The 163910-nt window shown below is 43.6% G+C and carries 155 protein-coding genes and 2 tRNA genes (1 of these 157 cut by a window edge); 137 read left to right on the top strand and 20 right to left on the bottom strand.

Translation table 11 applies throughout. The features are described 5' to 3' along the window. Positions 1–205: 205 nt before the first annotated feature. From NQ117_RS20045 to yajC, 9 genes are all read left to right on the top strand, one after another. Positions 206–958, top strand: coding sequence for a BofC C-terminal domain-containing protein (locus tag NQ117_RS20045; protein WP_258279781.1), 753 nt, complete (start codon positions 206–208; stop codon positions 956–958). A 200-nt stretch (positions 959–1158) separates the two neighbouring features. After that, complete coding sequence (locus NQ117_RS20040; RefSeq protein ID WP_258279780.1) at positions 1159–2328, top strand: cation:proton antiporter; 1170 nt, start codon at positions 1159–1161, stop codon at positions 2326–2328. A 142-nt stretch (positions 2329–2470) separates the two neighbouring features. Then, entirely contained in the window at positions 2471–2974 is a 504-nt protein-coding gene (ruvC, locus tag NQ117_RS20035; RefSeq protein WP_258279779.1) for a crossover junction endodeoxyribonuclease RuvC, read from the top strand. After that, on the top strand, positions 2971–3594 hold the full coding sequence (ruvA, locus tag NQ117_RS20030; RefSeq protein WP_258279778.1) for a Holliday junction branch migration protein RuvA: 624 nt from the start codon (positions 2971–2973) through the stop codon (positions 3592–3594). Before ruvC ends, ruvA begins: the two co-directional genes overlap by 4 nt. A 34-nt stretch (positions 3595–3628) precedes the next feature. After that, positions 3629–4636 (top strand): Holliday junction branch migration DNA helicase RuvB, encoded by a 1008-nt coding sequence (ruvB, locus tag NQ117_RS20025; RefSeq protein WP_028596077.1) that lies wholly within the window; start codon positions 3629–3631, stop codon positions 4634–4636. Between the two features lie 59 nt (positions 4637–4695). Further along, on the top strand, positions 4696–6843 hold the full coding sequence (locus NQ117_RS20020; protein WP_258279777.1) for a SpoIID/LytB domain-containing protein: 2148 nt from the start codon (positions 4696–4698) through the stop codon (positions 6841–6843). Positions 6844–6854: 11 nt separating this feature from the next. After that, complete coding sequence (gene queA / locus NQ117_RS20015) at positions 6855–7886, top strand: tRNA preQ1(34) S-adenosylmethionine ribosyltransferase-isomerase QueA (protein WP_258279776.1); 1032 nt, start codon at positions 6855–6857, stop codon at positions 7884–7886. 45 nt (positions 7887–7931) lie between these two features. Further along, complete coding sequence (gene tgt, locus NQ117_RS20010) at positions 7932–9068, top strand: tRNA guanosine(34) transglycosylase Tgt (RefSeq protein ID WP_258279775.1); 1137 nt, start codon at positions 7932–7934, stop codon at positions 9066–9068. Between the two features lie 81 nt (positions 9069–9149). Continuing rightward, positions 9150–9470, top strand: a complete 321-nt coding sequence (gene yajC / locus NQ117_RS20005; protein ID WP_258279774.1) for a preprotein translocase subunit YajC — start codon at positions 9150–9152, stop codon at positions 9468–9470. A gap of 70 nt (positions 9471–9540) precedes the next feature. Here yajC and NQ117_RS20000 read toward each other — a convergent pair whose 3' ends face one another. Together NQ117_RS20000 and NQ117_RS19995 are read right to left on the bottom strand one after the other, a co-directional pair. Then, positions 9541–10392 carry a phosphatase PAP2 family protein gene (locus tag NQ117_RS20000; RefSeq protein ID WP_258279773.1) on the bottom strand — a complete coding sequence of 284 codons (852 nt, stop codon included), beginning with the start codon at positions 10390–10392 and terminating at the stop codon, positions 9541–9543. Between the two features lie 89 nt (positions 10393–10481). Beyond that, on the bottom strand, positions 10482–10886 hold the full coding sequence (locus NQ117_RS19995; protein ID WP_258279772.1) for a TIGR04086 family membrane protein: 405 nt from the start codon (positions 10884–10886) through the stop codon (positions 10482–10484). Between the two features lie 100 nt (positions 10887–10986). Between NQ117_RS19995 and NQ117_RS19990 the strand changes: the two genes are divergently transcribed. Next, on the top strand, positions 10987–12315 hold the full coding sequence (locus NQ117_RS19990) for an ArsB/NhaD family transporter (protein WP_258279797.1): 1329 nt from the start codon (positions 10987–10989) through the stop codon (positions 12313–12315). 143 nt (positions 12316–12458) lie between these two features. Next, entirely contained in the window at positions 12459–13313 is an 855-nt protein-coding gene (locus NQ117_RS19985; protein WP_258279771.1) for a DUF421 domain-containing protein, read from the top strand. A 33-nt stretch (positions 13314–13346) separates the two neighbouring features. Here NQ117_RS19985 and spoVB read toward each other — a convergent pair whose 3' ends face one another. Continuing rightward, a complete protein-coding gene (gene spoVB, locus NQ117_RS19980) occupies positions 13347–14933 on the bottom strand; it encodes a stage V sporulation protein B (protein ID WP_258279770.1) in 1587 nt (528 codons plus the stop codon). 188 nt (positions 14934–15121) lie between these two features. On the opposite strand from spoVB, the gene NQ117_RS19975 reads away from it, so the two are divergent. The 5 genes from NQ117_RS19975 (at position 15122) to NQ117_RS19955 (ending at position 20883) form a co-directional block, all read left to right on the top strand. Beyond that, a complete protein-coding gene (locus NQ117_RS19975) occupies positions 15122–15385 on the top strand; it encodes a post-transcriptional regulator (RefSeq protein ID WP_258279769.1) in 264 nt (87 codons plus the stop codon). Between the two features lie 109 nt (positions 15386–15494). After that, positions 15495–16775, top strand: coding sequence for a protein translocase subunit SecD (gene secD / locus NQ117_RS19970; protein ID WP_258279768.1), 1281 nt, complete (start codon positions 15495–15497; stop codon positions 16773–16775). Then, entirely contained in the window at positions 16765–17679 is a 915-nt protein-coding gene (gene secF / locus NQ117_RS19965) for a protein translocase subunit SecF (protein ID WP_258279767.1), read from the top strand. The genes secD and secF overlap by 11 nt, the downstream gene beginning before the upstream one ends. A gap of 186 nt (positions 17680–17865) precedes the next feature. Next, a complete protein-coding gene (gene recJ / locus NQ117_RS19960) occupies positions 17866–20262 on the top strand; it encodes a single-stranded-DNA-specific exonuclease RecJ (RefSeq protein WP_258279766.1) in 2397 nt (798 codons plus the stop codon). Between the two features lie 108 nt (positions 20263–20370). Continuing rightward, positions 20371–20883 carry an adenine phosphoribosyltransferase gene (locus tag NQ117_RS19955; RefSeq protein WP_258279765.1) on the top strand — a complete coding sequence of 171 codons (513 nt, stop codon included), beginning with the start codon at positions 20371–20373 and terminating at the stop codon, positions 20881–20883. Positions 20884–20989: 106 nt separating this feature from the next. On the opposite strand, the gene uraA is transcribed toward NQ117_RS19955, so the two are convergent. Then, a complete protein-coding gene (gene uraA, locus NQ117_RS19950) occupies positions 20990–22267 on the bottom strand; it encodes a uracil permease (protein ID WP_258279764.1) in 1278 nt (425 codons plus the stop codon). Positions 22268–22559: 292 nt separating this feature from the next. On the opposite strand from uraA, the gene NQ117_RS19945 reads away from it, so the two are divergent. The 13 genes from NQ117_RS19945 (at position 22560) to NQ117_RS19885 (ending at position 37152) form a co-directional block, all read left to right on the top strand. After that, the gene (locus NQ117_RS19945; protein WP_258279763.1) at positions 22560–24761 is read left to right on the top strand and encodes a RelA/SpoT family protein; all 2202 of its coding nucleotides are present in this window, start codon (positions 22560–22562) and stop codon (positions 24759–24761) included. A 133-nt stretch (positions 24762–24894) separates the two neighbouring features. Further along, a complete protein-coding gene (gene dtd / locus NQ117_RS19940; protein ID WP_258279762.1) occupies positions 24895–25344 on the top strand; it encodes a D-aminoacyl-tRNA deacylase in 450 nt (149 codons plus the stop codon). Positions 25345–25415: 71 nt separating this feature from the next. Next, the gene (locus NQ117_RS19935) at positions 25416–25562 is read left to right on the top strand and encodes a hypothetical protein (protein WP_258279761.1); all 147 of its coding nucleotides are present in this window, start codon (positions 25416–25418) and stop codon (positions 25560–25562) included. A 142-nt stretch (positions 25563–25704) separates the two neighbouring features. Next, complete coding sequence (locus tag NQ117_RS19930) at positions 25705–26124, top strand: hypothetical protein (protein WP_258279760.1); 420 nt, start codon at positions 25705–25707, stop codon at positions 26122–26124. Positions 26125–26322: 198 nt separating this feature from the next. Continuing rightward, positions 26323–27903, top strand: coding sequence for a coproporphyrinogen III oxidase (locus tag NQ117_RS19925; RefSeq protein WP_258279759.1), 1581 nt, complete (start codon positions 26323–26325; stop codon positions 27901–27903). Between the two features lie 604 nt (positions 27904–28507). Beyond that, positions 28508–29761 (top strand): histidine--tRNA ligase, encoded by a 1254-nt coding sequence (gene hisS, locus NQ117_RS19920; protein WP_258279758.1) that lies wholly within the window; start codon positions 28508–28510, stop codon positions 29759–29761. Positions 29762–29851: 90 nt separating this feature from the next. Continuing rightward, positions 29852–31666, top strand: a complete 1815-nt coding sequence (gene aspS, locus NQ117_RS19915) for an aspartate--tRNA ligase (RefSeq protein WP_258279757.1) — start codon at positions 29852–29854, stop codon at positions 31664–31666. Positions 31667–31872: 206 nt separating this feature from the next. Next, positions 31873–32628, top strand: coding sequence for a tRNA threonylcarbamoyladenosine dehydratase (locus NQ117_RS19910; RefSeq protein ID WP_144991577.1), 756 nt, complete (start codon positions 31873–31875; stop codon positions 32626–32628). Positions 32629–32835: 207 nt separating this feature from the next. Then, on the top strand, positions 32836–34143 hold the full coding sequence (locus NQ117_RS19905; RefSeq protein WP_375163099.1) for a replication-associated recombination protein A: 1308 nt from the start codon (positions 32836–32838) through the stop codon (positions 34141–34143). 62 nt (positions 34144–34205) lie between these two features. Next, complete coding sequence (gene crcB, locus NQ117_RS19900) at positions 34206–34607, top strand: fluoride efflux transporter CrcB (RefSeq protein ID WP_258279756.1); 402 nt, start codon at positions 34206–34208, stop codon at positions 34605–34607. Beyond that, a complete protein-coding gene (gene crcB, locus NQ117_RS19895; protein ID WP_258279755.1) occupies positions 34604–34969 on the top strand; it encodes a fluoride efflux transporter CrcB in 366 nt (121 codons plus the stop codon). The genes crcB (NQ117_RS19900) and crcB (NQ117_RS19895) overlap by 4 nt, the downstream gene beginning before the upstream one ends. A gap of 302 nt (positions 34970–35271) precedes the next feature. Next, complete coding sequence (locus NQ117_RS19890) at positions 35272–35580, top strand: ArsR/SmtB family transcription factor (RefSeq protein WP_028596051.1); 309 nt, start codon at positions 35272–35274, stop codon at positions 35578–35580. A 282-nt stretch (positions 35581–35862) separates the two neighbouring features. Beyond that, on the top strand, positions 35863–37152 hold the full coding sequence (locus NQ117_RS19885; RefSeq protein ID WP_258279754.1) for a hemolysin family protein: 1290 nt from the start codon (positions 35863–35865) through the stop codon (positions 37150–37152). 186 nt (positions 37153–37338) lie between these two features. Here the strand turns inward: NQ117_RS19885 and mnmA are convergent, their stop codons facing one another. Beyond that, a complete protein-coding gene (mnmA, locus tag NQ117_RS19880) occupies positions 37339–38454 on the bottom strand; it encodes a tRNA 2-thiouridine(34) synthase MnmA (protein WP_258279753.1) in 1116 nt (371 codons plus the stop codon). 305 nt (positions 38455–38759) lie between these two features. Here mnmA and cymR point away from each other — a divergent pair, with 305 nt between their 5' ends. The 21 genes from cymR (at position 38760) to NQ117_RS19775 (ending at position 62794) form a co-directional block, all read left to right on the top strand. Next, complete coding sequence (cymR, locus tag NQ117_RS19875) at positions 38760–39179, top strand: cysteine metabolism transcriptional regulator CymR (protein ID WP_028596048.1); 420 nt, start codon at positions 38760–38762, stop codon at positions 39177–39179. Positions 39180–39203: 24 nt separating this feature from the next. Beyond that, entirely contained in the window at positions 39204–40379 is a 1176-nt protein-coding gene (locus tag NQ117_RS19870; protein WP_258279752.1) for a cysteine desulfurase family protein, read from the top strand. A gap of 78 nt (positions 40380–40457) precedes the next feature. After that, positions 40458–40958, top strand: a complete 501-nt coding sequence (locus NQ117_RS19865; RefSeq protein WP_258279751.1) for a PRC-barrel domain-containing protein — start codon at positions 40458–40460, stop codon at positions 40956–40958. A 50-nt stretch (positions 40959–41008) separates the two neighbouring features. Next, positions 41009–41224: a hypothetical protein gene (locus tag NQ117_RS19860; RefSeq protein WP_028596045.1), complete on the top strand. Its 216-nt coding sequence runs from the start codon at positions 41009–41011 to the stop codon at positions 41222–41224. A 278-nt stretch (positions 41225–41502) separates the two neighbouring features. Then, entirely contained in the window at positions 41503–43323 is a 1821-nt protein-coding gene (locus NQ117_RS19855; protein WP_258279795.1) for an anaerobic ribonucleoside triphosphate reductase, read from the top strand. Positions 43324–43325: 2 nt separating this feature from the next. Then, positions 43326–43805: an anaerobic ribonucleoside-triphosphate reductase activating protein gene (nrdG, locus tag NQ117_RS19850; protein ID WP_375163103.1), complete on the top strand. Its 480-nt coding sequence runs from the start codon at positions 43326–43328 to the stop codon at positions 43803–43805. A 50-nt stretch (positions 43806–43855) separates the two neighbouring features. After that, positions 43856–44926, top strand: coding sequence for an AI-2E family transporter (locus tag NQ117_RS19845; RefSeq protein WP_258279749.1), 1071 nt, complete (start codon positions 43856–43858; stop codon positions 44924–44926). A gap of 219 nt (positions 44927–45145) precedes the next feature. Further along, a complete protein-coding gene (locus NQ117_RS19840) occupies positions 45146–47536 on the top strand; it encodes an S-layer homology domain-containing protein (RefSeq protein WP_258279748.1) in 2391 nt (796 codons plus the stop codon). A 419-nt stretch (positions 47537–47955) separates the two neighbouring features. After that, positions 47956–50586 (top strand): alanine--tRNA ligase, encoded by a 2631-nt coding sequence (alaS, locus tag NQ117_RS19835; protein WP_258279747.1) that lies wholly within the window; start codon positions 47956–47958, stop codon positions 50584–50586. Between the two features lie 95 nt (positions 50587–50681). Then, complete coding sequence (locus NQ117_RS19830; RefSeq protein ID WP_144991565.1) at positions 50682–50942, top strand: IreB family regulatory phosphoprotein; 261 nt, start codon at positions 50682–50684, stop codon at positions 50940–50942. 60 nt (positions 50943–51002) lie between these two features. After that, positions 51003–51419 (top strand): Holliday junction resolvase RuvX, encoded by a 417-nt coding sequence (gene ruvX, locus NQ117_RS19825; protein ID WP_258279746.1) that lies wholly within the window; start codon positions 51003–51005, stop codon positions 51417–51419. Between the two features lie 11 nt (positions 51420–51430). Next, on the top strand, positions 51431–51724 hold the full coding sequence (locus NQ117_RS19820) for a DUF1292 domain-containing protein (RefSeq protein ID WP_258279745.1): 294 nt from the start codon (positions 51431–51433) through the stop codon (positions 51722–51724). A 3-nt stretch (positions 51725–51727) separates the two neighbouring features. Beyond that, positions 51728–52027, top strand: a complete 300-nt coding sequence (locus tag NQ117_RS19815) for a DUF1292 domain-containing protein (RefSeq protein ID WP_258279744.1) — start codon at positions 51728–51730, stop codon at positions 52025–52027. A gap of 88 nt (positions 52028–52115) precedes the next feature. Beyond that, positions 52116–53168 carry an endolytic transglycosylase MltG gene (gene mltG, locus NQ117_RS19810; protein ID WP_258279743.1) on the top strand — a complete coding sequence of 351 codons (1053 nt, stop codon included), beginning with the start codon at positions 52116–52118 and terminating at the stop codon, positions 53166–53168. A gap of 160 nt (positions 53169–53328) precedes the next feature. Continuing rightward, positions 53329–54264: a peptidase U32 family protein gene (locus tag NQ117_RS19805; RefSeq protein WP_258279742.1), complete on the top strand. Its 936-nt coding sequence runs from the start codon at positions 53329–53331 to the stop codon at positions 54262–54264. Between the two features lie 20 nt (positions 54265–54284). Then, positions 54285–55607, top strand: a complete 1323-nt coding sequence (locus tag NQ117_RS19800; RefSeq protein WP_258279741.1) for a peptidase U32 family protein — start codon at positions 54285–54287, stop codon at positions 55605–55607. 293 nt (positions 55608–55900) lie between these two features. Beyond that, positions 55901–58015 (top strand): methyl-accepting chemotaxis protein, encoded by a 2115-nt coding sequence (locus NQ117_RS19795; RefSeq protein WP_258279740.1) that lies wholly within the window; start codon positions 55901–55903, stop codon positions 58013–58015. Positions 58016–58292: 277 nt separating this feature from the next. After that, positions 58293–60149 (top strand): peptidoglycan D,D-transpeptidase FtsI family protein, encoded by a 1857-nt coding sequence (locus tag NQ117_RS19790; RefSeq protein WP_258279739.1) that lies wholly within the window; start codon positions 58293–58295, stop codon positions 60147–60149. Positions 60150–60451: 302 nt separating this feature from the next. Then, positions 60452–60784, top strand: coding sequence for a PadR family transcriptional regulator (locus tag NQ117_RS19785; protein ID WP_258279738.1), 333 nt, complete (start codon positions 60452–60454; stop codon positions 60782–60784). Continuing rightward, positions 60781–62169, top strand: coding sequence for an FtsW/RodA/SpoVE family cell cycle protein (locus tag NQ117_RS19780; RefSeq protein WP_258279737.1), 1389 nt, complete (start codon positions 60781–60783; stop codon positions 62167–62169). Before NQ117_RS19785 ends, NQ117_RS19780 begins: the two co-directional genes overlap by 4 nt. A 106-nt stretch (positions 62170–62275) precedes the next feature. After that, a complete protein-coding gene (locus NQ117_RS19775) occupies positions 62276–62794 on the top strand; it encodes a hypothetical protein (protein WP_258279736.1) in 519 nt (172 codons plus the stop codon). Between the two features lie 97 nt (positions 62795–62891). On the opposite strand, the gene NQ117_RS19770 is transcribed toward NQ117_RS19775, so the two are convergent. Beyond that, positions 62892–64073 carry an AI-2E family transporter gene (locus NQ117_RS19770; protein WP_258279735.1) on the bottom strand — a complete coding sequence of 394 codons (1182 nt, stop codon included), beginning with the start codon at positions 64071–64073 and terminating at the stop codon, positions 62892–62894. A 188-nt stretch (positions 64074–64261) separates the two neighbouring features. Between NQ117_RS19770 and NQ117_RS19765 the strand changes: the two genes are divergently transcribed. The 7 genes from NQ117_RS19765 to NQ117_RS19735 all read left to right on the top strand — a co-directional run bounded on the left by NQ117_RS19765 (position 64262) and on the right by NQ117_RS19735 (position 72968). Then, entirely contained in the window at positions 64262–65632 is a 1371-nt protein-coding gene (locus NQ117_RS19765) for a polysaccharide deacetylase family protein (RefSeq protein ID WP_258279734.1), read from the top strand. A gap of 491 nt (positions 65633–66123) precedes the next feature. Next, positions 66124–67866 carry an ABC transporter substrate-binding protein gene (locus tag NQ117_RS19760; protein ID WP_258279733.1) on the top strand — a complete coding sequence of 581 codons (1743 nt, stop codon included), beginning with the start codon at positions 66124–66126 and terminating at the stop codon, positions 67864–67866. Between the two features lie 83 nt (positions 67867–67949). Next, positions 67950–68906, top strand: coding sequence for an ABC transporter permease (locus NQ117_RS19755; protein ID WP_258279732.1), 957 nt, complete (start codon positions 67950–67952; stop codon positions 68904–68906). An 84-nt stretch (positions 68907–68990) separates the two neighbouring features. Further along, positions 68991–69851: an oligopeptide ABC transporter permease gene (gene opp4C, locus NQ117_RS19750; protein WP_258279794.1), complete on the top strand. Its 861-nt coding sequence runs from the start codon at positions 68991–68993 to the stop codon at positions 69849–69851. A 9-nt stretch (positions 69852–69860) separates the two neighbouring features. Beyond that, positions 69861–70844, top strand: coding sequence for an ABC transporter ATP-binding protein (locus tag NQ117_RS19745; RefSeq protein ID WP_258279731.1), 984 nt, complete (start codon positions 69861–69863; stop codon positions 70842–70844). Beyond that, positions 70841–71812, top strand: coding sequence for an ABC transporter ATP-binding protein (locus NQ117_RS19740; protein ID WP_258279730.1), 972 nt, complete (start codon positions 70841–70843; stop codon positions 71810–71812). The genes NQ117_RS19745 and NQ117_RS19740 overlap by 4 nt, the downstream gene beginning before the upstream one ends. Positions 71813–71990: 178 nt before the next feature. Then, positions 71991–72968 carry a Gfo/Idh/MocA family protein gene (locus NQ117_RS19735; protein WP_258279729.1) on the top strand — a complete coding sequence of 326 codons (978 nt, stop codon included), beginning with the start codon at positions 71991–71993 and terminating at the stop codon, positions 72966–72968. A 96-nt stretch (positions 72969–73064) separates the two neighbouring features. On the opposite strand, the gene ilvD is transcribed toward NQ117_RS19735, so the two are convergent. Next, on the bottom strand, positions 73065–74750 hold the full coding sequence (gene ilvD / locus NQ117_RS19730) for a dihydroxy-acid dehydratase (RefSeq protein WP_258279728.1): 1686 nt from the start codon (positions 74748–74750) through the stop codon (positions 73065–73067). A 385-nt stretch (positions 74751–75135) separates the two neighbouring features. On the opposite strand from ilvD, the gene lepB reads away from it, so the two are divergent. Continuing rightward, a complete protein-coding gene (lepB, locus tag NQ117_RS19725) occupies positions 75136–75696 on the top strand; it encodes a signal peptidase I (RefSeq protein ID WP_258279727.1) in 561 nt (186 codons plus the stop codon). 164 nt (positions 75697–75860) lie between these two features. Here lepB and NQ117_RS19720 read toward each other — a convergent pair whose 3' ends face one another. Next, positions 75861–76949 (bottom strand): acyltransferase family protein, encoded by a 1089-nt coding sequence (locus NQ117_RS19720; protein ID WP_258279726.1) that lies wholly within the window; start codon positions 76947–76949, stop codon positions 75861–75863. 315 nt (positions 76950–77264) lie between these two features. Between NQ117_RS19720 and NQ117_RS19715 the strand changes: the two genes are divergently transcribed. The 15 genes from NQ117_RS19715 (at position 77265) to NQ117_RS19645 (ending at position 92634) form a co-directional block, all read left to right on the top strand. Beyond that, entirely contained in the window at positions 77265–78248 is a 984-nt protein-coding gene (locus NQ117_RS19715; RefSeq protein ID WP_258279725.1) for a sugar kinase, read from the top strand. 25 nt (positions 78249–78273) lie between these two features. After that, positions 78274–78972 carry a bifunctional 2-keto-4-hydroxyglutarate aldolase/2-keto-3-deoxy-6-phosphogluconate aldolase gene (locus NQ117_RS19710; RefSeq protein WP_258279724.1) on the top strand — a complete coding sequence of 233 codons (699 nt, stop codon included), beginning with the start codon at positions 78274–78276 and terminating at the stop codon, positions 78970–78972. A 157-nt stretch (positions 78973–79129) separates the two neighbouring features. Further along, entirely contained in the window at positions 79130–79891 is a 762-nt protein-coding gene (locus tag NQ117_RS19705) for an NAD-dependent protein deacylase (RefSeq protein ID WP_258279723.1), read from the top strand. A 97-nt stretch (positions 79892–79988) separates the two neighbouring features. After that, on the top strand, positions 79989–81488 hold the full coding sequence (locus tag NQ117_RS19700; RefSeq protein WP_258279722.1) for an FGGY-family carbohydrate kinase: 1500 nt from the start codon (positions 79989–79991) through the stop codon (positions 81486–81488). 131 nt (positions 81489–81619) lie between these two features. Beyond that, the gene (locus NQ117_RS19695; RefSeq protein ID WP_258279721.1) at positions 81620–82450 is read left to right on the top strand and encodes a MerR family transcriptional regulator; all 831 of its coding nucleotides are present in this window, start codon (positions 81620–81622) and stop codon (positions 82448–82450) included. Between the two features lie 89 nt (positions 82451–82539). Next, positions 82540–83898, top strand: a complete 1359-nt coding sequence (locus NQ117_RS19690) for an MATE family efflux transporter (RefSeq protein WP_258279720.1) — start codon at positions 82540–82542, stop codon at positions 83896–83898. 29 nt (positions 83899–83927) lie between these two features. After that, positions 83928–84521: a pentapeptide repeat-containing protein gene (locus NQ117_RS19685; RefSeq protein WP_258279719.1), complete on the top strand. Its 594-nt coding sequence runs from the start codon at positions 83928–83930 to the stop codon at positions 84519–84521. Positions 84522–84605: 84 nt separating this feature from the next. Continuing rightward, positions 84606–85073, top strand: a complete 468-nt coding sequence (locus tag NQ117_RS19680) for a class I SAM-dependent methyltransferase (protein WP_309137896.1) — start codon at positions 84606–84608, stop codon at positions 85071–85073. 291 nt (positions 85074–85364) lie between these two features. After that, on the top strand, positions 85365–86900 hold the full coding sequence (locus NQ117_RS19675; protein ID WP_258279717.1) for a copper amine oxidase N-terminal domain-containing protein: 1536 nt from the start codon (positions 85365–85367) through the stop codon (positions 86898–86900). 290 nt (positions 86901–87190) lie between these two features. Continuing rightward, the gene (locus tag NQ117_RS19670; protein ID WP_258279716.1) at positions 87191–88225 is read left to right on the top strand and encodes an ABC transporter substrate-binding protein; all 1035 of its coding nucleotides are present in this window, start codon (positions 87191–87193) and stop codon (positions 88223–88225) included. 68 nt (positions 88226–88293) lie between these two features. Then, positions 88294–89214, top strand: coding sequence for an ABC transporter permease (locus NQ117_RS19665; protein WP_258279715.1), 921 nt, complete (start codon positions 88294–88296; stop codon positions 89212–89214). Beyond that, positions 89214–90011, top strand: a complete 798-nt coding sequence (locus tag NQ117_RS19660; protein WP_258279714.1) for an ABC transporter ATP-binding protein — start codon at positions 89214–89216, stop codon at positions 90009–90011. Before NQ117_RS19665 ends, NQ117_RS19660 begins: the two co-directional genes overlap by 1 nt. 218 nt (positions 90012–90229) lie before the next feature. Further along, the gene (locus NQ117_RS19655) at positions 90230–91999 is read left to right on the top strand and encodes a methyl-accepting chemotaxis protein (RefSeq protein WP_258279713.1); all 1770 of its coding nucleotides are present in this window, start codon (positions 90230–90232) and stop codon (positions 91997–91999) included. A gap of 159 nt (positions 92000–92158) precedes the next feature. Continuing rightward, on the top strand, positions 92159–92296 hold the full coding sequence (locus NQ117_RS19650; protein WP_192025318.1) for a hypothetical protein: 138 nt from the start codon (positions 92159–92161) through the stop codon (positions 92294–92296). Positions 92297–92421: 125 nt separating this feature from the next. After that, positions 92422–92634 carry a DUF2524 domain-containing protein gene (locus tag NQ117_RS19645; protein WP_258279712.1) on the top strand — a complete coding sequence of 71 codons (213 nt, stop codon included), beginning with the start codon at positions 92422–92424 and terminating at the stop codon, positions 92632–92634. A gap of 164 nt (positions 92635–92798) precedes the next feature. Here the strand turns inward: NQ117_RS19645 and NQ117_RS19640 are convergent, their stop codons facing one another. The 3 genes from NQ117_RS19640 to NQ117_RS19630 form a co-directional block, all read right to left on the bottom strand. After that, positions 92799–94916 carry an ABC transporter ATP-binding protein gene (locus tag NQ117_RS19640; protein ID WP_258279711.1) on the bottom strand — a complete coding sequence of 706 codons (2118 nt, stop codon included), beginning with the start codon at positions 94914–94916 and terminating at the stop codon, positions 92799–92801. Between the two features lie 126 nt (positions 94917–95042). Further along, a complete protein-coding gene (locus NQ117_RS19635; protein WP_258279710.1) occupies positions 95043–96782 on the bottom strand; it encodes an ABC transporter ATP-binding protein in 1740 nt (579 codons plus the stop codon). Between the two features lie 493 nt (positions 96783–97275). Next, positions 97276–97719, bottom strand: coding sequence for a DUF441 domain-containing protein (locus tag NQ117_RS19630; protein ID WP_258279793.1), 444 nt, complete (start codon positions 97717–97719; stop codon positions 97276–97278). Positions 97720–97878: 159 nt separating this feature from the next. Between NQ117_RS19630 and pcp the strand changes: the two genes are divergently transcribed. The 3 genes from pcp (at position 97879) to NQ117_RS19615 (ending at position 102550) form a co-directional block, all read left to right on the top strand. Continuing rightward, positions 97879–98538 (top strand): pyroglutamyl-peptidase I, encoded by a 660-nt coding sequence (gene pcp, locus NQ117_RS19625; RefSeq protein WP_258279709.1) that lies wholly within the window; start codon positions 97879–97881, stop codon positions 98536–98538. 69 nt (positions 98539–98607) lie between these two features. Beyond that, positions 98608–100971 carry an RNA polymerase recycling motor HelD gene (gene helD, locus NQ117_RS19620; RefSeq protein WP_258279708.1) on the top strand — a complete coding sequence of 788 codons (2364 nt, stop codon included), beginning with the start codon at positions 98608–98610 and terminating at the stop codon, positions 100969–100971. Positions 100972–101293: 322 nt separating this feature from the next. After that, a complete protein-coding gene (locus tag NQ117_RS19615; protein WP_258279707.1) occupies positions 101294–102550 on the top strand; it encodes a GntR family transcriptional regulator in 1257 nt (418 codons plus the stop codon). A gap of 113 nt (positions 102551–102663) precedes the next feature. Here NQ117_RS19615 and trhA read toward each other — a convergent pair whose 3' ends face one another. Next, positions 102664–103311: a PAQR family membrane homeostasis protein TrhA gene (trhA, locus tag NQ117_RS19610; protein ID WP_258279706.1), complete on the bottom strand. Its 648-nt coding sequence runs from the start codon at positions 103309–103311 to the stop codon at positions 102664–102666. Positions 103312–103374: 63 nt separating this feature from the next. On the opposite strand from trhA, the gene NQ117_RS19605 reads away from it, so the two are divergent. The 6 genes from NQ117_RS19605 (at position 103375) to NQ117_RS19580 (ending at position 107059) form a co-directional block, all read left to right on the top strand. Further along, positions 103375–103755: a hypothetical protein gene (locus NQ117_RS19605; RefSeq protein WP_258279705.1), complete on the top strand. Its 381-nt coding sequence runs from the start codon at positions 103375–103377 to the stop codon at positions 103753–103755. Positions 103756–103856: 101 nt separating this feature from the next. Further along, a complete protein-coding gene (locus tag NQ117_RS19600; RefSeq protein ID WP_258279704.1) occupies positions 103857–104612 on the top strand; it encodes a DUF3891 family protein in 756 nt (251 codons plus the stop codon). Between the two features lie 13 nt (positions 104613–104625). Beyond that, positions 104626–105075 carry a VOC family protein gene (locus tag NQ117_RS19595; protein ID WP_258279703.1) on the top strand — a complete coding sequence of 150 codons (450 nt, stop codon included), beginning with the start codon at positions 104626–104628 and terminating at the stop codon, positions 105073–105075. A 362-nt stretch (positions 105076–105437) separates the two neighbouring features. Next, a complete protein-coding gene (locus NQ117_RS19590; protein ID WP_258279702.1) occupies positions 105438–106271 on the top strand; it encodes a hypothetical protein in 834 nt (277 codons plus the stop codon). Beyond that, positions 106268–106426 (top strand): GNAT family N-acetyltransferase, encoded by a 159-nt coding sequence (locus tag NQ117_RS19585; protein WP_258279701.1) that lies wholly within the window; start codon positions 106268–106270, stop codon positions 106424–106426. Before NQ117_RS19590 ends, NQ117_RS19585 begins: the two co-directional genes overlap by 4 nt. 45 nt (positions 106427–106471) lie before the next feature. Continuing rightward, the gene (locus NQ117_RS19580) at positions 106472–107059 is read left to right on the top strand and encodes a histidine phosphatase family protein (protein WP_258279700.1); all 588 of its coding nucleotides are present in this window, start codon (positions 106472–106474) and stop codon (positions 107057–107059) included. Positions 107060–107148: 89 nt separating this feature from the next. On the opposite strand, the gene NQ117_RS19575 is transcribed toward NQ117_RS19580, so the two are convergent. Continuing rightward, positions 107149–107877 carry a LytTR family transcriptional regulator DNA-binding domain-containing protein gene (locus NQ117_RS19575; RefSeq protein ID WP_258279699.1) on the bottom strand — a complete coding sequence of 243 codons (729 nt, stop codon included), beginning with the start codon at positions 107875–107877 and terminating at the stop codon, positions 107149–107151. A gap of 498 nt (positions 107878–108375) precedes the next feature. Between NQ117_RS19575 and trpC the strand changes: the two genes are divergently transcribed. The 23 genes from trpC to NQ117_RS19460 all read left to right on the top strand — a co-directional run bounded on the left by trpC (position 108376) and on the right by NQ117_RS19460 (position 127969). Further along, on the top strand, positions 108376–109176 hold the full coding sequence (trpC, locus tag NQ117_RS19570; protein WP_258279792.1) for an indole-3-glycerol phosphate synthase TrpC: 801 nt from the start codon (positions 108376–108378) through the stop codon (positions 109174–109176). Positions 109177–109217: 41 nt separating this feature from the next. After that, the gene (gene trpB, locus NQ117_RS19565) at positions 109218–110420 is read left to right on the top strand and encodes a tryptophan synthase subunit beta (RefSeq protein WP_258279698.1); all 1203 of its coding nucleotides are present in this window, start codon (positions 109218–109220) and stop codon (positions 110418–110420) included. Next, positions 110417–111232: a tryptophan synthase subunit alpha gene (trpA, locus tag NQ117_RS19560; protein WP_258279697.1), complete on the top strand. Its 816-nt coding sequence runs from the start codon at positions 110417–110419 to the stop codon at positions 111230–111232. Before trpB ends, trpA begins: the two co-directional genes overlap by 4 nt. 97 nt (positions 111233–111329) lie before the next feature. After that, the gene (locus tag NQ117_RS19555) at positions 111330–111983 is read left to right on the top strand and encodes a phosphoribosylanthranilate isomerase (RefSeq protein ID WP_309137895.1); all 654 of its coding nucleotides are present in this window, start codon (positions 111330–111332) and stop codon (positions 111981–111983) included. A 15-nt stretch (positions 111984–111998) separates the two neighbouring features. After that, complete coding sequence (locus NQ117_RS19550) at positions 111999–113057, top strand: Gfo/Idh/MocA family protein (RefSeq protein WP_258279695.1); 1059 nt, start codon at positions 111999–112001, stop codon at positions 113055–113057. A gap of 5 nt (positions 113058–113062) precedes the next feature. Continuing rightward, entirely contained in the window at positions 113063–114190 is a 1128-nt protein-coding gene (locus tag NQ117_RS19545) for a DegT/DnrJ/EryC1/StrS family aminotransferase (RefSeq protein WP_258279694.1), read from the top strand. Between the two features lie 2 nt (positions 114191–114192). Next, positions 114193–115320, top strand: a complete 1128-nt coding sequence (locus tag NQ117_RS19540; RefSeq protein WP_258279693.1) for a DegT/DnrJ/EryC1/StrS family aminotransferase — start codon at positions 114193–114195, stop codon at positions 115318–115320. After that, positions 115313–116215 carry a sugar phosphate isomerase/epimerase family protein gene (locus tag NQ117_RS19535; protein ID WP_258279692.1) on the top strand — a complete coding sequence of 301 codons (903 nt, stop codon included), beginning with the start codon at positions 115313–115315 and terminating at the stop codon, positions 116213–116215. Before NQ117_RS19540 ends, NQ117_RS19535 begins: the two co-directional genes overlap by 8 nt. After that, the gene (locus tag NQ117_RS19530) at positions 116215–117540 is read left to right on the top strand and encodes a M20/M25/M40 family metallo-hydrolase (RefSeq protein WP_258279691.1); all 1326 of its coding nucleotides are present in this window, start codon (positions 116215–116217) and stop codon (positions 117538–117540) included. The genes NQ117_RS19535 and NQ117_RS19530 overlap by 1 nt, the downstream gene beginning before the upstream one ends. After that, positions 117537–118673, top strand: a complete 1137-nt coding sequence (locus tag NQ117_RS19525; protein ID WP_258279690.1) for an Ldh family oxidoreductase — start codon at positions 117537–117539, stop codon at positions 118671–118673. The genes NQ117_RS19530 and NQ117_RS19525 overlap by 4 nt, the downstream gene beginning before the upstream one ends. A 21-nt stretch (positions 118674–118694) precedes the next feature. Further along, positions 118695–119615 (top strand): Gfo/Idh/MocA family protein, encoded by a 921-nt coding sequence (locus NQ117_RS19520; RefSeq protein ID WP_258279689.1) that lies wholly within the window; start codon positions 118695–118697, stop codon positions 119613–119615. Next, a complete protein-coding gene (locus NQ117_RS19515) occupies positions 119612–120046 on the top strand; it encodes a DUF6917 domain-containing protein (RefSeq protein ID WP_258279688.1) in 435 nt (144 codons plus the stop codon). The genes NQ117_RS19520 and NQ117_RS19515 overlap by 4 nt, the downstream gene beginning before the upstream one ends. A gap of 32 nt (positions 120047–120078) precedes the next feature. After that, on the top strand, positions 120079–121425 hold the full coding sequence (locus NQ117_RS19510; protein ID WP_258279687.1) for a nucleotide sugar dehydrogenase: 1347 nt from the start codon (positions 120079–120081) through the stop codon (positions 121423–121425). 105 nt (positions 121426–121530) lie between these two features. Then, on the top strand, positions 121531–122226 hold the full coding sequence (locus tag NQ117_RS19505; protein WP_258279686.1) for a B3/B4 domain-containing protein: 696 nt from the start codon (positions 121531–121533) through the stop codon (positions 122224–122226). Positions 122227–122342: 116 nt separating this feature from the next. Further along, positions 122343–123266: a DMT family transporter gene (locus tag NQ117_RS19500; RefSeq protein ID WP_258279685.1), complete on the top strand. Its 924-nt coding sequence runs from the start codon at positions 122343–122345 to the stop codon at positions 123264–123266. Positions 123267–123314: 48 nt separating this feature from the next. Then, positions 123315–123752, top strand: coding sequence for an NUDIX hydrolase (locus tag NQ117_RS19495; protein WP_258279684.1), 438 nt, complete (start codon positions 123315–123317; stop codon positions 123750–123752). Between the two features lie 219 nt (positions 123753–123971). Next, entirely contained in the window at positions 123972–124274 is a 303-nt protein-coding gene (locus NQ117_RS19490) for a hypothetical protein (RefSeq protein WP_258279683.1), read from the top strand. 16 nt (positions 124275–124290) lie between these two features. After that, a complete protein-coding gene (locus NQ117_RS19485) occupies positions 124291–125028 on the top strand; it encodes a phosphotransferase family protein (RefSeq protein WP_258279682.1) in 738 nt (245 codons plus the stop codon). An 84-nt stretch (positions 125029–125112) separates the two neighbouring features. Beyond that, positions 125113–125628 carry a GNAT family N-acetyltransferase gene (locus NQ117_RS19480; protein ID WP_258279681.1) on the top strand — a complete coding sequence of 172 codons (516 nt, stop codon included), beginning with the start codon at positions 125113–125115 and terminating at the stop codon, positions 125626–125628. A gap of 62 nt (positions 125629–125690) precedes the next feature. Further along, positions 125691–125978: a hypothetical protein gene (locus NQ117_RS19475; protein WP_258279680.1), complete on the top strand. Its 288-nt coding sequence runs from the start codon at positions 125691–125693 to the stop codon at positions 125976–125978. A 139-nt stretch (positions 125979–126117) separates the two neighbouring features. Continuing rightward, positions 126118–126333 (top strand): hypothetical protein, encoded by a 216-nt coding sequence (locus NQ117_RS19470; protein WP_258279679.1) that lies wholly within the window; start codon positions 126118–126120, stop codon positions 126331–126333. A 321-nt stretch (positions 126334–126654) separates the two neighbouring features. After that, positions 126655–127107 carry a GNAT family N-acetyltransferase gene (locus tag NQ117_RS19465; RefSeq protein ID WP_258279678.1) on the top strand — a complete coding sequence of 151 codons (453 nt, stop codon included), beginning with the start codon at positions 126655–126657 and terminating at the stop codon, positions 127105–127107. 13 nt (positions 127108–127120) lie between these two features. After that, entirely contained in the window at positions 127121–127969 is an 849-nt protein-coding gene (locus NQ117_RS19460) for a DNA alkylation repair protein (protein ID WP_258279677.1), read from the top strand. A 305-nt stretch (positions 127970–128274) separates the two neighbouring features. Here NQ117_RS19460 and NQ117_RS19455 read toward each other — a convergent pair whose 3' ends face one another. The 3 genes from NQ117_RS19455 to NQ117_RS19445 are packed head-to-tail and all read right to left on the bottom strand — an operon-like array spanning position 128275 to position 131451. Next, positions 128275–129681, bottom strand: a complete 1407-nt coding sequence (locus tag NQ117_RS19455; protein ID WP_258279676.1) for a sensor histidine kinase — start codon at positions 129679–129681, stop codon at positions 128275–128277. Positions 129682–129685: 4 nt separating this feature from the next. Next, positions 129686–130393: a response regulator transcription factor gene (locus NQ117_RS19450; RefSeq protein ID WP_258279675.1), complete on the bottom strand. Its 708-nt coding sequence runs from the start codon at positions 130391–130393 to the stop codon at positions 129686–129688. A gap of 17 nt (positions 130394–130410) precedes the next feature. Further along, positions 130411–131451, bottom strand: coding sequence for a DUF418 domain-containing protein (locus NQ117_RS19445; protein WP_258279674.1), 1041 nt, complete (start codon positions 131449–131451; stop codon positions 130411–130413). 268 nt (positions 131452–131719) lie between these two features. On the opposite strand from NQ117_RS19445, the gene NQ117_RS19440 reads away from it, so the two are divergent. The 8 genes from NQ117_RS19440 (at position 131720) to NQ117_RS19405 (ending at position 137347) form a co-directional block, all read left to right on the top strand. After that, the gene (locus tag NQ117_RS19440; RefSeq protein ID WP_258279673.1) at positions 131720–132976 is read left to right on the top strand and encodes an MFS transporter; all 1257 of its coding nucleotides are present in this window, start codon (positions 131720–131722) and stop codon (positions 132974–132976) included. A 9-nt stretch (positions 132977–132985) separates the two neighbouring features. After that, complete coding sequence (locus NQ117_RS19435; protein ID WP_258279672.1) at positions 132986–133267, top strand: hypothetical protein; 282 nt, start codon at positions 132986–132988, stop codon at positions 133265–133267. 256 nt (positions 133268–133523) lie between these two features. Next, positions 133524–134324: a protein phosphatase 2C domain-containing protein gene (locus tag NQ117_RS19430; RefSeq protein WP_258279671.1), complete on the top strand. Its 801-nt coding sequence runs from the start codon at positions 133524–133526 to the stop codon at positions 134322–134324. 80 nt (positions 134325–134404) lie between these two features. Continuing rightward, positions 134405–134860 carry a RidA family protein gene (locus tag NQ117_RS19425; RefSeq protein WP_258279670.1) on the top strand — a complete coding sequence of 152 codons (456 nt, stop codon included), beginning with the start codon at positions 134405–134407 and terminating at the stop codon, positions 134858–134860. A gap of 38 nt (positions 134861–134898) precedes the next feature. Then, positions 134899–135468 carry a DUF1572 domain-containing protein gene (locus NQ117_RS19420; RefSeq protein ID WP_258279669.1) on the top strand — a complete coding sequence of 190 codons (570 nt, stop codon included), beginning with the start codon at positions 134899–134901 and terminating at the stop codon, positions 135466–135468. A 67-nt stretch (positions 135469–135535) separates the two neighbouring features. Continuing rightward, positions 135536–136258, top strand: coding sequence for a class I SAM-dependent DNA methyltransferase (locus NQ117_RS19415; protein ID WP_258279668.1), 723 nt, complete (start codon positions 135536–135538; stop codon positions 136256–136258). Further along, on the top strand, positions 136245–136853 hold the full coding sequence (gene yqeK / locus NQ117_RS19410) for a bis(5'-nucleosyl)-tetraphosphatase (symmetrical) YqeK (protein ID WP_258279667.1): 609 nt from the start codon (positions 136245–136247) through the stop codon (positions 136851–136853). The genes NQ117_RS19415 and yqeK overlap by 14 nt, the downstream gene beginning before the upstream one ends. 44 nt (positions 136854–136897) lie before the next feature. Continuing rightward, entirely contained in the window at positions 136898–137347 is a 450-nt protein-coding gene (locus NQ117_RS19405) for a hypothetical protein (RefSeq protein ID WP_258279666.1), read from the top strand. 114 nt (positions 137348–137461) lie between these two features. Here NQ117_RS19405 and NQ117_RS19400 read toward each other — a convergent pair. Both NQ117_RS19400 and NQ117_RS19395 read right to left on the bottom strand, forming a co-directional pair. Then, positions 137462–137543 (bottom strand) — tRNA-Leu (locus NQ117_RS19400). 8 nt (positions 137544–137551) lie between these two features. Beyond that, a tRNA-His gene (locus NQ117_RS19395) sits at positions 137552–137627 on the bottom strand. 345 nt (positions 137628–137972) lie between these two features. Here NQ117_RS19395 and NQ117_RS19390 point away from each other — a divergent pair. The 15 genes from NQ117_RS19390 to NQ117_RS19320 all read left to right on the top strand — a co-directional run bounded on the left by NQ117_RS19390 (position 137973) and on the right by NQ117_RS19320 (position 150833). Beyond that, entirely contained in the window at positions 137973–138617 is a 645-nt protein-coding gene (locus NQ117_RS19390; protein WP_258279665.1) for a response regulator transcription factor, read from the top strand. A 159-nt stretch (positions 138618–138776) separates the two neighbouring features. Beyond that, complete coding sequence (locus NQ117_RS19385) at positions 138777–139292, top strand: MauE/DoxX family redox-associated membrane protein (protein WP_258279664.1); 516 nt, start codon at positions 138777–138779, stop codon at positions 139290–139292. Between the two features lie 9 nt (positions 139293–139301). Then, positions 139302–139829, top strand: coding sequence for a TlpA family protein disulfide reductase (locus NQ117_RS19380; RefSeq protein ID WP_258279663.1), 528 nt, complete (start codon positions 139302–139304; stop codon positions 139827–139829). 84 nt (positions 139830–139913) lie between these two features. Continuing rightward, the gene (locus NQ117_RS19375) at positions 139914–141683 is read left to right on the top strand and encodes an ABC transporter ATP-binding protein (RefSeq protein WP_258279662.1); all 1770 of its coding nucleotides are present in this window, start codon (positions 139914–139916) and stop codon (positions 141681–141683) included. A gap of 415 nt (positions 141684–142098) precedes the next feature. Then, a complete protein-coding gene (locus tag NQ117_RS19370) occupies positions 142099–142623 on the top strand; it encodes a GNAT family N-acetyltransferase (protein WP_258279661.1) in 525 nt (174 codons plus the stop codon). An 80-nt stretch (positions 142624–142703) separates the two neighbouring features. Then, entirely contained in the window at positions 142704–143255 is a 552-nt protein-coding gene (locus NQ117_RS19365) for a nucleotidyltransferase family protein (RefSeq protein WP_258279660.1), read from the top strand. 202 nt (positions 143256–143457) lie between these two features. Next, positions 143458–143985, top strand: coding sequence for a GNAT family N-acetyltransferase (locus NQ117_RS19360; protein ID WP_258279659.1), 528 nt, complete (start codon positions 143458–143460; stop codon positions 143983–143985). A 223-nt stretch (positions 143986–144208) separates the two neighbouring features. Then, positions 144209–144796, top strand: a complete 588-nt coding sequence (locus NQ117_RS19355; protein WP_258279658.1) for a GNAT family N-acetyltransferase — start codon at positions 144209–144211, stop codon at positions 144794–144796. A 33-nt stretch (positions 144797–144829) separates the two neighbouring features. Then, on the top strand, positions 144830–145420 hold the full coding sequence (locus NQ117_RS19350) for a DUF4269 domain-containing protein (RefSeq protein ID WP_258279657.1): 591 nt from the start codon (positions 144830–144832) through the stop codon (positions 145418–145420). 23 nt (positions 145421–145443) lie between these two features. Continuing rightward, the gene (locus NQ117_RS19345; RefSeq protein WP_258279656.1) at positions 145444–146178 is read left to right on the top strand and encodes a class I SAM-dependent methyltransferase; all 735 of its coding nucleotides are present in this window, start codon (positions 145444–145446) and stop codon (positions 146176–146178) included. Next, positions 146175–146633, top strand: a complete 459-nt coding sequence (locus tag NQ117_RS19340) for a GNAT family N-acetyltransferase (protein WP_258279655.1) — start codon at positions 146175–146177, stop codon at positions 146631–146633. Before NQ117_RS19345 ends, NQ117_RS19340 begins: the two co-directional genes overlap by 4 nt. Before the next feature lie 11 nt (positions 146634–146644). Then, complete coding sequence (locus NQ117_RS19335) at positions 146645–146911, top strand: VOC family protein (RefSeq protein ID WP_309137894.1); 267 nt, start codon at positions 146645–146647, stop codon at positions 146909–146911. Between the two features lie 181 nt (positions 146912–147092). Further along, entirely contained in the window at positions 147093–148787 is a 1695-nt protein-coding gene (locus NQ117_RS19330) for a M3 family oligoendopeptidase (RefSeq protein ID WP_258279653.1), read from the top strand. A gap of 226 nt (positions 148788–149013) precedes the next feature. Continuing rightward, positions 149014–149370 carry a cupin domain-containing protein gene (locus NQ117_RS19325; protein ID WP_258279652.1) on the top strand — a complete coding sequence of 119 codons (357 nt, stop codon included), beginning with the start codon at positions 149014–149016 and terminating at the stop codon, positions 149368–149370. A gap of 26 nt (positions 149371–149396) precedes the next feature. Then, positions 149397–150833 (top strand): serine hydrolase, encoded by a 1437-nt coding sequence (locus tag NQ117_RS19320; RefSeq protein ID WP_258279651.1) that lies wholly within the window; start codon positions 149397–149399, stop codon positions 150831–150833. Between the two features lie 267 nt (positions 150834–151100). Here NQ117_RS19320 and NQ117_RS19315 read toward each other — a convergent pair whose 3' ends face one another. Continuing rightward, positions 151101–151865 (bottom strand): MBL fold metallo-hydrolase, encoded by a 765-nt coding sequence (locus NQ117_RS19315; RefSeq protein ID WP_258279650.1) that lies wholly within the window; start codon positions 151863–151865, stop codon positions 151101–151103. Between the two features lie 440 nt (positions 151866–152305). On the opposite strand from NQ117_RS19315, the gene NQ117_RS19310 reads away from it, so the two are divergent. Then, positions 152306–154774, top strand: coding sequence for an EAL domain-containing protein (locus NQ117_RS19310; RefSeq protein ID WP_258279649.1), 2469 nt, complete (start codon positions 152306–152308; stop codon positions 154772–154774). A 202-nt stretch (positions 154775–154976) separates the two neighbouring features. Then, the gene (locus NQ117_RS19305; RefSeq protein WP_258279648.1) at positions 154977–156023 is read left to right on the top strand and encodes a lactonase family protein; all 1047 of its coding nucleotides are present in this window, start codon (positions 154977–154979) and stop codon (positions 156021–156023) included. Positions 156024–156274: 251 nt separating this feature from the next. Here the strand turns inward: NQ117_RS19305 and NQ117_RS19300 are convergent, their stop codons facing one another. Next, complete coding sequence (locus NQ117_RS19300; RefSeq protein ID WP_258279647.1) at positions 156275–157513, bottom strand: chitinase; 1239 nt, start codon at positions 157511–157513, stop codon at positions 156275–156277. Between the two features lie 352 nt (positions 157514–157865). On the opposite strand from NQ117_RS19300, the gene sigK reads away from it, so the two are divergent. The 7 genes from sigK to NQ117_RS19265 all read left to right on the top strand — a co-directional run. Further along, positions 157866–158564 (top strand): RNA polymerase sporulation sigma factor SigK, encoded by a 699-nt coding sequence (gene sigK, locus NQ117_RS19295; RefSeq protein ID WP_028595930.1) that lies wholly within the window; start codon positions 157866–157868, stop codon positions 158562–158564. A gap of 496 nt (positions 158565–159060) precedes the next feature. Next, positions 159061–159792: a carbohydrate-binding family 9-like protein gene (locus NQ117_RS19290; protein WP_258279646.1), complete on the top strand. Its 732-nt coding sequence runs from the start codon at positions 159061–159063 to the stop codon at positions 159790–159792. Positions 159793–160305: 513 nt separating this feature from the next. After that, positions 160306–160749, top strand: coding sequence for a stage V sporulation protein AC (gene spoVAC, locus NQ117_RS19285; protein WP_258279791.1), 444 nt, complete (start codon positions 160306–160308; stop codon positions 160747–160749). 62 nt (positions 160750–160811) lie between these two features. Continuing rightward, a complete protein-coding gene (gene spoVAD / locus NQ117_RS19280; protein WP_258279645.1) occupies positions 160812–161828 on the top strand; it encodes a stage V sporulation protein AD in 1017 nt (338 codons plus the stop codon). Continuing rightward, a complete protein-coding gene (spoVAE, locus tag NQ117_RS19275; protein ID WP_258279644.1) occupies positions 161825–162175 on the top strand; it encodes a stage V sporulation protein AE in 351 nt (116 codons plus the stop codon). The genes spoVAD and spoVAE overlap by 4 nt, the downstream gene beginning before the upstream one ends. Before the next feature lie 322 nt (positions 162176–162497). Beyond that, positions 162498–163451, top strand: coding sequence for an AAA family ATPase (locus tag NQ117_RS19270; RefSeq protein ID WP_258279643.1), 954 nt, complete (start codon positions 162498–162500; stop codon positions 163449–163451). 4 nt (positions 163452–163455) lie between these two features. Then, a protein-coding gene (locus tag NQ117_RS19265; protein WP_258279642.1) for a DUF58 domain-containing protein crosses the window boundary here: on the top strand, positions 163456–163910 show its start. The gene runs 802 nt beyond the window's last position; 455 of the gene's 1257 nt are visible here — the first part of the coding sequence; its start codon is at positions 163456–163458; its stop codon lies beyond the right edge, outside the window.

Genomic DNA, 163910 nt, shown 5'->3' with positions numbered 1-163910 from the left:
GGATGTAGCTCAGCTTGGTAGAGCACTTGGTTTGGGACCAAGGGGTCGCATGTTCAAATCGTGTCATCCCGACCAGTATTATGAAAAACCGTTGGTTAATTGCCAACGGTTTTTGTTATTTTATTTATAATTATACTGAATCCGTATAGTTTACCCCTTTCTTTGGCAACACTAGAAAAAAAGAAGGATGAAGGGGATTTAAGCTATGGCTGATGGAGATCGCATTGTTTCACGGTTTTCATTTCGCATGAGACAGTTGAAGAAGAAGTTAAAGCGATGGAGAAGGCCGATATGGGCATTAGGGGCGGTTCTGTTCATTGTTGGGTTATTAACAATAGGTGCAATGTTGAGTGAAAAAGTGAAACAGTGGAGTGAATTATCTGGTGAGTCTGTTTCGACACTCGCATCGCTTGCAGATACGAATATAAACAATACTAAAGGTGGCTCCAGCAATGCCTCTACGAGTGATTTACGCAAGGAGCAAGTAGCTCAGCTTTTTGGAACATCAAACAGCAAGCTCTCTGTAATCCATCGTAAACAGTATATATGTGGTACTGAAGATCAGTATCTGGGACAGCAGTCTCGTGACGAAGTTGTTCAACTGTTAGATAAGAACAGCTATTGGGAACCGACGATTGATCAGGAAAAGCAGGTTATTTTGATAGAGCGAATTGATGATTTGTCTGAGACATGTAAACGTTCGGCTCAAATGGGAATGGACATAGAAGGAAATTTGTCACTTTATGATGGTGCTCCAAGTGCAGAACGCGTCATCAGAACCTTTTTTCAAATTGATATCGAGTCCATGGAGAGCTCCTTACCTCCACAGGTGCTGCAGCAAATTAAAAATGGGATACGTATAAGTGATAGGGAAGAATACATTAGCGTTCTATCTACGTTTAGTGACTTCGCGGTAGAAGATACCAAGAAAGTAATGAAACCAACCGTATCGCCCTAACGTATTAAATAAATATGGTAGTATAAGTAGGACGCCGTAACCGACGTCCTTCTTTTTTTTGTGATGAAATTGGTTTCTCATGGATATTACGCAACAGTATTAACTAAATAAAGAAACGGATAATGCCTGAGAAGTTAACAAACGATAAAGAAAAGATGTCGGTTATGGATCACATATATAGAGAAAGGGTATGGTATGCCATGGAACTTTTACTCATGTTACTTATCATCTTGGTGTCCACCAAGCTGGCTGGCGATTTAACTGTACGTTTGGGGCAACCAAGTGTACTTGGTAAATTGCTTGTCGGTATTCTTATTGGTCCAGCCGTTCTTGGATGGGTTAATGATGGCCAACTTATTAAAGAAATGGCCGAAATCGGTGTTGTTTTGCTGATGTTTATCGCGGGACTGGAAACAGACCTAGAGCAGTTAAAACGCAACTGGAAATCAGCGTTTGCTGTAGCGATTGGCGGGATTATTTTGCCGTTTATTGGAGGTTATTTAGGAGCAATATCGTTTGGTATTGATTCCAACCAAGCATTGTTTATTGGCCTCTTGCTATGTGCAACATCGGTTAGTATTTCCGTACAAACGTTGAAGGACATGAATCAACTTAGCTCGCGTGAAGGGACAACCATATTAGGTGCTGCAGTGGTTGACGACGTGCTTGTAGTCATTATGCTTGCCTTTATGCTCAGCTTCTTGGGTGGAGGAACAGATACTTCCCTTGGTTTGATGATTGGTAAAAAGGTATTGTTCTTCGTAGGTGCTTTCGTACTTGGCGTGTTCGCAGTACCGAAAGTCATGAAGTGGCTGTCACCGCTTAAAGTGTCAGAAGCCGTCATTAGTGCTGCGCTTATTATTTGCTTCTTCTTCTCATATATGGCAGATTTCTTGGGAGTAGCTAGCATTATCGGAGCGTTTGCAGCTGGTATTGCAATTTCTCAAACGAAATTCAAGCATGAAGTTGAGCATCGCTTAGAGCCAATTGCATATGCGATTTTCGTTCCAATATTCTTTGTAAGCGTAGGGTTGAATGTAACATTTGAAGGTCTAGGCGAGCATATGTGGTTCATTATTGTCTTTACGATTATTGCAATTCTAACGAAGTTGATCGGCTGCGGCCTTGGTGCTCGAATGACTGGATTTGATCGTAAAGGTTCCATTGGAATCGGTGCTGGTATGATTTCTCGTGGAGAAGTAGCCCTTATTATTGCAACGACAGGGCTAGCAGGCAACTTGTTTGATATTCAGTATTTCACACCAATCGTCATTGTTGTTATTTTGACAACGTTGGTGACTCCACCGTTCTTGAAGATAGCGTTTAAGGACAAGCCATCTAATCACAAAGATGTGGTTGAAGTTTCCTAGTTCTTACTCTAATTTTATCTTCGGTTTCAGCAATAATTTCATAACGACTTAAGGTGCATTCTCTCCCTTACGATCTGTGTTATAATAGGTTGAACACATATGTTCGCTATATGATACAGATGTCGATAAGGGAGAGATTTTTTTGCGTATTCTAGGGATTGACCCCGGTATCGCCATCGTTGGATTCGGATTCATAGATAAGATCGGAAGCCGCTTAACACCGGTGCAATATGGCTCTATTCAGACAGAGTCGACAACAGCTCCTGAAGTACGGCTTCTTCAAGTATATGAAGCGACAGAGAAACTGCTGGATCAGTACAAACCGGATGCGATGGGTATTGAGAAGCTGTTTTTTAATCGCAATGTAACGACCGCATTTACAGTTGGGCAAGCTCGCGGGGTTATTATACTGGCAGCTGCCAAGCGAGGAATTCCAATTGCAGAATACACACCTATGCAGGTAAAGCAGGCTGTAGTTGGATATGGTGGAGCTGAGAAGAAGCAGGTTCAGGAGATGGTGCGGCTTCTACTCAAACTGAAGACAGTACCGAAGCCTGACGATGTGGCGGATGCCCTAGCGGTGGCTATTTGCCATGCTCACTCTAGCGGCCTCTATCAACAATTGAATGGAGCAGGATTGAAATGATAGATTATGTTCGCGGCCCAGTGGCCCATATGGAATCAGATTATGTAGTCATAGATGTGAACGGTATTGGATACCGTGTATTGTGTCCCAATCCCTATCTATTTGGGAAGACGGATGGTGAGGTAACGGTTTATACACATCATCATGTGCGTGAAGATGCCATGCTTCTATTCGGTTTCTCGTCGAGGGAAGAACAGCGTTTGTTCCGTAAGTTAATTGAGGTAAATGGAGTAGGCCCTAAAGTAGCACTGGGCATATTGGCGGGCAGTCGTCCTGAGGCACTTGTCATGGCTATTCAACAAGAAAATATAACTTTCTTGACGAAACTGCCAGGCATAGGGAAGAAGACGGCTCAACGCATTGTGCTTGACTTGAAGGACAAACTTAATCATATTGGTCTAGACTTCACATCTGAGCAAGGACTATTTGAGGATGCGCCAGTCATCTCTGGTGGAGATGTGCATCCATCATGGGGTGAGGCTCGTGAAGCATTGAAGGCTCTCGGCTATCGAGACGTAGAGCTTGATCGAGCATGGGAGCAGCTGAAGCATAAAATTCATGCGGACGAAGCTGTAGATTCATTAATGAAGAAAGCACTTAAGGAACTGTTAGTAGTGTAATAAAGATGGTTAATGGCAGGAGAGGCGGTACATGATGGACGATCGTATTATTTCGGCCAACTTTATGATGGAAGATCAAGCGGTTGAGCTTAGCCTTAGACCGCGATATTTAGCAGAATATATCGGACAGAGTCAGGTAAAGGAAAATCTCAAAATATATATCGAAGCAGCTAAAATGCGCAAGGAAGCTTTGGATCATGTATTGTTGTATGGACCCCCTGGACTTGGTAAGACGACGCTGTCGACGATTATTGCAAATGAGCTTGGTGTGAACATACGAACGACTTCAGGACCAGCTATTGAACGCCCAGGAGACTTGGCTGCTATTCTCACAAATTTGCAAGAAGGAGACGTACTCTTTATTGACGAAATTCATCGTCTGCATCGAACGGTTGAAGAGGTACTCTATCCCGCGATGGAAGATTACGCGCTTGATATTATTATAGGTAAAGGGCCAAGCGCACGTTCGGTTCGCTTGGATTTGCCGAAGTTTACGCTTATTGGAGCTACTACCCGCGCTGGTTTATTGTCAGCGCCATTGCGTGATCGGTTTGGTGTCGTCAGCCGACTAGAGTATTACACGACAGACGAGCTTAGCTTCATTATCTCAAGAGCCGCAGATATTCTTGGTGTTGAGATTATGGGTCAGGCTGCTCGTGAGCTTGCAGTCCGCTCTAGGGGAACACCGCGTATTGCGAATCGTTTGTTGAAGCGGGTGCGAGATTTCGCTCAGGTAAAAGGCGATGGCATGATCACGGAGTCGCTTGCTTGTGAGGCGCTAGAAATGATTCAGGTAGATCCAGTGGGCTTGGATCAGATTGATCATAAGATGCTGCGCTCTATGATTATGCAGTTCCGTGGTGGACCTGTTGGTCTGGATACGATCGCAGCAACGATTGGGGAAGAAAGTCAAACAATTGAAGATGTATACGAGCCTTACTTGCTTCAGATCGGATTTTTGCAGCGGACACCAAGAGGGCGTATAGCGACGCCACAGGCATATGCGCATCTTGGTATACCGATGCCTGACAATCGCTCTTGATCATATTTAAATAATAAGCTTAAAGTCATGGGAGACTTGGGGAAGGATGATTAGCTAGCATGAAAGTACGGAACAAGCTTGCACGTACTGCTGTAGCGGCAGTTGTTGCAAGTGCATTGCTATGGAATGGAGCAGCTGTCCCTTGGTTAGAAACAGGGGCTAGCTATGCAGCAGGAGCAAAGGCAACAGATAGAAACAAGGTGGCAGTTGAGCAACCTGTTCTAGATGATAAGAAGCAACAGGATGAAACCATTCGTGTAGCACTGTTTGCGAACTTGGGAAGCAAGTCTCCTGGCAGGACCGATGCTGTAACGTTAACAACAACGACTAACCTAACAGCATCTGTACGTGGCGCAGCATCAACAAGCAGCCTAAATACGTCCTCGGCAAAATTTGCATTGGATCAGTATCGGGTCAAAGTGATGGAGACAAAGGATCTCGGGGCAGCAGAACGTGCGCTGGCCAAAGTAAAGCAAAGCAACAAGGCCTATATGCTAGAGTTCAAAAGGCAAGGTGTTAACCATTACGCTGTATATGCTGGCGGGTATGCTTCTGAAGCAGAAGCTGCTAAAGCAACTGCTCGTTTGCAAGCGGATGCGGCCCTTAAGACATTGCTGCTAGGAAATGTCCCAAGTACAGTTGGTCCTAACTATGTACAAACCGGTACATACGCTACGTTTGAGCAAGCAGAAGCGGTACGGCAAAAGCTGCTGGATCAGCAATTTGACGCTTACGTAACGACGATCCAAAGTGCGGGCACACTGCATACCGCCGTCTGGGTACAAGCATCAACCGAAGCACAGCTAGGTAGCATAAAAGCAGAAATAGAGCAGAAGCTTTCTATAAAAGCAACTACTCCGCAAGCAAATGCTGATGCACTTATCCATGCAACTGAGCTAAATGGCAAACAATCGCTACAACGTTCCCACGTATACGGGGATGGCAAATGGATCATCAAGCCTGCAAACGAAGGCACAACCAAAGTTACAGAGCGTTACGGACGTACATACCGCGGGCTAATGGAAATTAGCAAGCATAAAAACGAACTTGCATTAGTAAATGAGCTGCCGTTAGAGCAATATCTTGTGTCGGTTGTCGGTGGCGAAGTATATCATACTTGGCCAGCTGAAGCTTTGAAGGCACAAGCTGTAGCAGCACGTACTTTTGCGCTCTATCAGAATGGCAAGTTCGAGATTGCTAACGTGGTAGATACAACATTAAGCCAAGCTTACTATGGCATTGATAAAGAAAAACCATCGATTCAAGCTGCAGTAGAAGCAACTGCAGGCGAAGTTCTCATGCAAAATGGCAAGCTGATTGAAGCGATCTTCAACTCCAATGCCGGCGGGATGACTGCGCATCCATCCGAAGTATGGGGAGGCAACTACGGATATTTCCATGCGGTAGAGAGTCCTGATCATGTTGCACAAAAGGGCCTGAAGTCATGGTATTACGTAGCAATGCCAAATGGTAAAGTTGGCTATGTAAGAGAAGATACGGTGAATAAGCTTCCACAGAAGGATTTAGGCAGCTTAGAAGTAGCAGTTGCTGTGGAGAATGGGACGAACGTTAGACCGAATCCAACGATTCAATCTAGTGTAAAGCCGGTTGCTACGATTAATAAAGGAACTCAACTTGTTATATTGGATACAGTTGCTGAATCCAACGAATATACTTGGGTACGGGGTCCGTATACGAGCGCTCAACTTACAGAGATGATTCGTAAAGTTTCTAAGGTTACTTGGAAAGGCACTTTAACGGAATTGGAAGTTGTGAAGCGCGGTCCATCTGGACGAGCGATAGAAGTTCACGCTAATGGCGTACCAATCGAAGTGAAATATCCCGATCAGTTCCGCACTGTATTCGGCGGGCTGCCGAGTACGCTCTTTGATATTGAAATGACAAGTGTATTTAAAGTAACAGGAGCTGACGGCAAAGCATCAACTGTCCACGGTATTAATGGCCAATATGCGGTGAGTGGAACAGGTGAAGGAGCTATGCCTTTATCTAAGAACACGATCGTATTGGATGGTGGCGGTAAAGCATCAGTTATTTCTGAAGAACCGTTGTTCTTCTTCCATGGAAAAGGTTTCGGCCATGGTGTCGGAATGTCTCAATGGGGTTCTAAAGGGCTTGCTGATAAAGGGTATGACTATGAGCAAATTCTGAAATACTACTACAATAATGTTGAGTTAGTGACACGATAGGACGGACAATTATGAATGTGGACTTATTTGATTTTCATTTGCCAGAACATTTAATCGCACAAACGCCGTTGCTTGATCGCACAGCTTCTAGGCTCCTAACATTGAATCGTAATGGCTGTGAGTTGGAGCATCATTCGTTCTCAGAGATTACACAGTATTTGAAGCCTGGTGATTTGCTTGTGCTTAATAACACGCGTGTTATCCCTGCCCGCTTATTTGGTGTAAAGCCTGATACGGGTGCTAAGGTTGAAGTGCTGCTTTTGAAGCAAGAGCAGGATAACTGCTGGGAAGCGCTTGTGAAGCCTGCGAAGCGAATGAAGCTGGGCGCGGTGGTTCAATTCGGTGATGAGTTGAAAGCTGTCGTCACAGAAGAGCGTGATATGGGAGCTCGTGTGCTGCGTTTTGAATATGAAGGCATTTTTCAAGAAATTTTAGATCGGTTAGGGGAAATGCCCCTTCCGCCATATATTAAAGAGCAGCTTTCAGATAGAGAGCGGTATCAAACGGTATATGCGAAGCATGAGGGCTCGGCAGCGGCACCAACAGCAGGACTTCATTTTACAACGGATTTGTTAAATGAGATCCAGAAGCAAGGTGTGAGAATCGCTTATGTTACGCTTCATGTAGGGCTTGGTACGTTCCGTCCGATGTCAGCGGAGCGCACAGAAGATCATGTTATGCATGCAGAGCATTATGAGCTCTCTGAAGAAACAGCTACGCTTATACGTGAAACGAAGCAGCAAGGTGGACGTGTTGTAGCTGTAGGTACGACATCAGCACGTACTTTGGAGACGGCTGCACAGCAACATTTGAATCAAGAGCTGCAGGCTTGCAGCGGATGGACAGATATTTTCATTTATCCAGGATATGAGTTTCAAATCGTTGATGCATTATTAACAAACTTCCATTTGCCTAAATCTACACTTGTCATGTTGGTAAGTGCGCTGGCGGGAAGAGAATGCATTCTAAAAGCTTATGAGGAAGCGGTTAAAGAGGAGTATCGATTCTTCAGCTTTGGCGATGCTATGTTCATTTATAAGTGAGTTTGAATCGTTGAAATTTGATAATAGTTAGGATGATCAAAGCTAATGGCAGCTGTTACTTATGAATTAATAAAAACATGTAAGCAAACTGGTGCGCGTCTTGGACGTGTTCATACGCCGCACGGGTCATTCGAGACACCGATATTTATGCCAGTAGGAACACTTGCGACGGTAAAAACAATGAGCCCAGAGGAATTAAAAGAGATGGAGGCGCGTATTATTTTAAGTAATACGTACCATCTGTGGTTGCGTCCGGGTCATGAGGTTATTCGTGAGGCAGGCGGTCTGCACAAGTTTATGAACTGGGATCGTGCGATTCTGACGGATAGCGGCGGCTTCCAAGTATTTAGTTTGAGTGATATGCGTAAAATTGAAGAAGAGGGAGTACACTTCCGTTCTCACTTAAACGGGGACAAGCTGTTCCTTTCACCAGAGAAAGCAATGGAGATTCAAAATGCTCTTGGGCCAGATATTATGATGGCATTCGATGAATGCGCTCCTTATCCAGCTGACCATGCTTATGTTAAGCATTCCTTGGAGCGTACGACTCGTTGGGCGGAACGTTGTTTTGAAAGTCATGCTCGACCTCACGATCAAGCTTTGTTTGCGATTGTGCAAGGTGGTATGTATGCGGACTTGCGTAAGCAAAGTGCGATGGATTTGACTTCGATGGATTTCCCGGGGTATGCTATTGGTGGACTGAGTGTTGGAGAGCCTAAGCACTTGATGTATGAAGCGCTTGATACGACAATGCCATTGCTGCCAACGAACAAGCCTCGCTATTTGATGGGTGTAGGTTCACCTGATGCGCTTATCGAAGGTGCGATGCGTGGAGTTGACATGTTTGACTGCGTATTGCCAACGCGTATTGCGCGTAATGGTACAACTATGACAAGCCAAGGAAGACTCGTTGTCCGTAATGCGAAGTATCAGCGTGACTTCGGACCGCTTGATCCGAATTGCAGTTGTTATACGTGTAAAAACTATTCAAGAGCGTATTTGCGCCACTTGATCAAGGCCGATGAAACATTTGGGCTTCGTTTGACGACTTATCACAACTTGCATTTCCTATTGAATATGATGGCTCAAGTAAGAGAAGCAATTCGCGAAGATCGACTAAGAGATTTCCGTGATGAGTTCTTTGAAAATTATGGCATGGCCAATAATGAGAGCGGCTTCTAATTAGTTGCATGGATGGTCCTGGTTGCTGATACAGCGATCAGGGTTCCTTACATAGATTTAAAATGAAAAGGGGATTTTATCATGAATGAACTTCTTTTAGCTGCAGCTCCTGCTGCTGGTGGTTCCATTTGGGGAATGGTGCTTTCATTCGGTGCGATGTTCGCGGTCTTTTATTTCTTGTTGATTCGTCCGCAACAGAAAAAGCAAAAAACGCGTAATTCGATGCTTAGCGCTTTGAAAAAAGGCGATAAAATTGTAACGATCGGTGGACTTCACGGCCATATCCTTGAAATCACTGACGATGTTGTTGTGATTCGCGTAAATGATGTTACGAAGATGACATTCGATCGCAATGCAATCAGCCACGTTATAGCTTCTACTGAAGAAGCTGCTAAAGCTTAGTAGATAAAGAAAAGAACCTTCTATTCCACTGCATAGTGGTTAGAAGGTTCTTTTTTATGATATCCATTCATTAAGAATCAGCCAAGGAGCGGCTAGTTTGCTGTTCTGCGCTAATCGTAGTCTTGGTTTGGAACGTGGAAATACCCGCAAGTTTCAATCCAATCCAGCTGCATACTGCCGCAAGCGCAATACCTGCAAACATATCCGATACCCAGTGGATACCGAGATAGAAAATGGAGAAAATAATAATAACTGCACTTGGACAAGCAATCCATATCCATCTGCGAATGCCTGATCGCCATGCTATCATTGCGACTGTGGCAGAGATGGAAGTATGAAGACTCGGGAAGCAATTATTGAGTCCCGAAAATGCCCGGTAGTTCTCTTCAAACGTTGGGAAAGAGTCCAGCATAAGAAAAGAGACACCTGAAGGAGCATAAGACCACACTTCATCTACAGGAACCCATAAGTAAAAGGGTATGGCAATAATATAATTAAATGTAATCGCATAACAGATAGCAACCGCGAACGAATTAAGTCCCTTAGCTGCATAGATTCCTATAGAAGCGATAATAATCGCTTGGAAAATAACTAAATAGAAAAAAGCAAATATAGGTGTAAGAGCAGGATGCTCAACCAACTGTTGCAGATGATAGACAAACTGGCCCTCTATTTGATGAATCAGTGGTGTGAAGTCCCAAGTAATAGACATCATTGCTTCTAGATCTAATTGATATTTATTAACGACAAGAAGAAACATAAATGAAACAAAGGCGATAAGAAATGGTCTTGAATGAATGATGAGTTTGACAAATGAACGAATGATGTAGACTGGCTGCTTGCCAGAACCAATCCAAGCAAGCAATAGAATAAATACAACGGACCAGATAGCGACCGTCTGCATCGATTCAAAAAGTACCATAGTATCCCCCTAATTCTAGTATGAAATAATGTATGAGCCTCCCATAGTATATCATACCGAGAATAGGAACACACCAAGAACAAAACCCATTACTTGGATTTACTGTCTTTGCTTACATTAACCCCGAATATTCCGCCAAGAGCTGATAAGCCAAAAGCCGCTGCTAATGCAATCCATTTGATAGCATCCCATTGCATATCCAATGCTAGAAAACCAATGACAAATACAAGCAAGGCGTATAGTATGCCTGTAACTCCTCCGTAATACCAGCCTTTCCTTCCACTGCGCTTCCCTGATGTCCAGCCACCGATTAGTAAAGCAAAGCCGTGTACAAAGTAGCTGTACTTGGTTAGATTGTCTTCTTGGGTTGAAGTAGCAACTAACAAAATAGAAAGGGCTAAAGCACCAATGGCGAGCCATAAAAAAGCATAGCCGATTCCAGCCAATAACGGGTGGCTTAACTTACCTGAGCTAAAGCGCTGCATTGCGTTCATATAAATCCTCCCTCTGACATTCTGTTTGTACCATCGTATGGGCAAGCTATAGGAAATAGTACAAAGATATAGCCATGACATCTTACGAATTCATGCTTACATAGAAAAGAGGAAAGTGAAGATGGAAGTTATGGAGCAAACTTGGCAAGTGACAGCAGCGGTAATCGTGTTTTTATTAACCTACTCTATTATCATCACAGAGAAAATGAATCGCGCTGTTATCGCATTGTTGGGTGCCGTTGTCATGTTGATTTTGCATATTGTACCGCCTCAGCTTGCCTTTACGAAGCATGTGGAATGGAACACCATATTTCTGCTTATCGGCATGATGATACTCGTAAGCATTGCCAACAAGAGTGGGATATTTCAATATGTAGCGGTAAAGGCAGCGCAGAAAGCACAAGGCAAACCGATACGTATTCTAATCATTATGTCCTCGCTCACAGCTCTAGGATCAGCCTTTTTGGACAATGTAACAACCGTTCTTTTAATGGTACCGATTACGTTCTCAATCACACGTATTTTGCAAATCAATCCAGTACCGTATCTTATTGCCGAGATTATTAGTGCTAATATCGGTGGCACGGCAACTATGATCGGAGATCCGCCCAACATTATGATTGGATCAGCCAATAAACATTTAACGTTTAACATGTTCTTGCAATATTTAGCGCCTGTCACATTTGTTATTATGATAGTCGTTCTGTTTGTACTTGTCCTTATTTACCGTAAGCAGCTACAAGTAGGGATGAAACAGAAGGAAGCGCTAATGGAACTATCTGCAGAGGACTATATTACTGACAAACGGCTAGTTGTGAAATCTGTAGCCGTACTTATAATGACCATTATCGGGTTTGCCTTTCATGCGGTTGTACATATTGAGCCATCTGTCATTGCTTTAGCTGGGGCAGCCATATTGCTAAGTACGCAAACCGAACGAGAAATTGAAGAAGCATTCAGTCATGTGGAGTGGGTGACGATATTTTTCTTTATTGGCTTATTTATTCTTGTTGGAGGTTTGGTGGAAGTCGGCATCATTGAACAACTTGCGAGGCTGACTTTGGATGTAACGAAAGGGGATATGTTGAACACAACGATGTTTGTGTTATGGGTATCGGGAATTGCTTCGGCAACGATTGATAATATCCCGTTTGTAGCTACGATGATACCTCTGATTCAAGATGTCGGTGTGCAAATGGGAGTGACTGACCCAAATGAAACGAATGTATTGTGGTGGGCGTTGGCATTAGGTGCTTGTCTAGGCGGGAACGGAACGGTGCTGGGTGCATCCGCAAACGTAATTGTAGCAGGTATGGCGAAGCGGGAGGGCAAAGGATTTAGTTACTGGGAATTTTTAAAAATAGGAGCGCCGATTACTTTGTTGTCTCTTCTAATTGCGACCGTATATTTGTTTCTGCTTGTCGGCTAGAACATGTGTGGAGTTGGATTGGTAAACTTCTCAAGAACTTGATTCGTATGTTAAGGGATGGCTACGGTGAGAATACCTGTTGTAGCAGCTCTCTCCATTCTGGATTCTGGACATCGGATTAAGGCTGTGAGGAGGTTATCGCAGTGGTATTTGGTACACTTATTTTCCGTACGATATTGATGTATTTTGCTGTTTTTAGTGTGATGCGATTAATGGGGAAGCGAGAAATTGGAAAGCTGTCTATTTTCGACTTAGTAATCTCGATTATGATTGCGGAGATTGCTGTATTTGGTATTGAGGATGCCCATAAACCGTTATGGGAGTGTTTAGTACCAATGGGTGTGCTTGTCCTGATCCAGATTGCATTAGCGATACTGGCAATGAAAAATAGACGGATACGCTGTTTCTTTGATGGGAATCCGAGCTTTATTATTAATCAAGGGCAGCTTAATCGCGAGGAAATGCGCAAACAGCGTTATAATTTGGACGATTTAATGCTTCAACTTCGAGAGCAGGGGATAGACAGTGTTCAGGACGTTCAGTTCGCTATTTTGGAGCCAACAGGCAAATTAACCGTGTTTCTAAGAGAACATGCTGGCAATAGCAGTGATGAACAAGTTGTAGCCTCCACGGAAGATGAGGAGAGCAGCGCTTATTCTGTTGCACAGGTAAGTACCAGCATGTCACAAAAAAATACGGATAATGAATGTAGTACTGAGCTTTCATTTAACACGAGTACAAGTAACACGCTGCATAAAAGAGATCAACCTGTGTTGGAGCATCCTGATCGTATTAAATTTACATCGCTTCCTTTACCGCTGATTATGGATGGTCGTGTTATGGATTCCAATTTAGAGAAGATCGAGAAGACACGATTCTGGTTAAAAAATCAAATCCAGCAAAAAGGTGCTCATGAATTTAAAGATGTATTTTTTTGCTCTATCGATCATCGGGGACGCATTTTTGTAGACAAAATGGATCCAAAACCTCCTCGTTAAAACATCGCATACAAGACCCGTCACACCGTTAGGTTAGGTGCGGCTAGATAGAAAGCGTCCGATAAGGGGGAGACGGGTTAAATCGTTTCGATCGATAAGTCTCATCATAATAAGGAGCGCAACATAGAGGCATAGCCCTACAAGGCATGCTGCACTTAAGCGAACAAAAACAGAGTTGGTTAATGGGAAATGCTGATATGTTGCTTGAATAGCACCAGCGATAATAATCATGGCGACGCCGACTTTTGCAAAGTCAATCCACGTAATTTTTATTTTAAACGTTCGGATCAGGCTCCACCCGTGAAGCAAGGTAACGATCAAAATATTAACATTAATGGCGATGACAGCACCTTGAATCCCAAGGTGGGGCATCGAAGCGAGTTGGATGATAAGCCCTAACTTCACGATCGCCCCTACAAATGTGTTCATTAATGCCATTCCAGGACGATCTAGTGCTTGTAATGCAGCTTGCAGCGGGGCTTGCAAGTATATAAAAATCGCAACTGGAGCCATCCATTGCAGCATGGGAGCTACTGAAATATCGTCATAGAGTACACTGCAAAGTGGCAATGCCAGTATATACATAACGACGGCAAAGGGAGCGCCGCTCACTAAAGCTAAGCGGATAGCTTGATGCATACGCATATGAATGGTGGCCATATCTTTTCGTCCGTAAGCCTCGGATAAAGAGGGTACTAATGAAACGGATAAAGAATAGGTTAATGCACCTGGCAGCAGCAAAATTGGAATGATCATCCCTTGTAAAGCGCCGTATTGGGCCGTAGCGACTGCCGTTACGATACCGGCAGCAGCAAGACTGCGAGCAATCGTAATGGATTCCAGCAAGTAGGATAAAGAGCCAATTAGCTTCCCCCCTGTTACAGGGAGGGCAATTCGTACTAAGCTCCGCCAAGCGGGGCGTTCTTGTTCTACGGGTTGTGAAGCGAGCACGTTGTTAGCCGTGGCGTCGATTGCTCCGTCCTTTTTCTTATGATGACGCCGCCACTGCAGCACCAGCACTAACAAGCCGCTCAGTTCGCCTACAACGACTCCAAGCATGGCACCAGCAGCAGCCCACTCTAAACCATATGGAAGCAGCAAATATGCACCACCAATAACAGTTACGATGCGAACGAGTGTTTCCGTTACTTGAGATGCCGCTGTCGGAATCATGTTCTGTTTTCCTTGAAAGTAGCCTCTCAGCACAGAAGCAACCGCAATGATAATAATATTTGGTGTCATAAAGAGGAATGTGTAATAGACACGATCATCTGTCAACACATGTGTTGTAATCCACGATGATAATGTCAAACTTGTGACAGTTAAGACGATAGCAACAGAGCTTGTCATCCATAAAGCCGCACGTACGATGCTGCGGACACGTTGTTGATTGCCTACTGAATCCGCTTCAGCTACGAGTTTTGCGACCGCAAGTGGAACACCGCCAGTTATAATGGTCAGCATAACGAGAAGAAATGGGTATCCAAGCTGATAAAGGCCAACCCCTTCTGCCCCAATAATACGAGGTAGTGTAATACGGGGGATGAAGCCTAATATTCGGTTTAATAAACCTGCTGCAAATAAGATAAGTGTTCCTTGTATAAAGGTTTGCTTTTTCATTTACGATCCCTCGCTTAAGGGCAGACTTGTACAACGTATTCTTTGTACTCATGTGTATGCAGTTGTCCGATTGGACATGTACAGGCTTTTTTGTTTCAATTAATGATGGCAAGCAGGAACATGACAGGCTTAGCGCGAATTTACAATGACAGTGGGGAACTGGAGAAGGAAAAGGAGAGGCTTTCGCTATGGATCAAGTTTTAGAAAGACGGATCAGCAGCATCTTAGATCAAGATATCGAGCTTCTCTGTCAGAGCAAAGCAGAAGAGTTTCATTTGCTAGGTTATGAGTATGTGACAGACAAGGAAGTTTGGGAATGTGTGAGTGCACGTTACAAGAAAGAAAAGGCGGAGCCGCCACTTCATCGTATCGTGAACGACATATTGTCGCTCAAAGCGACACAGTTTATGAACTATGTAACGATGGCTGCCTATAAAGGGTCTCCCTTTTAATAAGGAGAGGCTTTTTTTGCGGCGACTAAGGCGACTAATGAAAAATTGACTCGTTTTTTGACCGTCGATATAATAGAAATATTGAATATGAAAGGGGAATGGGGACGAAATGAAAAGGGTGATGACGTTCTTGTTCATCGTGGTCGTATCGCTTGGAGTTATTATTTGGACGAGCCCTACGATCCTCAACAAGATTCACCTTGGCCTAGATTTGAAAGGCGGCTTCGAAATTTTATATGAAGCTGAACCTCTTGAACCAGGTGGCAAGGTGACATCAGATGCGCTCGTACAGACCGCTAAAAGTTTGGAAAAACGTATCAATGCAACAGGAACAAGTGAGCCTGAGATAACGACGGAGGGTACAAACCGAATCCGTGTTAAACTGGCAGATGTTCAGGACGAAGAAACAGTGCGTAAGAAACTGAAAAGTCCAGCTGTTCTTACGTTCCGCAGCTCCGACGGATGTATGAGCCCGACTGACTACTGTAAAGTAGAACTGAAAGGTACGGACTTTGTTGAAGGTGGCGCTTCGGTCATTTCTGATGATTTGAGAAGACCAGTAGTCGCAATCAAACTAAAAGACGGACAAAAATTCGGAGAGATTACGACGAGGCTATCTAAATTAGCTAACCCTGATCCATCCCAGTCTCGTAATCGCTTAGCTATCTTTATGGATGAGAAAATGATTTCGGCACCAAACGTGGAATTCCCGATCACAGGTACTGAGGCTACCATTACAGGACAAGCAAGCCAGGAGGAAGCAAATGAGCTTAAAGATACGATCAACTTAGGCTCCTTACCGCTCAAGCTGACAGAGAAGTATACGCAGAGCGTATCAGCTTCCCTAGGTCAACTTTCACTGAATCAAACGATTCAAGCGGGCGTCATTGGTACCGTATTGGTATTGATCTTTATGTTAATTTACTACCGTTTGCCTGGTATTATTGCTAGCTTCTCCTTGATTCTATTTATTTGGCTCCATTTCGTCGTATTCTGGTTGTCTGATACGACGCTTACTTTGCCAGGTATCGCGGCGTTTATACTAGGTCTTGGTATGGCTGTGGATGCGAACATTATTACGTATGAGCGTATTAGGGAAGAAATGCGAGCAGGGAAATCCGTTTCTTCTGCAGTAAAAGCAGGTTCCAAGAGCTCGTTCCGTACTATTCTTGACGCTAACGTAACGACGATCATTGCTGGTGGTGTTATGTATGCTCTCGGCGAGAGCCAAGTTAAAGGCTTTGCGTTCATTATGATGCTTACAGTCGTTATTAGTATTTTCACGAATGTATTCCTCTCCCGCATATTCTTGCAGTTGCTTGTGAGAAGCAATAAACTCAACAAGCCGTCTTACTTTGGTGTGAAGGAGAGTGAAATCCGTGAACTTTAAGACTAGTTATAATTTCGATTTCATGAAGGTAAGTAAGTTCTTCTTCATTTTTTCGATCGTCATTACGCTTCTTGGTGTTGGAACATTAGCATTCCGCGGATTAAACTACGGGGTTGACTTTAGCTCTGGTACAAATATAGACATCACCTTGAAACAACCAGTTAGTAAGCAGCAAATGGAACAAGTTTTGGCTGGTTATAAACTCGAGAAGCCCCCTGCTATCACAGAGGGCAGCGAGCGTATGGCAATTCGATTCACAGAGGTTCTTACAGATACGGAAGAGGCTCAGTTGAAGAAAGATATTGAAAAACTTTCTCCTGGTTCTTCTATTGAAGTGAATATTGTCGATGTGGAAATTGCTCGTGAACTTCAGCGAAATGCGATTTACTCCGTATTGATTGCCTCCATCGGTATTATCATTTACGTAAGTATCCGCTTTGAATGGAGATTCGCGATCGCGGCTATCGTAGCTTTGCTGCATGATGCGTTTATGGTTATCAGTGTGTTCTCCATTTTCAATTTGGAGGTAAACCTTCCGTTTATTATTGCAGTTTTAACGATCATCGGTTTTTCTATCAATGATACAATCGTTATCTTTGACCGTATCAGGGAGAATCTACGTTTTGCGAAACTTCGTAACCGCAGCGATCTAGACAAACTGGTTAATTCAAGTGTTAACCAGACGCTCACAAGAACGATTAACACTATGCTTACTGTTCTAGTCACGGCAATATGTTTACTCATCTTTGGTAGTGAGTCGATCCGTATGTTCTCGCTTGCAATCGTAATCGGTTTGGCATTCGGTGCATACTCTTCGATCTTTATTGCCAGCCCGCTGTGGGTTGTGCTTCGCGAACGTGCAGGAGATAAAAAGCCTAACAATCGCAAGCCGCAAGAAGTATAATCAATATATGTGATAGTTTTGGTGCTTGATGCACACACTGAACACAGGTAGAACGCTGTGTCGATGTGTTCATTAAAGATTCCATCTGTAGCTGAGCCGCGTCTTCCTAGACGCGGCTCAGATGTGTTAATTGAGGGGCATGTTAGCTCTAAAGTTAATGTCAAATGAATGTTAAAGGAGAATGGTATGCTTCAATCACGAACTCGTTGGCGCTGTGCAGAAGTGTCAGAACAAAAAGCTGAACAATTAGCTGCAGAAGCAGGTATTTCTCCGCTTTTAGCCAAGCTGCTGATCGTTCGAGGCATCGAAGATGGAGACGGTGTCCACAGTTTCCTTTATGATAATTTAGAGGCTGTTCATGATCCTTACCTGTTAGCTGGAATGAAAGAAGCTGTAGAGCGTATTCATCGAGCTGTAGAACAGAAGGAGCATATTCGAATATATGGGGACTATGATGCGGACGGTGTTTCGAGTACGACGCTAATGGTTTTCGTCATGAGAGAATTAGGGGCTCATTTTGATTATTATATTCCTCATCGTGCGAAGGAAGGTTATGGTCTAAACAATGCTGCACTTGATTTAGCTAAAGAGCAAGGGGTCAGCTTAATTATAACGGTCGATACGGGTATCAGTGCTGTCGATCAGATAGCCTATGCGAAGCAGCTTGGCATGGATGTTGTTGTCACCGATCATCATGAACCGCCAGCTGTGTTGCCTGAAGCCTATACATTAGTAAACCCTAAGCTTCCAACCTGTCCGTATCCATTCAAAGGATTGGCGGGTGTCGGTGTTGCATTTAAGCTTGCTCATGCCTTATTGGGCAAAGTGCCAGAGCATTTGCTTGAGATTGCTGCCATTGGTACAGTCGCAGACTTAATGCCATTGGTAGGAGAAAATCGCGTAATCGTCCGTGAAGCATTACAACGAATGAAACGAACGATCTATCCAGGTATCCAAGCGTTGCTAGATATAGGCGGCGTAGATCGCAATCAGCTTGTGGCCACGAACATTGCGTTCTCGATGGCGCCGCGTATTAATGCCAGCGGACGTTTAGCGCATGCTGAATTGGCAGTTAAACTGCTTATTGCGGATGATTTGGCGGAAGCTAAAATATTGGCAGAAGAATTAGACAGTCTGAACAAGGAACGACAAAAGATTGTCGACTTAACCGTCAAAGAAGCTGAGAAACAAATGGCTGCAAAAATAGAAGCGAATGGCGGGGAAGTTCCTTCTGTCATTGTATTGGCTAACGAAGAGTGGAACGTCGGTGTTATTGGGATCGTAGCATCTAAACTGGTAGATCGTTATTATCGTCCAACATTTATTTTAGGGATTGATTCCGAAAAAGGGCTCTGTAAAGGTTCGGCCCGTTCCATTGATGGCTTTGATTTGTACGGAGCAATGACAGATTGTGCGGATCTATTTGAACATTATGGCGGGCATCACGCAGCTGCAGGAATGACGATAGCGTTTAATAGGCTCCAAGAGCTAGAAGAAAAGATGCAGGTCATTGCGGAAACGCAGTTAACACCTGAACATTTTGTACCTTGTACCGATGTTGATGCGGTATGTGCGCTGAAAGATGTACCGCTCAAGGTTATAGATGAACTAAGCCATTTAGAGCCATTTGGTATGGGAAATCCTCAGCCCCGAATCGTCATTCGCGATGCCTCCATACAAGATAAGCGAACGATGGGAAAAGAAGGCCAACATTTGAAGTTGATGTTATCGCAAGACCGTGCTACATTGGATGCGGTGGCTTTTCAGCGGGGAGAATTATCAGATATCATTTCACCACTTGCTCAAGTGGATGTTTTGGGTGAGTTGTCAGTTAATGAGTGGAACGGTTCACGTCGTCCGCAGTTAATGCTGAAAGATATTCGTATTAATCATGTCCAGCTCATTGACCTTCGAGGTACAAAGGAGCCTGTTGTGGCAGCGGTTGAGCTGGCGCGCAAGCTTGAGTCCTTAGGGCGAGGTCCTGTTGCATGGCTGACCACTCCTGAAGAGGCGACCGTGTATGCAGGTGAGACTTTTGTAAGATGGACTAGCATGGCAAATGGGCAACCTAATGATGATGTGAAAATACGAGATCTTATTATTAGCTCGATACCTGATCATCCATCGGTGTGGGAACAATGGGCAAATCGTTTCTCGCATGTAGAACGAATTCATGTTATATTGAATCGTCGGCCTATTGAGAAGGAAGTTAGACCACCTGCTCGTGAACGTATCATTCCTGCCTTTGCAGCATGCAAACAGTTAGGAACATGGTTGAATGATGAAGGTACACGAGTATCATTAGCTCGCAAGTCAGGACTATCTCCACGTGAGTGGGAATACTTGATGGATGTATTCGCAGAATTAGGATTCGTTACGTTTAGCGGGCATGCTGCTGGCGGCACTTACGAAATTGTGGAGAAGCCGCAGAAGGTGTCATTGGAATCCTCCGAGCATTACAAGCGATGGGATACGATAAGTCGCTGGGAGTCATTATGGAATGAAGCAGCCTCTGAGCAGTTGGCAGAACAGCTATTGTCACTTTGGGGCAGTAAAAAGTCTCAACAGGTGTCGACTGCGTGAAATAGATAGGGTTATATGAAATCCCTCTTCGATAGCTGAGGTTATTGCTATTATGGTTATGAACATTTGTTAATCAGCTTGCTGATTAATCGTCAAGGAGGAACTCTCGTGGATTTCAAAGAGTATATTCGTGTTATTCCGGACTTTCCAGAGCCGGGCATTCGCTTCAAAGACATTACAACATTGCTAAAAGACGGTGATGTATACCGCGAAGCGATCGATTCCATTCGAAAAATGGTAGAAGATAAAGAGATCGATTTGATCGCTGGTCCAGAAGCTCGCGGCTTCGTAATCGGTGCTCCGCTTGCTCTTATGATGGGTAAAGGCTTTGTGCCAATCCGTAAGAGCGGTAAGCTTCCTGGTAACACGGTTGAAGCGGAATATGGTAAAGAATATGGTAAAGACAAGCTTGCGATTCACCGCGATTCGATTCAACCAGGTCAAAAAGTATTGATTGCTGATGACCTATTGGCGACAGGTGGAACAATTGCAGCTACAATCGAAATGATTGAGCAATTGGGCGGAGTAGTTGTCGGTGCAGCATTCCTTATCGAGCTTGGCTATTTGGATGGCCGTGAGAAGCTTAAAGGTGTAGACGTTCATTCACTTGTTACTTATTAATCATAATCTAACGTTGGGCGTTGTCTTGCGTTAAATGAAGTGATAAACAAAAGAACCTTCCATCCACGAAGAAGTGGGTCGAAGGTTCTTTTCGATTAAGTAAAGATTAATGTGAAGCTGGTTCTTTGTCGTTCGAAAGTCCAAGCTTTTCAATGCTGATGAAAAATAGATTCAACACGATTGCGAGTATGGTTGCCAAGGCCATTCCTTTTAACTCGACAGCTCCAATTTTCAATTGTACATGGCTAATGCCGATGACAATTACGAGCGTTGTGAGCAGCATTTCTTTTGGATTGCCTAGGTTTACTTTGGATTCAATCAAAATTCGGAAGCCTGATGCGGCAATGATACCGAACAACAGCAATGATACACCACCCATAACAGCTGGAGGAATGTTAGCGATGATTGCTGATACTTTGCCGAAGAATGACATTACTATCGCAATAATAGCAGCGCCCCCGATAACATAGACAGAATACACACGTGTTAACGCCATTACACCGATATTTTCACCGTAAGTGGTATTTGGCGTTGAACCGAAAAATCCAGAAATGATGGTGGAGATACCGTTACCAAGTAAAGAACGATGAAGTCCTGGTTTCTTGGATAGGTCACTGCCTACAATGTTACTTGTAACCATAAGATGACCAACATGTTCCACGATGACGACAAGTGCCGCAGGCAATACGATAAGGATTGCTGTCAAATTGAATTCAGGGAGCGTGAACGTTGGCATTTTGAAAAAGGGTGCATTTGCAACACTATCCATATTTACTACGCCCATAAAGTAAGCAGCCACATAACCAGTGATAATTCCGATTAGGATTGGAATTATTTTAAGAAATCCGCGGAACATTACGCTTCCAATTACCGTAACACCTAAAGTGAGTAGAGCCAGTTGCACATTCTCAGGATTAATGATTCCGTCTTGGCCAGGAATAAAGTCAGCCATATCAGCCGCAACAGGAATAAGTTCTAGACCAATAACCGCTACGATAGCTCCCATGGCTGCGGGTGGGAATAATACATCCAGCCAGCGTGTGCCGATCCATTTTACAATTAGAGCGACAACAACGAATACAAGTCCGCATACGATAAAGGCACCAAGTGCTTGAGGGTAGTTCTCGGCTTTGCCAGCTAACACGACGGTTACTGGAGAAATAAAGGCAAAGCTGGAACCGAGATAAGCAGGAATGAGTCCTCTGCAAAGAATAAGGTAAAGCAATGTGCCAAGACCGTTCATAAGTAAAACGATGCCTGGATCAACTTTGAAAATGTTTGGAACGAGTACAGTCGATCCGAACATGGCGAACAAATGCTGCAAACTTAGCATAAGTCCTGGTAGTAATGGTGGTTTATCCAACACTTGGATTTCGCGTTGCAATGCCTATGCACTCCTTTAATATCGTTCATTGATAAATTCTAACTATATAATTTACATCGCAGTGGGAGTAGAAAGCAAGTATATTTTGCAAGTTCATGTCAAAAAATATAACACCTATTTTTATTTTTCCATATACTAACTCATGTTTCGACATCATTTGACAAAAAGGATGGTATTCAACTGTGGTTGACCATTGACGCGACTACGGTTCAAAGGCATAATTATAGGATAATCTGTAAACAGGGCTGGGTTAACCAAGTTACCCGGATAGAAAGGAATCGAGACGAGTCCTATGGGCATCGACCATTTAATTAATAAGGCTTCTGCCTACATGAAAGAACCGGATTTGAAACGAATTCGTGAAGCGTATGAATTTGCGGATCGGGCACATTACGGGCAGGTGCGTAAATCAGGAGAACCTTATATTTTACATCCGATAGCTGTAGCGGAAATTGTCGTAGGCATGCAGATGGACCCAACCTCTGTTGTGGCTGCACTGCTTCATGATGTCGTTGAGGATACGTCTGTATCGCTCGATGAAATCCGTGAACAATTTGGCGAAACTTGTGCGATGCTCGTTGATGGTCTGACAAAGTTGGAGCGGATCCAATTCCGTTCTAAGGAAGAGCAGCAAAATGAGAATTATCGCAAAATGTTCGTCGCGATGGCCAATGACATCCGAGTGATTGTAATCAAACTAGCAGACCGCCTTCATAATATGCGAACGTTGAAGTTCCAATCTGAAGAGAGTCAGCGACGTATTGCTTATGAGACCATGGAGATTTTTTGCCCAATTGCGCATCGTCTTGGTATTTCCGCGATCAAGTGGGAGATGGAGGACATTGCGCTTCGCTACTTGAATCCGCAGCAGTACTATCGTATTGCTAACTTAATGCATAAGAAGCGTGCTGAACGCGAGCAGTATATCGAAGATGTTATCGTGCGGATCAAAGAAAAGCTGAATGAGATGGGAATCGAAGCGGATCTTTCTGGACGACCGAAGCACATATATAGTGTGTATAAGAAAATGTCGATGAGGAACAAGCAGTTCAATGAAATTTATGATTTGCTTGCGATTCGAATTTTAGTTGACAATATTAAGGATTGCTACGCTACACTAGGCATTATCCATACACTATGGAAGCCTATGCCGGGCAGGTTTAAAGATTACATTGCTATGCCTAAGGCGAATATGTATCAATCTTTGCATACGACTGTAGTTGGCCCAACTGGGGAACCGACGGAAGTTCAAATACGAACATGGGACATGCATCGTACAGCTGAGTACGGTATCGCTGCTCACTGGGCTTACAAGGAAGGAAGTAAGGAAGGAAGCAACGCTCCACTTTCTGTAGGTGGCAGTTTTGAAGAAAAAATGACGTTCCTGCGTGAAATCCTTGATCTCCAGCAAGAGACGAAGGATGCAAGCGAGTTCGTAGAAACGTTAAAGATGGACTTCTTCTCTGATCTTGTATTCGTATTTACGCCTAAAGGCGAAGTGATTGAACTGCCTAGCGGTTCCGTTCCGCTTGATTTTGCTTACCGTATTCATACAGAGGTAGGTAATCGTACGATAGGTGCTAAGGTAAATGGCCGCATCGTTCCGCTTGACCATCAGCTGAAGACAGGCGATATCATTGAGATTTTGACGTCCAAACATTCCTATGGGCCAAGTGCGGATTGGATCAAGATCGCACAATCGTCTCATGCTCGGACGAAGATTAAGCAATGGTTCAAGAAAGAAAGACGGGAAGAGAATGTTCAAAAGGGCCGTGATCTAATTGAGCGCGAGTTGAAGCGAATGTCTTTGGATACTCAAGTGTGGATGGTCGAAGACAAGTTGCTTGAAGCGGCTAAAAAGTTTAACTTCAATGACACGGAAGATATGTTGTCTGCGGTTGGTTTTAGCGGATTGACGGCTGCGCAAGTGTGTACGAAGCTAACTGAGAAGCTGCGCAAGGAAGCAGAAGAAGCTGCCCAGATCGAATTGGGCAAAGACGTTAAAGAAGTAAAGCGGGAATCGGAACGGAAGCCTAGACCGACCAACGGTGTTCGTGTCAAAGGCGTTGACAATATGCTGATTCGCTTTGCACGATGTTGCAACCCTGTTCCTGGAGATGACATCGTCGGCTATGTTACACGTGGCCGTGGTGTATCGGTTCACCGAACAGACTGTCTAAACCTTCGCAAAGAAATGGAAGGGGAAGAAGCAGCTCGTATTATCGCAGTGGAATGGGAAGAATCCGTTGAAGCGAATTACAGTGTCGATATCGAGATTACGGGTATGGATCGTCGTGGTTTCTTGAACGAGGTGCTGCAAATTGTCTCAGAGAGCAAGACAAACATTGCAGCTGTATCGGGACGTTCAGATAAGAATAAGCTGGCTATGATTCATATGACGGTATTGATTCGCAACACGGAGCATTTGCAGTCCGTGGTAGAGAAGATTAAGCGTGTTAAAGACGTCTATACCGTGCAACGGATAATGAACTAGAGCGCGTATGTTACGATCAATCGATCGATTCGTTCATATGTGAAATAATACGGATAAATGTAATATTCAAACTATTGTGCTGGGCCGCCCCAAATGGGGTGGCTCTATCTATATATACGGAGGGATAAGTCTGATGAGGGTTGTCGTACAGCGTTCGAAGGAAGCAAAAGTAGTGGTGGATAAGCAAGTGGTTGGTCAAATTGATCGTGGACTCATGCTTCTGGTAGGAGTAACCCATGAGGATACAGAGCAAGATGTGAATTGGCTGGCTGATAAAATAGCAGGACTGAGAATTTTTGAAGATGAAGCGGAGAAAATGAATTTATCTGTGCAGGATATTCAAGGCTCGATATTGTCTGTTTCACAGTTCACCCTGTATGGAGATTGTCGCAGCGGCAAGCGACCAAGCTTTATTGGCGCAGCACGCCCTGATAAGGCAGAGCTTTTGTACGAGCAATTTAATCAACGCTTGCGCAGTCATGGACTTCATGTAGAAACCGGAGTATTCGGTGCCAATATGGATGTAACGTTTACAAACTGGGGACCTGTCACTCTTCTGCTTGATAGTCCTACTCGTTCCTAAGCATGTATAGCAGAGTCGTTCAAATACGCATACTAACATCTAGTTACATCATAGATATAGGAGCGGATTTCATGCGACATTCATTACAGCAATTAGCGATTCAGTATAGTCAGGCAATGATTACAGGCGGGCTGCTTAAAGAGCAGGCTAATCAATTAGCAGATGCTGATCCGATAGCGGTTCAATCTAGAAGAGAACAACCCAATCATCGGCGTTAAGATGAGTAGTAGTTGGAGTTATAGGTGATAAGCTTGATTGGATTATGTTACATAGCCCGTTTCACATTTGTTATCTAATGGGTATTAGAGAATAAGCAATTGCAGCTACACTTTATTCTCAAACAGTAGAGGTGACATAAATATGAAACATATACAAGCTTACACAAGAACAGAGAATGAAGCAGAATCGTTGCGTATTCCACTTATAAGTTTAGGGATACAACAACAGCACATTGAGATTGGTCGTCTTGAAGAGCCATTTGGACAAGGACAGTTGCTGTTGGCACCTATTCCATCTAATCCGGGTGGAGTCAGCTATGCAGGAGGCAATGCGATGCATCCTGCAGGATCGGGTGTAGGCGTTGTCATTAACAATGATGAAACCGAGCGATCTGAGCAAAGTGAGGGACAGGTACCTGGAATTGTTGAGGATGAACGTTATCCAGAAGAACGTGAGCAAGCACCTGATGACTTAAGTTATGCCATTTCCGTTAAGGTGGATTTAAATCATTATATCGAGGTACTCAAACTTCTTCGTCGCCAAGGTGCATATGTGGAGTAGCATTTCTTAGCAGAAAGCTCGATTATCGATACTACTTGTGATACAATACGGATTCGAATATAAAATACGCGCTCATTTGATGAGCGCGTATTTTATTGTGCATTATTGTTATAAATAGTAGTCTGTTGAGCTTTTGCTGCCCCGACTACTTGACTTTTATTTTTTGTTTGTACAGGCAACAACAATCAGGAGGATTACATGCGCGTATGGTTAAGTGCGAACGAGTCTGCTTTCGAGCGCTCGCTCGTCCATCTAATACAGTTATATGTGGAGCAGCCGCAGGTTGAATATTCATTATCTGTGGATGAAGAACAGCTTGTCAGCAATGTAGAAAAAGAAGGTTATGAAATGGGCATCGTACTGTCCATTCATGATCATGCAGGTGAGTTGATATCAGGGGAGACTGTTAAGGAAGCTCGTACTTTACAGTTGAAAGGGAAGATGTTAACTCGAGATGCCGAAGGGCAGCTTCACACGTATACAACGAATCACGAACGTTATGTCGAAGCAGGCTCAAGCTATGAGCAATACCGCAAGCAGGTGAAAAACGGTTTATGTCATGCAATGCTTGCTTTGATGACAGATTGGAGCGGGTTGGAGCAGCCGTGGGGAATATTGACTGGGGTTCGCCCAACAAAGCTTAGACATGACGCCCGTCGCCGTGGGCTTTCCACCGAGGAAGCACGGCAGATGCTTAAGGAAGATTATTTGATTACAGATGAGAAAATTGCATTGATGGAACGGATCGTTGATCGTCAGTTAACCGCATTGCCTGATCTGGATCAATTGCAAAAAGAATTGAGCATTTACATTGGCATTCCTTTCTGCCCAACGAAATGTGCGTATTGTACATTCCCTGCGTATGACATTAATGGTCGTCAGGGCTCTGTCGATTCGTTCCTTGGTGGACTGCATTATGAAATTCGCGAAGTTGGCCGTTTCTTGAAAGAGCGAGGCGTGCGTATTACAACGATATACTTTGGTGGGGGTACACCAACGAGCATTACTGCTGAAGAGATGGATATGCTCTATGAAGAGGTTTATGAGTCGTTCCCTGATGTGGGGCAAGTTCGTGAAATTACGGTAGAGGCAGGCCGTCCAGATACGATTACGCCAGAGAAGCTGGCTGTACTTGATAAATGGGGGATTGATCGGATTAGCATTAATCCACAATCTTACACACAGGAGACGCTCGATATCATAGGACGCCATCATAGTGTGGAAGAGACGATTGATAAGTACCAGCTCGCTAGAGAAATGGGCATGAACAACATCAATATGGACCTTATTATCGGATTGCCAGGTGAAGGTCTGCCTGAATTCGAACATACGCTAAGTGAAACGCAGAAGCTGATGCCAGAATCACTTACCGTGCATACGCTATCGTTCAAGCGTGCGTCGGAAATGACAAAACATCGCGGCGAGGAGAAGTTCAAAGTAGCAGGACGTGAAGAGATCGGTGCGATGATGCAGGCTGCGAGCGACTGGACCGATGATCATGGCTACGAGCCTTATTATTTGTATCGACAAAAAAATATTTTGGGGAATCTCGAAAACGTCGGTTATGCTTTGCCTGGAATGGAGAGCTTGTATAACATTTTGATTATCGAAGAAATTCAATCGATAGTAGGCTTAGGCTGCGGAGCAACAACGAAGTGGGTACACCCCGTTACTGGGGAAATTACACGTTATGCGAACCCGAAAGAGCCGAAAGTGTACAATGATAACTATATAGAAGTTACTCAGAAGAAGATCGACATGATGAAAGATATGTTCTAAAAGCGCTTTCTAAATTGTAATATGTTTGTAATCATTGTTTCATGTTCCTTTAATGTAGCGGGCCTATACTAAACACATGACCCCCTTTTAAGAATATATCTTATTGATAACCTGCACATTGGTGCAGGTTTTTTTCTTGTTCGTTTATTTCCATGCTAAGAAGCTTGACTTTAATCGTATCGGTTATTAAAATGTTCTTTATATATCGAAGTGTAGTGCATATGTGAATTACACTTATAGTTGAGATTCAATGACGGGAACAAGTAATTCGATACCCTCGTTATCAGAGATAGACCCCTAGGCTGGAAGGGTCTTGGCGCAGGACGAATGAATGACACCCCCGAGAACCGACGGCGAAACGCATTGCTGCATGAGCATTTTGCTCTTAGTAGGTGATGTCAGCGGTAGCCGTTAGGCGTGGAGCGGACGTTATACGCGAATGAAGCGGAATGAGCTAACAAGATCATGATTCAGAAAATGATCCAGCTTTCCGGAATGTGGGTGGCACCACGGGTGAATGGACACAACCAATCTCTCGTCCCTATGCGTTGTTTGATGCAGCGCGGGACGGGAGTTTTTTTATGCATATAGGAGGGTGAGCAGTATGGCATTCCAGAAGCCGACAGGTACACAGGACTTACTTCCTGGTACGGTAGAGATTTGGCAAAGTGTCGAAGAAACGGTTCGTGACTTGTGCCGTCGATTCAATTATAAAGAGATTCGTACACCGATTTTTGAGCAAACAGAATTGTTCAAACGCGGAGTCGGTGATACGACAGACATCGTAGAAAAAGAGATGTACACATTTGTCGACAAGGGCAACCGCAGCATGACGCTCCGTCCAGAAAATACAGCAGGTGTCGTTCGTGCTTATGTAGAGAACAAATTGTACGGTGAGCCTGATTTAACGAAGCTTTACTACATTGCGCCAATGTTCCGTTATGAGCGTCCGCAAGCAGGACGTTATCGCCAATTTCACCAGTTCGGTGTGGAGGCGTTCGGTGCTGTAGATCCTAGCTTAGATGCTGAAATTGTTGCACTTGGCTACCAGTTTATGAAAGAAGTCGGCTTGAGCGGTGTGAAAGTAGAAATCAACTCGGTCGGTAATGCAGCAAGCCGTGCTGCTTATCGTCAAACATTACTTGATTTCTTGATGCCAATGAAAGAAACATTGTGTAAAGACTGTCAGTCCCGTATGGAGCGTAATCCGCTTCGAGTACTTGACTGCAAAGTTGACCAAGACAAGTTCACAGCTGCTCCGTCTATTCTTGATAGTTTGGATGAAGAGTGTGCGACACACTTCACGAAAGTGAAGGGGCACTTGGACGCAATGGGCATTGATTATGAAGTGAACCATCGTATGGTGCGTGGACTCGATTACTATACACATACTGCATTTGAATATAAGGCACAAGGTATCGGTGCTATTGATACAGTTGGTGGCGGCGGACGCTACAACGGTCTTGTCGCTGATATTGGCGGACCTGAACAGCCTGGAATCGGCTTCGGAATCGGAATGGAGCGTATCGCATTATTGCTGGAGAAGCAAGAAGTAGCGATTAAGCAAGCTCCTCCGCTAGATGTGTATTTAGTTGCGCTAGGTGAGAAGGCAGAGCAGGAGACGACGAAGATTCTCCATAACTTGCGAGTGAATGGATTGTCTGGTGAAAAAGACTATCAAGGCCGTAAGATGAAGGCGATGATGAAGTCTGCTGACCGTATGAAGGCACGTTATGCTGCTATTTTGGGCGATGACGAGCTTGAGCGCGGTGAAATTGCTTTGAAGGATTTGCAAGCTGGCGAGCAGCAGTTTGTGAAGATTGAACAGCTTGTGGATGCGCTGAAGTCCGCGAAGTAATGACGTGCAAGGAAGTACATGAAGTACTGAAGGTTGCACTGTAACAAGTGATATTAAAAGCTTTACATTATATAAATTGAGGTGGCTATTATGTTAGTTAAAACGCATAAATGTGGTACGTTAACGACTGCAAATATTGGCGAAACAGTTACATTGAACGGTTGGGTACAACGTCGTCGTGACTTGGGCGGAGTATTGTTCGTAGATCTGCGCGACCGCAGCGGTCTTGTACAAATCGTATTTAACCCAGATTTCTCGAAAGAAGCGCTTGAGATCGGTGATAAAGTCCGTAACGAATACGTACTTGCTGTTCGCGGTGAAGTCGTTCAACGTGATGCAGAAACGGTAAATTCGAACTTGCCGACAGGCCAAGTAGAAGTGCGCGTTACAGAGATCGAAGTATTGAATGCAGCGAAAAATCCGCCATTCTTTATTGAAGATGGAATTGAGATCGATGAGTCTTTGCGCTTGAAATATCGTTATTTGGATCTTCGTCGTCCAGAGATGCAGAAGACGCTTAAGATGCGTTCTAAAGCAGCAAAGATCTTCCGCGATTTCCTTGATGAGCAAGAGTTCATTGAAGTAGAGACGCCAATCTTGACAAAGAGCACGCCAGAAGGTGCACGTGACTACTTGGTACCGAGCCGTGTGCATCCAGGTGAGTTCTATGCATTGCCGCAATCACCGCAAATTTTCAAGCAGCTATTGATGGTATCTGGTCTTGAGCGTTACTACCAAATTGCACGTTGTTTCCGTGATGAAGACTTGCGTGCTGACCGTCAGCCAGAATTTACGCAAGTGGATATCGAGACTTCGTTCTTGACGCAAGATCAGCTTCTTGAAATGATGGAGAACCTTATGGTTCGCTTGTTCAAAGAAACAGTTGGTGCAGATATCCCAACGCCGTTCCAGCGTATCACGTATAAGGATGCTATGGACAAATACGGTTCTGACAAGCCAGACCTTCGTTTCGGCTTAGAGCTAGTTGATGTAGCAGATATCGTTGCTGAATCTGGTGTTAAAGTGTTTGCTTCTGTCATCGAAAAAGGTGGCGCAGTGAAATGTTTGAACGCGAAAGGCTGCGGCACATGGAGCCGTAAAGAGATCGATGATCTTGGACCATTTGCAGCACGCTACGGAGCGAAAGGTTTGGCTTGGATTCAAGTGAAAGACGGCGAATTCCGTGGACCAATCGTGAAATTCTTCAACGAGCAGGAGATCGAAGCACTTCGTGAGCGTCTTGGTGCAGAGGAAGGCGACTTGTTGCTCTTCTCCGCAGATACAAAGAAAGTAGTAGCTGACGTACTTGGCAACTTGCGTCTGCATATCGGTCGTCGCCTTGGTCTTATCGACGACAGCAAGTATAAGTTTGCTTGGGTTGTAGACTTCCCGTTGCTTGGTTATGACGAAGAAGCGAAACGCTATGTAGCAGAACATCATCCATTCACGCGTCCAATGGAAGAAGACGTTCCATTCTTCGATACGGACCCAGGTCAAATTCGCGCACAAGCTTATGACCTTGTATTGAACGGTTACGAAGTTGGCGGCGGCTCGATGCGTATTTACAAGCGTGAGGTGCAAGAGAAGATGTTCCAAGCACTTGGATTCTCGCCTGAAGAGGCACAAGAGCAATTTGGCTTCTTGCTGAACGCATTCGAATATGGTACACCTCCACATGGCGGTGTTGCATTCGGCTTTGACCGTCTTGTTATGCTATTGGCTGGCGCTACGAACTTGCGTGAGACGATTGCATTCCCTAAAACGGCAAGTGCAACCGACTTGATGGTTAATGCACCGAGCGAAGTAGACTTTGCGCAGTTGCACCAGCTTAACATCAAGACTACAGCGAAGAAGAAAGAAAAGGCAGCCGAAGAGCAAGCTGCAGCTGCTTCTGAAACTGAGTAGTCGTAAATAAATTGCTATGCGATGAATTGCATCGGTGTGAGCTAGTTATAAGCTAGCGCGATTAACGGACCTCGCGCCATGTATACGGATATAATTCAATCTCCCTCTATGGTAGCCTCTATTATTTGGTTGCTTGAGGGAGATTGTTATGTGTTTAAAGCGAATGAAATCATGTGAATGATGAGTAGATAGAGGAGGTATTTCTTATGCTGAATGCTTTTTCACGTACGGAATTGGCTATCGGTCCTGAAGGTATCGAAAAGATGAAGAACAGCACAGTAGCTGTTCTAGGTATTGGCGGCGTAGGTTCTATTGCTGCGGAAGCGCTAGCGCGTACAGGTGTTGGCCGAATTATTATGATCGATAAAGACGTTGTAGATATTACGAACCTGAACCGTCAAATTCATGCTTTAACGACGACTGTAGGCCAGAAAAAAGCTGAACTGATGCGCGACCGCATTAAGCTGATTAATCCAGACTGCGATGCGATCGCATTGAATATGTTCTATACGGAAGAGACGTATGAGGAGCTGTTCAAATACGAGTTGGATTATGTTGTTGATGCTTCTGATACGATTGTATACAAGATTCACTTGATTAAAGAATGCTTGCAGCGTAAAATTCCGCTTATTTCAAGCATGGGTGCTGCGAATAAAATGGATCCATCACGCTTCCAGGTTACGGATATCTCCAAGACGACGGTTGATCCAATTGCACGTGTTATTCGTCAAAAACTTCGTAAAGAAGGAATCAAAAAAGGGGTAAAGGTCGTCTTCTCCACAGAAGAGCCAATGAAACCTCGCGTAGATGTTACAGAGAAAATTGTACCTGAAAACGCACCAGATCGTCGTAAAGTAAAACAGCCGCCGGCAAGCAATGCATTTGTACCTCCTGTAGCAGGATTAATTATGGTGAGTGAAGTTATTAAGGATTTGCTAAAGACAGTAGAGTATCCTTCATAGCTGTAAGTAAATGATAGAGGTTCCAAGATTCCCTTTCTGGTATTCGGTGTTGTCCTTTTTGGACAATGCTTAACAGAAAGGGATTTTTATTTTAGAGGTAGTTCAAATAATCACATAAAAAAGAACATACATTCTCATTGGGTAGAGTGTGTGATGCATCTATGATAAAATACAAGTGAAGAAATTGAAACGGAGAAGAGGGACAACGTGGATTTATTCAGCATACACGAAGAACAACAACCGACTATGCGCCTGTTGGCGGATAGAATGCGGCCTCGGACGCTGGATGAATACGTAGGGCAAGAACATATTATCGGCCCTAATCGCTTGCTGCGACGTGCGATTGAAGCGGATCGAGTTTCATCCATTCTATTGTATGGGCCGCCGGGATGTGGCAAGACGACACTTGCCAACATTATAGCTGAGAGGACGCAAGGTGAGTTTGTGCGTTTGAATGCGGTAGATGCTTCGGTTAAAGATGTTCGAGCAGTTATTGAGAAAGCAGAGAGCAACAAAACATTATATGGTACAAAGACGACTTTATTTTTAGATGAAGTCCATCGCTTTAATCGTTCTCAACAGGATGCATTGCTTCCCGCCGTGGAGAAGGGAACGATTATTTTTATTGGGGCGACAACAGAGAATCCGTTTCATCATGTGAACGGAGCTTTAATTAGCCGATCTACGTTGTTTCAGCTTCGACCGCTTCAAGCGGAGCACTGTATCATTGCCATGAAGCACGCGATGCAAGATCGTGATCGTGGTTTAGGCTTTATGCCTTTGGAAGTTGATTCAGATGCGCTTCAGCATATTGCCTCAATGGCGAATGGTGACATTCGCAGAGCATTGAATGCTTTGGAGCTGGCAGCAATGACGACGACACCGCAGTCAGATGGGACTGTTCACGTTGATTTGCAAGTGGCAGAGGAGTCTGTCCGCCAGCCGATCGTTCAGGCAGATGAATCTACGCAGTATGACGTATTGTCCGCTTTTCATAAAAGCATACGTGGTTCAAGTGATGCAGCATTGTTCTGGTTCATGTACGCAGTAGACAAGCTTGGTATGGACCCGATGACGTTTCTAAGAAGACTAACTGTAGCTTGCAGTGAGGATATTGGCTTGGCGAATCCGCAAGCTATGGTCCAGGCAGTAAGTGCGTTGGAAGCCTATCATCGTATTGGCTGGCCGGAATCCAAGTATATTATTGCCCAGGCAATATTATTTGCTGTCGAAAGTCCGAAGTCAAACTCGATACCTGTCGCCCTGCAACGAATCAGCTTGGCTATGGATGAAATAAAGTCAGCCGATGTACCTCTTCATTTAAGAGATACTCATTACAAAGGTGCGGACAAATTAGGGCACAAAGGTTATATGTACCCGCATGATTACCCTGGGCATTATGTAGAACAGCAGTATTTGCCGGACTCTATTCGAAATCGCGTCTTCTTCAGTGCAACTGATCAAGGGACAGAAGCGAAAATGAAGATAAACCAACAACTGCGCCGGAATAAGTAATTTAGATAATAAAGCTATGTGAATCAATCTGCGGCAGCATGTAATCAAGGGGTGTTGTTCGGATGATAAAGACAATGGGAGCGGCAGCAGCAGTTGGAGGCATCATCGGTGCATGGCTGCGGTATGGCATAAGTTTACTCTATCCGTTTGATAGCGCGATCAGTTTCCCATATGCCACGTTATTTATTAACGTCATTGGGGCAGCCTTTCTTGGTTGGTTCACTGCTTATATAATCTGCAAGCAGAACCTATCTCCATACTGGAGAACGTTTATCGGTACTGGATTTACTGGGGCGTTCACAACATACTCCACATTTGCGCTCGAAACGGTCCAACTTATTCAAATGAATCGGCTGCTTACAGCTATTATCTATCAAGGGTTGACGATCGTGCTAGGAATTGGAGCCGCAGCAGCAGGATATCGTTGTGGAATGCAGAATAGATCATGGGAGGAACGAGAATGAATTGGCTGTGGGTGGCTCTTGGCGGAGCAGCAGGCGCATGGTTGCGCTATACGGTCGGTGCGTGGTTTGGACAGCGCTTCTCCCAAGCGATACCATGGCCTACATGGATTATTAATGTGACAGGTTCATTCTTGTTGGGCTTCATTATTGGTTGCGCATCGATACTACCTGAATTTCTGTTCAACCTATTGGCGATAGGATTCTGTGGTGCATTTACAACTTTTTCTACTTTCGGAATAGAAGCGCTTAAATTATGGCTTAATAAAAATTACTTTAATTTTTTGATATATATATTAATCTCAGTAATAGTAACAACTGCTGTGGCTGCAATAGGGCTTGCTGCTGGGAAAGCCCTACTGTAGTGTGCTGTACTTGAATGCATCACGAATAGGGTTGTTTTCGTAAACCGCAAATGGGATTGTTCTATTGACTTGAAAGGCACAAGCAGAAATTTTCCTATAATATATTTGAGTAAATGAACAAATGACTGTTGGACTTATATTTATAAATGTATAAATTTTCGTTGTCCAAGTATGCGGATATGTTCAGACAACATCGGACACCCTATAAATAACCTGCTGTATCTATAAGTCATTGTCGTAGTTTGCAGTTAGGGATCAATTGATGCACAATACATATATGCTCAGAATAGGAGTCGTGAACGATGGAACTATTGCAGGAGAAGGCCTGGGGACCTGAAGTGTTGGAACGTGTGTCTCAAACGTTTAAGGCGCTGGGAGATCCGACTAGAATTCGTATTCTTACCTTGCTGGCTAACGAAGAATGTGCGGTTAATCAAATTGCAGATGCTTTGCAGTTATCTCAATCAGCGGTGTCCCACCAACTCAAGACGCTGCGTGCTTACCGTTTCGTGAGATATCGGAGAGAAGGACAAAATATGCTTTATTCCTGCGATGATGAACATATTATTGGGCTATTGCAGGAAGCAATTCGTTACGCTTCAGAGGAGTAGCAGACTAAGGTACGAGTCATCACAATTAATTGGGATAGGACGCGGCGTACTGTGAATATAAATGTGTTAATTCACTTGCAGGAGGTGTTGCGAGCCTATTTTTTAAATTGTAAGGCTTGTGTAATTCGATTTGACGCTTGTGCCAGATGATTTATAATGTTAGGTACAATGAAGTGTTCATTTCAATTAAGAGGAGGTGCACCTGTCCACGTCATGGGAGGTGGATAGGAAAGTCTATTGAGTAGTGACCCGTTACCCATAATATGGGGTTTGTTGTTAGTCATGTTGCTGGTATTGTTGAACGGCTTCTTCGTTGCTGCGGAATTTGCTATGGTCAAAGTACGGGGAAGTCGCATCGATGCGCTTGCGCAGGAAGGTAATGCAAGGGCAAAGCTTGCCCGGCATTTGACTGACAACCTAAATGCGTATTTATCGGCTTGTCAGTTAGGCATTACGATTGCTTCGCTTGGTTTAGGTTGGATTGGGGAGCATACGGTAGCAAGATTGCTGTATGAGCCGCTAAGTTCAATCGGAGCAACTCCATTTGTCATACACGCGATTGCAACGGCAATTGCCTTTATGCTTATTACGATTGTTCATATCGTACTGGGTGAGGTGGCGCCGAAGTCTCTCGCAGTTCGCAATGCGGAGAAGGTGACTTTATGGGCTGCAATGCCTTTAACGGTATTCTACAAGTTGATGTATCCCTTCATCTGGATGTTAAATGGAATCTCGAGTCGTCTGCTTCGACTTGTTGGGGTAGAGCTTGCATCCGAGCATAATTCCGCTCATACGGAGGAGGAAATACGCATTTTAGTCAAAGAGAGTCATAAGAGTGGGCTTATTGATAATACAGAGCTTGCTTTAATGGACAATATCTTTGAATTCTCCGAGACGCACGCACGGGAAATTATGATTCCGAGGACGGATATGGTCTGTTTGTATACAGGTGATTCGTTCGAGCAGAATAAGGACACAGCCTTCCAAGAAATGCATACCCGATATCCGGTATGTGATCCTGATAAGGATAACATTATAGGTTTTGTTCATTTGAAGGACTTAGTCAAAGTTTCGGATGATGTTGATGATATCCATCAAGTGATTCGCCCCATATTAAGTGTTCCTGAGTCGATGTCAATTAGTGCGCTTATGAAGATGATGCAGAAGAACCGCATGCAAATTGCTGTCTTAATTGATGAATATGGCGGTACCGCGGGACTAGTTACGCTTGAAGACATTATGGAGGAGATTGTAGGCGAAATTCAAGATGAGTTCGACGAAGAATTACCTCAAATTGTGAAGCGTGATGAGCATGTATTTTCGGTTGACGGCATGATGTTGATTGAAGCTGTGAAAGCTTACTTCAATGTCGACATTGCCTCAGATGATTTCGATACAATCGGAGGTTGGGCTTATGCCCAAGTAGACGCCCCGAAAAAAGGTCAGGTCATTTTGTCAAATGGGGGATGGGAGTTTATTATTGAGGAAACATACCATCTCCGTATTACAAGGCTTCTCATAAGGAGGGTGATAGCACCCGAACAATCCTTGGAGTCCGTTTCAACAGCATGATGATAGGTTTGTCTGATAATGAAGATGATGAATACTGAACTTATAACGTATTATTTACATGCTATACAATAAGAAGCCGCTTGCTCCTCTGCGTTATGCAGAAGAGAAGCGGCTTTTTTTATATTGGTTCTAACTATGTTGTTGTATAAGGCATGAACGATACAATACAACTACCGTTACATTGTATTATGCGTTGGATGCTTCCAACTTGTGAATGCGGTCAATCGTACCGCCGCCTAAACAGGTCTCGCCATCATAGAAGACAACGGCTTGACCCGGTGTAATAGCGCGCTGGTGTACAGCAAACTCAACATGGACACTGCCGTCTGCTTGCTTCGTCAAGGTAACCTCTTGATCAGGCTGACGGTAGCGGAACTTAGCTGTGCAGCGTACAGGATGTTCGGGCATGTTACCTGCAATCCAATTGACGCCAGTCGCAACTAATCCCGTGGAATACAAGCTAGGGTGGTTGTCCCCCTGAATGACATACAGAATATTTTTCTCAAGATCTTTATCTGCTACGAACCAAGGCTCTCCTGTTCCTGAACCGCCGATGCCTAGTCCTTGACGCTGTCCGAATGTATAGTACATGAGACCGTCATGGCGACCTTTCACTTCACCGCTGCGGATATCGACCATATTACCTGGCTGAGCCGGCAAGAACTGGCTTAAAAATTGTTTGAAGTTGCGTTCGCCGATGAAGCAGACGCCAGTACTGTCTTTTTTCTTTGCAGTTGCAAGGCCGTATTCTTCAGCAATGCGTCGAACTTCGGGCTTCGGCAGATGTCCGATAGGGAACATAGCACGTGCTAATTGTGATTGGTTCAGCGCATTTAAGAAATACGTTTGATCTTTGTTATTGTCTACTCCGCGCAGCAATTTATATTGATCATCTTCCTCTACGACACGCGCATAGTGACCTGTAGCAACATAGTCTGCGCCAAGGTCAAGTGCTTTTTGGAGGAACTCTCCAAACTTGATTTCACGGTTGCACATGACATCCGGATTCGGTGTGCGCCCACGGCGGTATTCATCTAAGAAATAGGAGAATACTTTATCGTAGTATTCTTTTTCAAAGTTAACCGTGTAGTATGGAATACCAATATGGTCACAGACGCGACGAACGTCTTCTGCATCATCTTCTGCTGTACAGTTTCCGAACTCGTCTGTATCGTCCCAGTTTTTCATAAATATACCGATGACATCATAACCTTGCTGCTTCAAGAGCAAGGCGGTCACCGATGAATCAACGCCGCCGGACATCCCGACGACGACACGTGTAGAAGCATTCGCTGTATTCATCGAACAATCACCGTCTTTGCTTTCAATTTGTAAGTAATAAATATATACACGTATTGTAACACATTGACCTTTTATCGCGAAATGGTGGCTGTAAGCGGCTTTTCTAAAAAAATGAACGTTTCACTCACATTTTCTGTATATGTAAAATTTTTTCATAATAGCTCGTTTATATTTGACCACAGCACATATAGTTGTGTTACCATATACATGGTGACGTTATAGGAATACAATGATTTAATCGTCATGAATTGGTCAATGAATAGGATATATATGAATAGTTACAAAACCAGTGATGGGGTGCTACGATGAAAATTTCTACTAAAGGCCGCTATGGCTTAACAATTATGATGGAATTGGCAAAGAGCTACGGCGAAGGGCCAACATCCTTGAAAAGTATAGCTGACAAAAATCAACTATCTGAACATTATTTAGAGCAGTTAATTGCTCCACTTCGCAATGCTGGGTTGGTAAAAAGTATTCGCGGTGCATATGGAGGATACATACTTGCTCGTGAGCCTGAAACATTGAGTGCTGGCGAGATTATTCGAGTACTAGAAGGGCCGATTTCACCAGTGGACTTCACAGAAGAAGATGATCCAGCAAAGCGTGATCTTTGGGTTAGAATTCGTGATAGTATTGCACAAGTGTTGGATACGACCATGTTGGCTGACTTGATTAACTTCAAAGATGAAGGTAGTCAGGACAGTTATATGTTCTATATTTAAGGACATACGAAAGTGAGCTACGCTATGGAACGAATTTATCTAGATCATGCAGCAACGACACCGCTTCATCCTGCTGCAAGCGATGTGATGATGCGTTTGTCAGATACATATGGAAACCCTTCCAGCGTACATGCATCAGGAAGAGAAGCGAGAGCCATTATTAATCAAGCTCGGGATCGATTTGCAGCTATGCTTGGCTGCTCGGCTCAAGAGCTTATTTTTACGAGTGGCGGCAGCGAAAGCAATAATACAGCTATATTTGGTGTTGCATGGGCGGCATGGTTCAAAGCGAAACGTGAGGGAAGCTCGGTTATGCCTCACATTATTACGACGACAATTGAGCATCATGCTGTTTTGCATCCAATCGAGCAGTTGGAGCGTTTAGGGTTCACGGTTACAAGAGTAGAGCCTGATAATGAGGGACGTATTAGCAGAGATGCGGTGGCAGAAGCGATTGAGCCACATACCTGTTTAATTAGCGTTATGCTCGGCAATAACGAAGTTGGGACAGTGCAGCCAATCGAAGCGATTGGTCAGCTTGCACGTGAGCGTGGCATTATGATGCATACGGATGCTGTGCAGGCACTTGGAGCAATGGAGCTTAACTTACATGAGCTCCCGATCGATTTCGCAAGCTTTTCCGCACATAAAGTAAATGGCCCGAAGGGAATTGGGCTGCTGTATGCTCGGCAAGGCGTCCAGTGGGAGCCGTTAATTCACGGAGGAAGCCAGGAACGCAAACGTCGTGCGGGAACCGAAAATGTAGCTGCCATTGCAGGCTTTGCTGAAGCCGTTCAGCGCTCATACAGTCAATTGATGGACAAGCGTGAAGAGCTTAATGCAATCCGGGATATGTTCTGGGAGGGGCTTAAAGAGTACTTCCATGATCGAGTCGTATTAAATGGACATCCAACAGAACGACTGCCTCATGTTCTAAATGTAAGTTTCTTGGATATTTCGACGGAAACGATGCTAATGAATTTGGATATGGCAGGCGTGATGGCTGCCAGCGGCTCAGCTTGTACGTCTGGTTCCTTGGAAGTATCACATGTGCTGCAGGCGATGAAACTTGAACCTGATAGAATGAAGACGGCTGTGCGGTTTAGCTTTGGATTGGGCAATACTAAAGAGCAAGCGCACGAAGCCATTGAGCGAATAAAGGGAATTGCGGAACGTCTGCGCAGCAGAACGAGCCGATAAGCTGTTCCTCAAGCGGATGCGTGTTTCAAGTTCACACGCGAGTTGTCAAGCACGGTATCTCGCTGGAGGAGGAGCATTGTGAAGTTGCTGGAGCTCATTGGCTTGCCGATCTATGATATTACGACAGGACAAAGAGTAGCTAAAGTCAAAGATTTATGGATATCGGCACAATGGAAACTGACTCATATGGAACTGGAAGAGGGCGGCATGTTTTGCCGTCATGCCGCTGTTATTCATTGGGAGCAGCTAGCGGCTTGTGGTGAAGATGCTGTATTTATTCCGAGTGCATCGATCATTGAACGTGGCGAAGAGGTAGTAGAGCAAAGAGAGTGGTCATTTTTATACGGTTCGAGGCGATTGAAGGACATTCCATTGCTAACGCTAGAGGGAACGCAGATAGGCTGGGTTGCTGATGTTTATTTTCAGCCAGATATGGGCAATACGATAATAGGACTGGAAATTACAGACGGATTAATATCCGACCTTCTTGAAGGAAGGCAGCGCATTGACGGAACAAGCCGGATGCAGATAGGAGAACATGCGATTCTGCTTCATGACCTCAAGCCAGAGCACCAATAGATTGGCTATAATCCCTAATGCGCAATAAATAGGGACGGAATGGTGAACATATGCTGCAATGCCCGAACTGCAACTCGAAAGACATCGGCAAAATAGGTGCTCATCAATTTTACTGCTGGGGATGCTTTATTGAACTAACAGTGAATGGTGAGAAAATGTCGGTCTATCAAGTAGAGGAAGATGGAACACTCAGCTCACTGGATGATCTCTTTTTCGGTGATGAATGGACAGATACTGCGTATACAGGGGCACCAGCCTCTACATAGGCTAACAAGCAAGACCTGATTGCGTTTATGCAGTCAGGTCTTTTTGTTGTTTAATTTTGTAAATAAGAGTGTGACATAATACATATTGTGATCTGAAATATACATGCATACTATATATAGTGTGTATGAGAAGGAGAGGGATATGGATGACCACTTTACTTACTTCTAAAAAAGAGTCTATTTCAGCGGGGGCTGTACGCCAATCTAAGTCAGTTCATCGCTTTCAGTCCGTTCATAAATTAGCAAACGATCAACAGCTGGATCAGGAAAAGTTGATTATGGCCTTAGATGATATCGTAGATGGTTCAGATCAAGATTTAATGCAGGAAAATGCGAATGTAGACGGTCGTTCACCGATGGGGATTATGGGGAAAATGGCTAGCGAAAGCGCCCGCTGGTATGCTATGAATCACTTACTGACGGCAGAAGCAAGAGAAGCAATGGAAAGCAATCTGCTGTATCCGCATGACCTAGATTATTATGCAACAGGAACGACGACCTGCTGTCAGATTCCGTTAGGACAAATGCTGCGCGGTGGATTCAATACAGGCCATGGACATATGCGTGAACCTAAGGATATTAAAAGCGCGATGGCTTTGGCCTCCATCATTATGCAGGCGAATCAAAATCAGCAGCATGGTGGTCAAGCTTATCCAATGTTTGATTATGATTTGGCTCCTTATGTGAAAAAAACGTACGATCGTAATTTCAGCATGCTAGAACAGCTGCCTCTTGCTGAGTCAAGTCATATAGAAACACTTGCGTGGCAATGGACAGAACGTGACGTGTATCAAGCTTGTGAAGCTTTCATTCACAATTCAAACTCGATGCATTCACGCGGCGGCGGACAAGTTCCTTTCATTTCAATCAATTATGGAACGGATACGTCTCGCTGTGGACGTTTGTTAGTCAAGCAGCTATTGTTGGCTACTCAAGCAGGCCTTGGCAAAGGAGAAACGCCCATTTTTCCGATTCAAATATTTAAGTTAAAGTCCGGTGTCAGTTTCAACATTGGTGATCCAAATCGTGATTTGTATGAATTGGCGCTGGAGACAACAGCAAAGCGTTTGTTCCCAAACTTTGCATTTTTGGATTCGCCATTTAACGCTCAATATGATGATGGGACGCCTGAATCGGAAGCTTGCTATATGGGTTGTCGAACTAGAGTAATGGGAAATGTGAACGGGAAAGAGACTGCATTAGGTCGTGGTAACTTATCCTTTACTTCGTTAAATCTCGTTCGGCTCAGTTTGCTATCGGATAATGTAGAACAATTTTTCTCGATGCTGGACAAGTTGATAGGTATTGCGGAGCGTCAACTGCTTGATCGTCTTCAATTCCAAAGCAAGAAGCGAGCAGAAGATTTTAGTTTTCTCATGCGTCAGGGAGTTTGGCGGGGAAGTGAGCAGTTAGCGCCAGATGATACATTAGCGGATGTGTTGAAGCAAGGAACGCTCGGTGTTGGCTTTATCGGTTTAGCAGAGGCATTAACACAACTAGTTGGCAGTCATCATGGTCAATCGGAGTCGTCTCATGAGCTGGGGCTGCAAATTATTCGCCATATGCGTAAGCGAATGGACGAGGCGGCAGAGCGTACGGGCTTGAACTTTTCTCTTATTGCTACTCCAGCAGAAGGTCTCTCAGGAAAGTTTGTAAAGAAAGACCGCATTGATTTTGGGGTTATAGCTGGAGTGACAGATAGACAGTACTATACAAATTCGTATCATGTACCCGTTTATTACAAATTGAAAGCATTTGATAAAATCCGCGTCGAGGGTCCTTTCCATGAAATGTGCAATGGCGGACATATTACCTATGTCGAGTTGGACGGTGCAGTAGCGGGCAACATAATGGCTTTGGATCGGCTTGTACGGGCAATGGCAGCGCATAATATCGGCTATGGTTCGATCAATCATCCTGTGGATCGCTGCCGCTGTTGTGGATATCAAGCGATCATTCATAGTGGCTGTCCAGTTTGTGAGGCTCCAGAAGCAAATATCGAGCGGATACGGAGGATTACTGGCTATTTGGTTGGGGATATGAGCAAATGGAATCGTGCGAAGCAAGCGGAGGAGCAGGAGCGGGTGAAGCATCAATGAGCTTGCGTGTATTGTCATTTGTACATGATAGTGTTGTAGATGGTGAAGGATTGCGCTCGGTGATTTTTTTGAGTGGGTGTCCACATCGATGTGTTGGATGCCATAATCCGCAGTCATGGAAAATACAAGCTGGCGAAGTGCTCAGCGTAGAGGAAGCAGCTGCTGAGCTCCTATCCAATCCGCTTACCGATATAACTTTATCTGGCGGGGAACCGTTTATGCAGGCGCGTGAAGTAAAGAGATTAGCGCGAATTCTCCGTGAGGCAGGGCGTCACATTTGGGCATATACGGGATATACGTTGGAATATATACAGCAAAATGGAACTGCAGATATGAATGAGCTGTTGACCTATATAGATGTGTTGGTAGACGGGCCGTTCTTACAAGAGCGCAGACGACCGGAATTGCGTTATCGCGGCAGCGACAATCAACGAGTTTGGAAGTTATCTAATGGAAATCCTGACGGATTATTTTTGGTGTAGATGACATATACTCTACTGTGAATGCATGTCCCGATGGAGTGTGAGAAGCAGTGGAGCGTTTGTTAAAAAATAAATTGTTCGTATACGGCATTTATATGCTTCTCGGATTGCTTATTTTATATATGCTGTATTTATTGCGTCCGGTTATCGGCCATTTGTATACGTTTTTTAAGGCGATCTTTGCCCCTTTCTTTATCGCTATGATCATCGCTTATGTACTTAATCCGATCGTCTCGTTGTTAAATGATCGCAAAGTACCGCGTACGATTGCGGTGCTGCTCATCTATGCGGTATTTATTTTCTCGGTTACTGTAATTCTTATGAATGCTATTCCGATGCTGTTGGCGCAGCTTGAAGGGCTGAATCAACAGATGCCACAGTTGAATGCGAAGGCAGAGCGATTTATGAACGGACTTAGTCAGTCTTCCTTAATGCCGCCAACGCTTCGGACGGGTATGAATGAATGGATGTTTATGCTGGAACAACGGATGAGCAAAGGAATTACACACTTTATAGACAATATTGGTGCGACGATTAATATGCTGTTTGTTGCGTTAATCGTCCCGTTCCTTATTTTCTACATTTTAAAGGACTTTGAAGTGTTCGAACGAACGGTAGTTGCCTATGTGCCTAGAAGCCATCGCAAGCACTTTGTCATGATGTTCAAAGATATTGATGCTGCACTCGGAAGCTATATTCGTGGACAGTTTCTCGTCTGTGTCATAATCGGGGTGCTGGCCTATATCGGCTATTGGATTATTGGTATGCCTTATGCGCTGCTTTTGGCTTTAATGGTAGCGATATTTAATATTATTCCGTATTTAGGTCCTTATTTTGGAGCGGCTCCTGCCTTGATTGTTGCCTCAACGATCTCATTTAAGATGATGTTGATGGTCATTATCGTAAATACGGCTTGTCAAATATTAGAGGGAAATGTTATCTCTCCACAGGTCGTAGGAAGAACGCTGCATATGCATCCGTTGTCGATCATTTTCGCTTTGCTTGTAGGTGGAGAAGTAGCTGGAGTGGTTGGCTTGATATTGGCAGTGCCTGTCTTCGCGGCGTTGAAGGTTGTGCTCCAACATGTATTTACTTACTTCGTCAGACGTAGAACGTTGTAGCGGTTTGAAGCTGTTCGTGTATCGAACAGCTTTTTTGCTGTGAGTCATAGATCATTCATATTAAATTTTTTGGGAAGAAAGGGGAGGAATGTTTATCCTGACGGGCGATGTGACAAATTGACACCAATTTTTTGATGAAAAAGCACAACAAATTGCAATTTAATTCGTCTATATAAGTTACAAGAAATATTTGTAAATGTGCGAGGAGTGAAATAAGTAGTGAAATTATTAAGATCATGCTTCGTATACGCTGTATCTGTGTTGATTGTATTGCAACCACTTGCTGCCTCAGCTGCATCAGATGATCAGGCAATCGCAAATGCGGAACAGCTGCCGCCAAAAAATTCCTCTATGACTACATCCCCAGAAATGGCATCAGTAGGTCCATTGGCAAATAGTTGGAAGGCGGTTCGACTAGTCAATACGGCTCCAACGACTGCTGCACAGCAAGTAAGCACGCGGCCAGTACTTAAGCTTACCTTCGATCAGGCGATTGTAAAGGGAAAGGGTGAGCTAGCGATCCGGACTTTAATGGGGGACGATGTTGAAAGAATTCCGGTCAGTGATGCCCGCGTTAAAATAACGAACAACAATCGAGCTATCGAATGGCAAGTGGGAACGACATTGAATCCAGATACAGAATATACAGTATGGATTGATTATGGCACATTCCGCAGCAACGTTGGTGATTTTGTAGGAATTTATGATCGGGATTGGATATTCAGGACGGAAGCAGGTAATGATACTTCTTCACCTGTACTTAGCCAAGCTGCGATGAGAGACAATGTCGTAACTCTTGTTTTCTCAGAAAGACTTAAGCCAGTAACTTTAGCTGCCTTACAACAGTTCAGTGTATATCGTAATAAACAACCTCTAAGTTTAAGCAGCCTCTCTTCCAATTCTAACATCGTGACCATCCAACTTAAGCAGCAAGCACATCATAATGACAGCATTACGTTAAGTTATACCCCTGGCCAAACGCCGTTAGAGGATGTGGTAGGAAATCGCCTCGCGGCATTAGTGAATGTGCCTGTTGTATATGGTGCGCACACACCTGGGCAACCGGGCAAGCCTGACGCCCCTGGCAAGCCAGGAGGACCGGGTACGCCAGAGCAGCCTGGCAAACCAGGGAATCCGGGTCAACCCAGCAATCCTGGTGTCCCAGGAAAACCGCCAGGTAAGCCCGGTAATCCCGGAAGTCCAGGAGGACCAGGGGGGCCAGGCGGAGTGCCGGGTACGCCAAGCAATCCGGGTAATCCAGGGACACCAAGTACACCAGGTCAACCGAATACACCAAGTAATCGTCCTGCACATCTTACCGATACACCCTATGAGTGGTTGTTGGAACACGGCATTTATACACTGAATCAGAACTCAGCGACCAAGCAATCTGCACAGTCTCCATCTCATAGTAGTGCAGTGTCGAGCAACCGCTATGTACTCAACAAGGATCATGTCGCTTCTGCACTTGATTATGCAGCAAAGAACAGCGCTGCTAAACATGTTATATATGAAATTCCAGTTACAGAGAATAGTGGAATCATCGTCATTCCGCTACAAGTTCTGGAAACAGCAGCCAAGCAATCTAGCGGGGCAAAGTTTTCACTTAAATACAAGGATACGGTATATACGCTTCCGCTAAATAACTTGAATTACACCGGCATTCGTACCGAATGGGCAAATGATTCTTCGATATGGGTAGCTATTCATGTGGAAGAAGACCCAACTTTAAATAAGTTGACTCAGAAGCTTAGTCAGCTCAGTGCACGCCAGCTTATCAGTCCTCATAAGTTCTCATTGTATTCCTTTGTAGATGGCAAGGCACCACGTCATATAACAGCAGATGTACAGCATGCTTACCGTTTAACGTCGGTTTATCAGCCAAGGTATTTATCAGCCGTTCAATACGATACCAACGCCGATCGCATCCTTTATATCGCAAATACAATCAAAGTAGAGCGTGGGATTACACTGGTAAAGTTCGCAAATAAGTCCAATATCAGCGCTGCATTAGCTGAGCGTACTAAGTCCTTCCATGATACGAGCTCGCATTGGGCGCGTGCGTCCATTGAGACACTTGCCTCGAAGTTTATCATTGAAGGAACATCGAATGACCGCTTCTCGCCAGAACAAAAGCTGACACGCGCACAATTTGCCGTACTGCTCGCTCGTTCATTTGGTTTGAAGCCTGATCCTTCTGGGGCAGCGCAATTCCGTGATATTAGTAATTCACATCCAATGGCAGGCATGATAGGGGCAGCTTCCAAAGCAGGCATTATTAGCGGCTACAGCGATGGCACGTTCCGGCCAAGTCAGACGATTACTCGTGAACAAATGGCGATGATGCTCGTTCGTGTCATGAATGCCGCCGGACAATCGCTGACGGAAGATGGTACTGCTGTTCAGAAGTTCTCGGATCGGAATCATATAAGCTCTTATGCGAAGCGGGATGTGTCCAAAGCGGTTGAGGCAGGACTTATATCGGGGCTTAATGCTAAAACGTTTGCGCCACAAGGTAATGCTACTCGTGCACAAGGTGCAGTTATGCTGCAGCGTGTGCTTCAAGAGGTCGGTTATTTAACGAGTTCATCTAACGGAAGAAGTCAGTAAGAACGGGGTTTGACAACGTTCCTCTGGCTAACTATACTAATAATTGGACAATACTATTAATGCTCAAAACGTAGATGAAACCGAGTAAGCTGCAGCCCTTGGACCAGAGAGAAGATTCCTTATATGGCGGAATACGCTGTATATAGGCTGTAAGAATCTTCACCATGAAGTGCCGCTGAACGCTAGTTACGGAGTGTGAATGAACTTCACCGGGTCGAACCCGTTATCAACGTCGAGGAGATCGCTTTATGTTTAGTCTTGCATCGTGCTCATTCTATGCAGCTGTAGTTGCAGGTCGAGCATGCAAGCCAAGCGATAACCAGGGTGGTACCGCGATATTTAATCGTCCCTGCATGTCAGGGGCGATTTTTATTTTTTATACAACTATATGGAACATAACGTCATAGGAGGAATCCTTCATGAAAGCAAGCGATATTCGTGCTAAGTGGCTTCAATTTTTCGAGAGCAAAGGACATCATATCGAACCGAGCGCATCGCTCGTACCGCATAACGACCCATCGTTGTTGTGGATTAATGCGGGTATGGCACCGCTTAAGCCTTATTTTGACGGACGTGTCATTCCTGACAATCCACGTATTACGAACTCGCAAAAATGTATTCGTACAAATGACATCGAAAACGTAGGTAAAACACGTCGTCACCATACGTTTTTTGAAATGCTCGGCAACTTCTCTATTGGGGACTACTTCAAGGAAGATGCTATCGAGTGGGCTTGGGAGTTCTTGACTGATAAGAAATGGATTGGACTTGAAGCTGAGCGTCTATATGTCACCGTATATCCGGAAGACGAGGAAGCATACAAATTATGGAACGAGAAGATTGGTGTTCCAGCTGACCACATCATCAAAACAGAAGATAACTTCTGGGATATCGGCGAAGGGCCTTGCGGACCATGTACGGAAATTTTCTATGACCGTGGCGAGAAGTACGGAGATCCTAACGATCCAGAAAACTACCCGAGTGGTGAAAATGAACGCTATCTAGAAGTATGGAATGTGGTGTTCACCCAATTCAACCATAACAAGGACGGCAGTTACACGCCGCTTCCGAATAAAAATATCGATACAGGCGCAGGTTTGGAGCGTTTCGCTTCCATTTTGCAGGATGTAGATTCGAACTTCGATACGGACTTGTTCATGCCGATTATTGAAGAGACGAGCCGTATTGCTGGTGTGAAATATAAAGAAAATCCAGAATTGGATGTTGCGTTCAAAGTAATTGCTGACCACATTCGTACCGTTGTATTTACAGCTGGCGATGGCGTATTGCCGTCCAATGAAGGCCGTGGCTATGTTGTTCGTCGTTTGCTTCGCCGTGCTGTGCGCTACGGAAAAATGCTTGGCATGGATCGTCCGTTCATGGTCGAGCTAGTTAAGACGGTTGGCGATGTAATGGGCACTTACTACCCAGAAGTAGTAGAGAAGCGCGAGTTCATTGAGAAGGTAATCAAGAACGAAGAAGAGCGTTTCCATGAGACGCTTGCTGACGGTCTTGCGATTCTTTCTGATATGGCAGCAGCTGCTAAGAAGAAAGGCCACACGCAAATTAGTGGAGCTGATGCGTTCAAATTGTATGACACATACGGCTTCCCATTTGATTTGACGGAAGAATATGCGGCAGAGCACGGCTTGACGGTTGATCGTGAAGGATTTGATGCGGCGATGGAAGAGCAGCGCGAACGCGCACGTTCCACACGTCAAGTTTCCGAGAGCATGAACGTACAAGGTGGACCGCTTGCTGATCTTACGACTAAAAGCGAATTCGTTGGTTATGATGAGTATGTAACATCTTCCACGGTGTTAGCGATTATTGCGGACAACGAACTAGTTAAGGAAGCGGCTGTAGGTCAAACTTGCCAAGTCGTTCTTGATCGTACTCCGTTCTATGCTGAGAGCGGTGGACAAGTAAGCGATATTGGTGTATTGACAGGTTCTGGTCTCGTTGCGCGTGTTGAAAATATGAAAAAAGCACCGCATGGCCAACATGTTCATATTGTAACAGTAGAAGAAGGCGTGCTGCGTGAAGGGATGACGATCGAAGCGGCTGTAGCTCGTGCAGAACGCGAAGACATCATTAAGAACCATACCGCTACACACTTGCTTCATCAAGCATTGAAGGATGTACTTGGCGAGCATGTTAACCAAGCAGGTTCTTTGGTGCAAACAGAGCGTCTTCGTTTCGACTTCACCAACTTGGGTAGCATTAAGCCAGAAGAGTTGGCAGATATCGAGCGCCGTGTGAACGAACAGATTTGGAAGGGCACTGCGCTTACAATCGAGCTGAAATCGATTGATGAAGCGAAAGCAATGGGCGCAATGGCGTTGTTCGGCGAGAAATATGGAGACGTCGTTCGCGTCGTACAAGTTGGTCAATACAGCATTGAGCTGTGCGGTGGCTGTCACGTAAACAATACGTCTGAAATTGGCTTGTTCAAAATTGTAAGCGAGAGTGGAATTGGATCTGGCGTACGAAGAATTGAAGCCGTTACGGGTCGTAATGCGTATCAATATATGGAGGCTCAATTGGATGTGTTGAAGCAAGCTGCGAGCTTACTCAAGTCCAATGTTTCTGATGTGCCTAAACGTGTAGAGGCAATGTTCGCACGTGAGAAAGAATTAGCACGTGAAAATGAATCGTTATTAGCGAAGCTTTCCAGTATGGAAGCAGGACAATTGACTGATCAAGTACGTACAATTGCAGGCGTACAAGTGTTGACGGCGCAAGTGAATGCTGGAAGCATGGATGCGCTTCGTACGACAGCTGATGAGCTGAAGACGAAGGTAGAACAAGCGATTATCGTACTTGGTGCTGCAAGTGAAGGAAAAGTTAATTTTGTCGTGTCGGTAGCTCCGGAATTAGTTAAACAAGGCTTCCATGCGGGTAAAATGATTAAAGAGATTGCTGCTGCAGCTGGCGGCGGCGGTGGCGGTCGTCCAGATATGGCACAGGCCGGCGGCAAGAATGCCGAGAAGTTGAGCGAAGCGCTTGCGCTCGTTGAACAGTTGGTAAGTCAGCAGGCAGGTGCTTAATGCACCTGTTTGCATTCGTCTGAAATGATAAAAAAGGTATAATTTCTTGTTTTGCCGGGTATGTGTTATGATAAGAATAAAGCGAGGTGTCGACGATGAATTCTATGGATAAGACAATGAAGTTCAATGTGAAGCCAGAAGAGCAAGAGGCATCTAGTCAGGAGATTTTGTTGTCTGTGTATGATGCATTGATTGAGAAAGAATACAATCCAATCAATCAAATCGTCGGTTACCTGCTCTCGGGAGACCCCGCTTACATTCCGCGTCATAACAACGCTCGAAGCATGGTGGGTAAGAAAGAACGCGATGAACTTATCGAAGAGTTAGTTCGGTTCTACCTGAAACACCATCGCTAACTTATCGTGTGTTGGTTACAAGGCGCACGAACTTGCCATAAGCGGCGGTAGGAGAATACGATGAAACTGATTGGATTGGATTATGGGGACCGCAAGATTGGTGTCGCAGTAAGCGATGCAATGGGTTGGACTGCACAAGGGGTAGAAGTTATTGTGCGTCGCAGACCAGAAGATGACTTGCGTCGCTTGGAAGCTCTCGTGCGTGAGCACGGGGTTGAAGAAATTGTTCTCGGACTTCCGAAGAACATGAACGGCACGATCGGCCCACGCGGCGAAATCAGCATTGCTTTCGCCGAGACATTGAAAGAATCGTTGGGACTGCCCGTTCACCTGTGGGATGAGCGCTTGAGCACCGTTTCTGCTGAGCGGACATTGCTTGAGGCTGACGTTAGTCGCAAGAAACGAAGACAGGTCGTCGATAAAATAGCGGCCACTATAATTTTGCAGAATTATCTCGACTATCAATCTAGAAGGTGAGGGGTTTGAACATGACGAACGATAAACAGCAACATGAAGAGCCAGAAATTATCTACATTCCTGATGATGAGGGCAATGAAGAAGAGTTCGAAGTCATTATGAAGTTCGAAGTGGACGGGTCCGACAATAAGTACATGATGGTTGTGCCTGTTGAAGCTAGTGATGAAGAGGATTCTGAAGAAGTATATGCATTCCGCTATGAAGAAGACGGAGACGACTTGAAGCTGTTCGTTATCGAAGATGAAGAAGAGTGGAACATCGTTGAAGAGACATTCAATACGCTAGTGGATTCCGAGGAGATTTAAGACGTGAGCGAACAGAAACTTCAATTTATCGATCGTATTTCATCCGCGTTTGGTACATCGTTAGAAATGACAGATGAACAAGGTACAAGTCGCATCTTTGACTTGCTAGCGGAATTTCAAATAGAAGCTAAGGCTTATGCCGTTGTTCAAGACGAAGACGGCGAAATAGATGTACTTCGCATTACGGATAACGCTCAAGGTGAACCACAGCTTGAGACGATTGAAGATGATGAAGAGTGGGAGAATGCAATGGAGCTTTACGATGAAGTTGCATTCTCCGATGAGCTTGAAGAAGAGAAGTAAGCGTTGATTGTGGATAGTAATCGCACATTGTAATAGTTTGAAAAAGGGCGGGCATACCGCTCTTTTTTCCATGTGGGAGAGTGATGACATGAAATCAGGACTGAAAATAGTATCTATTCTTTTTCTAGCTGTATTAATTTTGGCTGCTGGCGGAGGTTGGTATGTATGGAGCAGTCTACAGCCAGTCGCGGCGAAAAATGATGAAGTGCATGTGAAGATTGAAAGTGGTACTGGCCCGTCAAAAATTGCACAGCAATTAGAAGAGCAAGGACTTATTAAAAATGCTTCCTTTTTTAAAACGTATTTGAAATGGAACGGAGAAGGCAGCAAATTTAAGGCTGGAGAGTATGCGTTTAAACCAGGAGTGACTTATGAGGAGATCATTGCCAAGCTGAATGGAGGAGAAGTCGTTAAGCAGGATGGTGTACGCTTTACGATTCCTGAAGGCTTTACGATTGAGCAAATGGCGGACAAGCTGGCGAAAGAAGGCATCGTCAAAAAGGATGAATTTTTAACAGCGGCAGCAGAGACGGCGAAGCTGCTGCAAAAAGAAAATTCAACTCCATTCCTTATCCCGCAGGATACGAATCTTAAACATCCACTGGAAGGGTATTTATTCCCGGAGACCTATGAATTACAAATTGGCAGCACAGCTCAAGATATCATCAATCGTATGTTGTTGGAGACAGAGAATCGATTAACGCAAATTCCGAACTGGGAGCAGCAGCTGAAGGATCGCGGATTAACGGTTCATGAGCTATTCACATTAGCCTCATTGGTAGAACGTGAAGTTGTTGTTGATGAGGAACGCGCACTAGTGGCTGGTGTTATCTATAACCGGATTGACGATAAAATGCGTCTTCAAATTGATGCTACCGTCCAATATGCATTGGATAAGCCTAAAGAACGTTTGTTCTATAAAGACTTAGAAATTGATAGTCCTTATAACACGTACAAAGTGGACAAGCTTCCGCCAGGACCGATCGCTAGCCCGAGCCTTGCATCGATCACTGCGGCATTGGCGCCAGAAGTTTCTGAATATTTGTTCTATGTGACGAAGAAAGATGGAACTTCGACCCATCTGTTTGCCAAAACGTATGAGGAACATCAGAAAAATATTGAAAAAAGTAAAAAGCAATAATCGTTAGAAAGCTACCAACCAACGGTTGCAATTCATTAGATGTTGAATATCTAGTCGGCCTCCCATTTAAAAAAGCAATGCTATTATGCATGGAATGAGGGGCCGCATTACAGTTAAATAGAGAGACATGCTTATGTAATGAGAGGAAAGTGGTGTGAGGATGAGTAAGAAGCCGGAGCTGCTTGTAACAGCGGGCAGCATTACTGAAGTGCAACGTTTGCTCGAAGCCGGAGCTAGCGCGGTACTTGTTGGAGAACCAAAGTACGGCCTTCGTTTGCCAGGGGCGATGACCGTTGAGCTTATTGAGGAAGCAATGCCAATCGTGCGCGAGCATCATGCGAAGCTCTATGTGGCAGTTAACCAACTGTTTCATAATGATACGATGAAAGAACTGCCTAACTACTTGACACAATTGGAACGTGTTGGTGTAGATGCAATCGTGTATGGAGATCCTGCGATACTGATGATCGCTAAAGACTCTGCACCGAATACAAAGCTGTTCTGGAACGCCGAGATGACATCGACGAACTATGTAACAGCTCGCTATTGGCAGAAGCGTGGCGCAAGCCGCATGGTGTTGGCGCGTGAGTTGAATATGGAGCAAGTGCAAGAGATGAAGCGTGAGCTTCCAGATATGGAAGTGGAAGTGCAAGTACATGGGATGACAAATATATATCATTCCAAGCGTCATCTTCTTCAGCACTACATGCGTCATATTGGCAAAGAGGCTCGCCTTGAGGAAGTCGGCATTGAGCGCAAGTTATTTTTGATCGAACAGGAACGTCAGGACGAGAAATACCCTGTTTATGAGGATGAACATGGTACTTATGTAATGAGCTCAGATGACGTATGTATTATAGAGGATTTGAAGCTGCTGCTTGAAGCAGGGCTTGATTCATTCAAGATTGAAACGCTATTGAAGCCGCTGCATTACAATGAGACGGTCGTGCGTGTATATCGTGAAGCGATTGATCGCTATGCAGAGGATCCACAAAGTTATCAATTCAACGAGCAATGGCTGGAGCGTATCCGAGAGGTGCAAGACCCTGAGCGTGAACTGTCATTCGGATTTTTCTATAAAGAGCAAATGTACTAAGGAAGGGAGAGCTAAAGCGTATGACAACAACAATGAAGCATGAGCGAAAATACTTTGGCAAGCGTAACCGGCTGGATAAGCCGGAATTGCTAGCTCCCGCAGGCAACCTTGAGAAGCTTAAGTTTGCTATTCATTATGGAGCGGATGCTGTTTACATCGGAGGTCAAAAATATGGCTTGCGTTCAAACGCAGACAATTTTAGCTTCGAGGAAATGCGTGAAGGTGTAGAGTTTGCCAATAAATATGGGGCGAAAGTATTCGTTGCGACGAATATTTACGCGCACAACGAAGATATTGAAGGCTTGGAGGACTATCTTCGTAAGCTGGAGGAAGTCGGAATTAGCGCCATTATCGTAGCTGACCCGGTAATTATCGAGACGGCTCAACGTGTAGCGCCAAGAGTTGAAGTACATGTATCTACACAGCAATCCGTATCGAATTGGCAAACGGTGCAGTTTTGGAAAAATGAAGGGGCTCCTCGTGTTGTACTTGCTCGTGAGACGAGCATGGAAGAGATTGCAGAAATTAAGCAGCATGTGGACGTGGAGATAGAGGCATTTATTCACGGGGCGATGTGTTCCTCTTATTCGGGCCGCTGTGTCTTGTCCAATCATTTTACTGACCGAGATTCCAACCGAGGCGGATGCTGTCAATCTTGCCGCTGGAGATATGACCTTTTCGAAGATGATCGTGCTGATGCGGAGGATGTAGAAAAGAAGCAAGCATTGGAACCATTCAAGGTAGGGATTACTCAGCTACCATTGTTCCAAGAGGATCACAATCCGTTTGCGATGAGCTCTAAGGATTTGTGCATGATTAATCACTTGCCTGATCTTGTAGACTCTGGCGTTGATAGCTTCAAGGTGGAGGGACGAATGAAGTCTATTCATTATGTGGCAACGGTTACGAACGTTTATCGACAAGCAATTGACTCTTATATGGCTGACCCTGAAAATTATCAATTGAAGCCAGAATGGGTTGAAGAGATGAATAAGGCAGCGAACCGTCCGATCAATACAGGCTTCTTCTACGAAGAGCCTGATCACGAAGATCATATTTATGAGCCAGAAGAGAAGGCTGTGCCATATGACTTTGCAGGACTTGTGACTGACTATGATCCTGAGACTAAGTTGGCTACCGTTCAGCAGCGCAATCACTTTAAGCCTGGTACAGAAGTAGAGTTCTTTGGTCCTAAAGGATTCTTCTTCAAGCAGACGATTGAGGCGATTTATGATGAGAAAGGCAATCCGTTGGATGCGGCTCGTCATCCGCTGCAATATGTCAAAGTGAAGGTTGACCAGCCAGTTAAATACTTTGATATGATGCGCAAAAAGAATCGTTAACAACAAACTACTGACAGCTCTGCAATAAACTGTTGAACAGTTATATGGAGTTATCAGTAACCATATATTTTTCACCCTTAATCACAGAAATAGGCCCTTGCTTACGAGCAAGGGTTTATTTATTTTTAGTTAAGAAACGACTATTCGCTGTTGTTTCTTAATAAATTGACATCATTTTTTAAAAAGCTTGATTTATCATGAAGGATTTACCAAGTTGGACAACGAACTACATACGACATACGACTTAATACCTAGATTTGCCTATTTGCTTAGGAAGAGAAAGGGGTATAGCGATGCGCTTGTCACGAAAAAAAGATACGAATCCGTCGTTAATCAAGCAGAATAAGGGGGATATTCTGAAATTGAAAGCGCTTAGCTCTGTGGGGGTCAAGTTATTCATTATCTTTTTAGTAAGTGTAACGCTGCTAGTAGTGAGCATAGGTTTATTTTCTTATGATCGATCAAGGACGATTGTAGAGGAACAGTTGTCATTGTCTCAGAAGCAAACGTTGATTCAAGCGGGGGAAAAGCTTGATTTATTGTTCAACAACAGCGTAAAGCTGTCGAATCAGGTACTCTTCGATAAACAGCTGCATACAAACTTGTCGAATGTGTATCGGGGTGATAAAAGCAATTCGTTCGAATTGTTTGAACAAACGAAACAAATTGAATCTGAGCTGAAAGGCTACGTATTTGGGAATAACACATTGTTTTCGATGTTCTTTATTCCGTTAGAGAACAACGGCACACCTATATTTACATCAGGGACACCTTCTGATGCTTTGTCTACTGCTAGGGAAAAAGCATGGTTCCAGGAAGCAGTAAATAAGAAAGGGCAGCCGGTGTGGATTCCGTCAAGTGCCAAAGGAGTTGCCGAACAAAGTCCGAAACCTATTTTTTCGATGGCTAGGCTTGTAAATGATTTAAAAACAAATGAACCTCAATTCGTTATGGTGATGGAAATATACGTACAGTCTTTGGCTGATCATTTGAAATGGGATCAAAGCCAAGGCGGATTTATCCAAATTGTAGATGCAAATGGGAAGCTTATTTTAGATAATGACTTAAGTAAGTTAGGTCAGGCTCCTTCCATTCAGCTGACGCCGCAGGATCAGGCGACTTCAGGGAAGCAGATTGTGGACAGTGCCGAGCAAGGGGAATTGTTAGGGTCTTATTTTGTTTCACGTGAGACGGGGTGGATATTAAATGGATTTACACCTGTACAGTCGATTGTGAAAGAGACAAATTCGATTCGTAATGTAACTTGGATCTCAGTCGGGGTCGGAATCATTGTTGCAGCATTCCTTGGATATTACGTGATGAGAATGGTCGGTAAGCCGCTCAAGCGTCTGCGTGATCTGATGATGGAAGGTGCTGAGGGCAAGCTTGGTCTTCATATGGAGCATCGCTCTAGTGATGAAATTGGACAGCTAAGCACAAGCTTCAATACGATGATGGAGCGCATAAAGGATCTTGTCCAACGAACGGACGAATCTGCTCAAGCTGTGCTGCTTACTGCTGGGCAGTTGAGTGAAGCTTCGCGCAGTACCGCATCTTCTGCCAAGGAAATTGCGCTGGCTACTGAGGAAATTGCAAAAGGTGCAGCAAGTCTAGCTGTTGAAGCAGAGCGCAGTAATGATTGCAGTGAACAAACGACGAACAAAATGCAGCAAGTCGTTGAAATGAACGTAGAAATGTTTCATGCAGCAACTGAAGTACAGCAGAAAAGCCAGCGGGGTACCAGCTATATGAATGAACTAAGTACAAAGACCGCTGCTACCGAGCATATCGTTCGTTCCTTAGTCGCAAAGGTTGATGCACTGAAAGACAGCACGCAGTCTGTTCGTCAAATTCTGGATCTGCTCAATCAGATGACAAAACAAACCAACATATTGTCACTTAATGCTGCAATTGAGGCTGCACGCGCTGGTGCGGCAGGAAAGGGCTTTATGGTTGTAGCTGATGAGATTCGCGGTCTAGCAGATCAATCCAAGCAATCCATTGAAGTTGTGGGTCAGATTACAGCGAGCATTCAACGTGAAGTGGATGAAACGGTAACCATGTTAGGAGAAGCTTACCCAATATTCCGTGAGCAGCTTGGAGCAGTAAAGGAAGCGGATATGATATTCCATGGGGTAGAATCTCAAATGATTGCCCTATTTGAAAAACTAGATTCTGCTACATCGGCTGTCAATGAATTCGATGAATCACAGCGGATTATGACTGAGGCAATGTCTAATGTCAGTGCGGTAGCGGAACAATCTTCAGCAACGTCTGAAGAAGTAGCTTCGCTTAGCAATGAACAGATGACTGTATCCAACCGATTGGTGGAGCTTTCTAATGAGCTGGAGCAAGTATCAAATGATTTGCAGGAGAGATTGAAGCAGTTTAGTATCGTGCAGCAGTAACATGCTACAATTTGTACCGATTGAATGAATCGAACTTATAGAGACTGTCCAAAGTCATTGAGATATGACAGATGGGTAGTCTCTTTTTTATGGGAGCGCCGTGTAGGATCGAAAATAGGCAATATGAGTGAGGTAGGATTGTTTGAGAAGCATTTTACTAAGAAATACTAGTTACTAGTGAATAAATAAGCCAGTAGTAGCTTGATTGAATAATGGGAATGACTTGGTATTATTTAACCTACGTTATAAGGATGGAGAAAATGGATCGGATGGTCGTATGAGCAAACATACAGAAAATCAGTTGCACAGGGAAAGATGGAGCCGTATTCAAATCACGGGACTGGTACTTAGCTGTATCTTGTTGTTGTACGGGGTACGATTAGCCTATCTCCAACTAATCGGGGGAAAGATGGATAGCCGTGATCGGTCTGTTGTGAGTCGTTCCATCATTCAACGGGAAAAAGGCATCATACTTGATGATGGTCGTGGTCGAATTGTAGACAGCAAAGGTCGGGTGTTAACGGGGAAACATGAAGATGTGCTAGTGCTCTTTCCTGTTAATCGTCAATCACTTGATCGTAAAGCAATCCGAACCATATCCGCTTGGTTGAACATGAAGGAAGAAGAGCTTGTTGAACAATGGACACAGGCAAAAGAGCCGTTTATTGCTAGTGTTAGTAAAACGGAAAAGGCAGGCACTGAATCCAAGAAGATAGAAACGCCATTATTGTTGAGTTTGTCACAAATAAAAGATGTACAGCTGCAAAAATGGAGTGGTGTTCGAATTCTTCCTTATGCGCAGCCTTATCCGTATCGAACGGCGACTCCGCATTGGATCGGTTACACGAGCCTGCTGGCTTCGGATGAGCATGTAAAGTCAGCAAATAATGGTACAACGATGAGAACAGGGGCAGCTGGTTTGGAGCAGTCATTTCAACCGTTATTGAAAAGCATTGGTGCGCACACCTATTTACACTATACGGATGCTTTGCAAACCCCATTGAAAGGGCTTGACGTTCGGTTGAGCCGTCCGCATAACCCTTATTATCCGCTAATGCTGCATACGACGGCTGATATGAAGCTTCATACCGCAATCGATGGGATTATGCGTGAACAAGGAGTTCATCGTGGTGCTGTCGTTGTATTGGATGTGCAGACACGTGATATTGTAGCGATGGTCTCTTTGCCGCGATACGATCCACAGCATATTGAACCAGAGCATACGGATTGGAACAATCAGGCGGTAACTGCGCTTCCGCCAGGTTCGGTTTTTAAGCTTGTTACCGCCGCTGCAGCAATAGAAACGGGAAAGACATCGCCAAGAGAGACTTTTTTATGTACAGGAGAATATGGGCGGTATGGTTTATCTTGTTGGCATAAAGAAGGGCACGGTGAATTGACACTAGAGCAAGCTTTCGAACAATCATGCAATGTTGTTTTTGCTCAATTAGGAGAACGGCTTAGCGCTGTACAAATTCAGCAATATGCTGACAAGCTTGGCTTTACAGGCAAGGCTGGCTTAATATCCTCCGATGGGTTAGGCCATAAAGCGCTTGCGCATGCTCCGCAGGAGCAGGAGGGGCGTGTGTTCAGTTATACTGCTGGTGATGATCAGCGTACTGGAACTATAGATGGTGGTGTACGGGCGCAAAGTGCAATTGGTCAACGCGATGTGAGAGTTACTCCTCTGGCTGCAGCGAATGCAATCGTTACCCTGCTTCAGCATGGTCGAACAGGTCATCCTCGTCTTGTTGCCAAAGCAACAGATGCCAGAGGACACACATTAATGGAATTTAAGGCCGAAGCTAAAGGTGAGCAAATGTTGCTGCCTAGAACGACGAGGTTGTTGCAGCAATGGATGAGAGGAACCGTTGAAGAAGGAACAGGTCAGCAGTTGCGCAATCGATCGTGGAAACTGGCAGGGAAAAGTGGTACAGCTCAAAGCGAGGCTTACGGTACGAATAAACTGCATAGCTGGTTTGTTGGTTACGGCCCGATTTATAAACCTCGATATTCGGTAGCGGTTGTGTCCGAAAATGAAATCAGTAAAGCCTCACAACCACACATTGCGACTTCCGTATTTGGTGAAGTGATGGATTTGCTGGCTGCTTATGAGTCGGTAGATCAGAAGTAAAGGCGTCCCCGTTAAGGGAGACGCCTTTTTGAGATGGTGCGCAGTATGAATGTCATCCCTAGTATGAGAGTGTTGAATAAGACTACAACGACTGTCTTTTAGCAAAGAGAAGCGATGCTTGAAATGAGACATCATCTGGAAGGTCGAGAGAGGTAATGTAGAATTGTGTAGAAAGTTGTATACATATACTGGTATCTATAAATGACTTGCTTAAAATGGAATTGTAGCTTATATTAATACATAGAAACTCGATGTATAGATTATCGATGTATAGTAACTCGATGCATATGGAGGGATATAGGATGAAAATTAAGAAGGAGTTAATGAAAGGCAGCACGGTTATTCTTATACTGACTCTACTTAACCGAAAGGACATGTATGGGTATGAAATGACGAAGGAGATCGAGCTGCGTTCAGAGGGAATATTCACCTTCAAGGAAGGTACATTGTATCCTATCTTACATACGCTTGAGGTCGATCGACTAGTCGAGTCCTATTGGAATGAAGAAGGCGGACGCAAGCGTAAGTACTACAGGCTAACAGAAGAAGGAAGCTTACAACTCGTCGATAAAAAACAGGAATGGCTATTGTTCCGCTCGACGGTTGACCGGGTAATTGGGGAGGGCAGTTTATGAGTGCCGGCATAAAGGGTTTTGTTGAACATCCTCTCATCGTTCAATATTTGGAGTGTGTTTGTGGTCAAGTCAAGGCAAAAGATGTACATGAGGATATACGAAATGAATTGTTGTGTCATATACAAGAGTTAGCAGATGAATGTAGTTATCTTAATAATATGACTCTAGATGAAACGGTATCCTACGTTCTTAAGCAGATGGGAAATCCCGAGGAAGTAGGAAGAGGACTACATATTGCACATAAACCTAAGCCGGAATGGAGCGTTATCGCGTTAGTGGCAGGTATGGTAGGTATTGCACTGATTATACTACTAAATCTAGCTGTAAATTTCTCTATTAAACAAGGCTTAATATATGGCTTCATAGGCATTTCTGTGATGATCGCGTTATACTTTTTCGATTATCGTAAGCTGCTTCGGTTCTCTTGGCCGTTATACCTTATAACTCTTGCGGTATTGGTCGTTACCCAAATATTTGGTATATATGCGGTTTACTTCCTTCAAGATGACATGAGTTCGTCTCAATGGGACTTTTTCTACATGGTTTACGCTCAACTGAATGATTTATCGCCGTTTTTATTCCTTATTTCTTTTGCTGGGATACTGCAATTACATAGGCAAGACCAGCAACGTGGAGAAATGGAAAGCCGTTTTGTAGATTATAATGTGATAGTATGTGCGTTATTGCCTATTTTAGTCTACTCGTTTTACCCGGGGGTGGACTCCTTCTTTGGTTACTGTGTAGGACTAGTTGTTTTATTGTTATTAGCGGGACGAAGGAAATTACTTTTATTGTTCAGCGGATCTGGTGCTCTATTAATGGGCTTGATTATGTTGATTGGTGGTACAGCAAAAGGTTCCCATTGGATAGCAATAAACAGTATTTTAGAGCAATATCGAGATTATTTTGTATACGGTTTAAATCAAGGTCCAGGTACCGTCAGTAATTTTTCTATGAAATTACTTGAATCGGCTGGGATGTGGGGACAGGGTTTCGGATTAACTAAGAGGAGCATAGATATGTATCCTCGTAGTAGTGAGTTCCAATTATCCTTTACAATTCACAGCCTGGGCTGGGTATTTGGTGTAATTGTAATTATATGTGCCATTTTGTTTATTAAAAGAGTATTGCGGATGGGGACGTTACTTAAGGATGGATATGCTAGAGGGTTAGTTACTGGATTAATTACAGTATTAAGCGTGGACTTTATAGCTAATATATTATTATGTCTGAACATCTATCCATTTGCAGATACGTTGCCACTAATGAATTGGAGCTATTTAACGGTTGTCTTTGATTTTGCTGTAGTCGGGCTTATGCTAAGTGTATATCGGAGAAAAGATATGTATAGTCATTCTCAGCTGTCAAGGCCGATTGAAAAATAAATCGTTGATTGATTTAACAGAAGTCACAGGTCATAGCACTCGATCGAATATGATGATTCCGCTATGTATGAACTTGTATGGAATTGTTAAGGAGCGAACATATAGTATGACTAGAAAAGTAAAATTATCAACAGCAGCACTTATTATAATAGTAATTGCTATCATTGTATTTAGCATTATGAATGTGAAAGGTAGTCAAAGTAAGCCGCTTGGGTCATTCGAATGGGCAGAGAAACCTATTGTGGGTAAAGCACTTTTTAAAAATAACATAAACGTTATTAACGATGGGGTAATCAAAAGGGTGCATTTCTACGTTCCGAAAGACGTAACAGCAATGATTCATAATGGTGATTACAACTATACATTTAAATCAGGGTTTGATTACATCTATCCGATAGGATCGAGAAAAGATGAGGAAGATGTATTTATAACTTTTAAGCCGAACAACAAAGTTCTTGTTGAGGAATACACGATCTTTTTGAATCCTAAGTCTGATTCCTTAGGAGGACAGTTCGAGAAGGTCATTGATGATGCGGTCATTAAGCATAGTTTTATCAAAAATAATGAAATGATTCATACAGCAGGGACGCTTACAGAAGTCATGGCAGCTGCCAAATCCCTATAATTGTATAAAACGAAAGAACCCCTGTATTTAAAAAATACAAGGGTTCAACATTCTGAACCGCTCTTATGTGCGGTTCTTTTTATTATCAGGCTTACTCTTATTCATTTGGCTTTGCATGCTCATCTGCCGCTGAACTTGCTTGGCTTGGTTTACTTGACTCAGTTACAGGTGTACCGTTCGGTACGAGAGGATTGGAGTCAAACTCATCGACAGGCATACGAATCCATCGTTGGAAATACCCTTGATCGTATAAAGCTTTGAGTAAGATGAGTAAAATTGGCGCCAAAATAAGTCCAGCAACACCGAACAAGGATAAGGATACAATCATGAACGACAGCATCGTGAAAGCAGACACACCAAGTGTATTTCCTGTAATCTTCGGTTCAAGAAATTGGCGTGTAGCCATAGTGACAGCGAGTACTACAGTCAGCCATATTGCCATTGTCGTATTTCCGACAATGAACATATAAATAATCCAAGGTACGAAGATGACAGGTACACCTAGCAATGGCAAAATATCAAATAATGCGGATAGCAATGCAATTGTGAATGCATGCCCTACATCGAGTAACGTTAATGAAATGAAAACGAGTGTAAATGTAATCGAAATAAGTTTGAGCTGCGCCTTAAGGTAAGCTCCAATACCACGAAATACATTTTCTTTTAGGAACACGAAAGCATTTTTGAATGTTCTTGGTGTTTTTTCCTGCGTAATTTTTCTCCAAGACTCAATTTCTGTACTTAGGAAGTATGCAAGAACGACGGCGATTCCAAAGTTCATCACAAAGGTAGAGAATGAAGCGACGTGGGTTACAAGCCAGTTTAGGAAGCTTGTCATCCATTTTGCTACTTTGGAAGCGAAGTCTTGGAAATACGTATTCATTTTTGCTGTAATGTCATCAGGCAAATCTTTATACTTGTCTTGTAAAAATGATGAAATTCCACCAATTTGTTTGACTAATTCCTCCTGATGAGCAGGAATGGAACTGACGATATCCCCAACTTGCTGTGTGAAAATGATTCCTGCTCCAATAAGCGAACCAAGAATAACGAGTACAAACAGCATAACAGACAAAGCGGAAGCGATGGATTTGGGCAGGCCTCTTCGTGATAATCTACGAGCAAGCGGCTCAATAATCCAGAAAATGATAAGTGCTAAAAATATGGGTGCCGCAATTGCGTATAAACGGCTGAATGCAAACATAATTAAATAGACAGTTAAAACAACTAAGGCAATGTCAAAAACAGTCTTCCAATATTTACGATAAAATGCCAACATGGCTGGATTTATTCTCCTCCCTACTGCTTGGTTAAAATGTTGCTAACAATCCCAATTAACACAGGCTTACTGCTAATCATTCTACTTTATCATTCTACACGAAAATGAAATCATCTGCCTATTTTTTTAGCCAATATGATACAATGAATGGAAGCCATAATGACATGTAGAAACGGGGAAGCACGAATATGGAAGTCATATTATTGTGGTCTTTTTATATACTAACGTTTTACGCATTTATACCAGGTGTCATCAGTCGTCTTTTTGGATTTAGAGTGTTCAAGAAAGGGAAATCAGAGAGAGATCTTGCTCTAACGTTCGATGATGGGCCTCACCCTGAATATACAGCCCAACTTCTTGATTTATTGAAAACATATAATGCTAAGGCTACTTTTTTCGTTCTAGGCATACAAGCAGAGAAATGCCCAGAGCTGTTAAAACGCATGCATGATGAAGGTCACCTCATAGGCATTCACAATTATGTTCATAAGACAAACTGGTTTATGCGTCCCAAAACAGTAAGGCAGCATATAGAAAAGACATCTAACATTATCGATTCGATAACAGGCAAACGCCCCATCTATTATCGTCCTCCTTGGGGCATTGTAAATTTATTTGATTTCAACAATTTAGGACACATCCAAATTATACTTTGGTCGGCTATGTTCAATGATTGGCGCAAGAAAGTTGGAGCAGAGCGTCTATACAAGCGTATGTCCAAAAGTTGTCGCGGCGGAGAAGTTCTTTTGCTGCATGATTGCGGCTTAACACTTGGAGCTGACGCGGATGCGCCAGCAAATATGCTGATTGCGTTGGAACGATTCCTTCAGGATGCGAAGCAGAAAGATTTGCGCTGTGTACGCGTAGATGAATTGATTCGTGCTACAGATGCTGATAAAGTGCGGAATCCATCCTGGCTAAAGCGTATGGTCGTGAAGGCATGGCTTGGCTATGAGCAAGTGTTCCACATTCTGTTCGGTATGAAGACAACCAATCCAGAGCAGCCCATTTTCCACTTTAGAATGCGTCCTTATCATGGAGAGCCAGTAACGATGGATGATGGAACTGTTCTGAAACAAGATGATAAAGTGTTGGAGATTCATTTTGACAATCGTAGATTGTATGAGATCGGAACGCGTTCACGCAATATGATGCAAATTGCGATTCACATGATACGAGATGTAGAGCGCACGCTACCGGAGTTGGCAGATTACGTTCAATCCCACCCAGAGGTGAATGCAGAGTTCAAAGCGCTCTATGGGGTCAGTATGATTAATAGAGGCCCAGAGCAGTTTGGGTTTATGGTAAAGGATTTACCGAAAAGTATCTTCGCGTGGGCAAGCAAGTATTATTTGAGACTTATTATGCGTATTATTCATCCTTCTGGGAGTAATCGGGTCCGTAACCATACGGAGCAACTTGTTCCAAAGTTGATCATTATGTCACGTCACACGCTACTTTCAAGATATGGGAAATCATATGTATATGAAGCGAATAAGCAGGAGCAAACGCTGCTTAGTCCAGAGCACGCGGTGAAGAAAGCGCCTAGTGCTACTTAGTAAAATAGGATATTATTTCTATCATTAAACCTTGGGTTTCTAGCATTTAGAAACCAAGGTTTTTTTGTGTAAATAGATTATGCAAAAAGTATGCAAACTTTTCGCAAACGAAAAAATGCACTTTCAAAGAGGACATGACAATATCACTGTCCTCCCATAATGGACATTTGTCCATTTGATTTACTTTCATTAATAACATTACATATTTTTAACAATGGGGGGCTGTATGATCGATAAAAAAATGTTATCAAAAAGTGGTGCTAGAATTGCAAAATAAAGCTTACATAGGGATTTACAAAAGCCTAATTATCAAGTAGTATTATGAAAAATATTCGTTTCCTGCTTATGGAACTAGGGTTACGAGGGGATTTGACCGATGTTCGATACCTTAGTGGGAAAGGCAGAAAACGGCAGATTCTATAATTCTAGAAGGTTATAGATATGCAATTAGATGATTATTTATTATTTAGATTGATTAGGGGGATAAGGTCATGAAAAAGAAACTATTAATCTTGCTTAGCGCAGTAATGGCATTTTCTTTAATCCTTTCTGCTTGCGGCGGCGGAGATGCTGCAAAACCAGCTGACCCAGGTACAAAAGTAGAGACACCTGCTGAAGGTGAAAAGCCAGCTGAAGGCGAGCTAGTAACAGAAGGTTTGATCAAAGCAACGGATCCTAGCAAAGCGCCTGCAACAGCAGCAGCTCGTAAAGATACAGTCATTTTGGGCGTGCCTGCACCATCTGGTGTATTCCACCCAGCATTCCAAGAATCTAGTTATGATGTTTGGGTTAACGATCTTCTATTCACTACATTATTGGAAATTCAAAAAGACGGTTCCTATGCACCGCATCTTGGCGACTATAAAGTATCTGATGACAACAAAACAATTACATTTACGTTGAAAGACGCAAAATTCAGCGATGGCAAGCCAGTTACAGCTGATGATGTTGTATTTACATTAACATTGCTGTATGACAAATCTTATGATGGCCCGAGTGATGCATTTGCTTACGCGCCAGTCGTAGGTGCAAAAGACTATAAAGAAGGCAAAGCACAATCCATATCTGGATTGAAAGCAGTTGATCCGAAAACAGTTGAAATTACGTTGGAGACTCCATCTGTATTGTCTCTAGACGTATTCGGTGGAACTGGAATTTTGCCTAAGCACGTATATGAATCTGCATACAAGCCAGGTGACTTGAGCAAGATGAAGGACACGTTCTTGAATCCAGTCGGTTCTGGTCCATATACATTAGAGAAATTTGTTCCGAAGCAAGAAGTTGTATTTAAAGCAAACCCGAATTACTTCTTGGGAGCGCCGAAAGTACCTAACTTGATCTATAAAGCTACAACAGAAGAAACAAACATGCAATTGGTTCAAACAGGTGAAACAGATGGTGATACATTCATCTCTGCAACGCTTGACAACGTTCAAGCTATCCAAGAGTTTGGCTTCGCTGACTTGATGCTGAACCCAACGAATGGATACGGATTTATCGGCTTGAACCACAAAGATGAGAAGTTCAGTGATAAGCGTGTACGCCAAGCATTGGTATACGGTTTGAACCGTCAAGATGTCGTTGATGGTGTATACCAAGGTCTTGCAGATGTCATTAACATACCTCAGTCCAAAGTATCTTGGGCTTATACGGATGAAGTGAATAAATACGAATACGATATTGAAAAAGCAAAAGCGTTGCTTGATGAAGCAGGCTGGAAAGTTGGCGCTGACGGTATTCGTGAGAAGGATGGTAAGAAGTTCACAATTACATTTACAGCTTCTACACCGAATACAGTTAATGAAGTGTTGATTCCAATCGCAAAAGAAAATTACGCACAGCTTGGTATTGAGTTCATTCCAGATCAAATGGACTTCAATGCATTGTTGGATAAGGTCGAAAAAGGCAACTTCGAGATGGTATTCTTAGCATCTGCTTTGACACCAAATCCTCAAATAGCACAAGGAACGTTCCGTACAGGCGGAAACCAAAATAAATACTTCTTCTCAAACGCACGTGTAGACGAGTTGTTCAAGCAAGCGAATAGTGAGTTCGATCTTGAGAAACGCAAAGCCTACTACAAAGAAATTTATCAAATTACGAATGAAGAAGTAGCGCAAATCTTCTTGTACCAACGTCGTGATACGCTGACAACGAACTCTCGTATCCAAGGGTTCGATACTTCTCCGTACAAAGACTTTACTGCGGATGCAGCAGCGATCCAAATTCAATAATGTAGCACAGTGCAGTATGCCCGATGCTCAGCCGATTTTTTGGCTGAGCATTTAGGTTTATTAGAAGCTAGGAGGAAAATTTTATGACAACACAGGTCATTCGGCGCCTCTTGCAGACGATCCCGACTTTGATTGGGGTATCGATCGTATTGGTTCTTATCTTTCATCTCATACCAGGTAACTTTGTAGATTCGAACCCAACTATATCGAAAGAGCGTGCCACAGAATTGAAAGAAATGTACGGATTGAACGATCCGGTTCATATTAAATATATAAAATGGGTACAGGGTGCAGTGAAGGGAGATCTTGGATATTCTATTCAACACAAACAGCCTGTAACTACAATTATTGATCGTTATGTATGGAACTCTGTGCTCATTGCAGGTGCTGTTATGGTGTTAAGCTGGATAATAGCCATAATAGTAGGTGTGTTCTCTGCGGTACGTCAGCATTCTTTCTTCGATGGAGTAATTACATTTATAGTATTTGCGGTTATGTCATTGCCTTCTTTCTTCCTCGGACTTCTAGCAATTAAATTGTTCGCGGTAGATATGCGTATTTTCCCGATTGGAGGCATGACTACAACAGGTGCTAATTATGAAGGATGGGCTCATGTGTGGGATGTACTTGAGCATATGATCTTGCCTGTAATCGTTCTCACAGCATTGAACGTTGGTGGATTAACTCGTTACTTCCGTACTAGTATGCTAGATGTTATTAAGCAGGACTTCATTCGTACAGCGCGTGCTAAAGGCTTGAAGGAACGTACAGTTATATTTAAGCATGCATTGCGCAATGCGATGATTCCGGCAATTACGTTACTAGGATTTGAGATCCCGTCTCTCTTCGCAGGAGCTATGATTACAGAGAGTATATTTAACTGGCCTGGTATCGGGGGCGTTTTCTTGGATGCTATTACTGCCCGTGACTATTTCTTAATGCTAGGATATACGTTCTTCATTGCTTTCTTGACTATTATTGGAAACGTTGTCGCGGATTTATTGTATCGTGTTGTAGATCCACGTGTTCGTATGAAATAGAAAGGGGAATTGCTAGTGTCAGAAGCAATCGTTCATTCCAACTCGGTGAATGCGAAGCCACCTACTAAGAAGCCAGCTTCTCCAATGAGATTGGCACTTCGTGAAATGAGAAAAAATAAATTTGCGATGGCAGGTTTAATTGTTCTAGTATTAATGTTCCTATTTTGTTTTATTGGCCCGATATTCTCGCCATATTCTATGGATGATGCGATGAATATTCGTAATGCCAATAAAGCGCCAAGTGTAGACCATTGGCTAGGTACAGATAAGGTAGGACGTGACGTTATGCTGCGCGTCATGGTAGCTGGTCAAACCTCCTTAATGGTCGGTATCGTTGCAATGTTGGTAACGGTAGCAATCGGTAGTACATTAGGGGCTGTTTCAGGCTATTATCGCGGATGGGTCGATACGGTTATTATGAGATTGGCAGACATTATTATGTCTATACCATCGCTGCCTGTTCTTATTATTTTAGGAGCGGCGCTGTCTGAGTTAAAGATGGACCCGGCTAATCGTATTTATCTCGTTATGTTTCTTATCGGATTTTTAAGTTGGCCAAGCTTGGCACGTTTAGTTCGTGGTCAAATTTTGATGCTGCGTGAACAAGAGTTTATGCAAGCAGCAGAAGTGCTTGGATTGCGTGACCGTCGAAAAATTTTCCGTCATTTATTGCCGAATACAGTGCCAATTATTATCGTAGTTGGTACATTGGCAGTAGCTGGTGGCATTCTGATGGAGTCTGTACTAAGCTTCTTGGGACTTGGTGTTGTTCCACCGACTCCGTCTTGGGGGAATATGATTTCTGCTGCGAACTCGATGATTGAGTTCCAAAAGCGTCCTTGGTTATGGATTCCGCCAGGCGTATGTATTTTTATTACCGTTGTCTCTATTAATATTATGGGCGATGGCTTGCGTGATGCACTTGATCCGAAATCGAAGAGGTAGGGGAACGTTATGGCAAATAATTTAATTGAATTCCGTAATTTGCGGACCAACTTCTATACTAGTTCAGGTGTAGTCAAAGCGGTTAATGACGTAAGCTTTTCTATTAAAGAAGGAGAAACGTTGTGTGTCGTAGGGGAATCAGGCTGTGGCAAAAGTGTTACGGCAATGTCTCTCATGCGTCTCGTTTCACCACCTGGCAAAACAGAAGGCGGGCAAATTTTATATAAAGGTCAAGATTTGTTGACTTTGAAAGAACGTGAAATGCGTCATATTCGTGGTAACGAAATCGCAATGATTTTCCAAGAACCGATGACGTCATTGAACCCAGTACTAACAATTGGGGATCAGATTACAGAGCCGTTGTTGCTTCATAAAGGTATGACTCGCAGAGATGCAAAAAAGCGTGCAATTGAATTGATCGAGTTGGTTGGTATTCCACGTGCTGCGAAAATCTTTGATTCATATCCACATGAGCTATCCGGTGGTATGCGTCAACGTATTATGATCGCAATTGCGTTAAGCTGTGATCCGAAGCTTCTTATCGCTGATGAGCCGACAACAGCGTTGGATGTTACAATTCAAGCGCAAATTCTTGACTTAATGCGTAATATTAAGAGCGAGTTTAATACAGCTATTATGATGATTACGCATGATTTGGGTGTCGTAGCTGAGATGGCTGACCATGTCGTTGTTATGTATGCAGGTAAAGTTATCGAGGAAGCACCTGTTCGTGAATTGTTTGCGAATCCGAAGCATCCATATACGCAAGGATTGATGCGTGCGAAGCCGATTCTTAATCAGCGTCAAGATCGCCTGTATACGATTCCAGGACAGGTACCGAACCCTGTTGAATTGGGCAATAACTGTTACTTTAACGATCGTTGTGAGCATTGCATGTCCGTGTGTGTGGATAAGCAGCCTGTCTTGACAACATATGAGAATAAGCATAAAGCAGCTTGCTGGTTGTATGAAAAGGGAGGGGAAGTTTCATGACAACACCATTGTTGGAAGTAAACAATTTGAAGAAATACTTCCCTATCCAAGGCGGTATTTTCGGCAAAACAGTAGGGCATGTACGCGCAGTTGACGATGTGTCCTTTACGTTAAACAAAGGTGAAGCACTTGGTCTAGTAGGTGAATCCGGCTGTGGTAAATCTACGACTGGACGTACCATTCTACGCTTGTTGGAGAAAACAGAAGGTCAAGTTTTATTCAACGGCACAGATATTCATGCATTGAAGAAGGCTGAGCTGCGTAAGCTTCGTCCAGAAATGCAGCTTGTATTTCAAGATCCGTACAGTTCTTTGAACCCGCGTATTAAGGTAGGCGAAGCAATCGGTGAGGCGCTCGTTGATCACGCGATTATGTCAAAAAATGATGTGCGTGATTATGTAAAGGAAATTTTGACTCTTTGCGGCTTGGCACCGTACCATATTGATCGTTATCCGCATGAGTTCTCGGGTGGTCAACGTCAACGTATTGGTATCGCACGTGCGTTAGCGTTGAACCCTCAATTTATCGTTGCGGATGAGCCAGTATCAGCATTGGACGTATCCATTCAAGCGCAAATCATTAACTTGCTTAGTGACTTGCAGGAACAAAAGAATTTGACATACTTGTTCATTTCTCACGACTTGTCTGTTGTAGAACATTTGTGCAACCGTGTTGGCGTAATGTACTTGGGTTCCATGGTGGAATTGGCACCGCGTGAGGAATTGTTCAAACGTCCATTGCATCCTTACACGCAAGCGTTGATGTCTGCGATTCCTGTTCCGGATCCGACACGCAAGTCAGAGCGTATCGTGCTACAGGGCGATATTCCGAGCCCGGCGAACCCGCCAAGTGGCTGTAAGTTCCATACACGTTGTCCGTATGCGGTGGAGAAATGTAAATCTGAAATTCCGAAGTTCCAAGATGTAGGCAGCGGACATTTCGTAGCATGTCATCTTGTAGCTAACTAAATCACACTGCGTGAATATTTGATTACGCGAACGCAATTGGTTTAATGATGTAAGCAATTGTGGTGTGAATATATGTAAATGATAGCTGTAATTATAGTTATTGTGTGAAGGCTTTCCTATTAAGTAGACTATTACTTGTAGGAAAGCTTTTTTTATTTTACTTAAGGAGGAACAATAGATGATCAGAGTCGCAGTACTAAGTTATTGGCATGTGCACGCAGAGGAATATACAGAGGCATTTCGCAATCATCCTGAGACAGAAATAGCAGCGATATGGGATGAGAATGCAGAACGCGGTGCTGTGTATGCTGAGCGATATGGTGTGCCTTTCATTCGATCCCTTGATGAACTGCTTGCTCGTGGTGATATTGATGCAGTGGTCGTAACAGCTCCTACGGTGAAGCATGATGATATTATTAAACGCGCTATTCAAGCGAAGAAGCATGTATTTACGGAGAAAGTGCTTTCCACTAGCGGTTCGGGTGCTGCTGAGCTGGCACATCAAGCTCGGTTTCACAATGTTATTTTAACAGTTGCGCTTAAGCGTCGATACGAGTCTGAAGGGATAACGTTGGAACATTTTGTGAAATCGGGTGTGGTTGGAAGGCTTACCACGATTCGTGTCCGCCTGGCTCATAATGGGGCGATAGCAGGTTGGCTGCCTGAGCACTTTTACAGCATGAAGGAATGTGGTGGCGGGGCGATGATTGATCTTGGCTGCCATCCGATGTATCTTATCCGACTATTGGTAGGAATACCGCAGAGCGTTTCCGCTGCTTATGGATATGTTACTGATCGGGAAGTGGAGGATCATGCAGCAGCACTGCTGCACTATGATAACGGTGTTATCGGTATAGCAGAGACTGGTTTCGTTACAGGTGGTTCACCGTATACGATTGAAATCCATGGCACAGAGGCGAGCTTAGTTTATACAATGGAAAATAACGTAGGAAAGCTAATGCTGCGTGGTGCGGATGGTACATCTAAGCAACTAGATTTGCTTGAACCGACCGGCTCGATGTTCGATGAATGGATCTATCGTATTCTAGGTACTAAGCAAGAAGGCGACAATATGACATTGGCGATTGATCTAAGCCGAATGATGGAAGCAGCGAACGAGTCGGCAAGAACAAGAAATGTGATTCATATTCAATAACGCTGAAGAACAATAAAAAAGGGACTTGCCCGACAGGTAGAAAATTTCTACAAGTCAGCAGGTCCCTTCTATTATATAGGAGTGCTGTATGATTCGTTAAATTGTTAGTACGGCACCTTGGCTTGCATTCGTAACGAGCTTAGAGTAGCGAGCTAGATAGCCAGTCTTAACCTTCGGCTCAAAGTCTTTCCAATTAGCACGACGTGCCTCTAATTCTTCATCCGATACTTGTAGCTCGATCTTGCGGTTATGAAGGTCGAGATCAATAATATCTCCATCTTGTACGAAAGCAATCGGTCCACCTTCAGCGGCTTCAGGAGAAATATGCCCGATACTAATGCCGCGAGATGCCCCTGAGAAGCGTCCATCCGTGATGAGTCCGACTTTGGCGCCTAAGCCCATACCAACAATTTGTGAAGTAGGTGCGAGCATTTCTGGCATACCAGGGCCACCCTTAGGTCCTTCGTAGCGAATGACAACGACATGGCCTTCTTTTACAAGACCATTTGCGATACCAGCGAGCGCTTCATCTTGTGAGTCGAAGCAGATAGCCGGTCCGACATGACGTCCGCCAACAGAAGCATCAACTGCTCCTACCTTAATAATAGCACCTTCAGGAGCCAAGTTGCCGAATAGGACAGCTAGGCCGCCGCGCTCAGAGTGCGGGTTATCTAATGTATGGATAACATCTGTATTTTGAATAGGTGAATCTTGCACATTCTCGCGCAATGTTTTGCCTGTAACCGTTATACAATCGCCGTGCAGAGCCCCTTCTTTCTTGAGCAGTTCGTTAAGTACAGCGCTAACACCGCCAGCCAAATGAACATCTTCAATATGATAATCAGAAGCTGGAGCAATCTTCGCCAAATGAGGTACACGCTGGGCTACTTCATTAATACGAGCAATTGGATAGTCAATACCTGCTTCGATCGCAATAGCGAGTGTGTGCAGGACGGTGTTAGTTGAACCACCCATCGCCATATCGACTGCGAACGCATTATCGATTGCTTCCTTCGTCACGATATCACGTGGTTTCAAGTCGGATTTGATCAGTTCCATAAGCTGCTTCGCAGATTTCTTAACGAACTCGCGGCGCTCTGGAGATACTGCTAGTATCGTACCATTGCCTGGAAGAGCAATACCCATTGCTTCTGCCAAGCAGTTCATAGAGTTAGCTGTAAACATACCAGAGCAGGAGCCGCAAGTAGGGCAACCATATTGCTCAAGTTCCGTTAAACTTGCTTCATCTATTTTACCAGCTTGAAACGCTCCCACGCCCTCGAATACACTCGATAAGGAAATCGAACGGCCGTTGGAGTCTTTACCTGCTTTCATTGGCCCACCGCTTACAAATACAGTAGGGATATTGACACGTAATGCTCCCATAATCATGCCCGGAGTAATCTTGTCACAGTTAGGGATACACACCATGCCGTCAAACCAGTGTGCGGATACTACAGTTTCTAGCGAGTCTGCAATAATTTCTCGGCTAGGGAGGGAATAACGCATACCGATATGGCCCATCGCAATTCCGTCGTCAACACCAATCGTGTTAAATTCGAACGGAACACCGCCAGCTTCACGAATTGCTTCTTTTACGATCTTACCGAATTCCTGCAAATGAACATGGCCAGGAACGATGTCTATGTACGAGTTACATACAGCAATAAACGGCTTGTCAAAGTCTTCTTCCTTCACGCCAGCAGCACGCAGCAAGCTGCGGTGAGGGGCGCGATCGAAACCTTTCTTGATCATGTCTGAACGCATCTTAGGGGCTTTCATATCCAATATCCTCCACTTCTTTGCGTTATTGCATTGGTGCATATATTTCTATTGAGTCTATCACAACTAATGAGTAATTTCTACCAAAAAACAGCTGGAAAATCGCGATAGAAACGATCGATACAATGACAAAGAAAGAAGTGCCTATATAGATGTAGATATACGATTAGGATACATTTGACACTGACCATTTTAGTTGATACCATAATTTATGTAATAAAATCTAATAAATGTAGTTATCATTTTGTTAGCTATATCTCGTAATCTCTTAAAATATCATATTGTATGTTACTCAATAATAAGCAGCAATTCAAAATGTTAGTACTGTCTTGCTGGTATGTAGGTCGAGAAATCGAATTCCGAATGGAGAGGACCGTGAATAATAATGAATAAACAGGATGCGCAAGCTAAAAATCAAGTATGGGAATGGGCTAAAGCCATTTTGTTCGCTGCTGTCATTTTTTTTGTACTGCGGTCGTTTATCGCATCACCTTCCATTGTTGATGGGTATTCCATGGAACCTAGACTTTACACAGGTGAGAGGGTAATGGTGAATAAACTGCTCTATCAGTTTACAGAGCCCAAACGAGGAGAAATTATCATCTTTCAATCCAAACGAGGTCCTGATTATATTAAGCGAGTCATTGCATTGCCTGGAGAAAAAGTACGAGTAGAAGGAGATCAGGTTTATATAAACGGCAAGTTGTTCGATGAGCCGTATTTAAAAGAAGCCATCGAACAAGCGAACAAGGCAGGAACACCTTATAATTTCATAGATTTTGCAGAACAAACGGTCCCAGAAAATACATTATTTGTAATGGGTGATAATCGTTCCAAGAGCGAAGACAGTCGCGATCCATCCGTAGGCTTTGTAAGCTATGATGAAATTGTAGGGCGGGCAGAGTTAGTCTTTTGGCCGCTCCAAGATATTGAACTTATTAAATAACCAAATAGGCTATAGGCTCGAATGAACAGATTCAGCTGCAAGCAAAGAAGAAGACACGGAGCAATCCGTGTCTTCTTTGCAGGAGTGAAGCGTGTGAATTATATATGAAGCATCTGACTGGCATAACTTGCAACGCATTGAGGGAAAGCGTTAGCGGGGGGAGGCTAACTATGCTTCATGCGTCGTCGCCTTGGATACGGGCGAATCCAGCCAAATACAGCTTCTCCATTTGGTTCGATTAATGGATGACAAACGGTTTTTACTAAACGATGGGTAAGAACAATCGTACATCCTACAGATACGAATATGAGACAGATTGCCAATATACTCGAATCGATGTGCTTATAGAGTCCAAAATATTCAGCAAATCGAATGAGCAGCCCGTGTATAAGAAACACATACAAGGTTCGTCGTCCGCAATCGGTAATCGCACATTTACGAGTAGGAACCCATGCTAGAAATGCCGCCGATGCGAGTAGTTCCAGTGTGTAAATAGATAGTCGCATCATTATGGCAAGCGAATTGATTTCCCATCCTAATTGTTCATACGTAAAGCTGTTCATAAGCCACGTAGGATCAATATAGGGATGCAATTGAAATAGTGCGATAAGCAAAATGCCAGATATGCCTGCAGCTATAAAACGAATAGGTGTAACGAACCATCGAGCTAGTGTGTTGAAAGGAAAATAGTATCCGATAATAAAAAATGGCAAGTACACGAATGTACGGGAAATTCCTAGCCAATCTCCTTCAAAAGGAATGAATCCTATAAACACACCCATTGCTGCAGCTACCCAAATTGGATAACGTACATTCCATCGAATAAAGCTCCGCAACACGATTCTCCAAACGGCATGACCGACAAGGAACCATAGCAATAAATAAGGAATAAAGAATGAATGTGTAATGCCAGGAACTTGAAACAGCGTCATATCCAATACAGAGTAAATAGATTGAAACAGAACATACTGCAAGGCGATTTGCTTCAAAATTCGATTGCCATGAGGTCCAAACAAATTCGTTCTTGCAAAATAGCCTGTAACACCGACAAAGAGCGGCATATGGAAAGTAAATATCCATAAAAACAAGGCTTTCATCTCAGGCATGGTGTTGATTAACGGCTCAATCGCATTCGCAATAAAGACGGTGACAATAAGCATAAATCTTAAGTTGAGGCCGAATGTCTCTCCACTCCCATGTGAGATCGTCGGCACTTTACTTCGCGTGCGATGAGGCACATAGCGAAGCCACATGGTTAGATCCTCCTCTAGGATGCGGCCTATTTCACGCGTGATGCTGTATTTGTTTTTCTATATCCACAAGATACCATAGGATGGTGCAATAGATTGTGATCGATGTCACAAAGATCCTGAATAGATCAATATACCTTATGACATTTTTTTGAACGAGGAATGTTGCAAGAACGAAGTAAAACGATGAAAGCTATTATCCTATTGAATTACAGCTGTGAGATTTCATATAAGAGGGCAAGGATAAAGATTGACGGTAACTTTTGGTAGAGATACACTTAAGCTATATCCAAGACGTGGAAGGAGCGGTTGTCTCTCATGATCGAAACGTTGTCTCATCGTGATCAACTAGAGTTAGTCACGTTAGGTGAATCGATGGTACTGTTGCATGCGGCTGATTCACGGGGACTTGAATATGCTTCTACCGTTCAGAAGTCATTTGGCGGTGCTGAAAGTAATGTAGCTATTGGATTGTCTAGGTTAGGACATCGTTCCTCATGGATGAGCTTGCTCGGAGATGATCCATATGGACATTATGTTGTGAAAGCCATTCGTGGCGAGGGTGTAGACGTTTCACGTGTGCAGCATATCGGGGGTTCGCCAACTGGTATTATGCTGCGAGAGTCGGTAGGCGGCCGTTCATCTGTCTACTACTATCGGAAGCATTCTGCTGCAAGCACGTTGCAGCCTGACATGCTGGATGCGTCGTTTATTCAATCGGCACGCATGCTCCATGTGACAGGGATTACGTGCGCCTTGAATGATAACTGTGCCAGCACAGTTGAGGCGGCTGTTCGTATAGCTAAGGATGCGGGACGCAAAGTCAGCTTTGATCCGAATTTGCGCTTAAAGTTATGGTCTATTGAGGAAGCAAGAGCACGGCTTCTGCCTTTGGCTCATGAGTGCGATTATTTTTTACCTGGGCTCGATGAATTAAAGCTGCTCTATAATACGGATGATGAGCGTCATATTTTCAAGCAGCTGGCTATGATTCCCGCGGTGTGTATTGTGAAAGGCGGCATCGAGCAGGGGCGCGGTGTGAACTATGTCGTTCGCGGTTCTCAAGTGGACGAGGTTCCGTATCAGCCTGTCGAGCATGTGCTCGACACCGTAGGCGCTGGAGATGCTTTCTGCGCAGGCGTATTGTCAGGATTGCTGCGCGGCTATGAGCCTGTTGAAGCGGTACAGCTAGGAAATGTATCAGGGGCAATGGTTGTCCAAGCAGTAGGTGATTGGGAAGCGCTTCCTACTTGGAAGCAAGTGCAGGCTAGTTTGACGAATTCGATACATATTGAGAGATAAATGGATAAGGGAGAGTGCTTAACTGATGAACAAGATTAGACTTCTACAGGCGATTCATGCCGAAGGTGTTGTTGCTGTCCTTCGAGCTGACAGTTACGAGCAAGTTGTTGAAATGGCAGAGCAAGCGATAGCAGGCGGCATTCGAGTCATCGAAATTACATTGACTGTTCCACATGCTTTGCGAGCGATTGAACAGCTTAGTATGAAGTATTCATCTGATCCACAGTCTGATCGCCCTTATGCGATTATTGGAGCGGGTACGGTATTGGATCCCGCTACTGCCCGTGCTGCCATGCTGGCAGGTTCCGATTTCATCGTTAGTCCATCACTAGATCCCGAGACGGTTAAAATATGCAATTTGTATCAAGTACCGATGATGCCAGGCACAATGACGATTAAGGACGTGCAGCATGCGTTGGAGCTTGGTGTTGATATTGTAAAGCTGTTCCCCGGAAATATGTTTGCACCGTCTATCATTCAAACACTGAAAGGACCGCTTCCGCAGGCGAACTTTATGCCGACAGGCGGAGTAAATGTTAGCAATATTGGCGAATGGCTGCGTTCAGGGGCTGTTGCGGTTGGTATCGGTTCTGATCTTACGAAGGAAGCCGTTGCTACTGGCGACATGAGCCATGTGCGCAAGCAAGCTGAGCGCTATAGACAAGCTTATGATCAGGCAAAAGCTGAATTATCAGCCAAAACTGAGGTTGCGGTACGTTCTTAAATCAGTCATTTATATATACAGACATAATGGTGCCGTTTGAGGTCTTTTGCAGTAATTTGACCTTGATCGGCATCTTTTTTGTAGTTTTTTTGTTTTGCAACGGTTCGATGTATAATTATACGAGTAAATTGAAGTGATAAAGGAGATGCGTGTAGGAATGCCAAGCCGAACCTACTCATTTGATGAGGCTGCTGATAAGCTTGCCCAATATATAAGCGAACACAGTCGCATCGTATTTTTTGGAGGGGCGGGTACTTCTACCGAGAGTGGTATCCCAGACTTCCGCTCACAGGATGGGGTTTTTGCCGAACAACAAGTATACCCGCATGCTCCTGAAATTATGGTGAGTCGACCTTTTTATGACCGAGATCCAGAGATGTTTTATACGTTCTATCGTGATAAGCTGATTCATCCTGAGGCGAAGCCGAATATGGGGCATTATGTATTAGCTCAATTGGAGCAGCAGGGTAAGCTTCAAGCCATCATTACTCAAAATATTGACGGACTTCATCAGGCGGCTGGAAGTAAAGAAGTGATTGAGCTTCACGGTTCCGTGCATCGTAATGATTGTCTATCATGCAGAAAGCGCTACCCATTAGCGACCGTACTGGAAAGTGAGAGCGTCATTCCACATTGCCCAGCGTGTGGCGGAGTGCTGAAGCCTGATGTTGTGCTATATGGTGAAACACTAAATGAGCAAGTAATTGCGGATGCAGTTCGTTATGTTCAACATACGGATTTGCTTATTATTGCAGGGACATCTTTATCCGTGCAGCCAGCTGCAAGCTTTGCGCAAATGGGTAGTCAAGCTGCTACTGTTATTATTAATCGAACAAGTACACCATTTGACCATGAAGCAGATGCTGTATTCCACCACTCATCTGGACTTCTATTGGAAGCGGCGCTTAAGCGATTATAGAAAGTTCTAAAGTTCTAAAGTTCTAAAGTTCTAAAGTTCTAAGACATGTTATACAAATTAAATTCGTAGAGAAAGCAACAACTAGGGAGTGGACAAGATGATGAGAATGCTAGGTATTGATCTTGGAACGACGAATCGCAAAGTCGGTTTGTTCGAGGAGAACGGAGAGGTTGTGGGCATTGTTAGCCGCCCAACGCTGACTCAGGATACTGGGGAAGGGTACGTCGTTTATGATGCCGAACAGCTTTGGACCGATGTCGTCGAGATGATTCGAGAGTTGACTGAGCAGCATGGAGGAGCGAACATTGCTGCGATTGGAATTGCTAGCATGGCGGAAAGTGGACTTCTTCTACATAAAGACAGCGGTGCTATACAATCTCCTTTGCTGCCATGGTTTGATACAAGTTCAACACCGCAAGCAGAGAGAGTGCGTGAGGCTGATGAGCGGTTGAAGTTATTCCAGCGCAGCGGGTTGCATTTGTCTTTCAAGCATGGGCTGCCTAAATTATTGTGGCTGCATGACCGAGATCCTGACATGTTCCGAGATGCAAGATGGGTATCTGTGTCAGGGTTTATTGCTTACCGTCTCAGTGGAGTAATGGCATTTGATCCTTCCTTGGCTACGCGAACGTTTGTCTACGACATGCGCACGAATGATTGGGATCGTGAATGGATTCAGAACTTTGGCTTATCACCAGACTTGTTCCCGGATGTATATCCGAGTGGGGCGCCGCTTGGTTCAGTAAAGCCGGAGCTCATGCAAGCGCTTGGACTAAGTTCAGCACCTGCTGTTGCTGTCAGTGGACATGATCATGTATGTGCTTCCTTAGCGGTTGGAGCTGTAGCTCCAGGCGACGTATTTGCTTCGATGGGGACTGCAGAGACATTGGTTGGATTGATGGAGCCAACTAAGCTTGGGGAAGAAGATTTCCAGACGGGATTATCGTATGGTTATCATGTTATTCCGGGATTGCGTTTCTGGATGGGTGGAAATCCTTCATCGGGTGGATCTTTAGAATGGATAAGACGCCAGCTTGGGGATGAAGCGCTATCGTATGATGAAGTCAGAGCATTATTGACGCAAGCGGAAAGATATCCTTGTGATGTGATGTTCTTCCCTTATTTAAGCGGCAGCGGGGCACCTCATCCAAACTCCAATACTCGTGGGGCGTTTATCGGGCTAAGTAATAACCATGGTAAAGCGGAACTTCTTCAAGCGGTATGTGAAGGGACCTCTTATCAACTTGAGATGATCCGACGCAGCGGGGAACGTGTATGTAATCAATCCATTACCGAAATGCGTGCTGTAGGTGGCGGAACACGTGCGGAGCCATGGTTGCAAATGAAAGCGGATGTAACGGGCGCAACAATGATCGTTCCAACAGTAGATGAAGCTACACTGCTTGGAGCCGCGTATACAGCTATGTTGGGCACAGGACATATAGCAGATGGAGCAGCTATTCAGCGTCTCATCGAACAGCGAGGAACGAAGCGTGTTGAAGCGAGAGCGGAATTACATGAGCGCTATCAACGTGCTTATGCTCAGAGATACGAACCAACGGCGGCGTTTTTGAGACAGTTGCCCAATATAGAGTAATCGTATGTGCGAATGACACTGGAAGGGCGTCTCCTTGGAGATGCCCTTTTGTTTACGTGAATGAACGTTATTATCGATAAGAACGATAAGAATAGTAGTAAGTTTGTACGTTACACAACCGGAGGAGCGACATGTTTACAAATACAAAGCTTACGATTGGCGAAATGGCACGAATGCATCGTATACCCGAATCAACGCTGCGTTATTATGATGAAAAAGGGATTTTTCATCCTTCCATTGTTGATCCGAAGACACAGTATCGATACTATACGGTTGATCAATTTTTTATGTTAGATACGATTAAATTTCTGCGACATCTAGGTATTTCTCTGAAACAGATTAAACAGTATGTAGATGAGCGTAGTCCAGCAAAAACATTGGATATTTTGACGCAGCAAAAAAGGCTTTTGGAACAAAAGCAGCAAGAAATAGCACTTACGATTGCGAAAATGGACCATAATATACGTGTGATGACACAAGCGATGACAGGGACGTCACATACGGTTGAGTTCAAGCGAATTCCAAAGAGAATGATCACATCGGTAACGATCACTCCCGATGCAACGGATGAAATGATGGAATATTACATATACTCCCTGCAAAACAACGCCCATTTGCATGATGTTAGTCTATTTGTTGGTGCCATTGGAGTTACGGTATCAAAAGAAGGCTTATTAAAAGGCAATTATCGAGCCTACAATAGTGTGTTTATTAACGTGAATGACATGTCGCCTTTGATTGAGAATCGACATGTCATTGAAGAGGGAGTATTCGCCTGTTCCTATCACCAAGGGCCTTATGACCAAACAAAAGAAACGTATGACCTTTTACTACAAGCGATTGAAGCGCAAAATTACGAGGTAATGGGGGATTCGATTGAACAAGGGCTCATTGATTTATCGATGACGAACAATCCAAATGATTACATATCGGAGATTCAAATACCTGTACGTGAGCGGTAGAAAAAACCTGACTATATCCCCTTGACCTTCAAGTTACTTGAAGGTTTACACTGTCATAGGTCAACAAGATGTAAAGGAGATTTAGCAAAATGGCAGGAGCAGGAGCAATTGCACATGAGGATTTAAGAACGAAAAGCATTAATAAATTGTTCGTTAGTTATTTAATACCGACGGTACTTGGTATGGTACTGATGTCCATCAACATTATTATTGACGGGGTCATGGTTAGTCGCGGTGTAGGAGCGCACGCACTCGCAGGCGTTAATATCGCATTGCCGGCTTTCTCGATTATTTTCTCTATCTCGTTATGGATTGGTATGGGGGGAGCAACTCTATATTCGATCGCGATGGGGGAAAATAATATCGAACGTGCAAGGTCGATATTTTCACAATCGATAACGTTAGCTATTGTCATTGTCGGTGTTCTAATGTCGCTGTGCTTGTGGCAAATCGAAGATCTGGCTTATATATTTGGAGCTAATGATGTCATATTGCCATATACGCTGGAGTATCTAGAAGTTTTGCTAACATTTGGAGTTATCTATGTGCTTGAGAATGTGCTTAGCATTTTTATTCGGAATGATGGAAATCCACGATTAGCAACGATGGGTCTCGTTACTACGGCTGTATTGAATATTATATTTAATTATATTTTTATTTTCGAATATGGTTGGGGTGTACGAGGTTCCGCTTTAGCGACGATATTGTCTGCAGCCATTGGATTTATGGTATTGCTGACGCATTTCCTGCGGAAGAAAAGTGTTCTGAAGTGGACGAAGCTTCAATTTGAATGGAAAGTTGTCAAAGATATTCTCATGATTGGATTTCCAAGCTTTATGACGGAAATGTCCGTTGCAATCATTACAATCGGTTTTAATACTGCATTTATTACGTTTGCGGGCGAAATGGGTGTAGCTGCCTTTGCTGTCGTAAATAGTATTCATTCGATGACTTTATTACTTTTCTTTGGCGTCGGAGCTGCATTGCAGCCCTTGGTAAGTTTCCATTATGGAGCGCAGCTGTTTGAGCGATTAAAGGCTGCCCTGCAAATTGCTGTAAAAACAGCATTGTTGTTTGGGGTGATTGCTATTATCGTCGGAATGTTCTTTGGAGAATACATTGTGATGATGTTTGATGTTCAGTCTGAGCAATTGCTCAAGCTTACCATTACGGGAATTAGTCTCTTCTTCTTGCAGTACTTGTTCTTAGGCTTCAATATCGTGTACGCTGAATACTATCAATCGATCCGGCAGACGGGTAAAGCGACGATGATCATTTTAAGCCGTGGGCTGGTACTTGTCATACCTTTGTTGTGGATTATGCCCAACTTGTTAGGGGTAAATGGAATTTGGCTTGTTCCAGTAGCAGCTGAGGCTCTAACGATGGTATGGGTTGTTATTATGAATCGTCGAATCGGAGCGGGATTGAGCATACAAAAGTCTAATTAAGGATGAGTGTGTAGGAAGGTGGAGAGTTGTTGTTTACTGAAGCAGTGTATGAAGATGAGCAATTTCGAGAACTTAATTATCAACAGCAGGAACTACGTTCCGTCAAATTTTACGATTGCACCTTTACGAAATGTGATTTTAGCGAGACGGTGTTTATCGATTGTAGGTTTTCAGGTTGTGTGTTTGAAGGATGTAATTTGAATATGATTAAGATGGTTGACTGTGAGTTTACAGATGCCCGTTTTTCGGATTCCAAGCTTATTGGTTTGAACTGGACAGAAGCGTGCTGGCCGAAATTGAGCAGACAAGGTATGCTGCGATTTGAACAAAGTGTTTTGAGTCATTCTACTTTTATAGGGCTTTCTTTACAAAAATGCTTGTTTAATAATTGTCTAGCGAAAGATGTGGATTTCCGGGAAGCTGATCTGAGCAAAGCAGACATGCGCTATACGGATTTCTCTGAAAGTTTATTCGGCAATACCAATTTAACGGGTGCTGACCTCCGTCATGCTGTGAATTATTCGATTGACCCCGGTTCCAATCGGATCAGCAAAGCTAAGTTTATGATGCCTGAAGCAACTTCGCTGCTCTATAGCATGGATATTCAGTTGGTTGAAAAATAAATGGTATCATTCCTATTAGTCGTGTTCTGCCTTCTTTCCCTTCTTTCTATTGTATGGACTAGCTGGAGAAATGGAATTTCGCCTATGCCTTCGTCAGCGCCAGTACGTCGAGCCGTTGCGAATGAAGTGAATAAGCTGAATAAGCTTTACTATAACGGACTTATCGTGGAAGCAGGCTCTGGCTGGGGGACGTTGGGCATACATTTGGCGAAGCATTGCAAAGGTTGGCGAGTTGTCGGAGTAGAGAATTCTCCTTTTCCTTTACGCGTATCGCAGCTGCTGGCGTGGATTAGCTTAGGGAAGGAATCGAGGACTAGCGCTGCTTTTCAAAAAGGGGATATCTATACGAGGTCGTACGTTGATGCGGATATGGTTGTCTGCTACTTGTATCCTGGTGCGATGCAGCAGTTGGGTTCGATTTTCCATCGTGAATTGAGACCAGGTACGCGTGTGATCAGCGTTTGCTTTGCGTTGCCAGGCTGGACGCCAGAGAAAATTGTAGAATGTCGAGATCTTTATCGCACGAAAGTTTATGTATATAAAGTAGAATAGGCAGCTAGCTCCTTCATTTTGAAAGGGGCTAGCTTTTTTGTATAGTGCAGCGTACTGAGTTGAGGAAATAGAAGTTTCCAGTTTAGATTAGCGTCAATTTATTTATACACTTATGAGGAAGATTGGGTAAATACGATGCTTGATGAAATGGATCCCTTGCAGCAGTTAACTTTTGTTAATGAATTATATTTTTTGTGTTGGCAATAAAAGTCTTTCTTTCTCTTTATTGTTCATGCCATAATATTCGGTATAAGGTTATTTTTGATAAACCTATATCGGGGGAGGAGAAAGATGATGCGATTGCGCAAAGGATTACTGCTATTATTGGCTACACTTTTAATCGTATTGACAGGATGTCAAGCGGTAGGAGGAGTAGAGGTTGGGACAGCTCTCAAACAGCTTGCAACTGTGAAATCACTAGAGAGCAAAGGTTCGTTTGCTATTAAGATTAATGTAGCGCCGAATGCGAAGATGGAAAAGGAACAACGTGAAATTGTTGATTTGATTAACAGTACTCGCATTGAAACAGTATCGAAAGTTCAGGATAGCAATAACGTCTCGGTTAAAGGAACAGCATACATAAAGGATAAGAAACTAGGGTTCCATATCTTAGTTGACAGCAAGCAAATGGCGGTTCATGTTGATGGTGCGAAAGCTCCAATCGTTGTACCGTTTGTGCCTGAAGGAATGGAAGGATTCGATTTGGAAGACATGCCTATTTTGAGCCCGGCTGTTCAAAATCAATTCCAAGAAAAATTCGTTTCGTTCTTTGTCAAACATGCGCCTAATCCGACAGTAATAGATGTAAAGGCGACTGAGGAAACGGTATTTGATCAGAAGCTGAATGTGAATCGTATCCATGCAGAGTTCGGTGCGAATGAGACATTTGATTGGACACGAGGTTTGATCAAATCTGTAGTCGCTGATGAAGCAGGTACGAAAGCATGGCTGAAAGATGTCATTACGACATTTGGCGAAGTGATGAAGACGATGGATGATAGTACTGAGGTTGGATTGCTTATTAAGAACAGTGAAACATCTGCTAACCTAGCATACAGCTGGTTGAAGGACAATGGTGTTAAGGCTGTAGATGGAGTGGAGCAAGAATGGAAGAACTTGCTGAAAGACCTTCCTAATTTCGCGCCTTTGATGAGCAAAGACACGAACATGAAGGTGGATTGGTTCGTTGACTCCGAATTGACTACACACAAAATGTTGAGTGAATTCAATATTGCACTTCCGCAAGACAGTGATTTCCCGATTACAAGTGTTCAAATTAAGCAATCAGCGGAATACCGCAATGTGAACAAGCCGGTTTCAGTTGATACATTGGATACGTCCAAAGCGCTAAAAGCAACAGATTCTAATCTTACGCCAGGGGATTGGCTGCGTCATTTTGATTCCAGCTCAGACATTCATAAATTCATGTTGGAAACTGGATTTACAAGCAAATATTTAACTTTGCCTCTGCTTGAGGAAGATGGATACGAAGATTGGGGATATGATTATCCACGTCCGATCGTAGAAAAAGGAAAAACATTCGTTCCTCTTCGCTATGTAGCAGAAGCGTTTGATGCAGATGTGAAATGGGATAAGAGCAAGAAACAGATTCGTATCGTGGATGACATCACACAAAAAGTAATTACTTTAAAAGTTGACAGCAAATCCGCGCAAGTGGATGGCAAAGCTGTAGCATTGAAGAATGCACCTAAACTAATTAAGGGTACGGTATATGTTCCTTTGGTTGAGGTTGCTGATTTCCTCAATGTCAAAGCTAAATTCGAGAATTATGAATATGGAAAGTTTATTCTTCTCGATCGTAATTAATTGACCATAGCAAAATTGTGAATGGAACGGCGATTAGCAATTTTGCTAGACTCATCAAAAATTCAATTACATGTGAGCTCAAGTTGATCCTAACCTACTATGGTTGAGTCAACTTGGGCTTTTTTATTGTGTGATAGAAATATTATTTCGCCTTAAGATACATTTATTTCCATAATTAATAGTAGATTGTCTTGACTTGGAAAAAATGATAGATAAAATAATTCAATAACACTACAAAGCGTTACAGGTTTTATGCTTTATTGCGAAAAAGTGAGAGGGGATCGGATCGAATGAAAAACAAGCGATTATCAGGCTGGGCTATATGCGCAGCGATATTATTGTTGCTAACGACAGCATGCAGCGACAAGAGCAATGGTGTGGAAGGTGGGCAACAGCAAGGTGAATCGAAGTCTGCCGATAAAGTGTCCATTGGGATTACACAAATTGTTCAACACACTTCTTTGGATGAAGCGAGAAAAGGATTTGTGCAAGCGTTGAAAGATAACGGCTATGAAGAAGGCGTTAATTTGGAGATCGACTATAAGGATGCACAGAACGATATTAACAATACGAGTACGATTGCACAGAAGTTCGCTAGTGACAACAAGGATCTTGTATTAGCGATTTCTACACCGTCTGCCCAGGCGGCAGCTCAGCAGATTAAAGATGTTCCTATTCTTTTTACAGCGGTAACGGACCCGGTTGGCGGTCAACTGGTCAGCAGTATGGAGCAGCCTGGCGGCAATGTAACAGGTACAACTGATTTGCATCCAGAAGCGATATCAACATTAATGGAGTTTGTTAAGACTTCAATTCCTGATGCGAAAGCAGTTGGCATTATTGCGAATGAAGGAGAGCAAAACACCGTTACAAATATTACACAAGCAAAAGAAGCTTTAGAAAAGCAAGGACTTGAAGTGGTGGTTGCTCCTATTACGAACAGCTCGGAAGTAAAGCAAGCGGCTGAGTCGTTGATTGGTAAAGTACAAGCGATCTACGTTCCATCTGACAATACCGTCGTTAGCTCGTTAAGCACAGTCGTTGCAGTTGCTAATGAGCAGGACATTCCCTTGTTTGTGGCTGAGAAAGATTCCGTGAAAAACGGCGGGGTTGCCTCGTTTGGCTTTGAATACTATGATATCGGCTATGCAACGGGAGAGATGGCAGTAGATATATTGAAAAACGGCAAGAAACCTGCTGAGATTCCGGTTCAGGTGCCAAAAGAACTGGATCTAGCGTTGAATATGAAATCAGCTGCTGAACAAGGATTTACGGTAACTGATGATATGAAGAAGAGCGTTAAGGAAGGCAATTTGTTCGAATAATGAAGCGGCCCGCTTACTTGCTAAGCGGGCTTACACGTTGACATAACATCGTCGGGAGGTTGCATATTATGCTAAGTTCAGGGTTTTGGACGGCAATGTATAAGTCATTTGAGTTAGGCATGTTATATGCCATTATGGCACTTGGCGTTTATGTAACGTTTCGAGTATTAGATTTTCCTGATCTTACGGTTGATGGAAGCTTTACAACAGGAGCGGGCATTGCGGCTATAGGAATTAGCTCTGGACTGCACCCACTGGCAGCGACTTTGTTGGCTGTTGCAGGTGGTGCGCTTGCAGGTATGATGACGGGACTCATTCATACGAAGGGAAAGATTAATCCCTTGCTATCAGGTATTTTAATGATGATCGCTCTGCATTCCATTAACTTACGCATAATGGGCAAACCTAATATCGGATTATTAAACCAAGAGACGTTGTTTTCATCGCTGGAAAAGGGCTTCACGTTTATCGCAGTCGTCGGTGGATTGGTGCTCATAATCAAATTTATTATCGATTGGTTCCTGAAAACGGATATCGGACTAGCGTTAAGGGCTACAGGTGATAATGCCCGCATGATTCGCAGCTTTGGCGTTAAGACGGATTCTACTATTATTGTCGGCGTAAGCTTGTCAAATGCACTTGTAGCATTATCCGGTGCCTTAGTTGCTCAATATCAAGGGTATGCAGACCTTCAATCTGGCGTAGGAATGATTGTGATAGGTCTTGCCTCTGTGATTATCGGTGAAGCGATTTTTGGCAAGCGAACGATAGCACGAGTAACGTTTGCTGTCCTACTAGGAGCCGTATTGTATCGATTAATTTTGGCTGTTGCGCTGCAGATGGAAGTGGATTCTACAGACTTGAAGCTATTAACGGCGTTGATCGTTATTTTTGCCCTAACTTTGCCTAGAATTAGAGGAAATATGAAACAGAAAGCTGTTAGCCGCAAGCGTGCTGTGGAGATGATGAAAGTAGGAGGGGAAGGCTAATGCTTCATATTGAACAAGTGTGTAAAGTATTTAACCCAGGCTCCCCTGACGAGAAGCTTGCCTTGTCTCATATTAACCTCCAACTGCGAGCAGGTGAATTTGTCACTATTATCGGTAGTAATGGTGCTGGCAAATCCACATTAATGAACTTGATATCCGGTGTGTTGTTACCTGACATCGGTTCGATTTCCATTGGCAATCAGTCTGTAACGTCTATGCCTGAGCATGCCCGTAGTCGCTTTATCGGACGTGTATTCCAGGATCCGATGGCTGGAACGGCACCTTCGATGACGATTGAAGAGAACTTGGCGATCGCGAAGCGTCGAGGGAGGCGTCGAGGCCTTGGTATCGGTGTTAAGCGTACGGATCGGAAATGGTTCAAGGAACAGCTTGCTACACTAGGAATTGGCTTAGAAGATCGGCTCTATGCGAAGGCAGGATTGCTCTCAGGTGGGGAGCGTCAGGCACTAAGTCTGTTGATGGCAACCTTTATGAAGCCAGAGTTGTTGCTATTGGATGAGCATACAGCTGCACTTGATCCTGCTCGAGCTGAACTGATTACAACATTGACTGAGAAGATTGTCCATGAACATCAGTTAACGACATTGATGGTCACACATAATATGGAACAGGCGATTCGACTTGGCAATCGACTGATTATGATGGACAAAGGACGGATTATTTTAGATATCGGTGCCGAGCAAAAAAGGAAGCTGACCGTAGATAAGCTGCTGTATGAATTTGAACGGGTTCGTGGCGTCAAGCTCGCAGATGATAGAGTGGTGCTTGGTGGATAATAAACGTTGTGAATGAATAGGTCCTGATGCTTATGTTGCAGCCTGCTGGGTATGCAATATAAGTATCAGGACCTGTTTGCGTAAACGCTCTCTTGAATTGGAGGTTAAATATGGTACAATACTTGCAATATGTGACATTTTGTCGCATTTTGTCCGCTGTGTGTTAAGTGGTCAGGACTGCATCATTTTTAGCCGGATGAAGAAGGGGTAGAATGAAGATGAGAAGTAGAAAAAAAAGCAGTATTATGTTTAGGATGATCATCGTAGTTAGCGTTACGATGCTAGTATTATGCTCAACGTTGCTTCTAAGAGAACTTAATTTCCAACGAGGTATGTATGTCAGTTCTCTTGAACAACGGTTAAAAGTAATGGTAGATCTTGAACTTCAAGAATTAAATTCTTCAATAAGACAAGCCTCATATACGTTATCAGATAAAAATACGAACATCGATTTTAAAACCAATCCAACTTTTGTTATGATTCGAGAAAAGTTAAACTTTTTAACAAAAGATGATGTAATTAGCACATTCGTGGTGCTCCCAGATCTAATGGAGACAGATAAAGGAACAGGATTTCAAATTGTACAGGGCAGCAATTCATTTGAGAAGCGAGGGCTCACCCCAAATAAAACCCTAATTGTTGATAAAGAAATAGTAGCGGTATTGGATGAACTGAAAGTTGAAGGAACGGCAATTTCATCCGATCATCAAGCTGGTGATAGTCATGTAATGACAGCGCTTCACCTTATCAAAAATGAACAAGGTCATTCGGTAGGTATTCTCGGCATGGAGTTTAATTACGACATCATTGAAGCTGAGCTGAACGCGATTCTGTTCGAAACATTAGGGATTATAGCTGCAATAGGTATTGCAAGCTTGCTTCTTCTCGCTGGCTACATTCGCATGAGCCTTAGACCGCTTCAGCATATGAGCGAGCTTGCTGAGAAGGCTGCGGCAGGGGATTTGACAGTTCGTTTACAAGTTAAGAAATTAGATGAAGTCGGACGCGTATCGGAATCTTTTAATCTCATGATTGAACGTTTAAGCTTGCTCATTCATGATGTTAGACATATGTCCACTGACGTGGCTCTTGCTTCTACCAAACTTGAACTTGCAGCAGATGATACATCGATGTCAGCAGCAGAGGTGAATGCAGCGATGCAGCAGGTCGCTTCTGGCGTAGCTATGCAGCAAACAAGTGTATACGAGACCAAGCAAGCAATGACTGAGATAGCAGCAGGCGTGACACAGATGGCGGAAACTTCTTCAACCGTGGCCGATCAGATGATTGCTTCCTCCCAACAAACGCAGGAAGGTCGTCAAGTCATTACCCGCACGGTTCAACAAATGGAGCGAATTGGTGAAGCGTCACAACAAACATTTACTGCGTTAAATGAACTAACAGGACACGTAACAGAGATTAGTGAAGCGATTGTCTTTATACAAGGTATTGTAAAGCAAACAGAGCTGCTTGCCTTAAATGCATCTATTGAGGCAGCACGTGCTGGTGAACATGGAAAAGGGTTTCAAGTTGTCGCGGTTGAAGTGCGTAAGCTTGCCGAACATTCTAAGAACTCATTAGAGCATATTATGACGCTAATTAGCGGCATTCATGCACGTAATGTACAGACGACAACGGCTGCTGATCATCAACGGCGAGCGGTTACGGATGGACTTGCCGTCGTGAAAGTGGCGGACGAGGCTTTTGTACAAATTGCAGAGGCTATCCAACAAATTACGAACCTTGTTCAAGAAACCAGTCAAGTTTCTGCAGAGATGTCTGCTGCTTCAGAAGAAGTAATGGCTACGTTAGACCAATTGAATGATATTGCACTACAAAGTACAGATTACACCAATTCGGTTGTTGCTTCGACGGAACAGCAAACTACAATGGTGGAGCAAATGAAGAGTGAGGTTGCTCGCCTTCATACTATTAGTAAAGATCTTGAACATCAGCTGTCTCAATTCCGATTGTCTGAAGAACAGTAAATACATGCTATTGATGCCTGGGCTGCGTATCGCGGCTTCAGGCATTTTTTGATGCCAGAGAGATACGTTAAATGCTTAGTAATTGTCGGCAGTACCCGCAGCTTCCTCCACTGATATTCATAATGGTTCTGGACAGGCTATGTATTGGGGGTGAAGCTAATGCCGTACAATCGAGCAGAGCGAATTCATCAGTTACAGAACAAATCGCGTTTCACTGAGAAAAGTATTACGCTCAAGTCTAATAAGGCGGCCCGTCGAGCCCCGAGTTTAAACAACATTCCGAAGCAGGAAGTTTAGAAACTTTCCAGCTAATTTGAGGAGGATGATGCGTCATGGCGAATAAACAACAAGGTCACGCTAATCAGAACAAAACGACTCGCACGTCAGACAGCAATAATGCCAAAGGAAAAAGATAGGAGTCTATGATGACAGAAAACTTTTCATCTCTGTCTGATTTAAGTAGTGAATATGACTGTTCACAGGCGAATCATGATGTGCCTCAATTAAAGGAGCAGTTGGCTTCCTTGAAGTCACAATATCCTGACCCAGCCGCAGCATCACAGCCTATACAAGAGCAGCTCAATCACGTAGAGAATCAACTGCATTTTATTAAAAATAAATGCAGATTGAATTAGCACTTTTTTGTTTTTTCATTTTATGAAGGAATGCAAAAAAAGCAGCAGGGCGACCGAAAGGCCAGCTCTGCTGCTATATTTCGTTATTTCGTGTATGAAAGTAGGAATCACGCAGCCATTCAAATATGGATGGCTTAGCTTAATGAAGTGCTCGTTGTTAGTTATTACGCTGGTGATACTGGTGCAGTAACGTTTGCCGCAATTGGGCTGCTTCCTTGCGCAGCAGACGAGTCAGCCGTCACGCTGCCTCCTTGTTGCAGCTGATACATGCGGAAATAGCGTCCACCAAGCGCGATAAGCTCATCATGCGTACCTTGCTCAACAATTTCTCCACGGTGCAACACGAGAATAAGATCGGCACTGCGAATGGTAGAAAGGCGATGAGCAATAATGAACGTTGTTCTTCCGCGTTTCAACACCTCGAGTGCGTCTTGAATGATAGACTCTGTCTCTGTATCGATATTGGCTGTAGCTTCATCAAGAATAAGAATGGCTGGTTCATAAGCAAGTGCACGAGCAAATGAGATAAGCTGACGTTGTCCAGCTGATAACGTGCTTCCTTTCTCGATAACAGGCTCATCGATACCTTTTGGAAGCTGCTTCAATACGCGGTCTGCGCCTACTGCTTGTAAACAAGCCTCAACCTGTTCGCGAGAAATCGATGGATCGTTCAGGCTGACATTAGATGCAATTGTACCTGTGAACAAATATGGATCCTGCAATACGATACCCATATGCTGACGCAGCCATTGCTTCGGTACATCCGTAATAACTTGATCGTCGATTCGAATTTGTCCCTTCTGCGGGTCATAGAAACGGAACAACAAGTTCATAATCGAACTTTTACCCGATCCAGTATGACCGACAAGCGCAACCGTTTGGCCAGGCTTCGCCTCAAAGTTCAAATTTTTCAATACATACTCATCATTTTTATAAGCAAATGATACTTGGTCAAATACAACATGACCTTTGTAGCGCGGCATGGAGCCATCGCTGTGCGGTTCAACTGGTTCATCCATAAGCTCAAATACGCGTCCAGCAGATACGATGGATTGATCAAGGTTCGCCAGTTGGTTCACCATACCCGTAAGCGGGTGGAACATACGGCCGAGCAAATCCGTAAATGCATAGAGCACACCAAGTGTAATGACTCCACTTTCGTTAAGTGCCGCCCCACCAAAAAACCAAAGTACGGCAATAAATGCGATATTGCGAAGTACGTTAACTAAGTTATGGGACGTAAGTGCGTTTAGATTGAGCATCTTGTTCTGATGCTTCATATAGTCGTTATTCAAATTTTCGAATTCGTCCATCGTATGTTTCTCGCGACGGAAAGCGCGGATGACAGGCATCCCTTGAATCGATTCGTTAATAATTGCGTTGATTTCGCTCAGGCGTGAACGGATTACTATATTGTAGCCCGTAGCAAATTTGCGATAGAGCACGATCCACAAAATAATCATTGGAACCAACAATAAGCTGATTAACGCTAATTTTGCATCCAAGATGAACAAGGCTACATATATACCTGTAATCATAATAATGCCGGATGTAAAGTTTGATAGCACGGCAACGAATAAATCTTTGACTGCTTCGGTGTCGTTCGTAATACGTGATACTACTTTCCCTGCCGGCAAGTTATCGAAGTAAGGGATCGGCAACCGCTGTACGTGTACATATACATCACCGCGTAGTTTGCGGATAACTTTGTTAGCGGCTGTCTGAAGCCCCAGTATTTTACCGAAGCTCATAAAAATACTTAAGAATAGCAGTAATCCGTAAATCGCCATCCAGTATAAAATACCGCGAATTTCGGGTTCATAAAATACGAGCATTTGCTGCAGGGATAGTGAGGTAGCAGCGCCTTCCCATACTCCATTCTTCGTCGTAATTTTCAGTATGCCATCGTTGAGTGCGCGCTCTCCTTTTGGATTCGGTACTTCTTCATTTACGAGTACGAAGCTGTATCCAACCTGTAAAATATGAAGTGCGTCTCCTTTTGTCTCACCTGGCTCAAAACGATCCGAACGCTTATACGTGCTGCCGTTATAGGTGACATTATCGTTAGATGGAGTTGTCGTCTTATAGTAAGGATGCTCAATGCCAAGGATATGGCGATCGATAATCGTCTTGGCAATGAACGGCCCGCTTAATTCTGCTGCAACCGCAAGGGTAAGCATAATGAGGGAGATTATAAATGTCCCTTTGTAGTGCATTGCATATTGCCACAATCGTTTGCCGACTTGCTTGGGCTTAGCGGATTGTTCCGTATCGAGTTGCATAAAAGGTAGTACCTCCTGTCGCTTGCAATATGGTAAGCTGCTTGCCGCTTCTGGTGGATGCCCAACTCAATGAAGTCGAGCCATCGCAACCATTTTCTCATTAGCAGCATGCTTTATATTTCGGTTTTATAGGGAAGACTCGATTTGCTGACGCTCAAATTGTTCTTTATACCAACCATTTTGTTGAATTAACTCTTCGTGCGTTCCTTGTTCAACAATGCGGCCGTCATCGAGCACAATGATCTGGTCAGCGTGTTCAACCGCAGAAAGGCGGTGCGTCGTAATCAATGTTGTCTTACCTGAACGCATATTCCGTATGTTTGTAATAATATTTGCTTCTGTACGAGCATCAACAGCGGATAAAGCATCATCGAGAATGAGTACTTCGGCATCAGAGATGAAAGAGCGGGCGAGTGATACGCGCTGTTTCTGTCCGCCAGATAACGCGACTCCTTTTTCACCAACTATCGTCTGAGTGCCTTGAGACAAGGTAGGAAGATCATGTGTGAACGAAGCCATATCGATGCTTTGCATAATATCTTGCTCTTTTGCGTCTTGATGACCGTAACGAATATTTTGTTCCACGGTTTTGGAGAATAAAATTTGCTCCTGTGGCACATAACCAATCCAGCTGCGAATTCGGTCGAGTGGGATGGTATCCAGCGGAACACCGTTGACTAGCATATTTCCATTTCCGAGCGGATATTCACGTAACAATTGTTTGACGAAGGTGGATTTACCGCTTCCTGTTCGGCCGACAATGCCCAGCGTCTGTCCTTTTAACAACGTCAATGTGACTTCTTCCAAGTTATTCACTGTAGAAGATGGATAGCGGAATTGATACTGCTTCCACTCAAATTTCTCAGGAAGAGTTACATCTTGTGTAGATGCTGCATCTGCAACGTCTGGCTTGTAATACAACGTTTCATTAATTCGATCAAGGGAAGCGTTGCCTCGCTGCATGACATTAATTAAGTCGCCAATCGCGAACATTGGCCAGATGAGCATGCCCAGGTACATATTGAACACAAGCAGTTCGCCGATTGTTAGTTCATTATGAATAATCAAATAGGCACCGTAACCTAAACCGATCATATAGCTAAGGCCAATCGCAAATCGAATGGTTGGATCGAACAAGGCGTCAACTTTGGCAACCGCCACATTTTTCTTATATACATCTTGTGTAATGTTACGGAAACGAGCCTCATCATTGCGCTCCTGCACATAAGCACGCAATACACGAACGCCTCCAACCGACTCAAGCACTTGGTCATTCATAACTCCGAATGCATCTTGTGCAGTCGTATAGCGCTCATGAATCATTTTGCCGAACACTTTCATCGCAATCGCGATAATCGGAAGGGGAAGCAAGGCAGCTAATGTAAGCTTCCAATGGATAAGGACGCTCATCGCTACGAGTACCGTTAATAGAAACACCGTTGAGTCCGTAATAAGAAGCATTCCATAACCAGTTGTTTGAGATACGGAGCGCATGTCGTTGGTGGCTTTAGCCATCAAATCCCCAGTGCGGTTCTTCTCATAGAAGGTGGGTGTCATTTTAAGCAGATGATGCATAAAGCGACTGCGAAGTTTCCGTTCCACAATGAATGAAGCCCCAAATAAAGAGTACATCCATCCGTAGGTTATAATATAAATAACGACCATCCACACAACATTGAGCATAATATAGCCAGCGAGTGATTCCCATGTAATAGAACCGTACACAATCTCATCAATCGCTTGCCCGAGCAGTCGTGGAGGAATCAGCTCAAGGATGCCGACGACGACTAGTAGCGTAACGCCAAATATGTAGCGCCACTTATGTTCTTTGAAAAACCAACTGAGCTTGGATAATACCGAAAGCATAGATTCCCACATCCTTTTCTGTTAGAGGATTGGAGCATAATCCTCATTTGTTTAGGTTCAGCGCACATGTAAATAAATATAAAAAAGGTATACCGTCGCAGACGATATACCTAGTGCGTATTAGATATAGACGTACGGGTCTGTTAAGCCCCGAACCGATAAATGACTTGACACAACTGGATTAAAAAGGTAATGTCAAGGTTCAATCGCTCTTATACAAGGAACGATTGAAAGGTGATTACCTAGATAGAAAGTGATGTATCATTTATATGCAGGGCTTCCTGTATGCAGTTAGGGTTATAGTTGGCGTCCAACGCCATATGATTCAGTAACAACATGGATAGCACCTGCCTTTCGTTATGTAGTAGTAGAATTTAAAATAGGTTTTCTTTAGCTGACTTGTTGATTCTAGCACTGCATGTAAACATTGTCAATCCGTTTTTCGGAACATTTTTCCACTATTGAGTTTCGAAAGTCGTATTGAGCGTTGTTATTAGCCTTTGCTAATAAACATAGATAGAATGCCAGCGGCAATGAGCGGACCGACTGGTACGCCACGAAATAGGGCGACCCCGATAATTGTCCCGACAAGAAGGCCAGCGACAATCGTAGGTGAGGTGGACATTAGACCAACGCCTCTACCGCCAAGATAGCTGACGAAGATGCCGACAGCGATGGCAAGCAGTGACTTCCAGTTCATGAAGGATGCTGTAAGTGTCGCTAGATCGTATTTGCCACTTGCAATCGGAGCCATTACACCGATTGTCAAGACGATGATTCCTATCGTAAGTCCGTATTTCTCAATCCATGGAAATACGGTATGTGCTTGCGTAACTCGCAACAGCAGCAGGATAACCATCGCAATGGTAACGGTGGAATTGCCGCTTAGCAAGCCAAGTCCAGCTAGGATGAGCAGGATAAGCGCGGGTGTATCGATTTGTGTCATGTTGTCGTCGTACAACTCCTTTCTAGCTAGCACTTACGATAGCATACTCGTTCTGGATTGCAAAATGGTTGCTTGCGAAATATCACTGTGAGATGATCAAGGATATATAGTCGAATCATATATAACGGGTTACATAGAGGAGGACTACGGATGAAAAAGCTGCTGATTACTGGATTCGATCCATTCAATGGGGAATCGATTAATCCTTCATGGGAAGCTGTTCGTGCATTGGATGGCCAACATATCGGAGCCTATGAAGTGAAAGCACTGCTGCTGCCAACTACATTCCAGCGCTCTGGGGAACTATTAAAAGAAATAGCATTGCATGGAACGCCAGATGTTATTTGGTCTGTCGGCCAAGCAGGCGGACGTCCAGATATTACACTGGAGCGGGTCGCTATTAATGGAATGGATGCTGTAATCCCTGATAATGATGGGGCACAGCCAATGGACGAGCCAGTAGCAGTCGATGGTCCGACCGCATACTGGACAACACTGCCGATCAAGGCAATGAAAGTAGCGATTCAGAAGGCGGGTGTTCCTTGCTCTGTTTCTTATACAGCTGGAACATATGTGTGTAACTCTACGTTTTATAAGATAATGCACATGATTGATACAGAGCCGTTATTAAAAGGATGTCGCGGCGGATTTGTACATATTCCATTCATTCCAGAGCAAGCGGTACGTCATCCAGGCAAGCCCAGCATGTCGCTCGAATATATTCGCCGCGCGTTGACAGCGGGCATTGAGGCTATAGATGAAATAGAGTTGAATACGGTGAGCGCAGGTATTTTGCATGGTGAATCTTAAGCATTGTACCGTAGCCGTATTAGGCTAGATAATTGAAATTGAAAGACGGCAAGAGGAAGGGGCTGCAGTGTGAGCGATCATATAACAGCATTGGAATACGAGCAAGAAGAACATAAATTAGCGCATATTGTTCGGGTTATGGACAAGCAGATGGAATCACTTCATTCGACGATTGGGGATCAACAACAAGAAATTGTTGAGATGAAACGCCATTTTTGGGATGAGGTATCAGTTGATAAAGAGCAGCTATTTGAAACGTACGTCAGCATTATGCAGCAGGCTAAGGACTTGGCAAATTATGAGCGTGTCCAAGATCATGCTCGTCGTCTATTAACAAAGTTGGGCAAGCATATCGGCAGCCCGTACTTTGGCAGGATCGACTTCCGTGAGGAGTACGAGGTGGATAAACTACCTGTTACGATCGGATTGATGTCGGTTACGGATGAAAATGGCGAGCATCTCGTTTACGACTGGAGAACACCAATCGCCAGCTTGTTCTATGATTATGCGCCAGGGCCTGTGCGGTATCGTACGCCAATGGGTATCATCACAGGCGAGATGACGCTGAAGCGTCAATATTTGATCCGCAACAGCAAGTTGGAAGCGGTATTTGATACAGGGATTCAAATCGGAGACGACATGCTTCAAGATATGTTGAAGCGCAGTGCGGATACGAAAATGAAGACCATTGTAAGCACGATCCAGCGAGAGCAAAATGCGATCATTCGTGATGATGCTCATGAGGTGCTTATCGTACAAGGGGCAGCGGGAAGTGGAAAGACGTCAGCCGCGATGCAGCGTATTGCGTATTTATTGTACAAACATCGTGAAAGTATGCATTCGGAACAGGTGGTTCTCTTTTCTCCAAATGATCTGTTCAACGATTATGTGTCCAATATTTTACCGGAGCTTGGCGAATCCAACATGACGCAGACAACGTTCCAACAATATGTGGATTATCGTTTACGTACAACGAGGCAGATCGAAGACGTTTATGATCAAGCAGAGCGATTGATGAACCCGGCAAGTGCAACAGTTGGCCAACTGGAGCGGGCTTCGGCACGCTGGAAAGCTTCTGAATCGTTTATGGCAGTTGCAGATGCTTTTGTGACAAGCCTAATGAATGAAGGAATCGCCTTCGAATCTTTGGGTACGCCAAAGCGAACGGTTATTACAGAAGAGATGCTGAGAGAGCATTTCTATGGTACGTTAGCGGATTGGTCGCTGCCAGCTCGTATGGATAAGACAAGAGAGTGGATTAAAGGCTACTTGAAGGACTGGGCTGCGAAAGAAGTTAGACGGGTGTATCAACGATTCTTGAAACAACCGAACTACATCGGCACAGAAGAAGAAATGATGCAAATGAGCAAGAAGCATGTGGGCAAATGGGTACGAGAAATGCGACGCAAGGCGCATACATACAGCTTTATAAAATGGGATGCGCTCTATGAACAGTTCAACGCTCATTTGCCTCGCTGGTGTGAAATTGCATTGACTGCAGCATCTGCTCATGACGCAAGCAAGCAAACAAATGCGAGTGAAGAAAAGGTTTCCGTGTCTGGGTTGGCAGGTTTCGCTGCTACTCATATTGATCCTGATGCTATGCCTACCACTTCGATGGTAGCAAATATGGGAGAGCACACGCTTGCTCGCATGAATGATGGCATTATCCCTTACGAAGATGCTTCTGTCTTCTTGTACATTATGGAGAGCATAGAGGGCTTCAATACGTTTAACCATATCCGGCAAGTTGTAATAGATGAAGCTCAGGATTACTCTGCCTTCCAGTATGCACTGTTGTCTCGCTTGTTCCCACGGAGCAAGTTCACGATACTAGGGGATTGGAACCAAGCGATTTACGAGTCGAATCGGGTTGGTCGTGTCGAAATGGTGCAGCGTATGTTCCCAGAGCGCAAATCCACTGTCATTCGGCTGAAGAAGAGCTATCGCTCGACCAAGCCGATTTCGGAATTTGCTCATGCCATCCTACCTAATGGCGAGCCAGCAGAGCCGTTTCATCGAGAAGGCAAGCCGCCAGTTGTTTATGTCGTTAATGAAGCAGAACGACCTCAGCTTGTATTCGAACGGATGCAGCAATTGCAGGAAGCGGGTTGTCAATCGATCGCTGTATTAGCGAAAGATGAAGCTTCCAGTGCACGGGTATATCAGCTGCTTAGTCAGCAGGTAGATGGGTTGAAACGTGTAACGAAGCATACGCAGCAGTTTTCTGTAGGCAGTTGGGTTATTCCATCCTATCTGGCAAAAGGGTTGGAGTTCGATGGCGTTATTATTTGGGACGCGGATCAAGAGCATTATGGTCATGAACGAGACCGCAAGTTGTTGTATACGGTTTGCACACGAGCCCTTCATGAGCTGCATTTATATGCTGTAGGGCAGCCATCACCGCTGCTTCCAGTTGCTGATACGAAATAAAGAAGAGAAAAGTACGTTAAATCAAGTAGATAAGCGCCTTTTGCAAGCAGACATACTGCGATGTGAAAGGCGCTTTTTATCGTTTCTGTAATGGAATGTTATTCCTCGATTGTGAAGGTTAAGCAGAAATGATATATTGGTCATAATAAATGGCTATCTTTGCCTATGATTGTTGCTCACCAATCTATGATTAGATTTATCGTATTCACGAATGTTAGTAATGGGTAATTATGACTTACAATCCTATCGAACAAGGAGAGTGAGATACGAGTGAGGTCTATATGGGGTTGGTTGGTACACTGATATGCTTGTCGTGGTGTAAATGACATTTGAGACAGTGTACGTTGCTCTATGGACATCAATTGTGTATCTCCACTACGGAATGATGAATTATGATTCGCGCTCCCCGCTTTATATGCAGGTCCAGCAATATATTCAGCGTCGAATTGAGCAAGGAGAACTAACAGCCCATGATCGAATTCCGACAGAGAAAGAGCTGATGGCCCAGTTTGAGGTTAGTCGCATCACTGTTGTGAATGCGCTTGCATCGCTTGTGAAGGAAGGTTTCATTTATCGAGTTCCTGGTCGGGGAAGTTTCGTAGCAGAAGCGGCTCCCCGATTAGAATCAACCCATTCAGGTAACGACCCAAGTGGGAAATCAGATTCGATACATAAGCACTCAACTATGGTAAGGAGCCGCCTTGTCGGCCTTGTCATGCCATCATTAGATGACTTATTTGCGATGCGGCTGCTCACTGCAATAAGAGAAACGTTGCAAGCAGGGGGACTTACCTTAATGGTTGCATTCAGTGATGGGAACAAAGATGAGGAAGAGCGACTCATTCGACAATTTGTCCAGCTAGATGCGGAAGGGCTGCTTATTTTTCCTGTAGATAAGGATACGTATAATGAGGAAATTTTATCTTTGAAGGTAAATCATTTCCCGTTTGTGCTGATCGATCGTTATTTGCCTGGTGTAGAAACAAATTATGTGTGCTCGGATAATCGTCTTGGTGCGCAAATGGCCGTAGAGCATTTGTTTCAATTGGGACATCGGAATATTGTCATTTGCACAGACGCATATCGGGAATGTGTGAGTGTGAAAGATAGGATTGCAGGTTATATGAATGCTTACGAAGGGAACGGGCATATGATTGATCCCGCACTTATTTTGACCGATTTTCCAATGCCCTCTGAACATGAAGCGATGGAGTCGAATCTATTGGCTGAATGTATGCGCAATCGAACAGCAACCGCCTATGTGGCACTGAGCGGCAGAATTGGTATTCAGCTGCTCCAGCTAGCGAAACGACTGCAATTGCGAGTGCCTGAAGATATTTCGATTGTAACTTTTGACAATCCAGAAAGCTCAACGGAGCATGAAACGTTCTTTGATCACATTTATCAAAATGAGGATGAAATCGGTAGAAGAGCCGCTTCAATCTTGATAAGAAGGCTGGATAAAGACGATGCTTCAGCTGAACCTGCGAATAAATACGAGAAAGTGATACTAACGCCGCAGCTTGTCGTCAAGCGTTCATCCGCACCTTTACAAGCTTATGCAAGGCTTTCACAATAACGGGCTAGGACTTAGGTCGGCATAATTCGTATGCAATTTAAAAGGCTGCCTGCATCCCATTATAAGGGATGTGGACAGCCTTTTTGTGTTGTTCGTTCGATCTCGATTCATGATTAATGTTGAATCTGGAGCAGCGTAAGTATAGATAGAAAATGGGTTACAGAACCCGCTAATACGAATAAATGCCATACCATATGATGATAGGGAAACGCACGCCATACATAAAAAATAGTTCCTAATGTGTACAAGATACCTCCTGCAATAAGCAGGTTCAATCCATGCGCAGAAAGGATTTGAACTAGAGGTTCCCACGCGAAGACAATAATCCAGCCCATAACGACGTAGAGTGCAGTAGAAGCAAATAAAAATTGCTTCGTATAGAACGCCTTGAATACGACGCCGCCGATGGCAATCGTCCACACTACTGCGAATAACGTCCAGCCAAGTTTGGCTGGCAGAGCAATAAGTACGAATGGGGTATACGTACCGGCTATGAATAAATAAATGGAGGCATGGTCAAATGTCTCAAATAAATCCTTCACTTTTCCTTCAGGAAAACTGTGTACAAGTGTTGATGAAGTATATAGCAGCAGCATCGATATGCCGTATATGGTAAAGCTGACAACATGCAGTGGTTCGCCATAAATAGCGGCAAATACGATAAGTAGGGTAAGAGCAGCAACACTTAGCAGAGCTCCAATTCCATGCGTAATCGCATTTGCGATCTCTTCTCCTTTTGAATAGGTGTGGGTGACGGCCATGTAAATCACTCCTCTTTAGCCGAGCATGATCAAAATAGAATGCGGATTAAGGTGTTAATACAATTGTATCGAACAGCGATTGGTCCTGCAAATAGCAAACGTCATAGTGGAAATTATTTTATTACTTATTCCAAAGGAGTGAAGATAGCTGGTGATACAGGAGCTACCTTTCAATCGATATTAAGCTCTATTGAGCGGATTCATCATCAGACGCTTGAGGTATCAGCAACGTCGGAGGAACTATCCGCGAGTACGGAACAGGTGACAGCCTCTATGCAAGAAATCGTGACGATAGCTCGCGATTCACTAGAGCGGCTAAATGTTATCTCTCTATCGGCAGACGAACAAAAGAAATCGGTTGGTCAGCTATCTGTTTCTGCTGATCATTTAAATCAATTATCTAGTGAATTAGAAGTACTCGTGGATAAATACCAAATTCAATAGTCAATAGTATATACTTGCTAGGCAAAGTGATGATTGTTGAGATGTGATGAATGCAAGATGAAGCTGACGAGAGACATGGTAACTAGATTGGGGGATCATTTATGATCGTTAGAGAAAGCGACCAATATTTTATTATGACTACACAGCATGAGCATGCTAGATTTTCTGGTGAGATTGCCGCGAACCTTACTGAACGTTTGTTTTTGAACTGTAATTATAGAAGTGATGTGGTACTAGCAATCCAAGAACATGATAGAGGCTGGATCAGATTAGACGACACGCCAACATGGAATGACCGCACTGCCGCCCCATTCTCTTTTTTAGATTATCCTCTGCTTCCGAAATTAGTATTATATAAAGTTGGAATGGACGAAGTAGAAGCAATGAATGAGTATGCCGCACTTCTGTGCAGCCTGCATTATTCCTCATTTGTACATATACAGAGATCTGAACGGTTGGATTGTATCCATTTCATAGCGAATGAAAAGGAAAGGCAACAGCGAATTCGAGCTAGATTAGGTGAAATTGATGAACATATGGTTGTAAGCCATTTTAAACTGTTGCAATTATGTGATGACATATCTTTATATGTTTGCATGAATGAACCAGGGGTGTCTAAAGCGAATGAGCATCCGTGGTACAAGGAAGGATTCGAAACGATTATTCAGGAGCAGAAAATAAATGCGCACTGGGTTAGCGGTAATGAGATTAAAATCAATCCTGGCTTATTTAACAGTGAATTTACAGCCACGCTGAAGTCAAAATACGTCGTAAAAGATGTTATTCGTCGTATCGGCATTCAGGCTGCTTATAAAGAAACAGAATGGTCAGAACTTACAGTGACATTTAAAATCTAAGGAGGCAGGGTGAATGATTAACCATTTGTATGAAACGCATATCCAAGTGACTAATCTCGAACAATCCATTGCATTTTACAAAAAACTAGGGTTAGAACTAGCTCACTTTATCGAGGAAAGAAGAGTAGCCTTCTTTTATATCGGAAAAGATAGACAAATGTTAGGGATATGGGAAGTTCCGCATGGAACAGAAATTAAGAAAAGACATTTTGCATTTGGAGTTGATTTAGAAGATCTATTACATTCAATAGAATGGTTGAAGGAAAAAGGAATTCAGCCTATACAATCATTTGGTAAACAACCGATTGAAGCGTTTGTCCATACATGGATGCCGGCAGCTGCGGTCTATTTTGAAGATCCGGATGGAAATGAACTAGAATTTATATCGTGGTTGCAGGACGAGCCAAAAGATATTGGCTATGTACCTTATTTAAGTGAATGGATCGAGATGCATCAACACTAGCATTGCTAAGTTACGACGACATTGTTTTTTTCTTTATTAAAAATAAGGGTTGCCCCGTCATGCCGAACGGCAAGGGGATAGCCCTTGTTTTTTATTTATTCGTTAAGCATTTCTATAGAACTCGTTTCGCGCCGATGTATGTTTTGCTGTACACTCGAAGAAATCCAAATATGTGACTCATCAACAAGCGTGTTATGAAATAGAAAATTAAAATTGGTTTAACATTGAAATGTAAGTTGAGGTACAGGTGTTCGTAGGCGTATAATAGATAAGTGATGTCCAAATTTAGCCAAGAAAAACAGGGGAGCCAAATAGCAGAATACAGTACAGGTTGAACCATAACGGAAGAGGAGATGAAGAATATGACTCGCTTGCAAACGATCAATATTGTTTTTCCAAATTCGAATGAAAATGAAAAAGACTGGATAAATCTGTTCGGTGGTCTGTTCCTTGAATTAGCTAATACAGAAAACGATGAAATCCGTTTCGCCTTGATGCCCGAAGGCTACTTGCCTTCAACTGTACTTCGTGGGGATTGTATAACATTCCCGATGATTACGTTTGATGATGTCAAAAATAAACGTCAATTAGCGATTGATCTGGAAACGATCGCTGCCAAGGCGGCTGCATCTTCTTCGCAAGCGCATAATAACGATAATTTTCTCCCAATCGATAAACTGCATGCGCTGTTGAAAGGAAGAGTCGTTGGTGTCGATCATACGGGTGTAAACCTGCCAATTTCGATTATCCCTCGTCTTGAATGGGAGCGGGTATTGAATATACTTGCATCACACAGCAATGTTTATCATTATCCAGAAGAAGAGTGGCCGTTTATTATTCCGGCTGATGAGGCGGAGTTCAAAGAAGATATTACTAGCTTCGACCGAAAGCGTACGCCTAAGTTTGAGCTTGTCTATGATCAATATGCAAGCAAGCCTGCTCTGCAATTTGCATTGGAAACCAACATTCCAAGAGCAGAAATGGAGGAGTTATTCCCGGCACCTTCAGGATTTTCCATTCCGGGATTAGAAGAAATATTCCGCTCTGTGCTTATTCAGTCTCCATGGAATGAGCTGCTGACCATTCGTATTGATCTGTACTATCTTGCTCCTGAAGAAGCGGAGTTAAGCGACTGGGAAACGGGAGAGTGGCTCATTCGCGAAGGCGGCCGAGTCCAAGCAGGCGTAACCAAATGATTCGAGAAGCGGAAGCGGTCAAGCATATTTGCAAAGAGCAGCAGTGTGTAAAGATTATGCTGACAAGCCAGTCACAGCGCCAACAAGCGCATGAATTTTACACACGATTAGGGTATGATGGTAATGGAAGTAAAGCATTTAAAAAATATGTTTAGCTTACTTAGGAATACTTAGTTTAAATACGATAATGAGGTTGCGTAATGACTAGAATTGGAATTATACGTCATGGAAGTACGGAATGGAACAAGGAAGGAAGAGCACAAGGAAGCTCTGATATTCCTTTAAATGAGAGTGGCGTGGCTGAAGCTCGTCAGCTGGCTAATCGGTTAAGCAAGGAACAATGGGATGTTATTTATACAAGTCCGTTATCTCGCGCTAGGACAACAGCTGAGGCGATTGCCAGTGAAATGAACGATGTGGATGTATTGTTGGATGACAGGCTGCGCGAAGTAAATGGCGGTCTTATCGAAGGCACGACAGAAGAAGAGCGTGTGGCCAAGTGGGGAGCGGATTGGCGCGAGCTGGATTTAGGTTTGGAGCCTAAAGACCAAGTGTTTACGAGAATATTGTCATTTGTCCAAGAAGTGACGGACAAGCATGCTGGCCAAAATGTTCTACTTGTAAGTCATGGCTCGTTTATTAGACATTTGTTCGAAGTGCTGTTGCCTACTTATAAGGCTGAAACTCGCTTGAAAAACACTTCTGTGTCCAACATTGCCTGGTCCGACGTCGACGATACTTGGCAGTGTGAACTTTACAATTGTACGGTGCATGTAGACAACAGTTAATATAGAAATAGAACGACCCGGTATTGGACTCACGTTGCACCTTCGCTAAACGTGATCTGGAACCGGGTCGTTGCATGTTATGCCTTTTTTTATTTTTCAGGCCTATTTAATAGTAAAAATCGTTCATAGTATCTTCTGGATAACGGGGGTTGAAAGGTAGATTCATGTAATAGGATCGAATAGTTTCCTGGTATGAACATATCAGGAAGTATTTTTTGAATATGGAGCTTGTTCACTAAATAGCTGCGGTGAGATTGAAATAAATCCTTGGCTTGTGTGTATATTTCTTTGAGCGTAGATAAGGTGCGAATGCGTGAGGAGTCCGTGAGAACGATGTCGGAGTATAAACGGCTAATCTTTTCTACAAATAAAATGGTATCCTCCCGGATGGAGAACGAATGATCTTTGAGTTTGCATACGATAAGATGGGGCTTTAGTTGATTCGTACGAATTTTGGCGGGCAGTAGTTGACGAATCCTTTGTTCAATTAGTTCGGTGGAAAGCTGCTTCAAGACGGCAATCTTGTCTGTTTCGAAGTGCTGAGGAAGAGGGCGATGCGCATCTTCTTCTTGTAAAAATAAAATGGGTGGGTCAACACCTCGAAGATTGATTTCATGGCAAGCCATAATCATGCTTTCTTCTTTAAGTTGTGTACTGGTAAGGACGAGATCAGGTTCCAAATCCATGCATAGCTGAATGAGTTTGTTCTTCGAACGGGCGATGTGGATGCTTGCGCTGCCAAGTGATGTCACGCATGCCATAACCTTCTCTCTTGTTTCTTCATTGCTAATGGCAACAACAGTGGTAAACTCTTGCATGGTTCAATCCTCCCATTCTATCTATTTCGACTTTTGACAAATTTCGCGCCAGTTACTACCGAATTATTCACCGCATACTACGGAGCTATATCCTAAATTGTTTCTATAGTATACAATAAACTCACTTCTAGCAAATGGTAATTTTGTTATCGTTCATACGCAAATCTGTCTATGATGTTGCGGTATTCATCCTCTTGCCGAATCGTTTTGTCACCCTTCCTATGTGGCTGCTCGCTCTATTTTCACTTCCAATTCAGCAATCCATTTTCTCCTATTTAGCCGTTAAACAGACAACAATTCTGCTATTGTTTCAATCACATCCTCAATCTCATTACTATTAAGAAATATGAAATGAGAGCCAATGCAGTAAGCTTTTCATTCTCATCTTATGACTACGGTTAGACTAAACTAATAATTCCGATTTAACACATGGGACAAGTTGTATTATATCAATAATATGCTCAAGTTTAAATGATAAGGAGGAACTAATTCGTGTTTATGTTGGATGAAATTTTAGAAAACAAGTATAAGGAAGTAGCAGAGAAAATTCGGCTCAAGCCCTTGCAAGAAATACAAGCAAAGCTGGCAGAGGCGCGCAGTCCGAGACCTTTCTATGAGGCTCTTAATCAGCCTGGCATATCGCTAATCGCGGAAGTGAAAGAGAAGTCTCCTTCTAAAGGAACGTTCCGGGAACAGTATAATCCATTAGAGTTAGCTCGCATTTATTCCGAACATGGTGCACGTGCGATATCGGTCTTGGCTGACAAAATGTTTTTTGGCGGTGGTGCTGAGATTGTGGAGTTAATCGCGAATGATGAACAGGTTCATATTCCCGTCATGTATAAGGAATTTATTATTGACCCTTATCAAATTTATGAAGCTCGATCGGTCGGAGCGGATGCTGTGCTGATGATTGTACGAGCCATCGACCCTAGCCAATTGAAAGAAATGATAGGCCTGGCCCATGAACTTGGCATGCAGGCGTTAGTAGAATGCTTTACAGAAGAAGAGACCCAGAGGGCTGTTGAAGCAGGTGCGGCTATTATCGGCATTAACAATCGGGATTTGCAATCCTTCGACGTTGATTTGAAGCGTTCCGAACGTATTCGTTCTGGGCTGCCGGCTGCAACTTTGACAGTCAGTGAAAGTGGTTTGTCGACCCCAGATGATGCAAGGCAAGCGGAGCAATTAGGCTTCGATGCGATGCTAGTTGGAGAAGCGCTACTTAAGGCGTCAGATGTGGTGAGTAAAGTTCGTCAATTTGCAGGTGTTGCGAATGAAGTTAAATCGAACCCGTGAGCAGGCTCGTTGAGCAAATAGCAGAGGAGGAAAGAGAAGAGATGAATGGATTTTTTGGACAATTCGGCGGGGCGTTCGTCGCGGAAACGTTAATTCGCAATTTGGAAGAATTGGAGCATGAATACGAAAGGGTTAAGGAAGACGCTGCTTTCAGAAATGAAGTGGCAGCTATATTAAAACATTTTGTGGGTAGACCGACACCTCTTACCCCGCTGCATCGAATTCCATCCAAGTTGGGTGGGGGCAAGCTCTATCTCAAGCGAGAAGATTTGACGCATACTGGGGCCCATAAGATTAATAACGCATTGGCCCAGGCATTGTTAGCTAAGAAAATTGGAAAGCGGCGAATTGTTGCTGAGACAGGAGCAGGACAGCATGGAGTAGCTGTTGCGACCGTATGCAGCTTGCTTGGGATCGAATGTGTCGTTTATATGGGTGCTGTGGATGCAGTACGTCAAGCGCCGAATGTACAACGGATGAAATTGCTTGGTGCAGATTTGCGGCTTGTACACGCTGGTCAGCAAACGCTGAAGGATGCGATTGGTGAAGCGATCCGCGACTGGATAACGAACGTGCATGATACGCATTATTTGCTAGGTTCAGCCGTTGGGCCCCATCCTTTCCCGAAAATCGTTGCTGATTTTCAATCTATAATCGGCGAGGAAGCAAGAGAACAAATATGGGAAGCCGAAGGCCGACTGCCTGACTACGTAGTTGCTTGTGTAGGAGGCGGCAGTAATGCAATCGGTATATTTAACGGATTTATAGACGATCCGGAAGTAAAATTAATCGGTGTTCAGGCTGCGGGTGAAGGGATCGAGAGCAGCAAACATGCCGCCCCGCTCGTGAAAGGCTCACTTGGTATCGTTCAAGGCAGCTTTACCTATATGCTGCAAGACGCATACGGTCAAATTCTTGAAACACATAGTATAGCTCCTGGTCTGGACTATCCAGGTGTGGGTCCGCAGCATAGCTATTTGAAAGATAGCGGACGTGTGGAATACACCTCGATCAATGATCGTGAAGCGTTGAAAGCATTTGAATATTTGTGCCGCACAGAAGGAATATTGCCTGCACTGGAGTCGTCTCATGCGGTTGCTTATGCCTTGAAGCTGGCCCCGACTCTTTCTGAGAACCAGATTGTGCTGGTTAACTTGTCTGGACGTGGAGATAAGGACATGAATCAGGCGATTGAAGGTTTGGAGCGATTGGCACAACTGGAATTGGAAGGGGTGACGGTATGAGTCGTATCGAGAAGACGTTTGCCCATCTTCGTGAAAAGGATGAAAGTGCTTTAATTATGTATATTCCGGTCGGTTATCCGAACTTGGAAATTTCAGAGTCGTTAATTCGAGCGATTGCGGAATCCGGCGCGGATATTATCGAGTTGGGTGTTCCTTATGCGGACCCGCTAGCAGACGGTCCTACTATTCAGGAAGCTTGTTTACAGGCTGTCAAAAATGGTGCCAACTTGGACATTTGCCTAGAGACGGTCAGCAAACTGCGGGAGTCAGGTATAGACACGCCCATCGTATTTATGGGCTACTGCAACTCATTCCTTGCTTATGGCTTGGAACGCTTAGCAATCCAAGCGGTGGAAGTAGGCGTTGACGGCTTCATTATTCCAGACTTGCCCTCTACGATGGCACAGCCATGGGTACAGAAGTTTGAGCCGCATGGGCTTGATTTGATTTTCTTCCTTGCGCCTACGACGAGTGAAGAGCGCGCTGCTGCTGTTGTGAAGCAGGGCAGTGGATTTTTATACTGCATTTCGGTCACAGGTGTTACAGGAGTACGGCAGTCGCTGCCCGATGAACTGCCTGGCTTTATTCAACAAATTCGTGAGCAGTCGACTTTGCCGCTAGCTGTCGGATTCGGTATTTCTAATGAGCAGCATGTGAAGGAAGTAAGCAGCTATGCAGATGGAGCGATTGTAGGAAGTGCGCTTATTCAGGTCATTAAACATGCTTCACCGGAGACGGTTGAGCAGGATGTACGTGCCTTTGTGCATCAGTTGAAAAATGCGACAAGGTCAGTTGCTGCGGAGCGGGTGTAGGAAGATTAGCAGCCTCGTATAGAGGTTGTTCAATGCAACTGCGGTGCCAGTAGGTCCTTCTTATAGTGATTGTTTGTCATAGCTATGATGTCAGGAGGTGTGCGTTATCGTTAGGGTGAAAATTTGCGGGTTGACTACGATAGAAGCTGCGTTAGCTGCAGTCGATGCGGGTGCCGATTCGATTGGCTTTGTATTTACGAGCAGCAAGCGAGAAGTGACGCCAGAGCAAGCGAAACGGATCATACAATTACTACCGCCTTACGTTACAACGACTGGAGTCTTCGTTAATGAAGAAATCCATATCGTAAACGATATTGCAGCATACTGCCACTTGGATCTCGTGCAATTGCATGGACAAGAATCTCCGCAATATTGCGAGCAAGTGATACGTCCCGTCGTCAAAACCATCTCCATTCGCAGCGAGGATGATTTAGCCCAGATGGACGAATTTACGCACAAAAATAATGTGCGAGCCATTTTGCTGGATACGCATGTTGACGGTGCGACTGGCGGAACAGGTCAGCCATTTCCTTGGAAATTTGCTGTTGGGGTTAGTGAACAGCGAACGATTATTTTAGCAGGCGGCTTGCATGTAGAGAATGTAGCGAGGGCCATAGAGCAGGTGCATCCGTACGCAGTTGATGTAAGCAGCGGTGTCGAGACAGAAGGAGTGAAAGACCACTATAAAATGCGAAAATTCGTACAAGAGGTGCATTCTGCGAGTTTGGAAGCACATCTTGTGAGCGATTGAAGAGGAGCTGTATCCATGAAAAAATCGTTGATTTTTGGATTTGGAAGAGCTGGCCGCGGCTTGCATTTGCATTGTTTGCGCAAGCTTCATACCGATCAACGGCATACAGGCCTTTTTGATACAAAAGTCGGAGTTGTTGATCCTTATGCGAGCCATATACAAGAGCCTTTGTTAGCTTTTTATCGAAATGTAAGTGATGTAGAAGGTTTCGCACCAGAAGATACGGTCGTTCATATATGCACATCGCCAGAACTTCATGCTGAGACATTGCGGCAAGCGGCTGAGTATGGATATAGAAACTTCATGGTCGAGAAGCCGCTAGCCTCTACTTTGGCTGAGTTGGAGATGATACAGCAATTAGAACGTCAGTATGGATTGGACGTCCTTGTTGTAGCGAACTGGCTGTCCAGTTCCTTAACGGGAAAAATTCGAGAAATTCTTCGTTCGAATCGATATGGACCGCTTGCACTTATTGTGGCAGAACAGGACAAAGCTAGGCTGACTCGCACCTTGTCCAACATGAGCCATGACAGTGCATTGGATGTAGAAATTCCACATCTGGCAGCATTGGCTCTAAGTCTTGGCGGGGTGAAAGCGGATGTTGTACAAGCTTCTGTGACGGATATGCATGTGGAAGATGCGGTCGTACCGAATTTGGGCACAGCTCATATTTCACTGCTGCATGCAGGTGGGTTAACCTCTCGCTTGAACTCCAATCTTGCATCACCGATCCGTAAGCGAACGATTCGCCTCTATTTTGCGGACCATCAAATCGTCGGCTATTATCCTTGCGCACAGGATGACAGCTATTCTTGGCTGCAAATCTACGACAAAGACGGAGTACTTATCGAACAACAAGTGATGTACGATGATCCGTTATCGGCGATGTTTGTAGAGTATTATCGATACTTTGATGGGCTGTGCGCTAAGCCTGAAAGTGACTTGGCCTTTAATGCACAAGTTGTTGCTACATTATGTGAAGCCAAGATGAAATGCGGTCTTATGCTGCCTAAAGAAGAACAGGAACCATATGCAAATGCAGTTGTGCACTATGAAACAGTAAAAACGGGGTGATCGAAATGGCAATTTCATTTTTCTCTGGTGCGGCTTCATTCAAGCGTCAATGGCCGCTAATCGAAGAACAACTAGATCAGATTATTGAAGCAGGACAGTTTACAAATGGGCCGACTGTGAAAAGATTCGAACAGATGATGGAAGCTTATACAGGAGCGAAACATTGTATTGCGGTCGGCAATGCGACAGATGCGCTTATTATTATGTTGAAGGCGGCAGGAATCGGACCAGGTGATGAAGTCATCGTGCCGTGCTTTACGTTTTTTGCCTCTGCCTCAAGTGTCGGACATGTAGGGGCTACGCCTGTATTTTGCGATATCGATCCAGCTACGTACAGCATCTCGATTGAGGATATTGAACGTAAAATTACTGAGCGCACCAAGGCGATTATGCCCGTGCATTTATTTACGCAGCTGGCTGATATGAAGGAGATTCAGCGTATTGCTGACAAGCATGGACTGCTGGTATTGGAAGATAGCGCAGAGGCGATTGGCATGTTTCATGACAGTGTGCATGCTGGTTTAATCGGCAAGGCGGGTGTTATCTCCTTTTTTCCGACTAAAACACTTGGAGCAATTGGTGATGCCGGTCTCATTCTGACGAATGATGATCTGCTTGCACATCGGGTACGCAGATTGCGTATTCACGGTCAGGATGAAGGCGTTCCTTACGTGTATCACGAGGTTGGGTACAACAGTCGGATGGATGATATTCAGGCAGCTGTATTATTGTCGCGTCTACCTTATTTGTCGCAAGAGATTGCCAAGCGTGCTCATTTAGCAGCGCTGTATGATAAATATCTCGCGGCTAATCCATCTATTCAGACACCAGTTATTAGAGAGCGGGAGGATACAACCAATCCCGTCTACTATGTGTATTTAATTGAATGTGATCGCCGCAATGAACTGGTGCAGTATTTAACGGATAACGGGATTGGTACAGAAGTGTATTACCCGCTAACTTTGCATACGCAGCCTTGTTTCGAATCTCTCGGCTATGAGGAAGGAAGCATGCCTCATGCGGAGCTGGCTTGTACAAGAACGGTCGGGCTGCCGCTATATCCTGATTTGACTGAGGAAGAAGTTGCAGCAGTTAGTGCGGCTATTAACAAGTTTTATGAAGGAGGGGTGTAAGGATGAGCGTTCCTTTTTTCAATTACGGTGCTAGATATGCCGAAGAACGTGACGTAATCAAAGATATTGTGTTTCAGGTAGGTCACTCCGACAACTTTATTTTGAAGGAGGGGGTAGCTGACTTCGAGCAAGCGATTCGTGCCTATACAGGAGCAAAGCATGCGATAGCTGTGTCTAATGGAACGACTGCCTTAAGCATTATCTTGCGTGCATTAGGAGTTGGTCCAGGTGTAGATGTGCTCACTCCTGCATTCTCCTTTATTTCTACGGCCAGTACGATCTCCTTACTGCAAGCCCGTCCTGTATTTGTCGATGTTGACCCAGTGACAGGCATGATGGATCCTGCTGATCTGGAAGCGAAGATTACACCGAATAGCCGCGTCGTCATTCCGACGCATCTGTTCTCCGTGATGGCTAATATGCCTGCAATTCGAGAGATTGCAGATCGGCATCAGCTGCATGTGCTGGAGGATAGCGCTGTAGCGCTGGGAGCCAGTATGAACGGTACGAAAGCCGGGTTGCTCGGTGACAGCGGATTGTATTCGTTCTTTCCGGCTAAGCCGCTTGGTGGGATAGGCGATGGCGGAGTTATCGTAACAAATGATGACGAGCTGGGACAGCGCTGCCGTATGCTGCGCAACCATGGGCAGGACGGCATTACTCGCTTCCTTCATCATCATCTCGGATACAACCATCGCATGGATGAAGTGGTAGCGCGATATTTGCAGCATAAGCTCCTCCGGTTTGATCAATTGATAGCGCGCCGTGCTCAGATTGCTGCTCGTTATAACGAGGCATTCGCAAGGTTAGCACCGGACATTCGAGTTGTAACTGACGATCATTATGATCGTGTGTACTATACGTATGTTCTGCAAAGCGAGCGCCGTGATGGATTGCAGCAGTTCTTGCATGCACGGGGCATTGAGACCCAAATTTATTACCCGCTTGCGCTGCCCCTGCAACCAGCCTTTGCTTATTTAGGGCACAAGGAAGGTGACTTCCCTCATGCTGAAGCGTTGACGAAGAGGTCGCTTGCTTTGCCGCTGTATGCAGAAATGCCGGATGAGCATGTTGATCTCGTCATTGAGGCGGTTCTTGCCCATGCCAATCAGGTAGCAGTCCATGTTTAAGGCAGATGGCGGTGACAGGGATGAGCAGCGTATTGTGTTGTCGGGATTAAGTGATGAAGCAGGTGCTTCACTTCGTGATCAAATCCAAGCCCATGAAGAACTAGGCTGGCGTGAGCTTGAAATTCGCACGGTCAATGGGAGCTCGCTCGCAGATATCGAGGAAAGGGACTTCCAAGCGATCCGACGCGATATCGAGGCGGCCCACATGCAGGTGACCGTTGTCTCCTCACGCATCGCCAATTGGGAGCGGCCCATAACGGCACCTTTTGAATGGGATGCCGAGGAGTTGAAGCGGCTAGCAGCTAGGGTGCCTGCGCTTGGTACGAAATATATCCGGATTATGTCCTATCCGAATGATGGCTTGCCTGAATCCGTATGGAGGGGGAACGTCATCGAGCGTTTACACCGCCTAACCGAACTGGCAGCGGATGCGGGCCTCATTTTGCTCCATGAGAACTGTGCAGGATGGGCAGGAGCTTCGGCAGACCGTGCCTTGGATTTGGTGAAGTCGATAGATCTACCTAACTTGCGCCTTCTATTTGATACAGGTAACGGCATTTCGTATCGCTATGATACACACGAGTATTTGAAACAAGTACTCCCTTATGTGTTCCATGTTCATATAAAGGACGGCATTTGGGAGAATGAGCAAGCTGTCTATTCTTTACCAGGAGAAGGGCAATCCCGTGTGAGGGAGTCGATCCGCTTACTTCTCGAACATCATTATTCAGGAATCTTCGCCATTGAGCCGCATCTACATCTTATTCCACACTTGAAACAGCAGAGCATGGCAGATGGAGGCAGCTTGAAGCAATCCTACATCGCCTATGGCCGTCGCTTAGAAAGTCTGCTGAATGAACTCCAAGAAACGCAAACAGGAGGTGTATATGTATAGTGGATACCACTTGTACATCTCGATTATTCTCATCCGATTATGAAGCGCTGCTTCTTGAGCTGCTTGAATATCACACCGTTTCGCCTATGGAAACGGGGCAACCGTCCCTATTAGCGGAGGCACAGCAATGTTATGCCTCGTTTGCCGCAGCACGAACAGGTGCTCAAATCGTCGTACACTCGTCACCAGATCCTGCTCTGTTAATAGGAGAGGAAGTTCCTTTATCCGTGAAGGAGCGGGCGTCACGAATGGGTAGTACATTTTGGTCGTCTCAGCCCAATCTCGTGCTTCGTATCGGGCCGCAGCGCCCACCTGCGCAGACGCTTGTCTTCAACTTTCATATGGATACGGTCGATGGCTCGTTCCCTGTCTCCTATGATGGGGAGACATTCATTGGACGTGGGGCAGTAGACATGAAAGGGCCTGGTGTTGCGTTGTTGGCCGGTATTGAGGCCGCTTTGCAGGACAAGCCGGGTCTGCTTGATTCATATAGCATCGTCATCCAATGTGTTTCCGGTGAAGAAGGCGGTGCGATGGGCGTGTATGGTACGAAGGTGCTTATTGATCAAGGCTGGTACGGCCGCTTGAATGTATTTGCTGAACCTTCGAACGGTGTCTATTTTGACAATTCGACAACTTCGATGACAGCAAGGATCGTTGTTGAGGGGAAAGATGCAACCGATGATGCACCTCACAGTGGACATAATGCTACGCTGCTGCTTGGCTATTTGGCCCAGCAATTGTTCGCAGCTTTATCCGTGCCGATTACAGAAGCAGGCGGAAAAATGTGTTTGGCAGGTCTTCATACCGGGCAAATGCACAACAAGGTGTATGGAAGTGGACAGTTGCTAATGAACTTTGCTTATTTGTCAACGGAAGCAGGGCAGCAGTTCCGACTATGGATTGAAGATGCGTTTGCTGATGCAGTGCACCGATTCTCGGACACGTTCAGCACGATTGATGGGTCTGCTTTAACAGCCAAAGATGCAGAGCAAATCTGTCGTTTGGAATGGGTGAAACAGGGCTTGCCCGTGCTTAATAACCGTGATGAATCGCTGGAGCATTTCTTGGCAGCACTAGGTTTGGAACGAAGTCTGGATGATCATTTGCACGAAACCTTTACATGCGATGCAATGTGGGCGCAGCGTGAAGGGTGCTATACCATTGTATACGGCCCAGGAAGCCTGGAGAAGAATTTGGCTCATGCAGATGGAGAATGGATAACTAGACAACAGTTGGAGGAGTATGCGGTTTCCATTCGCCACTTGCTCCTATCGTATGTAACGATCGCTCAAGACCAATCTGTAAAGGAGACGATTGCATGACTGGAACGCTACTTACACAACAGCAAGTCGTTTATGTCCAATCAGAGCCATTGCATCAGTTTGTAACACAAGTGTTTCAAGCTTGTGGGGTATCTGAAAGCTACAGTCGTACGGCGGCAGATGTATTGTGCTATGCGGATGAAAAAGGTTTTGACACGCATGGCATTACAAATTTGGAACGCATTTATGTAGCTCGGCTGCAGGATGGCCGCATTGATCCGCAGGCAGAGTTTGCGATTGCAACGGAAACGCTGGGAACAGCTACGTTAGATGCCAAGCAGGGCTTAGGGCTTGTTGCAGGAGCCCGAGCGATGGAGATAGCGATAGAGAAGGCGCGCGCGACTGGAATTGGCTGTGTCGTCGTACGCAATTCCTCCCACTTTGGCAGTGCTGGCTATTATACAGCTCAGGCGCTCGATGCGGGCATGATTGGCATTGCGATGACGAATCTTGGCTCGCAGACGATTGCGCGTCCTTTGAATGGGACGGTTAATATGTTAGGTACGAATCCAATTGCCGTAAGTGCGCCATCTCAACATCTGCCTCCATTTGTACTGGATATGAGCACCACCGTTGTGGCGACAGGTAAGATTCGGGCTGCAAAGCTTCGTGGTGAGTCCATTCCAGAAGGTTGGCTCATTGACGAAGCAGGCAATCCCGTTACAGACCCGCAAGCTTACGAAGATGGATCAGGGCATTTACAAATGCTCGGCGGTTCGCTTGCGACAGGTGGGGCGAAAGGCTATGGTCTTGCACTAGTCGTTGATATTTTATGCGGCATCTTATCGGGTTCACATGTAGGTCCTAGTCCACAGCTCTTGGAGAAGGATGGGGCATCTCATGCCAAGGAAGACCAAAATATTGGACACTTTTTCCTTGCTATTCAAGTAGAAGCGTTTCGACCACTCCTTGAATTCGGTACTCATATGGACAGCATGCTGCAAACGCTGTTGGACTGCCCGACCCATTCCCCGGAGAAGAAAGTCGTTTATCCAGGTTATTTAGAGGCGCAAAGAAGCAGTTCCCCAATAGGAATTCCGCTGGATGTGCAAGTATATGAGCAGCTGTTGGACTTGGCAGATAAGCTTAAGATTGCGGCTCCAGAGCGCGAAACAATCATACCTAACGTTTGAGATAATAGAGGAGGATATAAGATGCAGCTTAACATAGGCATGATCGGAATGGGCGTTATTTCAAAATACTATGTGGATGCACTAACGACTCGATTAACCAATCCGGTGCTGACGGCTGTGTGCGATTTGAATGAGAGCAGACTCCAGCCGTTTCGTGAAAAAGGGATTAGCAGTTATCTGGATTATCAAGAGCTGTTGAAGCGTGATGACATCCATGCAGTTGTCATTAATGTGCCGAACGATAAGCACTTTGAAATATGCAAGCAGGCGCTTCTGGCAGGTAAGCACGTATGCTGCGAGAAGCCGATGACGCTAAAGTTGGATGAGGCGAGACAGCTTGTAGAGCTTTCGCGTGCTGCGAAGTTGACGATGTTTACTGCTTTTCATAGACGCTACAATGTACATTTCGAAAAAGCCTTGCAACGATTGACGTCTTTAGAGGACGTTTCCTTTGTAACCGCCAGCTACTTGGAAAAGATTGAAGAACATGCTGGGGACGATCAATGGTACATGCAGCCTGAACGGTGCGGCGGCGGATGCGTAGCGGATAATGGTCCTAATGTCTATGACACACTAGCATTTTTCCTTGGTCACATGAAAGTGAAATCCGTCGATATTACACGGGATGAGCGCGGCATTGATATGGAGGCGCGAGTGGAGCTGGTTACGGAAGATGGCATTCCTGTCACGGTTGATCTGGATTGGGCTTATCCGAATGGAGAGCAAAAGGATGTGCGGATCGTTTTCAAAAATGGCTACGAGATTTATATCGATATGTTAGAAGGTTTCCAAGAGTTTAAATCTTCTTTGTTCCATGAATATGAGGCGATACTGCTAGACTTCGTTGCGAAAATGGAAGCAGGCAATTGCCATGGTGAAGACGGCTATGATGCGGTTCGTCTTGTCCATGAAACCTATGAGGCAGAGGCGCTTCGTGTATGACCCATGCGCTTAGTAACCGGACAGCAGCAGTAGTGAAGCGCACAGTTACCGGATCGTTTGTAAAGTTGTTGTTCCATAAGCAGGAGCAGCGAGGGATGCAATTAATTGAGCATGAGACACGTTGTGTGCAAGAACGCGAAATTCATGAAATCGTAACCACCGATCATCACGAAGCGAGAAGTGGTGATCGGATTGATAGAGTAGGGTTTCTTGGATTTGCTGAGCTTCACTGTGGAGGTATCGTTGAACGCGGCGATCAGGTATGGATTAATGGAGAGCAGATCGGCGAAGTGTTGGGCTTCGACGAGTGCCACTACCCGAACCACTACAATATTATAATCGCGGTCGAAGAACCTGTTACGGCAACGGAACTATCATTAACTGTAGAGTCACAAATTTCTTTTGTAGGAAGAGGACGGATATTCGATTAAGTAAAGGACATATGGAGCTATGGAGGTGGCCTATGAAGCTGGAGGAGAAATTGCTTGCTAAGCAAGCACGAGTCGGAATTATTGGAATGGGCTATGTCGGTCTGCCGTTGGCTGTCGCTTTTGCACAAGAAGGCTATGAAGTAACAGGTGTCGATCTCAGTTCCGAAAAAGTAGGAATGCTCAATGAGGGGCGCTCCTATATATCTGATGTTGAGGATCGAGATATTTGCAATGTTCTGCTCAGCGGTCGCTTCGTGGCAACAACGGATTTCTCTGCTATTCAGCAGTTTGATGCCTTGTGCATATGCGTGCCTACTCCGTTAAGCAAGCAGCAGGAGCCCAATCTTACGTACATCGAATCGGTTGTTGCTCAATTGAGTGTGTATTTGCAAAAGGATACTTTGGTCGTATTAGAAAGCACAACGTATCCGGGTACGACAGATGAACGAATTGCTGATGTGCTTGCAGAAGAAGGACTGCTTGCTGGAAGTGACTACTATTTATGCTATTCACCTGAACGTGTTGATCCAGGAAATCAAACGTATTCGATCCGCAACACACCTAAAGTTGTTGGAGGGACTACGCCTACATGTTTGAAGCTGGGAGAGATACTGTACAGCTCTATTTGCGAACGTGTTGTGCCTGTATCGACAACGAAAGCAGCAGAGATGTCCAAGCTGCTTGAAAATACGTTTCGCAGTGTGAACATTGCCTTTATTAACGAAGTGGCCCTCATGTGCGATACGCTGGGCATTAACGTATGGGAAGTCATTCAAGCTGCCTCGACGAAACCGTTCGGCTTTATGCCGTTCTATCCGGGGCCCGGCATAGGTGGACACTGCATTCCGCTTGATCCGATGTATTTGTCTTGGAAGGCAAAAGGGGAAAACTTCTTCAGCCGCTTTATCGAGCTGTCGCAGGATTTGAACCGCAATATGCCAAGGTATATTATTCAAAAAGTTGTTGAAGTATTGAATGTGCAGCGCAAAAGCATTAACGGCTCTCGCATCCTTCTTCTCGGGATGGCTTATAAGCCTAACGTCAATGATTTGCGTGAATCGCCAAGTTTGGAAATCTATGAATTATTGAAGGAAAAAGGCGCGGTATTGACGGTGAATGATCCGGTGTGCGACTCCATGTCCGATAAGCAGGGCAACAAGGTGGAAATCGAGCGAACGGTAAATGAAGCGGAACTAAGCAAATATGATTGCATCGTCTTTTTGACATCGCATTCCGTGTACAATGTGCACGCAATCGCAGATTCTGGTGCTGCCATTTTGGACACGCGCAACGCATTTGCAGGCTTGAAAGCACCGAATGTACTGCGAATTGGAGATGAGTTGACACTTGAGCAAGATCGTTTGCTTGTAGCGCTGTAACTTCATTTGGAACATTGACTATTATGGATATTAATGGTACTATCCTCTCGCGACCATAGACGATTCTACAGCAAATAGCTTAATGGGTATCAGGAGGATTTATGGATGTATAGTGTTATACCGATGTCAGAACGTGTGCAGCAGCATTTGAACGATGTAAAAGTGTATGGCTGCCTCTTGGAGCTTTCTCCTAAGCAGGATGATGTGTTACATGAACTGAATCTGACAGAAGATTGGCATCATATTCACGAGCAGTGGAGAGGAATGGCCAAGTCAACTGTCGGAGAACAACCTCGTAATGCTGCCTATCAGCAGCTGTATACTCAGATTGGATTAAACCCGAAGAAAACCCCACCATCTGTGCAAAATTTACTCCAACGTTTCTTCATTAAGGACGAGCTCGATAAAATTCCAACCATTCACCCCATTGTAGATGCAGTAAACGTTGCGGCCATTCAGCATCTTATCCCATTAGGTGTATTCGATGCCCAGGCTGTGGAAGGTAAGCTACGACTTGCTTTTACAGAAGGGGGCGAGCCATTTCAAGGGCTTGGTGAAAGTGAAGCAGTAGCTCTGCCAGCGGATGTATTGGTGTTGGCTGATGATACGAAAGTATTGTCGCGTTTCTGTTACCGTGATGGAGAATCACAGAAAGTAAACGCAAATACAGCAATCATTTGGTTGCTAGGCTGTCAAGTTCCAGGCATTGAAGAGAAGGATATAACGGAGTCTCTTGACAAGGCTATTCAGATTCTTGGTCGGGGATATCGTATCGAACGCTTGGATCAAGTTGTAGATTAATTTGTTGTCATTTCTTATGAACCAATTATTGAAATCACACGATTGCGATGGGCGTTCCACTTCCTAGTTCCTTTAGGGGGAGCGCCTTATTTTCGTACACGAAGGAGGTTTACCTGTTGAGCACTAATGCAAAAGCGTACTGGGCGATGAGCATCGCAATGATTACGGTGGGCAGCTCTTTCGTTATTGGGAAACAAGTATCGGCTGTCTTTCCCGTATATTTGGCTTCCGCGATACGCTGTGGGATTGCGGCAGCTATTTTGCTCTTGCTGCTGTATGTACGAGAGGGGATTCCGAAAATTATACCGAAAGATCGCTTCTGGTTGTTCGTTCAATCGTTGACAGGTGTGTTCGGGTTCGGGATTTGTTTGTTATATGGATTGAAATATACATCGGCTGGCGAGAGCGGCATTATTATGAGCACGACACCGATGATCATTGCGCTTATCTCATTTTTATTTTTAAAAGAACGGTTGTCTCTCTACAAATGGCTAAGTGTTGCACTTGCGGTAATTGGAATAGCCGTGTTGAAGCTGAGTCATGTGAATGTGGAAACGAGCGCAGTGGATGGTTCTTTGGTCTGGTTTGGCAATTTGCTTGTATTTTTCGCTGTCATTGGTGAGGCGCTGTTTACGATATTCGGTAAGGTGCTTTCTGCTAGACTGTCGCCGCTTGCGATTGCTACGTTCGTGACCTTGCTTGGATTTTTGATGTTTCTTCCGTTTGGCATCTATGAAGCGTTCTCGTTCGAGTTTGCACAGCCAAGTGTTGTGGATTGGATGTACATTTTGTATTATGCGGTAGTTGTCACGGTGCTCGGATTTATACTGTGGTATTACGGCGTTTCTCTTGTGCCGACAGGTACGTCAGCTGTTTTTACTGGATTAATAGCGGTGTCTTCGCTCGCATTCTCATACCTTTTTCTAGGAGAGCCTTTCCACTGGAGTCATTTAGCTGGTATAATCTGTGTCCTAGCTGCGATTGTAATCTCTTCCATACCATCGAAGGTAGAAGAGAATCCGGCTGCAATAGGAGCATAATGATTGCTCTGGACATCAGATGACGTGACACGGAGGGACAGGGAATCAATGAGACGAGTTGATGTTGCTTACAGTTTAATTACGGATGAAACGAATTCTAAAGTGCTGATGGTGAAAAATCATGACCATGACGATGATGTCAGATGGTCTCTCCCTGGAGGAGCAGTTGAGCCAGGAGAAACGCTAGAACAAGCTGCGATTCGCGAGGCGAAGGAAGAAACGGGCTACACGGTTAAAGTGTTTGGTTTAGTAGCTGTGAATGAGTGTAAGTTCGAGAGAATACAGGAACATGCGGTATTCTTTACTTTTAGAGCAAGAATCATTGATGGACAAGAGCAGTTGAGTAGGCCTGAAGAGATTAGTCAGATTGAATGGGTGGATTTGCACGAAGCGGATGAGCGCATGCCGTACATAAAGGATGGTGTAAGCCGTCTTATCGATCGAGCGCAGGAAATTCCTTATTACGATCAAGGAAGAAAAGAATAATTCGCTGCGGGATGAAGTGTGAAAAGGTGCATGCAAACGTACAGAGACTGTGACTGAAATAGATTCGAATGGATGAGTCTGTTTAAGAGCAGTCTCTTTGTTTGGATTTACATTTTTGATACATATATTTCCGCACGGAGTTTGATCAAGTATGATGATGAGATAATCGTTTGAGCGTCAATATTTCCTTCAAAATATAGATGTACGAGGTGAACTCTATTGATTCGATCTTTTAGCGAGCAAAATAAAGATTATGTCATTGAAGCCCATTGCAGAATATACGCGGAAGAGTATCAGTTTGATCATACTTTTGCAGCCTTTATTAACGACTCGATTCATGACTTTGTTAAGCGCGGAGATCAGGAAAATGAACATCTTTGGCTAGCAGAAATAGATAACAAGAGAGGCGTGCTTGTACGCAGTAATAGATCGTGTAGATGTAACTGGAACGCTGTAAGTAGGAGAATGATCGATGAGAATGGGGAGAATTATTGGATAGGGACGAACGGCAGATGTATATGAGTACGGGGAAGGTCATGTGTTGAAATTGTACCACGGATCTATGCCGAAATCGGTCATTGTAGAGGAGTATCGAGTAAGTGAAGCTGTTTCTGCCGCGGGCGTGTTAACACCTAAGCCATTGGAAATAGTAGAGGTAGGACCGCAACTTGGAATTGTTTTTCAAAAAGTGGAAGGGAATACGCTGCTTCATCTGCTAGCTTCCAAGCCATGGCTTGTTGGTACATGGACGAAAAAGTTTGCTGATCTGCATGTTAGCATGCATCAGCAAGCGGCACCCACTGCTTTGCGTCAGCAGAAAGATAGCCTGAGTCAAAGTATTGCGAATGCTGCTCAGCTTTCTATGCGAGAGAAAGAGAAGTTGTTAGCTTATTTGGCTACCTTACCAGTAGAAGACAGGCTTTGTCACGGAGATTTTCATCCAGATAATGTCCTTGTAGGCACAGATGCATGGATCATCGATTGGATGACAGGTATGGCAGGGAGTCCAGCGGCAGATACAGCTAGAACCGTCCTATTACTGCGCTTCGGAACATTGCCAGATGGGATGTCGGTAGCTGTTCGTATTGTGGTCCAAATATTGAGAAGGGTTATGCTTCACATTTATTTGAAACAGTATTGCCTACGTTCACGTATGAAAAGAGAAGACATAGAACGTTGGATGTTGCCGATTGCGGCAGCACGATTGACGGATTCGATTCCTGAAACGGAGAAGCAGGAGCTCCTGCAGTTCGTGAGAAAGCGACTAAGCGATTAAGCCAACTGGAGCCATAATTAGGCTGACCTAGTAAGGGAAGTTGTACATTCAAAAATATAAATAAAAAGAGGTTATCGTTCACTTATGATGATTCGTGTAGAGACACCACAAGATTATGCGCAAGTATATGCGTTGCATGATATGGCATTTAATAATAAGGATGAGGAGTCTGCACTTGTAGAGCGCATTCGTAAGTCGGATACGTTCGTACCGGAGCTTTCCTTAGTTGCTGTAGAAGGAGAAGATATTATCGGTCATGTGCTGCTTAGCAAAGCTCATGTCGTTGCGCCATCAGGGACTAAGCAGGAGGTACTTGTGTTGGCACCGATAGGTACGAAGCCGACTCATCAGAAGCTAGGAGTAGGTTCCAAACTGATGGAAGAAGGATTGAAGCGAGCTGCAGAGCTTGAATATCCACTTGTACTGTTGATTGGTCATCCTGATTACTATCCCAAATTCGGATTTGTGCCGGCACGCACCTACGGATTGGAGCTCACACAGTTCCCTGTACCGGATAATGTGTTTATGGTGCGTGAATTGCAAGAAGGACTATTAGGAACAATCCAAGGTGAACTTCAATATCCTGCGTGCTTTTTTTAAATAAGTGAGTATCTCATACCTTCATTATCTCAATTTCCTTGGAGGGGATTGGTATCGGTGCTTTGCTGGAGTTGCTGGCTGGATTGCTAGAAGTGTTTATTAGCAGCAGAGAAGATGCAGAAGGTAGAGAGCGTCGTATCGATCGACGGATTAAGAAGCTTGTAAAGGAGCAGGAATGGTTTGATTTGTTGTATCGAGAAGAACGATACCAGGAGCTGTTTCATTCCAATTCGCAAGTGAGAGAAAAATTACTGGATAGGAAGTATGTAAAGTCATTGGAGCAAAGTGTGCGTGAGCGTCAGCAGTTTCAACAGGAGCTGGATGAGCTTGTCTTGTCGGTTCAAAAATAAGCTTCGTTCGATTAAGTGTGATATTTTTCATTGGAAGTATGCTTGAATTTGCAGTATTACATAACTATGAGGATAGAATTTAGCTTGTAAAAGTGTACATGACCTTGTCGTTCTTTACACCATGAAGGAGATGAATCATGTGAAGCAAAGCAGTATTGTTGCGGATCAGGACTTTGTCATTGAGCAAGTGAAGGAAGAATTCGGCTGTACGGTACTGAGCTGTGAGGGGCGCCCATGTTTGGAGTACAAAACAGATGAAGAACTTGCACAAATTTCGGATTATGTGCAGGCTGTATTTCAAAAAGAAGTGACAGACGTGTTCTTTGCCGCGGTTCCAAGTGTAGAAATGGATTAACATCTGAAAGATACGGGAGATGTAGTAACCCTTTACGTTTGCTATAAGAAAGTTTATAAGGCTGTTTGTTAACCAGTTGTCCAGATTTCTTCAGCGACTGGTTATTTGTGATGCATTCAATAATGATAGGTCAGGGAGTGAGCAAGTCGATAAAGTTGAGTCGTATTACCTATGTTTAAGTGAAACGGTGTGTCATTTCCATTCATAATTTTAAAAGTGTATAATTGTGGATATATTTTGATGGTTTCCGTATATCGTGGACACAAAGCCTATAGATAGAAAAGTTATCTAGGGCTTTTTTATTAAAGGAGGCAGAGCAACGTGGAATCAACTTCAAGAGTAACGATTGAATGTTTAACGATTGATGACTTGGAAGCATTAGTAGAGTTATATAAAGAACTGGTGGACCATGAGTTGCATGTGGATCAAATAAAGACACAATTTTTACGTCTACAAAATAACGAGGATTATTACATCATCGGCGCCAAGAATGAGGCGGGACAATTGATGGGGACGGCGATGGGCATCGTTTGCCATGATCTGCTGCTCGATTGTCGTTCGTTTATGGTGATCGAAAATGTTGTTGTCTCCAGTAACTATCGAGGGCTTGGCATAGGGAAGCTGTTAATGGAACGAATCGAACAGCTTGCGATTGAGCGTGACTGTTATCGTACACAGTTATTTTCGAGTGCGGTGAGATTGGCTGCACATCCGTTTTATGAATCGATTGGCTATGATCGTGAGTCGTCTATCGGATTTGTGAAATATTTATAAGGGAGCTGTAGATATGAAATCACACGGATGGACCCTGTTTTTTCCGGAACGAGTTATCAATCGCAAAGGAGCTGTGCGCGCTGCCGATATTCCTGATGATATTAAGCAGTGGCTCAATGAAGGAGTCCTTGAAAGCGTCAATCTGATGGAATGGCTTGCAGTTGATCATGTCGTACTTGTACAGCATGTGCTGCCTCGTTTAGAGTTGGGGTATCTTGTGGAGCCTGTAATACAGCAAATCGATCAGTTGAAAGAAAAGAAAGTCATGAAGGCAATGCCCTTAGTTGGAAAGCTGCTATATGAAGCACTTAGCGCGGAAGAGGATGTGCAGCAGAAGGCGATGCGGATGGAATCTATTTGGACACATGGATCGGATAGTGTTCGCTGCTGGGGCTGTTATATGATAAGCGCGAACCCTGATTTATCTCTACAACAAAAGTTGGAGAAAATGAAGAGATTCGCAGCGGATAAACATTTTGGCGTAAGGGAAATTGCTTGGATGGCGGTTCGCGATCATATTGCTCGGGACTTGAGCTCTGCTATTGAAATTTTATCGGTTTGGACACACGATGAAGATGCCAACATTCGTCGATTTGCTGTGGAAGCTACGAGACCATGTGGGGTATGGACAAGCCATATCCAAGGGTTTAAGCTTCAGCCGGAGTTGGCGCTTCCTTTGTTGGAACAGGTGAAATCAGACCCTTCTAAGTATGTACAGGATTCAGTAGGCAATTGGTTGAACGATGCTAGTAAATCCAAACCTGAGTGGGTACTTCAAATCTGTGGGCGATGGACCCAAGAGTCTGATTCTAAGGAAACTTCCAAAATTGTAAAGCGAGCGACTCGAACCTTGAAAAAGTAGGCATGATCTAGTCAATGCAGGCATCCTCTTACAAGGATTTATGCACATAGATTGCACTTTAGCTATTTTTAAAACGGGATCGAAATGGATGAATCCAAAACTTGTGCAAGGGTCAATGGCAGGATAAAATGACGGATTTGTTGATCAATGATTGAAATGCAAAAAAGAAAAGGTAATTTATCACCGTATAGGGGCCTGTATTAAAGGTAGTAATACAAAGGTAATAAATGTAGTGTATGCAGCACCATATTGATATACAGTGCTGCATGCCATGCGATGTGAAACATTTTTATTCCTATGTTTAATCAAAATTCAACTTCCACTGTTGTTCCACGTCTAGGCTCGCTTTCGAATGTGAGCTTTCCATTGTGGGTTTTTATAATATCGTTGGCAATCGCAAGACCTAGGCCAGATCCTTTGTGTCGTTCACCGGTGTTGGTTCCACGGTAGTAGCGATCAACTATTTTCTCTAATTCTCCCTTCTGAATGCCTTGACCATTGTCTTGAATACGAATATGTGTTTGTTCGTCTTGCATAATGTTAACGATGATATGCACATCCGGACTGTTATGAACAAGTGCATTGTAAATGAGATTGTTGATAGCCCTGCGTATAAGCAGTTCATCGACATCGGCGTAGATTGGTTCTTTTTCAAATTGGAAATCTATATGTCTGCCTGAATATTTAGGGTCGTTCAAAATATCGATCACGATCGTGCGGATCAAAGACACGATGTTGGTACGTGCAAGATGCAAAGATAGCTTCTTGTTTTTTAGTCGGGTGGACAAGTTCAAGTCTTCTATTACATCTTTCAAATACAGTGATTTCTGTTCGATAATATCGGCGTATTCTTGCATTTCCTCGACGGTAAACTGATACTCGTCATTTTTCATCAGTTCGGCATAGCCTTGAATGGAAGCAAGCGGTGTTTTCATATCATGTGAAATATTGCTGATCCATTCTTCCTTCATGATGTCCAGCTTTTTTCTTTCACGCTCATTGGATTGCAGCTCCAACGAAAGCTCATTTACATGCTGGAATACATCGCGATATATGCCCTTCTCTTCGTGTGTGGCAGGGTATTTCTTGTTGGCTAACTGCTTGATCGCTTCCATAAGTTTTTTTAGTGGTTTGGTTAGTCTCGTGCTGTAGAAGTAGCCTATGATTAAAGCAATAATCACATCAATTGCCAAAACGAAGATACCCCCCAGTTGAAACAGCTGGAGGAGTTCTTGCTTGTCGTATATCCATACTTTTTTTCGTAAATCCGGGTCGCGGAAGCCGATCAAATAACTATAACTTTGATTATTAGCCCGTTCTTCACCAATGAGTATCGTTGTATCCCCGTCGATTTCATAATATTTATAAATCTGCACGATTTGGATAGGGGTATACTTCTTAGGCAGAGAATTAGGTGCAAGGTAGCTGTATATGTGCTCGCCACGGTCATTCAGCACTTGAATCCATGCCTGATGATTGTTGAGCCTATTTTTCCCTTGCTCTGTTATCGTCACTTGATTGTTTACGATGGATAGCTGTTTATGAAAATCTCTCGTCATTCGTTCAGCATCCGTTTGAGATAATGGAGCTTGACCTTGAGAAAATCCCTGAACCAAATATAACCCGAAGATTACCATAACATTGGTTATGAAAACGAACACAACAGCAATCACGACGGCGGTAAGAAACTTCCCTGTCAACTTCCACTTCATAACCCTACTCATCCTTTTTTACGAGCTTGTAGCCCAATCCTTTAACTGTAATTAAATAAGTTGGGTTGGAGGGATCGACTTCAATCTTCTCTCGCAGCCGTCGAATATGCACCATAACCGTATTATCGAAGCCAAAGTAATCTTCTCCCCATACATGCTGGCAGATCGTTTCCTTGCTAATAATTTGGTTCGGATGTTTCATAAACAATGCCATGAGTCCGACTTCTTTTGGCTTCAGCTCAATGACTTGTCCATGTTTGCGGAACTCTGTCTTTTCGTGGTCGAATTCAAATGGTCCCACCGTAATAAGAGGAACGGTAGGTTCCTCAATGATTTGGTAGTCAGCTCTTCTAAAATGAGCTTTAATGCGATAAGCGACTTCCTTTGGGCTGAAAGGTTTTGTAATATAGTCATCTCCACCAATTGCGAGACCTAGCAGTTTATCGATTTCTTCTGTTTTGGCAGAGAGAAATAGGATAGGGACGGTAGAAATATTTCGAATCTTCTGGCAAACATCATAGCCTTCTCCGTCAGGCAGCATAATATCAAGGACGACGACATCTGGCTGAATGTGTTCAAATTGTGTGATAGCATCCGCTGCCGTGGCTGCTGTGTATACGTGCTCGATGCCTTCTTTGTTTAGAACTGTTTTGAGTAGACGGACGATATCCTCTTCATCATCTACGATAAGCACTTTCTTATGGAGTGACATGATCCATCACCTTCTGATTATTTTCTTAGCGGAAACAATCGCCAATACGTTAAGCAGCGCCAGATCCATTCTACAGGACCAAAGCGGAACTGGCTCAACCATAGATGGCTGAGTGCAATTTGCACTACCCAAGTGATCGCGCATACCCCTAAAATAAGGAATGCAGGCGAAGCGATATCGATAAGGAGCGGCAATATAAGTATGCCGACCGCCGTCTGTCCTAAATAATTGCTCATTGCCATTTTTCCGCACATATTCAAGGGTGATAGCACTATTGTTCCCAGCTTTGTTTTCGATAACGCAAGAAGCGTAAGAATATAGAATACCACAAGAATAGGTTGGGAAGTGATCAATAAAATGTGCTTCAGTTTGGGCTCGGTCAAGGTGAACTGTGCGATAACAGACACTATGCTAATCATGCCGAAAATAATGAGCAAACGCGCGTGTTGTAGGGGCATTTTTTTCAAACTGGACAAAATATTCATGTTCATCAGTGTGAACCCTTCTACAAAATAAACGAGAAATGAAGTCATAGCGGTTATTAGTAACATGATGTCCAAGCTAATTGGTATACCAGGCTTTCCAACATGCAAATAGTCATAGGCCGAGATATTAACAATGATTCCGATTATATGCAGAGATGCAGATATCATAAATAATATTTTTGCTGGAATCTTATGCAGTGCCAATAACACTAATCCAATTATCGCATACGGAAGTAGTACATCTCCGCCCCAGACAAGGGAATGAATATATCCGATAATCGCTAACACGAGCATTCGTCTTATATAGAAGCGATATGGGGTTCCTTTTTGTTTAGCTCGGGTCAAAAAAATAGCTGCCCCAGCACCAAACAACAATGAAAAGATTGCGTAAAACTTCCCTGTAAACAATACTTCAATCCAATCGTAATTAGGGAATAAGCTGTTATCAAATTCAGTCAACTGAATGAAATTGAAAATGTTAACTAAAAATATGCCCATCATTGCAAAACCACGTATCATGTCGAGTTCTACGATCCGATTTTGCTGCGGTGCATGTGATTCTTGTTCGTTCATGTTAAACGTACTCCTCTTTTTTTAAAATAAATGAAGGTAAACGTCTAGGTACAGTTGCTGATATGCTTGGCAGACGGCACAAGACGTGTAACCACAAGAATCATCATAACTAGCCTACCTTACATCAAATTCATCGGAACCTTACACGAACCTTAAATATTTGAGCAGACCCAGTCAGTTCGCAGGCAGGAGAAGTTGTGAACTTCTCGTACACTGGTTCCTTTTGGTATATAATATTGGAATCGATAGAGAGAAAAGGGTTGGTATTATGGGCAATATCGAAACTCCAGAGCAGCATCGCAAGTTATTCAAACGCACTTTAATCGTTATCGTTATCTCACAAATGTTCGGCGGAGCGGGGTTGGCGGCTGGAATTACCGTTGGGGCATTGCTTGCTCAAGAAATGCTTGGAACCGATAGTTACGCTGGTGTTCCTGTAGCACTGTTCACTCTTGGGTCGGCGGTTGCCGCACTGCTTGTAGGAAGATTATCTCAACGTTATAGTAGGCGCGTTGGTCTTGTGACAGGATTTATGACCGGTGGTATCGGTGCTATTGGGATTGTGCTTGCAGCGATTTCGGACAATATTGTTCTGTTGTTTTCCTCCTTACTCGTATACGGTGTTGGTACAGCTACCAATTTACAGGCGCGTTATGCAGGTACGGACTTGGCATTACCGCATCAGCGGGCTACTGCAATCAGTATTGCAATGGTTTCTACGACATTTGGTGCCGTAGCGGGGCCAAATCTGGTAGGAGTAATGGGGGAATTCGCACTTTCAATTGGCGTTCCTGCGCTCGCTGGACCATTTATGCTCGGAGCGGCGGCATACATACTTGCAGGTCTTGTGCTATTTATATTTCTTCGTCCCGATCCATTAGTGCTCGCCAAAGAGATTGCGGCAGCAGCTCAGCAAGCTGCTATTCGTAATACGACTGAGGTGCACGCGCATCCGGCAGGCATTCATAGAAGAAGTGTCGCGATTGGGGCGACTGTTATGGTCGTGACTCAGCTTACGATGATTGCAATTATGACGATGACTCCCATCCACATGACGCATAACGGGCATGGGATGAGGGATGTCGGTCTCGTTATTGGTGTTCACGTAGGCGCGATGTATCTTCCTTCACTCATTACAGGATTTTTGGTAGACAAGTTGGGGCGGACTGCGATTATTATTGCTGCGGGTGTAACATTACTGGCATCAGGTTTGCTGGCGGCATTGGCTCCTCCTGATTCATTGCCTTTGCTTATTACAGCGCTCGCATTGCTTGGACTTGGTTGGAATTTTGGTCTTATTAGCGGTACTGCGCTTATTGTGGATGGAACGGAAACGAGCACGCGTGCGAAGACGCAAGGATCAGTAGATGTGCTAGTTGCATTGGCTGGAGCATCAGGTGGAGTAGTGTCAGGCGTAGTTGCGGCACATTTTAGTTACTATACACTTTCGCTAGTAGGCGGGCTGCTGTCTTTATTGCTTATTCCGGTTGTGATCTGGTCTAGTGTGAAGTCAAACAGACTATGAGGAGATTATATGAGTAAGCGTTGGAGCTTTGTTATCATAACCCTAGTCTTTTTGTTTGTTGCGGGAAACCTCTTTTCCTTATCCTATATACTTATTGCGGGATACTTATTTGGAGGGCTATTTAGTAAACTAATCGGGATTGGAATTGTGTGGGGTGTTGTTTATTTATATTTCAAATGTATACCTTATAAGATAAATAACTTAGTACGTAGGTCAATTATTGTGGTGTTAGTTTTATTTTCTGTATATGCATTGACAAATTCTTTTTACAATGGATTTTTAGATGATTAACTGAGGCATGAAAGATTATAAACCGGTTGATATTATTTTCATAATAAATCCTCTATATAAAGGCCAGAGTATTTGCTTAAATAAGCAAGCGCTCGGGTCTTTTTTTTGATTTCTTTACACATAATGAAGGAGAAAGAAGAAAGTGAAAGTTGAATTGCACCCTTGTGGGTAAATTTGGTACGATAATTTATAATCTAGTAAAAATTAACTGTATATATGAATTCCGCTTCTAACATTTTGAAGGAGGCTTCATCCTATGAAACATAGCTGGTTGGGCAAACATCATCTTTATTTGGATGAGGTGCATGTGACCTCCGTCGGGCATGTGACAATTGGTTGCTATGGCGGACATACCGGAGCAGGTTCATGTAAAAATGAAGATGGCGCATTTGTCCTCGTTGAGCCACAAAGACAGTGGGTATTCACGATGGTATTGGATGCTCATAATAGCGCAGAAAGTGCGGAATGGCTGCTAGAGGCTGTGGAACAGAGGAAGGACCAGCTCTTATCTCTACTAAATAGTGAGTATGCTTTTACAAGATTGGAACCTTTCTTTGTCGATTTGTTTCAAAGTGAGGCTTCACTAGATGCCTACAGCAAGATGAATGGAGAAACGGCGTGTATTCTCATTTACCAGCGTGGATCTTATGTGTGGTGGCTTTCTGTTGGTGATTGTGCTGCCTATGTGCTGCATCCTGAAATGAAGCGACTAGGACAATATGCGCTGAACCAAAGACAGTTTTTTGAATGGGTAGGTCATGTAAACAGCTTCTCTTTGCCTGTACCGTGCTATACGGTGGGAAGAAGACAGCTTAGGAAGGGACGCAACGAAATTGTTGTGCTGACCGACGGTGTGTTGGATGCCGCTGATCACTATTTTGCAAATCCCAATCATATTTATGAAGCATTCTATCAGGAACGACCAGCATCAGTAGGAGTAAATGAAGTGCTCCAATATGTGTATCGTGTGGCTGGCAAAGACAGCGCAACTGTCGTTTGCTGGAGCTACCATAGTGAGGAAGAGGGATTAATTCCTTCTGATCAGATGAAAAAGTAGTTAGCATTAGTTATCGATAGATTAGATGAAGCTTAGGAGAAAAAATAATCATTTATAACGTATAGAAAGCAGGATGACACATGACGACACTAATTGAATCTAGACTTAATGAGATGGGAATTGTACTGCCGGAAGTAAGTAACCCTGCTGGAAGTTATGCAAATTACGTTATTGTGAACGGACTGATGTTTATTTCAGGAAAAGGGCCGTCAGGAAAGCCGAAAGGAAAACTGGGAAGAGAGTATACTGCTGAGGAAGGCTATCAATTTGCGCGAGAAGCGGCGATTGAAGTACTTGCTGTCGTTAAGGATGCACTAGGTACGTTAGATCGAGTAAAAAGAGTCGTAAAAGTGCAAGGATTTATTAATGCAGTACCTGAATTTGAAGAACATGCTAAGGTTTTGAATGGATATTCCGATCTGATGTATGAGGTGTTTGCGGAAAAAGGAGTGCACGCAAGATCGGTACTTGGGGCTGTATCGGTTAGAGACAATCTACCGATTATCGTGGATTCTATTTTCCAAGTAGAAGAATAAGTAGAATGATAGATTCTCAACCTTCAGAGGGGGCGAGCATGGTGGAACAGCATGCCTATTTAGATAGTATAAAGAAACAATTTCTCTACTACAAAACCATTGGCGAAAAAGCGATGGAGCAAGTCGAACCAGAGCAACTATTTATGGCTGTGCATGATGATTCCAATAGTATTGCTACTATCGTGAAGCACTTGTGGGGGAATATGCTCTCAAGATGGACGGATTTTCTGAAGACAGATGGAGAAAAGCCTTGGCGCGACAGAGATTCGGAATTTGAAAATGATATCCAGACGAAAGAAGAGCTCCTTCAGAAATGGAATGAAGGATGGGCGTGTTTGTTTGACGCTCTTGAATCTATCAGACCTGACCAACTATCGCACATTATTTATATTCGAAATGAAGGTCACACCGTAATGGAGGCTATCAATCGGCAATTGGCTCACTACCCGTATCACGTAGGGCAAATCGTATATGCAGCAAAGCTGCTTAAAAAGGGCAGTTGGGATAGTTTATCGATTCCACGGAATCGTTCGAACGAATTTAACGCTAACAAGTTTTCTAACGAAAGAGCGGTCAAACATTTTTTAGATGAAGAGCTGCGAAAATGAAAAATATGATATTTATTTATCGTGATCATTCACCGTTTTAATAGAACAGCTAAAGGAGATGGTAGAAATGTTCGATAAGAGTGCGCAATTGTATGATGTTATCTATAGTTTTAAAGATTATGAGCAAGAGGCCGAGCAAATTCGCGACTATATGCACAGCAGACATCCTGAGGCAAAGACAGTATTGGACGTAGCCTGCGGCACAGGCAGGCATGTTGAATATTTGAATCGAGATTATAATGTGGATGGCATCGATCTGAATAAGGAGTTTGTAGCGCTTGCGCAGCAGCGAAATCCAGATTCGAGCTTCTGGTGTGAAGATATGACTCGGTTTGATGTAGGTCGTAAATATGATGTGGTCATGTGCTTGTTCAGCTCGATAGCATATGCGAAAACGTTGGATGCTGTAGTACGTACGGTACAGCAGTTCAGCAATCATTTAGAGGATGGCGGTTTGATTTTAATTGAACCATGGTTTACTCCTAAGGCGTGGCAACCAGGATTCGTCTCAATGATTCAGCATAAGACGGAGGAGTATCAGATTTGCCGAATGACTCATGCGGATACGGAAAATGAACTGTCGATCTTGAATTTTGAATATTTAATCGGTTCGAAGACAGGCATTGAGCATCGGAAGGAACGCCATGAGTTAGGGTTGTTTGGACAAAAGGAACTAACACAAGCTTTTGAATCGATAGGGATGAAAGTGGAGTATGATCCAGTTGGATTAATCGGTAGAGGGATGTATGTACTGCGTCCAATAGGAGGAAGCGAAAATGGAGTGCTATGACAAGCTGATCGTAAGACCATTAACAGGTGATTTACGTCATGATACATACCAGTTTCTCGTGGACAATGGTCGTCCAGACACTGCGCAGCATTGCTTAGATGTAGCCGATGAGGCACGTAAAATTGCTCTTCAATATGGTGTCGATCCTGATACAGCCGTATACAGCGGCTATTTGCATGATATAAGCGCAGTTATTCCAAACGATGAACGTATTGCTGTTGCTAATAAGCTCGGTATCGAGGTGCTGCCAGAGGAAGAAACATTTCCGATGATTATTCATCAGAAGCTATCCAGACAAATGGCGATTGATCTTTTTAAGGTGGATGACCATCAAATTATAGATGCCGCAGGATGCCATACGACTTTGCGAGCTAGTCCGACAGAGTTAGATAAAGTACTGTTCGTAGCAGATAAAATAGCTTGGGATCAACCAGGAAATCCTCCTTATTTGAATGAGATCAAACAGGCTTTGGAGCAGTCGCTTGATGCTGCATGTTTTAGCTATATCGATTATTTGTGGCAGCGGCGTGAGCAGTTGAAGGTGGTTCATCCTTGGTTGAAAGATGCATACTATGAGCTGAGGGATGAGGTGTAAGTGTTATTATTCATGTGGTAACATCATTTTTCTAGGAGGGAAATATGAGCGTAATTATCAGAATAGCTAGTTCATTTCTTTCATCACTCCTAATCAGTTTCACACTTGCCTATATAAATACAGTTCCTGAGTCTGAACGTTTACCAAATACATATTACATTTCTTTCTCGGGCAATTTTATAGCTCCATTTCTTTTTTTAATGTTGATTTATATCGTAGTGGCCGTTCTTTTTTCACTAGTAATTGATAATAAACTAAGAACAATGAAAGTAAGTGCTTTTATAAGAGAAATCGTATCCATAACACTATACTTTGTTGGGGGAATAATTACGGCGTTTATTTTCTTTAGTTTATTAGGAGGGCCGACTTATGCTGTGAATAGGTTTGGGGCTACTATTTATGGCGGGGCCTTTGCGCTTGTTTATTACGCAGTCACTAGAATTTTAGAAATAATTTGTTATAAGAAGAAGAAGGGTATGACGTTATTATTTTAATGAAACAAAGATGAGAATATGTACAGAGGAGATAATGACAACAAGCAATCCATGAATAGAAAAAGAGCTATAAAATGATTGGTTACAATCATTTTATAGCTCTTTTTACTGTAATACCGATGGCCGGACTCGAACCGGCAAGCCTTGCGGCACCGCATTTTGAGTGCGGCGTGTCTGCCAATTCCACCACATCGGCAAATCGTATGGGGCGACCGAGGGGAATTGAACCCCCGAATGCCGGATCCACAAACCGGTGCGTTAACCACTTCGCCACGATCGCCATAACGTTTGCCTTACAAGAATATAATTTATCATATTCATCAAGTGAAGGCAACGTGCAAATTATGGTAAAAAATTGAGATACCACGAGTTGATTGCAGGAATCCTGAAGTGTTTTTTTCTATTGATACGTATAGTTTTGTATTATTCGGGAAGTTTAATAACAAAAATTAGGATTCTTTATATGTATAATACAAAAATGTAATTGAATAATGTATATTTTAGGAAGTGGCGAAGAAGGTTAGCCTTAAAAAAGGGGGGGTGCTTATAAACTTTAAGACTGCAATACGCTAAAAAATGATTCTATGGGTGCATCTAATTTATCGTGGGGAAGGTGGATGCTGAAATGGAAAAGAAACTTATTCTCGTAGAAGGCTCTCCGATATGGGTTGAACTTATTCGTGAGCAACTTGAACGTGATACGGAGAAATGGATGATTCCATGTCATATAAACAGACTAGAAGGTTTTCAAGAACGTATCTCTAGTTGTTTGGATTCTATTGATGCTGCTGTAGTAGATTTGCATTTTGAAAGTCATTTCTCTGGGCTAGAGCTTCTACGAAAAATTAAGGAGGTATTTAACTGCCCGATTGTTGTATTGTCATCTCATTTCGAGCTCGAATGGATGATAGAAGCCAATCAAGCTGGTATGGACAACTTTCTGGATAAACGTTATCTTCATGAGTTACCCACCATTATAAGACATTCCATGAATCATAGTCCTCTATGGTCAAATTCTTCCGTGCAGCTCCTAATTGAAAATCTCTCCCGGCTACTACATGAACATCACTCAAAAGTATTAACACACATGGAAAAAGAAATACTCAGTTTGATTTATAAAGGATATACCTTGTCACGAGTACAAAAAGAGCTTTGCATTGCAGAGAGAACAGTTAAAAATCATGTCAATCGGATTCTAAAGAAACTTCAAGTTGCTTCTAGCAAGGAAGCGGCCAAACTTGCTTATAATAAGAAAATGTTAAATATATAAGTTTGAGAAAGAGATTAATGATTCATCTACTAGTTATGCCTTTGAGTAGCGCTGTTATTATATTCAGATATTCCTATAGGGGGTACCTAGTAAAATGGGTACTTATGCAGATAGGGTAATGAATCTATTATAGAGCTAACCTACTTGGGGGGGATGAAAGTGAGTCTAGCAGCATTTATACAAATCTTTCTCTCAGTTATTTTTCTGGCGAGCACAGCTCCAAAGTTTATGAATCCGCTTCCATTTCGAAGGACACTTGAACAACTTGGTGTGACAAACAAATTGATACCCCTAGGTTCTCGAGTGATTCCAACTACTGAGCTTATTGTTGCGCTATTGATTTTAGTAGAGGAGACACGTGTGTTTGGACAAATAGGTATTGGAGCGCTATTGATAAGCTTTAGTTGGGCGGTGTGGAAAGCGAGAGGTAAAGAGCTAGATTGTAATTGTTTTGGTAATCTACTGCCAGAACAATTTGGAGCGAAGACGATGTCAAGAATCATATTGCTTGCAATCATGGTTATTTATTTATTTGTTAACTCGCAACCAACAGGGCTCCAAGCTACACCGATTCAAGAATGGTTAGCGGCCCTATTTATTACATTATCCATCATGCTAGGATACGGGTTGCTTAGTGCGATGCAGCAGTTTCGAAAGTCATCACTTAAAAAGTGAGGTGACGTAATGAATATCATGCAGTGGGCCGAACTGGTCATGTATGTGATGCTAATTTTGGTTACTTATTCTTTGACACAAGTTTACCAGCGCTCTATTAAAAAGGAGCTTTATAACAGTAATATGGGCTTGGCAAAAGGAGAGAAATTCCCTTTACTGAATCTCCCCAGTATGACAGGAGAAGTGATATCTTTAGTTCGTCCGAGTACGGAAGGCACAATAGTAACGTTCACTTCAACAACTTGTGCTTATTGTGCATTATTATACCCAACCTTGACCCCATTCCAAGAAAAACAACCCCAGCTAAAAGTCGTCAATCTTATGGTAGGAAATATGGAATCAATTACTGAGAAAATCAACGAATTTGAGATGAAAATACCTATTTCCTTAATTGAGGAAGAAGATCTACCTAATTTTAATGTGAAGTTACTTCCATTCGCCTACTTTTTAAACGCGGATGGGAAAGTGGTAGCTAAAGGAGCTGTGAACACGGAAGACGACCTGAAAATACTTTTACAAATGGCACGAACCGCTTAAATAAATCCGAATTCGACGGAGGGGAGTTCACTGCGCGATAGTAGTAAGCGCTCCGCTTGGAAGGCAGCTGCAGTTATTGTAGGCATGTTGTGGAAATTTGAGCGCGGTATGTTCATGCTTACTGTGGTGTTATTTTCGATCGTGGCAATTATTCCAGCCATACAGATATATGTGACGGAAGGAATCATTGATGCGTTGACACAGGTGACCACTTCGGCAGGGCAAAAAGAAAATTTGGTTTATGAAGCCTTCACTTGGATTACGATACAATCGGTTATGATTATTGGCTTACTTGCTATTACTGTTCTAAGCGATCGAATTTCTTTACGCTTAAGAATGAAGATGGCGTTTCACATTGAAGCGCAAATTGCAGATAAAGCAGTCAGGCTGCCGTTGATTACCTATGATCAACCGGACTATTATGACCGATTACAAAGAGTTTCTAACGGTATGAGCAGTCGTGCAATGACAGTTATTCAAGAATTATTTTCATTAGGCCAAGATTGTTTTACATTTACAGCGATATTAATTGTACTTATCGGATTTCATTGGTCTGTAGCAATCGCTCTCTTACTTATTGTTATTCCTTCTTTTATACTCAACGTTCGCATAGGACAAGCATATTTTTGGCAAATGATTAGTCAAACAACTGTACTTCGCAAATCCCGTTATGTGTTCTCATTATTGAGCGGGCGAGATTCTGCTAAAGAAATCCGTATCTACGGAATAGCATCGTATCTGCGGGAGATATGGTCTAAGCTCTATTGGAAAAATGCAAATGAGCAATTTCAGTTGCAGACGAAGGCTCTGAAGTATAACGCCATTCAAGAGGGGGTGGTCGAGGGTGCCTTATATGCAGTAAGCGGGTTATTAGTGTGGCTGTGCGCAGGAGGATCTCTATCTATTGGGTCATATGTCTCGATTACGCAAGCGATTCGTAGGTCACAACAAAATTCTGAGGTGATGGCACGCAACTTATCTCATTTTTATCAAGATGCATTACACGTAGGGGAATGGATTTTGTTTATGCAGATGAAAGAAGAGGAACGACCAGAGTATCCGATGATGTTAAATGGTCCCTTACATAGGGGAATTGAAGCTTGTAATCTCACATTTAAATACCCTAATTCAACAAAACCGATTCTGAAAGAGATTTCCATACAGATTAAACCGGGGCAACGAGTTGCAATTGTTGGCCAAAATGGAGCGGGGAAAAGTACGTTAGTGAAATGTTTAATCGGATTGTACACACCTCAAGAAGGAACCGTAACGTATGATGGGGTGCCGTTAAACAGCCTTGATCCGAATAGTTATCGCCAGCGAATTACAGCTGTTTTTCAGGACTACATGCAATATCAACTACCTGTGCGTGAAAACATTGGATTTGGTCAGTTAAGTCATATGAAAAACGATGAAAAACTGCTAGAAGCAGCGCGTAAAAGCGGTCTTGAGAAATGGATTCTTGAACAGTCACAGGGAGTAGATACGCCTCTTGGTGTGATGTTTGAAGGAGGACATGAGCTATCTCAAGGACAATGGCAAAAGATTGCACTTAGTCGAGCTTTTTTTCGAGATGCCGAAATTGTTGTATTGGATGAGCCTACAGCCTCAATGGATCCGATGGCGGAAGCTGAGTTATATCGCTTATTCTCATCATTAACGGAAAATAAGATTTCTTTCATGGTTTCACATCGGCTTGGCAGTTGTAAGCATGCGGATATGATTCTCGTTCTAGATGAAGGTCGTATTATTGAGCAGGGAAATCATTATGAGCTCATGCAAATGGATGGCTTATATGCAGCAATGTTTCATACTCAAGCTGAATTATACTATGACAAGGAGGTGATATCATGATATTCGAGCCATTAGATTGCAATTGTACTACTATTAGTTGTACAAATAACGCCGATGGAAAACGTTACAAAGTAAGAGCATGTAGCGGTAGTTGGGGGACAAGTACTTGTGACTGCTAGTACATCCGAAACAGCTGGTTGGGAAATTTCCCCAACCAGCTGTTTTCTTTTTACACATGCAAATGTAAAGAGAGTATGAATTATTTTTTACAATGATTTGATGCTTCGTACTCTAGAGAATATTTAGGAAATCATTTACTATTATGAAATATAAGGGCGAAGAAACAGTGGTGAGTCAATGGAAATCAAAATGATATTAGACACCGATTATAAAGTTGTGAACGCAATAGTGTTACATCCTAAATAAAAACGGACTATATACATATAGAATATCGTGAAAGGAGTAGAGCAAGTAAATGAAACTTTATGTAGAAAGTAAAGAAGGAATTGAACTTGTAGAAGTACAGGAAGAAGAAAAATCAATTCTTAGACAGCTTCTCGAGCTGTATGAATACGATTTTAGTGAATTTAACGATCGGGATGTCAACAAATTCGGTCTTTATGGCTATACGTATTTTGATCATTATTGGACGGAAGATGATAGAAATGCCTATTTTATTAAAGTGAACGGTCATTTCGCTGGATTTGTCATGATTAATGAGCACTGTTATTTGTATCCTAGTGGGACAGCCAAGTCGATAGCCGAGTTTTTTGTGATGCGTAAATATCGCAAGTCGGGAGTTGGAAGAGAAGCGGCTGTACAAATTTTTGATACGTATAAAGGGAATTGGGAAGTGCTGCAGCATGGTGAGAACGATGCATCCAAGTTGTTTTGGGAAAAAGTTATTCATGCGTATTCGAATGGGCAGTATGAGTTGAAAGATGTTGTGACGGAAGATTGGACAGGGCAGGGAATTGTGTTTAATAATGCTGATCGATAGTTTCGGAGCTAGGGTAGCTGACTATAAGTAATAAGATGAGTTGAGCAAACATAATGAATTATGACCTTTTTGATAAGGGGATGAGCTTACTGCAAGAACAATTAATCAACATTATGCGAGCTAAAAGTCACTTGCTGAGAGACCTTGCCCTTGTTAAACAATTGGAATTACCCCATTGGTGCATTGCAGCAGGGTATGTTAGAAATGCAGTATGGGATTACATGCATGGATATACAGTTCCTACTTCATTGAATGATGTGGATGTTCTTTATTATGATCCGGAGCATCTGTGTGAGGATACAGAGAAACGTTATGAGGCTGTATTACGAGCACAGGTGAGTGACTATAATTGGTCGGTCAAAAATCAAGCGCGAATGCATCTTAGGAATGAAGAAAGTCCTTATGCATCTATTGCTGACGCGATGAAAAGATGGCCTGAGACGGCAACGGCTACAGGAATTTACTTGGACAATGAGAATCAGATACAGATTGTTGCTCCGCATGGTCTGGATGATTTGTTTGACCTAGTGATTCACAAGAGTCCTTATTTTCATGACAAAGACTATTTTCATATTAGAATAAATCAGAAAAAATGGCTTGAAATGTATCCGAAATTACGTGTTATAGAGTGAGGGGGACAAGTCGTAGAGAAATTAAGAGAAATATTTGTGGATAGTAAGGTGCTTATCGCATTCGCATTTGTGCCCAGGGGTGGGCAAATATTAGTACGGACTCGGACTTTATTGTGAACATGTAATAATAAGTTTGATATCATGCATAACGTCATTGGTGATCGGTAGAAGAGGCGTATGCATAAGATTAAGGAGGAGAAGGATGTATACTTTCAGAACGATGCAAGTAGAAGATGCTCACCAGTTGGTACAGATTGATCGCTCAGAGGAGATTAATTATGTGTATGAAATGCAAGATGGCAAGTTGATCGAACGTGATGCAGGTCATGAATGTCCAACTTGGGATGATGGTTTGATGACTGAATTACAGGAGCGTTTCGTCTATGAATTGAACCATGGAGGAGCAGCTTTAGGGGCTTATGATGGTGATATACTCATCGGATTTGGTGTGCTTGGTCATCAATTTCGTGGGGATCAGCAGGATCGGCTCGTAATCGATTTGATGTATGTGTCTAGAAACTATCGTAGACAGGGTATTGGCACACGGATTATGAATGACCTCAGCGATGAAGCTCGTAGAAGAGGGGCGAAATATTTGTATGTTTCCTCTACAGAGACAAGGTCTGCCGTTTATTTTTATAAGCATCAAGGCTGTGATCTAACGAATGAAATGGATCCAGAGTTGTTTGCCAAAGAACCGCTCGACATTCATATGCTCAAACCATTATAATTGGTATAATATTGAAACGAAATTAATGAGGAACGGGGATGCTTCATTCCTTTCCATGATCTAGCCGAGTGTTTGCCGCACTCGGCTTCTTTATACGCGAGTTTGCTATTCGATAGTCATTTTAGATGCAGGTTGTACTGCGCTTTCTCTTCATCTTCTCTATTGGTGAACAAGGAGTCTAGTATGAGCTTTCATTTTTATATGGAGAAGGAGTGAAGGTCGTATGAATGAATCTATCGTTCTAGAAGGAGAGCGGGTACGTTTAGTACCGCTGGAACAACATCATGCTGAGGTATTGTATGAAGCGGGGCGCTATGAAGAGATTTGGACGTATTTGCCGATTGTCGTAAACACATTGGATGATATGCGAAACTGGATCGAAGCAGCCCTGGTGAGAAAGGGCCAAGGTTATGAGTATCCGTTCGTTGTGTTCGATAAAGAAACGAATGTGTGCGTAGGCAGTACTCGTTATATGAATATAGATTTGCACAACAGAGGACTTGAAGTTGGCTGGACGTGGTACACACCAGCACTTTGGCGATCAAGAGTAAATACAGAGTGCAAATATTTGCTGCTGCAATATGCTTTTGAACAGCTGCATCTCGTCAGAGTTCAGCTAAAAGCAGATACGAGGAATGAGCGCTCCAATCAAGCTATTACACGAATTGGTGCGATACGAGAGGGAATACTGCGTCAAGATCGTGTTCTACCGGATGGTTATATTCGGAATGCTTACATTTATAGCATTTTAAATAAGGAATGGCCGGATGTGAAGCAGAGGCTAGAGCAATATTTGGAGCGTTCTAATTGAGCAATAAGTCTATGGATAGAACTGGAGAACTGCATGTTTGATTTAAATAAGCACGACTTTACAAATTTATCTTATCTACAATACGGCAATGGGACGCAGCAGCGAGCCTATTCCATCTTGCACAGCTTGAACATTATGGAATTGCTTCACTCCTTTAATCCGATACTGGTCGGTACGATTCCGATTGATATTCATGTATCGAGCAGCGATTTGGATATTATTTGTGAAGTTTATGACGTGGAAGCTTTCATGCAGTTTACGACATCTTTGTTTCAAAATATGGATCAATATCACTACGCCGTTCATACTGATTCGGAACAGCCATATACGGTGGTGAATTTCCAATATGAAAATTGGGAGCTTGAGATCTTTGCTCAACCGATACCGACAAAGCGGCAAAATGGGTACCGTCATATGATCGTAGAGCATCGAATTTTGCAGCTGTTGGGAAGCGATGGCTACCGTGCGATTAGGGAGCTTAAGGAGAATGGTTATAAGACGGAGCCGGCATTCGCGAAGCTACTGCAGCTTGAGGGAGATCCGTATAAGAGGCTATTAGAGCTGGAAGAATGGGACGAGGAACAGTTGAGTCAGTTCGTTATGCAGTCTCGGAGTTCCAACTGATCATATGAATTTGGAGTGATCGCATGAATACATTCAAGCAAGCGCGTACTGCTGAAATCGAGTATCACGAGCAGTTTTATAAACAAACCGAGTTGTTTGTGCCTGGCACTTGGCTGTCCAAGCCTGTTCAAGTTGTGTTGGATTGCTTAGAAAAGCTGTTAGAGGAGAATTCGCAACATGGTACCGCGTTTCGAGTATTGGATCTTGCTTGTGGAGTTGGAAGAAACAGCATTCCCATTGCAAAGCGAATCCGAGAGCAACAAGGCACCGTCGTAGGTGTAGATCTTATTCCATCTGCAATAGATAAATTGCTAGACAACGCCGAGATTTACGGCGTGGGCGGTCAAATTGAGGGTGTAGTGGCAGATGTAGAATACTATTCGATTTTGCCTGTTTCGTTTGATTTCATCGTTTCTTGCTCTTGTTTGGAGCATATGTCCTCGGAAGAAGCGTTCCGTACTGTGGTGGGCAGGATGATTGAAGGTACCAGAGCAGGTGGGATGAACTGTATTTTACTAAGCACAGAAATAATGGAAGTGGATCAAGCTACTGGAGCCTCGCTTGCAGGGGTAATTGAGCTCAATCTGCGAACAGACGAAGCTTTCGGCATATTGCAGGAGCTGTATGAAGATTGGGATATTCAGCTAGAGAGTCATCTGTCTCAGAGTATTCAAGAGCATAAAGAGGGACGAAATATTGAATTTAAGAGTAACTGGTTGACGTTTGTTGCTCGGAAAAAGGGGACTGAGTTCATATGAGTATGATTCGATTCGAATATGTCACACCGCATCACCCAGATGTACAGCCTACTGTTGCTAAACTGGATGAGGACTTGCTGCTGCGGTATCCACCTGAAGATATTTTTGGTATGGACTTCAATGATCCGCATATTGACGAAGTTCAATTTGTGTTGGCTTATGATGATGAAACTCCTGTTGGCTGCGGAGCCATTCGACCGTTAACTGAGGGAATGACGGAGTTGAAGCGGTTTTTTGTAGATGCGGCGTATCGTCAGCAGGGGATCGCTGCAATGATGCTTGCGAAGCTGGAATCTTTGGCTATTGAGCAGAATTATACAACGATTCGCTTGGAGACGGGAGACCAGCAGCCGGAATCTATTCATTTTTATAAAAAATACGGCTTCTATGAAATTGAGCGATTTGGCCAATACGCTGATAGTGAAGGCAGCCTCTGCTTTGAGAAAATATTATAGAACGAATGGACATGCCGAATGTCCATTCCGTCGTAACAGGCGAGAACGATGGAACAGGTATTGATGGGGGCATAGCTGAAGGACCTGCTGATTATCCTCATGGTACTCGGGTAACCATAGAAGTGGATTATATCGATACGGCCATTTCCCGGTCCGTTGAACAGGGTGCGAAAGTTCTGCGTGACAAAATGGAGTTTGATGAGTTCTTTCTCGCATATCTCGTTGATCCGACGGGTATAAGTTTTGGGCTTATCCAATATACCAATAACGCTCAATAAAAGTGATGGCATAATAGTATGTAGATGTAAGTAAATGGAGCAGCTGGTCTGCTCTATTTTTTTATACATATACACGAAAAAAGAATGATTATTTTTGACCTGCATTCAAATTAGTATTGGAATAGAATAGCAATCGTTTAGTATAATAGTTGAGAGGATTGTAAAAGGGGAGGCTATGTCTATGAAATTCGCTGAGTTTCGCTATGAGCGACCTGATATGCAAGTTGTGGGAGAACAATTTAAACAGCTGATTAGTGCTTTTCATGCCGCAAATAGTGTTGAAGAGCAAGAACAAGTAATTGCAGATATTAACAAAATCCGCAATGAGGTTGGAACATTAGGTCAACTAGTAGCTGTACGTCATTCGATTGATACAACAGATGAATTCTATAAGGCAGAGCAAGATTTTGTAGATGAAGCTATGCCGATTTTTGAAGAATACATCAGTGAATATTACAAGGCACTTGCACAATCCAAATTCCGCGCCCAGTTGGAACAAAAGTGGGGCAGCCAGCTATTTCAATTAGCCGAGTTGTCGGTGAAGACGTTCAGTCCAGAAATTATCGAAGACCTTCAATTAGAGAATAAGCTGTCTACGGAGTACGATCAGCTTATCGCATCAGCAAAAATAACGTTTGAAGGTGAAGAGCGTACATTGGCACAGCTCGTTCCTTTTGAGATGTCCACAGATCGTGAACTTAGAAAGCGTGCTTTTGAAGCAAGATACCAATTCATGGCTGATAATGAAGAATCGCTGGATCGCATATACGATGATCTAGTCAAAGTACGTACGAAAATAGCGAAGAAGCTTGGCTTTGAGAATTTCGTCGAGCTAGGATATGCGCGTATGACCCGTACTGACTACAATGCGGACATGGTTGCGAAATTTAGGAAGCAGGTTGTAGATGGGATCGTTCCAGTGGCGTCGAAGCTTAAGGAGCGTCAGCGCAACCGGATTGGCGTAGAACAGCTGAACTACTATGATGAAAACTTTACCTTTAAGTCTGGTAATGCAACGCCGAAAGGCAATCCAGACTGGATCGTGAACAATGGCGCGAAGATGTATGAGGAGCTTTCACCTGAAACGCATGAATTTTTCACATTTATGCAAGAGCACGACCTCATGGATCTAGTGAGCAAAAAAGGCAAGCAAAGCGGTGGCTATTGTACGTATTTTAACGATTACAAGTCTCCTTTTATTTTCTCCAACTTTAATGGCACAGCGGATGATATCGATGTCCTTACGCATGAGGTGGGCCACGCCTTCCAAGTGTATGAAAGCCGTCATTTTGAAGTGCCTGAATACTTATGGCCAACAATGGAATCAGCTGAGATCCATTCCATGAGTATGGAGTTCTTTGCATGGCCTTGGATGGATAAATTCTTTGAGGAAGATGCGGACAAGTATAAGTTCAATCATCTTGCATCCTCATTGAGCTTCATACCTTATGGTGTAGCGGTTGATGAATATCAACATTATGTATACAGCAACCCGGAAGCAACACCTGCGGAGCGTAAGCAAGCATGGCGCGATCTGGAGAAAAAGTACTTGCCGCATCGAAACTATGCAGGTAATGATTACTTAGAAAGTGGTGGCTTCTGGCATAGACAGAGTCATATTTTCACGGCTCCATTCTATTATATTGATTATACATTGGCTCAAATTTGTGCATTCCAATTCTGGAAGCGTGCGAATGAAGATTGGAAGACAGCTTGGGCTGACTACTTAAGCCTATGTAAAGCAGGTGGAAGCAAGTCCTTTACGGGCTTGGTGAAGATGGCAGGACTGTTGTCTCCATTTGAAGATGGCTGTGTAGAGTCTGTAATTGGTAACATTGAAAGCTATCTGAATGGAATTGACGATACGGTATTGTAAAATTAACAAGCGTTCCATTACTAAGAGAAATTGATAACGAGGCCATACGCTATGCGTGTGGCTTTTTTTTATAAAAATGTATTTTTAAAAGGGATAATATGGTATCATTGTTATGGATAACTTTTCCTAAAAAAACCCCCGCGATTAGAAAAAGTGACTCGAAAATATGGTGATTTCTAATAGAAGGAGGTACGCGACATGTGCAACTAAGAGGAGGTAACGACCAATGTGCAAGTATGAGCAGCTAGAAGTGATGAACTTGGATCAGATTAGCAGCAGTATCCAAGATACGTATACGAACTTCGTGTTGAACAAAGTCAATGAAAGTTGTCTTCGAATCGCTGTTATCACAGGAGAATATCGATGGCACTATCATGAGACATGCGATGAAATGTTCATCGTGCTTGAAGGTGAGCTATTTATTGATTTTCAGGATAGACCAACCGTTGCCTTAAAGCCTCATGATGTGATGACGATTCCCAAGGGAGTTGTCCATCGGACTCGTGCTTTACAGCGAACTGTGAATCTATGTTTCGAACACTTGGACGGAGACACCATATTCATAGACGAGTCAGCACTTTAATTCTATGAATTCGTGGGGTGTTATAGATGAGTAACAAACATAAGCAAAGCGTGATAAATAATTTGGATCTTATAATAAATGATTTTGTTGTAAAAGAGTCAGTGCCAGGTTTAGCGATAGGCGTAGTCTATAATAAGGAAACCATTTACACAAAAGGCTTTGGTGTTAAAAATGTGGATACGAAGGAGCCTGTGAGTGAGCGCTCTTTATTCCATATGGCATCGGTGTCCAAAACATTTGTATCGCTCGGTATTATGCAATTGGTGGAGCAAGGAAAGCTGGACTTGGACGCATCTGTTGTAGCGTATCTTCCCTATTTCCAGCTTCAAGATGATCGATATGATCGCATTACGATCAGACAAATGTTAAGCCACGTATCAGGTATGCCAGATGAAGATGAGTTTAACTGGGATAAGCCACAGTTTGATGACGAAGCTCTGGAACGGTATGTAAAGAGCGTCCGTGATCGCTCATTGATGTGGGAACCTGGTACCAAGTATGCTTACAGCAATATGGCATATGAAGTATTAGGCGATGTCATTCATAAGGTTTCAGGCAAGTCTTTCGAGCAGTATATGAAGGATCATATTCTTGATGTTCTCGGTATGAATGATAGTCACTTTTTGAAGTTGTCTGTGCCGCATGAGATGCTTGTTACGCCTCATGTTCTAGGTATTGAAGAAGGCTACACGTCGATAGTTAGTCATGTATTCCCTTATAACCGTTCGCATGGTCCAAGCTCTACCCTTATCTCTAATCCAATAGAGATGTGTCGATATGCATTAGCTCATTTGCAACATGGTAGTTTGGATGGTGCTCGGATTCTGGAACCGACAAGTTATCATACGATGTGGCAGAGCCATGCTCCGACAGGTATGGGTGGCATATTCAATGAGATGTGTCTAGGTTGGTATTTTGGCGAATATAAAGGCCATCGCGTGTTTACACACAGCGGACGGGACACAGGGTTTAGAAGCAATTTCATTGTTATGCCTGATCTTGGCGCAGCGGTTGTTCTTATGATAAATTCGGATTACATTGGCATGCAAATTCTGTATGCAAGTATAATGGATGTTCTGCTAGGAGAAGAAGTTCCGTATACGAAGCAGTCACTTGCTCGTTTGATGGCTAAGACGATCATTAATGATGGAATAGCAAAGGCATGGGATAGCTATCATGCGATCCAATCGGAAGGGCTGGAGCCGTATTTGCTCATCGAAGGGGAATTCAACCATGTAGCTTATGAGCTTATGAGAGCAGGTCGGTTGAATGATGCGATTGATATGTTGAGCATTTCATTGGCCCAGTATCCGGAGTCTTCTAACTTGCATGACAGTATGGGGGAAATGCTTCTGATGCGTAAGGATAAGCAGCTTGCATTGGAGCATTATCAGCGATCTGTTGAACTAGACCCTTCACATGAAGAAGGGATTCGAATGATAGAAAAGCTATTGAATGAATAACAGTAAATAGTCTGTTATTAAATACCCTGTAAGGAGCGGGTGATGGGTAAACCGTCATTTTGCCCCTTACAGGGCTTTTTTTGTATAGAGAAAAATCAGTTGATGAATAAGTTGAGTGTGCTATGTAGTATCAGAAGTACGATGTAAAAACAGAATGGTAAATGAAGCTGCCCGATAGTTGGTTCTCATGCCAGCTATCGGGCAGTTGTGATTGTAGAAGAAAGCTACAGAAATAAATAGAACGATGACGAGTTAATAGTAAGACACTTAAGGGGTATTCTCACGGGTAAGTTCTGCAATGCGTTGATTAGCATCTCCTGTATACATACCGCCGTGATAGCATATGACGGTATCAATATCATATTGTGCAAGTTGATGTAGGGAGTTGTAGGCTGTACGTAAATCAAGCGTATGCATCGCATCTGGACCGAATAATTGTCCTTCTGCTACGACCATTGCGTCACCTGCGATAAGCGTTTTGCTAGATTGATGATATAGGCTGATATGTCCGGGTGTATGTCCTGGTGTAGGTATAACGGTAAGTCCTCCACAATAAGAGAGTTGTTCACCATCTTGCAAGGTTCGATGAACATGTGCACGGGGAGGATTGTTAAGCAAGAACAAAAATGCGGATCTCCATTGCTCAGGCAGCTGTGGAGGGAGTGAGGCTTCGGCCTGTTTAATCGCTTCGGGTGTCAGTTTTAATAACGTTTTATCACCTTGTATGTAAGGCATCTCAACGGGGCTGGATAACACTTCTATATCCAGTTCGGACTCCTTAACAATATCCGGTAAACTGCCGATATGATCCATGTCTTGGTGGGTAATAATAATGTTCGTAATTTGCTTTGTAGACTTTCCTAATTTGCGTAACGCCTCTTCAAGCAGTGGTAACTGTCCAGGATATCCTGCATCCACGAGCAACAAATTCTTTTCGTCCCACAGCAGTGTAGGATAGATGGTTTCTACTTTACCCATCATAGAAGCGGAAAGAGTGAGCATTTCAATTTCAACGTTCTTTGCTGCCTTCATGTTATCCTATCCCCTTTCAATGTCAGCTTCGTGCAAGATGATAGTATACTAAAGGGGATTTTAAATGTAAACATAAATTATTAATATAACACAAATTAAATAAAAAGTCAATGAGTATTTAGTTGCATTCAAAATGACTGGTGAAATTGCTGCTCATGTTCTGCATTATAGTAAAGTGTTGTGGTAATAAAGTATTTGTTGTGTTTTTGGAATAAGAATATTCTCCTATTTAATATAGGGCTTTAGATTCTGTTTTTTTCTGTAAATTGCACAAAAAGGGTTACTCATTTTGTCGAAAATATGCGAGAATAAAAGGTAATGCTATTATAGTTCGTAGCATGAAAATAGTTGGAAGGTGAGTAACGGTAAAATCAATATGAATACATGTTCTTATGAAATTGTATACATACCAGTACACCAGATAGAGAAGAGGGGAATGGATGGAACATCATCATATGCACGGTACCTATGACGCGCTGCTTGTCATTTTATCATTGATCATAGCGGTTGCTGCTTCCTATACTACATTGGATTTAGCTGGTCGTGTTGCAATGACAAGTGGGAAAAATCGTACAAGATGGCTCATACTTGGTGCTGCTTCTATGGGGATGGGTATATGGTCGATGCATTTTGTCGGCATGTTAGCTTTTTCGCTTCCGGTGCCAGTTTCCTATGATTTATTCATTGTTATTCTTTCTGTTATTATTGCAATCGCAGCCTCGTTTGTTGCGTTGTATGTAGTGGGGCGCAAGCAGCTTAAGTTCAGACAACTATTGGTCGGTTCTTCCTTGTTGGCGACTGGCATATCTGCGATGCATTATGTTGGTATGGAAGCGATGCTTATTGATATAACTTATGAACCTATCATGTTCTCGGTATCGATATTAATTGCAATCGTGGCCTCAATTGCAGCGTTATGGTTAGCTTTTTATTTTCGTAAAGAAAGTGAACAGAACGGTGTGAGCAAGAAGCTCGGCAGCGGAGTCATAATGGGTGTGGCAATTGTAGGGATGCATTACACGGGGATGGAAGCGGCACAATTCCATTTGGTCGATGAAAAGTCAACAGTTGCAGGCATGTCACTTGATCAGCGACTGCTTGGTTATGTCATTACGGCTGGAACGATGCTGACGTTAGGGTTGTCTTTAATTGGTATATTTGTTGATAAGCGATTATCTCGCAAGGATTCACATATTAAGAAAAATGAAAAATGGTATCGGTCTCTGTACGAAAACAATCGTGATGGCATTCTCTCTGTTAGTCTGAGCGGTCGAATTATTGGCTTTAATCCTGCTGCTATTAAGATTACAGGCATAGACGGAGTTTATTTTCATAATCGCTCCATTATGGATATTGCGCCCATTATTGTGGAAGAAGAGCGAAAGCGCACGAAGAGACTGTTTTTACGTTCGTTCCGGGGCAAGACGATTAGTTATGAGACAGCTATCATTCATCAAAATGGTAGTCTCGTGAATGTGAGCGTCATTAATGTTCCCGTTCATGTTGAAGGTAAAATTGTAGGTCATTATGTGATTGCCAAAGATATTACGAGAGAGAAGAAAGCAGAACAAAAAATTCGCCATATGGCGTTTCATGATGAGCTGACTGGACTGCCGAATCGCCGGAAGTTTGATCAAGTGGTCGTACAAGCGATTGAAAAGTACAAAAGTTCCGATCACACCTTCTCTGTCATGGTGATGGACATTGACAGGTTTAAAATAATTAATGATTCGTTAGGACATGCTTATGGAGATCGTTTGTTACAAATGGTCACGCAGCGTTTGCATGATGCCATTAGCGGCTATGAGGCAACGATTGCTAGGATGGGGGGAGACGAGTTCACGGTGGTCTGCTTTGGCAGTAGATCACAAATTGAATCTATCTCATCGGAGATTGCAAGCCGTATGCTGAAGGAAGCTCAGCTTCCGTATCATTTAAAGGATAATGATTTTTATATTAGCGCTTCTATCGGAATAGCTATTTACCCAGAACATGGAACAGAGTCTGCTGAATTGATGAAAAATGCAGATACGGCTATGTACGAAGTGAAGAAAAATGGAAAGAACGACTACCAATATTATTCCGATCATTTAGATGCTCACTTATTGGAGAGAATTGAATTGGAAGCAGACTTGCGTAAAGCGATTCAGCGCGATGAATTAATCATTTATTATCAGCCCCAAATTCATGCACATAATAGTTCATTGATTGGTATCGAAGCGCTGCTCCGTTGGAATCATCCGAATAGAGGCATTATTTCACCATCTATTTTTATCCCTATCGCTGAGGAGTCAGGACTCATTATTGAAATTAGCGAATGGGTTATGCGGCAAGCGTGTCTGCAAATGCGAAAATGGCAGCAGGAGTGGGAATTGTACATCCCGGTATCTGTTAATTTGTCCACGCAGCAGTTCCATCAGAACAATTTGGCTCAAAAGGTAGAGCAGATTTTGTTGGAAGTTGGCTTGGAAGCGAAGTATTTAGAGCTGGAAATTACAGAAAGCATGATGATGGATATTTGCCGATCTACGTCTACGCTGCAAGAGCTTAAAGACCTTGGGGTCCGTATAAGCATGGACGATTTCGGAACAGGTTATAGTTCGCTCAACTACTTGAAGATGTTCCCAATTGGCAAGCTTAAAATCGATCAATCTTTCATTCGAGATCTAACGAATAGTGAGAGTGATAAAGCGATTGTGGCGACAATTATTTCGATGGCCCATCATCTGAAAATGAACGTTATCGCAGAGGGTGTAGAGACAGCAGAACAGCTCGCCTTTCTAAAGGAGAGCGGCTGCGATGATATCCAAGGCTATTATTTCAGCCGTCCGTTGCCTGCGAAAGAGCTGCAGCAGATGTTTCTGGGTAAGTGTAAACAGGATGGAAAAGTCGGAGCTGCTGAATATTAATAATTTGCTATAGCTGAACAGGAGTTAATAGTTCCTCCGTTTAGATTTGAAATACTAGAAATGAAAATAGCGCTCTTTTTCTGTGTGCTGCAGGAAGAGGGCGCTTTTTGCTATATGGAGTTGCAGAAAAAGTGTTGGTGTTACTATAATTGGTAGGAATAACCTATCAAGAATGTTTTGTTAGAAGAAGGGAGCTGTTTTCGTGAGCGTGTATTGGATTTTTACAGGTACTTACGGTTCGGCGGATCAGGAAGGTATTCATATATTGTCCTTAGACAGCAAGACATGCAGTTTGGAGAAGATTGCGGGTGTGTCAGGCATTCATAGTCCGTCATTCTTAGCGATTGATGGAAAGCGAAATCTACTGTTTGCAGCTAGTGAAACGATGGACGGAGAAGTTGTTTCATACCAACTCGATTCGCAATTGCTTACGCTGAAGGAGCTGAGCAGGCAGAAGACGAATGGCGATCACCCATGTCATATTAGTATAGATGCGACGGGCGTTTGGTTGTTAGCGGTGAATTATACGAGCGGGAATGTGTCTGTATTTCCTATTGATGAGCATGGAGCTATAGGGGAGATGAGCGATCAGCTGCATCATGAAGGCAGCAGTGTGCATCAAGATAGACAAGAGGCACCGCATCCGCATTCTATTTTTAATATGCCTAATACTCCGTTTTGGGTTGTGCCTGACTTAGGTTGTGATCGGTTGTATATATACAAGTTGGATACAGTCAACGGCAAGCTGCAGCAGCAGAATGTCATACCAACAAGCCCAGGGGCTGGTCCACGCCATGCTGTATTCCATCCGCATGAGCCGTGGCTATACATTATTGAAGAATTAAGCTCAACGATTACAGCATATCGTTATGATCGTGAAAATGGATCCTTACGAGAGATTCAGCGTGTTACAACTCTTCCAGAAGGATTCGATAAGCCTACAATCAGTGCGGATATTCATATTGACGCTGCTGGGGCTTATTTATACGGTTCCAATCGCGGACATGATAGTTTGGCAGTATACCGAATTCAGCACGATGGAACGTTGATTCAGGTGGGGCATGTTTCCGTGGAAGGAGCTATGCCGCGCAACTTTGTTATCACGCCAGATGATCGCTGCTTGCTGGTGGCGAATCAGGATTCTGATTCTGTAACACTCTTTGAATTGAAGGATGGTATTCCGGTATATACGGGCAAGAAGATGGAGTTATACAAGCCGGTGTGTGTGAAGGTGTTGGAAGTGGAATAGTGCGAATTATCCGTTAATGATTAAGCAAGAAGGCTTTAGGTTTATGAGCGGTGCTGTGAGAACGGATTTTTTTGAAAGTGTGTAAAAAGATGTATAAAAGCATCTCAGCGCTATCTTATAGTAGATAGCAGTAGGAGATGCTTTTATTTGTTAGCATTCGATTTTTCATCCATGCGCTTACTTTATCTGTCTATGTCGACGAGTGCTATTTCAATCCCTTCTTTATCGGTGTAGATAGGATCTAAATTCATCTAAAACGGCTTCATGCCTAGCGTATCGACTTTCTCAGCTGAGACATCTATCCCCATTCTGCTCGTTATATCTCGATAATGTCCTGCGCGCCGCTTAATGGCGCCGTTTGTTTCATCCAGATTGGCTTCTAAGCCGTTAAGCACCATGATGCTGACGCCGAATCCAGCAGGATGCAGCCCTTTGGTAATCTGATCAGCTGAAGGCTTCCACCTGCCGATCATGACGTCATGCGCAGAAGGTTTTGGCGCTTGTGGAGTCATCCAGAACAGAATCGCGGTTGCAAATCCAAGCTTTCCATCTGCCACGATTGATTCAGGATTTTTTAGCAGTACGTTTTTATCTCCGTATATGATTGCGCTCATCAGTCCATAGTTGAAGTTCCAACTAAGCATAATCGGACCACGCCCGTAGTAGCGCTTATCTGGGAAGCCGGGGAACTCTTTGCTGCTGGCAGGGTCTACGAAGTTGGACTTGTTTTGCCCGGTTCTGCCTGCGATATTTTCATTCCAATACAGTCCCCAACGGAGTTCGCCCCCAGGTGCCTTATCCCAACCACCGCCTGTTTCATGTGAGAGATTGGCTAACAGCGCAGCTAAATCTCGTTTGCGATCCTTCTCCAGTCCTTCGTTTAAGAAGCTGCCAAAGTCCACGATTTGAGTAATAACAGCTTTGGTTTTATTTTCAGCCGAATTGAAATCCGTTGAACGAACGATGAGAGTTTCCGTTTTTCCTTTTTTATCGAGTCGATAAATTTCTTGTGCAGATGGACTTCCTTCCCGAAAGTTGACTTTGTATTTAATGTTGGCTACTAATCGTACAGCGCCGATTAAATTATCATACGAATAGTAGTCGCCTTGTTGGTCGTTATAATCTTTTTTTGTTTTGTTAAAATGGTGCCATTGTGCTGAGCCGAGCCGATTAGGGAATAACGTTTCATATTCCTTCTTAGGCAGTGCTGCTTGAACAGCATCGACCGCATTGGATGGAGAAAAATCCTCATCGATGCCTTCCCATAACATTTGAATTTGTTGTTTGTTCAAAATGCGGCTCTCTCCGACGGCCAGTTTGCTGCTTAGAGACTGTTCATGTTGAATGGTCTTTTCATTGACGCAACCGAAACTTTCTTGTGCAGATGCTGTTGTTGCTCCTAAAGGAATTGCGGATAGGGTGACAGCCAATGTCAATGCAACAGCTTGCTGGCATCGTTTGCTTGTAAGCGGATACATAATATTGCGCATGTTCATGTCTCCTTTATTAAACAACTCGTGTTCCTTGTCGTTGTTCATTTATATGGAGGGTAACTTGAATTATGACAGGCACAATAAAACATTAGAAGGGAATAAAATGTGGCGTCAGCAAGTTTTTGTTGGAATCCAAGAATGAAAAAGCAAATGAAATATTCAAAAATGTAAAGTAAGTACTTTTGAGCCCTCTCAACATCATTTTCTACATTGAATCCAACCGTACATGCACGACTAGGCGGGTGCCCACATACAATGTATCACTGCGCTGCGAACAGCAGGTTGTGAAAGGCCAGATGTAGCGCAACATGCAGAATACAACGTCGTCAGACTTCTGGAGGTGGCCGGCATGGCGGGCTTATTTACAGCAATTGCACTCTTTATTAAGCAAATATCTATGCTCGTGTCCTATGTGAAAAACAATGCATTTCCCCAACCGTTGACCGAAGAGGATGAGATGAAGCATCTGTTGCAGATGGCCGAAGGCAATGCGCACTCACGCAATATGCTGATTGAACACAATCTCCGGTTGGTGGCGCATATCGTGAAGAAGTTCGACAATACGGGCGATGATTTGGAGGACCTGATTTCAATCGGCACGATTGGATTGATTAAGGCAATTGAGAGCTTCCAGCCAAACAAAGGGACGAAGCTCGCTACCTTCGCCGCTCGGTGTATTGAGAACGAAATTCTAATGCATTTACGTTCATTGAAGAAGACGCGCAAAGATGTATCGTTGCATGATCCAATTGGTACCGATAAAGAAGGGAACGAAATTACACTTATCGATATTCTTGGCACGGACGGTGACGATGTTGTAGACAAAGTACAGCTCAAGATAGAGAAGAGCAAAATTTATCGTAATCTTGATATTTTGGATGAACGGGAACAAGAAGTCATTCGCGGTAGATTTGGCTTGGATGGCGGAGGCGACGAACGGACACAACGGGAGATAGCCCGTGAATTGGGGATATCACGAAGCTATGTATCTCGGATTGAGAAGCGAGCCTTGATGAAACTGTATCACGAATTTTACAAGAAAAAATAATAACCATCACACAAAGGCCGTACTTCCAACTGGAAATCGGTCTTTTCGTGTGAGTATAGATATGACAATTGTTGTCATTAGAAGCGCCAGTGAATACAGGCATAGGAAGAACGTTTCAATTAGCTGATGTTGGTTTCAGAAATTATCAAACCTTTCAAATTGACTTTACAAGTGCGGCTATAAACAATCGTTCTTCCGTTAACTTGGAGTTTCGAGTGAATGGCGCGGGTAATCGACCGTCCTTTTTATTTCTCGATACGGTAGTTATAGTTCCAAGATCAAGTTAACGGATAAAATTAATTTTATAGAAATGTCAGCCGGTTTTTTGCTAACCCAGTCTCTTTAATTTTTATTTACATAAAAGAAAAAATGAATTTGATTGCAGGGATATGGTAGTAGGTGTAACCTAGTTCTATATGTTTCCTGAACGTATAGTTCTCATGCAACATCACGTTGATTTATCGTGCATTTTATTACAGAAATGGAGTTATTAAATATGATTGTTCTTGAGTACCGCTCTGTGCCTAATGAATTTGGCAACATGATTGAAATTGCAGCAAGCACGAGTACAGTACCAGTCTATTTTTGTCGACATGTGCATCATGTGCCAACAGACAATGACTGGCAGGAGATGCAGGTTGTCAAGTTGGTCGATGTAGCAACAGGAGAGAAGCCAAGACTCCAAACTACCGTACAAGTATGTTGGACGGATACAGCGCTGCATATGAGGTTTGTTTGCGAAGATGATTATATACATAGCCCTTACAATAACCGAGATGATCTTTTATTTCATGCGGATGTCGTGGAATGGTTTATCGATGTAGATGGAAAGGGATTGCAGTATTATGAGTTTAATTTGAGTCCTAATAATGTTGTGTTTGACGCGCTTATATTGAATGGACCTGACAAGCCGCGAGAGTACTTATTGGAATGGAATGCAGATGGTTTGAGAACAAGCGTAACTAAGCTAGAGCCGTCTGAGCATGAACGGTCTGCTGCTCAGACCCAGAAACCTATGCATGAACAGTCGCATGTTTATTCGTACATCATTGAGCTTCCCTTCACAGATTTGAACACGACTCCACAAGATGGAAGTGAGTGGAGAATAAATTGCTATCGTATTGATGAGGACACAAGTAAGGAGCGTTCTTACTGGGCCTGGTCACCTACAGGGGAAATAAATTTCCATGTGCCTGAAAGATTTGGCCGCCTGCTTTTTATTCGATAAGCAGTATAGATGATGTTATCGTGAAACCTTCTAACCATTGAAAAAGTGGGGAGAGGGTTTCTTTTTGCCTAGTGCCTAGGGGGTGTCGCCAAACAGGCGAATGCCACATACAATGAAATATTTACGTAAGGCTAAGGAGCGATAATTATGGTTTCTTCCAGTAAAAATAAATGTAAATCGATCGATATAGAAACGAATCAACAACAGCTATATACGTTTTTGTTTGATATCCTTGCGTTGCTTCTGTTTGTTTTGCTTGTTTTTCTTCTACTTCAGGCAGCGTAAATGTGGGTTAACCTGCCCACCTTCTTGCTGCAATAACATCGCTACCTAGCTCATCATCCCCATAATGTAGCAACAATCTTTATTGTCATCGTTAACATATTCCCGCTTCATTGGACAAATACTGTAACAGACATCTGCCTGACAGATGCGATTAAGATGGCAGGAGGGTTGCCCGTGGCGACTTCGACGAAATCTAAATCCCCATTGTGGAAAGACGGCAAGTGGAATATGTCCGAGCAGCAATATCAGCAAATTGCAAAGAAGCGGGAACCTGCACGTTCGGTTTTCTCCAACTGTATACGAGCTTTTTTGGTAGGGGGTACAATTTGCGTTATTGGACAAGCAATCTCCCAAGCATTAGTGAAATGGGCACATATGACAAAGGAAGAGGCGAGTGGCCCTACCATTGTCATATTAATTTTTATTTCCGTTATTTTAACCAGCTTCGGGGTATATGACAAATTAGCACAGTGGGCAGGTGCGGGCTCTGCGGTTCCTGTAACAGGGTTTGCTAACTCGATGTCTTCCGCAGCGATGGAGCATCGTTCCGAAGGTTTGGTACTTGGTGTAGGGGCGAACATGTTCAAGTTGGCGGGATCGGTTATCGTATTTGGAACGGTGGCAGCCTTTTTTGTAGCGTTGGTGTATCTCATCTTCGGATTAAAACATTGATGAGACTACTTCCTTGTACGTACAAACCATAAGAATCAACGCGAACGTAAGGAGGATTACGCATGCATATTGGCCGCCAAACTTGGCTGTTTAAGAACAAGCCGGTCATTATAAGTACGGGAACAGTAGTTGGCCCAGATGAAGGTGAAGGACCGCTCGCGTCGACCTTTGACTTTATCCATGACGATCTGGACATGCAGGAGAAGAGCTGGGAGAAAGCAGAGCGCAAGCTTCTAGAACAAGCGACAGAACTTGCGGTGCTGAATGCCAAGCTTAAAGACGAGGATATTAACTACTTTGTTGGTGGGGACTTATTGAACCAAATTATTAGCAACAGCTTTGCTGCACGTAAACTCGGGGTACCGTATTTGGGGGTGTTCGGTGCGTGTTCTACAGCCATGGAATCATTAGCAGTTGCTTCTCTGTTAGTGGATACGGGCAATGCTAAGTATGCAATGGCTGGGACATGCAGCCATAACTGTACAGCGGAGAAACAATTCCGTTATCCAACGGAATATGGATCACAGAAGCCGCCAACCGCACAATATACTGTTACTGGTGCTGGTGCAGCGGTAGTCGCTCAGCAAGGAGAAGGTCCAAGAGTTATTGCGGCTACGATTGGCAAAGTCATCGATTTTGGTATTACCGATCCCTTCAATATGGGTGCGGCGATGGCTCCCGCTGCTGTGGATACAATCCAGACACATATCGAAGATTTGAAGCGCAAAGCTTCAGATTATGATCTGATCGTTACAGGTGACTTGGCGAAGGTTGGACATGCCATTGCCAAAGATTTATTTACACAGAACAACTTTTCTTTGGAAGGCACGGTATTTAGTGACTGTGGTCTAATGGTATTTGACACAGAGAAACAAGCCGTGCAGGCCGGAGGCAGTGGTTGTGGTTGTTCAGCGGTTGTAACGTATGGACATATTTTGCAGCGTATGAAAAAAGGAGAATTAAAAAGGGTGCTAATCGCTGCTACGGGTGCCTTGTTGTCACCATTATCGTACCAGCAAGGGGAAACAATTCCGAGTATTTCGCATGCGGTCACGCTTGAAATGGAGGATGCAACATGACCTTTGTATGGGCATTTATTGTTGGTGGATTGATATGTGTAATTGGGCAGCTAATGTTTGATGTTGCTAAGCTGACTCCAGCACATACGATGGCCATTCTCGTTGTGGCTGGCGCTGTTATAGATGGTATTGGATGGTATGATCCACTTATCGAATTTGCAGGTGCAGGAGCAACGGTTCCGATTACGAGCTTCGGCAACTCGCTTGTTCATGGAGCCTTGACCCAACTCGACAAGGATGGATGGGTTGGTGCAGTGAGTGGTATTTTTAAAACAACAAGTGCAGGGATTTCAGCAGCGATTGTGTTCTCATTTTTAGCAGCACTGTTCGTTCGACCGAAAGGCTAGAATGTACGAATGTGCCGTTAATGATATAAATGAATACAAGATCAATCACGTTTAAAAGAAACCGTTTCTTCTCAAATGGGGTTCCAAACCATTTACAAAGAGACGGTTTTTTTGTGTAATATTTTTACTAATTAGCAGTGCATTATGCTGGTTAATTAAGTACCAGAAGGTGATCCAAGATTAATGAGAGTGAATAAGTATAAATACTCGTTGTTTATGGTACGTGTACGTTCGTTCTCTTATAGTGTAAAATAATAGGATGTAATCTTGATTATACAATTTTATACATCTATATTCATAAGTGGCCTGAGGAGGTTTCAACATGAAGACATCCCCATTACACGCTAGTATGCTGCACCTACAATCAACATTAGAGAAGTACATACTAGGGAAACATCAAGAGATCGAACTATTACTAACAGCGGTTATCGCTGGCGGACATATTCTCATTGAAGATGTACCTGGTACAGGTAAGACACAGCTCATTAAGTCGCTAGCGCGATCTTTGGATGGACAGTTTCGTAGGGTGCAGTGCAATCCTGATCTGCTACCGACAGATATAACAGGTATGTTTATCTTTCACCCTAAAGATCAAACATTTATATTCCGCCAAGGTCCGATCATGACGAATTTTTTACTCGTGGATGAAATAAATCGGGCTACGACGAAGACACAATCGGCTCTTCTTGAAGCGATGGAGGAGCATCGTGTAACGATTGATGGTCAAACCTTTGAGCTGCCGCAGCCATTTGTCATGTTTGCTACGCAAAATCCGATTGAGTTTGAGGGCACCTATGCGCTACCTGAGGCTCAGCTTGATCGATTTATGATGAAGATTCATTTAGGCTACCCAGATGAAGCAACAGAGAAGCTTATGTTGTTCCGTCATGTATACGGTCAGCCATCTGAGCGAGTAGAGACCATTGCTGATATCGATCTTATACATAAAGTTCAAGAGGAAGCGAAACACGTGCATGCCGATGATGCGATTGGCGGTTATATTATCGATATTGTACGTGCGACACGAAAGAATCGCCACATATTGCTTGGGGCTAGCCCGCGTGCATCGCTTGCGCTTATGCAGGCCTCTAAGGCGTATGCATGGCTTAAAGGCCGCTCGTATGTTACGCCAGATGACGTTAAAGAGATGGCGCCACATGTACTAGGCCATCGCCTTATGATAAGTATGGACGCTAAAATAGAAGGTGTTAATGCCAAGTCTATTTTGGAGCAAATTCTTAAACAGGTGCCAGTGCCAATCCGATTGGAGATGTAGAGCTATGACAGAGCACCAGCCGTTGTTTCTGCGTCGTCGAAATCGTTATGTGCCTGTTTACGCTGCTTGTCTCATATACGCTTCATTGATTTTATATTTTTTATTTCAGGGCGGAAAAACTTCTTTCATGCTGCTCGTGATGGCAACGATTCTCGGTTGCTATTGGTTACTTGGAGCTAGAAATGGCATTAGAAAAGTGACAGGTGCTCGTACGTTTGGGAGCGGGGCCAACCTATCTTTTTCTGTAGGTTCTTCTATTCCTGTGCATTTAGAAGTTCGTGTTCCTGGTTGGTTCCCAATTCCATATATCGTTGTGAAAGACGGAGTCAGTCGTTTTGGCAAACCGATACGAATTCACGAGACAGTCGTTTCTCTTGATGCGAGTCGATGTGCTGTCGTTGAATATCAAATTGCTTTGCACCAGCGAGGCAGTTACCAATTTATAGAGACGAGTTGTCA

The organism is Paenibacillus sp. SC116, from assembly GCF_024733555.1.
Classification (GTDB): Bacteria; Bacillota; Bacilli; order Paenibacillales; family Paenibacillaceae; genus Paenibacillus_B.
Note: the sequence above shows the minus strand (reverse complement) of the source record. Positions and strands in the feature narration are given on the sequence as shown.

Bases quoted from the DNA above. Each gene is read 5' to 3' on its own strand.
- NQ117_RS20045 (WP_258279781.1), top strand. From the start codon at position 206: ATGGCTGATGGAGATCGCATTGTTTCACGGTTTTCATTTCGCATGAGA.
- NQ117_RS20040 (WP_258279780.1), top strand. From the start codon at position 1,159: ATGGAACTTTTACTCATGTTACTTATCATCTTGGTGTCCACCAAGCTG.
- ruvA (WP_258279778.1), top strand. From the start codon at position 2,971: ATGATAGATTATGTTCGCGGCCCAGTGGCCCATATGGAATCAGATTAT.
- ruvB (WP_028596077.1), top strand. From the start codon at position 3,629: ATGGACGATCGTATTATTTCGGCCAACTTTATGATGGAAGATCAAGCG.
- NQ117_RS20020 (WP_258279777.1), top strand. From the start codon at position 4,696: ATGAAAGTACGGAACAAGCTTGCACGTACTGCTGTAGCGGCAGTTGTT.
- queA (WP_258279776.1), top strand. From the start codon at position 6,855: ATGAATGTGGACTTATTTGATTTTCATTTGCCAGAACATTTAATCGCA.
- tgt (WP_258279775.1), top strand. From the start codon at position 7,932: ATGGCAGCTGTTACTTATGAATTAATAAAAACATGTAAGCAAACTGGT.
- yajC (WP_258279774.1), top strand. From the start codon at position 9,150: ATGAATGAACTTCTTTTAGCTGCAGCTCCTGCTGCTGGTGGTTCCATT.
- NQ117_RS20000 (WP_258279773.1), bottom strand. From the start codon at position 10,392: ATGGTACTTTTTGAATCGATGCAGACGGTCGCTATCTGGTCCGTTGTA.
- NQ117_RS19995 (WP_258279772.1), bottom strand. From the start codon at position 10,886: ATGAACGCAATGCAGCGCTTTAGCTCAGGTAAGTTAAGCCACCCGTTA.
- spoVB (WP_258279770.1), bottom strand. From the start codon at position 14,933: ATGAAAAAGCAAACCTTTATACAAGGAACACTTATCTTATTTGCAGCA.
- NQ117_RS19975 (WP_258279769.1), top strand. From the start codon at position 15,122: ATGGATCAAGTTTTAGAAAGACGGATCAGCAGCATCTTAGATCAAGAT.
- secD (WP_258279768.1), top strand. From the start codon at position 15,495: ATGAAAAGGGTGATGACGTTCTTGTTCATCGTGGTCGTATCGCTTGGA.
- recJ (WP_258279766.1), top strand. From the start codon at position 17,866: ATGCTTCAATCACGAACTCGTTGGCGCTGTGCAGAAGTGTCAGAACAA.
- NQ117_RS19945 (WP_258279763.1), top strand. From the start codon at position 22,560: ATGGGCATCGACCATTTAATTAATAAGGCTTCTGCCTACATGAAAGAA.
- dtd (WP_258279762.1), top strand. From the start codon at position 24,895: ATGAGGGTTGTCGTACAGCGTTCGAAGGAAGCAAAAGTAGTGGTGGAT.
- NQ117_RS19935 (WP_258279761.1), top strand. From the start codon at position 25,416: ATGCGACATTCATTACAGCAATTAGCGATTCAGTATAGTCAGGCAATG.
- NQ117_RS19930 (WP_258279760.1), top strand. From the start codon at position 25,705: ATGAAACATATACAAGCTTACACAAGAACAGAGAATGAAGCAGAATCG.
- NQ117_RS19925 (WP_258279759.1), top strand. From the start codon at position 26,323: ATGCGCGTATGGTTAAGTGCGAACGAGTCTGCTTTCGAGCGCTCGCTC.
- hisS (WP_258279758.1), top strand. From the start codon at position 28,508: ATGGCATTCCAGAAGCCGACAGGTACACAGGACTTACTTCCTGGTACG.
- aspS (WP_258279757.1), top strand. From the start codon at position 29,852: ATGTTAGTTAAAACGCATAAATGTGGTACGTTAACGACTGCAAATATT.
- NQ117_RS19910 (WP_144991577.1), top strand. From the start codon at position 31,873: ATGCTGAATGCTTTTTCACGTACGGAATTGGCTATCGGTCCTGAAGGT.
- crcB (WP_258279756.1), top strand. From the start codon at position 34,206: ATGATAAAGACAATGGGAGCGGCAGCAGCAGTTGGAGGCATCATCGGT.
- crcB (WP_258279755.1), top strand. From the start codon at position 34,604: ATGAATTGGCTGTGGGTGGCTCTTGGCGGAGCAGCAGGCGCATGGTTG.
- NQ117_RS19890 (WP_028596051.1), top strand. From the start codon at position 35,272: ATGGAACTATTGCAGGAGAAGGCCTGGGGACCTGAAGTGTTGGAACGT.
- NQ117_RS19885 (WP_258279754.1), top strand. From the start codon at position 35,863: ATGTTGCTGGTATTGTTGAACGGCTTCTTCGTTGCTGCGGAATTTGCT.
- mnmA (WP_258279753.1), bottom strand. From the start codon at position 38,454: ATGAATACAGCGAATGCTTCTACACGTGTCGTCGTCGGGATGTCCGGC.
- cymR (WP_028596048.1), top strand. From the start codon at position 38,760: ATGAAAATTTCTACTAAAGGCCGCTATGGCTTAACAATTATGATGGAA.
- NQ117_RS19870 (WP_258279752.1), top strand. From the start codon at position 39,204: ATGGAACGAATTTATCTAGATCATGCAGCAACGACACCGCTTCATCCT.
- NQ117_RS19860 (WP_028596045.1), top strand. From the start codon at position 41,009: ATGCTGCAATGCCCGAACTGCAACTCGAAAGACATCGGCAAAATAGGT.
- NQ117_RS19855 (WP_258279795.1), top strand. From the start codon at position 41,503: ATGGCCTTAGATGATATCGTAGATGGTTCAGATCAAGATTTAATGCAG.
- alaS (WP_258279747.1), top strand. From the start codon at position 47,956: ATGAAAGCAAGCGATATTCGTGCTAAGTGGCTTCAATTTTTCGAGAGC.
- NQ117_RS19830 (WP_144991565.1), top strand. From the start codon at position 50,682: ATGAATTCTATGGATAAGACAATGAAGTTCAATGTGAAGCCAGAAGAG.
- ruvX (WP_258279746.1), top strand. From the start codon at position 51,003: ATGAAACTGATTGGATTGGATTATGGGGACCGCAAGATTGGTGTCGCA.
- NQ117_RS19820 (WP_258279745.1), top strand. From the start codon at position 51,431: ATGACGAACGATAAACAGCAACATGAAGAGCCAGAAATTATCTACATT.
- mltG (WP_258279743.1), top strand. From the start codon at position 52,116: ATGAAATCAGGACTGAAAATAGTATCTATTCTTTTTCTAGCTGTATTA.
- NQ117_RS19805 (WP_258279742.1), top strand. From the start codon at position 53,329: ATGAGTAAGAAGCCGGAGCTGCTTGTAACAGCGGGCAGCATTACTGAA.
- NQ117_RS19800 (WP_258279741.1), top strand. From the start codon at position 54,285: ATGACAACAACAATGAAGCATGAGCGAAAATACTTTGGCAAGCGTAAC.
- NQ117_RS19795 (WP_258279740.1), top strand. From the start codon at position 55,901: ATGCGCTTGTCACGAAAAAAAGATACGAATCCGTCGTTAATCAAGCAG.
- NQ117_RS19790 (WP_258279739.1), top strand. From the start codon at position 58,293: ATGAGCAAACATACAGAAAATCAGTTGCACAGGGAAAGATGGAGCCGT.
- NQ117_RS19785 (WP_258279738.1), top strand. From the start codon at position 60,452: ATGAAAATTAAGAAGGAGTTAATGAAAGGCAGCACGGTTATTCTTATA.
- NQ117_RS19780 (WP_258279737.1), top strand. From the start codon at position 60,781: ATGAGTGCCGGCATAAAGGGTTTTGTTGAACATCCTCTCATCGTTCAA.
- NQ117_RS19775 (WP_258279736.1), top strand. From the start codon at position 62,276: ATGACTAGAAAAGTAAAATTATCAACAGCAGCACTTATTATAATAGTA.
- NQ117_RS19770 (WP_258279735.1), bottom strand. From the start codon at position 64,073: ATGTTGGCATTTTATCGTAAATATTGGAAGACTGTTTTTGACATTGCC.
- NQ117_RS19765 (WP_258279734.1), top strand. From the start codon at position 64,262: ATGGAAGTCATATTATTGTGGTCTTTTTATATACTAACGTTTTACGCA.
- NQ117_RS19760 (WP_258279733.1), top strand. From the start codon at position 66,124: ATGAAAAAGAAACTATTAATCTTGCTTAGCGCAGTAATGGCATTTTCT.
- NQ117_RS19755 (WP_258279732.1), top strand. From the start codon at position 67,950: ATGACAACACAGGTCATTCGGCGCCTCTTGCAGACGATCCCGACTTTG.
- opp4C (WP_258279794.1), top strand. From the start codon at position 68,991: ATGAGATTGGCACTTCGTGAAATGAGAAAAAATAAATTTGCGATGGCA.
- NQ117_RS19745 (WP_258279731.1), top strand. From the start codon at position 69,861: ATGGCAAATAATTTAATTGAATTCCGTAATTTGCGGACCAACTTCTAT.
- NQ117_RS19740 (WP_258279730.1), top strand. From the start codon at position 70,841: ATGACAACACCATTGTTGGAAGTAAACAATTTGAAGAAATACTTCCCT.
- NQ117_RS19735 (WP_258279729.1), top strand. From the start codon at position 71,991: ATGATCAGAGTCGCAGTACTAAGTTATTGGCATGTGCACGCAGAGGAA.
- ilvD (WP_258279728.1), bottom strand. From the start codon at position 74,750: ATGAAAGCCCCTAAGATGCGTTCAGACATGATCAAGAAAGGTTTCGAT.
- lepB (WP_258279727.1), top strand. From the start codon at position 75,136: ATGAATAAACAGGATGCGCAAGCTAAAAATCAAGTATGGGAATGGGCT.
- NQ117_RS19720 (WP_258279726.1), bottom strand. From the start codon at position 76,949: ATGTGGCTTCGCTATGTGCCTCATCGCACGCGAAGTAAAGTGCCGACG.
- NQ117_RS19715 (WP_258279725.1), top strand. From the start codon at position 77,265: ATGATCGAAACGTTGTCTCATCGTGATCAACTAGAGTTAGTCACGTTA.
- NQ117_RS19710 (WP_258279724.1), top strand. From the start codon at position 78,274: ATGAACAAGATTAGACTTCTACAGGCGATTCATGCCGAAGGTGTTGTT.
- NQ117_RS19705 (WP_258279723.1), top strand. From the start codon at position 79,130: ATGCCAAGCCGAACCTACTCATTTGATGAGGCTGCTGATAAGCTTGCC.
- NQ117_RS19700 (WP_258279722.1), top strand. From the start codon at position 79,989: ATGATGAGAATGCTAGGTATTGATCTTGGAACGACGAATCGCAAAGTC.
- NQ117_RS19695 (WP_258279721.1), top strand. From the start codon at position 81,620: ATGTTTACAAATACAAAGCTTACGATTGGCGAAATGGCACGAATGCAT.
- NQ117_RS19690 (WP_258279720.1), top strand. From the start codon at position 82,540: ATGGCAGGAGCAGGAGCAATTGCACATGAGGATTTAAGAACGAAAAGC.
- NQ117_RS19680 (WP_309137896.1), top strand. From the start codon at position 84,606: ATGCCTTCGTCAGCGCCAGTACGTCGAGCCGTTGCGAATGAAGTGAAT.
- NQ117_RS19675 (WP_258279717.1), top strand. From the start codon at position 85,365: ATGATGCGATTGCGCAAAGGATTACTGCTATTATTGGCTACACTTTTA.
- NQ117_RS19670 (WP_258279716.1), top strand. From the start codon at position 87,191: ATGAAAAACAAGCGATTATCAGGCTGGGCTATATGCGCAGCGATATTA.
- NQ117_RS19665 (WP_258279715.1), top strand. From the start codon at position 88,294: ATGCTAAGTTCAGGGTTTTGGACGGCAATGTATAAGTCATTTGAGTTA.
- NQ117_RS19660 (WP_258279714.1), top strand. From the start codon at position 89,214: ATGCTTCATATTGAACAAGTGTGTAAAGTATTTAACCCAGGCTCCCCT.
- NQ117_RS19655 (WP_258279713.1), top strand. From the start codon at position 90,230: ATGAGAAGTAGAAAAAAAAGCAGTATTATGTTTAGGATGATCATCGTA.
- NQ117_RS19650 (WP_192025318.1), top strand. From the start codon at position 92,159: ATGCCGTACAATCGAGCAGAGCGAATTCATCAGTTACAGAACAAATCG.
- NQ117_RS19645 (WP_258279712.1), top strand. From the start codon at position 92,422: ATGATGACAGAAAACTTTTCATCTCTGTCTGATTTAAGTAGTGAATAT.
- NQ117_RS19640 (WP_258279711.1), bottom strand. From the start codon at position 94,916: ATGCAACTCGATACGGAACAATCCGCTAAGCCCAAGCAAGTCGGCAAA.
- NQ117_RS19635 (WP_258279710.1), bottom strand. From the start codon at position 96,782: ATGCTTTCGGTATTATCCAAGCTCAGTTGGTTTTTCAAAGAACATAAG.
- pcp (WP_258279709.1), top strand. From the start codon at position 97,879: ATGAAAAAGCTGCTGATTACTGGATTCGATCCATTCAATGGGGAATCG.
- NQ117_RS19615 (WP_258279707.1), top strand. From the start codon at position 101,294: ATGACATTTGAGACAGTGTACGTTGCTCTATGGACATCAATTGTGTAT.
- trhA (WP_258279706.1), bottom strand. From the start codon at position 103,311: ATGGCCGTCACCCACACCTATTCAAAAGGAGAAGAGATCGCAAATGCG.
- NQ117_RS19600 (WP_258279704.1), top strand. From the start codon at position 103,857: ATGATCGTTAGAGAAAGCGACCAATATTTTATTATGACTACACAGCAT.
- NQ117_RS19595 (WP_258279703.1), top strand. From the start codon at position 104,626: ATGATTAACCATTTGTATGAAACGCATATCCAAGTGACTAATCTCGAA.
- NQ117_RS19590 (WP_258279702.1), top strand. From the start codon at position 105,438: ATGACTCGCTTGCAAACGATCAATATTGTTTTTCCAAATTCGAATGAA.
- NQ117_RS19585 (WP_258279701.1), top strand. From the start codon at position 106,268: ATGATTCGAGAAGCGGAAGCGGTCAAGCATATTTGCAAAGAGCAGCAG.
- NQ117_RS19580 (WP_258279700.1), top strand. From the start codon at position 106,472: ATGACTAGAATTGGAATTATACGTCATGGAAGTACGGAATGGAACAAG.
- NQ117_RS19575 (WP_258279699.1), bottom strand. From the start codon at position 107,877: ATGCAAGAGTTTACCACTGTTGTTGCCATTAGCAATGAAGAAACAAGA.
- trpC (WP_258279792.1), top strand. From the start codon at position 108,376: ATGTTGGATGAAATTTTAGAAAACAAGTATAAGGAAGTAGCAGAGAAA.
- trpB (WP_258279698.1), top strand. From the start codon at position 109,218: ATGAATGGATTTTTTGGACAATTCGGCGGGGCGTTCGTCGCGGAAACG.
- trpA (WP_258279697.1), top strand. From the start codon at position 110,417: ATGAGTCGTATCGAGAAGACGTTTGCCCATCTTCGTGAAAAGGATGAA.
- NQ117_RS19550 (WP_258279695.1), top strand. From the start codon at position 111,999: ATGAAAAAATCGTTGATTTTTGGATTTGGAAGAGCTGGCCGCGGCTTG.
- NQ117_RS19545 (WP_258279694.1), top strand. From the start codon at position 113,063: ATGGCAATTTCATTTTTCTCTGGTGCGGCTTCATTCAAGCGTCAATGG.
- NQ117_RS19540 (WP_258279693.1), top strand. From the start codon at position 114,193: ATGAGCGTTCCTTTTTTCAATTACGGTGCTAGATATGCCGAAGAACGT.
- NQ117_RS19535 (WP_258279692.1), top strand. From the start codon at position 115,313: ATGTTTAAGGCAGATGGCGGTGACAGGGATGAGCAGCGTATTGTGTTG.
- NQ117_RS19525 (WP_258279690.1), top strand. From the start codon at position 117,537: ATGACTGGAACGCTACTTACACAACAGCAAGTCGTTTATGTCCAATCA.
- NQ117_RS19520 (WP_258279689.1), top strand. From the start codon at position 118,695: ATGCAGCTTAACATAGGCATGATCGGAATGGGCGTTATTTCAAAATAC.
- NQ117_RS19515 (WP_258279688.1), top strand. From the start codon at position 119,612: ATGACCCATGCGCTTAGTAACCGGACAGCAGCAGTAGTGAAGCGCACA.
- NQ117_RS19510 (WP_258279687.1), top strand. From the start codon at position 120,079: ATGAAGCTGGAGGAGAAATTGCTTGCTAAGCAAGCACGAGTCGGAATT.
- NQ117_RS19505 (WP_258279686.1), top strand. From the start codon at position 121,531: ATGTATAGTGTTATACCGATGTCAGAACGTGTGCAGCAGCATTTGAAC.
- NQ117_RS19495 (WP_258279684.1), top strand. From the start codon at position 123,315: ATGAGACGAGTTGATGTTGCTTACAGTTTAATTACGGATGAAACGAAT.
- NQ117_RS19480 (WP_258279681.1), top strand. From the start codon at position 125,113: ATGATGATTCGTGTAGAGACACCACAAGATTATGCGCAAGTATATGCG.
- NQ117_RS19460 (WP_258279677.1), top strand. From the start codon at position 127,121: ATGAAATCACACGGATGGACCCTGTTTTTTCCGGAACGAGTTATCAAT.
- NQ117_RS19455 (WP_258279676.1), bottom strand. From the start codon at position 129,681: ATGAAGTGGAAGTTGACAGGGAAGTTTCTTACCGCCGTCGTGATTGCT.
- NQ117_RS19450 (WP_258279675.1), bottom strand. From the start codon at position 130,393: ATGTCACTCCATAAGAAAGTGCTTATCGTAGATGATGAAGAGGATATC.
- NQ117_RS19445 (WP_258279674.1), bottom strand. From the start codon at position 131,451: ATGAACGAACAAGAATCACATGCACCGCAGCAAAATCGGATCGTAGAA.
- NQ117_RS19440 (WP_258279673.1), top strand. From the start codon at position 131,720: ATGGGCAATATCGAAACTCCAGAGCAGCATCGCAAGTTATTCAAACGC.
- NQ117_RS19435 (WP_258279672.1), top strand. From the start codon at position 132,986: ATGAGTAAGCGTTGGAGCTTTGTTATCATAACCCTAGTCTTTTTGTTT.
- NQ117_RS19430 (WP_258279671.1), top strand. From the start codon at position 133,524: ATGAAACATAGCTGGTTGGGCAAACATCATCTTTATTTGGATGAGGTG.
- NQ117_RS19425 (WP_258279670.1), top strand. From the start codon at position 134,405: ATGACGACACTAATTGAATCTAGACTTAATGAGATGGGAATTGTACTG.
- NQ117_RS19420 (WP_258279669.1), top strand. From the start codon at position 134,899: ATGGTGGAACAGCATGCCTATTTAGATAGTATAAAGAAACAATTTCTC.
- NQ117_RS19415 (WP_258279668.1), top strand. From the start codon at position 135,536: ATGTTCGATAAGAGTGCGCAATTGTATGATGTTATCTATAGTTTTAAA.
- yqeK (WP_258279667.1), top strand. From the start codon at position 136,245: ATGGAGTGCTATGACAAGCTGATCGTAAGACCATTAACAGGTGATTTA.
- NQ117_RS19405 (WP_258279666.1), top strand. From the start codon at position 136,898: ATGAGCGTAATTATCAGAATAGCTAGTTCATTTCTTTCATCACTCCTA.
- NQ117_RS19390 (WP_258279665.1), top strand. From the start codon at position 137,973: ATGGAAAAGAAACTTATTCTCGTAGAAGGCTCTCCGATATGGGTTGAA.
- NQ117_RS19380 (WP_258279663.1), top strand. From the start codon at position 139,302: ATGAATATCATGCAGTGGGCCGAACTGGTCATGTATGTGATGCTAATT.
- NQ117_RS19375 (WP_258279662.1), top strand. From the start codon at position 139,914: ATGTTGTGGAAATTTGAGCGCGGTATGTTCATGCTTACTGTGGTGTTA.
- NQ117_RS19370 (WP_258279661.1), top strand. From the start codon at position 142,099: ATGAAACTTTATGTAGAAAGTAAAGAAGGAATTGAACTTGTAGAAGTA.
- NQ117_RS19365 (WP_258279660.1), top strand. From the start codon at position 142,704: ATGAGCTTACTGCAAGAACAATTAATCAACATTATGCGAGCTAAAAGT.
- NQ117_RS19360 (WP_258279659.1), top strand. From the start codon at position 143,458: ATGTATACTTTCAGAACGATGCAAGTAGAAGATGCTCACCAGTTGGTA.
- NQ117_RS19355 (WP_258279658.1), top strand. From the start codon at position 144,209: ATGAATGAATCTATCGTTCTAGAAGGAGAGCGGGTACGTTTAGTACCG.
- NQ117_RS19350 (WP_258279657.1), top strand. From the start codon at position 144,830: ATGTTTGATTTAAATAAGCACGACTTTACAAATTTATCTTATCTACAA.
- NQ117_RS19345 (WP_258279656.1), top strand. From the start codon at position 145,444: ATGAATACATTCAAGCAAGCGCGTACTGCTGAAATCGAGTATCACGAG.
- NQ117_RS19340 (WP_258279655.1), top strand. From the start codon at position 146,175: ATGAGTATGATTCGATTCGAATATGTCACACCGCATCACCCAGATGTA.
- NQ117_RS19335 (WP_309137894.1), top strand. From the start codon at position 146,645: ATGCCGAATGTCCATTCCGTCGTAACAGGCGAGAACGATGGAACAGGT.
- NQ117_RS19330 (WP_258279653.1), top strand. From the start codon at position 147,093: ATGAAATTCGCTGAGTTTCGCTATGAGCGACCTGATATGCAAGTTGTG.
- NQ117_RS19325 (WP_258279652.1), top strand. From the start codon at position 149,014: ATGTGCAAGTATGAGCAGCTAGAAGTGATGAACTTGGATCAGATTAGC.
- NQ117_RS19320 (WP_258279651.1), top strand. From the start codon at position 149,397: ATGAGTAACAAACATAAGCAAAGCGTGATAAATAATTTGGATCTTATA.
- NQ117_RS19315 (WP_258279650.1), bottom strand. From the start codon at position 151,865: ATGAAGGCAGCAAAGAACGTTGAAATTGAAATGCTCACTCTTTCCGCT.
- NQ117_RS19310 (WP_258279649.1), top strand. From the start codon at position 152,306: ATGGAACATCATCATATGCACGGTACCTATGACGCGCTGCTTGTCATT.
- NQ117_RS19300 (WP_258279647.1), bottom strand. From the start codon at position 157,513: ATGCGCAATATTATGTATCCGCTTACAAGCAAACGATGCCAGCAAGCT.
- sigK (WP_028595930.1), top strand. From the start codon at position 157,866: ATGGCGGGCTTATTTACAGCAATTGCACTCTTTATTAAGCAAATATCT.
- NQ117_RS19290 (WP_258279646.1), top strand. From the start codon at position 159,061: ATGATTGTTCTTGAGTACCGCTCTGTGCCTAATGAATTTGGCAACATG.
- spoVAC (WP_258279791.1), top strand. From the start codon at position 160,306: ATGTCCGAGCAGCAATATCAGCAAATTGCAAAGAAGCGGGAACCTGCA.
- spoVAD (WP_258279645.1), top strand. From the start codon at position 160,812: ATGCATATTGGCCGCCAAACTTGGCTGTTTAAGAACAAGCCGGTCATT.
- spoVAE (WP_258279644.1), top strand. From the start codon at position 161,825: ATGACCTTTGTATGGGCATTTATTGTTGGTGGATTGATATGTGTAATT.
- NQ117_RS19270 (WP_258279643.1), top strand. From the start codon at position 162,498: ATGAAGACATCCCCATTACACGCTAGTATGCTGCACCTACAATCAACA.